A 221,587-nucleotide genomic window follows, 5' to 3' on the forward strand; every position below is an offset into this window, starting at 1 on the left:
CTTCAGCTGGGCCTCGGTCAGGCCGGTGGAACGCAGGTCGAAACGGGGGGCGATGGTCTTTTGCATGGTGATCTCGAAAGGTTGAAGAGAGAGGTGATGGATGCGCGACTGGCTCAGAAGCCCCAGCAGCACTTGGTGACGCCAGCGGACGTGACCGTGGCCGTCTTGTCCATCGGACGGGCGCCGGCGATGGCCTTCAGCTGGGCCTCGGTCAGGCCGGTGGAACGCAGGTCGAAACGGGGGGCGATGGTCTTTTGCATGGTGATCTCGAAGTGATGAAGAGAGGGTTGTGGGTGAGGAGCGCTGGCTCAGAAGCCCCAGCAGCACTTGGTGATGCCGACGGACGTGACCATCTGGGTCTTGTCGGCGGGGCGGGCACCGGCGATGGCCTTCAGCTGGGCTTCCGTCAGGCCCGTGCTGTTCAGGTCGAAGCGGGCGGCGTTGGAGAGGGTGAGTTGCTTGTTCATGGTTCTTTCCTTGATGGATGGGGGGGTGGGGAGTTGTTCGTGCCCTCTGCACCTGGCTGCGTCCTGCCGGTGTGGCCTGACGCGTTGAAGTTCAGAAGGAACGGGATGAATCTTCAAAGCCGGCCGTTTCACTCGCGTTCCACGCAACGGGGGGCTTGGTTTCAAATGTTCGGCATGCGCCGAGGGGCGCAGATCCGTTGAAACGGGATGTCCGGCCTTCGGCACTTTTCCCGTTGCAGACGCGCCGTCTTCATGCATGGACAGCGGCGTTAGCCGATGCCACCGCCCCCGCTTTGCGCAGCGCAGAAAAACCTGCTTGACTTATTTAGACGATTAGCCAATCATCTAAATATGAATCAGGTCTTCAAGGCTTTGTCGGACCCCACCCGGCGCCAGGTGCTGCAGTTGCTGCGCCAGGGGCCGCTGAGCGCGGGCGAACTGAGTGATCAGTTCGACGTATCCAAGCCCACCATGTCGGCCCATTTCGCGGTGCTGAAAGAGGCCGACCTGGTGCACGCCGAGAAGGCCGGCAAGTCCGTCATCTACCACCTGAAGCTCTCGGTGCTCGAAGAGGCGCTGCTGGGCTTTGTCCATTCATTCGGCGTGGGCGATGGCGCGCCCGCGCGCAAGCACAGGAGCGCCCGATGAACAAGGATCTGATCACCGACCTCAGCTGGGGTGTCGGCATCCTCGTCGTGGCGCTGGCCGCGACCTGGGCGCGCAAGCTGGGCTATGTCGACAGCGACACGGTCACGCGGGTGGTCATCGGCATGAACGGCCTGATGATCGCCTCCTTCGGCAACCGCATGCCCAAGGCCTTCGTGCCCGGCGCCCTGGCGCGCCGCGTCAGGCGCTTCGGCGGCTGGTCCTTCGTGATCAGCGGGTTCATCTATGCCGCGATGTTCGTGTTCGCGCCGCTGCAGGTTGCGGCGATCGGCGGCAGCGCGGCGGTGCTGGCGGGGATTGCGCTGACGATTGCCTATTGCCTGCGGTTGCGGGGCAGGGACAGGGCTCAGTCGCTGCGGGGCTAGGGCTTCAGGCGAGATGGCGGAGCGATTCGGCATCACTGCCGCGCTCTGCCGGGCCCTCCGTGCTCCCGGTGGGCATCGGAGCGGCCTCCCCTGGGCCTGCCTGTTGGCCTGACACCCCTTGATGCGGCGCGACTTCACCCTCGGCCGGAAAGGCCGAGACGTAGAGCAAGGCCCAGACGACGGTCCAGGCGAGCATCAGCGACACGATGAGGCGGTGCAGGGTCATGGCGTACTCCCTTGCGCGGTGAGCGCAGACGAATACTCGGGCCGGCGCCACGTTTGACGTGTAGGACCGCATCCTTGGACGCGGTGGGCCGTGGGGCAACCAGCCCCGATGCACGGAACCGCGTGCGAGAGCAGGTTTACGCGAGTCCCTCCGCCTTGTTTTAATGCGACACTTGGTTCGCAATAAGGCCGGCGCAGCTAGGGAATGCAGATGAACAACGATCCAGGCAATCCTCCATCAACAGAGGAGGATGTCGCCAAGAAGATCGAGGACACAATGCGATCTTTGATTCGCATCAAGAACAAGGCGGTGGGCGAGGAAAGCCGGGTCGCTGACGCCGCCGGCACTCAGGCAGCGCCGGCCACGGGCGAGCCCGCCGAGCCCCTTGGCTACCATGCCGGCATGCCGAAGAACGCCCTCGACAACAAGGCCGCCGCCGAGACGACGCCGGAAGAACAACCCGCCCCACGACAGCGCAAGGGCGTGTCGGTGCGCCGCATCCCGCAGCAAGCACGCAGCCAGCAGACCGTGCAAGCGGTGCTCAAGGCCGCCAACGACGAGATCCGCCGCGCGGGACTGGACCACCTGTCCACCAAGCGCATCGCTGCAGCCGCCGGACTGTCCGTCGGTTCTCTGTACGGCTACTTCCCCAACAAGGAGTCCATCGTCGCGGCCCTGCTCGAGTCCTGGTTGAGCCGCGTTTTCGAAGCCGTCGACTCCGTGCACCCCCGCCATGGCGGCAGCCTCGACATCTTTTCCTACCTGACCAATCAGATGGAGCGCGCACGCGCCGTCTACGAGGACCAGCCCGGCATCGGCGCCCTCTTCGGCATGGTGATGGCGATTCCAGCCCTGCACGAGATGGTATTCAGGCACGGCGAGCGCGTCGGCCAGTCCATGGAGACGGCGCTGAAGTTCTATGTGCCGCATGCCAACCCCGAGGACATCCGGTCGGTCGCGCGCACCATCCCGCTGACCTGCCACCACCTGATGGCCTCGGCCCAGATGGATCCCACCGTCGACCACGAACGCATGGTGGCCGATATCCGCGTCTGCATCGTGGCCCTGGCGACGCGGCTGCTGGCCTCGCGCTAGCCCCTCAGCCCGCTCCAACAACAAAGCCCGCCATTGGCGGGCTTTGTCTTGCCTCGTCGGCCAGTTCAGGCAGTCGAGCGCTTCAGGTCAGCCGGCGGCAACTGGGGCGCGTCCGGCGCGGCGACGAAGTAGCGCTGCACGAACAACAGCAGAGCCGACAGCGCGATGCAGCTCGCGGCGACGATGAAGGCCACGCGAGGCGACGCCGCCTCGGCGACGATCCCGCCCATGAAGGAGCCGGTGGAGTAGCCCAGGCCGAGGACGGCGGGGGTCAGCGCTGCGTGGCGGCCGACCGGGTCAAACACCGGCAGGAGGGTCGGCACAAGGATGCCGGTCAACGTCCAGCAGCCGACGAAGGCGCCGGTCGCGACGGCAAAGCTGGTGGGCGTCAGCGGCATGGCCAGGCCCGCCGCGCCGACGGCCGTCACGACCACGACGAAGCGGCTCCAGCCGAACAGGCTGTGCCGCGCCATCGCCTTGACGAGGAAGCAGGCTGCCAGCGAAGCGAAGTTGGCGATGGCCAGCACCTTGCCGACATATTCCTTGTCCAGCCCCTGGCTTTCGGCCAGCGTGGCCAGGAAGGTCCAGATCACGCCGACGCCGGTGTAGCAGGTGTAGAGCGTCAGCAGCGTCAGGTAGACACCGGCCTTGTTGATCTTGCCGTCGCGAAAGGCCGCAGGAATGGTCTCGCCACGCTTGAACAGCAACATCGCCGGCAGGCAGACGATGCCCACCGCCGCGATGAAGAAGAACGCGCCGCTGGCCTGCCACTGCCCGCCGACAGTCGGCAGGATGACGGCCATCAGGGCCATCGCATACAGGTTCTGGCACACCACCAGGATGCCGATGTTGCGCTGCGGCTCGCGGCTGTAGGCCAGGAAGCCGATGGCCGAGGCGCTGACCACGCCATTGCCCAGGCCGGCGAAGAGGCCGCCGGCAATGGACACCGGCATGCCCAGGCCCAGGCCGATGACGGCATTGCCGACCATCATGCAAAGCATGCCCGCGCCCAGGATGCGCCGCATCGGCCAGCCCCGGATGCCCTTGGCCACGGCCAAAGCGCCGATCGTGTTGCCTGCCGTATCGGCGGTGACGACGAAGCCGACCTGCGACGGGCTCAGGCCCCACTGCTGGGCCATGAAGGCCACCAGCAAGGGCGTGCAGAGGAAGAAGGTGAAGGCCACGCAGCCCAGCGCCACCATGGCGGCGATGAAGAGCGGGGACTGGGGCCGGCCCAGCGGGCCGTGGTTGGGGAGAACTGCGGAGGACATGAAGGCACCTGTAGCGATAGAGGCGGGCTGAATCGGCTGGAGCGTCACGCCTGCCGATGCAGCGCGTGACGCAGGCGCCGTCACTGCGATCCATTTAATATGAACTTTGTTTCGCATCCAAGCAGGTGTTTTCCCTGCTTCAGCGGAGCCGGCGCCCCCCCCGCGTCGCGGCGACTACCAGCATCGCCGCTTCGCACGCTGCTGCGTAGATCGACAGCGCAGCACGCGCCGCATCAGCGATGAATACTGCACAAACGCCACGGCGGCGGGGCGCGCCAGGTGAAGGAAGGCAATCTGATCCAAGAAAACCCTGAGAGCACAATGCGAACCATCGTTCATAAAATGCGAACAACAGTTCACATTGCCGGAGCCTTCCGAACCATGTCCCAGCCGCCCTTCGACATTCCCGCCCTGATCCGCGCCGCCTATGAGCAGACACACGCAGAGCCGGCCCCGAGCTGGCAGGAGCAAGGCCTGATGCACGGCTTTCCGCCCGCACCCGTGGCACGCGTCACGCGCCGCAACTTCATGCGTCCGTCGTTGAACCGCTGGAGCTTCCAGCACATCAACCGCCTGCTGCCCACCATCGATGTGCCGGCCCCTGCGCAGGCGCGCGACCTGCCCCGCCAGACCGACGCCGGCCTCGCCGCCCTGCGCTTTCGCAGCGTCGGCGGCGCCGAGGTTTCGCTGGCCGAGCACCTGGCCGCCAGCAACACCGACGGCTTCATCGCCCTTCACCGCGGGCGTATCCTGTTCGAGCATTACGCGAACGGGCAGACGCCGCAGACACGGCACATCATGTTCTCGGTGACCAAGTCGATGATCGGGACGCTGGCGCAATGGATGGTCCACGAAGGCCGGCTCGATGAGGGCGCGCCAGCGCAGGACATCGTCGAGGAGCTGCGCGGCAGCGCCTTCGGCGACGCCACCGTGCGCCAGCTGATGGACATGGCCGTGGGCGTGCACTACAGCGAGGACTACGAGGACCCGCTGTCCGAGAGCTCGCAGTTCGGCTTCGCCTGCGGCCTGACGCCACCCCATGCCGACGACCTGCCCGAGGTGCCTGCCGAGTACGCCGGCCTGGACAGTCTCTACAGCTTCCTGCCCAGGCTGCGCAAGAAGGGCGAGCACGGCGGCTTCTTCGACTACGTGACCGCCGTCACCGAGGTGCTGGCCTGGGTCATGGAGCGCGCCACCGGCATGGCCGCGCACGAGCTGCTGTCGCAAGTCTGGGCACGCCTGGGCTGCGAGCGCGACGGCTATTTCATCGCCGACTCGCTCGGCCGCGGCGTGGCCGGCGCCGGCTTCAGCGCCACGCTGCGCGACATGGCCCGCTTCGGCCAGATGCTGCTGGACCGCGGCCGCGTGGGCGATGAGCAGGTCATCCCCGCCGCTGTCATCGACACCCTGCTGGCCGGCAGCGACCCAGCCATCTTTGCCGCCAATCCCGACTTCGCGCCGATGGGGCCGATGTCCTACAAGAGTCAGTGGTATGTCCTCAACGGCCATGCCCTGCTGGCCATCGGCATCCACGGCCAGCAGCTCTACGTCAACTTCGACACCGGCCTGGTGTCCGTCAAGCAGGCCTCGCCGCCGCATGCGCTGTCGGCCATCAACATCGACTCGCTGGAGCTGGTGCGCGCACTGGACCGCCACCTCGCCACAGCCGCGGCGGTGGCCGCATGAGCGCTGTCGCACCGGCCAGCCTGGCCAGCCGCTGGTTCATGCGCCTGGACGTGCAGTGCGCGCCCCTGCAGGCCATCGGCCAGACGGATGATGGCCTGCGCGAGAACTACCCCATCGTCGGCGGCAGCTTCTTCGGCCCGGAGCTGAGCGGCGAGGTGCTGCCCGGTGTGGACCGTTTCCTGCGCCGCGCCGACGGCGTGGGTGTGCTGGACGCGCGCTATGCGCTGCGCACGCATGACGGCGTGCTCATCAACATCCACAACCGCGGCTTGCTGTGGGCGGCGCCCGGCCCGGACGGCGGCCCGAGCGAGGAAGGTCCCTTCCGCTGCCACTGCGTGCCGGTGTTCGAGGCGCCGCAGGGGCCCTATGCCTGGCTGAACCAGGCCGTGTTCGCCGGCCGCGTCGACTACCCCGCACTGGGCCAGGTCCGCATCGACCTGTTCCGCTTCGACTGAAAGAGATCGACATGTCCGAAGCCAACAACCTGTCCCGCACCATCGCGCCGCTGGCCAACACCTGGGTCATGCGCCTGGACGTCGTCTGCGGCGACGAGATCGTCGTCGGCGACTTCCCCGAAGGCCGGCGCCTGAACTACCCCATCGTCAGCGGTCGCTTCGAGGGCAGTTTTGAAGGTGGCGAGCTGCGCGGCGACGTCATGCCCGGTGGCGCCGACTGGTACCTGGAGCGCCGCGACGGCCTCGGCCAGCCCGACGCCCGCTACTGCCTGCGCACCGACGACGGCACCGTCATCCAGGTCAGCAACCGCGCGCTGCTGCGCTATGCGCCCGGCATCAACGAGCGCGACCTGCCGTCCTGGCCGCCCGCGCCCGAGCTCTACCGCTGTCTGTGCACACCGGTCTTCCAGGCGCCGGCAGGCAAGTACGCCTGGTTGAACGAATCGGTCTTCGTCGGCGAGATCCGCTACGAGAGCGAAGACGGCGTCACCGTCGACATCTACCGCCTGGTCTGAAGCGAGCCACGCCATGGGTGCCCGCCTCATCACGACGACAGCGCCAGCCGCTGCCTATGTCGGCGATGACTGGCTGCTCTACGTCGATGCATCCGGCGCCTACTCGCACTCCGAGATGGCGGCGCCCTGCCTGCTGCTGGCCCAGCCCGGCGCGCAACTGATCGTGCAGTGCGAGGGCGCCGATCCGGTGTCCGCGCCGGCCCTGCTGCATGCAGCCGGCAGCAGCAGCTGCAATGCCGAGCAGCAAGTCGGCGCCGCCTTCCTCTATTTCGACCCGCTGAGCGCCGCGGGCCGGGCCTTGACCCAGCTCTGCCAGGCCCACGCGCTGCAGCCCTGGGCGCCGCCCGCCCTGCCTGGCTGGGAGCCCGACTGGTTCCAGGCCCTGTGCCACGGCGGCGCAGACCGCGGCGCCGTGCTCGCCTGGGTGGCCCGCCTGCGCGCCGCGCTGCTGGCGCAAGCCCCCGAGCCCGACGCCGACTGGCGGCTGCGCACCGTCGCCACGCTGCTGCGCGAAGACCTGGCCGGCCGCCTCAGCGTGGCCCAGCTGGCGGCGCGCGTGCGCTGGTCGCCCGAGCATCTGCGCAAGGCCTTCCGTGAGGCGGCGGGCATGAGCCTGTCGCGCTACCAGATGTGGTCGCGCCTGCACCGTCTCATCGACGCCAACCGCATCGGCGTGCATGGGGCGGAGGACTCGCTGCTGGAGGCCGGTTTCTACGACGCGCCCCACGGCAGCCGCGCCGTGCGCCGCTACTTCGGCCTGACGGCCAGCGCCACGTTGCAGCCCGCCATCCGGCGCGCGGATTGCCACGGCGGCTGACGCAGAAATCCCCCGTTTCATACAAGCGCCGCAAGCGCCCCCTGACTAACCTGAAGTCCAGCCGCTTCCCACCTTCGAGCAGTACAGACGGCGAGGCAGTCGCGAATCACCACATCCATCTCCGCGAGGTTCCATGCATCCTTCCGTCCCCCGCACCGCCCCCCTGGCACGCCCCTCCGTCGTCGCCATCGCCGCGGCCCTGCTGTGCTGCTCCCCGACCACCTGGGCCCAGACGGCCGCGGCCGAACCGGCCAAGGAGGACGGCGAAACCGTCTCGCTGACCCGCGTCGTCGTCACCGCGCAGAAGCGCCCGCAGTTCGCCGAGCAGGTGCCCATGAGCCTGAGCGCCATCGGCCAGGACCAGCTGACCAAGCAGGGCGTCAGCGGCATCCAGGACCTGAGCCGCCTGAGCCCGGGCTTGAGCGCGACGCCGTCCACCACGCCCTTCGGCACGCCCAACATCGCCATTCGCGGTATCGCCTCCAATGCCGGCGCGGCCACCACCGCCGTCTACATCGACGACGCCGCCATCCAGATCCGCAACCTCAGCGTGCTGACCGGCGGGACGGCCTATCCGCAGGTGTTCGATCTCGACCGCGTCGAAGTGCTGCGCGGCCCGCAAGGCACGCTGTTCGGCTCCAGCGCCGAAGGTGGCGCCATCCGCTTCATCACGCCCACGCCGCGCTTCGACAAGTTCAGCGGCGAGGCCAAGGCCGGCATCGCCACCACGCAAGGCGGCGACATGTCCTACCAGGCCGGCGTGGCCGCGGGCGGCCCCATCAACAGCAGCGTCGCCTTCCGAGCCAGCATCTGGAAGAAGCAGGAAGGCGGCTACATGAACCACGTCAACCGCGCCACCGGCGCGGTGACGGACGAGGACAGCAACCAGAGCGAAGCCACCGTCGGCCGCGCCGCGCTGCTGATCAAGCCCACCGCCGAGCTGACCATTGCGCCGTCGATCTACATGCAGCGCACCCACGAGAAGGACCGCAACATCTATTACGAGGAAGCCGGCCACTTCAACACCTACAACAAGCTGCGCCAGCCCACCAAGGACCGCTTCAGCCTGTCGGCGCTGTCGGTGACCTACGAAGGCGAGGACCTGACCTTCAAGTCCGTCACCTCCTACTACGACCGCAAGCAGAACCGCCTCGACGACCTCAGCTACGTCATCCCGGCCAGCGTCACCGGCGACCCGCGCAGCATGACCGGCGGCCCGGTCGAGGTGCTGCCCGGCTTCCCCGACTACGTGCTGCGCAGCACCCAGGCCACCAACCAGCGCAATGCCGCGCAGGAGTTCCGCGTCTCGTCCAACGAGACGGCCGACAGCAAGGTCAACTGGGTCGCCGGCGTCTACCTCGCGCGCGCCCACCAGACCATGAGCCAGCGCATCATCGGCAGCCTGGATCCCATCACGCTGACGGCCTTCGGCGCGCCGGCCATCTTCATCTTCGGCATGCCCAACGCCGGCCCCAACGGCGAGTACCCCTACACCGAGGACGACACGCTGAGGGACCGCAGCAAGGCCGTGTTCGGCGAGGTCAACATCAAGCTGCAGCCCAAGACCACGCTGACCCTGGGCATGCGCGTCGGCCGCAACGAGTTCGAGTTCCGCACCCTCGAGAGCGGGCCCTTTGCCGGCGGCGACATCGACTTCAACGGCAAGCAGAAGGGCAAGAGCAACCTGCCCAAGCTCGCGATCAGCCACGAGCTGGCCGACGCCTCGCTGCTGTATGCCAGCGCCGCCAAGGGCGACCGCGTCGGCGGCGCCAACCCGTCCTACGCCACCGTGCCGCAATGCGGCCCGAGCCTGGCCGCTCTGGGCGTGACCGACGTGCCGCGCACCTACCAGGGCGACTCGCTGTGGAGCTATGAGATCGGCTACAAGAGCCGCCTGCTCGACCAGCGCATGGAAGTGGCGGGCTCCATCTACTACGTCGACTGGAGCAACATCCAGACCAGCTCCATCCTGCCGAGCTGCCTGTTCGGCTTCACCGCCAACGCCGGCCATGCCCGCAGCGTTGGCGGCGACCTGCAGCTGCAACTGCGCGCCACCCGCCAGCTGCTGCTGTCGGCCACGCTGGCCTACACCGACGCCCAGTACACCGAGACCATCTACGGCAACGGCAGCACCATCGGCACCGGTGCGGCGCTGTCGCAGAAGGGCCAGTCCCTGCCCATCCCCGGCGTCAACGTGACGCTGGGCGCCGAGTACAGCTGGACGACGGCGAACGGCTGGCGCGCCCATGTGCGCGGCGACTACCAGTACGGCAGCAAGTTCAAGCGCACCGGCCCGGTCGGCAACCTCGACTACCGCCCCGAACTCTACGAAGCGCCGGCCACGAACTATGTGTCGCTGAACAGCGGCCTGCGCATGGGCGCCGTCGACCTGTCGCTGTACGTGAACAACCTGTTCAACAGCCGCACCACGCTGCTGCGCACGGCGGACACCCCCGCCCTGCAGGCCGCCACCTTCCGCCCGCGCACCGTCGGCTTCAACGCGGCCTACAAGTTCTAAGTCCCCATGTCGTCCCCTTCCAGCGCCGCGCGCCAGCTGCGGCTGATCGAACACGTCTTGAAAAGTGCGCAACCGCGCCCCGAGGTGGAAGTTGCCACCGGCCGGCTGCGCGGCGTGCATGACCAGGGCACCCTGTCCTTCCGCGCCATTCCCTACGCGCTGCCCCCGGTTGGCCCACGACGCTTTCGCGTCGCCCAGCCGGCCGCGGCCTGGGAGGGCCTGCGGGAGGCCCGGGACTTCGGCCCGGCCTGCCCGCAGCTGGCGGGCACCGACGTCACCGAGAACGGCAACAACGTCATCCACGAGGACTGCCTGACGCTCAACGTCTGGACGCCCGCGCTGGACGGCCGGCGTCGCCCGGTGATGGTGTGGCTGCACGGCGGCGCGCTCATCGAGGGCAGCGCCCGCAACGCCTGGTACAACGGCGCGGCGCTGGCAGCCGGCGGCGACGTCGTCGTCGTCACGGTGCAGTACCGCCTGGGCGCCTTCGGCTTCCTGTATCTGGCCGAGGTCGGCGGGCCGGAGTTTGCCGAGAGCGGCAACCTGGGCCTGCTGGACCAGGTCGAGGCGCTGCGCTGGGTGAAGCAGAACGCGGCGGCCTTCGGCGGCGACCCCGACAACGTGACCGTCTTCGGCGAGTCCGCCGGCGGCGCCAGCGTCGCCATGCTGATGGGTATGCCGGCCGCGCAGGGGCTGTTCCACAAGGCCATCGTGCAGAGCATGTCGCCGCAGCTGGGCCGCAGCCCGGTGCGCGCGGCGGAAGCGGCGCGAGCCTTCATGGCGCTGGCCGGCGCGACGACCGTGCCGGAGCTGCAGGCCCTGCGCACGGCCGACCTGCTGTCGCTGCAGCAGCAGCTGTTCGACTCCGGCGTGGCCGACAACGCCTTCTGGCCGACGGTGGACGGTGTGGTGCTGCAGCAGCACGCCATCGACCGTCTGCGCGACGGCCATGCGCCGCGCGTGCCGGTGCTGATCGGCACCACGCTGGACGAGATCCGCTTCTGGACCGAGATCGAGGACGTGGCGCTGCTGCGCAAGCCGGCGCAGTCACTCAGCGCGCAACTGCGCGACGTCGCGGGCGAGCGCAGCGCGGACGTCGAGGCCGTCTACGGCTTCGGCGACGACGGCCGCATCCAGCTCGCCGGCGACCTGGTCTTCCGCCTGCCGTCCATCCGCCTGGCCGAGCACCTGCACAAGACCCAGCCGGTGTGGATGTACCTCTTCAACTACCGCTCCACGTCCGAGGTCGCGCCCTACCAGTCGGCCCACGCGATGGAGCTGCCCTTCCTGTTCGGCGCGCTGGAAGACCCGAGCGCCCTCGCCTTCACCGGCCGCTGCGAAGGCCGCGAGCTGCTGGCGCGGCGCATGCAGCAGGCCTGGACGGCCTTCGCCCATGGCGGCGCACCGGCCGCGGCGGACCTGCCCGCCTGGCCGCGCTACGACACGGCCCACCGCGCCACGATGGAACTGGGCCTCTCGCCGCGCGTGGTGGACGACCCGCTCGCCGCCCAGCGCCTGGCCTGGGGCGACATGCCCTTCGACGCCTCGGCGCCCGACGAGCACGCCATCGGCGAACTCCTCTTCTCTCCGCAGTAATCACCCAACCGAATGCGCAGCGTGCGCCATGAACTTCCTCCAGTCTGACCTCGAGCTGAGCCGGCACTCCTACTACGCCGCGACGACGCAACGCACGCCCGCGCAGCCGCCGCTGCAGGGGCGCGTGCAATGCGACGTCGCCGTGGTGGGCGGCGGCCTGGCCGGCCTGTGCGCCGCGCTGGACCTGGCCGAGCAGGGCCTCGACGTCGTGGTGCTGGAGGCCAAGGAAGTCAGCTGGGGCGCCAGCGGCCGCAACGGCGGGCAGCTCATCCACGGCCTGGCCTGCGACGTGGCCGAGATCGAGTCCCAGCTCGGGCTGGACGATGCGCGGCGCGTCTGGAACATGAGCATCGAGGCGCTGGACCTGGTGCGCGAACGCTGCCGCAAGCACGCCATCGATTGCGACCTGCAGGACGGCTTCATCGGCGTGGCCACCACCCCGCGCAAGGGCCGCGCCCAGTCGCAATGGGCCGACCGCATCGAGCGCCTCTACGGCTACGAGATGCCGCGCATCGCGCCGCAGGACATGCGCCGCTGGGTCAACAGCCCGCGCTATGACAGCGGCGTCTACGACCCGCGCTCCGGCCACCTGCACCCGCTGAAATACGCGCTGGGCCTGGCTCGCGCGGCGCGCCAGGCCGGCGTGCGCCTCCACGAGCACAGCGCCGTCACGCGCATCGAGCGCGGCGCCACCGTCACGCTGCACACGGCCGAGGGCCAGGTCAGCGCGCGCCAGGCCCTGCTGGCCGGCAACGTCTATCTGCAGGGCGTGGCACCGGAGCTGGAGCCGCGCATCATGCCGGTCGGCACCTACATCATCACCAGCGCGCCCATGGGCGAGGCGCGCGCCAACGCGCTGATCCCGAGCCGCGCGGCGGTCTGCGACACCAACTTCGTGCTGGACTACCTGCGCCTGACGGCCGACCACCGCCTGCTGTTCGGCGGCGAGGTCAGCTACAGCACGCGCACGCCGAGTGACCTGGCCGAGACCATGCGCCGCCGCATGGTCATGACCTTTCCGCAGCTGGGCGACCTGCCGGTCGAGTTCGCCTGGGGCGGCTTCGTCGACATCACGATGAACCGCGCCCCCGACTTCGGCCGCCTGGACAGCAACCTGTACTACCTGCAGGGCTTCTCCGGCCACGGCCTGGCGCTGACCGGCCTGGCCGGCCGCATCGTCGCCCAGGCCATGGCCGGCGACGCGGCCCGCTTCGACCTCTTCTCACGACTGCGCCACCGGCGCTTTCCCGGCGGGCGCCTGCTGCGCACGCCGGCCCTGGTACTGGGCATGGCCTGGTACCGACTGCTGGATTTGCTTTGAGCCTCACCATGAACAAGACCGAACGAGAACTGCTGACCTTCGCCAACCTCGAACAGTGGCTGGACCGGCACGGCGTGACCGAGCTGGAATGCCTGGCGCCCGACCTCACCGGCGTGGCCCGCGGCAAGATCCTGCCGCGCGCCAAGTTCACCGAGGACCGCGGCATGAAGCTGCCAGAGGCCATCGTGGCCATGGGCGTGACGGGCAACTTCCCTGAGGACGGCCCCTACTACGACGTCATCTCGGCCAACGACCGGGACATGCACCTGACGCCCGACCTGAGCACCGTGCACATCGTGCCCTGGGCCACCGACCCCACCGCGCAGGTGCTGCACGACTGCTACGGCGCCGATGGCCAGCTCGTGCCCTTCGCGCCGCGCTCGGTGCTGCGCCGCGTCTGCAACCTGTTCGCGGCCGAGGGCTGGACGCCAGTCGTCGCCCCCGAGCTGGAGTTCTACCTGGTGGAGCGCAACGTCGACCCCGACATGCCGCTCAAGCCCCCGGTCGGCCGCAGCGGCCGCGCCGAAACCTCGCGCCAGGCCTACTCCATCGACGCGGTCAACGAGTTCGATCCGCTGTTCGAGGACATCTACGCCTACTGCGAAAAGATGGAGCTCAACGTCGACACGCTGATCCACGAGATCGGGGCCGGCCAGATGGAGATCAACTTCTTCCACGGCGACCCGCTGCGCCTGGCCGACGAGACCTTCTTCTTCAAGCGCCTGGTGCGCGAAGCGGCGCTGCGCCACGGCATGTATGCCACCTTCATGGCCAAGCCGATCGCCGGCGAGCCGGGCAGCGCCATGCATGTGCACCAGAGCGTGTTGCGCGCCGACGGCAACAACCTGTTCAGCAAGCCCGACGGCAGCGCCAGCGACGAGTTCCATTGGTACATCGGCGGCCTGCAGAAGTACCTGCCCGCCGCCATGGTGCTGTTCGCCCCGTATGTGAACAGCTACCGGCGCCTCGCGGCCAAGTTCGGCGCGCCGGTCAACCTGCAATGGGGGACCGACAACCGGACCGTCGGCATCCGCTCGCCCATCGCCTCGGCGCAGAACCGCCGCATCGAGAACCGCGTCATCGGCGCCGACGCCAACCCCTATGTGGCCCTGGCCGCCACGCTGGCCTGCGGCTACCTCGGCATCAAGCAGCGCATCGCCCCCACGGCCGAATGCACCGGAGACGCCTACCTGGGCAAGCACGAGCTGCCGCAAAGCCTGGGCGAAGCGGTGGAGCTGCTGCGCCAGTCGCCCGACCTCGCCGAGATCCTCGGCCCCGAGTTCGTGACCGTCTACAGCGAGATCAAGGACATCGAGTACGCGGAGTACATGAAGGTGATCTCGCCGTGGGAGCGCGAGCACCTGCTGCTGCACGTGTGACCGCCATGCATCGCTTCACCGACACCGTCGAGTCACGCGGCTATCACCTGCCGCCCGAGAAGCTGATCGAAGGCAACCCGCGGCAGACGCTGTGGCTGCACTACGTCGACGCCACCGGCAACTTCAGCGCCGGCCATTGGCACAGCGAGGTCGGCAAGTGGCATGTGGCCTACACCGAGGAAGAGTTCTGCCAGATCCTCGAAGGCGTCAGCGTGTTGACCGATGCAGACGGCACCGCGCACACGCTGCGCGCTGGCGACCGCTTCGTCATCCCGCGCGGCTTCAGCGGCACTTGGGAAGTGCTGCAACCGACCCGCAAGCTATTCGTGGCCCACGAAGGCCCTTGAAACACCATGCAGTCCAACCAACAGATTGACCAACGCCGCCGCAATGCCGCACCGCGCGGCGTGGGCGTGATGTGCGACTTCTACGCCGAGCGTGCCGAGAACGCCACGCTGTGGGATGTCGAGGGCCGCGAGTTCACCGACTTTGCCGGCGGCATCGCGGTGCTCAACACCGGCCATCGCCATCCGGACGTGATCCGCGCCATCGAGCAGCAGCTGCAACTCTTCACGCACACGGCCTACCAGATCGTGCCCTACGAGAGCGCAGTCGCGCTGGCCGAGCGCATCAATGCCCTGGCCCCCATCGAAGGCCAGAAGAAGACCGCCTTCTTCACGACCGGTGCCGAGGCGGTCGAGAACGCGATCAAGATCGCCCGCTGCGCCACCGGCCGCGCCGGCGTCATCGCCTTTGGAGGGGGCTTCCATGGCCGCACGCTGATGGGCCTGGCGCTGACGGGCAAGACCGCGCCCTACAAGCTCGGCTTCGGTCCCTTCCCCGGCGAGGTCTACCACCTGCCCTTCCCGTGCATCAGCCGCGGCGTGGCGGTCAGCGACAGCCTGGCCGCGCTGCAGCGGCTGTTCCAGTGCGACATCGAGGCCAGGCGCGTCGCAGCCATCATCATCGAACCCGTGCAGGGCGAGGGTGGCTTCCACGTCGCGCCGGCGGAGCTGATGACGGCGCTGCGAAAAGTCTGCGACGAGCACGGCATCCTGCTGATTGCCGACGAGATCCAGACCGGCTTCGGCCGCACCGGCCGCATGTTCGCGATGGAGCACCACGCCGTGCGCGCTGACCTGATCACGATGGCCAAGAGCCTGGCTGGCGGCATGCCGCTGTCGGCCGTCTGCGGCCGTGCGGACCTGATGGACGCGCCCGCCCCCGGCGGCCTGGGCGGCACCTATGCCGCCAACCCGCTGGCCGTGGCGGCCTCCCACGCGGTGGTGGACGCGCTGCAGCGCGAAGGGCTTTGCGAGCGTGCGGAGCAGTTGGGCGGCCGACTGATGCGCCACCTGGACGAGCAGCGCATGCGCTTTCTGGCACTGAGCGAGGTGCGCGGCCTGGGCTCCATGGTGGCGGCCGAGTTTGTCGACCCGAGAACGCGTCGCCCGAGCGCCGACATCGCCCGCCAAGTGCAGCAGGCGGCCCTGCGCCGCAACCTGCTGCTGCTGACCTGCGGCGTGGACGGCAACGTCATCCGCTTCCTCTACCCGCTGACAATTCCCGACGCGCAGTTCGACGCGGCGCTGGCCGTGCTGACCGAAACGTTCGCGGAAGTCGCCACGTCGCTGCAGGAGGCGCCATGACGTCCCCCGAGCCTCTCGCCCGCCTCAACGACCCGGCCCTGATCAAGACCCAGGCCCTCGTCGATGGGATCTGGCAGGCGCCGCCTGAGCGGTTTGCGGTCCACGACCCGGCAACGGGCGGCGTCATCGCCGAGGTGGCGAACTGCGATGCCCGCCAGGCGCTCGACGCGATCGCCGCGGCCGAGCGCGCGCTGCCCGCCTGGCGCGCCAAGACGGCCAGGGAGCGCGCCGCCGCGCTGCGCCGCTGGTTCGACCTGGTCCACACGCATGCCGACGACCTGGCCACGCTGATCACCGCCGAGCAGGGCAAGCCGTGGGTTGAAGCCAGAGGCGAAGTCATCTACGGCGCCAGCTTCATCGAATGGTTTGCCGAAGAGGCGCGACGCGCCGGCGGCGAGATCATCCCCAGCCACGACGCGACCAAGCGGCTGCTGACCCTGCGCCAGCCCATCGGCGTCTGCGCGGCCATCACGCCGTGGAACTTTCCCATTGCGATGATCACGCGCAAGGTCGCGCCCGCGCTGGCGGCCGGCTGCACCGTCATCGTCAAGCCGGCCGAGCAGACGCCGCTGTCGGCCCTGGCCCTGGCCGAGCTGGCCCAGCGCGCCGGACTGCCGGCCGGGGTGCTGAACGTGCTGACGGCCGACGGCGAGCGCTCCATCGCCATCGGCGAGGCGCTTTGCGACAGCCCCGTCGTGCGCCACCTGTCCTTCACCGGCTCCACCGAAGTCGGCCGCATCCTGATGCGCCAGTGCGCGCCGACGCTGAAGAAGCTGGCCCTCGAACTGGGCGGCAACGCACCCTTCATCGTCTTCGACGACGCCGACCTGGACAGCGCCGTCGAGGGCGCCCTGGCAGCCAAGTTCCGCAACGCCGGCCAGACCTGCGTGTGTGCCAACCGCTTCTATGTGCAGGACGGCATCTACGACCGCTTTGTCGAGCGGCTGGCCGCCCGCGTGAAGCACGACCTGCGGCCCGGCAGCGGCTTTGATTCGAAGTCTACGCAAGGCCCGCTGATCGATGCCGGCGCGCTGGCCAAGGTCGAGGCCCACGTGGCCGACGCGCTGGCCCATGGCGCGCGCCTGGTGACCGGCGGCGAACGCGTGGACGAGCGCTTCTTCGCACCCACCGTGCTGGCCGACGCGACGCCTGCGATGCGCTGCGCGACGGAAGAGACCTTCGGCCCGCTGGCGCCGGTGTTCCGCTTCCACACCGAGGCCGAGGCCATCGCCGCCGCCAACGCCACCGAGTTCGGCCTGGCCAGCTATCTCTACACCCGCGACATCGGCCGGCTGATGCGCGTGGGCGAGGCGCTGGAGTACGGCATGGTAGGCATCAACACCGGCCTCATCTCGACGGCCGAGGCGCCGTTCGGCGGCGTCAAGCAATCGGGCCTCGGCCGCGAGGGCGGGCACCAAGGTCTCGACGAGTACCTGGAGACCAAATACCTCTGTCTCGGGGACCTTTACCAATGAGCACGTCCCTCAGCCCCACCTTGCCCATCGCCACCGCGCTGCCCCGCAACGCACCGCGCGTGCTGGTGCCGGCCTGCAATCGCATGTTTGGCGACCATCCCTTCCACATGGCCGGCCGCAAATACATCGAGGCCGTGCGGCTGGCGGGCGCCTATCCGCTGATCGTGCCGGCCGCGCATCCGGATGAGCTCGAAGCCTGGCTGGACCTCGCAGACGGCGTGCTGCTGACCGGCTCGGCCTCCAATGTGCACCCGTCGCAGTTCAACGCCGAGATCCATGACGAGAGCCTGCCGCTGGACCCGCTGCGCGACGCCTGGACCCTGCCGCTGATCCGCCTGGCGCTTGCACGCGGCCTGCCGTTGCTGGCCATCTGCCGCGGCTTCCAGGAGACCAACGTGGCGCTCGGCGGCAGCCTGCATCAGGCGGTTCACGAACAGCAAGGCCTGGCCGACCACCGCGCCGACGACGACGCGCCGGTGGGTGTGCAGTACGGCCCGTCGCACCCCGTGCACCTCGAACGCGGCGGCCTGCTCACCCAGCTGCTGGGCGGCGATGAACTCGTCGTCAACAGCATCCACGGCCAGGGCATTGACCGCCTGGCCCCCGGACTGCGCGTCGAAGCGCGTGCGCCGGACGGCCTCGTCGAGGCCGCCTCCGTGGGCAGCGGCTTTGCGCTTTGCCTGCAATGGCATCCCGAGTGGCAGGCGGCCGACAACGCCGCGTCACTCGCCATCCTGAAGGCCTTCGGTGCGGCCTGCCAGGACTGGCGCGACCTGCACCGGCCACCGGGTCTCTGAGCGGCTCAACCACCCCGCAGCCGCCGGCCGCGGGCCACCCACGCTCCCAAGATCCCCCATGCAGTCCCAACCCAAAGACTTCAACACCCTGAACCACTGGATGCGCGAGCAGCGCGTCGGCGAAGTGGAATGCCTGGTGCCCGACCTCACCGGCCTGGCCCGCGGCAAGATCCTGCCGCGCGAGCGCTTCGCCGCCGACAAGGGCATGCGCCTTCCCGAGGTCGCCATCGCGATGAGCGTCACCGGTGAAGCCCCCAGCAGTGCGCGCTACACCGAGGTCATCGCTTCCACCGACCACGACATGGAGCTGCGCGCCGACCCGGCCACGGCCCGCCTCGTGCCCTGGGCCCAGGACCCGACGGTGCAGGTCATCCACGACTGCTACGACCGCCACGGCCAGCTCGTGCCCTTCGCGCCGCGCTCCGTGCTCAAGCGCGTCTGCGCGCTGTATGCCGGGCGCGGCTGGGCGCCCGTGGTGGCGCCCGAGCTGGAGTTCTACCTGGTGGCGCGCAACACCGACGCCGACCTGCCGCTGAAGCCGCCGGTGGGCCGCAGCGGCCGTGCCGAGACCTCGCGCCAGGCCTATTCCATCGACGCGGTCAACGAGTTCGATCCGCTGTTCGAGGACATCTACGCCTATTGCGAAAAGATGGAGCTCAACGTCGACACGCTGATCCACGAGATCGGTGCCGGCCAGATGGAGATCAACTTCTTCCACGGCGAGCCGCTGGGCCTGGCCGACGAAGTCTTCATGTTCAAGCGCCTGGTGCGCGAGGCCGCCCTGCGCCACGGCATGTATGCCACCTTCATGGCCAAGCCCATCGCCGGCGAGCCCGGCAGCGCCATGCACGTGCACCAGAGCATCGTGCGCATGGCCGACGGCAGCAACCTGTTCAGCAACGCCGACGGCACGGCCAGCGACGAGTTCCATTGGTTCATCGGCGGCCTGCAGCGCTACCTGCCGGCGGCCATGGCGCTGCTGGCGCCCTATGTGAACAGCTACCGCCGCCTGGCCCGCTTCACGGCCGCGCCGATCAACACGCAATGGGGCATCGACAACCGCACGGTGGGCCTGCGCTCGCCGCTGTCGCCACCCGCCGCGCGCCGCATCGAGAACCGCGTCATCGGCGCCGACGTGAACCCCTATATCGCGCTGGCCACCACCATGTCCTGCGGCTACCTCGGCATCACGCAGAAGCTCCAACCCACCGTGGAGTGCACGGGTGACGCCTACCTGAGCGAGTACGACCTGCCGCGCAGCCTGGGCGAGGCACTGGACATGCTCAAGGGCGAGAAGGCCCTGGCCGACGTGCTGGGCCAGGGCTTTGTCGACGTCTACGCCGAGGTCAAGGCCATCGAGCACGCCGAGTTCATGCAGGTGATCTCGCCGTGGGAACGCGAACACCTCTTGCTGCACGTCTGAAGGAGCCGCCATGACCGACAAGATCGACTGGCGCGCGCGCGCCGCCACGCAACGCTTCGACGGCCGCCAGCTCATCGACGGCAAGCGCCGCGACGCCGTGGGCGGCCAGATCTACGCCAAGCACTCGCCTGTTGACGGTCGCCTGCTGGGCCACGTTGCGCGCGGCCAGGCTGCGGACATCGATGCCGCCGTGGGTGCTGCACGCAAGGCCTTCGACGACTGCCGCTGGCGCAGCCTGTCGCCGCGTGACCGCAAGCGCGTGCTGCAGCGCTGGGCCGAGCTGCTGCTGGCCCACAAGGACGAACTCGCGCTGCTGGAGACGCTGGACATGGGCAAGCCCATCGCCCACAGCCTGTCGGTGGACGTGCCGTCCACCGCCAACTGCATCGCCTGGTATGGCGAGGCGATCGACAAGATCTACGACGAGATCGCGCCGACGGCGGCCAACGCGCTGGCCCTGGTGACGCGCGAGCCCATGGGCGTCATCGGTGCCATCGTGCCGTGGAACTACCCCCTCATCATGGCCGCGTGGAAGCTGGGTCCGGCCCTGGCGGCCGGCAACAGCGTGGTGCTCAAGCCCAGCGAGAAGTCGCCCTACAGCGCGCTGCGCCTGGCCGAACTGGCGCTGAAAGCCGGCCTGCCGCCGGGCGTTCTGAACGTCGTGCCGGGCTACGGCCACGAAGCCGGCGAGGCGCTGGCCCTGCACCGCGACGTGGATGCCATCGGCTTCACCGGCTCGACACGCATCGGCCGGCGCATGCTGGCCGCATCGAGCGAGTCCAATCTCAAGCGCGTCTACAACGAGCTGGGCGGCAAGTCGGCCTATCTGGTGTTTGCCGACGCCGAGCTGGAGCGCGCCGCGCGCACGGCCGCCGGCAGTGTCTACTTCAACCAGGGCGAATCCTGCAATGCGCCGACGCGCCTGCTGGTGCACCGCTCGCGCGTGGACGAGTGTGTCGCGCTGCTGTGCGACGAGGCGCGCAAGTACACGCCAGGCGACCCGCTGGCGGAGACGACCGACATGGGCGCCCTCGTCGATGAGACGCAAATGCGCTCGGTGCTGGCCTACGTGCAGGCCGGCCAGGAAGAAGGCGCGGCGTTGGCGTTCGGTGGACAGCGCACACGCAGCGAGAGTGGCGGCTTCTTTGTCGAGCCGACCGTGTTTCGCTCGGTCAACAACGGCATGCGCATCGCGCGTGAAGAAATCTTCGGCCCCGTGCTGAGCGTCATCGCCTTCGATACCGAGGCCGAGGCCATCGCCATCGCCAACGACAGCCCCTACGGCCTGCAGGCCAGCGTCTGGACCGGCGGCCTGGACCGCGCCCACCGCGTGTCGCGGGCACTGCGCGCCGGCACCGTGCACGTCAACCAGTACGACGACGACGACATCACCGTGCCGTTCGGCGGCTTCAAGCAGAGCGGCAACGGCCGCGACAAGTCCCTGCACGCCTTCGACAAGTACACCGAGCTGAAGACCACTTGGCTTCGCATCGACGGCTGAGCATCATGCAGACAATCCCACCCACGGGCGGCCACGCGCCGTCCTTCTACGCGGCCAGCGGTCTGCCGCAGCCATCGCGTCCCAAATTGCAAGGCAGCGTCGAGGCCGACGCCGTCGTCATCGGCGCCGGCTACACCGGCCTGTCCACGGCGCTCCACCTGGCGGAGGCCGGCTACCGCGTCGTCGTGCTGGAGGCCGCACGCGTCGGCTGGGGCGCCTCGGGCCGCAACGGCGGCCAGCTGGTGCACAGCTACTCGCGCGACCTCGACGTCATCGAGGCCCGCCATGGCACGGCCGCCGCGCGCGCGCTCGGCGCCATGGCCTTCGAGGGCGCGGCCATCATCAAAGAGCGCATCCAGCGCTACGGCATCGATTGTCACTTCCAGCCCGGCGGCATGTTCGCGGCCATCACGACGAGACAGGTCAAGCAGCTCGAGCATCACAAGGCACTGTGGGAGCGCTTCGGCCACCGCGAGCTGGAGATGCTGGACGCCAGGCAGAGCGAAGCCGAGGTCGGCACGCAACGCTATCGCGCCACGCTGCTGGACCGCAGCACCGGCCATGTGCATCCGCTGCGCCTGGCACAGGGCGAGGCGATGGCTTTCGAGTCGCTGGGCGGCGTCATCCACGAAGACTCCGCCGTCGTGCGCATCGCCCGCGGCGACCCGGCTGTCGTGCACACCGCCGAGGGCAGCGTCCGCGCACGCTTCGTCATCGTCGCCGGCAACGCCTACCTCGGCGGGCTGGAGCCTCAGCTCGCCGCCCGCTCCATGCCCTGCGGCACCCAGGTCGTCGCCACCGAACCGCTGGGCGATCGCTTCCCCGAGATCCTGCCGACGAACTACTGCGTGGAAGACTGCAACTTCCTGCTCGACTACTTCCGCCTGTCCGCCGACCGCCGGCTGATCTACGGCGGTGGCGTCATCTACGGCGCGCGCGACCCGGCCCATGTCGAATCCATCGTGCGGCCGAAGTTGCTGAAGACCTTCCCGCAGCTGAAGGGCGTACGCATCGACTACGGCTGGACCGGCAACTTCCTGCTGACGCTGTCGCGCCTGCCCGAGGTGGGGCGCTTGGCACCCAACATCTACTACTCGCAGGGCTGCTCGGGCCACGGCGTGACCTTCACGCACCTGATCGGCCGCGTGCTCGCCGAAGCCATCCGCGGCCAGGCGGAGCGCTTTGATGCCTTTGCGTCGCTGCCCCACTACCCCTTCCCAGGCGGCCGCCTGCTGCGCGTGCCTCTGACCGCGATGGGTGCCCTTTGGTACGACCTGCGCGACCGACTGCAGCTCTGAAGCCGCTGCTCTCAAACTTCGAGACGACTCATGAAAACACTGCGCACCCAGGTGCTCATCATCGGCGCGGGGCCTTCCGGCTTGCTGCTCGGCCAACTGCTGCACAAGGCCGGCGTGGCCAATCTAATCCTCGAGCGCCAGACCGGCGGCTATGTGCTCGGCCGCATCCGCGCCGGCGTGCTGGAGCAGACCACCGTCGACCTGCTGGACCAGGCCGGCGTCGGCGCGCGCATGCATGCCGAAGGGCTGGTGCATCACGGCTTCGAGCTGATGTTCGACGGCCAGCGCCACCACATCGACCTGAGCCGGCTGACCGGCGGCAAGTCGGTCATGGTCTACGGCCAGACCGAGGTGACGCGAGACCTGATGGAAGCCCGTGAGGCTTCCGGCGAGCAGACGCTGTACTCGGCTTCGGACGTCGAGCTGTTCGGCTTTGACGGCGACAGCCCTGGCGCGCGCTGCACGGTGGATGGCGAGCGCGTCGAGGTATTTTGCGACTACATCGCCGGCTGCGACGGCTATCACGGTGTCAGTCGCGCCAGCGTACCCGCCAGCGCCATCCAGACGCATGAGAAGGTCTACCCCTTCGGCTGGCTGGGCCTGCTCAGCGACACGCCGCCGGTGTCGCACGAGCTGATCTACGGCCGCCACGAACGCGGCTTCACGCTGTGCAGCATGCGGTCGAGCACGCGCAGCCGCTACTACCTGCAGGTGCCGCTGACGGAGCAGGTCGGCGACTGGAGCGACGAGCGCTTCTGGAACGAATTGCGCTCGCGCATGGACCCCGCCGCGGCGGCGGCCCTGGTCACCGGGCCGTCACTTGAAAAGAGCATCGCGCCGCTGCGCAGCTTCGTCGCCGAGCCGATGCGCTTCGGGCGCCTCTTCCTCGCGGGAGACGCCGCCCACATCGTGCCGCCGACCGGCGCCAAGGGGCTGAACCTCGCGGCCTCCGACGTGCACTACCTGTCCCAGGCGCTGATCGAGCATTACCGCGAGAAGAGCGAAGCCGGCATCGAGCACTATTCGGCGCGCTGCCTGTCGCGCATCTGGAAGGCTGAGCGCTTCTCCTGGTGGTTCACCAGCCTGATGCACAACCTGCCGCACGAGCCCCTGATCGACGCGAAACTGCACCGCGCCGAGCTGGAGTACCTCGTCACCTCGGACAGCGCCATGGCCGCGATGGCGGAGAACTACGTCGGCCTGCCCTGGTGAAGCAGACGGCGGGGCTCAGGCCTCGTCGTCGTCCACCGGCTCGCCGCCATGCGCGGCGACCTTGTCGAGCAGCTCGATCAGCATGGCGCGTTCGGCGGCTGACAGGCTGTGCTGCAGCTCGCTCTCCATCTCCGGCGCACGCGTGGCCAGATCGGCCGCAAGCGCGGCGCCTGCCTCGCTGAGCCGCACCTGCTGGGACCGGCGGTCGACCTGGCTGCGCTCCCGCTCGACCCAACCGCGCTCCTGGGCCCGGTCCAGCAACAGCGTCAGGTGCGGGCGCGACAGGGCCAGTGCATCGCTCAGCTCCTTGGGCGCCAGGGCCTGATTGGCCTGCAGCAGCATCAACAAGGAGAACTCGACCGGCCGCACCGAGAAGGGCTTGCCGATGTGGCGGGCGAACAGGGCCTGGGTCGTGATGCGGGCCTTGGCGATGCGGTAGCCGATCACCGAGTCGAGCACGCCCGACTGCGGCTCGGTCTTCTGAGACTTGGACATGCCGCCATGATGCCGCAAGGCCCTCAGCCTTCAGCGCGGCGCCATGCGCAGCGCGCCGTCCAGGCGGATGACCTCGCCATTGAGGTGGCCGTTGTTGACGAAGTGGGCCGCCAGCGCGGCGAACTCCTCGGGCTTGCCCAGGCGCCTGGGGAAAGGAATGGACGCAGCCAGGTTGGCCTGCACTTCTTCCGGCAGCTCCGTCAGCAGCGGCGTGGCGAACAGTCCCGGCGCCAGGGTGCAGACGCGAATGCCGTGCTGGGCCAGGTCGCGCGCCAGCGGCAGCGTCATGCCGACGAGGCCGGCCTTGGACGCCGAGTAGGCCTCCTGGCCCACCTGGCCGTCGAAGGCGGCGACCGAGGCCGTGCACAGGATGGCGCCGCGCTCGCCGTCTTCCAGCCCGCCCAGCTTGGCGATGCGGGCGGCGGCCAGGCGGATGACGTTGTAGGTGCCCACGAGGTTGATGCGCACGACGCGCTCGAAGTCCTCCAGCGGCGCGGGCGAGCCGTCGCGGGCGATGACGCGCTTGGCGGTGCCGATGCCGGCGACGTTCATGACGATGCGCGCCGGGCCATGGGCGGCCTCGGCGGCGTCGAGAGCGGCGGTCACCGAGGCTGCGTCGGTGATGTCGCAGGCGCAGGCGATGCCGCCGATGTCGGCCGCCACGCGCTGGGCGCCGGCTGCGTTGATGTCCAGCACGGCCACCTTGGCGCCCTGCCGGGCGAGTTCACGTGCCACGGCTTCGCCGAGGCCGGAGCCGCCGCCGGTGACGATGGCAGCCTGGTCTTGAATCTTCATGGAGTCTCCTTGATGGGTTTCTGCGGTCGGATGAGCCACGGGTCATCACCCGCGTAGAGGGCCTCGACCAGCGCCGCGCGGTGGCTCAGCACCGCGCGCTGGTTGATCGAGTTCTTGTCGGTGATCTCGCCGTGCTCGATGGAGGGTGGGTCGATCAGCACATGCAATCGCTCGATGCGGTTGGCACTGCCGCTGCCCTGGGCATGCAGGCTGTTGGCCAGCTGCTGGAAGAAGTCGCGCACCTTCGGGTGCTGCAGCACGTCGGCGGCCGTCGCGTCGGGCCCGCGCCCGCTCAGGGCCCGGCAGTCGGCCAGCCGCGGGAAGATCAGCGCGCCCAGCTGATCGCGGTTCAAGCCGGTGAGCACGGCGTCCTGCACATAAGGATGGCCCTCGAGCACGATGCGGGCGCGCAAAGGGCCGACGCTGACGAAAGTGCCTGTCGACAGCTTGAAGTCCTCGGCGATGCGCCCGTCGAAGGCCAGGCCCAGGCTGAGGTCCTCGGGGTCGACGACGCGCACCGCGTCACCTGTGCAATAGAAGCCCTCGGCATCGAAGGCCGCGGCCGTCAATGCCGGCTCTCGCCAGTAGCCCGGCATGACGTGTGGGCCGCGGAAGCGCACCTCCAGCTTGCCCTGCATCGGCACGAGCTTGGCCTCCACGCCGGGGCAAGGCAGGCCGATGTGGCCGGATTTCGCATGGGTGCCGACCAGGAAGAGGCAGGACGGCGCCGTCTCGGTCATGCCCAGGCTGGTCAGCACGCGCACGCGCTCGCCGCAGGCCGCGACGCTGTGGCGGTCCAACTTGTCCCACACTGCCTGCGACAGGCCGGCGGCCGCGAACATGATGGCCTTGAGCTGGCGGAAGAAGGCGTCGCGAAGCGCCACGTCCTCATCCATCGCGTTGGCCAGTTCCTCCAGGCCCTTGGGCACATTGAAGTAGACCGTCGGCGACACCTCCTTCAAGTTGCGCACCGTCTGCGCGAAGGCTGTCGGCGTTGGCTTGCCATCGTCGATGTAGAGGCTGCCACCGTTGTAGAGGGCGATGCCGAAGTTGTGGCTGCCGCCGAAGGTATGGCTCCAGGGCAGCCAATCGAGCAACACCGGCGGCGCGTCGCCGAGGAAGGCCATGCACTGGCGCAGCATCTGCTGGTTGGCGCAGAGCATGCGGTGCGTGGTGATGACGCCCTTGGGCGCGCTCGCGCTGCCGCTGGTGAACAGGATCTTGACGATGGTGTCAGGGCCGATGGCCGCATGGGCATCGTCCAGCGGCTGCCGGGGCTTGGTGGCCAGCAGCGAGGAGAAGGTCGCCGTGGGCCGGTCGGGCAATTGGCCGCGACCCAGCACGACGGGCACGTCGATGGGCACCAGGGCCGATAGGGCACGGGCAAAACCCTCGTGGGCGGCGTACACCAGGCCTGGCGTCAGCACGCCGAGGATGTGGCGCAGCCGGGCGAAGTCGCTGGACACCAGCGCATAGGCCACCGACACGCTGACATAGGGCACGCCGGCCCACATCGCGCCCATCATCAGCGTCGCGTGCTCGAGGCTGTTGTCCGCCAGGATGGCCAGCGGCCGTTCGGCGCTGACGCCGGCATCCAGCAAGGCCTGCCCCACCGAGCGGGCGCGCACCAGCATGTCGGCGTAGCTGAGGTGGCGCCAGTCGCCGGAGGCGTCGCGCTGGGCGACCAAGGTGCGGTCGGGCGCGGCGCGGGCCCAGTGCTCCAGCACATCGGTCAGGCAGTTCGGGTAGTCCTGCAGCGCCTCGGTGGAGGTCAGGACCTGGCTGCCATCGGCCTGGGTCGTCAGGCGGGCATCCACGCAGCCGCCCACGCGCGCGGCACGGAAGGGCGCACTCATGACTTCACCACCTTGGCAGCCTTGCCTTCCAGAAAGGCCTGCAGCCTCGATTTGGCCTCCGGCGTGCTTGCGGCGACAGCCGACATCAGCGCCTCGGTGAACAGGCCTTCGGCGGCGCCTTGCTCCGCGATACGCGGCAGCGCGTGGATGACCGCGAAGGCCGTCATCGCCGACGTGCGCGCGGCCGTCTGTGCCAGTTCCATGGCCTTGCCCAGACCGGCGCCAGCGGCCACGCGGTATTGCACAAGGCCGGCGCGCTCGGCTTCGCCAGCGTCATAGAGGCGGCCCGTCAGCATCATGTCCATCATGCGCGAGACGCCGATCAGCCGCGGGATGCGCACCGAGCCGCCACCGCCTACGAAGATGCCACGCTGGCCCTCCGGCAGGCCGAAATAGGCGCTGTCATCGGCCACACGGATGTGGCAGGCGGCGGCCAGTTCCAGCCCCCCGCCCACAACGGCACCGTGCAAGGCCACGACGACGGGCACCCGGCCGTATTGCAGCGCATCGAAGACCGCATGCCAGCCGCGCGAGTGCTGGACCGCGCCGCCGATGTCGCGCTCCACCAGCTCCGACAAGTCCAAACCGGCACAGAAATGGGCGCCCTCGCCACTGAGCAGCAGGGCGGCCACGTCCCCGGGCAGGTTCAACAGCGCCGTATGGAGTTGGCGCATCAACTCGTCCGAGATGGCATTGCGCTTGGCCGGTCGATCCAGGCGCAGATGCAGCACCTGGCCAACGCGCGTGATCTTCAGCAGGTCCAGGCTCGCCAGCAGGCCTTCAACCGGCGCTTCGGGTGGCAGCAGAGGTTCAGAGGGCTTCATTTTGATTCAACGTTTGAACTACAATTTTGCGAATGATCGTTCATATATTGAACCATTTCAAGTCTTGTCGTTCAGGGTTTTCACTGCATCACACGGCGCCTCCCAAGGCAGTTCCACCCGTCACCACCTCCTTGATTCCAAGACTTAATAGTTATACAGTGTAATTATCAAGTTGAACGATCACCTCCTCATGAGCTCCTACATCCCCTACGGCGCCTACTGGTCCACGCCCTTCGCCAAGTGGCAGGGCTCGCTGTCCCACCTGAACGCCCTGCAACTCGCCGCCGTCTGCGGCCGCAACGCGCTGGAGGCGCGCCGCTTTCCGATGGAGGCCATCGACCTGGGGATCCTGGGCGTGACCAATCCGCAGGTCGGCGGCTTCTACGGCCTGCCCTGGGTCACGGCGCTGATGGGCATCGACCGCGTGGCCGGGCCCACGATCCAGCAGGCCTGCGCCACCAGCGTCCGCGCCCTGCAGATGGCCAGTCAGGAGATCCAGGACGGCGCCTCGCGCTGCGCCCTGCTGGTGATGGCGGACCGCCAGTCCAACGGCCCGGTCATCTACTACCCCGACCCCAAGGGCCCCGGCGGCTACGGGCACACCGAGCGATGGGTCACCGACAACATGGCCTACGACCCCTACTTCAAGGACTCCATGCTGGAGACCGGCGAGAACGTCGCCCGGCGCTACGGCTTCACGACGGCCCAGCAACATGCCGTCAAGCTGCGCCGCTACGAGCAATACCAGCAGGCCCTCGCCGATGACCGCGCCTTCCAGAAGCGCTACATGGTCGACGTGCCGCTGTACGACGGCCGCTTCCGCAAGGCCAATGGCGCGCTGACCGCGGACGAGGGTGTCTTTCCGACCACGGCCGAGGGCTTGGCCAGGTTGAGACCGGTGGCCGGCGAGAGCGGCACCATCACCTTTGGCGGCCAGACGCATCCGGCCGACGGCAACGCCGGCGCCATCGTGACGACACGCGAGTTCGCGCGCGAGGTCGCGACCGACCCCGGCATCGAGATCGAGGTGCTGAGCTTCGGCACCTGCCGCGAGGAAGCTGGCTACATGCCCGCCGCGCCCGGCCCGGCTGCGCTCGCAGCCTTGAAGCGCGCCGGGCTGACGGCGCAGGACCTGGACGCCGTGAAGACGCACAACCCCTTCTCGGTCAACGACCTGGCACTCGCGGCCGACATCGGCTTCCCCTGGGAGCGCATGAACAACTACGGCTGCTCCCTCGTCTGGGGCCATCCGCAGGCGCCAACCGGCCTGCGCGGCGTCATCGAGCTGATCGAGGAACTGGTGCTGCGCGGCGGCGGCGTCGGCCTCTTCACCGGCTGCGCGGCCGGCGACACGGGCCTGGCCACCGTCCTGCGCGTCACCGACTCCAAGAACTGACGAGACAAACCATGCAAGTCATCCGCCCCGCCGACGTCGGCGCCCTCATCCCCGACAACGCCACCCTCTTCCTGGGCGGCCTGGCCGTCACCAGCCTGCCCGAGGAGTTGCTCGCCGCACTCGAGCAGCACTTCCTTTCCACCGGCCACCCCCAGCAGCTCAGCACCTGGGCCTGCGGCGCCATCGGCAACTCCGGCGCGGCGGGCATGAAGCACTTCGCCCACGCCGGCATGATCAAGCGCGTCGTCGCCGGCCACTTCGGCCAGACCGGTCCCGAGATGATGAAGATGGTCTTCAACGGCGACGTCGAGGCCTACAACTTCCCGCAGGGCTCGCTGTCGCACCTGACGCGCCAGATCGCCTGCCGCTCGCCCGGCGTGCTCACCAAGGTGGGCCTGGGCACCTTCGTCGACCCGCGCCTGGAGGGCGGCAAGATGAACAGCCGCTCGACCGAAGACCTGGTGCGCCTGGTCGAGTTTGAAGGCGAGGAGTGGCTGTACTACCAGGCGCCGAAGATCGACGTCGCGCTGATCCGCGGCACGCTGGCCGACGAGCACGGCAACATCACGCTCGACAAGGAAGGTGTCATCCTTGAGCAGCTCTCCATCGCCCAGGCCGCGCGTGCCAGCGGCGGCATCGTCATCTGCCAGGTGGAGCGCATCGTCAAGGCCGGCACGCTGCACCCCAAGGCGGTCAAGATTCCCGGCGTCGTGGTGGACTACGTCGTCGTGGCCGAACCGCGCAACCACATGCAGACCATCGCCACGCAGTTCGATCCCGCGCTGTGCGGCGACATCCGCGTGCCCACCGGCAGCCTGGCCGTCATGCCGCTGGACGAACGCAAGGTCATCGCCCGCCGCGCGGCCATGGAACTCAAGCTCGGCGCCATCACCAACCTGGGCATCGGCATCCCGGCGGGCATCCCGTCCGTCGCCGCCGAGGAAGGCATGGCCGACGCGCTGACGCTGAGCATCGAGAGCGGCGTGACCGGCGGCATCCCGGCGCAGCTCGGCGACTTCGGCCTCGCCTACAACGCCGAGGCCATCATCGAGCAGAGCTTCCAGTTCGACTTCTACGACGGCGGCGGCCTGGACGCGAGCTTCCTGGGCCTGGCCCAGGTAGACGCGGCCGGCAACGTCAACGTCAGCAAGTTCAACGGCCGGCCAGTCGGCTGCGGCGGCTTCGTCAACATCACCCGCTCCACCAAGCGGCTGGTGTTCTGCGGCAGCTTCACGGCCGGCGGCCTGGCGCTGCAGATCGGCGACGGTCGGCTGCACATCGAGACCGAGGGCCGCTCGCGCAAATTCATCCAGCAGGTCGAGCAGATCACCTTCAACGGCCGCGACGCGGCGCAGCGCGGTCAGCAGGTCGTCTTCGTCACCGAGCGCGCCGTCTTCCATCTGCGCGAGGACGGCCTGGAGCTGACCGAGATCGCGCCGGGCATCGACCTGGAGCGCGACGTGCTGGCGCACATGGACTTCAAGCCCATCGTGAAGGATGTGAAGCAGATGGATGCGGGGCTGTTTCGAGAGCGTTGGGGTGGGTTGCGCGCGGCGCTGGGTGGCTGACCCCAAAGACGGTCCCGAGCAAACACAACATCAGGCGCGGCCGAACACCTCGGCGAGGCGGCGCGCCAGGTCGTCCACCGTGCGCTCCTTGGCCAGCACGGCGCGCACGCCGACGGCGCGGGCGGCAGTCTCCAGAGTCTCGGCCATCGAGCCGGAAGCGAGCACGACCGGCAGCCCCGGCCGGCTGGCCACGATGTCGCGCGCCAGGTCGATGCCGTTGCGCAGCGGCATGTCGAAATCGGTGACGACCGCATCGAAGGCCAGCGGCTCTTGCCGCACCAGGGCCAGCGCACGCGCCGCGTCGCGCACGCTGGTGGCACGGTAGCCGGCCTGCACGAGCAACTGCTCGACCACCAGCGTCATCACGTCGTCGTCATCGACGTAGAGCACGTGCTCGCCCTGCCCGGGCGGCACGGGCGTCTCGGGCGCGGCGGCGGCCGGCGCCGTCTCGGTGGCCGGCAGCCACACATGGAAGGTGGTGCCGACGCCGGGACTGCTCTCCACGCGGATGACGCCGCCATGCCCGGTCACGATGCCATGCACGACCGACAGGCCCAGGCCCGTGCCCTTGCCAACCGCGCGGGTCGTGAAGAAGGGCTCGAAGACGCGCGCCACCGTGGCTGCGTCCATGCCTTTGCCGCTGTCCTGCACCCAGAGGTGCACCCAAGCCGTGCCAGGGGATGAATGGGTGGGCGCCGGCGCCCTGTCCGTGCCGACCGTGACCGTGCCAATGCCATCGGGCAGCGCATGCCAGGCGTTGGTGCAAAGGTTCATCAGCACCTGATGCATCTGCACCGGGTCGACCAGCACGACTGCGGTCAAGCCGCTGCTCACGGCTTGCAGTTGCGTGCCCGGCGGCCGGCTGGCCTGCAGCAGGCCCAGGGTTTCGGCCACCAATTGGTCGAGGTCCGTCGGCTCGGGCGTGCGCTCGGTGCGGCGTGCAAAGGTGAGGATCTGCTGAACCAGCGCCCGGCCCCGCCGCCCGGCGCGCTCGATCTCGGCGACGAGGCGGGCCCGCTCGTCCGCCGGGCCGGCGCGCAGCGCCAGCGCCGCGTTGCCCAGGATGCCGCCGAGCAGGTTGTTGAAGTCGTGCGCGATGCCGCCCGCCAGCACGCCGAGAGATTCCATCTTCTGCGACTGCAGCAGTTGGGCTTCCAGCGAGCGCCGCGTGCGCTCGGCCAGGTGGATCTCGGTGACATCGCGCCCGGTGCCGCGGTAGCCGCGGAAGGCTCCGTCGCGGTCGTACCAGGGTTCGCCGCTGATGCGGTCGACGCGCCAGACGCCGTCACGCGACGTGAAGGCGATGTCCAGGTCGCGGAACTGCTCGTGGCGCGCGATCGTCTCGCGGTGGCTGCGCAGCCAGTCGGCCTCAGCCTCGGCCTCCGGCACCGCGTCCCAGGGGTGGTGGCCCAGCGCGCTGGTCGTGTCCAGCGAGGCCATCCGCTCCGGGTTGCCGATGATCTCGGTGAAGCGGTGGTCCTCGTCGGTTTCCCAGTAGTAGTCCCAGGACAGGCCCGTGATGGCCCGGAAGCGCGCCTCCTGCCGCGCGCTGGCCTCCGCATCGGTTGCTGCGGGCGGCGGTGGCGGGGACCCTGGTGAAGACATGGTGCGACAACCTCGCTGGCTGGCTGCCGATTGTGTCGGTGCCGCGGGCGTTTGTGTGCGGCCGCCTCCTGGAAAGCCGGGGTCGCCGCCTTCCACGAGGCGCTCGGGGACTGAGCCCCGCCGCCTCATGCAACGGCGTCGCTCACGCGGAACACGTTCACGGCCTGCGCCAGCCGCTGCGCCTGCTCTTGCAAGCTTTCCGACGCCGCGGCCGACTGCTCCACCAAAGCGGCGTTCTGCTGCGTCATGCGGTCCAGTTCGTTGACGGAGTGGTCGACCTGGGAGATGCCGGAGGCCTGCTCCTGAGCCGCGGTGCTGATCTCGCCAATCATCTGGGTCACGCGGCGCACACCGCTGACGATCTCCTGCATGGCGCCGCCGGCATCCTTCACCAGGCGCGCGCCGCTGTCGACCTTCTCGGCGGACGCGCCGATCAGCGTCTTGATCTCGCGGGCCGCCACGGCGCTGCGCTGAGCCAGGTTGCGAACCTCACCGGCCACCACCGCGAAGCCGCGCCCCTGTTCGCCAGCGCGCGCGGCCTCGACCGCCGCATTCAGCGCCAGGATGTTGGTCTGGAAGGCGATGCCGTCGATGACGCTGATGATGTCATTGATCTTGCGCGAGGCGTCGTTGATCTCGTCCATGCTGGCAACCACCTGGGCCACGATCTCGCCGCCACGCTGGGCCGCCTGCGAGGCGGTGCTGACAAGACCGTCGGCAGAGCGCGCAGCCTCGGCGCTCTGGTAGACGCTGCCGGTCAGTTCGGAGATGGAGGACGCGGTCTGCTGCAGATTGGCTGACGTCTGCTCGGTGCGGGTATTGAGGTCCATGCTGCCGGCAGCAATCTCACGCGAGGCGACTGCGATCGACTCGGTGGCCTGCCGGATCGTGCTGACGGTCTGGCCGAGCCGGCCCACCATGGTGACCACCGCCTGATGCAGTGAACCGGGCACCGAGGCCGACACGCCGGCTTCCTCGCCGCTGAGGTCGCCATCGGCGACGCGCTGCACGAAGCGCTGAAGTCGAGCCGGCTCGTCACCGAGTTCACGCCATACCGAGGCCAGGATGAGGCGCGAGGCCATGCCGAGCACCATCAGCACGACCAGACCTGTCCCGAGCCCCACCCAGACATTGGTGCGCACGCCGCCCAGGGCAGCAACCTGTGCCTGGTTCACGGCCTCGGCAGATGCCTTCTTCTGCGCCTGCAGGCGCTCGCTGAACTCCGCCAGGCCGGCTTGCATGCGCTTGACCGAGTCACCCGCGTCCTGCTTGGTCAGCATGGCCCGCGTCGCGGCCAGGGCTGCGCTCTGGTAGGTGTCGAAGGCGCTGCCCAGGCTGCGCGCGGCGTCCAGCTTGCCGTCCAGCTTCTCGGCCTCTGCCGCCGACTTGCGCACGCTGGCGACGACATCCTCGACGTCCTTGAGCTTGCTTTCATCCCCCTCGGTTGCCGCCGACTGCAGGTTCAGGCGGAATTCCTCGGCACCGCGGTCGATGCGGGCCACGCTTTCCATGTAGGGGTAGTCGACATCGCGCAGGTGCTCCATCTGCGCCGAGGTCCGTGAGCCGACGACATAGCTGGCGCCGGAGCCCACGATGAAGACCAGCGCGGCGCTGATCGGCAGCATCCAGATCTTGGTTCGGAAGTTCATAGGGGGCTCTCCTTGCTGTGCACGAAATGTGAACCGGCGCCATCATATTGAGACACTTTGTTCGCATATAGGAAGCTTCTCACGCTTTCCCATTTGCTGCGATTGACGGCCAGATTTGCTTCGTCTTGGTGCAGCCAGGAGCGCGAGTCAGCCAATACTCACGGGGCAAAGTCGATTTCAGCCGCTTTGAGGAGCCAGCCAGTGAACGATGCCACGCTTGAAGCAGCTTCTTGGCTCCGCCCACTTGTTTGCGAACTTTTGTTCGTTTTAATATGAACCCAACGCGGCCGCCAATGGCTGCGCAGCGACGCAGAGCCAGGCAGCCGCCTGTGCCCGGCGGCCCTCCACACAACCAGCTGAACCCACCAGATGAAACCCACTCTTCGCCTCGCGGTGGCCTCCACCCTGGCCGCCACAGCCCTCGGCGCGAGCGCCACTGAATACACCTTTGGCGGCTACGGCACGCTGTCCGCCGTGCGCTCCAGCAGCGACAGCACCGAATTCCGCGCCAACTGGCGGCAGGACAAGGGCAGCCACGGCAATGTGGACTTCGGCGTCGACTCGCGTCTGGGTGTTCAGGCCACCGCCAAGTTCAACGGCACCTTCTCCGCCACTGGCCAACTGCTGGCCCTGCGCCGCGACGGCAAGGACAAGGTCGACGTCGAATGGCTCTATGCGCAAGCGCAGATCACCGAAGAGCTGAGCGCCCGCATCGGCCGCGTCGCCCTGCCCGCCTTCATGCTGTCGGACAGCCGAAACGTGGGCTACAGCCAGCACTGGGTGCGCACGCCCGCCCAGGCCTATCTCGGCTTCCCGGTCACCTCCATCGACGGCGCGCAGGCTACCTACCGCGTGCGCCTGGGCGACGTCAATCTGACGGTGCAGCCGACGTTTGGGCAGGCCAAGGCCAAGCTCTATTTCGACCTTGGCCCGCAGCTCGGCATGGCCACCAACGAGAGCGCCTGGAAGCGCCTGGGCAGCGTCAACGTGACGGCCGAGAAGGGTGACTGGCAGTTCCGCATCGGCCACACGGTCACGCAGGAGGCGACCAACGACTACGTCTCCCATCCCTTCATCCCGAGCGACCGCTTCCGCGACGCCTTCACCGGCGTGGGCGCGCAGTACGACGACGGCCGCCTGCTGGTGATGGCCGAGTACATCATGCGCAAGACCTCGGGCCAGGTCTTCGACACACGCAGCTATTACGTGACGGCCGGCTACCGCGTCGGCGAGTGGATGCCCTATGCGATCCACTCCCATCTGAAATACACCGGCGTGGCCCTTGCCGGCCTCAGCCCGGCCAGCACCAACGCCGTCGGCGTGCGCTGGGACTTCAAGACCGGCATGGCGCTGAAGGCCCAGTACGAACGCGCCAGCCAGACCGGCCAGCAGTTCCTCGTCATCGACCCCTCGGGCAAGAAGGTCGGCATCACCACCGTCGCCCTCGACTTCGTCTTCTGAAAGCACGCGCCATGCACAAGCAACTGATGGCAGGCGCCGCCCTGCTCGCGGCCTTCACGGCCTCCTTGCCCGCCCTTGCCTCCGACATCGTCGTTGTGGGCCATCCCTCTGCGGCGCCCATGTCCAAGGACCAGGTCTCTGACATCTTCCTCGGCAAGAACACTGCGCTGAACCCGGTGGACCTGCCTGAGGCCGCGCCGATCCGCGCCGAGTTCTACAAGAAGGCCACGGGGCGCGACCTCTCCCAGATCAAGGCCACCTGGGCTCGCCTCGTGTTCTCGGGCAAGGCGCAGGCGCCCAAAGAGGGAGCCGACGCCGCCGCAGTCAAGAAGGCTGTCGCCGCCGACCCCAAGGCCGTGGGCTATCTGGAGAAGGCTGCGGTCGACGCCAGCGTCAAGGTGCTCGCCACCGTCGAGTAGGCGCGAGTGAGGGCAGGCCGCGCGAGCGGCCTGTCCACGATCATCGATCAGCAGCGGAAAAAGTGCCGCGCCGGCTCAGCTCACCGCTTCAGCTTCGACAGGCACCCTGCGCTCATGCCGAGCGCACAGCATCGCCGCCAGTTGCTCGGGCACGTCGTTGTCGAAGCTCATCAGCAGGTCGGAAGACTGGCCCGCCGCCGCGGCCTTCAGCACGTCAGCCACGCAGGTCTTTTGCGCATCGGTTGCCGGCTGCTTCAGCTTGGCCTCCAGCAGCGCCACGGTCTCGTCGCGCAGGCGGTCCGAGCCCAGCACATGCCAGGCGTAGTCGACCTCATAGCGCTGCACGGCATCCATCAGGCTTTCGCCGTCCAGGCGGGACTCCTGAGAAAAGCCATTCAGCGTGCGGGTGCTGAGGCTCTGGGCGACCAGCGCCAGCAGTTCGTCGTGCAGGGGGGTGTTTGCGGCGGCCATGGCGGGTCCTTCAGACATCGATAAACCCACGGGGATTGGCACTGCCACAGGTCCATGGGCGGACACGGCGCAGAGGTTGGTATCTGGACAAAAGGGCGGAATGCTCGGGATCGCCCGGAGCGATCCCTCGGCCTGCGCGCAAGCGCTCCGGCCCGTGGCCGCGGGCTCCGTCCAAGGCAGTCCACTGGACTGCCTTGAGCGAACCACACGGCGGTTCTCATCCGCCCCAGGTGGCCAAATGAAAAACGGCTCCCGTGAGGGGAGCCGTTTTGCATTTGGTGGCCTGGGGCGGAATCGAACCACCGACACGCGGATTTTCAATCCGCTGCTCTACCAACTGAGCTACCAGGCCTTGTTCTGCTCACCGAAAAGACCATGCGGCCGTTCAGCGAAGTCCGCGACTATAGCATCAAAATCAGCCAACAAGCTAGCGCACGGAACCGGCGTCTTCGGGCCGAGCGCTGGGACCGACTGGGCTCACCCGCGTTCAGCGAGGCGAGACCGGGCGAGGGGCTTCAGACACTTCCGCCGCGCTTGTTGCGGCTGAGGTCGACGCCGAGCTGCTTGAGCTTGCGGTAGAGATGGGTGCGCTCCAGGCCGGTCTTCTCCGCGACGCGGGTCATGGAGCCGTTTTCCTTGGCGAGATGGAACTCGAAGTAGCTCTTCTCGAAGGCATCGCGCGCCTCGCGCAGCGGGCGGTCGAGTTCGAAGCTCTGCTCGGAGGCCAGCGAGTTGCCGGGCATGTGGCTGTTGCCGCCGATGCTGGCGGGCGCGGACTGCAGCCCAGGGTTCATCTCGGGGCGGGCATAGCTCGGCAGGCCGGCGGCAGCGGGCGCGGGGCGCGGCGGGGCCGTCTTGACCAGGGCCTGCTCGACGGCGCGCAGCAGCTTCTGCAGCGTGATGGGCTTCTCGAGGAAGGCGATGGCACCGAACTTGGTGGCCTCCACCGCCGTGTCGATGGTGCCGTGGCCGCTCATCATGATGACGGGCATGGTCAGCAGGCCGGCGCTGCCCCATTCCTTGAGCAGCGTCACGCCGTCGACGTCGGGCATCCAGATGTCGAGCAGCACGAGATCCGGGCGCATGCGCTCACGCACCGCCCGCGCCTGGGTGGCGTTCTCGGCAAGCTCAATGGTGTGTCCCTCGTCGCTGAGGATTTCGGACAGCAGGGCACGAATACCCAGCTCGTCGTCGACAACAAGAATCGTGGCCATGAATCCTTAGGTCTTGGCGCCTTGCACACCGGGCTCGGTGGCGGCGACCAGATTCGAAAATGATAGCGAAACTTGCGCGCCATTCACGACAGCCTCCTGACTGCCGTCAGCGGGAGAACCCGCATCGGAAGCGGGATGCAGGTTGCGCAAGGCGATGCGGGCACCGTGTTCGTCGGCGATTTTCTTCACGACGGCCAGGCCCAGGCCGGTGCCCTTGGCCTTGGTCGTCACATAGGGCTCGAAGGCGCGCTTGAGCACCTTCTCGGCGAATCCAGGCCCGTTGTCGACGATGTGCAGGCGCACCGAGCGCGGCTTGCCGGCCTCGGTCAGCGACAGCGAGGAGCGCACGGTGACATGGCCGTCGGGCCGCTCGTTGACGGCGTCCAGCGCGTTCTGCACCAGGTTGTGGATGACCTGGCGCAGCTGGCTGGCGTCGCCCTTGATGTGGGGCAGGCTGGGCGCGAGCTCGGCGGTCAGGCGCCCCTTGTCCTGGGGCTCGGCATAGAGGCTGAGCACCTCGTGGATGAGGGCGTTCAGGTCCAGCGGGTGCAGCTGCGCCGACGGCAGGCGGGCGTAGTCGCGGAACTCGTTGACGAGCTGCTTCATGGCCTGGACCTGGTTGACGATGGTGGCCACCGAGCGCACCAGCATGGCCTGGTCGGTGCCCTCCAGCTTGGCCTCAAGCTTGTGCTGCATGCGCTCGGCCGAGAGCTGGATGGGCGTCAGCGGGTTCTTGATCTCGTGGGCGAGGCGGCGCGCGACCTCGCTCCAGGCGGCCGAGCGCTGGGCCGAGACGACCTCGGAGATGTCGTCGAAGACGACCAGGCGGGCGCCATGCGGCAGCGGCGCGCCGCGCACCAGCAGGCTCAGCGGGTCCTGCTTGGGATCGAGCTGGAGCTCGAAGGAGTCCTGCCAGAGCTCGCGGTCCATGTCGCGCTCGCCTTCGGCGCTGAGGCTTTGCTCGAAGCGCCGCTCCAGCGAGGCCGAGAACTCGGCCAGGCCGGGCACGTCGGCCAGCGGCCGGCCGACATAGGCCGACAACGGCAGGCGCAGGATGCGCGTCGCGCCCGGGTTGACGGTCTCCAGGCCGCCGTCGGCGTCGAAGACCAGCACGCCGGCCGTCAGGTTGTCGAGGATGGTCTGCAGATGGGTGCGCGCGGCGTCCAGCTCCGCCACGGTGCGCGAGACCTGGGCGCGCGCATCGGCGAGCTGGCCGGTCATGTCGGCAAAGGAGCGTGTCAGGCCGCCGAGCTCGTCCCGCGAGGCCAGCACGGGGCGCACGGAAAGGTCGCCCTGGGCGACCTGGCGCACGCCATCGGCCAGCATCAGCAGCGGTCGCGCCAGCTGGTTGCCCAGGGTGACGGCCAGCAGCAGGGCCGCGAAGGTGGCCAGGATGAGCACCAGGGTCAGCGTGCCCAGGTACATGCGGCGCAGGCCGACGCGCTCGAGAGAGCGCTGCTGGTATTCGCTGTTGGCCGTCTGCACGGCCAGGGCGTTGCTCAGCATGCTGGGCGGGATGCGCTGGACCACCATCAGGTAGCGCTCGCCCATGCCCAGGCGCAGCTCGGTGCTGGGCAGCAGGGCCAGGGCGCGGATCTGGGCGCCGCCCTGCAGGGCCGCAGCCTCGTCTTCCAGGCCTTCCAGCTGGCTGGCCACATTGCCGCCACGGGCCTGGCGCAGCATGGTGCCGCTGGGGCGGTCCGGCGTCAGCTGGCGGGCGTCGCCACCGCTCTCCAGCAGGATCTGGCCGTTGCCACCCACCAGGGCGACGGTGCGGGCGCCGAGCTTGTCGCGCACGCGCTCCAGGCCGATCAGCTGGGGCGTGTTGCTTTCGGCGAGCTGGTCGGCGGCATCACGGGTCTTGGTGCCGAGGTCGACCACCATGGCGTCCAGCGTTCCGCGGCCGAGGTTGAGGCCGGCTTCAAGGGCGCTGGCCAGCTTCACGTCGAACCAGGTCTCGATGCTGCGGTTCACGAACTGGTAGGAGACGGCGTAGATCATCAGGCCGGGCACGACGCCCACCAGCGCGAAGATGGCCGCCAGCTTGAACAGCAGGCGGCTGCCGAAGCGGCCGCTGCGCACGCGCAGCACCAGGCGCACGGCGGCGGTCAGGATGACCAGGGTCAGCACCGCCGCGACGCCGACATTGACCCAGTAGAGCCAGTGGTAATGGCGCTCGAAGAAGCCGCGCTCGCTGGTCGTGCCGACCGACAGCAGGAAGGCCAGCACGCCGGCAACGCCGGTAAGGGTCACCAGCGTGATGACCCAGCCCCATCGAGCGGCCTTGGTCATTTCAAGGAGAAATCAGGCGCAAAGTTGCGCTTCTGCTCGACGCTGAGCGCAAAACCGGACTGCAGGCCGATCTGCATCGGGCGGGGCAGCTGGGTGACGTCGAGCTTGTAGCTGAACTCGAGGTAGTAGCTGCCGCTGTCCTCGATGTCCTTGGGTTCGGCGATATGCCAGGCGCTCTGGCCGCGCAGCACGGTCATGGCCTCCTCCAGCGTCGCGAAGCTCTGGTGCAGGCCGCCATTGGAGACGCGGTACTGCCGCGTCAGGGGCTGCCAGGCCAGGCGCCAGGTGCGCTCGGCGCGGGCGACGCGGGCGTCGCGCCAGTACCAGCGGTTGCGCAGCACGGTGGCCTCGACGACGAAGTACAGGGGCACGCCCTTGTTCAGCGCCTCCTCGGCGGTGCGCCCGAGCTCGAAATGAGTCGTGAAGCTGAGGTCCAGGCCATCGTCGGCGCGCCGGGTGGCGAGCTGGGCCAGCTCGATGCCTTCGGCCCGCACCGGCCCGGGAAGCAGGGCGAGCAGCACGGCGAAGAAGGCGGCGATGGCGATCCGGGCGAACAAATCAGGGCTTGGTCAGCAAGGCGTAGAAGAAGCCGTCCAGGGGCGGCTGAGGTTGCAGACCATTGTCAGCCAGGGGGAGCAGGTGCCCCGTGAACCCGGCCACGGCGTGGGACTTCGCACCAGGTTGGCGTTGCAAAAACGCGTCGAGCTGGGCCTGGCCCTCGGCGCGGAAGACCGAGCAGGTCGCGTAGACCAGCCGCCCGCCCGGCGCCAGCAGCGGCCACAGGGCGTCCAGCAGCTCGGCCTGGATGCCGGCCAGGGCGGTGATGTCGTCGGGCCGGCGCAGCCAGCGCACGTCGGGGTGGCGGCGCACGATGCCCGAGGCACTGCAGGGGGCGTCGAGCAGGATGGCGTCGAAGGGCTGGCCATCCCACCAGGTGGCAATCTGGCGGGCGTCGGCGGCCTTCAGCGTCGCTTTCTGCCCCAGCCGGTTCAAATTGTCCTGCACGCGCGTCAGCCGCTGCGCGTCGGAGTCCAACGCAGTTAACTGCAGATCTGGCTGGATTTCAAGCAGATGAGCCGTCTTGCCGCCGGGGGCCGAGCAGGCATCCAGCACGCGGGCGCCCGGCTTCAGCCCCGCGCCCAGGGTCAGGGGGGCGGCGAGCTGGGCGGCGGCGTCCTGCACCGACACCAGGCCCTCGGCAAAGCCCGGCAGGGCCGACACGGGCACGGGCTTGTCCAGCACGACGGCCTGGGGCGTGGGAGTGCCCAGGGCCCGCGCGGCGATGGCGGCGCCGGCCAGGCGCTCCACATACTCGGCCGCGGTGGCGCGCTGGGCATGCACGCGCAGCGTCATCGGCGGCGGGCGGTTGTTGGCGGCCAGGATGGCCTGCCACTGGGTGGGCCAGTCCTGGCGCAGCTTTTCGATCCACCAGGCGGGGTGGTTGAAGCCGCCTTGGGGGCTGCGCTCGGCGGCCGCCACGATGGCCTCGCGCTCGCGCAGGAAGCGGCGCAGCACGGCGTTGATGAAGCCGATGCTGGCCGGCGCCCGGTTCTTGGCGGCGGTGACGGCCTGGTCGACCAGGGTGTGGTCGGCGTACATGGGCGATGAATCGGGATCGGGGTCGGGCCAGAGCAATGCGAGGGCGACGAGCAGCAGCGCATCGACGCGCGGCGGCGGCGCCTTGGGCGCGAGCTGCTGGCGGGCGGCCTCGGCGGCGCCCAGGCGGCGCAGCGCCGTGAAGGCCAGGGCCTGGGTGCCGGGACGCAGGTCGGCCGGCACCTTGGCCAGCAGGTCGGTCAGGGACTTGCCCTCACGCACGCCCTGGACGGCGTCGGCGGCCTGGGTGAGCAGCCGGTGCAGCGGGGCCGACATCGAGCCGGCTTGAGGGCTTTGGGACATGCCTGCAGTGTAGAAGTCACCTTTGGCCGGAGAATCCGCGCCCATGAATGCACCCGCCGCCGACGCTCCCGTCTCCGAACGCATCCGCTACCGCCTCGTGTCGGCCGGCTGCCGCCACCATGCCAACGACAACATCGCCGCCTACATCGAGCCCGGCGAGCTGGACGCGCTGCAGGCCGAGGTCCAGGCCCGCATGCAGGACGTGCTGAAGGCCCTGGTCATCGACACCGACAGCGACCACAACACCCAGGAGACGGCCAAGCGCGTCGCCAAGATGTTCGTCCGCGAGGTGTTTTCCGGCCGTTACGCCCAGGCGCCTTCGGTCACCGAGTTCCCCAATGTCAGCCGCCTCAACGAGCTGATGATCGTCGGCCCGATCACGGTGCGCAGCGCCTGCTCCCACCACCTCTGCCCCATCATCGGCCGGGTGTGGATTGGCATCATGCCCAACGAGCACTCCAACCTGATCGGCCTGTCCAAGTATGTGCGCCTGACCGACTGGATCATGAGCCGCCCGCAGATCCAGGAAGAGGCCGTCACCATGCTGGCCGACGAGCTGCAGGCCCGCGTGAACCCGGACGGCCTGGCCGTCGTCATGGAGGCCGACCACTTCTGCATGCACTGGCGCGGCGTGAAGGACATCGAGGCGGCCATGACCAACAGCGTCATGCGCGGCGCCTTCCTGACGGACCCGAACCTGCGGCGGGAATTCCTCTCCTTGATGCCGAAAAAGTCCGCTGGCTAAGGCAACAAGCCAGCCACGTCGTCCCAAGCCTCGGGCGCGATGCGCCCGGCATGGCGGGCAACGACGGCGCCCCTGGCGTCGATGACCAGGGTCAGCGGCACGGCGGCGGGCGCGGCCAGCGGTGCGCTGAACTTCAGGTCACCCGCCCACAGTGCCGGCATGGCCGGACCGCCCTTCTCGATCTGCTTCAGCGTCTGCAGATAGCCCAGGGCCGCCGCGCGGTCGCGGTCGGTGCTGACCAGCACCAGCTCGAAGGGCTTGCCGCGCCAGCCGGCGGCATTGGCGCGCAGCTCAGGCATCTTCTGGATGCAGGGCGTGCAGTCGGTGTTCCAGAAGAACAGCATGACGACCTTGCCGCGCAGGGCTTCCAGGCTGAAAGCCTGGCCGTCCAGTGTGTTGCCACTCAGCTTCGCCGCTTGAGCGGAGGCTGGGAGGCTGGCAAGGGAAAGCAGAAGGGCGGGGAGCAGGCGCATGCTGCGCAGTCGCGCCAACCCAGCTCGGCCTTACAGCGAGCGCGCCTCGCCGAAGCCATACAGATTCGCCAGCACCCTTGTCGGGAACTGGTGCAGAGCCTCGTTGTACTGGGCCACGGCCTGGTTGAAGACCTGGCGGGCAAAGGCGCGCTGGCGTTCGATGAGCTTGAGTTCGCTGATGAGGCCGTCGATCTCGGTCTCGCTGCGCAGCTCGGCCTGATGGTCGAGCAGGGACAGCAGCCGCGTCAGCGCCGCCGCATGCAGGGCATTGGCCACCGCGAGGCCGCCGACCGGATCGGGCGACCAGGGCTTGGTGCGCGAGGCGAGCGCCGCGGCCTGGGATTCGGCCTGGGCTGTGGCCAGCGCGTCAAAGGTCGCCTGCTCGCTGGCCAGGCGGGGCGCGACGGCGGCCAGCAGCTTGTCGCAGACCTCGCCACGGTCCTTCAGATGGGCGTCCAGCTGCACGAAGGCCTCGCCGATGACATTGCGCAGCGACATCAGGCGGTTGTAGGCGCCCACGCCCCAGAAGAACAGCAACCCCGCTCCGGCCACGCCGGCCCAGCCCCAGAAAGTCATGTGGCAGCCTTGTACTGCGCAAAGCCCCGCGCGCGCAGCTCGCAGGCCGGGCAGCGGCCGCAGCCATGGCCCCAGGCGTGCAGTTCACCGCGTTCGCCGAGGTAGCAGGTGTGGGTGTCCTCGACGATGAGCTTGACCAGGGCCTCGCCGCCCAGGCTCTCGGCCAGGCGCCAGGTGGCGGCCTTGTCGATGAACATCAGCGGCGTGTCCAGCGTCATGGGCGCGTCCAGGCCCAGGCTCAGGGCCACCTGCAGGGCCTTCATGGTGTTGTCGCGGCAGTCCGGGTAGCCGGAGAAATCGGTCTCGCACATGCCGCCGACCAGCACCGAGGCGCCACGGCGGTAGGCCAGGGTCGCGGCAAAGGTCAGGAAGAGCAGGTTGCGGCCAGGGACGAAGGTGTTGGGCAGGCCGTTGGCCTGCAGCTCGATGGCGCGCTCGCTGGTCAGGGCGGTGTCGCTGATCTGGCCGAGCAGGGAGAGGTCCAACAGGTGGTCGGCGCCCAGCCTGCCCGCCCACTGCGGGAACTGGCCGGCGATCCGGGCACGCACCGTGTTGCGGCAGTCCAGCTCGATGCGGTGGCGTTGGCCGTAGTCGAAGGCCAGGGTCTCGACCTCGGCGAAGCGATCCACGGCCCAGGCCAGGCAGGTGGTGGAGTCCTGGCCGCCCGAGAAAAGGACGAGGGCTTTGCGGGAGTCGGTCATGGACGGGATGCTACCCGGGCCTTCTCCAGGAACTCGCTGAAGGCAGCGTGCCTAGCGATCTCCCTGGGCCGACTTGACGCGTTCCCTCACCGCCACCTCGCTGCCACCGGCAAGGGCCGTGGTTTCCAGCGCGGACTCACCGCGGTCGTTCTTGCGCCGTGGGTCTGCACCCGCCTGAAGCAGGATCTCCACCGTTTCGAGGTTCGCCCAACTGGTGGCATTCATGAGCGGCGTATAGCTGCCTTGCCCACGATTGGGATCAGCGCCCGCCCTCAGCAGAACGCGAACAACCGCTGCTCCGCCCTTCGGTCCCGTGGCAACGTACAAAAGTGTCTCGCCCGTCTCACTCGTGGCGTTCGGACTGATGCCCTTGCCAAGCAGACGCTCCAAGGTCGCCGCGTCATTCAGATAGGCGGCCTCAAAGGCTCTCTCCTTCGAAATGCTCTCAGGTGCCTGGCAGGCCGACAAAGCCAGCGAGAGCAAGATCCAAAGCGAGCGTCTTGAAGTCATTGCCGAACCTTGTCAAGGATCAGATGGCACGTCGTCCTGGCACGGTCGCATAGATGATGAACGCGCCGATGGCCAGCGAACCCAAGGCCCACAGGCGGCGGCAGAGGTGCGTTGCCGTTCCTGGAACCTCCCTCGTTCAAGGGACGCCGCGTCGGGATTGCTCTAGTACTTCGACTGGACGGCATCGTTAAGGTCGCGCAACAAAGTTCAGGACAAGGTCCGCGCCTTTCAGTGTGGGCCATCCTCAGGGAGTCATCACGATGCTTGTTTCCGCCCGCCGCGCCTTGTGCGCGCTGCTCGCTTCGCTTGCCACCGCCACCTCGGCCCTGGCCTCAGGTGGCTATACCGTCACCACCGTAGACGTACCGGGCAGCACCTCAACCGCGCTCACCGGCATCAACGATAGTGGCAATGTCGTGGGCTACTTCACCCAGGGCAGCCAAACTGCCGGCTTCCTGTACCAGAGCGGCGCGTTCACGACAGTGGCGGGCCCCGCAGGCTCGACGGCCAGCATGCTGAGAGGTATCTCCAGCACCGGCCTGATGGTGGGCAACTTCGCGACGGCCGGCAAGTTGCTGCTGCAGCAAAGCTTCCTGTTCGATGGCAGCAACTACACCGTGCTGGCGCTGCCCTTCGACGGCGCCGTGCGCAGCATTTCGTCCAATGGCCGCTACCTGGCCGGTGACGTCTACGGCAACGGGTCCGGTTTCGTCCATGACTTGCTCAATGGCACGACCCATGTCTTCCCCCCCAACAGCACCAGCATCGTCACCCAGGGCGTGAACGACCAGGGGCAGGTCGTCGGAACAATGGGCATCGGCAACACCGTCGTGCCATTCGTGTACGACGCCGCCTCGGGCCAGTACGTGACCAATCCGCTGGACTTCCAGGGCCTGGATGCACGGCCTCGTGCCATCAACAACGCCGGCCAGGTGGGTGGCTGGATCTCCAAAGGCGCGGACGGCGCCAGTGCCTTCGTCCGTGACGGCAGTGACATCACCGTCCTGCCCAGCAACGCCGGCTGGTTCTGGACCGTATCCAACATCAACAACAGCGGTGTCGCCGTGGGCTACTACCAGGACCAGTACGCGACCGTCACCACGCCGCATGGCTTCCTCGCCACGCCGGTGCCGGAGCCGGCCGTGCTGCCGATGCTGGCCGTCGGGTTGGCTTTGCTGGCCCTGAGGCGCCGCTCCGGCGCCACGGCTGCCCACTGGAGCAAGTCGAGCGCAGCAGGATCGTCTTCCTAGCCTTATCCCCCAGACGATGCCGGCTGAGCTGGCAGCGGTGCCCGCCGCGGCGTATTGCCGTTGTCCATGTCGGAGACGATGAGCCAGCGCCCCTCGGCATTGCGCCTCAGCACCAACGTGAACTTGCCGAAATCCGGCTTGTCCGCCGCTGGCCCGAAGCCACCGATCACATAGGCCAGTTCACCCGAAGTCCCGAAGGCGATAGGCCTCAGGTGCAGTGGCACGCCCGCCCCTTGGGAATAGGCCTTGCGGATGCTCTCGGCCCCCTGCGCCGGCGGCTTGCCACTGGGCAGGGCCATGCCGTCGGCGGTGAACAACTGGGCCAGGGCCGCTGGGTCATTGGCCTGCCAGGCGCGGGCGTAGTCCTGCAGCACGCGGGCGATGTCGGGCGGCAGGGTCACCGTGGGCAGGGGCTGGGCCCAGGTGCCGGCACAGCAGGCGGCGCCGAGGAAGGCGAGAAGGGCTTTCTTCATGGGCAGGTGATATCACTGGACGTGTCGATGGCTTGAACCCATCTTCACCGGGACTGCCGACCGGCGCATGTGCCAGCCGTCGCCTCGATCTCCTGCGTCAGGCGGCGCTGGGAACCAGGAGCTCGAGCTCTTCATCCCCGTTCTTGTCGAAACGGCCGGTCGAGACCCAACCCTGCTGACGATAGAAGCTGTAGGAGCGCACGGCGGGGTCGGGCGAGCAGCCGAGGAAGAGGCGGCGGTGGCCGGCATGGACCAGGGCGCTCACCACCAGATCGAGCAGGCGCTTGCCAAGACCCCTGCCCTCGTAGCCCGGCAGCAGGGCCAGCACCAACACCTCGCCAGTGGCCTTGTCGCCAAAGCCGTAGCCGACGATGGCGGCCTGCTCGTCGACGCAGACAAAGCCGGGCAGATCGCCAGCAGCAACAGCGGGGGCCCAAAACTCGGCCGTGATGCCCATGGCGGCCAGTTGTGCGACCGAGATGGCGTTCTCGCGCGTGAGGCCGCGCAAGCTCACGCAGGCGGGGGCATCGGCGGGGGTGGCGGGGCGGAAGTGCAACGGGGACTCACTCCCTTGCAGCCGGAAGGCCAATCGCCGCGCCACGCTCAATGACGCCGCTGGACAGCACATCGGCTCGCAGCCCGCCGCGATGCACGAAGCGCCTCACGACCTGGGCGGCCGTGATGTCCGGCGAGGCCAGCGCGTTGCCCAGGCCCAGGCAGGGCTCGCACAGCTCCATGCCGCGCAGCCTGACCTCACCGATGGAGAACTCGATGCCAACCAAGTCATTGAGTCGCACACCGCGTGTCAGCAGATTGCGATGGGTGATGGAAACGTCATCGCCGCGCCGCTGTTCGCGCAAAAAGGCCTCGACCTCCTCGATCTCGATCAGCGTCAGGTTCTGGCCGGGCTCGTCATGCCGGCCGAAGTAGCGGTCGCCTTCGATGCCAGAGCCGGCGACGACGCGGACGGACTCTTGTTCGATTTGCGGGCCGCCCGGCGTGGGCGAGACGAAGATGCGTTCGACAGTCATGGCTGGCTTTCCCTCCTCAGCCCCTGATTTCACCCTGCCCCAACACCACCCATTTCATCGACGTCAGCCCCTCCAGGCCCACCGGGCCGCGGGCGTGGAACTTGTCCGTCGAGATGCCGATCTCGGCGCCCAGCCCGTACTCGAAGCCGTCGGCAAAGCGGGTGCTGGCATTGACCATGACGCTGGCCGAATCGACCTCGCGCAGGAAGCGCATCGCGCTGACGTGACTCGTCGTCAGGATCGCATCCGTGTGATGCGAGCCATAGCGATTCACATGCGCAATCGCCTCGTCCAGCGAGTCCACCACCTTGATGCTGATGATCGGCGCCAGGTATTCGGTGGACCAATCCTCTTCGGTTGCCGGCACGGCGCCGGGCAGCAGGGCGCGGGTGCGGCCGCAGCCGCGCATCTCGACGCCCTTGGCGTGGAAGACCTCGGCGATGCGCGGCAGGAAGGCCCGGGCCTGGGCCGCATGCACCAGCAGAGACTCGGTCGCGTTGCAGGGGCTGTACTTCTGCGTCTTGGCGTTGTCGACGACCTGGAGGGCCTGTTCCAGGTCCACCTCGGCGTCGACATAGCTGTGGCAGTTGCCGTCCAGGTGCTTGATGACGGGCACCTTGGCTTCCATCGCGATGCGCTCGATCAGGCCCTTGCCGCCGCGCGGGATGATGACGTCCACCCATTGCGGCGAGCTGATCAGCAACCCCACTGCGGCGCGGTCGGTGGTGTTGACGAGCTGCACGGCCGCGCGCGGCAGGCCGGCTTCTTCCAGTGAGGCGGCAACGATCTCGGCCAGCGCCAGGTTGGAATGGATGGCCTCGGAGCCGCCGCGCAGGATGCAGGCGTTGCCGCTCTTGATGGCCAGCGACGCGGCCTCGATGGTCACGTTGGGGCGGCTCTCGTAGATCATGCCGAACACGCCCAGCGGCACGCGCATCTGGCCGACGCTGATGCCGGTGGGGCGGCGCTTCACGCCAGTGATCTCGCCGACCGGGTCGGGCATGGCGGCGATCTGCTCGCAGCCTTCAGCCACCGTAGCCAGCGTCTTGGCATCGAGCTTGAGCCGGTCGCGCAGCGGGCCGCTGAGCCCGGCAGCACCGGCCAGGTCGCGGGCATTGGCTTCGGCCAGGGCTGGGCCGGCCTCGCGCAGGCGGCGGGCCAGGGCCAGCAGCGCGGTGTTCTTGGCGGCCGTCGAGGCGGCGGCCATCTGCGTGGCGGCGGCGCGGGCGGCGCGGCCGAGGTCGTCCATATAGGCGGGCAGGCTCATGGCCGCCATTTTCGTTGACCTGCCTTGACCTACAGCTTCGTGAGGTCGGGGCCGCCCTCCGTGCCGAACCAAGTCTTGCTCAACGCCTGGCGAGCGCTCCGCTCCGAGGCGAGGTCGCCGCGCTTCCTGTAGACCTCGGCCAGGGCCGCCAGCGCCCAGCCGTTGTTGCGCACGCGGACCAGCGAGTCGCGCAGGGCCTTCTCGGCCTCGTCCAGCCGGCCCTGGCGCAGGCGCACGGCGCCCAGGGACTGGCGCACCGGGTAGTACCAGTAGGCCGGCTCGGTATAGGCCAGGCCCTCCTCGACGGCCACGGCCTGCTCGAAGGCGGCGGCCGCGGCATTGAGGTCGCCCTGGGCGTCGGCCAGGCGGGCGGTGGCGACCAGGCGGGCCGTCTGCGCGATGGCCTGGGCCGGGATGCCCCAGGCGTCGAAGGCGCTGTAGTCGGCCTTCTCCAGCGCCGCCAGGGCCGCGATCTCCTGCTGGGCGGCGGCCGTGTCCCTGCGCGCAGCCTGGGCGACGGCGCGGGCGTAGTGGTACATGACGCGCACCAGCACCAGGTCGTCGGACGGCGCGGCCAGCTTCAGGATGACCTCGGGCGGGCTGAACTGCGCATGCGTCGTGTACGGCGCCGCCTTGACGGGCTGCATGATGGGGAAGGCCTTGACGACGTCATCGGGCATGGAGGCGTCGAGCTTGGCGGCCGCCTCGATGGCGGTGGATGCCGCGCCGCCCATCTGGGCCGACACCATCAGGAAGTGGATGTTGTGCGGGTAGTAGGCCGAGCGGTACAGCGGGTCGGAGGGCGAGCGCTTGAAATAGGCCTCGTCGACGGCGATGGCCACGCGGTTGGCCTCCAGCGACTCGCGGTACAGCCCGACGCGGTAGTAGATGTGGGCCGGCATGTGCACGATGTGGCCGGCGCCGGGCATCTGAGCGGCCAGGCGGCGCGCGGGTGCCAAGGCGCGCTCCGGTGTCGTCGAGGCCTCGACGGCGTGGATGTAGAGGTGAATGGCGCCGGCATGGTTGGGGCTGCGCTTGAGCACGGTCTCCAGTGCGGCCAGGATGTCGGCCGTGCGGCCCTTCGGTCTCGCGCCGGCGGCCTCCCAGTAGTCCCAGGGCTGGGTGTCCATGGCGGCCTCGGCATGCAGCACCTGCATCAGGTCCTCGCCGGGAAACTGCGCCGCCACCTGCTTCATCGCGTCTGCATAGGCGGCGTCCAGCGGTGCCCGGTCGGCGGGCGGCTCGGCCGCGTAGCGCTTCTGCAGGGCCTCGATGAGGGCGCGTTCCCGCGGCGGCAGCTTGTCCTTCAGCGCGACGGCGCGCTGCAGGGCGGCCCAGGCGGGCGCGTTGGCCTCGGCCTGCATGGGCACATTGATGTTGGGGCCGAGGATGAGGCTCTCGCCCCAGTAGCACAGGCCGCAGCCGGGGTCCAGCTTCTGCGCGGCCTGGAAGGCGCGCTGGGCCTCGGCATGGTTGAAGGCGAAGGCCAGGCGCAGGCCCTGGTCGAAATAGGCCTGCACCCTGGGCGAGGCCTTGGCGAGCTTGAAGCTCATGCGGCCGAGGTCGCGGTAGACAGGCACCTCACCCGGCGCGGCCTTCATGGGCGCGGGCTGGAAAGGGGCTGTCTCGCTCTTGGGCTGGGTCGCGGCCGCGGCCAGCAGGGCCTGCAGCAGCGCGGGCTGGCCCGCCACCGTGGGCGCGCAGACACCGCCGACGCTGTCCAGCAGCGGGTCGAAGGCTGCAGCGCGGTCTGCGCTGCCGGCCAGGACCACGAGGCCGATGCCGGCCAGGGCCTGCAGCAGGCGGGAAGCGAGGCGGTGACGAGCGTGCATGCGTCCTCCAGGCCCGGCGAGGGCCAAGCGGGCATGGTCGCACCAGCCATGCCGGCACGCAATCAACCAGACTAGGGCTGCTGGGGCTTGCCTTCCATGTCGCGCTCTTCGGCCTTGCGGCCGATGGCCTGCAGCTGCGGCGCGATCTTGGCCTTGTCGCCCACGGCCACGACGATGAGCTGGGCCGGGTCGAGATGCTGCTGTGCGGCCTTCAGCGCCGTGGCCGAGGTGACCGCGCCGTATTTCTTCGGCAGCTCGGTAATGGCGGACAGCGGCTGGCCCGCGGCCCAGTTGCCCGCGTAGCCGGCGACGACGGCGAAGTTGGTGTCGAACAGCCCCGGCAGCGACAGCAGCTGAGCGTTGCGCACACGGTTCAGCTCGGCGGCGCTCATGGGCCTGGCCCGCATGCCGCCGATCTCCTTCCAGATGTCGACCAGGGCCGGGCCGGTCGCATCGGTGCGCACGCTGCCGCGGATGCCGAACTGGCCGCGCTCGCGGCCCATGGTGTAGCCCGAGAAGATGCCGTAGGTGTAGCCCTTGACCTCGCGCAGCTGGTTGTTGATGCGCGAGGTGAACAGGCCGCCCAGGGCCGCGTTCATGACCTTGATGGCGGCCGCGTCGGGCGCGGCAGCGAAGGGGCCGGGTCCGACGATGGCCAGGGCCGTCTGCGGCGCGCCGGGCTTGTCGACGATGACGGTGCGCGCCGCCACCGGCTGCGGCGCCGGCAGCGGCGTCGCGGGCGCCGCTGCACCGCTGGGCTTCCAGGCGCCGAACAGCGGCTCGATCAGGGCGCGCAGCTCGGCCTCGCTCAGATCGCCGGCGACAACCAGAGCCGCGCGCTCGGGGCGGTAATGGGACTGCCAGAAGCTCCGCAGCGCCGCGGCGTCGACGGACTTGATGCTGGCCTCGGTGCCCAGGGCATTGGCGCTGAGCGGGTGGGCCTCGCCGTAGACGACGCGGTTGGCGACGGCATTGGCCAGCAGCGGCGCCTCCTCGCGCGTCTGGGCCAGGGCGGCCAGGCGCTGGGCCTTCTGGCGCTCGATCTCGGCGGCGTCAAAGGCCGGATGGAGGGCGACATCGGCCAGCAGGGCCAGGCCGGGCCCGGCGCTGGCCTTGAGGCCGGAGTACTCGATGCGCGCCTCCTCGCTGCCGGCCTGGGCGCTCAGCGTGGCCCCCAGAGCCGCGACGGATTCGGCGATCTGCTGGGCGCTGCGCGTGGCCGTACCCTCGGGCAGCATGGCCGCCGTGAAGCCGGCCAGGCCCGGCTTGTCGGCCGGATTGGCGCCCTGGCCGGCGCGCAGCACCAGGCTGGCGCTGACCAGGGGCAGGCCGGGCTTGGGCGAATGGATGACGGTCAGGCCATTGGCCAGCGTGAAGCTCTGCGCGGCCGGCAGCACCAGGGGCTTGGCCTTGGCGGCGGCCGGGGCCTTGCTGCGCCAGGCCTCCAGCGCGTTCAGCGACTCGCGTTCGCCGCGGGCCGCCTTGGTGGGCATGGCCGGCGTGGGCACCTCGGGCGGCAGCAGCTGCTCGCCGGGCAGGGCCTGCACGACGACGCGGCTGTCCTTTCTCAACCAGGTGGCCACCGTGGCGCTGACGGCGGCCGGCGTCGTGGCGTCATAGCGCGCCAGGTCCTTGCCGACGAAGCCCGGGTCGCCCGCCATCTGGTTGTAGTGGTTGACCAGGTCGGCCAGCGACGTGACCTTCTCCAGGCGCTGCAGCAGCTGGGTCTCGATGGTGGCGCGGGCCTGGGCCATCTCGGCGCCGGTGGGCGGCGTGGCGGCCAGCCTGGCGATCTCGGCATCGACGAGCTTCTCGATCTCGTCCAGCGACGCGCCCGGCCGGGCCACGATCTCGATGTTGAAGAGCGAGCTGAGCGACTGCGAGTCCTGCAACACCTGCACGCTCTGGGCGAGCTGTTTATCGCGCACCAGCAGGCCGTAGAGGCGGCTGGCCTTGTCGCCGCCCAGCACATGGGCGGCAACGTCCAACTGGGCATCGCCGGCGGCGAACATCGGCGGCGTGTGCCAGGCCAGGTTGAGGCGCGACAGCTCGATGCGGTCCTTGACGACGAGGCGGCGCTCCTTCGTGATCGCGGGCGTCGCCACCTTGACCTCGGGCACCTTGGCGCCGGCTTTCAGCGAGCCGAAATACTTCTGCACCAGGGCCTTGGCCTGCTGGGGATCGAAGTCGCCGGCCAGCACGAGGGTCGCGTTGTTGGGCCGGTAGTAGGTGCGGGCGAAGTCCTTCACATCCTTGAGCTTGATGCTCTGGATGTCGGCATGCGAGCCGATGACGGCGGCGCGGTAGGGGTGGCCGTCCGGGTAGAGGGCCTGGTAGAGCGCCTCCTCGACGATGCCGTAGGGCCGGTTCTCGAAGCTCTGGCGGCGCTCGTTGCGCACCACGTCCTGCTGGTTGGCCAGGGCCACGGAATCGACCTCGTCGATCATCCAGCCCAGCATGTCCGACTTCAGCCACAGGCCCATCTCGAGCTGGTTGGACGGCAGCGTGAAGTAGTAGTTGGTGCGGTCGAAATTGGTCGAGCCGTTGCTGTCGGTGCCGCCGGCGGCATCAACGAACTTGTCGAACTCGCCGCGCGGCACATGGCGGCTGCCGGCGAACATCAGGTGCTCGAAGAGGTGGGCAAAGCCCGTCTGGCCCCTGGCCTCGTTGCGCGGGCCGGCATGCACCCACAGGTTGAAGGCGACCAGCGGCAGGCGGTGGTCCTCGACGAGGATGACCTCGAAGCCATTGGCCAGCGTGTACTTCTCGTGCCGCACGGCGATCTGGCCGCCCTCGGTGCTGACCGCCACCTGCGGCGGCGCCGACCAGGCCGGCAGCGCGGCGGACAGCGCACCGGCCAGGGCCAGCAGGGCAACGAGACGGCGCGGTGCGGGAGCTTTCATGCGGATCGGTCCTCGGGAAGCAGATGGGGATTGGGCGTGGCCTCGGCTCCAGGCAGAAGTGCCGGGAGTCACCGTGGGCTTACCAGGGGGACAACCATGCCAGCAAGGCCAGCCACAAGGGCGCCGTGGCGACGTAAAGAATGGTGGAGACGACGGTGGCGGCCGTCACCTCGGCCTCCAGCGCGCGATAGCGCTGCGCGAAGATCAGCGCATTGGAGCCCGTGGGCAGTGCCGCGATCATGACGATGACGGCCAGCGGCATGCCCTTCAGGCCCAGGCCCCAGTGGGCGACACCCAGCACGACGGCCGGCATCAACAGCAGCTTGGCCACCACCAGACCGGCCAGGCCATGCCAGGTGCGCGGCCAGCCGTAATAGGCCAGCGACATGCCGATCAGCGTCAGGCACAGCGGCACGACGGCCGTGCCCAGGCTTTGCAGGGCTTCGTCGGCCACGGCGGGCAGCGGGAAGTCGGTGGCGTTCCAGGCCAGGCCGGCCAGCACCGGCAGCACGACCGGGTGGATGATGGTGTTGCGCACCGTCTGAAGCAGCGTGCCGGCGAGGTTGCCACTGCTGCGCTCGCGGGCCAGGTCGAGCTCGACGATGGCGGTCAGCAGCGTGAGGATGGACAGGGCATGCAGGCTGACCACGGCGATGTGGATGGCCAGGCCCTTCTCGCCGAAGACGCCGGCCGCCACCGGCAGGCCGACCTGCAGGGTGTTGCCGAAACCGGCCGTGATGGCCCTGACGCTGGGCGCCACCACGGGCTCACCGGGCTTGCGCCGCAGGCGGTAGACGACATACATCAGCGCGATCAGCACCAGCACCGGCACGAAGAAGGCGAACAGGAAGGCCCAGGGCAGGGTCGCCGTGTCCAGCCGTGCCGTGGTGCGGAACAGCAGGGCTGGCACGAAGATGTAGAAGGCCGCATTGGCCAGCACGCGCGCCGGATCGGTGTCGCTTCCTGCAGGGCCGCCGCCCAGCCAGCGCATGCGGCCAACAGCCCAGCCGATGGCCACCGCCACGAGGATGGCGAGCAGCTTGGCCGCGATCGCCCAGGTCACGCGAGCGGCAACCTGAGTTCGAACACGAAGCTGCTGCCCTGCCCCGCCGTGCTCTGCACCAGGATCTGGCTGCCCATCAGCCGCACCAGTTGCTGGCTGATGGACAGGCCGAGACCCGTGCCACCGAGATGACGCGAAGCGTCGGAGACCTGCTCGAAGGCCTGGAAGAGGCGGGCCTGCTGGGCCGGTGTCATGCCGATGCCGCTGTCGCTGACCTCGAAGCGCAGCCGCGTGTGCGTGGCATCGAGCTCGACGGCGCGGGCGGTCAGCTGCACGCTGCCGCTGTCGGTGAACTTGACCGCGTTGGACAGCAGGTTGAGCAGCACCTGGCGCAGGCGCTGGCCGTCGGCCACGACCGTGGCCGGCAGGCGTGGGTCCATGTCGACCGCGAAGGCCAGGCCCTTCTGCTCGGCGCGCAGGCGCACGCTGTCGCAGGCCATGTCGACCAGGGCGCGCAGGTCCACCGGCGCTGTCTTCAGCGAGACCTTGCCGGCCTCGATGCTGGCCATGTCCAGCACGTCGTTGATGAGTTCCAGCAGGTGCAGGCCGGAGTCCCGCATCAGCTGCAGCTTGGCCTGCTGGGCCGTCGGGATGGCGGCGTCCATCTGCATCAGCTGGGTGAAGCCGAGGATGGCGTTCAACGGCGTGCGGAACTCGTGGCTCATGGTGGCCAGGAAGCGGCCCTTGGCCTGGTTGGCGGCTTCGGCGCGCAGCTTGGACTCGCTGAGCTCGGCGGTGCGTTCGTTGACGAGCTCCTCGAGGTGGTCGCGGTGGCGCGTCAGCTCGGCCTCGGCCTGGCGGCGCAGCGAGATGTCGCTGACCATGCCCTCGATGCGGCGCTGGCCACCCTCGCCTTCGGCCTCCACCCAATGCGCGTTCAGCTCCACCCACAGCGGCTTGCCGCCCGCGCCGCGCAGCTGCAGCTGGCATTGCTGGATCTTGCCCTGCTCGTTCATGACGTCGGCGACGCGCTGCATCTCCTGGCGGTCGATGCCGGTCAGCTCGCGCAGCCGGCGGCCGACGGGGCTTTGCGAGCCCAGGCCCAGCATCTGCGTGAAGGCCCGGTTCATGCTGAGCACGCGCCCGTCGGCATCGGCCTGGAAGACGCCCTCGGTGGCGTTCTCGAACAGGCTGCGGTAGCGCGCCTCGCTGGCGCGCAGGCCCTCGGAGCTGAGCTGCACCTGATCGGCCGCGCTGCGCAGCTTCAGGCTCATGGCGTTGAAACGCATGGTCAGCTCGCCGATCTCGTCGCCGCGCTCGACCGTCTCCTGGGCACCGAGGTCGCCCTTGGCGACGCGCTGGGCCAGGGCGCCCAGCCTCAGCACCGGCCGGCGCACCAGCCAGTGCACCAGCAGCGAGCTGGCGATGACGATGCCGACGACGACGACGGCCAGCAGCTCGACCACGAAGCCACGCGTGCGGCGGATCTGCTCGTCGACGAGGTCGCGCGTGAACACCAGGACGGCCGAGGCCACCTGGGTGCCCGGCGTGTCGGCTGCGGGCTGGTAGGTGACGACGAACTCGCGCTGCAGCGCGTCGCTGGCGGGCCTGCCATCGGATACCTGGCGGCTGCGCTTGGCCTGGCCGCCGCGCAGGCCGAGGCCCTTGAGCTCGATGGCATGCACCTCGGGGTCGGCCATGACGGCATCGAGCAGGTTCTCGATGGCGACATGGTCCAGGTTCCAGATCGGGCCGGCGAAGCCGCGCTCGATCAGGCCGGCCATGCGCGCCTCGCGCTGGCGCAGGCCAGCCAGCAGCTCGGCCTCCTCGCGCGCCGTCCAGTACCAGCCCACGGCCAGCACCAGCAGGCTGGCGACCAGCGCAATGCCGGCCGTCAGACGCGTCTGTATCCCGAGGCTGATCGGCGTCAACGCCATCCCTCGCTCTCCCGATTCGGCCCGTTCAGGCCCATGCGGCGAGCATAAGCGCTGCCACTCGCCGTGACGGCGTGGCTTCGCAACAGTGGATCAGGCCTTGGCTGCGGCTTTCTTCGCGGGAGCTTTCTTGGCCGGTGCAGCCTTGGCGGCGCGCGGCTCGAACTCGAAGACGACCTTGCCTTCCTTCTTGTCATAGGCCAGGAAGGCCTTGAACTTGCGGCGCGTCTTGTTGGAGACGAAGTTCTCCAACAGGTCGGTCTTGCCGTCGGCCAGCAGCTTGGTCACCTGGGCCGGCTCGATGGGCTGGGTCAGGATGACCTTGCCGGTCTTGAAGTCGCAGGTGACGTGGGCGCCGACCGAGTGCTCGCAGACGTAGTTGCTGCCGTGTTCGTAGACATGGCCCTTGCACTTGGGGCAGGCGCCCAGGCTTTGCTGGCCGGAGAAGTCCACCGGCTCGCCGTCGTTCTCGGCCTTCTTGGCGTCCTCGCCGAAGTCGAATTCCAGCTTCCAGTTGGCGATCTCTTCGTCATAGACCAGGGCCAGCTCGGCCGTGAAGGGCCAGCCCGCCTTGGAGCGGAAGCCCTCCAGCGGACCGATCTTCTTGTCGCGCAGGAAGGCCTCGACCTCGTGCAGCTCGAAGCTGCGGCCGCCCGGGATCTTGCCGATGGAGAAGCCGCAGGCATCGCTGCCCTCGCCGCTCTTGCCCGAGCAGGTGAAGCGGCGGTAGTTCTCTTTCACGATGCCGCCGCACTTGGGGCAAGGCGTCTTCAGCGTCGCGTAGTCGCCGGGGATGGTGTCGCGGTCATAGCCCTTGGCCTTGGCGACCATCTTCTCGGTCATGGCCGCGATCTCGGCCATGAAGACCTCGCGCTTGAGGCGGCCCTTCTCCATCTCCGAGAGCTTGAACTCCCAGTCGCCCGTCAGCTCGGGCTTGGTCAGGTCTTCCACGTCCAGGCCGCGCAGCAGCGTCATCAGCTGGAAGGCCTTGGCCGTCGGGATCAGCTCGCGGCCCTCGCGCAGCATGTATTTCTCGCTGATCAGGCCTTCAATCGTCGCGGCGCGCGTGGCTGGCGTGCCCAGGCCCTTTTCGGCCATGGCCTCGCGCAGTTCGTCGTCGTCGATGAGCTTGCCGGCGCCTTCCATGGCGGACAGCAGCGTGGCTTCGGTGTAGCGGGCCGGCGGCTTGGTCTGCAGCGCCTTCACGTCGACGCTCTCGGTGCGCACCACCTCGCCCGGCTGCACCGGCACCAGGTTGGCATCCTCGTCGTCCACATCCTTGCCATAGACGGCCAGCCAGCCCGGCTTGACCAGCACCTTGCCGTTGGTCTGGAAATGGTGCTTGTTGTCGACCTTCGAAATCCGAGTCGTGACCAGGAACTCGGCCGGCGGGAAGAACACGGCCAGGAAGCGCTTGACGACCATGTCGTAGAGCTTGGCCTCGATCTCGGTCAGGGCCTTGGGCGCCTGCAGCGTCGGGATGATGGCGAAGTGATCCGACACCTTGGCGTTGTCGAAGACCTTCTTCGTCGGCTTGATATAGCCTTCCTTCAGCGACGTGGCGGCGTGCTGGGACAGCACGGCCAGCGGGCCGGGCAGGTCCTCGGTCGCCAGCATCTTGGCCGTGTCCTTGGCCACAGCCAGGTAGTCCTCGGGCAGGAAGCGCGAGTCCGTCCGCGGGTAGGTCAGCACCTTGTGCTTTTCATACAGCGCCTGGGCGATGGACAACGTCGTCTTGGCCGAGAAGCCGAAGCGGGAATTGGCCTCGCGCTGCAGCGTCGTCAGGTCGTAGAGGCCGCCGCAGCTGGTCGTGCTGGGCTTGCTTTCCTCGGTGACCTGGGCCGGCTTGCCCAGCACGGCCTTGGCGATCTCTTCGGCCTCGGCGGCCGTCCACAGGCGATCGGCGCGGCGCTCCGCGTCGTCGTTCTTCTTCCAGGTGGGGTCGAACCACTTGCCTTCGTACTGGCCGGCCTGGGCGTCGAAGTTGGCGCGCAGCTCCCAGTAGTCGCGGGCGACGTGCTTGCGGATCTTCTCCTCGCGCTCCACGACGACGGACAGCGTCGGCGTCTGCACGCGGCCCACCGTGGTCAGGAAGAAGCCGCCGTCGCGCGAGTTGAAGGCCGTCATGGCCCGCGTGCCGTTGATGCCGACCAGCCAGTCGGCCTCGGAGCGGCAGCGCGCGGCATCGGCCAGCGGCAGCATCTGGGCGTCGCTGCGCAGCTTCTCGAAACCCTCGCGGATGGCGGCCGGCGTCATGGACTGCAGCCACAGCCGCTCGATGGGCTTGTTGAGCTTGCCCTTGGCCGGCTGGGCGTATTGTTCGATCAAGCGGAAGATCAGCTCGCCCTCGCGGCCCGCGTCACAGGCGTTGATCAGGGCCGTCACGTCCTTGCGGCGGATCAGCTTGGCCAAGGCGTTGAGCCGGCCCTTGTTCTTGTCGATCGGGTTCAGATCGAAGTGCGGCGGGATGACGGGCAGGTTGGCGAAGCTCCACTTGCCGCGCTTGACGTCGAACTCCTCGGGCGCCGCAATCTCGACCAGATGGCCGACGGCGGAGCTGACGACGTACTGCTCGTTCTCGAAATGGTCGTCGTGCTTGTCGAACTTGCCCGCCACGGGCGTCAGCGCGCGGACGATGTCCTGCGCGACGGAGGGCTTCTCGGCAATGATCAGAGTCTTGCTCATCGGTCTTTCAATCGGTTGTCAGTTCGTCTCCCGGGCCGAGCGCCGGGCCGCTCCCAAGCCGGCCCGCCTGGCGATGTTGATCGGGCTCAATGCCCGGTCAATCGCCGTCCCCTCGGGGGACCGGCCAAGGTACTCCTTGGACGAGGGGTCTCAATTTCTGGTGCCTACAATCCGGGCCTCGCGCGCACGCCTACGCACGCGCGCACCCATGAAATCACCGTACCACAGCGCCGATGACCGCCAAAACCCCACGCCGCAAGATCGAAGTCCGTGATTCCGGCGTGCACGGCCGCGGTGTCTACGCGGCGGCGCCCATCGCGGCGGGCGCGGAGATCATCGAGTACACCGGCGAGCGCATCAGCTGGGAGCAGGCCGTCGAGCGCCACCCGCACGACCCGACCCAGCCCAACCACACCTTCTATTTCCACATCGACGGCGGCCTCGTCATCGACGCGTTGGTCGGCGGCAACGACGCGCGCTGGATCAACCATGCCTGCGAGCCCAACTGCGAGGCCGACGAGGTCGAAGGCCGCGTCTTCATCAAGGCCCTGCGCGACCTGACCCCCGGCGAGGAGCTGTTCTACGACTACGGCCTGGTGCTGGAAGACCGCCACACGGCCAAGGTCAAGAAGCAGTTCGCCTGCTGGTGCGGCGCGCTGACCTGCCGCGGCACCATGCTGGCCCCGAAGACGCGCAAGTCGGGCCGCTGACACCATGGAGCGGCGCCACCTCGCCGAATGCGGCTCGACCAACACCGAGGCGCTGGCCCATCTGCGCGAAGGCGGCGGGCCGCTGCTGATCTCGGCCAGCCGCCAGACCGCCGGCCGCGGCCGCCTGGGTCGGGCCTGGCAGTCGGATGACGCCGCGCTGACCTTCTCCCTGGCCCGCAGCTTCCCGGCCGAACTCGACCTGTCCGGCCTGTCGCTGGCCGTCGGCTGCACGGTGGCCGATGTGCTGGACCCGGCGGGCGAGCGCATCCTGCTGAAATGGCCCAACGACCTTTTCCTGGACGGTGCCAAGCTCGGCGGCATCCTCATTGAAACAGTGCCCCTGGCCGGAGAGCGCCGTGGCGTGGTCATCGGCATCGGGCTGAATCTGCTGCCCCTGCCCGCCGACGCCGACCGGTCCGCCTTCGCCAGCGGCCATGCGGCCCTGCAGACCCTGGACCCGCAGGCCAGCGCCGCGACGACCCTGGACCACCTGGCCCCGGCGCTGCAGGCCCTGCTGGCCGACTTTGCTTCCCTGGGCTTCGCGCCCTGGCAGGTCGCGTTCGCGCGGCGCGACCTGGCTGCCGGCCGACGCGTGCGCGTCGGCGAGCAGCCCGGCGTCGCGCGCGGCGTCAATGCACGCGGCGAACTGCTGCTGGAGACCGCCACGGGCATCGCCCCCGTCAGCGGCGGTGAACTGAGCCTGAGACTGGAGACAAGCCCGTGATGCGCATCGTTGTCGTTGTGCTGCTGGCGGTGAACGCCCTCTTCTTCATCTGGTCGCGGGGCTGGCTGGACGCCGTCACCGGCCTGCCCGCCGAGAGCGGCCGCGAGCCGCATCGCGTCGTCGCCCAGCAGCATCCCGAGCGCATCCAGCCCCTGGCGGCCAGCGCCGCCGTGGCGGCCGCCCAGCGCAGCTGCCTGGAGATTGGACCGCTGGAAGGCGACGCGGCCCTCGCCGCCGCCCAGGCCGCGCTGAAGCCGACGGGCGCCGAGGCGCAGGTGCGCAGCAGCGAGCAGGCGGGCGTGTGGGTGGTGGCGACCATCAAGCTCGCCGACCCCGAATTCCGCGCCCGCAAGGAAGCCACCTACAAGGGGCTGCGCATCAATTTCGAGCCGCTGGAAGGCCTGCCCGCCGAACAGCCCGCCTTCGTGCTCAGCAAGCACGCCACGCAGGCTGAGGCCACGGCGCAGTCCGAAGCCATGGACAAGCGCGGCCTCAAGGGCCTGCGCGTGCTGGAGCTGAAGAAGGCGCTGACCCGCCACACCCTGGTCATCGCCCAGGCCGACGGCCTGCTGGCGGCCAAGCTCAAGGCCAGCAAGGACGCCGCCCTGTCCGCCGGCTTCAAGGCCTGCGCCGCGGCACCGGCCGGCGCCGCGTCCGCTCCGGCCTCAGCCGCGTCGCGCTGAACGCGGCAGCAGCAGGGCCGCGCCCAGCAGGGCCAGCAGCCACAGCGGGCTGGCCGAGCCGCCACCGCCGCCGCCACTGTTGGCCGGCGGGTTCACGACCGGCGCCGCCGCGACGCTGACCGTCACGTTCTGGCCGTAGACGACGCCCGCGCTGTCCGTCACCTCGGCACGCACGGTGAAGGAGCCGGCGGCCGTCGGCGTGATGGTTGCGGTGGCGGTGTTTGCTCCCGAGGCAAAGGCGGTCACGATGCCGCCGGCGTCCACCACCGTCCAGGCCGTGGACGCGACCGTGCGGCCCGTGGCCAGGCCGGTCGCCGCGGCCGTCAGCGTCAGCGTCTGGCCCGCGGTCAGGCCGCTGGCGGGGCTCTGGGTGATGCCCACGGTCACGCCATTCAGCGCCACGGCAGCGGCCACCGCCGCTGCGGCGTCCACCATGCCGGCGCCGCAGGTGCTGGTCGTGCAATAGCACTCCAGCTGCTCGACGCCATTGGGTGCCCGGCATTGCAACGGGTTGCCGTCGGCCACGCTGCCGCCCCCTGTCGTCGGGAAAGCCCGCGCCGTGCTCTTCAGGATCTGCGTCGCCTCGGCCGCGGTCAGCGTGGGCCGCACCGAGGCCATCAGGCCGACGATGCCGCTGACGATGGGGGCCGAGAAGCTGGTGCCCACCGAGGCGCCGCTGCCGGTGTAGGAGCCGTCATTGGCGACCGGGGTCGTCGTGCCGGCATTGGTCGTGCTGACCATGGGGTAGAGGCAGGCCTGGTTGACGCCGGTGTTGATGCAGTTGCCCCCCGGCGCGGCAATGGTCACGTCGGTGCCGACGCTGGAGAAGCCGACCTTGGTGCCCACATGGCGCAGCGCGGCCACCGTGACGACGCCCGGGCAGTTGCCCGGCACGCCGACGGCCAGGCCGGCGGAATTGCCGGCGGCGACGACGACGGTGGCGCCGGCCGCATTGACCTGGGTGATGACGTCGCGGTAGAGGGCGCCCGTGCCCGTCGTGCCGCAGGTGCCGCCGCCGCCCAGGCTCATGTTGAGCACCTTGGCGCGGTTGGCATTGGCCGGCAGCCCCGGCACGGTGATGCCGGCGGCCCACTTCATGCCGGCCATGATGTCGCTGTCATAGCCGCCGCATTTGCCGAGCACGCGCACGGGCATGATCTTCAGGCCCCAGCCGACGCCGGCCATGCCGGTGCTGTTGTTGCTGGTGGCCGCGATCAGGCCGGATACGCGGGTGCCATGCCAGGAGCTGTTGCCGATGTCGTCGCTGGTGCAGCCGCTGATGGTGCCGGCATTGATGTCGGCCTGGCTGACCCAGTCGCCCGGGTCGGAGGGATCGGCGTCGTGGCCGCCGCCGTCATTGGCGATGGCCGTGGACGTCGAGCCCGGGCTGCCGAAGCCGATCATGTCGTAGCCGCTGACGAGCTGACCCGCCAGATCGGGATGGTCCAGGCGCACGCCGGTGTCGAGCACGGCCACGATGATGCTTGCGGTGCCCGTCGTGGTGTCCCAGGCCAGCGGCGCATTGATGCTGGAGACCACCTGGCCCGGCGTGGCGCTGGGCTTCTTCAGATACCACTGGTCGATGGTGCGGGCCTGCACACCGCCGCCGGCAGCCGTCTCGGCATTCACGTCGGCGCCGCCGAACAAGGGGTCATTGGGCAGGCGCGCATGCCTGCGACGCTGGTCCACGGCCACCAGCTCCACTTCGCCGTCGGCCGCCAGCTTCCTGGCCAGCTGCTCACCCGTCATGCCCTTGGCGATGACGACATGGGTGCGCTCGTCCAGGCTGATGCCGGCCGCCAGGCGCTGGCCGGTGCGCAGGCCCAGGGCCGTCGCGCGCGTCTGGGCGATCTCGCGCGCCTCGGTGCGGGTGGCCCGCAGCGCCATGGCCTTGGCGCGCACGCTGTCGGCCTGGGGCTTGAAACGCACGATGACGCGGGCTTCGGTGTCCGCGGTTTGGGCCAGGGCTGGGAAGGCCATCGCGGCCAGGGTGGCGATCAGCAGCGGACGCAGGGACTTCATGACGGCGAGCTCGTACGGGACGGGCGACCAGTTTATGTGTCCGCCCTGGGTGAAATCGCAAACAAATGTGGGGCGCAAGAAATGGGAAAGCCCCACCGAAGTGGGGCTTTCCCAAGGTATTCGGGCCGAGCGCCGGGCCTGCCATGGGCCAGAGGCCCATGTCCTTCCGTAGGCGCAAGCAGTCCGCAGGGACTGCTTGTGTCCGACTCCAGTTCGCCAAGCCGGCCCGCGCTGGCGATGTGCTTGCGGCTCAATGCCGCAAGCATCGCCGTCCCCTCGGGGGACCGATCAGGCTAGCCCGCGTTCAGCGCGGCCAGCCTGAGCGAGGGGCTCAAGCGGCCACGACACGGACCATTTCCAGGACCTTGTTCGAATAGCCCCACTCGTTGTCGTACCAGGACACCAGCTTGACGAAGGTGCCGTCCAGGGCGATGCCGGCTTCGGCGTCGAAGATGGAGGTGCGGGCGTCGCCGCGGAAGTCGGTCGCGACGACCTTGTCTTCCGTGTAGCCCAGCACGCCCTTCAGCGCGCCCTGGCTCTGGGCCTTGAACTCGGCGCAGATGTCGGCATAGCTGGCTTCGTTGTTCAGCTCGACGGTCAGGTCGACGACGGAGACATCGCTGGTCGGCACGCGGAAGGCCATGCCGGTCAGCTTCTTGTTCAGCTCGGGGATGACCTTGCCGACGGCCTTGGCGGCGCCGGTGCTGCTGGGGATGATGTTCTCCAGGATGCCGCGGCCGCCGCGCCAGTCCTTGTTGCTCGGGCCGTCGACGGTCTTCTGCGTGGCGGTGGCGGCGTGCACGGTGGTCATCAGGCCGCGCTTGATGCCCCACTTGTCGTTCAGCACCTTGGCCAGCGGGGCCAGGCAGTTGGTCGTGCAGGAAGCGTTGGAGATGATGGCTTCGCCGGCGTACTTGGTGTGGTTGACACCGAAGACGAACATCGGCGTCTCGTCCTTGGAGGGGGCCGAGAAGATGACCTTCTTGGCGCCCGCGGCCAGGTGCTTCTCGCCGCCGGCCTTGTCCAGGAAGATGCCGGTGGATTCGATGACGATGTCGGCGCCGGCTTCGGCCCACTTCAGCTCGGTCGGGTCCTTGATGGCGGTCAGGCGGATGGACTTGCCGTTCACGACCAGGGTGTTGCCCTCGACGGCGACATCGCCCTCGAAGCGGCCGTGCACGCTGTCGTACTTGAGCATGTAGGCCAGGTAGTCGGGCTCGAGCAGGTCGTTGATCGCGACGACCTCGATGTCCTTGAAATTCGCGACGGCGGCACGGAACACCATGCGCCCGATGCGGCCGAAGCCGTTGATGCCGATCTTGATGGTCATGGAAAAGTCTCCAGGAGGATAAAAATTCTGTGCGGGCGCGATTCTCGGTGATTCGCGGAACAGGGTGGTTTCAGCGCGATTTCAGCCTTCACCGGCCAGATTCAGCGTGCCGCAGGGCACATCGATCTGCAACTGGCTGCCAAACAGGTCGTTGGCCACCTCTTCGGATTTGAAGTCGAACTGCAAGGTCTCAAGCCAGCGCAGGAAACCGACCCGGTTGGGGTCGACGGGACCCGCCACCTTGGCCTTATGGGGCAGGTCGCCGCCGCCCATCACGAAGCTCACGTTGAACGGGCAGGCCATGGTCTTCAGGTCGAAGTGGGCCTGCAGCTTCCTGGGCTCCCGCGTCATGCCGAGGAAGTCCATCAGCGTGAAGCGATCGCGCTTGAAGCCATGCCTGCGCTTGTTGTCCGGGAACATGCTGAAGCGCTGCTCGATCGTGCGCGGCTTGTCTTCCGCCTTGCGGCAGGGCATGCGGTATTCGGACACCCAGTCGCGCACCGTCTGCTCGAGGCTGGCGGAAGCCTTGGCGTAAGTGAACTTCACCTCGGGTGGTTGCTGGCCATCGCCCTTGAACGTGATTTCCGCGACCAGATGCTCGGCCTGCGGCCGGCTCCAGCCAATCTTGTAGTCCATCGCTCGCCTGGGCATCACGACGCATAGCGGGGTCTGCTCTCCCGGCTCCGCAGGCATGGGCGTGGGATCGCGGTCGTGGTTCTGGAAAGTGAAATCCTGGACCGCGCTCACCACGCCGTCCTCGGGCTGCAGGCAGGGAAGGCGATAGCGCGCCACGTAGTCGAACACCTGATCCTGCATGTCCTCGCGCGCCGAGTTGGACAGGACCTCGACCGTCGGCTTGGCGTTGGGCTTGCTGAACTTCAGCAGCACTCGCATCGCGCCGTACTCACGGTCCAGCTTGTTGCGCTCGGGATAGCGCGGCGGATGGGCCGGCTTGACCAGGCAGCCCAGGCGCTGGGCCTCGCTGCGCGTGACCACTTCCGTTTGTGCCGACGCGCCGAGCGCGCAAGCACCCAACATGCCGACAACGATCCATCCGCGCATCCGAGCTCCCTGCTTCATCTTTCCTGTGCGGGCGAGTTTGTAGCTCAACAGCGGCGCCCATCCGTCACCTGCTTGGGGGACCCGGCAGCCCCCCGCATCAGCCCGCTGCGCTGGCGGCCGGTGCAGGCGGCGCCAGGTTGATGCGCCCGCACGGAATCCTGATCTCCAGCGTTTCGCCGATCAGCGCCCTCTGCTGCGCCTCGGGCGCGTCGAGCTCCAGGCTGGCCAGCCATTGCAGCAGGGCCTGGTGCTGCGGACTGGCAGTGCGGTAGAGGAGCCCGGCCCGATTGGCCGCCACCGGCCGGAAGGATTGCCATCTGACGACCATGGGGCAGCCCATGTCGTCGAGATTGAAATCCACCCGGGTTCCCGGCACGTCCTTCACCATCTCGAAGAAACGCTGCAGCGTCACCCTGGGCTGGGAGAACTGGGTTCGCGAGCCGGGCACGTACTCCCATTGCTGCGCGAGCCGCTGAGCGGCGCCAGGCTTGTCGGCGCAGGTCCAGCGTCCGGCCCTCAGATGCTGCACAAGGTACTCCGTGCCCCGCTCAGGAAAACTGGAATGGATCACGCTCACCTTGAGCGGGCCGGCAAGCTGTTCCGCGGGCTCGACATCGGCATGGAACTTCGCCGCCTTGGACCAGCTCAGGCCGAAGGGCATCTTCAGCGGCGGCAACTTCAGGCAGTTGCCGGTCGGCTCCGCCTGGGCACCTGCCACGCACGAAAAGAAAAGGGCCGCAAGCGCGGCCCGGCATTTCCACATCACTCACTCCCTGGCCGTGCCCGGCCAGGAGGGAGCAGCGGCATCACTTCTTCTTCAGCACCGCCTTGACGGTGGCGGCAACGTTCTCCGGCGTGAAGCCGAAGTGCTTGAACAGCACGCCGGCCGGCGCGGATTCACCGAATGTATCGATGCCGACGACGGCATCCACACCGTACTTCCACCAGAAGTCGCTGACGCCCATTTCCACGGCCACGCGCGGCAAGCCCTTGGGCAGCACGGTCTTCTTGTAGTCCTTGTCCTGGCGGTCGAAGACATTGGTGGACGGCATGGAGACGACGCGCACCTTCACGCCCTGCTCGGCCAGCAGGGCCTTGGCGGCCATGGCCAGCTGCACTTCGGAGCCGGTGGCGATGATGACGGCCTGGGCCTTGCCCTTGGCCGGCTCGGCCAGCACATAGGCGCCCTTGGCGATCTCGTCGACATTGGTCTTGGGCGAGTAGCTCAGGTTCTGGCGCGACAGGGCCAGCAGGCTGGGGCGCTGGGCATTGCCCAGGGCCATGGTCCAGGCGACGACGGTCTCGGTCGTGTCGGCCGGGCGCCAGACGTCCAGGCCCGGGATCAGGCGCAGCGAGGCGACATGCTCGATGGACTGGTGGGTGGGGCCGTCTTCGCCCAGGCCGATGGAGTCGTGGGTCATCACGTGGATGACGCGGGTCTTCATCAGCGCGGCCATGCGGATGGCGTTGCGGCTGTAGTCGCTGAAGGTCAGGAAGGTGCCGCCATAGGGGATGAAGCCGCCGTGCAGGGCGATGCCGTTCATGATGGCGGCCATCCCGAATTCGCGCACGCCGTAGTTGATGTGGCGGCCGTTGTTGGCCGTGCCGTCGGCAGCCACGCGCAGTGCCGGCGTGCTGGAGGTGTTGGTCAGGTTGGAGCCGGTCAGGTCGGCGCTGCCGCCCAGCATCTCGGGCAGCTTCAGCGTGAAGGCTTCCAGGGCCAGCTGGCTGGCCTTGCGGCTGGCGACGGTCTGGGCCTCGGCATGGGCCTTGACGACGGCGTCGACGGCGATCTGCGCGAAGTCGGCGGGCAGCACGCCGGCCATGCGGCGCTGGAACTCGGCGGCCAGCTCGGGGTGGGCTTCGGCATAGGCGTCGAAGCGCACATCCCATTCGCTCTCGGCGCGGTCGCCGGCGGACTTGTGGTCCCAGGCGGTGTAGACCTCGGGCGGCACGACAAAGGGCTCATGCGTCCAGCCGATGGCCTCGCGGGTCAGCTTGATTTCCTCGGCGCCCAGCGGCTCACCGTGGGCCTTGGCTGTATTGGCACGGTTGGGCGAGCCCTTGCCGATGGCCGTCTTGGCGATGACCAGCGTGGGCATGTCCTTGCTCTGCTTGGCCTTGCCGATGGCGTCGTCGACGGCGTCCACGTCATGGCCGTCCACCGGGCCGATGACGTTCCAGCCATAGGCCTGGAAGCGCTTGGCGGTGTCGTCGCCGAACCAGGGCGCGACCTGGCCGTCGATGGAGATGCCGTTGTCGTCGTAGATGGCGATCAGCTTGTTCAGCTTCCAGGAGGCGGCGAGTGCCGCGGCCTCGTGCGAGATGCCTTCCATCAGGCAGCCGTCGCCCAGGAAGACATAGGTATGGTGGTCGACGACGGTGTGGCCTTCGCGGTTGAAGTCGCGCGCCATCAGCTTCTCGGCCAGGGCCAGGCCGACGGCGTTGGTGACGCCCTGGCCCAGCGGGCCCGTCGTCGTCTCGACGCCGGCGGTGATGCCCACTTCAGGGTGGCCGGGCGTCTTGCTGTGCAGCTGGCGGAAGGCCTTCAGCTCCTCGATGGGCAGCTCATAGCCCGTCAGGTGCAGCAGGGCGTAGATCAGCATGGAGCCGTGGCCGTTGGACAGCACGAAGCGGTCGCGGTCGGCCCAGTGCGGGTTGGCCGGGTTGTGCTTCAGATGACGCCCCCAGAGCGCCACCGCGATGTCCGCCATGCCCATGGGGGCGCCCGGGTGGCCGGAATTGGCGGCCTGCACGGCGTCCATCGCCAGCGCGCGGATCGCGTTGGCCATGAGGGTGGGGGAGGCGGTCGTTGCGGTCATGGCCGGGGCTTTCTTGGGCTGGAGGGCAAAAACCCGGGATTTTACGGGGGTGCCTGGACGGGCCTTGATCCAGCGCAATACCACTTGCCCTTTTAGGCGCGACGCTGGACGAATGTCAGCCATGCCCATGCCCCTGGCCGTGCGCGTCATCCGCGCCGAGCACGACGCCCTCGCGGCCATGCTGCGCACCCTGCCGATGCTGCTGGCCGCCCAGCGCCGCGACCGCACGCCTCCCGACTTCGGCGCGCTGCGGGCCATGCTGTTCTATGTCGATGAATTCCCCGAACGCTTGCATCACAAAAAGGAAAGCGAGCTGTTGTTTCCGAAGCTGCGCGCGCTGGCACCGCAGCTGCGCGAGGTGCTGGACGAGCTGGAAGCCGACCACGCCCAGGGCGAGCGCGCCATCCGCGAGCTGCAGCACAGCCTGCTGGCCTGGGAGCAGATGGGCGAGGCGCGGCGGGACAAGTTCGAGCAGCAGCTGCGCGTGTACTCGGCGCGTTATCTGCGCCACATGAAGCGCGAGGAGACCGAGATCCTGCCGCAGGCAGCCCGCTGCTTCAGCGCCGCGGACTGGGCCGAACTCGACGAGGCCTTTGGCAGCCACCAGGACCCGTTGGCGCCGCGCACAGGGCAGCCCGTGGACGAAGCCTATGCGCCGCTCAGGCAGCGCATCCTGGCGGCGTTGCCGCCACCTTTTGGGTGGGGGCCGGCCACGACGCCGCAGGCGGTTGCGTAGCGGGCCCGCTCAGCCGCGCCCCGAGCGCAGCAGCGTCAGCCGGCCGCTGGCCGCCCAGCTGTCCAGCGGGCGGCGCACGTCCTGGCGCAGTTCGTCCTCGCTGGCGGCACGCGCGTCGAGCAGGCCGACCCAGGCATTGCGGCCGGTGTCCTTGGCTTCGTAGAGCGCCGCGTCGGCAAGGTCGATGGCGGCATGCCAGTCCAGGGCGCGCGGCAGGCCGGCGCACAGCGGGAAGGCCGAGAAGCCGACCGAGCAGGTCAGCGGCAGGCGCAGGCCGCCGTCCAGAGCGAAGGGCTGGGCGCTGACGGCCTGGCGGGCGCGTTCGGCCAGCTCGGCGGCGCGGCGGCGCGGCGTGCCGCGGGCCACGATGAGGAACTCCTCGCCGCCCCAGCGCACCAGGTAGTCGGTGGCGCGGAAGACCTGCTCGAGACGGCCACGCATCTGCTCCAGCACGGCGTCGCCGGCCATGTGGCCATGGGCGTCGTTGATGCGCTTGAAGTGGTCGATGTCGATGAGGAAGAACAGCAGGTCCTGCTCGCTGTCCTGGTCGGCGGTGACGAGGGTGCCGGCGGGCTGCTCGTAATGGCGCAGGGCCAGTGCGACGTCGGCCGGCATCTGGCGGTCCAGGAAGCGGCGGTTGCGCAGGCCGGTCAGGGGGTCGGTGAGGCTGGCTTCTTCCAGCTCGATGGACTTGGCCGTCAGCGCCGCCGTGGCGGCCTCCAGCGCCTCGGTGCGCTCCTGCACGCGCAGCTCCAGCACGCGGCGGTGGCGCAGCAGCAGTCGGGTGCGCATGCGCACGATGAGGGCCACCAGGCTGACGGCCGCGACCACGGCCAGGGCAAGGGCCCAGCGTGTCTGCCACCAGGCGGCGCGCACGTCGATGCCGATCTTGAGTTCGTTGACGCTCCAGGCACCGTCGCGGTTGCTGCCCATCACCCGCAGCTGGTAGTGGCCGGGCGCGAGGTTGGTGTAGGCCGCCGTGCGGCCCAGGATGCCGGCATCGATCCAGGCGCTGTCCAGACCCTCCAGCCGGTAGCGGTAGCGGTTGCGGCTGGGCTGGCTGTAGTCCAGCGAGGCGAAGGCCAGGCTCAGGCCGCGCTCGCCGGGCGCCAGCACGACATCGGCGCCGCCACTGGGCAGCGGGCGCTCCTCGCCGTCGACGCGCAGTTCCGAGACGACCAGCGGCGGCTTGTAGGTCCAGGGCGCGAAGCGGTCGGGATCGATGACGAGCAGGCCGCGGGCGCCACCGAACAGCATGCGGCCGTCGTCGAGCTTGGCGTAGGCACGGAACCAGCCGGTGCCGAGGTCGGCGCCGTCGGCCGCCCCCAACTCGCGGCGTTCGCCGCTCTGCGGGTCGAACATGTTGCGCTGCGACCAGACGCGGCCCTGCTTGTCGAACAGCAGGTTGGCGCCGAAGGCCCCGCCGACGTCCGACGCACCGACGACCTCGAAGCGCGCCTTCTTGCCGTCGCTGTCGATGAGGCGGTGCAGGCCGGTGCCGGTGTCCACCCAGAGGCGGCCGGCCAGGTCGACGGCCATGCCCAGCACGGTCTGGCCGGTCAGGCCCTTGGGCTCCACCCATTCGGCCACCGGTTCGTCCGCGCCGGGCTTGGCGACGCGGAACAGGCCGGCCGCGCCGCCCGCCCACAGGCTGCCGTCGGGCAGGGCCGCGAAGGCATTGACCTCGCCGGTGCCGCCCACCAGGCCGGCCGTCGGGATGGCGCGCATCTGTGGGTGCTCGGGCGACCAGCGCATCAGGCCGTCCAGCGTCGCGATCCACAGCGAGCCGTCCTCGCCGGCATGGAAGCGCCGCGGCACGGCATTGCCGCTGCGCAGCGTCTCCTTCCAGCGGCCCTGGGCATCGAAGCGCAGCAGCTGGGTGTCGATGGCGACCCACACGGTGCCGTCCTTGGTCTGGCCCAGCGCGTTGACCCGGCCCGGCGGCAGGCCGCCGCCGCCCTGGGCGACGACGCCGAGGGGCATCAGCTGGCGGTCGCGGCGCTCGATGCCGCCGGCCAGGGTGCCGAGCCAGATCTCGCCGTTGTCCAGCTGCAGGATGCTGCGCACGTCCAGGCCGCCGGAGACGGAACCGATGGCCTCGCGCACCATGGACAGGCCCGGCAGCGACGGCACATGGCGCATCAGGCCGCCGCCATAGCTGCCGGCCCAGATGGTGCCGGAGGGGTCGCGCAGCAGCGCGCGCACATCGCTGCGCGGCGCGGTGCCGGCGCCGGTGGCGGGCAGGCGCTCGATGAGGGCGCCATCGGTGGCGCGCCGGCGCGACAGGCCGGAGGCGTCGCCGAACCACAGCTCGTCGGGATCGGGCTGGGCCATGGCCATGACCGGCCAGACGCCCGAGCTGGCGCCCGGCGTGGCGCCGGGGCTGAAGGGCAGGGCCTGGCCCTGGGGCGACAGCGCGCGCAGCTGGCCCTGGGCCGTGCCGATGATGATGCGGCCGTCAAGTGACTCGCTGATCAGCGTGACGAGCTGGTCGCCGAGGCCGACGTTGAGCGTCTCGATGGGGCCGTCGACGGCCTTGCGGGCCAGGCCGCGCCAGGTGCCTATCCACAGCGTGCCCTGGCGGTCGACGAGCAGGGTCTGCACGCGCGGGTCGGGCAGGCCGTCCTCCTTGCCGCGGTGGTGGGTGAAGCGCTGGGTCTTGACGTCGAAGCGGTCCAGGCCGCCGCTGCCGCCAATCCACAGCGTGCCGTCCTTCTCCAGCGCGAAGGTGCGCACGGTATTGGCGGCGGGCGCGGTGTCGTCGGCCGACTTGCCGTCGCGGGCCCAGCGGTCCCAGCGGCCGGTGGACGGATCCAGGCGCACCAGGCCGCTGTTGCCGGCGGCCACCCACATCCAGCCGCGCGGGTCGGGCAGCATGGCGCGCACGAACTGCTCGGGCAGCAGCTGGCCGTCGGGGCCGGCCAGCGGATAGCGGCGGAAGGCATAGCCGTCAAAGCGCAGCAGGCCCTCGGGCGAGCCCGCCCACAGCAGGCCGCGCGCATCGATGGTCAGGGCGGAGACGACGTTGTCCCGCACGGCCCCCGGCTCGCCGATGGGTTCGAAGCGTGGCACGACGGCTTGCGCCGCGCCAGCCAGCCCGATGGCAAGCAGCAGGGCTGCACACCCTTGTTTTATCAAGACCCTCATGCCTGGCATTCTCAGCCAGCATTTGGGTCTTGCCGGAGGGGTCTTGCCCTCAGAGAACGTGAATGATCACTGCGCCAGGGGCTTGGCGATGGCGTCGATACGCTCGATGACCTCGGCAGTCAGCTTGGGCGTGACCGCCAGCGCGCCCAGGTTGTCGTGCAGCTGCTCGATGCGGCTGGCACCCAGGATGACGGTGGACACGCGCGGGTTGCGGTTGATCCAGGCGATGGCCAGCTGGGCGGTGTTGCAGCCCAGTTCAGCGGCGATCTCGCTCAACTTGCCGACGGCGTCATTCTTGGCCTTGTCCTGCAGCTGCTCGCGCATCCAGCTCATGTTCTCCAGCGCGCCGCGGCTGCCCGCCGGGATGCCGCCGCGGTATTTGCCGGTCAGCAGGCCCGAGGCCAGCGGGCTCCAGGTCGTCAGTCCCAGGCCGATGTCCTCGTACAGGCGGGCGTACTCCTGCTCGACCTTGCGGCGGTGGAAGAGGTGGTACTGCGGCTGCTCGACGACGGGCTTGTGCAGGTGGTGGCGCTCGGCGATATCCCAGGCGGCGCGGATGTCTGCTGCTGACCACTCGCTGGTGCCCCAGTACAGGGCCTTGCCCTGGCGAATGATGTCGCTCATGGCCCAGACCGTCTCCTCGATGGGCGTGTTGGGATCGGGGCGGTGGCAATAGATCAGGTCCAGATGCTCGAGCTGGAAGCGCTTCAGCGACGCGTCCACCGCCTGCATCAGGTATTTGCGGTTCAGCGTGTCCTTGCGGTTGGTGGTCGTCACGCCGTCGCGCGACAGACCCCAGAAGAACTTGCTGGAGACGATGTAGTCGAGGCGGTTCCAGCCCAGGGCCTTGAAGGCCTGGCCCATGACGACCTCGCTCTCGCCCTGGGCATAGACCTCGGCGTTGTCGAAGAAGTTGATGCCGGCGTCGAAGGCGGCGGCCAGCATCTCGGTGGCGGCCTTGGTGTCGACCTGGTTGTGATACGTGACCCAGGAGCCGAGGGAGAGTTCGGAGACCTGGAGGCCGGCGCGGCCGAGACGGCGGTATTGCATGAGGTTGCCTGTGCGGAAGGTGCGGAAAAGCGACAGCTTATCGGGGGCTGGCCGTGCAGGCGGGTGCATGGCCACAATGCCCCCAGCGCGCCGGGGGCGGGGCGCACGACTGGACCCAAGCCATGGTGAGACGCCCGACGAGGCGCGGCCTGCTGCTGCTGACCCTGGCCGGCGCGTGCACCGCGCGCGCCGACGAGGCGCCGCTGCACGTCCTCATCGACGGCAGCATCGAGATGCCGCAAGCCCAGTTCAAGGACGGCCGGCCGATGGACGGCCTGCAATACCTGCTCGCCCTCGAACTCGGCCAGCGCCTGGGCCGCCCGGTGCGCTTTCGTCTCGTGCCGCGCCGGCGCGTCGCCCAGCTGCTGGACCAGGGCCAGGAGGCCGACCTGATCTGCAACTACATCCCCGGCTGGCTGCCCGGCCCGCTGCAGTGGAGCCGGCCCTATCTGGACGATGCCGACATGCTGGTCAGCACCTCGCGCCGCCCGGCTCCGGCCCAGCTGCAGGACGTGGCTGGCCAGCGCATCGGCACGGTGGCGGGCTTCCTCTACCCCGAGACCGAAACGGCCCTGGGCTCGGGCTTCGTGCGCGACGACGCGCCCAACCTGATCACCAATCTGCGCAAGCTCGCCTCGGGCCGCATCGACCACGCCATCGTCGGCCGCGTCACCTACGAATACCTGCAGCGCCGCGGCGAGGTGCCGCGCGAGCTGCACCCGCCGCTGGTCATCGCGCGGCTGCGCACGGCCTGCGCGCTGTCGCCGCGCAGCAGCCTGTCCCTGGCCCAGCTCGATGCGGCGATCGCCGCCATGCAGGCCGACGGCAGCCTGGCGCGCATCGTCGAGCGCTACCGCTGAGCCCGCCATGCGACTGACACGGCGCCAACTGCTGCTGGCCCTGGGCGTGCCGGCCCCGGCGGCCGCGGCCGACAAACCCCTGGTCGTGCTGGTCGACGGCAGCGTGCAGATGCCCCAGGCCCAGATCCGCGATGGCCGCGTCGTCGACGGCCTGCAATACGACATCGCCCTCGAACTCGGCCGCCGCCTGGGCCGCACGCCGCGCTTTCGGGTCGTGCCACGCAAGCGCGTCGGGCCGCTGCTGGCCGCCAGCGAGGACGCCGACCTGGTCTGCACCTATCTGCGCACCTGGCTGCAGGAGAAGCTGCAATGGAGCCGGCCCGTCTTCGACGACGGCGAGCTCCTCGTCACGGCCCGACGCCGCCCCGCGCCGGCGCGGCTGCAGGACGTGGCCGGCCAGCGCATCGGCACCATCGCCGGCTTCGAGTACACCCAGGCAGCCGCCGTGCTGGGTGCGGGCTTCCGGCGCGACGACAGCCCCAATCTGGACAGCCTGCTGCGCAAGATCGCCCTCGGCCGCATCGACCACGCCCTCGTCGGCGAAGGCAGCTTCGGCTATCTGCAGCGCCGCGGCCAGGTGCCCGTGGCCCTGCACCCGCCCCTGGTCGTGACCCACTGGCGCACGGCCTGCGCGCTGGCGCCGCAAGCGTCCGTCGCCCTCGCCGACCTGGACGCCGCCCTGACGGCCATGCAGGCCGACGGCAGCCTGGCCCGCATCGTCAACAAGTACCGATGATCTATCGTTGAGGGCATGAAGCTCGCCGTCATCGGCGCAGGCCCTGCCGGCCTCGCCCTCGCCCTGCTCGCCGCCGAGCGCCTTGCAGGCACCGAAATCCATCTCTTCGACACCCGCGCCCTCGACCGCGACATCAGCGGCGACGCGCGCACGCTGGCGCTGAACCTCGGCAGCATCCGCTTGCTGGAGCGCCTGCAGGCCTGGAAGCCCGACAGCGCCCAGGCCATCAAGACCGTGCACGTCAGCCAGGCCCCGCCCTCCCCCATCGCAGGCGAGGTGCGCATCAGCGCCGCCGAACAGGGCCTGCCCCAGCTTGGCGCCGTGCTGCCCTATGGCGCCCTGGTCGCGCCGCTGCAGCAGCGCTGGCTGGCGCTGGCCGAAGCCCAGCGCGAGCGCCTGTTCACGCGCTTTGCGACGCCGGTGCATGCCATCCGCTCCGACGCGAATGGCGTCGAACTGGACTGCGGCGAGGGACCGGTGGTCGACTGCTTCGACCTGGCCGTCGTCGCCGAGGGCGGTGTGTTCGCCGAGCAGGATCGCAAGTCCATCAGCAGCAACTATCACCAGAACGCCTGGGTCGGCCAGGTCCGCCTGGCAGCGCCCGGCCTGCAGGGCCTGGCCATCGAGCGCTTCACGCGCAACGGCCCGCTGGCCCTGCTGCCCCTGCCCGACGACGCGCAAGGCCCGCGCGCGGCCCTGGTCTGGTGCCTGCCCCAGGCCGAGGACGACATCGCCGCGCTGAACGACGCCCAGCGCCTGCTCGTCATCCAGCAGCAGTTGCCTGCCGTGGCCGGGACGCTGACGGGCATCTCGGCGTTGAAATGCTTCCCGCTCGGGCTGAATGCCGAGACGCGGCTGCTGCAGGGCCGCACCCTGCGCATCGGCAACGCGGCCCAGACCCTGCATCCGGTGGCCGGCCAGGGGCTGAACCTCGGCCTGCGCGACGCCCAGGCCCTGGTCGACGCGCTGCGCGAGTCGGCCGGGGCTGGTCAGGGCCTGGATGCCGTACTGGCCCGCGTCGACTGGCAGCGCGCCCCCGACCGCTGGCCCATGATCGCCGCCACCGACTTCCTGGCCCGCAGCTTCGCCTGGCGGCTGCCGGGCCTGCCCGCGTTGCGCGGCCTGGCCTTGGCTGGACTTGAGTTGGCGACGCCTCTCAAAAAGGCATTGGCCCACCGCATGATGTTTGGCGGCTGAGATGGCAGCGCGCACTCAACCAGGGAACGAGGCCACCGAGGCACAGAGACACTGAGGTATGCCGTTCTCCTTCAAAAGTCTTCTCTGCGCCTCTGTGTCTCTGTGGCTGTGTTTGGCCAGCTTGCCCGCACGCGCCCAGCTCATTCCGCCAGACAAGCCCATCGCCGGCGCCTCGCAGGAGGAATGGTCCAAGCGCTGGTGGCACTGGGCCCTGTCCTTCGATGACGAGGACAGCCCGGTGGCCGACACCGACGGCAGCCTGTGCGCGAATGGCCAGTCCGGGCCGGTCTGGTTCCTGGCCGGCACCTACGGCAGCCAGCGCGCCGTGCGCAGCTGCCGCATCCCGGCCGGCAAGACCCTGTTCTTCCCGCTGGCCAACTTCATCGCCTTCCCGCCCGACGACGCGCGCGAAGCCTGTGCCTCGCTGATGCTGCGCGCCGAAATGGCCACCGAAGCCCCCGCCGCCCTGGTGCTGGATCTCAACGGCCGGCGCTTCGCCGGCCTGCAGGCGCATCGCCAGGCCACCAAGGGCTGCTTCCTCGTCGCGCCCGACGATGACGCCCCCGCCGCCGCCAACGGCTACTACGTCGCCCTGGGGCCGCTCAAGCGCGGCCGCTACACGCTGAATTTCGGCGCCATCCTGCCCAGCCTGTCACAGGCCGTGACCTATAGCCTTGATGTCCGTTGAACTGCGGGCCTAGACTGGCCCTGCCATGACGCCCGCCCCCATCCCCGCCAACGACGCCGAGCGTTTGCGCGTGCTGCGCGAGCTGCTCATCCTGGACACACCGCCCGAGGAACGCTTCGACCGCATCGTCACGTTCGCGGCCGAGGAGTTCGACATGCCGATCGCACTGATCAGCCTGATCGACGAGCGGCGCCAGTGGTTCAAGGCCCGCGTCGGGTTGGACGCCTGCGAGACCTCGCGCGAGATCTCCTTCTGCGGCCATGCCATCCTGCAGCCCGATCTCTTCGAGGTGCTGGACGCGGCCCTGGACCCGCGCTTCGCCGACAACCCCCTGGTCGTCGGCGCGCCCTTCATCCGCTTCTACATCGGCGCGCCGCTGGCCCTGCCGGGCGGCGCCACCATCGGCACCCTCTGCCTCATCGACACCAAGCCGCGCCATTTCGACATGCTGGACCGCGCCATCTTCGGCACGCTGCGCGACCTGGTCGTGGCGGAGCTGATCGGCCAGGGCGAGACGGAAGCTGCCAAATGAATGCGGTCACGCCCAGCGGGCGGCTGCTGCTCGTCGAGCCCCAGTTCGTGCTGCGCCGCACCGTCTCGACGATGGCCCGCGAGATGGGCCTGGCCGACGTGCAGGAGGCCACCAGCGCGGCCATGGCCGCAAAGCTGCTGTTCGAGCGCCGCTACGACGCGGTGCTGATCGCCATCGACGAGGAAGGCGAGGCCCTGGCGCTGCTGCAACGCCTGCGCGCCGGCGAGGCTTCCCATCCGGCCGATGTGCCGGTGGCCGCCACGGCGATGGCCTGCGATGTCGAACTGGCCCTGCGCCTGAAGCAGCTCGACGTGCGCCGGCTGCTGCTCAAGCCCTTCAAGGTGCGCGGCATGCTCGAGGCCATTTCGGCGCTGGGCGCGCCCGAACCCCTGCCCGAGCACTGAACAGGCCGGCCCGGCCGGCGCTTTTAGGGGCTTAGCGTCCTCGGCTTCGGCCTAGCATGAGCCACCCATGTCACGCCCTGCCCTGCTCTCTGCCGCCTTGCTCGCGTTCGTGCTGGCTGGCTGCGGCACGCCCAGCCAGCCTCTGCCCATGGCCGTCACCGCGGCCGATGCGCTGCAGATTCGCGGCTGGGTGCCGGATGCGCTGAAGGCCCAGGTCGGCATCGCTGCCGTCAAGGGCGGCATGGAAACCAATCGCTGGTGGGGCTCCAAGGTCAGCGCCATCGCCTTGCAGCAGGCTCTGGAAGAGTCGCTGCTGGCCGTCGGCATGAAGCCGCTGTCGCCCGAGCCGGCGCCGCGCTTCGAGCTGCGCGCCGAGCTTGTGCAACTGGATCAGCCCCTGGTGCCCGCCCTGGGCGTGACCGTGGGCACGGCCGTGCACTACACCCTGGTCGACAAGGCCAGCGGCAAGACGGTCTACCAACGCCGCATCGCCAACACCGACGAGGCCCGCTTCACGGAGGCCATCGTGTCGCCCAATGAGAGGCTGCGCATCGCCAACGAGCGGGCGCTCAGGGCCAACATCGATCTGCTGCTGCGGGATCTGGTGACGCTGCGGCCGTAGATGCCGGGCGGTCGTGTTGATGGCAACCGGGCTGGGAGCGCAAGGCTAGGCGGCATCGCGCGTTCGGACGGAGGCTTGCCGCTCCAGCTTGGGAATGAGTATTGCAGCGCGGACGCCGACGATGAAAGCCACCCCGCCCACCGCCAGAAGCGTGGCGACCACAGCGAAGGCGAACCGGTGTGCGAGGAGGTCGGAATTGGCGATGAGCAGGCCGAGCGCGACACAGGCCAAGCTGGCAGCCTTTGACCAGGCCAATGCCCGCATGGCCCTTGCCAGGCGAAGCGCCGCACTATCAGGCGAGTCCGATGATGGGCTCATGGCTCGATGGTGAAAGCGATGACGATCTGCTGAGGCGTCTGCTTGAACTCGGCAACGACAGCCTGCTTGGCCTTGGCTGCAATGTCGGGGAGGGAGCCGTTTGTGGGAATGCCCTGGAAAGTGACAGTGACCGAGGTCAGGGATCCGTTGTGCCAGTTGAATCCCACGAAGGATTTCAGGCCAACGGATTTCTCAAGCTCGGCTGAAACGGCTTGGGACCGCGCCATGCCCTCATTCAGGGATTCGATGGGCCCACATGCCGCCAGCACGAGGGCCAGCAGGGCTGACACGGAAGTGGCTCGCACGAGCTTTTTCATTCTTTCCCCTGTGGCCTTATGAGTCGCGGGAGGACGTCGCGGCGCCCAGTCAACTGGGTCGCGAATTTGTCGACCGAAGCTGTCGTTCAACGCCAGGCGGTTGCGAGCCCGAAATCAATTCGCCTTGCCTGCATTCGCATTCCGCACGAACCTGACATGAATCCTTGAGTCACTTCCCGCCTTGGGCAGGCCGTTGATCTGACCCTGCTTGAAGTAGACGATATACACATAAGAGTCATTGGTGCGATCGGTTGTTGCCGACCAATAACCCAATCCGTTGACCAGATCGTATTCCTTGGTGAGGAATGCGGCGTGCAGGGGAACTTTGGCTGCAGCACAGGTTTCATTCAAGGCCGGCAGGCCGTCACCGACATCCACCTTGCCCTCATATTGGTTTGCCTCACAGGGAACCAGTGTCGAAAGCTCTCGAATGCTTGGAATTCGCCACCCCTTGGGAGTGGCCTGCGTCGCTTCGGGAAAAGTAACCTCACGGGGGGAGCCATCGCAGGCGGTGCCGTTCCATGTTTCCCCCAAGCTGCATCGGCGCCAGATCAGGTTCGTCTTGGGATCGAGGACTTCGTCGCCGGGTTCCAGAACTGCCAGACCCTCGATCGTCGCCATCGTCTTCTGGACAGGGGGAGATGGTGTGGCGCTGGGTCCGCGCTTGCACGCCGTCAAAGCAACCATTGAGATGAGGCAAGCCGCCAGAACAGAACGATTCATGCTTGTTGGGGTCACAGTGTTTTCCAAATCGGATTTCTAAGAATCAAGCTGGCGATCGACGCTCAGGCCTTGGCCGCACTTTCATGCCTGGCCCGCCCCGCCGTCACCCACAGCAGCAGCGCGCAGACAAACCCCGCCGCGCTGGCCATGCCGAAGAAGGCCATCATCGGCCCATAGCCCGCCGGATTGGCGGCGCTGGCGCCGGCCTGGTCGTTGAGCCAGCCGGCCAGCAGGTTGGCGCCGCTGATGCCGGCGTTCTGGGCCACCCACATCAGGCCGATGGCCGTCCCGAAGCGGCTGGGTGACACCAGGCGACTGGTCAGCGGCCACATGACAGCGGGCACCAGCGAGAAGCTGACGCCGATCAGCGCGGTGGCGACCCACAGGCTCCAGTTCGTCAGCGCCATCACGGCCAGCGCGATCGGCAGCAGCAGGGCGCCGAAAGCCAGGAAGGGTGCATAGCGGCCGACGCGGTCGCAGAGCCAGCCGAAGGCCGGCGTCGCGAACACGGCGGCCAGGAAGACATAGCTGTTCATCTCGCCGGCGGCGGCGAGGTCCAGGCCATGGGTGTGCTGGAAATACTTGATCGAGAAGGTGCTGCGAAAGGCCAGGATGACCGAATACCACAGCACGCACAGGGCCAGCAGATACCAGTAGGCCTTGCCGAAGTGCAGCAGGTCGCGCCAGACGAATTGCTCCGCCGTCTTGCCGGTGGGCAGCAGGCCGGCACGGCGCGGGCCGCGGTCCACCCACCAGTAGAGGGCGGCGGCCACGAAGGAGGTCGCCGCGATGGCGGCCGCGATCAGCAGCGGCGGCTGCCAACCCTGGGCATAGGCGCCAGCAAACCAGGTCGGCGACATGTCGGCACCGAAGGAGCCCAGCCGGCCGATGGCCAGGGCCAGGCCCATGGCGAAGGCCAGGCTGCGGCCGCCGAAATAGTCGGCGATGGCCGCCAGCGTGGCGATGCCGAAGGTCTCGGCGCCGATGCCGAACAGCAGCCGCCCCGCCGCCATGCCGGTGAAGCTGGGGCTCCAGGCCGTCAGCGCCGCGCCGGCCAGGCAGATGGCCCCGGTCACCAGCGTCATGCGCGCCGCGCCGAAGCGGTCCACCATCACGCCGCCGACGAGGATGAGGACGATATTGGGCAGGCTGTAGATCGCGTTCAGCAGGCCCACCTGCTGGTCGCTGAAAGCCCGCTGCTGCTGCAGCAGGTCGGCCACCGGGCCGATGGAGTCGTAGACGTAGTAGTTGCCGAACAGCGCCAGCGCCACCAGCGCACCCACCAGCCAGGCGGTCGTCGGGCTGATCTTGTTGTCAGTCATGGGAGAGATCCTTGTGCAGACGCGGATTCTCGACGCGCCTCCAGGGGCCGCGCCTAGGGGTCTGCCGCAGCGATCTCAGAGCTTGCGGTGGGCCAGCGCCGGCAATTGCTGGCGCACCTGGGTCAGGCGGGCCGCATCCACGTCGGCGACGACGACGCCCTCGCCTTCGGCCAGCACGCTGAGCACCTGGCCCCAGGGATCGATGACCATGCTGTGGCCCCAGGTGCGGCGGCCGTTGGCATGCTGGCCGCCCTGGGCAGGCGCGACCACATAGCACTGGTTCTCGACCGCGCGGGCACGCAGCAGCAGCTCCCAATGGGCCTGGCCGGTCGTGTAGGTGAAGGCGGCGGGCACGGCCAGCAGGTCGACGCCGGCATAGCCGCGGTAGAGCTCGGGGAAGCGCAGGTCATAGCAGACCGACAGGCCGACCTGGAGGCCGCCGGCCTCGAAGCGCGTCGGCTCGCAGCCGGGCTCCAGCACGCGGCCCTCGTCATAGGACTCGCGGCCGTTGTCGAAGGCAAAGAGATGGATCTTGTCGTAGCGGGCGACGCGCTCGCCGTCCGGCGAGAACACCAGCGTCGTGTTGCGCACCCGCTCGGCCGTCGTCGATTTGATGGGCAGCGTGCCGCCGATGATCCACAGGCCCAGGTCGCGCGCGGCACTCGCCAGCATGGCCTGGATGGGGCCGTCGCCCTCCACCTCGGCCAGGGCCAGCTTGTCGCTGTCGTGCATGCCCATCAGGCAGAAATACTCGGGCAGGGCCGCGAGCTGGGCACCGCGCTTGGCGGCGTCCTCCAGCAGGCGGCGCGCGGTGGCGAGGTTGGCGGCCACGTCGGGGCCCGAGACCATCTGGACTGCTGCGACTTTCATAGGGCCAATGCTAGCCGCTCGATGTCCGCTGAGTTGTTAAGCCAGGAAAACGAGGTGCGGACGATGCCGTCCAGACCGCGCGCCTGCATGTCCAGCGGCGTGTAGGGCACGCCGTTGGCGCCGACGTGAATGCCTTGCTGGGCCAACCGAGCCCGTGTGGCCGGGGCCGCCTCGCCTTCGACGGTGAAGCTGACAAGGCCGGACCGCGCGCCGTTGCCGAGATCGTGCACACGCACATGCGGCAGTTCGCCCAGGCGTTCACGAAGCCGCACAGCCAGACCTTGCACATGTGCCGCGATCTTGTCGATGCCCATCTCCAGCGCTTCGGCAATCGCCACCTGCAAGGCCAGGCGCAGCGCCACAGGCTGCTCCGAGGTCTCGAATGGCGCGCCCGAAACGTCCACCCAGGGCGGCTCCAGCTGATCCTGAAAGCCCTTGCGCACATAGAGCAGGGCCGTGCCGCGCGGCCCGCGCAGATGCTTGCGGCCCGCGCTCTTCAGCACATCGCAGCCGAGGGCCTGCACATCCGCCGGCAGCTGGCCGATGGCCTGGCCGGCGTCGATGAAATAGGGCACGCCGGCCGCCCGCGCCACGCGGCCGAGGGCAGCGGCGTCGTTGATGAGGCCGCCATTGGCGGGCAGCCAGGTCAGCGAGATCCAGCGCACACGCTCGTCGATCAGCGCCGCGCTCGCCTGGACATCGACGCTGCCGTCGGCGCGGCAGGGCAGCACCTCCACCGTCGCGCCGCTGCGCTGATAGGTCGCGAGATTGCCGCCCCATTCCTGGCGGCCGACAAGGATGCGGTCACCCGGCCGCAGCGGCGTCTTGTGGGTGAAGGCCGACCAGGCCGTACCAAAGGCGGCCGAGCCGCTGCCGGAGAAGGCCACCTCGTCCGTGCTGGCGTTCAACAGTTGCGCGGCGTCCTCGCGCAGGCGCTGCAACTGCGGCGCGACCCGCTCGCCCGCCTCCATGGGCCCGAGGCGAGCCTCCAGCGCCAGATGCTCCTGCAGGGCCGCGAGGGCCGCCGCCGACATCGGCGAAGCACCGGCATGGTTGAGCAGCAGGGGCTCGGTCATGACACCAGCTCCACCAGGGCCTCGACCTCCACCGCCGCGCCCGCCGGCAGGCTGGCCACGCCGATGGCGGCGCGCGCATGCCGGCCGCGTTCGCCGAGGGCCGCCACCACCAGATCGGACGCGCCATCGGCCACGGCGCTGTGCTGGGTGAATTCAGGCGCTGACGCCACGAAGACGCCCAGGCGCAGCACCTGCTTCACGCGGCCGAGGTCACCACCCACGGCGGCGTCCAGCACGGCCAGCAGCTTGAGCGCGGCCACCTCGGCCTCGGCCCGGCCGGCCGCCGCATCCAGCGCACCGCGGCCCGGCGTGCCGATCTGGCCGGCGATGACGAGCAGCTTGTCGCCCTCGCGGTGGTGGAGGTAGTTGGCGGCGGGTGCGCCCAGCGCCGCAAGGGTGTGGCCGAGGCTGGCCAGGCGGTCTTTCAAGGAAGTGGTCATGGCTTGAGAAGGAGCTTGCCCTGCGTCGCACGCGACGCCAGCAGTTGATGAGCACTGGCCACATCGGCCAGCGGGAATTCGGCGTGGATGCGCAGCTGCACGGCGCCGCTCAGCACAGCCGCGAACACCGTCGCCGCCCGCGCGCGGCGCTTGGCGGCGTCGGGCAGGAAATGGGGCAGCACGGGCCGCGTCAGCGTCAGGCTCTTCTTCTGCAGCGCGAGCACGTCGACCGGCTCGGGCTGGCCGCTGGCTGCGCCAAAGAGGACGAGGTGGCCGCCGGTGCGCAGGGCCTCCAGGCTGCCCGCAAAGGTCGACCGCCCCACCGAGTCGAAGACGACGGCGACGCCGCGCGCGGCGGACACCCAATCGCTGTCCGCCAGCAGCGGCACGGCGCCGAGGCCGCGCAGCCAGTCGGCCTTGGCTTGGCTGGACACCGTGCCAAAGACCGCATGGCCGCGCGCGATCAGCCACTGCACCAGCCAGCCGCCCACGCCGCCGGCAGCGGCATGCACGAGGACCGGCTCGCCGGAGGGTAGTCGCGCGACGTCATCGAGCAGCATGGCCGCCGTCAGTCCATGCTCCAGCGCGGCGGCTGCGTCGCGCAGCGTCAGCGCCTCGGGCACGCGCACCAGATGCTCCAGCGGCACGGCCAGATGGCTGGCATAGCCGCCCTGCACGCCGGTCGTGAAGGCGACACGATCACCGACGCTGAACTCCGCGCCGGGTTCAACCTCGACGACCTCGCCCGCCCCCTCCAGGCCCAGGCGCCAGGGCAGGCTGATGCCGGGATAGCGGCCCTCGCGCTGGTAGAGGTCGACGAAGTTGATGCCCGCGTACTCGATGCGCACGACGGCCTGGCCGGATGCGGCCTGAGACGTGGGCAGTTGCTGGAGTTCCAGCACCTCCGGGCCGCCGAACTGATGGACAAGGATGGCTTGCGTCGACATGGGTCGGGCCTCGGGCGTTAACGTCGCATCAATGTCCGCCTCGGGCGCCTGCCGCGCCAGCGAGGCTTTTGCACACCGGCTGTGCCGATTTCTCAACACCATGCGCGACCGCCTGCCCCCGCTGTTCTCCCTGCAAGCCTTCGAGGCCGCCGCCCGCCTGGGCAATTTCAGCCGTGCGGCCGGCGAGCTGCACCTGACGCCCGGCGCCATCAGCCGCCAGGTGCGCCAGTTGGAGGACTGGTGCGGCCAGACGCTGTTCGAGCGCGTCGGCAACCAGATGCGGCTGACGGCCGAGGGCCGCGAGCTGCTGGCACGCCTGGGCGGCCCGCTGGCGGCCCTGCACGAGGCCGTCTACCCCGAACCGGAGGACGCCCACACGACGCTGCAGATCGCGACGCTGGGCTCGCTGGCACGCGCGTGGCTGCTGCCGCGACTGCAGGGCTTCATCGCCACCGCGCCCACGGTGCGCCTCGTCGTGCAGACCGACTACGCCCTGGTGCGTCCGCCGCCGCGCGTGGCCCTGGTGGCCCTGCGCCATGGCCGGCCCGAGGACGGCGGCGAACTGCTGTTCGAAGACCGCCTGCTGGCTGTCGCCACGCCCCGTCTGGCCAGGCAGCTCGGCCGCGCCGCGGCGCGCTGGCCGGCGGCGCAGATTCTCAGCCACGTCACCGGCGACGCGCCGCTGTGGCTGACCGAAGCCGCAGCGACGACGGCGCCCGAGGGCCCGGCCTTCAACGATGCCGGCGTGACGCTGGATGCCGCCGAGGCCGGCCTGGGCGTGGCCATCACGCGGCTGTCCCTGGCCCTGCCGCGATTGCGCGCCGGCACGCTGGCGCAGGCCCATCCGCTGCTGCTGCCGTCGCCGCGCGCCAACCTGCTCGTCATCCGCGAGGACGCCGCCGCCCTGCCCGTCGTGAAGCGCTTCGCGGCCTGGCTGCGCGACGAGGCCGCGCTGACCGCCGCCGACTTGAAAGCCTGGGCGCCGGCCTGAACTGCCTCTGATGCAGGCCGGACTGTTCGACGACCTCCCCTCCGCGCTGCCGCCAGGCCTGCGCTACGAGGCGGGCTGGCTGTCCGCGGCCGAGGAAGCCGCACTGATCGCCCTGGCGAAGCAGTTGCCGCTGCGCGAGGCCCAGTACAAGGGCTACACGGCGCGCCGGCGCGTCGTCAGCTATGGCGGCCAGTTCGACTACGACAGCAATGAGCTGATGCCGTCGGCGCCGCTGATCGAGGCGCTGCATCCGCTGCGCCAGCGCGTCGCGCAATGGGCCGGCGTCGCCCCGCAGGCGCTGGTGCATGTGCTGGTCGCCGAGTACGCGCCCGGCACGCCGCTGGGCTGGCATCGCGACGTGCCGGACTTCGAGGACGTGTTCGGCGTGTCCCTCGGCAACGAGGCCCTGCTGCGCTTCAGGCCCTATCCGCCCGATCAGCCCAGGCGCGAGGACATCTTGCGGCTGGAGGTCGCACCGCGCTCCATCTACGCCTTGCAGGGCGAGGCGCGCTGGGGCTGGCAGCACAGCGTGGCGCCGGTGGGCGCGCCGCGCTGGTCCATCACCTTCAGGACGGCGCGGCGATAAGTCACGGCGACCCGGCGCGTGCAAGACGCCGGACGCCCTGCGGGATCAGAATCGCAAGGCCATGCCGATTCCCTCCCGCCTGCGGCGCCAGCTCCTGGCCCTGCCTTTCGCAGCCGCGCTGCCACAGGCCCATGGCGCAGGAGCGCCGCAGACCCTGCGCCTGCCCGACCCCAATGCCTACAGCGCCCATGGCGCCTTCTTCATCGAGGCGCTCAAGCTGGCCCTGAACAAGACTGCCGACCGCGAGCCGGTGCCCACGCTGGTCCACGCTCCGTCCGACCTGCCACGCCCACGCCTGCGCCAGATGCTGCAGGACGGCCAGCTGGACCTGATCTGGAGCACGACCACGCCCGAGCGCGAGGCGCAGGCCCTGCCGGTGCGCTTCAACCTGCTCAAGGGCAGCAACGAACTGCGCTTCCTGCTCGTGCGCGCCGCCGACCTGCCCGCCATGAAATCGGCGCGCACGCTGGAGGCACTGCGCCAGTTCCGCGCCGGTGCCGGCACCTACTGGAGCGACACGCAGATCCTGCAGGCCAATGGCTTCACCGTCGAGACGGCGATCAAGTTCGACCTGCTGTTCCGCATGCTCAAGGCCGGCCGCTTCGACTTCATCCCGCGCACCCGCGACGAGATCGACGCCGAGCTGGTCCAGTACGCCGAGCTGGGTCTCGTCGAGCTGCCGGGCATCGCCCTGCAGTACCGCCAGCCGCTGTACTTCTTCGTCACGCGCGACAAGCCCCAGCTCGCCGAGCGATTGCTGCGCGGGTTGAACCTGGCGGCGGCCGACGGCAGCTTTGATGCCCTCTTCATGGCCCAGCCGGATCTGAAGGCCGCCTGGACGCAGTTGCGCAATTACAGCGGGCTGAAGCTGCAGTTGAAGGCGCTCGACTAGGGAGCGCTGGCCGCGCTCGCCGCCTTGGCCGGCAGGGCCTCCACCTTCTCCACCCTGGGATCGTCCCAGGTGCCGGTGATGTGGAACTCGCGCGTGTTGGCCGCGGCCACGGGGCGGCTCAGGATGAGCTGGGCCAGGAAGGCGCCCAGCGCGATGGCCGGGTTGATGGCGGCATAGGCGAGCGACGCACCGCCGGCCGATACCTCGGGAATGACGACGACGCGCAGCTTCTGCGTCTCCGCCGCCAGGTCGGTGCTGCCGTCCACCAGCACCGCCGCCTGCAGGCCGCGGATGCGGATGTTGTCGCTGCGGGCGATGCCGGCGGTGATCTTGACGTCGCCGGTCACGCCGTCGAAGACAAAGCCCTCGGCGAAGACGTCGCGGAAGTCCAGCAGGAAGCGGCGCGGCAGGGACTGCAGGCTGAGCACGCCCAGCAATCGCCCGACGCCAGGCTCGGCCTTCAGGAAGGTGCCGGTGTCGAGCTGCACATTCAGCGCACCGGCCATGCTGGCGTAATGCGGCGCCAGCGGCGAGCCGTCCCAGCCGACCTGGCCGGCCAGGACGCCCTTGCCGCCGCGCAGCACGGGGGAATCCTTCTGGCCCTGGCCGAGGCGCTCCAGCAGCTTGCCGGCGTCGGCGATGTCGAGCTTCCAGTCCAGCTGGGTGCGGCGCTTGGCGCCGATCTCGCCACCCCAGTGGCCACTGGCGTGCAGCGTCGCGTCGGGCGAGCTGATCTGCAGCTTGTCCAGCTTCCAGTCGCGCGCGGCGGCCGGGGCCTGGGCCAGCACCTGCAGGCGGCCCAGGCGCTTGCCGCGCAGCTCGAAGTCGTCGGCCTCGATGTCCAACGACGGCAGCGGGTTGCTGCTCGCATCGGCCTTGCCGGGATCGATGAGTTCGCTGACCGACTCGGCCTCCTGGCGCGGCAGCGACAGCCGCGTCAGGCGTGCCTGCACGGCGTCGATCTGGCCGCCCTTGACGCCCTTGAGCTCGATGCGGCCCGCCAGCTGTTCGGCATCGACATTGACGCGCCAGTTGGCGCCCTCGCGAGCCACCACGGCCGTCGCGCGGCCGAGCTGGCGGCCGCCGACCTTGAGGGCCTGGCTGCGCAGCGAGATCTGGCTGGGCAGCAGGCCGGCGTCGTCGGCGCCTTCGCCGCCATTGCCCGTGCCGCCGGCCAGGCCACCCAGGCGCTGCTGCCAGGCGTCGAGGTCCAGGGCGGCCACATTGACCTGCAGCAGCACGCCGCTGGCCGGCAGGGCGGGCAGCTTGTCCTGCACGGCCAGAACGCCGCGCAGCACCTGCGAGCTGTTGCCCGACACATCGCGCTGCAGCTGGGCCTGCAGCAAGGGCGCCGCGGGGGCGCCGACCTCGAGGCGCAACTCGTCGCGGCCGGCCGCGGTGGGCGACATCAAGAGGCGCAGCGGCAGCACCGCGTCGGCGTCCTTGCGCCCCGGCGCGGGCAGGTCCAGGGCCAGGCCCTGCAGATTGCTGGACACGCTGAGTTCGCTCTGCCCGTCCTTGGGAATGGCGAGCTGGAAGCGGTAGGCGGCCTGGCCGCTGGCGGCCTGGGCCAGGCGGGCCACGGCGCCAAGTTCGGTGGCGCGGCGCAGACCCTCGGCCGTGGCCTGGCCCTGCACGGCGAAACGCATGCCGCCGCCCGGCTGGCTGCCGCCCTCGATAGCGGCGTCGCCGCCGAGCAGGCGGGCCGTCAGGCCGCCGAGCTGCAGGGTCTTCTGGTCGAAGTCGATGCGGCCGCGCACGCCGGCCAGGGCGGGGAGCTCGGGGCGCAGCTTGAGGTCGACGCCGCCGAGCTGCAACTGGCCCTTGAGCGTCGTCTGGTGGGTGTCGTCCAGCGGAATGTTGAGGCCCAGCTTCAGCCCGACCGGCCCCAGGGCGGTGGTGGTGCTCAGGGCATGGCCCAGCCAGTCATCCAGCGGCGAAGCGCGCACATAGCGCAGCAGGTCGGCGCCGGCGCCGCGGCCATTGCCGTCCAGCTGCAGCACACGGCCGTGATGCAGGTCCTTGATGCCGCCGTTGACGTCGCTGAGTTCATAGCCCAGCACCTTGCCGCGGCCGTCCTTGATGAACATGCCGGCGCGATCGAAGACGAGCTCGGCGTCGACGTTGTCCAGGGCCGGCCAGTTGCCGCCGTTGTCGCTGGGCGGCACATAGGCCAGCGTCACGCCCTGGGCCTGGGTCACGACCTTGAAGATGCCGGTGGACTTGGGACCATCGAAGGGGAAGTCGGCCAGTTCGCCGCGCAGTCTGACCGTGGTGTTGCGCGCTTCGCCGCCGAGGATGGCGCGCGTCACATAGCTGCGCGTGTTGACCAGCCGCTGCGGGATGTAGTGGGCCACGCGGGTCGCCTGCACGCGCTGCAGCTTGCCGCTGAGGTCCAGATGGCCCGGCGTGGTGGCGCCGGCCGCGCGCTTCCAGGCGACATCGAACTCGCCGCTGAAATCGGGCGTCTGCAGTTGCAGCTCGCGCAGCTTGAGCTCAACCTCGCCCGGCGTCTTGCCGCCCGCCGGATTTCCAGCGGGCGGCAGCTGCCACAGCATCTGCGTGGACAGCCGCGTGATGGGCAGGCGGGCCTCCTCGAACAGCCCGGGCAGCTCGACCTCGCCGTCGTGCACGGCCAGTTTGGCGGAGCCGCCGCGCTCGCTGGCATCGAGCTCCAGGCTGGCACCGCGCAGGCCGGGGCGGCCGGGCTGGCCCTCCTGCTCGGCGGGCTTGGCGGCCAGGGCCAGGCCGTCGATCTGGGCCTTGACGCGGTAGCTGCGCGGCGCGTCCAGCGTCCCCTGCCACTGGGCGCTCAGGGCCGTCAGCAGCCCGCGCGGCTCCAGCTCCACCAGCAGCTTGTGGGCGCGTTCGCCCAGCGGCAGGCGCTGGGCGATCTGGGCCATCAGCGCGAAGTCCAGGCGCTGGGCATTCACTTCGCCACCCAGCACCTCGTCGTTCTTGCCAAGCTGCAGGGCCGCACCCCAGTCCGATCGCGGCCAGACGACACCGTCGCCGCTGACAAAGCCGAGCTGCCTGGCCTGGAAGCTGAGCTTGTCCTTGGCGCGCGACAGCTCCAGCCGGCCCTCGATGTGCTCCAGGTCCAGCTCGGGGGCGCCGTCGAGCAGCTTCAGGCGCACCGAGCGCAGGGCCAGGTCCAGCGTGGCAGCGGTGGGCTGGCCGTCCTTGATGAGGCCCCAAGCGCGCACGGCGCCGTCGCCTTCGCTCAATTGAAAAGGCAGGTCGACATGGCGGCGCAGCTGGCTGAGGTCGGCCCGCGGCAGCTCGGCATAGGCCTGGCCGCTCCAGTGCTGGAACTCGCCGGGGCGCTTCAGCAGGCTCTGCGTGAACAGGCCGCGCAGCGTGAAGCGCCGGCCCCAGTCGGCGGGCGGCGTGGCGTCCAGGCGCAGCTGGTGGCGGCGCAGGCCGTTGCGCATGACGAAGTTCAATTCGGTCAGCTCCAGCGGCCGGGCGTCGGCACGCTTCTCGTCCACCCAGCGCACGCGGCCGTTGACGATGGCCAGCTCGGGCTGGCTGAACAGCCAGTCCATGCCGGCCTCGGTGGTGCCGGCGTCGGTCTTGTTGGTCTCGTCCAGGCCCAGGCCGCCGATGAAGATGCGGCCCTGCGCATCGCGGCGGATGATGAGTTCGGGCCGGTCGACCAGCAGCTGGGAGAAGCGCGGCTCCAGCACCAGCAGGGACTGGGCCGACAGCACGGCCGCCACACGGGGCAGGCGCAGGGCCGGCCGGCCGGCGGCGTCCAGCACCTGCACGTCGCCCAGTTCCATGCGCGGCAGCCAGCCACTGGATTCGACCGTGATGCGGCCGATGCGCAGCTCTACCCCCAGAGCCTTTGAGGCTTCCTTTTCCAGCCAGGGACGCCAGTCATTGGCGTGCGGGAGAATGGCCCAGTGCAATACAGCCCAGGCCGTCACCCCCAAAGCCCACAGCAGGGCCAGGATCAGCAACGCCCAGCGCAGGCTGTGCCAGCACAGGCGCAGAGGCCAGCGCGAGGCGCGGTTGCAGCGGTGGAGGGCGGCCGAAAAGAAGTCAGACACGGTGTCTTGGGGCACGTGAAAAATCGGCCGGCGGTCAATCTAGCACAGGGTCATGAGCGAAACGTTTCCAGCATCTGCTGAACACAGCCGCTATGTGCAGCGGGTTCGCCGCCGATATGCGGCGGAGCTGCCGCTATTGCAACCGGGCCTGCCCGACCGCACCGTCATTGCCGCGCTGATCGAGACATTGGCCGCAGACCGCCCGCTGGCGAGCGGTCTGCGGGTGGCCCGCCATCTGGTGCTGGAACGGCTGGCGGTGCTGGACATCGAACAGGGCGCCAGCGTGGAGGATGTCACGCTGGCCATGACCCATCTGGCCGAGGTGACCCTTGACAAGGCCCTCGCCTCAGCCCGCACCGAGCTGGACGCCATCCACGGCGAACCGCGCACGCAGGACGGCGCGGACATCGCCTTCTGGGTGCTCGGCATGGGCAAGCTGGGCGCCCGCGAGCTCAATGTCTCGTCGGACATCGACCTCATCTACGTTTACGAAGATGACGGCCAGACGCAAGGTTCGCGTCCCGTTACGGCTCACGAATACTTTTCCAGCGTCGCCAAACGGCTTTATGCGCTGATCGGCGACGTCACCGACGACGGCCAGGTCTTCCGCGTCGACCTGGCCCTGCGTCCCAACGGCAAGAGCGGCCCGCCGGTCGTCAGCCTGGCCATGCTGGAGGAGTATTTCCTCGTGCAGGGCCGCGAGTGGGAGCGCTTTGCCTGGCTGAAGAGCCGTGTCGTCGCGCCGCTCACGGGCATGGGCGCGCCGGCCGACGCCCGCACGCTGCAGCTGCGCCACCTCGTCACGCCCTTCGTCTACCGCCGCTACCTGGACTACGGCGTCTTCGAAGGCCTGCGCCAGCTGCACGGCAAGATCCGCAGCGAGGCCAAGGCCCGCGCCGCCGGCCGGCCCGAGCGCGCCAACGACGTCAAGCTGTCGCGCGGCGGCATCCGCGAGATCGAGTTCATCGTGCAGCTGCTGCAGGTGGTGCGCGGCGGCCAGTTCCCCGAGATCCGCACGCGCTCCACCGTCAAGGCCCTGGCCCAGCTGGCCGCCGGCGGGCTGATGAAGGCCGAGACGGCGCACAGGCTCAGCGAGGCCTATGTCTTCCTGCGCCGCGTCGAGCACCGCATCCAGTTCCTCGACGACCAGCAGACCCATTGCCTGCCCCAGGGCGACGCCGACCTGGCCTGGATCGCCGCGTCCATGGGCCTGAAGTGCAGCCGCGAGGCCTGCGAGCTGTTCGAGCAGCTCGGCGAGGTGCGCGAGCTGGTCGCGACCGAGTTCGATTCGCTGCTGCACGAGGGTGGCAAGCCGCAGGGCGGTTGCAAGGGCGGCCAGTGCGGCGGCCCCAAGCCGGCCGTCGACGGCGAGGACTTCCTCAGCGGCCTGCCGCCCCAGCTGGCCACGGCCGTGCGCGCGCTCGCCGAGACGCCGCGCGTGCAGGGCCTGCGCGAGGAATCGCGCCAGCGCCTGGCCAAGCTCTTCCACCGCGCGGCCCAGGCCGTGGCGGCCGAGGAATGCTCGCTGGACGCGGCCCTGCGCTTTGTCGACTGGGTCGGCCCGCTGCTGCGCCGCGAGAGCTATCTGGCCCTGCTGGTCGAGCGCCCGGCCGTGCAGCAGCGCCTGCTGCGCCTGCTGGGCCTGGCACGCTGGCCCATGCGCTATCTGATGCAGCACCCCGGCGTCATCGATGAACTCGCCGACCCCCTGCTGCTGACGGCCCGCTTCGACCGCGAGGCCTTCATCACCGACCTGCTGGAGCGCGAGCAGGGCTGGGAGCGCAGTGGCGAGGCCGACGAGGAAGCCCTGCTGGACACGCTGCGCCGCGCCCACCACGCCGAGGTCTTCCGCACCCTGGTGCGCGACGTCGAGGGCCGCATCACGGTCGAGCAGGTCGCCGACGACCTGTCGCTGCTGGCCGACGCCGTCTTGCAGATCGCCATCCAATGGGCCTGGGCCCGCTTCGGCAAGGCCCACCGTCCCGACCCGCGCCTGGCCGTCATCGCCTACGGCAAGCTGGGCGGCAAGGAGCTGGGCTATGGCGGCGACCTGGACGTGGTCTTCGTCTTCGACGACGAGGACGAGAACGCGGCCGAGATCTACGGCGCCTTCGTGCGCCGCCTCATCACCTGGCTGACGCTGCGCACCGCCGCCGGCGAGCTGTTCGACATCGACACCGCCCTGCGGCCGAATGGCAACTCCGGCCTGCTGGTCACGTCGCTGGCCCACTTCGAGGCCTACCAGACCGGGCGCGGCAGCAATACCGCCTGGACCTGGGAACACCAGGCCATCACGCGGGCGCGCTTCTGTGCCGGCAATGCCGACATGGCCGAGCGCTGCGAGGGCGTGCGCCGCCAGGTGCTGACGGCGCCGCGCGACGGCGAGGCGCTCAGACGCGAGGTGCAGGCCATGCGCGAGAAGGTCAGCGCGGCCCGGCCGGTGAAGGATGCGCTCTTCGACGTCAAGCACAGCGCCGGCGGCATGATGGATGCCGAGTTCGCGCTGCAGACCCTGGTGCTGGCCAATGGCGCCGACCACCCCGAGCTGCTGGACAACCTCGGCAATATCGCGCTGCTGCAGCGCTGTGAGTCCGTCGGCCTGCTGCCGGCCGGCGTCGGTGTTGCGTCCGCCAATGCCTACCGCGAGCTGCGCCGCGTGCAGCACAAGGCCAGGCTGGACGAGCAGTCCACGGCCCTGGACGCCGAAGCCGCCGCACCGCTGGCCGCGCACCGAGAAGCCGTGCGCGCCCTATGGCAAGCCGTGTTTGGCTGATGCTGTGCGTGGCCCTGGCCGCGCTGTCCCTGCTGGCCTGGCCGCTGTCGAGTGGCGCGCTGGACTGGCGGCCGGCTCTCGTCGCCTCTGAACCCTGGCGCGCCGTCACCGCGGCCTTTGTGCACTGGACGCCCATCCACCTCGGCGCCAACCTCGCCGGCTGCGCGGTGCTGGCCCTGCTTGGCTGGCGCGCCCGCCTCGGCCCGCACGAAGCCCTCGCGGCGCTGATCGCGCTGCCGCTGGCCCAGCTCGGCCTGCTGCTGCGCCCCGGCCTGCTGGCCTATGCCGGCCTGTCGGGCGTGCTGCACGCGCTGGCCGCCATCGCCGTGCTGACGCTGCTGCACCGCGCCGGGCGCGAGCGCTTCGTCGGCGTCGGCATTGCCCTCGGCCTGGGCATCAAGCTCGCCCTCGAAGACCCGCTCGGACCGGTGCTGCGCGTCACCGCCGGCTTCGACTTCCCCGTCGCCCCCTTCGCCCACCTCACGGGCGCCATTGCCGGCGCCATCGGCTGGGGCCTGACAATGCGGGCAATCTCCAGATCGCCGAGGACCCCTCATGGGACGTGAAGCCAGTTGCACCGCCCGAGTCGGCGCCGAGACCGCCGAGGTCACCGCCCTGCTCGAATCCACCACCGTCGTGCTGCGCGGCGCCCTCAAGCGCAAATGGGCCATTGCCGCGCTGCAGAACCTGCGTGTCGAACGCGAGGAGCTGCGCTTCGAGATCGACGGCGAGGCGGTCGCCCTCGCGCTGGGCGAAAAGGAAGCCGGCAAGTGGCTGACCAAGCTGCAGACGCCACCGCCCACGCTGGCCGCCAAGCTGGGCGTCAGCGCCGAGAACCCGGCCCTGCTGATCGGCCCCACCGTCGGCACCCTGGACCCGGCCCTGGCCGAAGCCCTGGCCGGCGGCATCACGACCAATCTGCGCGAGGCCCGCATGCTGGTGGCCGTGCTGAGCCAGGCGTCGGAGCTGCCGCGCATGGCCGAGTTCCACGCCGACATGATCTGCAAGACGGTCTGGGTCGTGCACCCCAAGGGCCCGGACGCCGACCCGTCGGACGCCGTGGTCCGCATCGCCATGCGCGGCTGGGGCTATGTGGACAACAAGACCAGCGCCGTGTCGGACAAGCTCACGGCGACGCGCTGGGTGCGCAGCGAGCCGCCACCGCCCAAGAAGCGGGTCCGCAACCGCTAAATGACGTTGGCCTCGAGCAGGGGCCGGCCGTCCAGCAGGCGCTGCGGCGTCAGCGCATCGATCAGCGGCGCCTCCAGGCCCGCGATCAGCCGGGCCATCGAATGCCCCACGGCCGGCGACTGCTGCATGCCGTGGCCCGAGAAGCCGCAGGCCGTGAAGGCATTCGCCCAGCCCGGCAGACGGCCGGCCAGGCCGTTGTGGTCGAAGGCATTCATCTCGTAATAGCCGGCCCAGGCCGAGCGCACGCGCAGCGCCTCCAGCGCCGGCACGCGGGCGGCCAGCGCCGGCCACAGCAGCTCGTCGAAGAGGCCATGGTCGATGTCGTGCAGCGGCGCCGCGTCGGCGTCGTCGCCACGCGGCGGGCCGCCGGCCAGGATCAATGAACCCTCGGTGCGGAACCAGAAGCCGCTCGGGTCGATGACCAGGGGGCAGCCGGGCAGCGCGGCCGGCGTCTCCAGCACGAAGACATCGCGCTTCTTGGCATGGATGGGCAACTCGACGCCAAGAGCCGCGCCCAGCGGCGCACTCCAGGCCCCGGCCGCGATGACGAAGGCGTCGCCACCCACGCGTGAGCCATCGGCACAGCGCAGCGCCGTCACCTGGTCACCGCGGGTCTCGAAATCCACCGCCTCGGCGTCGACAAAGCGCACGCCACAGGCATTGGCCTTGCGCCGGAAGGCTCGGTGCAGGGCCGGGCCGTCGAACCAGCCCTCGCCGCTCAGGCCGAGAGAACCCAGGGCCAGATCGTCGACGGCCAGCCAGGGAAAGCGTGATGCCAGTTCAGCCGGGCTCAGCAGCGCGACGTCGACGCCCTCGCTTCGCTGCGAGGCATGCACCTCGCGCAGCGTGGCCGCACCGGCTTCAGTGGCCAGATAGAGATAGCCGGGCTCGACCAGGCCGATGGCAGGCCGGTCATCCGGCGTTGCCAGCTCATCCGCCGCGCGCCGCAGGAATTCGATGCTCCATCTCGACAGGGCCATATTGACCGGCTGGGAGAACTGCTGGCGGATGGAGCTGAGCGACAGTGAGCTGGACGCTCGCGCATAGGACGGGTCGCGCTCGATGACGGTCACGGCCGCGCCATGGTCGCGGGCCAGGAAGCAGGCCGTGGCCGCGCCCATGATTCCCCCGCCGATGATGGTCACCTTGAACATGCTGGCAGCATAGAGGCCATGACCCGTCACTCGCATCTCGACCCCCGCGCCATCGCCATCCTGCTGCTGTGCTGCCTGCTCTGGGGCATCAACCAGGTGGCCGCCAAGGCGGCACTGACGGAGATAGCCCCGCTGTGGCAGGCCGGCCTGCGCTCCGTCGTCGCGGGCCTGCTGGTGTGGCTTTGGGCCCTGTCGCGCGGCATCCGCCTGTTCGAGCGCGACGGCAGCCTATGGGGCGGCCTGATCGCGGGCCTGCTGTTCGCCGCGGAGTTCGGCTGCATCTTTGTCGGCCTGCAATACACCAGCGCCTCGCGCATGGTGGTCTTCATCTATCTGGCGCCCTTTGTCGTCGCCCTGGGCATGCCCTGGATCGCCCGCGGCGAGGCGCTGTCGGCACGGCAATGGGGCGGCCTGGTGCTGGCCTTCGGCGCCATGGCCTTTGCGTTCGCGGAAGGCTTCTCGGCGCCTGGCACGCCCCTGCAGTGGTGGGGCGACGCCCTGGGCGTGGCCGCTGCCGTGCTGTGGGGCGGTACGACGCTGGCCATCCGCGCGACGAAGTTGAGTTCTGCGCCTGCCGAGAAGACCCTGCTCTACCAGCTCGGCGTCTCCGCCCTGGCCCTGTGCGCGGCCGCCGTGTTTGCGGGCGAGCCCCTGCCGCTGCAGTGGTCGCCGCGCCTCATCGGCCTGTTCGGCTTCCAGGCCGTCATCGTCACTTTCGCGAGCTATCTGGCCTGGTTCTGGCTGATCCGCCATTACGCGGCCACCAAGCTGGCCGTCTTCACGCTGAGCACGCCGCTGTTCGGTCTGGTGGCCGGCGCCCTGCTGCTGGGCGAGGGCATCAGCCCACGGCTGGTAGCGGCCCTGCTGGCGCTGGCAGTGGGCATCGTGCTGGTGAACCGCTGATGTCTCCGGGGTGCTAGGGCCGGCGCGCCGCTCTGCATAGACTGCGGCATTCACCAGGAGACACCCATGATCACCCTCTGCGGCATCCCGCTCTCGAACTACTACAACAAGGCCAAGCTGGCCCTGCTGGAGAAGGGCATTCCCTTCACCGAGGAATACGTGAAGACGCATTCCCATGATGAAGCCGTGCTGAGCTGCTCGCCGCTGGGCAAGGTGCCCTTCATCAAGACGCCGCAGGGCGCCCTGTGCGAGAGCCAGGCCATCGTCGAATACCTGGAGGCGGCCTACCCCGACACGCCGCGCCTGATCCCCGCCGACCCCTACGAGGCGGCCAAGGTGCGCGAGCTGATCACCTATGTGGAGCTGCACCTGGAGCTGGTGGTGCGCGAGCTGTATGCCGAGGCCTATTTCGGCGGCCAGGTCAGCGACGGCACCAAGAAGCGCGTGGCCCGCGTGCTGCCCGAGCACATCCAGGCCTTCAAGCGCCTGGCCAAGTTCGGCCCCTATCTGGCCGGCGACAGCTTCACGCTGGCCGACTGCGCCGGCTGGGTCAGCCTGCCCCTGGTGGGCATGACGACCAAGATCATCTACGGCGAGGACTTCCTGGCCGCCGCCGGCATCGACTGGAAGCCCTACGCCAAGCTGATCGGCGAGCGCCCGCATGCGCTGAAGGTGACGGCCGACCGCAAGGCCGACCAGGAGCGGTCGCTGGGCAAGAGCTGAACGCTAGCGCTGCAGCTTCAGGCGCACGACGGGCCGCGCCGGCTTGCGCCGCGCGACCTCCTCGAAGCCGAGCTCGTCGAACATGTCCAGCGTGCCGAACCAGGGCGCGTCCGGCGCCCCGTCCTGGGTCTTGTCGACGGGATAGGCCTCCACCAGCTTCACGCCGCGCTGGCGGGCATAGGCGACAGCACCTTGCAGCAGGGCCCGCGCCACGCCCTGCCTGCGGTACTCCGACGGCACGACGAGGCAGACGATGGACCAGACCGGCTCGTCGTCCACCGCCTTCATCGCCGGCGAGTTGCGCAGCTTGGCGTAGTCCTCGCGCGGCCCCAGCGACACCCAGCCGACCGGCACATCACCGTGATAGCCCAGCAGGCCCGGCGGCGGGTCCTGGGCGGCGAGCTGCTTCAAGGCCTCGCGCGACAGCTCGCGCTGGGCATCGCCGGGCCGCGTGTAGGCGCCCTTGCCGCTGACGCGGTAGTACATGCACCAGCAGCCTCGCGCCACCGAACAGCCGCGGGCTTCGAAGACAGCCTCCAGATCGGGCCAGCGCTCGGGTGTCAGGGCATGCACCACGAGCTTCATGGCCGTCAGTCCGGCGAAGACAGCTTGAGGCCGACGATGCCGGCCACGATGAGGCCGATGCTGAGCAGGCGCGCCAGATTGGCCGGCTCGCCCAGCAGCACGATGCCCAGGATGACGGTACCGACCGCACCCACGCCCACCCAGACGCCATAGGCCGTGCCCACCGGCAGCGACTTCATGGCAATGCCCAGCAGCCACAGGCTGACCACCATGCAGGCCGCCGTCGCCACGCTGGGCCAGGGCTTGGTGAAGCCCTCGGTGTACTTCAGGCCGATGGCCCAGCCGACCTCGAACAGGCCGGCGATGACAAGAATGATCCAGGCCATGCGGCCTCCTCTGCAATGCGTTGCGGGGATTCTGGCCGGGACCCAATCCCCACGATCCGATGGGGTTGCCTTAATCTCACGCCCATGAGCCACAAGCCCACCACCGTGGACGAGCTGGGCGAGTTCAGCATCCTCATCGATGCGCGCTCGCCAGCGGAGTACGCCCTCGACCACATCCCCGGCGCCATCAACTGCCCGGTGCTGGACGACGAGGAGCGCCGCATCGTCGGCACCACCTATGTCCAGACCTCGGCCTTCGAGGCCCGCAAGATCGGCGGCGCCATGGTGGCGCGCAACATCGCCCGCCATCTGGACGGCCTCTTCCATGACAAGCCGCGGGACTGGCGTCCCCTCGTCTACTGCTGGCGCGGCGGCATGCGCAGCGGCAGCTTCGTCAACTGGCTGAGGCTGGTGGGCTGGGACGCCCAGCAGCTCAAGGGCGGCTACAAGGCCTGGCGGGCCCATGTGATCGAGCAGATCGCACAACGAGCGCCGCGCCTCGACCTGCGCGTGCTCTGTGGCCCCACGGGCAGCGCCAAGACGCGGGTGCTGCAGGCCCTCGAGGCCCAGGGCGAACAGATCCTGGACCTGGAGGACCTGGCCGCGCATCGCGGCTCGGTGCTGGGCGCCGTGCCCGGCCGGCTGCAGCCTTCGCAAAAGGGTTTCGAGACGCAGCTGGCGCATTGCCTGGCTGGCCTGGACGCCGGCCGCCGCGTCTGGGTGGAGGCGGAGAGCCGGCGCATCGGCCGCATCACCGTGCCCGAGCCGCTGCTGCAGCGCCTGCGCGAGAGCCCCGTCGTGGAGATCGACGCCACGCCCGCAGCCCGGCTCGACTATCTGTTGCGCGACTACGCCTGGCTGGGCGATGACCGCCAGGCCCTGGCCGACAAGCTGGGCACGCTGCGCGAGCTGCTGCCCAAGGAGGTGCTGGCGCAATGGCAGGCCTGGGCGCTGGAAGGCGCGCTGCCGCCGCTGTTCGAAGCCCTGATGGCCAAGCATTACGACCCCCTCTACGCCCGCTCGCAGGGCCGCCATCTGGCCGGCCTGCCCGACGCGCAGCGCCTGCCCTGCGAGGATCTGTCGGACGACGGCATCCAGGCCCTGGCCCGTCGCATCGCTTCACTGCCCTAGGTTGCCCCCATGACTCCAACCTCAACCGGCGTGCCTCGCCTGACCTCGCTGTCCCATGGCGGCGGCTGCGGCTGCAAGATCGCTCCCGGCGTGCTCAGCGAGATCCTGAAGAACACGCGCAACTTCCCGGCGCCGCCTCAGCTGCTGGTGGGCATAGAGACGGCCGACGACGCGGCCGTCTACCAGCTGACTGAAGACATCGCCTTGATCGCGACGACGGACTTCTTCATGCCCATCGTCGACGACCCCTTCGACTTCGGCCGCATCGCGGCGACCAATGCCATCAGCGACGTCTATGCCATGGGCGGCAAGCCCATCATGGCGCTGGCCCTGGTGGGCATGCCCATCAATGTGCTGCCGGTCGATGTCATCGGCAGCATCATGGCCGGCGGAGAGTCGGTCTGCAGCGCGGCGGGCATCCCGATCGCCGGCGGTCACACCATCGATTCCGTCGAGCCCATCTACGGCCTGGTGGCGCTGGGCGTGGTGCATCCCAAGAAGGTCAAGCGCAACGCGGACGCCCGCGTCGGCGACCGGCTCGTGCTGGGCAAGCCCCTGGGTGTGGGCGTGCTGTCGGCGGCGCTGAAGAAGGAAGCGCTGTCCGCCGACGGCTATGCGCAGATGATTGCGACGACAACGCAGCTCAACACGCCGGGACCGGACCTGGCCGCGCTGGACGGCGTGCACGCGATGACCGACGTGACGGGCTTCGGCCTGGCCGGCCATGCGCTGGAGCTGGCGCGCGGCGCCCGGGCCAGCGTCGAAATCGATTGGGCGCGAGTGCCCCTGCTGCCCGGCGTGCCTGAGCTCGCGGCGCGCGGCATGGTCACTGGCGCCTCGGGCCGCAACTGGGCCGGCTACGGCGCCGAAGTGCTGTTGCCCGAGCACTTCACCGACATCGACCGTGCCCTGCTGACCGATCCCCAGACCAGCGGCGGCCTGCTGGTGTCCTGCGACGCCGGCGCGGTCGATGAAGTCCTCGAGGTCTTCCGCCGCCATGGCTTCGGCGCGGCGGCCGAGGTGGGGAGCGTGGTCGCGCCGGGCCCGCAAGGCCCGCGCCTGCAGCTGCGCTGAAGCCGGGAGCGAAACTTGCCGTCTTCTCGATCGTCCCGCATGCGCGGGCCGCATCAGGAGACGCCATGAGCACCCCAGGCCTAGAACCGCTCCCGGGCAGGCGCCCCGTCGACCCGGCAGACCCAGCCAAGCCGCAACCCAGGCAGCCCGCGCCCGCAGGCCAGGCGGACGATCCCGCCTCGGACGAGAACACCGAGTCCGCCAACCATCCCAACGACGACGACCAATAGCCACGGCCATGCACGACAGCGCCGAGCTGGTCCGCCTGCTGCTGGCCTTCGTCTGGGTGCCGCTGCTGATGCTGTCGGGCCTGCTGGACTGGGCCTGCCACCGCCACCTGCGCATCGAATACACGGCCGGCATGCGCGAGTCGGCCCTGCACCTGGTGATGGTGGCGCTGCTGGGCACGGCCATCCTGGCGGCCCTCTATCTGCAGCCGACGGCCGGGCTGATCTGCCTGCTGCTGCTGGCGCTGGCCTTGCACGACATCGCCTATGCCGCCGACCTTCGCGTGGCCCTCGCCCGCCGCATCATCCCCGCGCTGGAGCAGTGGGTGCACGGCTTCCAGCATCTGCTCCCCTGGGCGGGCCTGGCCGGCATCATGGCCCTGGCGCCGGACCAGACCCTGGCCATCATCGGCATGTCGGCGCAGCCGCCGGACTGGCACATCCAGTTGAAATCGCCGCTGCCGCCGGTGGCCTACACGGCCAGTCTGCTGACGGCGGCGCTGCTGCTCAACGTGTTGCCTTTCCTCGCTGAGGCGCGCCGGAGCGCGCGGGCCGCGGCTCGCGAACGGCACGGCGCCGGTCCTGCGGCCTGAGACTGTGGATTGCGCATCGCGGCCATGAACTGGATGGACCTGCTGCAATGGCCCGCCATGGCCGTCACGATCGCGGCCAGCTGGCTCGTGGCTTCGGAGCGCGCCGGCCGCCGCTGCGCGGGCTTCTGGCTGTTCCTGCTCAGCAATGGGCTGTGGGTCGCCTGGGGCCTGCATGCGAGCGCCCATGCCCTGGTGGCGCTGCAACTGGCGCTGGCGGCGATGAACATCCGCGGTGCCAGCAAGGCCGAGCGCTGAAGCGCGCCGCGGGCATGCGCCTTGCCGGTCAGGCGGGTCGCTCGCACAAGGATGGCCATGCCTCACCTCCGCCTCGCACAAGGGTTGTCGGCCTGTTGCCTGCTGCTTGCCGGTGGACTGCCCGTTCACGCCGACGAGAGCAAGCTGCCACCCAATGCCGATGTCGGGCCCAACCCCACGCTGGTCAAGCCAGTGAAGTCCGCAATTCCTACGGTCAATATTGCGCCGGCCCAACCCTGGCGCGAGAAGCAAGGCCCGATGCCCGCCGCCGGCCTGCAAGTGACGGCCTTCGCCAGCGGGCTGGACCATCCGCGATGGGTCCATGTGCTGCCCAATGGCGACGTACTCGTGGCCGAGACCAACGCGCCCGAGCGCCCCGACGACGCCAAGGGCATCAAGGGCGCCGCCATGAAGCTGTTCCAGAAGCGCGCCGGCGCCGCGCCCAAGAGCGCCAACCGCATCACGCTGCTGCGCGACACCGACGGCGACGGCAAGGCCGATCAGCGCACCGTCTTCCTGTCGGGACAGAACTCGCCCTTTGGCATGGCCCTGGTGGGCGAGCAGTTCTATGTCGCCAACACCGATGCCGTCATGGCCTTTCCCTACAAGCCGGGCCAGACCCAGCTGGACGCCGCCACCGGCAGCAAGCTGACGGACCTGCCGGGCGGCACCCTCAACCACCACTGGACCAAGTCCCTGATCGCCAGCCCCGACGGCAGCAAGCTCTACGCGACGGTGGGCTCCAACAGCAATGTGGCCGAGAACGGCATGGAGGCCGAGGAAGGGCGCGCCGCGATCTGGGAGATCGACCGCGCCAGCGGCGCCAAGCGCCTCTACGCGACGGGCCTGCGCAACCCCAACGGCATGGCCTGGATGAAGGCGGGCGGCGCCACGCTGCTGTGGACGGTGGTCAATGAACGCGATGAGCTCGGCAGCGACCTGGTGCCCGACTACCTGACCTCGGTCAAGGACGGCGCCTTCTATGGCTGGCCCTACAGCTACTACGGCCCCCATGTGGACGACCGCGTCAAGCCGCCGCGGCCCGATCTGGTGGCCGGCGCGGTCAAGCCCGACTACGCCCTCGGCTCGCATGTGGCGCCGCTGGGCCTGGCGGCCGCGGCAGGCAAGCTGCCGGCCGCCCTGGCCGCCGGCAAGGGCGACCAGGGCGTGTTCATCGGCATGCACGGTTCCTGGAACCGCAAGCCCCTGTCCGGCTACAAGGTCGTCTACCTGCCCTTCGCCGACGGCAAGCCGGTCGGGCTGCCCATCGACGTGCTGACGGGCTTCGTCGACGCCGACGGCAAGGCCCGCGGCAGGCCGGTGGGCGTCGCGATGGACAGCCGCGGCGGCCTCCTCGTCGCCGATGACGTCGGCAACATCATCTGGCGCGTCTCGCCGCGCTAGGACTCAGGCGTCGACGATCACCTCGAAGCCGCCGAAGATCATGCGCTGCCCGTCGAAGGGCATGCCCTCGGGCCCCTTCTGCATCTGGGGGTGATCCATCACCTGCTTCATGCCCTCGTCGCGGGTCTGCTTGGACGGCCAGACCACCCAAGAGAACACGACCGCCTCGTCGGGCTTGCGCTGCACGGCCATCGAGAACGAGGTGACCTTGCCCTCGGGCACGTCGTCGCCCCAGCATTCCACGACCTGCAGCGCGCCATGCTGCTTGAACAGCGCTGCGATCTCCACCGCCAGCGTGCGGTAGGCCTCGCGCTTGGCCGTCGGCACGGGGACCAGATATCCGTCGACATAGTTCATGGGGTCTCTCCATCGAGCATGCACGGCAACACCGCCGCTGCTTTGACGACGATGGACGATGGCCCATTTCGACAGAACCCGGCGCGCCGGTGTAAGCGCTTGTTGCGACCTCAGTACTGCAGCCCTGGCAGGGGGGCGCCGTCGGCCGGCGCCACGCGCCGCCGCCAGGTGTGCCAGTCATGCCCCGAGGCCAGCGAGTAGCGGGCCACCTCCTGGGGTTCGAGCGAGAAATCGCCGACCGTCTCCTGCACACCGATGCCGGCCAGCAGTCCGGCCGTCTGCTGCCAGGCCTCGGTGATGCGCTCAGCTTCGCCGGGCGCGGCGACGCGGGCGCGGATGGCGTCCACCAGGCGCTGGCCGGGCTTGTCGAAGGGCGGGCTGCCTTCGTGGATGCCGCGCAGCAAGGCGCTGGCGATCAGCGGCCGGCCGAAGAGCAGGGCCAGCATGACCAGGCAGGTGCCGGCCCGCGGGCCATTGTCGAAAGCCTCCACCTCCTCGACGGACTTGCCGGCCTTGATGACGCGGTAGACGTTGACGAGGCGCTTGGTGAGGCGCGGCGTGGTCAGCAGGGGCGCCAGGCGCACGATGAGGGCGCGCTCCTCCTTGCCGATGCTGACGGGCCGCGAAGGCCGGCGCGCGGGCCGGGCGGCCGCGGAAGATTCGCCGCCAGCTCCGGCGGCAGCGCCGGACACCAAGGCAGCCGCAGCGCCGGGAGACGCCGGCTGCGCGCCCGCTGCGGCCGGCGCCGCGAGAGCGGGCGCGTCTGCCGCCTTGGCGGGCGGCGCCTGACCGGCCTCTCGATCGTCGCCCGGCGGCAGTGGGCCGGCGAGCGCGTCCACGTAGTCGCCGATGAAGGCCGAATGCATGGGCGCCAGGGCGTAGGTGATCTGGAAGATCTTCTCCAGATAGTTCTGCGGTGTGGAATCGCGCAGCGCATGGTCCGCGCTGTCGTCGCTGCTGAGCAGGTCGTTGTAATAGACCTGCAGCGCCCGCATCAGCCAGCGCGAGTCCACCGCGACGATGACGACGAACAGGTCCAGGGCCAGCAGCAGGTGCACGGCCTCCAGCATGTTGACGACATGGGCCGGGCGGCAGCGGTCCAGGTCGTCCACATAGAGGACGATGCGGTCGATGGGCTTGATGGGCGGCGCGGCGGCGTTGGCGTCGCTGGCGCCACTGGCCGCCGCCTCGCGCAGGTCCTTCATGTAGCGCGACAGCTCGCTGAAGTCCTTGTGCACCAGCGAGATGATCCCCTGCTGGGCGCGGTACTGGCCCGACTGCACCCGCTCCTGCAGGAAGCTGCCCAGGCGGTGCACCGGGTCCAGCGCCACCTGCTGGTTCATCAATTCGGCCAGGCGCGTGCGGGCCACATTGACGCTCTCCTCGGCGCTCTCCAGCTCGCGGCGGGCGCGCTCCACCCGGTGGGCCTGGGACTGGTCGCGCTCGTGCTGCGAGGTCTTGAGCTTTTCCAGCTGCGCGTCGAAGCCCTTCTGGATGCGGCCCAGGCCGTCCGCGAGCCGGTCCACCTGGGTCTTGGCGAGCTTCAGCGGCGCGATGAGGGCGCCCGTGAGGCCGGCCACCGCCGTGAGGATCTGCGAGAGCTTCTGCTGCCAGGCCGTCATCGTGCTCGCGTCGATCAGCGCCAGCGCGCCCGCCGCCGCGCCCAGCACGAGGATGACCGGCACGGCGATATGGGCCAGCGGCCGCTCCAGCAGGGCGGCGCCCAGGGCGGGCAGCCGGTTGCCCGAAGCGGCCAGTTCGCGCGCCGCCTTGTCCACGTCGTTGATGGTCTGCAGGGGCTCGCGCCAGCCGGCGGCGGTGGCCAGGGCCTGGAGCTTCTCGGTGGTGACCTCCTGCACATAGCCGCTCCAGGCCAGCAGGGCGCGCTTGTGCTGCAGCACCTCCTCGGCGCGCGCCAGGGCGGCGCGGCCGATGTCCACCTGGGCCTCGGCCTCGTGCACGGCGCCGCGGGCCTGCTTGATCTGCGACTCCAGGCTCTCGCGCGCCGCCTTCAGGTCGCGGGTGTCGCCCGCGGGCGAGACCTTGTGCCAGATCTCGTCGAAGACATGGGTCACGAGGCTGGCCCACAGATTGGCGTCGGACGCGTGCCAGGCATTGAACTCGATCTGCACCACCGTGGAATGCAGCTCGGGCCGGCGCTCGTCGGCCAGCGAGGCGATGTTCTTCTTCATCTGCTCGATGAAGAAGGACTTGCCCGACCCCCAGTCGCCCAGCAGGCCGATGGACAGCGGCGGCTTCACCTCCTTGTCCAGGATGAGGCGCGCGAAGGCCTGCGCCTCGGCCTCGACACCCAGCTTGTCCTCGCCCTCGTCGTTCTCCACCGAGTAGACGGCCCGGCGCGGCTGCGGCAGCGGCACGCCGGCCTCGCGCCACCAGAGCGCCCAATCGGCCGGCGGCCGGCTGACCTCTTCATTGGCGACGAAGCTGTACCAGAGGTCGCGCGCCTGCTCCAGGCCGTCGGCGCCGGTGGGAAAGGCGGGCAGCACGCCCTCGTCGGGGCAGAGCAGGGCCGCCGCGATGAGGTCGCGGCCCCAGATCACCACCCGCGCGGTACTGCCGGCCAGCGGCCGCTGCGCGCGCAACAGCTGGGCGAGCAGGGCGGGCTCGAATCTCGCGGCGGTGGGCATGGGCCCGGGCCGGACCGTGGCTTCTTCCTTGCCGGGCGGCACCAGCCGCTGCAGGCGCTGGAAGGACGGCGAGCCGCTGCCCAGCGTGGCCCGCGCGGCCCGCAGGATGTGGCTGGCGTTGATGGACGCGTCGCCGGCCAGCGCATGGGCCAGGCGCAAGGCCTGCTGGACATGGGTGACGACGGCGTCCAGGTCGAACTCCAGCTCGGCGGCCGGTGGCGGCGGCGGCGCGTCTGCATGGGCCATCTGCTGGCCGCCGGCGCGGCCGGGGTCGACCAGCTGCAAGGACCTGGCCCAGGCCTCGCGGTCTATGCCCATCGAGCGGAAATCGTCGACGTGATAGCCGGGCAGGGTCAGCATGGCCCACAGCACGTCGAAAGTTCCGACGGGCATGCCCGCCACCACGCGGTCCTGGCCGGCCTGCAGCGCCCGGCGCGCGGACACCGTGAAGGAGCGCGGCACACCGTAGTTTTCCTCACCCTCCTGGCGCAGCGCCTCGAAGCTGCCCATGGGCAGCCGGGTTCGCCGCAGCAGCGCAGGCAAGGCTTCCGGTGTCGCGGCGAACTGGGCGACCAGCCATTGGCCAGTGAGGTCTGAACCCGCCGCGAGGCCGACGAGCAGCGAGCTGAAGGAGACGTCGGCCGGGTCCTTGCCTTCATTCACCCAGCGCGCGCGGCGCAGGGCCTGGGCAAGGTCGGCATCCACCAGCGCCGTGCGCGCGGCGGCATCCTCCGGTGCGCGCAGGTCGATGACGGCGACCGCCTGGGCTGGGTGGTCCTCGTTGAGGCTGCTCGACGTGGATGCTTGCATGGCGGGAGGTGCGAGTGGGTGGCGCGGATCTTGGCGCCGCGCCACTCAGCAGGCAACCTCCTCCTTGATGAACTCAGCGCGGGCCCGTCAGCGTGGTCCTGAACGCAGAGAGTCCACTGAAGGTCGCTGCCGACACCTGGCCCAGACCCAGCCCCCAGAAGAAGGCCATCAGGAAATCGGCCACGCTGCCCCAGGTGGAGTTCGGGCTCCACAGTGTCAGCACCGCCAGCGCGCAGGCGACGAAGAGCGTGGAGACCTCTATGACCCCATCGAGCACCCATTGGCGCCAGCGGAGGCCAGCAGGAGTGAGCGGAGCCTTGAACATGGGTGTCACGCTTCGCCCCCTATTGCTCAAGGCGCTCGTCAGCTCAGCAAGCCCTGCCCCCGCCGTGGCAAGCCGCTCCAGTGCGTTCTTTTCCCAATCGGCGGGGAGATGGTCCAGGGTCTCCGCCTCGGCGCGAACGAGATCGATGCTCTCGGCAATCTTGTCCAGCTGGCGCAACTGTTCTTCGCCGAGGCCCGCTGCTCTCAGCAGCCGAACCCTGTCCTGGCACGCCGCCACCGCCCGCAGCACCACGATGCGCGGCCGTCGATCCTGCACCAGGTATTTCAGAACCATTGAAACCAGGATGCCCACCACGACGGGCACCAACATCAGCTGCCAGGGCCAGCGCACCGCCAGGTCGACGAGCTGTGTCTTCTCGTCATGCTCCGGTGAGGTGAATCGGAACTCGAGCTGGTAGCGGCCGGCGTCCAGGTACCCGGGCAAGCCAACCTGCATACGCTTCATCTTGCCGGGATCGACTTCCACCTCGTCATGGCTTTGCAGGGCCTTGCCGTCTTCGGTGATGCTGACCTTCTCCACGGGCAGGTTGTTGGCCGGCTCGCTGCCCTTCAGCTGAAGGAAATGCACGGTCCTGATGCGGAGCTTGAGGTCATCGTCCGCAGGCGCAAGGACGGGGATGGCGAAGGAATAGCCCTTCCTGTATTCGTCCCATCCTTCGCTCGCGACTCGCTGTGCCGAATCGACGGTATAGGCCGAGGGCTTGCGCGTCAGCTTGAAGCCGCGAACCACATCGGTGCCGTTGTCGACGGAGAGGCGCAGCACGGCCACATAGCTGCCCTTGCCGAGGCCGTCCGCCGCAAGTTCGATGTTGTGCGGCCAGCGCTCCACGCTGAAGGTCTTGACGGTGAACGGGTTCCCCTTCTCATCCAGCAGACACAGCTTGGCCGGCGGCCGGCCGTCCAGGGCCTGGAGCAGGCCCACGCTGACCGTCAGCTTGCGGGTGGTCGGCTCCGCGCCAGGCTTGTTGAGATCGACGGGAATGACGCCTCGCCAGTTCGGCAAGGGCGTCTCGCGCGCGATGGCGCTGCCGTCCTCACCCGGCGCGAGCAGGCTGACCTGCACGGCCGCCTTGGTGTCAGTCTCTGGTGCCGGCTTCGCGCGAAGCGCGCCATCGTCAGCGCCACCGTCCTTGCAATACGGCACCGAAAGGGCAGCGGCCGGGGCACTGGCCGCCGAAGCTCCCGCGGCGGGCGCGCTGGCAGCATCCGGGCCCGCCCCCAGGGCGGCACCGGCCAGAGCCAGCAACAAGGCGCCGGCCAACGCCCGGCGCCGCCCTTCGGTACGTGAAGGCTTTGCCAAGGTGCGCCTCAGGGAGTGATGCCCACGGCCGTGGCGAGATTGGCCAGCTCCTTCGCCAGGTCGACGATGGCCTCGGCGCGCTTTTGCTTGCGGATGAGCTCGGCCATCTCGGTGGCCAGCGCCTTGGTGCGGTCAATCATGGCCTGCGTGGGCGGGTTGATGGCCAGCGTGCCTTTGGTGAACGCGGCCTCCTCCTCCTGCGCCAGCAAGGCCAGCTTGCCTTCCAGCCTGCTGCGCAGCGCCCGCATCTCTTCCCGATCGTCCGGGTGAGCGCTGCCCGCCACCGCATCGATGGCCTCGATCTGGCTCAGCAGCACCCGGCGGTAGTCCTGGAACCAGGCTCGCGATGACTCGTTGCGCACGCCGCGGCGGAAAGCGTTTTTTCTTGCAATGGAACCCATGTTGTTCTCCTTTGGCGTGGCGTCACTTGCCCGCAGCCGAGGCAGCGGCTTCAGCGGCCTCGGCATTCTTCTTGATGATGTCCTGCGCTTCGCCGACGAACTTCTGCACGATGTCGAAGCGCTGCTGGGCCGACAGCTCGGTGCCCAGGTTGGCCATGGCCTTGCGCACCGCCCCCAGCTTGTCGCCGGACGCGGGCAGGTCCTTGGTGGTGGCCGCCAGCCGGTCGGCCAGTTCCTTGCGGGCTTTCTGTTCGTCGGCCTGCAGCCCGCCGTATTTCCGGGTGGCCTCGTCCAGGCGGCGCATGCTGGCCACGCGCATGGGGTGGCGGCTGCTGGCCTGGTCCAGGTAGTCGTCCATGGCGCGGCCGCTGGCGGCCTGGAGGGTGTCGTCGTCCAGGCGCTGGACGACGGCCTTGCGGCGCTCCGCGCTGGCTTCCATGAAGTCCTTGTGGCGCCGCAGCTCCTCCTGCAGCCCCTGGGTGAGCTGCATGCCGTTGTTGGCATGCTCCAGCGCAACCTTGGGAGTGCTGCAGCCGAGGCAGGCGCCGGCGCTCACCCACACGAGCAGATGGCGTATCGCGTTCATTTGTTCACTCCATGACCGATATAGCCCAGGGCCAGAAAGTTCAGCAGCCATTCGAAGTCGGCCGCCTTGAAGCCCAGCGCGCTGTATTCAGCGGCCTGAGTCACGGACGAGCCGATCAGGGCCGTCCACAGCGCCGTGTTGACCTCGGACAGGTCGACGTTGCGATCCATGGCCAGCGAGCGCCGTGTCGTCTCGGCCGTGGTGACCGGCCCTTCCAGCCGCGCATGGGTGTCCAGATAGCGGACGGCCCCCTCGAGCACGAAGAAACGATCGTTGGGCGACAGCTTGGGCCAGACGCCATCCAGGGTCGCGGCCTCCTGCTTGTCGCGCATGGCGCGTGCGGCATCGATCTGCGCCTTCGTGGACTGGTTGTTGTCGATGATGGCCCGCGCTGCCTTGCGCTCCTGCGCCGCTGCCGTCGCGGTGTTGCCGAGCAGCTGCTTGCCGTCATCACTGACGTTGTCCATGTCGTCGATGGCGGCCAGCCGCGCTTGCGCCTGCAGCAGGCTGGCGAGCACCACGGCGGCCCTGAGCTCGACCGACTGCTTCAGCCGCGCCGCCTCGACCTGTGCCGTCGCCAGCCGGGCCTGCTCCACGTCGCGCTGGATCAGCAGCGGCACGGCGGCACTCGCCTTGCTGTCCTTCACGGCCTTCAGCGAGTCGGCGATCTTGGGGAACAGCGAGATGGCCACCTCCAGCTTGGAGGCGGAATCGGCCGAGAGTTCCTTGCCTTCCTGGATGCTCTTGAGCAGCGCATCGATGCGCTCGATGCGTTCCTTGGACGCCAGCTCGACGCCCAAGGCCGCCTGGACCTTGCCCAGCTGCGCGATCGCCTTGGCCAGATCCTCGGCCTTCTGCTTGGCCGCTTCGCTGGGAGGCTGGCCCTTGACGAGGGCGGCGTCGTAGGCCTTTTGCGCCTTGTTGACCTCGATGAGTGCGTCGTCCACTTGGGCCTGGCGCTCGAGGAGGTCTTTCTGGTCGGCATGCCAGCCCGCGACGCGCGTCTTCAGCGCGCCGCCCCGGAGCTTGCCAACCGCGTCGACATAGGTCTTCTGGGCCTTGGCGATGTCGGCGCAGAACTGCGCCGAGTCCTTCAGCTCGCGGGCCGCGTCCGCCGCCAGCTGCGGCTCCTTGGCCTTCCAATCCTCGACGATCTGCTTTTTCGTGAGCAGTTGCTGGCAGCTGAAGGCCGGCACGCGCAGCGACCTGAGAAAGGCCTGGGTGCGGGCCAGCTCAAGCTTCGCCGTCTTCTCCTCGCGCAAGGCCGTCATCGCCGTCGACACGGGCGCCCTGGCGTCCGCCTCCGGTCCTGCAAGGGCCTCCAGAGACTTGGCGTAGGCGGCCCGGTAGTCGCCCGCCGGCATCTGGGCCAGCGCGCGCAGCTCAGCCTGGTAGAGCCCCTGCAGATGGCGGTTCCAGCCATCGACCTCGGCCTGGCGCAGTTGGGCCAGATTGGCGCGGTCGACCTCGAACAGAGGCTTCAGATCCACTTCCTTCCAGGCCTTGACCAGCTCCTCGCCCTGCTTCTGGCGCACCTCGCTGTGCAGCTTCAGTGGGCCGATGCTGCCGCAGCCTGCCAGCCCGCCGGCGAGCACCAGCGCCAACGGCAGGCACAGGGCCCGCCCATGGCGCCCGACACTTGAACACATCCTGTACATACGCAGCCCCTTCTTCCTGGCGACCACGCTCGGGCCGCAAGGCATTCTGGGTTCGCTGCCCTCACACACCATCATCAGATATGAGGACCCTGGCCGCGGTGATCAGCGTGTAGGTCCTGGCTCACGTGGTGAGCCGGTGCGACGGCACGATGGCCTCATGACTGAAGCACTCGACAACAGCCAGCCGTCACCAGGGGTACGGGCTGGCAACGGCATCCTGGCCCAGGTGCCCGGCCAGTACATCGCGCAGGCCAGCAAATCCCTGCCGGACCCGGCCTGCGCCCTCGACGACGTGATGTGCGTCGAGATAGACGCTGCAAGGGCCGGGCGCGTGCGCCTGACGTTCCGCAAGCAGCGCTACAGCCGACCGCGCGGCAACATTCCCTATGTCTCCTGGCTCTGCCGCCATGCCGAGCAGGTCGGCCCGGCCTGAGCCGCAGGAATTGCTGACCAATCCACACAGGATCCGCCGGTCCGGCGGCGTATCCTGAACCGCTGATTCGAAGCTTGACCATGAACGCGCCGTTGCTACCCCAGATCCTGCTGCGGCAGGGCAGCTCCCCGCAAACCGACCTGGACCTCGCCACCGAGGGCGTGCTGCGCTATGTGTGGAGCAGCCAGTGGGGCGACATGCTGATCGAAGCGAGAGACGGCGTGGTCTACGTCAACGGCCAGCGGGTCGATGCGTCACCGGCGCCGAAAGTCCGGGCCTGAATGAACCAGCGAGGGCCGCCCCCCGCTGGCTCCATCCGACGCGGCGATTCCTGAACTGCGCCTTGGCTACTGCATCAAGCGGCTCAGTGCAGCCTGCGGCTTGTAGGTCACCGTGAGGTTGTAGTTGCCGGCGGTGTAGCCCTTGAGCAGCACATAGACATCGCCGTTGGCGGTGATGTTGATGCTGCAGCTCTCGGTGGCCGTGCTGCCGTCGGACTTGCAGTCATAGCTGCTGGTGGTGGGCACCGTGGTGCGCCTGGCATACAGGTCGATGTCGCCGGTGCCGGTGGTGCTGGCCTTGAACGTGCCCACGCCGGCTTTGAACGGCCCGAAGCTGCGCGTCTGGTTGCGTGTCAGGCTGCCGCTGAAGGTCTCGGTCTTGTCGGGGATGCCGGTGCTGCCGTCGCTGCCCAGCTCCACCATATAGGCCAGCGCCATGCGGGCGAACTTCAGCGAGTTGTCGGCCTGGCTGCCCATGTTCGCGTAGGTGTCGTTGGCGGTATGGATGTAGGGGTTGTCCTGGCCCATCGCCGCCTCGAAGGGCATGGTGGCATAGTAGCCCTGGGCCGTCCACGATGCATGGTCGGAGCAGGCATAGCCGCAGCGGTCGGTGCCGATCTTCAGCGTGGGCAGATAGGTCTTGATGATGTTGGTGACGAAGGTGTTCTGCGCGCTGTCGGTGTAGTCGGTGTAGATGTAGATGTCGTTCACCGACCCCTTGTAGTTGGTCATGTCCAGCTGCATCACGCCCACCACATTGGTGCCGGCGTTGGCGAAGCTGGTGGCGATCTCCTTCGAGCCGCGCAGCCCCACTTCCTCGGCGGCATAGGCCATGAACTTCAGCGTGCGGCGCGGCTTGTAGCCGCCGGCGACCAGGGTGCGGAACACCTCGGTGAGGCTGGCCACGCCGGAGGCGTCGTCGTCGGCGCCCGGCGCGCGGCCGGTCTCGCTGGTGTTGGACTGGTTGATGGAATCCAGGTGGCCGCCCAGCACCACCACTTCGCTGGCGTTGTCGGTGCCCTTGATGGTGGCGATGACCGACTTCTGCCGCCAACTGGCGTGGGTGAACTGCTCCACCGTGACGTCGCTGCGGCCGCCGGCCAGCGTGGTCCAGCGCTGCTTCAGCCAGTCCGACGCGGCGACGCCGGCATTGGTCTGGTAGTAGCGGTTGACGTAGCTGGACAGGTCGACGATGGTCTGGCCGATATTGCTCGCCTGCATCTGGTTGAGCATGGGCGTGACGACGGACTGCTGGTCGATCACATAGCTGGGCCGCGTGACGGCGGCCACCGCGGCCATCTTGGCCGCGCCCGAATGGCGCTGCAGCGTGGCCAGCCCCTCCGCCTGGTTGGGGTGGAACATGAAGCCGCCGCAACGGTTCAGCTCGTGGTGGACTGCGGCCGACAGATGCAGCAGGTCATCCTCGTCCACCTGCACGAGGTGGATGCTTTCGGCACGGCGGCTTGCTGCAGTCGTGCTTTCAGTGCCGGCCAGTCGCGCCGTGGGCGCCACGCTGGCGTCCAGCTTCACGGCCGTGTGCTTCTGCAACTGCGCCAGGGCTGCATCGCCCAGGCTGATCCAGACTTTGTCGCCGGCATGGGCGAGGGAGGACAGCGCCAGGAGGCCGGCAAGGGCCAGGAGCTTGGATTGAAAACGCATCATTGGATTCCCCGATCAGGTGGATGGACACGGGATCACGGCCCGGCCAGCTCATGGCCGCCGGGCGCCAAGCGGTCCCGAACGCGTGCTCGCGCCGACATCAGCCACGAGCGGCCGCGATGCTCGGACGGCGCCGCGCGATGAACAACCGGGGTTGGCCTGTCCCTGGATCAGGGGCCTCGTGCAGCCCATCCCCCCAAATCTGCAGTCTGTCGCCCCCCGCTAGGTCGCCCCCGGGGGTGGAGATATGGTGTGCTACATCAGCAACACACCTCGGAGCTCCCATGACTCCCACCTGGACAGACCAGGCGCCGATCTACCAGCAGCTGGCCGACCGCCTGGCCGTGCAGCTGCTCGACGGCAGCCCCCCGGAAGGCGAGGCCCTGCCCTCGGTGCGCGCACTCGCCAGCCAGTACGTCATCAACCCGCTGACGGTCACGCGGGCCCTGCAGGCCCTCAGCGACCATGGCCTGATCGAATCGCGCCGGGGCCTGGGCATGTATGTGACGACGGGAGCCCGCGAGCGCCTGCTGCGCCAGGAGCGCGAGCAGTTCCTGCAAAAGGACTGGCCCGCCCTGCGCGCCAAGCTCAAGCGCCTGGGCCTGAATGCCAAGGATCTGAACTGGGAGTCGACATGAACCTCATCGAAGTCAAGAACGTCTCGCTGCGCTACGGCAAAAAGACCGCGCTGAACGACGTCTCCATCACCGTGCCCAAGGGCCGGGTCGTCGGCCTGCTGGGCCACAACGGCGCGGGCAAGACGTCGCTCATGAAGGCCCTGGTCGGCCTGCTGCCCGTGCAGGGCGAGATGAATGTGCTGGGCCTGGAGCCCACGAAGAATCGCCAGCAGCTGCTGACCGAGCTGAGCTACATCCCCGACGTGGCTGTGCTGCCGCGCTGGGCCCGCGTGCATGAGCTGATCACGCTGATGACCCGGCTGCAGCCCAAGTTCTCGGCCGAGCGCGCCCGCGCCCTGCTCAAGCGCACCAGCGTCAGCGAGAACGACAAGGTCAAGAGCCTGTCCAAGGGCATGGTGGCCCAGACCCACCTGGCACTGATCGCCGCCATCGACGCCAAGCTGATGATCCTGGACGAGCCGACGCTGGGCCTGGACGTGGTGTCGCGCAAGAGCTTCTACGAGATGCTGATCGACGAGTGGTGCGACGGCGAGCGCAGCGTGCTGATCTCGACCCACCAGGTGGAGGAGGTCGAGGCGCTGCTCTCCGACGTGATCATGCTGGACGAGGGCCGCGTGGCGCTGTCGATCAGCCTGGAGGACATCGACCGCCGCTTCGTGGCGCTGAACCACGACCCGGCCGCCGCCGACGCGATGGCCGCCGCCCACCCGCTGCTGCGCTACCGCGAGCAGGGCCGCACGACGTCGCTGTTCGACGGCCCGCCACCCGAGCACATCACGAGCCTGGGCCAGCGCGTGCGCCCCAGCCTCGTCGACCTCTTCATGGCGCTGACCCGCAACCCGGCGCTGAACGGCAAGCAAGCCTGAAGGACACATGATGAACACCCATATCCCGACCCTGCTGCTGCGTGAATGGATGCAGCACAAGCGTGGCTGGCTGATCGCCGCCTTCGCGCCGCCCCTCATCGCCATGGCATTGGCCCTGTTCGCCAACCCGCACATCGACGGCGGTCCCACGATTCCGCTGCCAGTGATCGCGCTGATGATGATGGTCCTCAGCGGCTGCGTGGTCTATGTGATCTGCGTGCTGGTGGCCCTGTTCCAGCTGCCGGGCCTGGCACGGCGTGACACCCAGGACCGGTCCATCGAGTTCTGGCTGTCGCTGCCGGGCCGGCCGAGCGAGAGCGTGGCGGCCACCGTGCTGGCACATGCCTGGCTGGCGCCCGTTGGCGGCGCCATCGTCGGCGCGCTGTTCGCCATGCCGTTCGCGTTCACGGCCATCGGCAACACGCTGGGTTGGGACACGGCCGCCTCTCTGCCCTGGGGCGAACTCATTTCGGCAGCCGTGCCGATGCTGGTGCGCGGGCTGGCCGGTACCGTGCTGCTGACACTGTGGCTGGCTCCGCTGATTCTGGTGCTGATGGCTGCGTCGGCCTGGCTCAAGCGCCTGGGCGTGCCGCTGGTGCTGGTGGGCGGTGGCGTCGCGGTGACGGTGATGCACCAGGCCTACGGCATCGACTGGCCGCTGGAGGTGTTGATGGACTGGAACCAGCGCATCAACCACACCCTGCTCCATGATGGCAACGGCCTGAAGGAAGCCCTGGGCTCGAAGGCCACGAGCCTGTGGCCCCAGATGCTGCAGGACTTCGGCCAGTCGGCTGCGGAATTGGCATCGGTGCAGTTCCTGGGCTGGACCGCGCTGGCGGCCGCGGGCTTCGCCCTGGTGGTGATCAAGCGTTCGCGCGGCGGCTGATCCCGTCCGCCCAAAAGAAAACCGGGGCCGATGGCCCCGGTTTTTCATGGCTGAACGTGCTTCAGGCCGGCGCTGCCGGCGCAACGGGCGGCACGATGCGGGCCGCCACTTCCTTGCGGAAGCGGTTGAGCTCCTGCACGGTGGCGAAGCTGCGGTCCATCAGCAGGCTCATGTTGTGCAGGATGCGTTCGACGACCTTGTTCTCCCAGACGCTGTCGAACTGGATCTGCTTGTCCAGCCAGCGCTCCAGCCACTCGGGATCGGGCAGGCGGCTCTGGATGGTGTCGCGCGGGAAGAGCTTGGCGTTGACGTGCAGATTGGTGGGGTGCAGGGCCTGTGCCGTGCGGCGGGCGCTGGCCATCAGCACACCCACCTTGGCGAAAGCGGCGCGGGCCTCGTCGCCGAACTTGCCCATGGCGCGCTTCATGTAGCGCAGATAGGCGCCGCCGTGGCGGGCCTCGTCGCGCGACAGGGTCTCGTAGATGGCCTTGATGACGGGCTCGTTGTGCCACTCGGAGGCACGGCGGTACCAGTGGTTGAGGCGGATCTCGCCGCAGAAATGCATCATCAGCGTTTCCAGCGCCGGCGCGGGATCGAAGTCGAAGCGCACCTCGTGAAGTTCCTGCTCGGTGGGCACGAGGTCGGGGCGGAAGCGCTTGAGGTATTCGATCAGCACCAGGCTGTGCTTCTGCTCCTCGAAGAACCAGACCGACATGAAGGCCGAGAAGTCGCTGTCCTCGCGGTTGTCGCGCAGGAACATCTCGGTGGCGGGCAGGGCCGACCACTCCGTGATGGCGTTCATCTTGATGGTCTGGGCCTGTTCGTCGCTCAACTTGCTGGCGTCGAACTTGTCCCACGGAATGTCGCGGTCCATGTTCCAGCGCACGGCTTCGAGTTGCTTGAACAGTTCAGGGTAAAGCATGAGAAATCCTCGTCTAGAGGCGGCATTCTAAAAGTTCGCGGCGGCATGTCATTCCTGGAGCAATGCCACCCTCTTGACAAGGTTTCAGATGGCGCCGGATCCACGCCGATCAAGCCGGCAGAAGCCGCTGTTTCCCTGAGACCCGGGAGGCCCTGCTGGACACCCCTGGAAATATTCGACAAAGCGGCTTACACGTCCTACTGTTTGTATTCCCGCGCTGGCGCCGGTGCAGGGCACGGAACACCCGGCGACGAGGACAACAATCGTCACAGGAACCCGGTACAGCCCCTTGGAATTCCGTATTCGGTGCCCACTCTCAGGCTACACACTCGGTGAAAACCCGAGCCCAGCTCGATCCCTCACTGTCCGTTCAACCAGGAATTTAGGTCGCGCAACCTCTCTGAGTTTCAGAGCAGCAATCTCGCAAGCCGTTCTCCTCCTCCTCCCTCCCTCCCTCGTTGGCTTCGAGGCGTTGCAGCGACCGCTTTTATGACCAAGGGCCTGCGTCCACAAGACGCAGGCCCTTTTTCGATTCGTAGTGCCTTCCCCAGCGACTGCCGTGGAACCGGCTTTGCCGGGCCACTGGCAGTTGCCGAGGCCAGAGGCCTTGTCCTTCGCCAGGCACAAACAGTCCTCAGGACTGTTTGTGTCCGGGCTCAGCCCCTTGAGGGGCGCGCGTCAGCGCGTAGGGGTGGTCTATTTCAACCAGCCCTTGCGGCGGAAGTAGATGAAGGGGGCGGCGACCGAGATCAGCATCAGCACGAGGGCGAAGGGATAGCCCCAGGGCGCTTCCAGTTCGGGCATGTTCTTGAAGTTCATGCCGTAGATGGACGCGATCAGCGTCGGCGGCAGCAGGGCCACGCTGGCCACCGAGAAGATCTTGATGATCTTGTTCTGGTTGATGTTGATGAAGCCGACCGTGGCGTCCATCAGGAAGTTGATCTTGTCGAACAGGAAGGCCGTGTGCGAGTCCAGCGAGTCGATGTCGCGCAGGATCTGGCGCGACTCTTCGAACTGCTCGGCGTTGAGCATGCGGCTGCGCATCATGAAGCTGACCGCGCGGCGCGTGTCCATCACGTTGCGACGGATGCGGCCGTTCAAGTCTTCCTCACGGGCGATGGCCGACAGCACTTCGCCGGCCTCGGCGTCGGTCACGTCGCTCTTCAGCACGCGGGCGCTCACCAACTCGAGCTTGTCGTAGATGCCCTCCAGTACATCGGCCGAGTACTCGGCGTCGGCGTCGTAGAGCTTGAGCAGCACGTCCTTGGCGTCCTCGATCAAGGCCGGGATGCGGCGCGCGCGCAGCCGCAGCAGGCGGAACACCGGCAGGTCCTCGTTGTGAACCGAGAACAGCACGTTGTTGAAGAGGATGAAGGCCACGCGCACATTGCGCGCCGACTTGCCGTCGGGGCCGTCATCACCCTCGATCAGGAAGTCGGAGCGGATGTGCAGCTCGCCGTTGTCTTCCTCGTAGAAGCGCGCCGACTCCTCCAGGTCCTCGTCGACGATGTCTTCGGGGATGGTCAGGCCGAAGCGGTCGCGGATCCAGCCCTTTTCCTCGGAACTCGGGCTCTCCAGATCGACCCAGACCGGGCGCGACTGGGCCAGGTCCTCGGCGGTTTCGATTTCTTCCTGGAACAGGCCGCCCTTCAGGCGCCCGTTGTCCAGCGTGAACACATTCAGCATGCATCGTCTCCTGGCAGCGCTGGCCAGACTGGCGAGAGGGACGACGGCAGGCGCCGTCCGGGGTGGCGGGGCAGGTCAACCGTCTCACTCCGGGCGGGCGGGCCTCAGCAGGGCCGGCAGCGGGAGTGGACGGTCACCGAGGGTGATCGCTGTCCAAGAAGCTCTCCGTAGGGGGAATAGCCGCGGATTATTGCACCCGTGCAAGACGTGAAAGAAGCCGCGAAAACGAGGCCCTCCAGCCGACAAACGGTCACCGTCATCCCCTTGTCACGCAGCGGCTTCGCGAGCAAACTGGACTCGTCGATTTCCCCACTCCCACCCACCTCCGCTACCCGAAAGACCCCTCCTCCCTCCTCCCCCTTTCGTCTCAGTTTTCTGGTTTGTTTTCCGTCCCATCCCTCTGAAAGGAGGCTTTATGAATCTGACGATCAGTGGCCATCATCTCGAAGTCACCCCGGCTCTGCGCGAGTACGTGCTAACCAAGCTGGACCGTGTGACCCGCCACTTCGACCAGGTTGTTGATATCAACGTCCTGCTGACCGTAGAGAAGCAAAAGGAGAAGGAACGCCGCCAGCGCGCCGAAGTCACGCTGCACGTGAAGGGCCGCGACATCTTTGTCGAGCAGTCCCACGAGGATCTGTACGCCGCCATTGACCAACTGATGGACAAGCTGGACCGCCAGGTCTGCCGCCACAAGGACAAGGTGCAGGATCACCACCACGCCTCGGCCAAGCGCCTCGAGGTACCCGCACGCTGAAGCACCCCCGCTTCAACCACGGCGGCCTGCGGGCCGCTTTTGTTTTTTGCGATGCGCAATCCGCGCCCCTGAGCGGCAATCGGTTGTTGCTGCAGTGCCGCAAAAACCCGCATTCAGGGGTGCGAGGCGGCGTTTTCCACGGGTCTAGGGTCTGCCGCCCACCCCAAAACGGCGCTGGGTTCCATAATCTGACGCTCTGATTGACCCACCAGCCCGGCAGCGGCCGCGCCCATCAGGCGCCCCCGAAAGCTTGGCCTCAGCCCATGAACCGTCTCGCCGCCATCCTGCCCGCCGACAATGTGTTGGTGAATGTGGATGCGTCCAGCAAGAAACGCGCCTTTGAACACGCAGGTCTGCTGTTCGAGAACCATCACCAGATGGGCCGCGCGCTGGTCACCGACAACCTGTTCGCCCGCGAGCGCCTGGGCTCGACCGGCCTGGGCCATGGCGTCGCCATCCCGCACGGCCGCGTCAAGGGACTGAAGAACCCGCTGGCCGCCGTGCTGCGTCTGGACCAGCCCATCGGCTTCGACGCACCGGACGACGAACCCGTCGGCCTGCTGATCTTCCTGCTGGTGCCCGAGGCGGCCACCCAGCGCCATCTGGAGATCTTGTCCGAGATCGCCGAGATGCTGTCGGACCGCGAACTGCGCGAGCAGCTCAAGGCCGAACCCGACGCCGCCACCCTGCACAAGCTGATCGCGGCCTGGGAGCCGCTGAAGTCCGTCGCTTGATGCCGCTGATTGGCGCCTCGCGTAAACCCTATGACGATGGCTTGATAGCGGGCCGAGTGCCGGGCCGCCCCAAGCCGGCCAGTCGTCCCCTCGGGGGACCGGCTGACGTACCCGGCAGCCGAGGGGCTCCATGAAACCGACCTCGATCAGCGCCGAGCGCCTCTTTGAAGAGCACCGCGAGGCCCTGCGCTGGGAGTGGATCGCCGGCCACGCCCACCCCGAGCGCCGCTTCGACGAAGCCGCCGTGCGCGACGCGCAGAGCGCCGCCGACCTGGTCGGCTACCTGAACTACATCCATCCCTACCGGGTGCAGATCGTCGGCCGCCGCGAGGTGGCCTATCTGAGCCAGGAAAGCACCGAGATCCAGGACCGGCGCATCTCGCGCATCGTCACGCTGGAGCCGCCGGTCATCATCGTGGCCGACGACACCGTGCCGCCGGCCCGCCTGGTGGCCATGTGCGACCGCGCCGAGATCCCGCTGTTCCGCACCAACGAGTCGGCCGGCCACGTCATCGACCTGGTGCGCGGCTATCTGTCCCAGCTGTTCGCCAACCGCACCACCCGCCACGGCGTCTTCATGGACATCCTGGGCCTGGGCGTGCTGCTGACTGGCGAATCGGGCCTGGGCAAGAGCGAACTCGGCCTGGAGCTGATCTCGCGCGGCCATGGCCTGGTGGCCGACGACGCGGTCGACTTCTTCCGCATCGCCCAGACCGCCATCGAGGGCCGCTGCCCCGAGCTGCTGCTGAACCTGTTGGAAGTGCGCGGCATCGGCCTGCTGGACATCAAGTCCATCTTTGGCGAGACGGCGGTGCGCCGCAAGATGCGCCTGAAGCTCATCGTCCACCTGGTGCGCAAGGAGACGATGGAGCGCGACTTCGAGCGCCTGCCCTACGAGCCCCTTTACGAGGACGTGCTGGGCATGCCGGTGCGCAAGGTCGTCATCGCCGTGGACGCCGGCCGCAACCTCGCCGTGCTGGTCGAGGCCGCCGTGCGCAACACCATCCTGCAGCTGCGCGGTATCGACACCTACAAGGAATTCGTCGAGCGCCACCAGCGCGCCATCGACAACGGCTCGATGGATTGATGCCGCCGGACGGCGGCCGCTCAGGCCTTGTTCGGGCAGTCGGCCTTGATGCAGGTGGCGTAGAGCGCCAGCGAGTGCTCCTGCAGCTGGAAGCCGCGCTGGCTCGCGATGCTGTGCTGGCGCTCCTCGATGCCCGGGTCGAAGAACTCCTCGACCTTGCCGCAGTTCAGGCAGACAAGGTGGTCGTGGTGATGGCCTTCGTTGAGCTCGTAGACGGCCTTGCCGGTCTCGAAATGATTGCGGCTCAAGAGGCCGGCCTGCTCGAACTGCTGCAGCACGCGGTAGACGGTCGCCAGGCCGATGTCGGCGCCTTCACCGAGCAAAGCCTTGTAAACATCTTCAGCGGTCATGTGTCGCTGCGAGGCACGCTGGAAGATCTCGAGGATCTTGATGCGTGGCAGCGTGGCCTTGAGGCCGCTGTTCTTGATGTCGCTGGTCTGGTCTTTGACGGAGGAAGGCATGGCGCGTGGGCCGGCGCCCCGACAAGGGGCCCCGCTAGAATCCGCCCGATCATAGCCAGCCGAGCTTTCGGCGGGCGCCTTCCGTCCCCTTGCCGCCTTTCAGCCAGCTGCCCGATGCGTCCCCTGCTTGCCTCTCTCCCGCTGCTCGCGCTGCTCGGCGGCTGTTCCTATCTGCCCACCTGGGGTTCCATCCCCTCCGTCACCGGCGAAAAGGTGCTGGGCGTGCTGACGCCCTACCGCGTCGAGGTCGTCCAGGGCAATGTGCTGACCAAGGAGATGGTCGCCCGCGTCAAGCCCGGCATGCCCAAGGCCCAGGTGCGCGACCTGCTCGGCTCGCCGCTGCTGACCGACATCTTCCATGAGTCGCGCTGGGACTATGTCTTCACGATCCGCCGCCAGGGCGCCCCGGAACAGCAGCGCCTGGTGGTCGCCACCTTCGACGGCGACAAGCTCAAGGAACTGACGGTTCCCGACGACCTGCCGGCCGAGAACGAGTTCGTCGCCGCCATCAACACCTTCAAGCCCGACCGCAAGAGCCCGAAGCTGGAGCTGAGCGAGGCCGAGCGCGGCGCCCTGCCGCCGCCCAAGAAGAGCGCCGAGGCTGCGCCCACCGCGGCCGCCGAGGGCCCGGCCCCGGGTCGCACCTATCCGCCGCTGGACGCCAAGACGGGATCCGGTTCGTGATCAAGGTCGCCGTCATGGGCGCCTCCGGGCGCATGGGCAAGATGCTGATCGACGCCGTCGAGGCCGCCGACGACTGCGCCCTGCACGTCACGCTGGACAAGGGCGACGACGTCCGCGCGGGCCTGGCCGGCGCCGACGTGATGATCGACTTCACCCGCCCCGAGGCGACGCTGGCCCATCTGGCCGTCTGCGCCGAGCTGGGCGTCAAGGCCGTCATCGGCACGACCGGCTTCGACGAGGCTCAGAAGGCCGAGATCGGCCGGTTCGCCGAGCGCACTGCCATCGTCTTCGCGCCCAATATGAGCGTCGGCGTCAACGTCGTGCTCAAGCTGCTGGACATGGCCGCCCGCGCGCTGAACGAGGGCTATGACATCGAGATCGTCGAGGCCCACCACCGCATGAAGGTGGACGCGCCCAGCGGCACCGCCCTGCAGATGGGCCAGGTCGTCGCCGACGCCGTCGGCCGCGACCTGAAGGCCTGCGCCGTCTATGGCCGCGAAGGCGTCACCGGCGTGCGCGACCCGTCCACCATCGGCTTCGCCACCGTGCGCGGCGGCGACATCATCGGCGACCACACTGTGCTGTTCGCCGGCATCGGCGAGCGCATCGAGGTCAGCCACAAGGCCAGCAACCGCGGCATCTACGCCCAGGGCAGCCTGCGCTGCGCGCGCTTCCTGGCAGGTGGCAAGAAAGCCGGCCTGTTCGGCATGAACGACGTGCTCGGATTCAACAGCTGATATGGGCGGCTTCGCGGACTTCTGGGCCCAAAGCGACCTGGTCGGCCGCGCCGTCGCGCTGCTGCTGCTGGCCATGTCGGTCAGCGCCTGGGCGCTGATCCTGTGGAAGGCCTGGCTGCTGCGCCGCGCCCGCCGCGGCCTCGTGCGTGCCGTGCCGGCCTTCTGGTCCGCGGCCGGCGTGCCCGAGGGCCGCAACGCACTGCAAAGCTTCGACACCGAAGGCCTGCTGCTGCCGCTGCTGGACGCCGCCACCGCCGAGACCCGCGGCGCCACGCTGGAGGCCGCCGGCAGGCGTGAATCCCGCCTGACCCGCCGCCTGCGCGACGCCCTGCACGCCGTGCTGGCCAAGCTGCAGTTCGGCCAGGTGCTGCTGGCCTCCATCGGCGCCACGGCCCCCTTCGTGGGCCTGTTCGGCACCGTCTGGGGCATCTACCACGCGCTGGCCAGCATCTCCGCGGCCGGCAACATCACCATCGAGAAAATCTCCGGACCGGTCGGTGAGGCACTGATCATGACGGCCGCCGGCCTCGCGGTGGCCATTCCCGCCGTGCTGGCCTACAACGTCTTCGGCAAGATGGTGGCCGCCTGCGAGGCCGACCTCGAAGGCTTTGCGCACGACCTGCGCGAGTTGCTCGACGCGGATTGACATGGCGTTTGGCCGTCTTGAGAAGCTCGAGGGTTCGCGCCCGATGAGCGACATCAACATGACGCCTCTGATCGACGTCATGCTGGTGCTGCTGGTCATCTTCATGATCACCGCGCCGCTGATGACCGCCTCGCTGCGCCTGGACCTGCCCAAGAGCGAAGCCGCGACGCCCAGCGACGCGCCCAGCTTCATCGCCGTGGCCATCACGCCGGATGGCAAGCTGCATCTGGGCGACGACGAACTGGATGCCAAAGCCTTCCAGCAGCGCATCTTGGAACTCGGCCGCGCCAACGCGCAACTCGAAGTCCAATTGCGTGCCGACCGCGCCGTGCCCTATGGCCAGGTCGCCGAGCTGATCGGCTGGGTGCAGGCCGCCGGGCTGAACCGCATCGCCTTCGTCGCCCAGGCGTCCGCCTCCGCGCCGTGACCGAAGGGTCGCCAGAGGGGCGACCCATACAATTTGGCGTATGAACGCCAAGACCGAAGCGCCCAGCTACAACCCGAACGAGATCGAAGCCGCCGCCCGTGCCTACTGGACGGAGCGCGACGCCTACCGCGTCACCGAAGACGCGAGCAAGCCGCACTTCTACGCCTGCTCCATGCTGCCCTACCCCTCGGGCAAGCTGCACATGGGCCATGTGCGCAACTACACGATCAACGACATGCTGGCCCGCCAGCTGCGCATGAAGGGCTTCAACGTCCTCATGCCCATGGGCTGGGACGCCTTCGGCCTGCCGGCCGAGAACGCCGCCATGAAGGGCAAGCTGCCGCCGGCCGCCTGGACCTATTCCAACATCGCCCACATGAAGGGCCAGATGCAGGCCATGGGCCTGGCCATCGACTGGAGCCGCGAGGTCGCGACCTGCCAGCCCAGCTACTACAAGTGGAACCAGTGGCTGTTCCTGAAGATGCTGGAAAAGGGCATCGCCGAGCGCCGCACCCAGGTCGTCAACTGGGATCCGGTGGACCAGACCGTGCTGGCCAACGAGCAGGTCATCGACGGCCGCGGCTGGCGCTCCGGCGCCCTGGTCGAGAAGCGCGAGATCCCGGGCTACTACCTGAAGATCACGCAGTACGCCGAAGAGCTGCTGTCGGCCGTCGCCAATCCTGAAGATCCCAACTACCTGTCCGGCTGGCCCGAGCGCGTGCGCCTGATGCAGGAGAACTGGATCGGCAAGAGCCAGGGCGTGCGCTTCGCCTTCCCGCACAGCATCGAAGGCGGCGGCGGCCGCCTGTGGGTGTTCACGACCCGCGCCGACACCATCATGGGCGTCACCTTCTGCGCCGTGGCCCCTGAGCACCCGCTCGCCACCGTCGCGGCCAAGGACAAGCCCGAGGTCGCCCGCTTCATCGAGGAATGCAAGGCCGGCGGCACCACCGAGGCCGAGCTCGCCACGCAGGACAAGAAAGGCGTGCCCACGGGCCTGTTCGTCACCCACCCGATTACCGGCGCCCAGGTCGAGGTCTGGGTCGGCAACTATGTGCTGATGAGCTATGGCGACGGTGCCGTCATGGGCGTGCCGGCGCACGACGAGCGCGACTTCGCCTTCGCGCTGAAGTACGGCCTGCCCATCAAGCAGGTCATCGACGTCGAAGGCCAGGCCTACGACGACAAGAAGTGGGCCGAGTGGTACGGCGACAAGCCCAAGGCGCGCTGCATCAACTCCGGCGTGCTGGACGGCCTGGGCCATGTCGATGCCGTCAACAAGGTCGCCGAGCTGATGGCCGAGAAGGGCCTGGGCGAGAAGAAGACCACCTGGCGCCTGCGCGACTGGGGCGTCAGCCGCCAGCGCTACTGGGGCACGCCGATTCCGATCATCCATTGCGATGATTGCGGCGTCGTGCCCGTGCCCGAGAAGGACCTGCCCGTCGTGCTGCCCGAGGACCTGATCCCGGACGGCAGCGGCAATCCGCTGAACAAGCACGCCGCCTTCCTGAACGTCGGCTGCCCCAAGTGCGGCAAGCCGGCCAAGCGCGAGACGGACACGATGGACACCTTCGTCGATTCGTCCTGGTATTTCATGCGCTACTGCGACCCGACCAACGACCAGGCCATGGTCGCGGACGGCACCGAGTACTGGATGGGGGCTGACAAGGCCAACCCTGGCCGGGTTGGCATGAACCAGTACATCGGCGGCATCGAGCACGCCATCCTGCACCTGCTGTACGCGCGCTTCTGGACCAAGGCCATGCGCGACCTCGGCCTGGTCACCATCAGCGAGCCCTTCGAGAAGCTGCTGACCCAGGGCATGGTGCTCAAGGGCGCGTTCTTCCACAAGCCCGAGGGCGGTGGCAAGGACTACTACTGGGACCACGAGATCGACGTCATCCACGATGACAAGGGCGGCATCACTGGCGCCAGGCTGAAGAAGGACGGCACGCCGCTCGAGTACGAGATGACGACCATGTCCAAGTCCAAGAACAATGGCGTGGACCCGCAGGCTCTCATCGACCAGTACGGCGCCGACACGGCCCGCCTCTTCGTCATGTTCGCCAGCCCGCCCGAGCAGACGCTGGAATGGAACGACGCGGCCGTCGAAGGCGCCCACCGCTTCCTGAAGCGCGTCTGGAACTTCGGCGCGCGCAACGCCGACGCCATCAAGACCGGCGGCGCCGACTACGCCGCGCTGAACGGCGACGGCAAGGCCCTGCGCCGCGAGGTGCACAACGTGCTCAAGCAGGTCAGCTACGACTACGAGCGCATGCAGTACAACACCGTCGTCTCCGGCGCGATGAAGCTGCTGAATGCGCTGGAAGGCTTCAAGGCTGAGGGCCAATCGGCCGCCGTGCGCGACGGCTTCTCGGTGCTGCTGCGCGTGCTCTACCCCGCCACGCCCCACATCGCCCACCAGCTCTGGCAGGACCTGGGCTTTGCCGCCGAACTCGGCGACCTGCTCGACGCGCCCTGGCCAACGGTGGACGAAGCCGCCCTGGTGCAGGACGAGATCGAGCTGATGCTGCAGGTCAACGGCAAGCTGCGCGGTTCGGTCAAGGTGCCGGCAGCTGCCGACAAGGCCGCCATCGAAGCCGCGGCCCTGGCCAACCCTGAGTTCATCAAGTTCAGCGAAGGCAAGGCGCCCAAGAAGGTCGTCATCGTGCCGGGTCGCCTCGTCAACATCGTCGTCTGATGAACCGCCGCTTCGCGCTCCTGGGCCTCGCAGCCCTCGCCGGCTGCGGCTTCGAGCTGCGCCGTGAACCGGTGCTGTCCTTTCAAACGCTGGCCCTGACCGGCTTCCCGCCCGAGTCGCCGCTGGCCCTGGGGCTCAAGCGCCAGATCAAGCGCACGCCGGTCCAGCTCGTGGACGACCCGGCGCGCGCCCAGGTCGTGCTGGAGGCCCTGCGCGAGTACCGTGACCGCACCGTGGTCGCGTCCACCAGCGTCGGCCAGGTGCGTGAATTCCAGCTGCGCCTGCAGTTCGACTACCTGATCCGCACGGCCAGCAGCGAGCTGCTGGTGCCCAAGGTCGAGCTGCGCCTGAGCCGCGACATGAACTACACCGAGACCACGGCCCTGGCCAAGGAGCAGGAGGCCGCCAACCTCTATGGCGCCATGCATTCCGACGCCATCGCCCAGGTCATGCGCCGCCTCGCCGCGGTCAAGCTGCAGAACTGATGCAATTGCGTGCCGAGGGCCTCGCTGCCCACCTGAGCAAAGGCCTGGCCCGCATCTACACGGTGCACGGCGACGAGCCCCTGCTCGCCCAGGAGGCGGCCGACCAGATCCGCGCCGCCGCCAAGGCGCAAGGCTTCGGCGAGCGCCAGATCTTCACCGTCGCCGGCGCCTATTTCGACTGGGCGCCCGTGATGGCCGCTGCCCAGGCCATGAGCCTGTTTTCCGAACGCCAGTTCATCGAGATCCGCATCCCGGGCGGCAAGCCCGGCAAGGACGGCTCCGAGGCCTTGCAGCGCTATGCCGAAGCCGCGCCCGACGATGTGCTGACCCTGGTCACCCTGCCGCGCCTGGACAAGACGCAGCTCAGCAGCGCCTGGTTCACGGCCCTGGATGGCAACGGCGTGTCGCTGCGCGTCGAGCCGGTGGAACGCCGCCTGCTGCCGGCCTGGCTGGCCCAGCGCCTGAAAGCCCAGGGGCAATCGGTGCCCGAGGGCGAAGATGGCCAGAAGGCGCTGGCTTTCTTCGCCGACCGTGTCGAGGGCAATCTGCTGGCCGCTCACCAGGAGTTGCAGAAGCTCGCGCTGCTGCACCCCAAGGGCGAGCTGACGCTGGAGCAGATCGAGGCCGCCGTGCTGGACGTGGCGCGCTTCGACGTCTTCAAGCTCAGCGAGGCCGTGCTGTCCGGCGCCGTGCCGCGCATCCTGCGCATGCTGGACGGCCTGGAGGCCGAGGGCGAGGCCGCCGTGCTGGTGCACTGGAACCTCGCGGAGGACGCCCGCGCCCTCGCTCGCGTGCGCGCCGCGCTGGACGCCGGCCGACCTTTGCCGATGGCGATGCGTGAAGCCCGCGTCTGGGGCGCCAAGGAGAGACTCATCGAGCGCATCGCGCCGCGTCTGGACAGCGTCCAGGCCGGCGCCCTGGTGCAGGCCGCCCAGGTCTGCGATGGCCTCGTCAAGGGCCTGCGCCATCCCAACTGGCCCAGCGATCCCTGGGCCGCACTGCGCCGACTGGCGCTGATGCTGGCCGAGACCGCCAGCGGCAAGAGCGGCACCGTCCTCAGCGCTCGCTGACCGACACCGGGCGGCGGCCCGGCACCCTCACTTTCCTCACCTGGGATTCAGCCTGGGTGAACGCACGCGTCAATGCTTGTATATTGGATCCAATAATTGGATCCAATCAAGCTTGGCATGAACGACAGCGCGCGCATCATCGATTCCCATACCGGCGGCGAGCCCACGCGCACCCTCGTCAGCGGCGGGCCCGACCTCGGCACCGGCTCCATGGCAGAGAAGCTGGCGCGGCTGCGCGACGAGCACGACGCCTGGCGCCGCGCGCTGATCCTGGAGCCGCGCGGTTCCGAGGTGCTGGTGGGGGCCTGGCTGTGCCCACCGCGCGAGCCCGGCGAGGACTGGGGCGTCATCTTCTTCAACAACGTCGGCTACCTCGGCATGTGCGGCCACGGCACCATTGGAGTCGTCGCAACGTTGCGCCATCTGGGCCTCATAGCCCCCGGGCTGCTGCGCCTCGCCACACCGGTCGGTTCCGTGCAGGCCACGCTGCATGACGATGGCACCGTGACGGTGGCCAATGTGCCGTCCTACCGCCTGAAGCGGCAGGTCGCCGTGACGCTGGAAGACGGCCAGACCGTGCACGGCGACATCGCCTGGGGCGGCAACTGGTTTTTTCTCTGCAGCGACCACGGCCAAGCGCTCAGCGCCGACCGCACGCAGGCGCTGACCGCCTACGCGCTGGCCCTTCGTTCAGCACTGCAGAAGGCCGGCATCACTGGCGCTGGTGGCGCCGAGATCGATCACATCGAGCTGCTCGGCCCGCCGGCCGACGACGCCAATGACGGCCGCAACTTCGTGCTCTGCCCTGGCGCCGCCTATGACCGCTCGCCCTGCGGCACCGGCACGAGTGCCAAGCTGGCCTGCCTGGCGGCCGACGGCGAGCTGGCCCCGGGCGCCGTCTGGCGCCAGGAGTCGGTCATCGGCTCGGTGTTCGAGGCCCGCTACGAGATGGGGGAAAACGGCGCCATCCACCCCTTCATCCGCGGCCGCGCCCATTTGACGCTGGACGCCCAGGTCGTGTTCGACCCGGCCGACCCCATGCGCTGGGGCTTCTGAGCCGCTGGCATGTCAACCGAACGGGAAATCCAGACTGGGGCTGGGCTGGGTGAACCAGCGCGGCCCCTGACCCGTCATGTAGAAGTGGTCCTCCAGCCGCACGCCGAAGGCCCCGGGCACGACGATCATGGGCTCGTTGCTGCAGCACATGCCGATCTCCAGCGCCTGGACGTTGCCGCGCACGAGGTAAGGATGCTCGTGAAGGTCCAGCCCCACGCCGTGGCCGGTGCGATGCGGCAGGCCGGGCAGCTCATAGCCCGGCCCCAGGCCATGGCTCTCCAGCACCGCGCGCGCCGCATCGTCCACCGCCTCGCAGGGCGTGCCAAGCAGCGCCGCCGCAAAGGCCGCGGCCTGGGCCTGCTGCTCGATGGCCCAGATGCGCTTCACGTCGGCGCTGGCCCGGCCGTGCACATAGGTGCGCGTCAGGTCCGAGGCATAGCCCTCGACGGAACAACCGCAGTCGATCAGCACCACATCGTCGTCGCGCAGCACCTGGGCATGCTTGACGCCATGCGGATAGCTGGTCGCCTGGCCGAACAGCACGATGCAGAAGCGCGAGCCGCCACCGCCGATGCGCTTGTGTGCACTGTCAATGAAGTCTTCCACCTCGCGCGTGTCCATGCCTGTGCGCAGCACCGAGCGCGCAGCCTGCTGCACGCGCAGCGTCATGTCGAAGGCGCGCTGCAACAGCGCAATCTCCGCGACGGATTTGCGCATGCGCAGCGCGGCGATGAGGTCGCTGCCGTCCACCAGCGCCAGTCCGGGCGCAGCCCGCTGCAGACGCCAGGCGAATTGAAAGGGCAGGCTGCCGTCCAGCGCCAGCCCGTTGCCACCGCAGGGCAGGCCCGTCGTCAGCCGCGCGAGCAGGGCCCAGGGGTCGTCGTGCTCGTCCCAGAGCTGCAACGGCGCGGCCAGGCCCCAGCGGTCCATCAGCGCGTCGCGCTCGAAGGCCGGGGCAATGTAGAGGGGCTCGCCCTCGGCCGGCACCAGGGCGCCGAGCAGGCGCTCGCTGGGATACCAGGGTGTGCCCATGAAGTAGCGCAGCGAACTGCCGGCATGCAGATAGAGGGCCTGCAGACCGGCGGCGCGCAGCAGGGCCTGCAGCCGGCGCAGGCGCTGGCGGTACTCGTCGGGTTGGATGGGCTGCACGCCGGGGCGCAGGTCGGGCAAGGCGCTCAGCGCCGCGTCGAAGGAAGTCATGTGGTCCATGAGGTGGTGGGATGAGTGATGCCGCTGCGCTGGCCCTCGACGAGGTGGCCTATCTGGGGCAGGACGCGCTGCGCCTGCTCGAGCACCTGTTCGAGCCGCTGGACGACGTGGTGTATTTCGTGAAGGACGGCGCCGGCCGCTACCGCAGCGCCAACCGCAGCCTGTGGCGGCGCTGCGGCCTGGCGCGACGTGAGGAGCTGCTGGGCCGCACCGCGCGCGACCTCTTCCCGGCAACCATGGGCGAGGCCTTTCTCGACCAGGACCGCCAGGTCATGGCCAGCGGCCAGGCCCTGCACCGCCAGCTGGAGCTGCATGTCTACCCTGACCTGCGCGCCGGTTGGTGCCTGACCCACAAGCTGCCCATCCGCGACGCGACGGGCCGCGTGGCGGGCGTGGCGGGCCTGTCGCGCGACCTCGGCCTGCCCGACCACAGCCACCCGCAATACCAATGCATCGCCCGCATTGCCGCCTGCATCCGCACGCGCTTTGCCGAACCGCTGCAGTTGGGTGAACTGGGGCGTGAGGCTGGCCTCAGCCCGGACCGCGTGGAGCGCATGTTCCACCGCGTCTTCCAGCTGACGCCGCGCGAGATGCTGGTGCAGGTGCGGGTGAACGCAGCGCGGGCGCGACTGGCGGCGCCGCAAGCCGTCAGCATGGCCGAGCTGGCGCTGGACTGCGGCTATGCCGACCAGAGCGCCTTCACTCGCCAGTTCAAGGCCACGGTGGGGCTGACGCCGTCGCATTACCGCCAACTGCACGCACCCCGCTAGGGTGCGGGCGGCATCAGCCGCTGTTGCAGGAAGCCGTAGCTGAGGGCCCACAGGCGCGCCTGCTGCGCGGGCGTCGACGCACCCGCATGGCCGCCCTCGGTGTTCTCCCAGTACAGCACCTCGTGGCCTTGCTCCTGCAGCCGCGCCACCATCTTGCGGGCGTGGCCGGGGTGGACGCGGTCGTCGCGCGTCGAGCTGGTGTAGAGCACCGGCGGGTAGCGCTTGCCGGCGGCCGCGTTGTGATACGGCGAGTACTTGCCGATGTAGTCCCATTGCGCGGGGATGTCGGGGTTGCCGTATTCCTCGATCCAGGACGCACCGGCCAGCATCTCGTGATAGCGGCGCATGTCTGTCAGCGGCACCTGGCTGACGACCGCGCCAAACAGCTCGGGCCTCTGCACCATGGCCACCGAAGTCAGCAGGCCACCGAGGCTGCCGCCCATGATGCCGAGCTTGTCGGGCCGCGTGATGCCGCGGCGCTGCAGGTCCTCGGCGATGGCGATGAAGTCGTCGAAGCTGCGCTGGCGCTGCTCGCGCAATGCCGCCTGATGCCAGCGCGGGCCGAACTCGCCACCGCCGCGCAGATTGGCCAGCACATAGACGCCGCCCCGCGCCAGCCAGGCGCGGCCGAGGATGCCGTTGTAGGCCGGCCGCATCGAGATCTCGAAGCCGCCATAGCCGTAGAGCAGCGTGGGCCGGCCGCCCTCCGGCGCGGGGCCGGTGGGCGCGACGATGAAGTAGGGAATGGACGTGCCATCGGCGGACCTGGCGTGCAGCTGGCGCACCTCCAGGCCCTGGGTGTCGAAGAAGGCGGGCAGCTGCTGCAGCGTCTGCCGCCTGGGCTTGCCAGCCTCGGCCGACTCCATGCGCGCCGGCTCCAGGAAGCTGCTGCGCGTCAGCAGATAGCGGTTGGACGTCTGCCCGGCCAGGGCCATGACGGACAGGCTCTCCAGCTCACCGGCAGGCACCGCGCGGCGCTGCCATTGATGGCCGGCCGCGCGCCATTCGGTGAGGTGCTGGCGCACGTCGCGCATGCTGACGACGAGCAGCGCATCACGCAGCGGCACCAGGCTTTGCAGGGCGCCATCGCGTTCGGGGTCGTGCAGCAGCGTGAACTTCGGCTTGCCGTCCAGCCAGGCTTGCAGGGGCGTGGCGATGACCGCACCTGCCGGGTAGCCCCGCCAGTCGGAGCGCAGCTCGACCAGGGCTTGCTGGCCGAACAGGTTGACCTGGGCATCGTCGGGCTTGGGCAACTCGACCAGCTTGCCATCGCGCAGCAGGTATTGCTTGCCGGCGAAGAAGCTGGTGCGGCGCTCCAGCACGAACTGCTGGCGGCCGCCGAGGTGCTCGCCCCAGGCCCACAGGCCGACCTCATCGATGCCGCCTTCCAGCAGCAGCCTGGCCTCGGCCAGCGGCGCGCCGCGCTTCCACAGCTTCAGCTGGCGCGGGTAGCCCGAGCGCGTCAGGCTGCCAGCGCCGAAGTCGGTGTAGACGCCCAGCGTGTCGGCATCGACCCAGCCCGCGCCGCCCTTGGCCTCGGCCAGGGTGAAGCCGCCCTCGCCGGCCGTGATGAAGCGGCGCTCGACGGTGTCGAACTCGCGCATCACATGCGCATCGCCGCCGCCACGGCTCAGGGAGACGAGGCAGCGCCGGGCCTGGGGCGCGAGGCAGTTCGCCCCGGCCCAGACCCAGCGCTCGTCCTCGCTTTTGGCGAGCTGGTCCACGTCCAGCACGGTTTCCCACCGTGGCTGGCCTTTCAGATAGTCCTCGGGCGCGCTGCGGCGCCAGATGCCGCGCGGATGCTCGGCATCGCGCCAGAAGTTGTAGACATGGCGGCCCAGCTGGGCGGCCGGTGCCAGCCGCGCCGGCGAGGCCATCACCTCGGCCAGCTCCGACTCCAGCCTGGCAAAGCCGGGCGTCTGCAGCACGGGCGCGAGGGTCGGCTGCTGGCCGCGCACCCAGGTCAGGGCGCGCTCGCCGTCGACGTCCTCCAGCCAGCGGTAGGGGTCGGCCATGTCGGCCGGCGGCGTCGCCGCGGCGGCGAGGTTCGCCACCAGGAGCAAGGCAAGGGCGCGCATCAGAACTTCACCTCCGCGCTGAGCTTCAGCACACGGCCGTTCAGATTGGGCAGGCCGGCGGGGCGGCGGAAGACGGCCGGCTGCTCGTTGAAGGCGTTGAAGAGATTGGCCGACAGCGCCCAGCCCTTGATGCCGGTGTACTGCAGCCACAGATCGGTGCTGGTCCAGCTGCTGACGCGGCAGTGGCTCGCCGGCTCGCCGCGGTCCGCGCAGCCCTGGGCCTGGTAGTAGTCGTCGTCCCACTCGTCCCAGGCCAGCTTCGTGGCGCTGCTGTAGTTGACGCGGCTGCCCAGCTTCCAGTCGCCGCGGGTCCAGTTGGCCTTGAGCACCATGCGCTCGCGCGGCACGCCGTTGTAGCCGATGCGGTTGACGCGCCAGGACTGGGCATCGGTATCCCAGTACAGCAGCCTGGACTGGATATTGGCCTCCAGGTTGACGTCCAGCCGCCCCCAGTCACCCAGGCCCCAGCGGCTGCGCAGGTCGACGTCGAAGCCGCTGACCTGGGTCTTGTAGAGGTTGCGGTATTGCAGCCGCATGGTGCGGATGGAGCCGGACTGGACGGCGATGGTCTGTCCCGTCAGCTCCTTGGCACGCGCCGACCAGAGGCCGTCCTGCACCGAGACCGCGTCGCGCGGCACCAGGCCGGGGTTCTGGCCTTCGTTCTGCAGGATCTGTGCGATGTCGGGCGTGCCGATCTCGTCGCGGCGCTTGATCGAGTAGTAGTCGACGGAGACGCTGACGTTGTCCAGCGCCTGCAGCACGAAGCCGATGGACGCGTTGTTGGAGCGCTCGGGACGCAGCTCGGGGTTGGGCGTGACGCTGGACGGGAAGCTGACCGAGCAGCCGGAGTTGAAGGCGAGGTTGGCCTCGATCTGGTCGGCGGCGTTGCCGGTCTTGAGCGCATCGCGCAGCGCGCGAGCGGTTTCGCAGCGCTTGGGATCGTTCAGGCTGTTGTTGAACCAGGAAGCGCCGCCATTGCCGGTCTCGGGCAGGCTGGGCGCGCGGAAGCCCTGGGTCAGCGTGCCGCGCAGCAGCAGGGCCCTGGCCGGCCGGTAGGCCAGCTGCAGCTTGGGCGTGATGGCGCCAAAGCCGTTGAAGACCTTGTCGCCGCGCAGGGCCAGCGTGGCTTCCAGCTGCCTGGTGATGGGTGCCGCGAACTCGGTGAAGACGGCGGCGGTGTCGCGCTTGCCCTCGATGTTGACGCCCGAGAAGCCGACGATGCGGGCCTGCAAGATGTTGTCCATGCTGCGGTGGAAGAAGTCCTCGTGGCGCAGCTCGGCACCCACGGCCATCATCAGCGGGCCGGCCGGCAGCTGGGCGATCTCGCGCGAGCCCTTGAAGTCGATGAACTGCTGGCGGTAGTGGCCGGTCGAGCCCATCTCCGGGAACATCTTGTTCAGCAACTCGGCCGAGTTGACCTGGCCGAACTTGTAGGCACCGCTGGTGATGGCCTCGGCATAGCCATAGCGGTCCAGATAGAGGTGCTGGCGCTGCGTGGCGCGCGAGCCCATGGTGCCGACGGCGGCGTCGATGTCCCAGCCCGCAAGCTGGCCTTCGACGCCCGCGACCAGCCGATGGTCCAGGGACGCGCCGACGTTCTTGAACATCTCGGGGTTGTCGACGAAGCGGTAGGCCAGCGTGACCGGGAAGTCATACGGGTTCTGCGGATGGCCGACCGGGAGGGCCGGGTGGCTGAAGCTCTGCAGCTCGCCCTTCAGCGAGTCGTACCAGGTCGACGCCGTGCCGGCGGCCTGGCTGCGCGGCACATTGGTGTAGTACTTGGCCCGGATGTCGGCGAACTGCAGCTCGGTGAAGGCGGTCAGGTCGTTGCTGATCTTGTAGCGGCCGCCCAGCATGCCCGTGACGCGGTCGGTGGCGGGGCGGGCGTCGCTGTCCTTCCAGTAGTCGTACAGGCAGACGCCGCCGACGAGGTTCTCCGGCGCGCAGCCGGGGGCCGGCGTCGTGAAGCTCTTGCCGGCCAGGGCCGGGTCCTTGTAGTTGGCCGGGTAGCGGCCGCTGTAGTTGCCAGGGAAGGAACCCGACGATTGCTGCAGTCGGGCCGGGTTCTGCTCGGTGTACCAGCCCGGCAGCAGCGGGCGCACCTCGCTGTCCTTGTAGCTGCCGCGGCGGTAGAGCTCCAGGTGGCCGTAGACGTTGTAGCCGTCGGCGTCCAGGCTGCCATGGCCGACTGTGGCCGAGCCGGATTGGTCCTTGGCCAGGAAGCTGTGCCGCAGCGATTGCTGGGCGCTGACCGCCAGCCCCAGGCCACGGAAGTCCTTGGTCGTGATGATGTTGATGACGCCGCCGATGGCGTCCGAGCCATAGATGGCCGAGGCGCCGTCCTTCAGCACCTCGACACGCTCGATGAGGTTGGCGGGGATGGCGTCGATGTTGCTGAAGTTCAGCTGCAGGCCGTCTGCGAAGCCGTAGCTCGTCAGGCGGCGGCCGTTGAGCAGGGTCAGCGTGCCGCCGGTGCCCAGGTTGCGCAGCGACACGCTCGACGCGCCGCTGGCCCAGGAGTTGGCGCCGCTGAGGTCGCTGATGGCGCGGCCGTCGTTGTTGGTCAGGTTGCCCAGCACCTCGCCGACGGTCAGGGCGCCCGAGGCCTTGATCTCGTCGCGCGAGAGGGTCAGCAGCGGCTGTGAGGTCTCGGCGTCGGTGCGCTTGATGTTGGAGCCGGTGACGACGACGCGCTCCAGCTGCTTGCTGCCATCCTTGGACTCGGCGGGCGCCTGCTGGGCCTGGCTGGCCAGGGCCTGCAGGGCGAGGGTGATGGCGAGGGTGCTGCGCGCCAGCAGCGGTGTTGTCTTGGGCGGTGTCTTCAAGAGGACCTCTTTGTCTGGTGGGTCGAAGCGCCACCAGAAACCCCCTGGTGGCCGACACACCGGACGTTAGAAATCCGTCGCGCAAACGTCTTGAAGCGCGCCGCGGCCGCGGCGCGGAAATCGGCACAAGAAGCCAGCCCCCCGGGAAGTCCCCGAGACGAATGTGAGCCCCTCGCCCGGTCCTGCGCCGCTGAACGCGGGCAGGCCCAGTCGGTCCCCCGCGGGGACGACGATGCTTGCGGCATCGAGCCGCAAGCACATCGCCAGGCGGGCCGGCTTGGGGCGGCCCGGCGCTCGGCCCGAAGAGACTTTCAGGCGCTCCGGCTGCGCCGCTTGGGCGCTGCGACCTGCGCTTCCTGCGCCTGCATATAGGCCGAGAAGCGCTCGCAGGCGCCCAGGATGTGCTGGCGCGTCAACCGCGCCGCTGCCTTGGCGTCGCCCGCCACGCAGGCCTCGAGCAGGGCCTGGTGCTCGGCGCGCGCCTGGGCCCGGCCGTCGGTCAGCTGCAGCTGGTCGACAAGGTAGCGCTCGGTGCGATCCAGCGCCGCCACGGCGGCCTGCAGGTGGTGGGGCATGCCGGCCTGGGCATACAGCGCGCAGTGGAAGTCGCGGTTCAGCTCGCCCCAGCGCACCGGGTCGGTCTCCTTCGAGAACGCCTGGCAGCGTTTCTTGGCTTCGGCCAATGCGGCGCCGTCCAGGCGCGGCACGGCGTTCAAGATCAGCTCGCCTTCCAGCAGGGCGCGGAAGCGGCACAGCTCCTCGACCTCGGCGCGGCTGTGCCCCGCCACCGTGTAGCCGTGATAGCGCTTGATCTGCACCAGGCCGTGCTGCTCCAGGCGGTTCAGCGCCTCGCGCACGGGGATGCGGCTGGTGTGCAGCTGGCGCGCCAGCTCCTCCTGGCGCAGCGGCTCGCCATCCTTGAACTGGCCCGTGATGATGGCGCGATGCAGGGCCTCGTAGACCTGGTCGCCCGCCGAAGGGCCGGGCGTGGTGCGGGCGAGCGTGAGGGGCGTGTCGGGCATGGCGTGGCGCAGGCAAAGAGGCCATCATTTTGAACCAGCGGCCCGGGCCGCTCTCCAGATTGGATCCAAAATCTTGCAGATTGGATCCAATATGCAATATGCTGCGCGCCAGTTTCAACCGAACCGGAGTACCCACACCATGTGGCAAGGCGTCTTTCCCGCAGTCACCACCAAGTTCAACGCAGACGGCAGCCTGGACGCCGCCGAGATGCAGCGCTGCTTCGCGCTGCAGATGGCGGCCGGCTGCGACGGCCTGATCGCCTGCGGCTCGCTGGGCGAAGGCCCCATGCTCAGCCATGACGAGCGCCTGCAGGTCTTCCGCCTGGCCAAGGAAGTCGCCGGCAGCAAGCCGGCCCTGCTGACCGTGGCCGAAGCCGGCACGCGCGAGGCCTGCGCCCTGGCCGAGAAGGCCGCCCGCGCCGGCGCCGACGGCCTGATGGTGGTGCCCAGCACCATCTATCACACCGATGCGCGCGAGACCGCCATCAACCTGCGCGCCATCGCCGCGGCGGCCGACCTGCCGGTGATGATCTATTCCAACCGCATCGCCTACCGCGTCGACGTGACGACCGACCTGCTGGAGGAATTGGCCGACGACCGCCGCTTCGTCGCGGTCAAGGAGAGCAGCGACGACATCCGCCGCGCCACCGAGATCCTGACGCGCCTGGGCGACCGCTACGCCGTCTTCACCGGCGTCGACAACCTCGCCTTCGAGGCCCTGTGCGCCGGCGTGCAGGGTTGGGTGGCAGGCCTGGTCGTCGCCTTCCCGGCCGAGACCGTGGCCATCTACCGCCTCGTCAAGGCCGGCCGCCTGGCTGAGGCATTGAGCATCTACCGCTGGTTCCGCCCGCTGCTGGACCTCGACGTGTCGTCCTATCTGGTGCAGAACATCAAGCTCGCCGAGGCCTTGGCCATCCAGTCCAACGAGCGCGTGCGCGCGCCCCGCCAGCCGCTGGCCGGCGAGCGCCGCGCCCAGGTCGAGGCCGTCATCCACAAGGCGCTGGCGACACGTCCGACCCTGCCCGCCCTCTGAGCATGCAGTTCCGCAGCCTGATTGCCGGCCAGTGGTGGCCGGGCGGCACCGCCGTGCCCAACGAGAACCCTTCCGATGCGGCCGACCCGGTCGGCACCGCCTTCGAGACCGACGCCGCCGGCGTGCAGGCGGCCATCGCCGCGGCCGCCGAAGCCGCGCCGGCCTGGGGCCTCAGCGGCCCGCAGCAGCGCGCCGAGGTGCTGGACCGCATCGCCACCGAGATCCTGGCCCGCCGAGAGGAGCTGGGCCGGCTGCTGGCACGCGAGCTGGGCAAGACCCTGGCCGAGTCCATCGCCGAGGTCGGCCGCGCCGGCCAGATCTTCAGGTTCTTTGCCGGCGAGGCCCTGCGCCAGGCCGGGCAGCTGCTGGACTCGGTGCGGCCCGGTGTGCGCGTCGAGGTCACGCGGGAGCCGCTCGGTGTCGTGGGCCTGATCACGCCCTTCAACTTCCCGCTCGCCATTCCGGCCTGGAAGGTCGCGCCGGCGCTGGCTTGCGGCAACGCCGTGGTGCTCAAGCCCGCCGAGCGCACGCCGGCCAGCGCCTGGGCCCTGGCCGACATCATCCAGCGCTCGGGCCTGCCGGCGGGCGTGTTCAACCTGGTGCTGGCGCGTGGCGCGGTGGCGGGCCCGCTGCTGGTGGACAGCACGCAGGTGGCGGCCATCAGCTTCACCGGCTCCCAGGCCGTGGGCCGGCGCCTGGCGGCCGATTGCGGGATGCGCCTGAAAAAGCTGCAGCTCGAGATGGGCGGCAAGAACCCGCTGCTGGTGCTGGACGACGCCGACCTCGACCAGGCGGTGCACTGTGCCTTGCAGGGCGCCTTCTATTCGACCGGGCAGCGCTGCACGGCGTCGAGCCGGATCATCGTCACCGCCGGCATCGCGGCGCGCTTTCGCGAGGCCCTCGTCGCCGCGACGCGCGCCTTGCGCGTCGGCCACGCGCTGGAGGCGCAAACCCAGATCGGCCCTTGCGCCGACGCGGCCCAGCGCGAGAACGTCGAACGCGAGATCGAGGCCGCGCTGGCCGAGGGCGCCGAGGTGCTGTGCGGCGGCGAGCGCCCGGTGCGGCCGACCGCTGGCCATTTCCTGGCCCCGGCCCTCGTGATGCCCGCACGGCCCGGCACGCGGCTGGACCGCGTCGAGGCCTTCGGCCCGCTGGCCAGCCTGACGGTCGTGGCCGACTTCGAGGCCGGCCTGGCCCTGGCCAACGACACGGAGTTCGGCCTCGCCGCCGGTGTCTGCACGCAGTCGCTGAAACACGCCGAGGCCTTCCGCCGCCGCGCCCAGGCCGGACTGGTGATGGTCAACCTGCCCACGGCCGGCGTGGACTATCACGTACCCTTCGGCGGCCGCAAGGCCAGCAGCCTGGGCTCCCGCGAACAGGGCAGCCTGGCGGCCGAGTTCTACACGACGGTCAAGACGGGCTATCTGCAGGCATGAGTCCCGCACGGCCGCCCGAAGGGGCTCAGCTCCCGCTTGGCGGGACAGCGCGAAGCGCGAAGGGTGATCCATTGCTGGAATCGGACTGGGAGCAGCTGCCGCCGCTGGAGGCGGGCAGCATGCGCGCGGTGCAGACGCTGGTCATCGGCGGCGGCATCGTCGGCCTGGCCTGCGCGCTGCGCCTGCAGGCGGCCGGCCAGCAGGTGCTGCTGATCGAGCGCGAGCGGCTGGCCGCCGGCGCCAGCCGCGGCAATGCCGGCGCCCTGGCCTTCTCGGACGTGCTGCCGCTGGCTTCGCCCGGCATCCTGCGCCAGGCGCCCCGCTGGCTGCTCGACCCGCTCGGCCCGCTGAGCCTGCGTGCCCGCTACGCGCCGGCCATGCTGCCCTGGCTGTGGCAGTTCTGGCGGGCCAGCCGGCCTGCGCGCGTGGCCGCCAGCACCCAGGCCCAGGCCGACCTGCTGGCGCAGTCGGCCGCCGAGTGGCCGGCCCTGCTGCGCCTGGCCGGCGCCGAGGACCAGCTGCGCGACGGCGGCAACTTGCATCTCTACGACTCCGAGGCGCAGTGGCGGGCCGCGCAAGCCGGCTGGGCACAGCGGGCCGCCCACGGCATCGCCTTCCAGAACCTGCAGGGCAGCGACGCCCTCGCCGCACTGCAGCCCGGCCTGGACCCGGCGCTGCGGCATGCGGTCTTCGTGCCCCATTGGCAGACCGTCGACGACCCGCTGCGCCTGTGCCGCAGCCTGGCCCAGGCCTTTCTCGCGCGTGGCGGCCGGCTGGCGCGCGCCGATGCCCAGGCTCTGATGCCCGAGGCCCGCGGCCTGCTGCTGCAACTGGGCAAGGGTTCGCCGCTGCTGGCCCAGCGCGTGCTGCTGTGCGCCGGCCCCTGGTCGCACCGCCTGGCCGCCGGCCTGGGCGAGCGTTTCCCGCTCGAGACCGAGCGCGGCTACAACACCACGCTGCCGCCCGGCGCCTTCCCGCTGCGGCGCCAGCTGACCTTCCCGGGCCATGGCTTCGTCGTCACGCCGATTGCCGGCGGCGTGCGCGTCGGCGGGGCCGTGGAGTTCGCCGGCCTGGAGGCTGCACCCAACTACGCCCGTGCCGACGCCATGCTGGCCAAGGCGCGGCGCCTGCTGCCCGGCCTGCGCACCGAAGGCGGCGCGCAGTGGATGGGCTGCCGCCCTTCGCTGCCCGACTCTCTGCCCGTCATCGGCCCCTCGCCGGCCGACGAGCGGCTGTTCTACGCCTTCGGCCACGGGCATCTGGGCCTGACCCAGGCGGCCGCCACGGCCAAGCTGGCCACGGCCTGGGCCAGCCGGGGCGATTTGCCACCGCGGGCCTTCGCCCCCGAACGCTTCCTTCCCAAGCCGTAAACCCGGGGCTGTTCTGGCTGCCCGCCGTGCGTGATTGGGCTATCGTCGGGGTCGGAGATTCACGCGTCATGCCCCTTCGCCCGCTCGCCCTGCTGTCGCTCGCCCTGGCCCCGCTGCTTGCGCATGCCGTGCCCGTGACCGTGCAGTTGCGCGGACCGAACGGCCAGCCGCTGGCCGGCGCGGCGGTGGCCGTCGAGGTCAAGGGGCGTACCGGCAAGACCAGCACGGCCAAGGCCGAGATGGGCCAGCGCGAGCGCCAGTTCACGCCCCAGCTCCTCGTCGTGCAGACGGGCACGGCGGTCAATTTCCCGAACTTCGACACCGTGAGGCATCACGTCTATTCGTTCTCGCCCATCAAGGTCATCGACATCAAGCTCTATTCGGGCACGCCGGCCGAGCCCATCGTCTTCGACAAGCCCGGCGTCGCGACGCTGGGCTGCAACATCCATGACCGCATGAGCGCCCACATCGTCGTCGTCGACACGCCGACCTTCGGCCGCACCGACGACAAGGGCCAGGTGGCCTTTGACCTGCCGGCGGGCGAACATGTCGTCAAGGCTTGGCACGGCGGCCAGAAGTCGCCCAATCTGCAGAGCGCCAAGCTCGACGTGGCCAGCGGTGGCGGCAGCAGCATGCTGACGCTGGCGGAGTAAACCCCTGCGATGCGCTGGCCAGCCTGGCTGAATCTGCGCCGCCTCGAGGGCCGCATCGTCGCCCTCTTCCTGGCGCTGCTGCTGGTGGTGCAGCTCGTCAGCTTCGGCGCCATCCACGCCAGCATCACCCACAACGCCGAGGCCTCCCTGGCCGCCGAGCTGCAGACCGGCGAGCGCGTGCTGCGCCGCCTGCTCGAGCAGCGCGCCGGCAAGCTGCACGATGCAGCCGAGCTGCTGGCCAAGGACTACGGCTTTCGCAGCACCGTCGGCCTGTCGCTGGCCGAGGCCGGCACGGTGGACACCATCAAGGACGCCCTCGTCAACCAGGGTGAGCGTGTCGGCGCCTCGGTGGTCGCCTTCTTCGACGACCACCAGCAGCTCGTCGCCGCGACGCGCGACGGCTCGGCCGCCTTCGGCTCGGCGCTGGGCCAGCTCATCAAGAGCAATGACGGCGCCGCCCTGGTGGTGAAGGGCAACGATGTCTTCCAGGTCGTCGCCGTCCAGGTGCGCACGCCGGCGCCGGTGGGCTGGGTGCTGATGGCCTTCGCGCTGGACCGCGAGGTGCTGGACGACCTCAAGGCCCTGTCCGAACTGCAAAGCGTCGTGCTGCTGCAGAGCCCGGCACAGCCCTGGCTCCCCGTCGTCGGCAATCTCGACGAGAGCGCGGCCGCCGCGCTGCGCGCCGGCCTGGGCAAGGCCGCGCCGCAGGGCGGCATCCTGGAGCTGGCCGGTGAACGCATGGGCACCCGCTTCGTCGCGCTGATCGGCGGCGAACAGCCGCTGGGCGTGCTGCTGCTGCGTTCGCTGGACGGCGCGCTGGCGCCCTATCAGCAGCTGCAGCTCATCCTGCTGGGCCTGACCGTGCTCGGCGTCGCCGTCTTCGCCATGGTGAGCGTGCTGCTGGCGCGTGGCATCAGCAATCCCATCACGGCCCTGTCGGCCTCGGCGCGCCGGCTGGAACGCGGCGACTACGACACGCCCGTGCCGTCGACCTCGCGCCTGGAGGAGGTGCGCAAGCTGGCCCTGGCGCTGGAGAGCATGCGCGAGGGCATCCGCCGCCGCGACGCCCTGGTCAACAACCTGGCCTATGTCGACCAGCTGACCCTGCTGCCCAACCGGGCCCGCTTCGCCGAGTTCCTGCAGCACCACCTCGACCACAGCGACACGCCGGGCGCCGTGCTGATGCTGGACCTGGATCGCTTCAAGCATGTCAACGACGTGCTGGGCCACGATGTCGGCGACCGCCTGCTGCAGAGCGTGGCCGAGCGGCTGCAGGCCCTGTGCGCGCCGGCCCATTCAGTGCTGGCACGCCTGTCCGGCGACGAGTTCGCCGTGCTGCTGGCGCACACCGACGCGCATGCGGCCAGCGAGGCGGCGCTCGCCATCCTGAAGGACTTCGAGCATCCGCTGCAGATCGACAACGAGACCATCGACCTGGGCGCCGGCATCGGCATCGCCCTCTTCCCCGAGCATGGCCAGGACGTCAACCTGCTGCTGGGCCGTGCCGAGCTGGCCATGTATGCGGCCAAGACGCGGCAATGCGGCAGCCTGATCTACCACGCCCAGCTGGACGCCGGCAGCCAGGAATCGCTGTCGCTGCTGACCGAGCTGCGCCATGCCGTCGAGGCCAACGAGCTGCGCCTCTTCCTGCAGCCCAAGATCGACCTGCAGCGCGGCCGCGTGGTCGGCGCCGAGGCCCTGGTGCGCTGGCAGCACCCGACGCGCGGCCTGGTGCCGCCGATGCAGTTCATTCCGTTCGCCGAGCAGACCGGCTTCATCCGCATGCTCAGCGCCTGGGTGCTGTCCGGCACGGCCAGGTTCGCCCGCGAGGCCGCGGACGCGGGGCTGACGCTGCGGCTGTCGGTCAACCTGTCCACGCGCGACCTGATGGACCAGGAGCTGCCTGCCAAGATCGAGGCCATGCTGACGCCGCTGCAGGTGCCGCCCACGGCCCTGTGCCTGGAGATCACCGAGAGCGCCATCATGGACGACCCCGAACGGGCCCTGTCCACGCTGGAGCATCTGCATGCCATGGGCTTCAAGCTGTCCATCGACGACTTCGGCACCGGCTACTCGTCGCTGGCCTATCTGAAGCGCCTGCCGGTGGACGAATTGAAGATCGACAAGAGCTTCGTCATGGCCATGGAGCGCGACTTGGACGACGCGCGCATCGTGCGCTCGACCATCGAGCTGGCCCACAACCTCGACCTGAGCGTCGTCGCCGAGGGGCTGGAGACGGTGAAGGCCTGGGCCATGCTGGCCAAGCTGGGCTGCGACGAGGGCCAGGGCTACTACATCTGCAAGCCCATGCCGCAGGAGCAGTTCATCGCCTGGGCCAAGAGCTGGCAGCCGCCCGACACCTCGGCGGTCACCACCGAGAGTGTCATAGCCAAGCTCGGTTAGTTGTCCCTGTCTTCCAGCGCTTCACACAGGGCCGTCAGCCCTGCCGTCACCGTCTGCAGGCGCACCGCCTGACGGTCACCCACGAAGTTCTCGCGCCAGACCAGAGCGGGCCGGCCCGAATGCACCAGGGCCAGCCAGACCGTGCCGACCGGCTTGGCCTCGCTGCCGCCCGTGGGCCCGGCGACGCCGGTGACGGCCAGGGCCCAGTCGATGGGGGCATGGGCCAGCAGGCCGCGCGCCATGTGCTCGGCCACCTCGGCGCTGACGGCGCCATGCAGCGCAATCAACCCCTTGGGCACGCCCAGCAGTTCGGCCTTGGCCTCGTTGCTGTAGCTGACGACACCGCGCTCGAACCAGGCGCTGGAGCCGGCCAGACTGGTGCAGGCCGCCGCGATGAGGCCGCCGGTGCAGCTCTCGGCCGTGCCGATGCGTTCGCGGCGCTGGATCAGCGCGACGGCGATACGGTCGATCAGTTCGAGGTCATCGGCAAACATGGCATCACCCTGCGAAGTAGCGGTAGAGCGCGATGACGGCGAGCGTACAGCCGGCCGCGACGAAATCGTCGAACAGGATGCCCCAGCCCTGGGCCCAGGTGGGGGGAGCGCCGCGCTCGCCCTTGAAGAGGCGGTCCGCCCAGCCCACGGGGCCGGGCTTGGCCGCGTCGAAGAAGCGGAACAGGCCGAAGGCAATCAGCTGAGCCACGAGAGAACTGGGCGCGATCAACCACAGCACCAGCCAGAAGGCCAGCACCTCGTCCCAGACGATGGATCCCGGGTCGGGCGTGTTCATGTGCTGGGCGCAGCGCGTGCAGGCCCACCAGCCGACGACGGTGCCCAGGCCGATCAGCGCAGCCCAGCCATAGTCGGTCAGCCACGGCGAGATCAGCAGGAACACGCCCCAGGCCCACAGCGTGCCGAAGGTGCCGGGGGCCTGGGGCGCCAGGCCGCTGCCAAAGCCGAGCGCTATCCAACGGGCGGGATGGCGCAGCATGAAGCCCAGCGTCGGGCGGATCGGTGCGGCGCTCATGACTTGAAGTGATCGAAGGAGCGCAGGCCATGCTCGACGGCACTGCCGCGGGCATCGACCACACGCAGGCCTGCCTCGGCCTCGACTACGCCGATCCGTGTCAGCGCCACCCCCACATCAGGCAAGCGCGCACCGGCCGGCGCCGTGAAGACGAGCTCGTAGTCGTCGCCGCCGGCCAGCAGGCATTCCTGCTGCAGGGCTTGCGCTTGCGCGGCGAGCACCCTGCTGCGCGGCAACGCGTCGACGTCCAGCCGCGCGCCGACGCGCGAGGCCGCGAGGATGTGGCCGAGGTCGCCCAGCAGGCCGTCGGACACGTCGATGGCGGACGTGGCGATGCCGCGCAGCGCCTGGCCCAGCGCGAGGCGCGGCGTCGGCAGCTCCATCGCGCGGCGCACGCCGTCCAGGCCCGCCTCCAGCGCCACGGTGCCGCGAAACACCTCCAGCGCCAGGCGCGCATCGCCCAGCGTGCCGGACACCCAGATCTCGTCACCGACGCGGGCGCCGCCGCGCAGCAGGGCCTGGCCCGGCGGCGCTTCGCCGAAGACGGTGATGCAGATGTTGAGCGGCCCCTGCGTCGTGTCGCCGCCGATCAGCGGGACGCCGCTGGCATCGGCCAGGGCCCACAGGCCGCGTGCGAAGCCGGCCAGCCAGGCTTCGTCAACACGCGGCAAGGCCAGGGCCAATGTGAAGCCTCGCGGGGTCGCGCCGCAGGCGGCCAGGTCGCTGAGATTGACGGCCAGGGCCTTATGACCCAAGCGGGCCGGGTCGACGGTGGACAGGAAATGCCGGCCCTCGACCAGCATGTCGCTGGAGATGAGCCAGCGCGCACCCGGCGTCGGGATGAGGACGGCACAGTCATCGCCGACACCCACCTCGACACCCTCCCCCGCAGGGCGCTGGAAATAGCGCCGGATCAGATCGAATTCACCCATGCGTGCGATTGTCGCCATGTGGACATCCGCAGCGACCGCGCGCGAGCCAAGGTGGCATGATTCCAACCCCGTCGGCCCTTGTCTGCCTCGCCATGCCCAGCTCAGAAGAAAAACGCGCCCAACTCCGACAGGCCGCTCTCGAATATCACGAGTTCCCGACGCCGGGCAAGATCGCCATCGCGGCCACCAAGTCCCTGGTCAACCAGCGCGACCTGGCCCTGGCCTACTCGCCCGGCGTGGCAGCGGCCTGCGAAGAGATCGTGGCCGACCCGGCCAACGCCTTCCGCTACACCTCGCGCGGCAATCTCGTCGCCGTCGTCTCCAACGGCACGGCCGTGCTGGGCCTGGGGAATATCGGCCCGCTGGCGTCCAAGCCGGTCATGGAAGGCAAGGGCGTGCTGTTCAAGAAGTTCGCCGGCATTGACGTCTTCGACCTCGAGGTCGACCAGAACGACCTCGACAAGCTGGTGGACTGCATCGCGGCGCTGGAGCCGACCTTCGGCGGCATCAACCTCGAGGACATCAAGGCACCGGACTGCTTCTATGTCGAGCGCGAGTTGCGCAAGCGCATGAAGATCCCCGTCTTCCACGACGACCAGCACGGCACGGCCATCGTCGTCGGCGCGGCCTTCCTGAACGGCCTCAAGGTCGTCGGCAAGGATGTGAAGGACGTCAAGCTGGTCACCTCGGGCGCCGGCGCCGCCGCACTCGCCTGCCTGGGCCTGCTCGTCAAGCTCGGCCTGCCGCGCGAGAACATCTTCGTGACCGACCTGGCCGGCGTCGTCTACGAGGGCCGCACCGAGCTGATGGACCCGGACAAGGCCGAGTACGCGCAGAAGACCGAGGCGCGCTCGCTGCGCGAGGTCATCGCCGGCGCCGACGTCTTCCTGGGCCTGTCGGCCGGCGGCGTGCTGAAGTCCGACATGGTGGCCACGATGGCCGACAGGCCGCTGATCTTCGCCCTGGCCAACCCGACGCCCGAGATCCTGCCCGAGGAAGTGCAGGCCGTGCGCGGCGACGCCATCATGGCCACGGGCCGCACGGACTACCCCAACCAGGTCAACAACGTCCTGTGCTTCCCCTACATCTTCCGCGGTGCGCTGGACTCGGGGGCCACGACCATCAACATGGAGATGGAGATCGCCGCCGTCCACGCCATCGCTGACCTGGCCCAGGCCGAGCAGAGCGAGGTGGTGGCCGCGGCCTATGTGGGCGCGACGCTGAGCTTCGGCGCCGAATACCTGATACCCAAGCCCTTCGACCCGCGGCTGATGATGCGCATCGCGCCGGCCGTGGCCAAGGCCGCCATGGACTCGGGCGTCGCGGCCCGCCCCATCACCGACTGGGACGCCTACCGCGAGAAGCTGCAGAGCTTCGTCTATGCCTCGGGCAACACGATGAAGCCCATCTTCACCGCGGCCAAGCGGGCGCCCAACAAGCGCGTCGCCTATGCCGAGGGTGAGGAGGAGCGCATCCTGCGCGCCGCCCAGGTCGTCGTCGACGAGAACCTGGCGCGCCCGACGCTGATCGGCCGCCCCGAGGTCATCGCCGAACGCTGCGAGCGCTTCGGCCTGCGCCTGCAGCAGGGCCGCGACTATGACGTCGTCAACGTCGAGCACGACGACCGCTACCGCGACTACTGGCAGACCTATCTGCGCATGACCGAGCGCAAGGGCGTGACCCAGCAGCTCGCCAAGATCGAGATGCGCCGCCGCCTGACCCTCATCAGCGCCATGCTGCTGCACAAGGGCGAGGTCGACGGCATGCTGTGCGGCACCTGGGGCACCACCGCCACCCATCTGCAGTACATCGACCAGGTCATCGGCAAGCGCGCCGGCGTGAAGACCTATGCCTGCATGAACGGCCTGATCCTGCCGGGCCGCCAGGTCATGCTGGTCGACACCCACGTCAACTACGACCCGACCGCCGAACAACTGGCCGAGATCACCATCATGGCCGCCCAGGAGATGTGCCGCTTCGGCCTCACGCCGAAGGCCGCCCTGCTGTCGCACAGCAACTTCGGCACCAGCGACAAGCCGTCGGCCATCAAGATGCGCGACACCCTGGCCCTGATCCAGCAGCTCGCGCCCTGGCTGGAAGTCGACGGCGAGATGCACGGCGACACGGCGCTGGACGCGCCCTACCGCAAGCAGATCATGCCGCACAGCCCTTTGACGGGTGAAGCCAACCTGCTGGTGCTGCCCAACATCGACGCCGCCAACATCTCCTACAACCTGCTGAAGACGGCGGCCGGCGGCGGCATCGCCATCGGCCCCGTGCTGCTCGGTGCGGCCAAGCCGGTGCATGTGCTGACGCCCTCGGCCACCGTGCGCCGCATCGTCAACATGACGGCCCTGACCGTCGCCGACGCCAACGCCGCGCGCAGCTGAGTCAGGACCGAGGAGACTCCGAGTTCCATGGGAGAACGGCGCAAAAGCGCCCGGACTCCCCCAATTGACAGAAGTTTTCACGATCGAAAACTGCGTCATGGGACCGTCATGGAGCCTTGAGAAACAAGCACTTAGCGGCGTGTGAGCGCCGGCTCACATAACCCTATTCCAGACTTCCGCGCCGGTGGCCGGCTTGAGCTTTTGGGGTCGCTTCGGTACCATTATGGTTTTCGAAGCAGGGTTAACCCGTGTTTTTGCTCTCGTGGCTGGCGCGCTCCGGCGCCTCGGCGGTCACCACCGCCCTGCTGCTTTCCGGCCTCGCCGGAGGCGCGCAAGCCAAGGAAGCGCAACCCACCGCAACGCCCGCTCTGGCTGAAATCCAGCTGAGCGAGCTGCCCGTCCAGGCCCAGGAAACCCACCGGCTCGTTCTCGCCGGCGGCCCCTTTCCGCAAGCCAAGGACGGCGTGGTGTTCGGCAATCGTGAGCGCCTGCTTCCCCGCAAGGCTCGCGGCTTCTACCGCGAATACACGGTCAAGACTCCTGGCGCGCGAAACCGGGGCGCTCGTCGCCTCGTTTGCGGAGGCACCCCTCCCACCGCGCCGGAGGTCTGTTACTACACCGACGATCACTATGCCAGCTTCAAGCGCATCCGCGCTGCGGCGGCACGGTGAAAGTCGAGGATCCAGCTGTTTTGTGACTTGAAAGGAGGAACGCGACCATGCTTTTGCAGACCGTCCGTCCCAATATCGTGCAGGCCATACGGGCCTACCGGGTCGAGGACTTGATGCAGGCCGCTCAAGAGGCGGGCCAGCATTTTCTCTATGCCAATCTGTCGGAGGCGCAGTCCAAGCAGGACGTGCTCGACGGCATCGCGCAAGCCTTCTTGTTCCCAGCGCATTTCGGCAAGAACCTGGACGCCCTGCATGACTGCATGACCGACCTCGTCCACAAGTCGGGCTCCCAGCCCGGCTTTGTCGTGGTGCTGGAGCAGTTGCCCGACAACGTGCGTTTCGATCGCGAGGCCCGCGAGCAGTTGCTCGATGTCTTCCGCGATACGGCCGACTACTGGGCCGACCGGAAGATAGCGTTCCGCTGTTTCTATTCTTTTCAGTAGCCCGCTCCCAAGAAAACGGGTCATGGGAGCGGGCTGCTGAGGTGGCCCCGGTTATTGAGAAGCCCGCGCCGAAAAGCGCAAAGGCAGCAATTGGCAACCCCAACTTCGGCATGAACATGCCGATGATGTGCAGTGCCTTCGATACGTCGATGTGGCTGAACGCGGCTTGATGCCTCGTCCACGCCCATGAAGAACGGGACCCTCGGGTCCCGTTTTTATTTTTGCGGCGGCACTTCCAGCGCCAGCGCGACGAACTCGTCGACCGGCACTTCCTCGGCGCGGCGCTGCAGGTCGAAGTGGCCCGAGTAGCCGCGCTCGGCCAGCCAGTGGCCCAGGCTGTGGCGCAGCAGCTTGCGGCGCTGGGAGAAGGCGCTGGCAACGAGGGCGCCCAGCAGGACTGGGTCCACGGCCGGCGGGTTTTTGAGGGGCTGCATGCGCACGATGGCCGAATCCACTCGCGGCGGTGGATCGAAGGCCTCGGGCGGCACGTCCAGCACCGACTCGATGCCATAGCGCCACTGCAACATGACGCTCAAGCGCCCGTAGTCCTTGCCGCCCGGCCCCGCGGCCATGCGGTCCACCACTTCCTTCTGCAGCATGAAATGCTGGTCGACGACATCGTCCACCGCTTCCAGCAGATGGAAGAGGATGGGCGTGGAAATGTTGTAGGGCAGATTGCCGACGACGCGCAGCTTCGCGCCCTTGGCGGCGGCCAGGGCCTTGAAGTCGACCTTGAGCACGTCGCTCTCGATGACCTCGACGTCGTCGCGCTTGCGCAGGCGGGCGGCCAGGTCGCGGTCCAGCTCGATGACGGTCAGCGGCTTGTGCCGCTCCAGCAGCGGCAGCGTCATCGCCCCCAGGCCCGGGCCGATCTCGACCAGGGTCTCGCCCGGCTGCGGGTCGATCAGGTCGACGATGGCTTCGATCAGCGCCTTGTCGGTCAGGAAATGCTGCCCGAAGCGCTTGCGGGGGATGTGCGAGCCGCTTAATCGAGCCATTCGCGGACTTCGACGAATGCCTTGTTGCGCAGATCCTTGACCCACTCCTGGTAGGCCTCGTCGTACTTCTGCTCGCGCAGCGCGCCACGGGCCTGGTCGCGGATCTGCTTCATCTCGACCTCGACGGTGCGACGTTCCAGCACCTGGATCAGGTGCACGCCGAAACGCGAGACGACGGGACCGGAAATGCCGTTCAGCGGCAGCGCATTCATCGCTTCCTCGAACTCCGGCACGAAGCCGCCGGCGCCCATCCAGCCCAGGTCACCGCCGGCCTCGGCGCTGCCATCCTCGGAGTTGGCCTTGGCCAGGTCCTCGAACTTGGCCCGGCCGGCCTCAATCTGGCGCTTCATCTCGGCCAGGCGGCGGGCCGCGACTTCGGCGGTCAGCTGGGCCGACGGCCGCAGCAGGATGTGACGGGCATGGGTCTGCACGCTCTGGGTCACGGCCCCGGCGCCCTGGCGCTCGACGACCTTGAGGACGTGGAAGCCCGCGCCGCTGCGCAGCAGCTGGGGGGCAACCTCGCCGGTCTTCAGGCCCTTGACGGCATTGACGAAGGCGTCGGGCAGGCGGTCGGCCGGCCGCAGGCCGATCTCGCCGCCCTTGGCCTTGTTGCCGTCCTCGGAGATCTCGCGGGCGACGCGGGCGAAGTCCTCGCCGCCCTTGATGCGCGCCAGCGCACCCTCGGCACGGGCGCGGCGCTCGGCGACGAGGCTTTCCGGCGAGCCCTCGGCCACGGGCACCAGCACCTGGGCAATGTTGATCATGCCGCCGCGGTCCAGTTCGGCGCGCTTCTTGTCGAGGTAGGCGTCGATCTCGGCGTCCGTCACCTTGATGCGGCCCTGCACTTCGCGCTCGCGCACGCGCTCCGTCATCATCTGGTCGCGCAGGTTCTCGCGGAAGCTCTTGTAGTCGGTGCCGTCCTGCTTCAGCCGCTCGCGCAACTGGGCCATGGTCAGCTTGTTCTGGGCAGCGACGTTGGCGACGACGCGATCCAGCTCGGCCTCGTCGATGCGGGCGCCGTTCTCACGGGCGTAGGTGACGAGGACGCGGTCCTCGATCAGCGTTTCCAGCGCCTGCTTGCGCAGGCCGGCCGTCTCGGGCATGACCTCGCCGCGCTGGCGGGCCTCCTGGCGCAGGCGTTCGGTGCGCTGGACGACCTCGCTGGCGGCGACGACGTCCTGGTTGACGACGGCGGCGATGTAGTCCCCCGGCTGCAGCGTGGGCGTCTGGGCGGCGGCGTTGAAGGCGGCCAGGGCCAGCGTCACGGCAAGGATGGAGGGAGCGAGGCGATGCATCATGGTTGGAAATCTGAACTCGGCGAGCGGTCGGAGCTCAGCCTTCGGTAACCGGGCACATTGTCCTTCAAGACCTTGAGGGCGTTCGAACCGAGCTGTGACAGGCCGACCAGCTCCAGCTGAAGCATCAGCCGCGTGTTGGTTTCGGCCCGGCCCGTGGACAGGCGCTCGACGCCCCAGCGCAGCACCCAGCAGCCGGCGTCGTACTCGAAGCCGACGACGGAATCGGTCAGGCGGCGATCGCGCAGCGAATACTGCACGCGGCCCGCGCTGTACCAGGCGCCGCCGCACTGCTTGCTGTCGGCGCCACGCGAGGTGACCGGCGTGCCGTAGATGGGCCATTGCCAGGCCAGTTCGACCTGCTCGCTCTGGGCCCGCGCCAGGCGGTAGGCGACGCTGACAGTCTTGTAGGGCCCGGGCGAGTAGCGCGCCCGCAGCACCGAACGCACGGTGCGGCTGGTGTCGGAGTTGAACTGCAGCGTGCCGTCGGCCCACCACCTCTCGTCCAGGTGGGCGGCGGCGGCCAGCAGCAGGTCGGAGAAGCGCTGGGTGACGGGCGGGCCCTCGGTCGTGATCTTCTGGTCGCGGAGCAGGAAGCGCTGCACGGCGCCCAGGCGCAGGATCTCCTCACCGGAGTTCGCGCCTATCCAGCGGCTGGTCACGCCGGCGCTGATGGCGTGCAGGTCCGACACCCGGTCGACGCCCGAGAACTGGTTGTCGGTGTAGATGGAGTCGAAGTTGAAATCCTTCGGCGCCGAGTCGAAGTTGGGCAGGTTGAGCTGGTCGCGGAAGGGCGTGTTGACGTAGAGCAGGCGTGGCTCGAGGCTTTGGCGGTAGTCGCGCCCCAGCAGCGTCGTGTCGCGCTCGAACACCCAGCCATGGTCGATGCTCAGCGTCGGGATGACGCGGTGCATGCGGGCGCGGCCGTCGGGCTGGGCGCGGTCCAGGTCATAGCCGGCCGCGTTGACCGACAGGCGCGGGATGAACCACCAGGCCTCGCCACCCAGGGGCGCCGCCACATGGCCGAGGGCATGCAAGCGCTGGCCGCCCCGCTGCTGGCCGGCCAGGGCCGAGGTGGGCAGGTCGAAGCGGTTGTATTCCAGCTCCAGGCCGCCCTCCAGCCGCGCCTTGCGGCCCCAGGGGCGGAAGCTGTCCAGCACGGCCTCGTCGGCCGCCGTCGTCACGCGGATGCCGATCTGCGGGCTGCGCTGGAAGGGCGTGTCGAAGGGCGCGTCGACGCCCTGCAGCACCTGCCAGCGCTGCACGCGGGCATAGGTGTCGATGCCGCCCCAGGACAGCTCGCGCTGGCGGTTCAGCGTGAAGTCATTGGCCAGCAGGCGCGGCGTCTGGCTCTCGACGCGGCGCGACATGTCCTTCCAGTAGTCGTCGTCGGACACCCGCTCGCTCTTGAGCCGGTAGCGCCAGTCGCCGAAGACATGGCCGTCGTTGTTGAGCTTGAGGCTCCAGCGCGAACTGCCGAAGACGCGGTCGCTGGGCAGCAGGTCGACGTTGATGCGGCCGGCGTGGCCTGGCTCCAGATAGCGGAATTCGCTGTCAAGGCCGACGCCGCGCTTGGTCATCACGAAGGGCGTGAAGGTCGCGTCGCGCTGCGGCGCGATATTCCAGTAATAGGGCACGCCCAGCTCGAAGCCGCTGCGGTTGTCCAGGAAGACGCTGGGCGGCAGCCAGCCCGACTTGCGCGCCGAGCTGAGCGGGAAGCTCAGGGAGGGCGCGGCCAGGATGGGCACGCCGAGGAAGCGCAGCACGGCGCCATCGGCCTGGCCCTCGTTGGCGGCCAGGTCCATGCGCAGGTTGCGGGCCGTGATCTGCCAGGCCGGCTCCTGGTTGTCCACGGCCGGGCAGCTGCTGTAGCTGCCCTCGCTGGCGCTCATGTGTTCGCTGTCCTGGAACCTCAGCACCTTGGCCTTGCCGGCGCCGCCGGTAGCCGCGAGGAAGAAGCTGGGCGTCAGGAACTCGCCCTCGAAGCGGCTCACGTAGAGCTGCAGCAGCGGGCCGCTGAAGACATTGCCGTTGTGGTTGATGCGCACCTGGCCCTCGGCCCGGGCGAGGTCGTCGACGACGCTGTAGTCCAGCTTGTCGGCTTTCAGCACCAGCTCGCCATAGCGCAGCTCGACATTGCCCTGGCCTTCGGCCTTCTGGTCCACCTGGGCCGCGACCTTGTCGGCGCTGATGACCAGGGCCGGCTTGGCACCCGTCTTGGAGGTCGGGCCGAGCACCCGGCTGCCGCGCAGCGGCAGGGCCTCGTCGGCGGGAGCCTGCTGGGCGGACACCGGCCCCCAGGCACACAGGGCCAGGGCGACGAGGGTGGGCAGCGGGGCTGGGGTGGGGAGGCGGGGCGAGCGCGGCACGGGCGGCGAGAGCGGCAAGGGCTCGATGTCGGTGAGGATGCCGGGGCCGGCGGTTCTTAGAATTTGATTATCCACGAGGGATTTCCTCTCCATGACCTCCGCCCTGATCACCCATCTTCTCGCCCACCCCGAAGACGCCGACCACCTGATGCGCAAGGCCTGCGCGGAGCTGCGCGCCAACCCCGCCGCATTGACACCGCCCGATCCGACCCTGCTGCGAGCCGGCCTGGCCCGCATCGCCCAGGACGGCATCGACAGCGGCCTGGACGCTGTGCTGCATCGCCTCATCGACGACGCTCCCAAAGGCAGCGTGACCGATGAGCTGGCCGCCCTGCTGCGCCCGCCCGAGCTGGCCTGGGACGAGGCCCAGGAGATCGACTGGGCGGCGCGCCACTGGGAAGCCTGCCGCAAGGAGGGCCAGCTCGACGAGGATCTGGCGGCCGACTTCGGCGAGTACTGGCGCGAGCTGGAGTGGAGCGCCCTGCGCCAGCACCTCGTGCTGATCGGCCAGCACCATGCCGAGGAGCGTCGCCTGCTGGCCTATGTGGCCAAGACGTCCAGCCGCTATGTCGCCTTCGGCCCATTGAAACGGGCCATGGAGGCTCGCCTGCCTGAGTTCTTCGAACTGGGCTTTACGCTGAAGTGATCAGGGGCAGGTGGCGCAGCCCGCCGCCACCAGCCAGGGATCCTTGTCCTCGCCGCCGAAGATCTCGAGCAGGAAGTCGAGGAAGGCGCGCGTGCGCGCCGGCACGTATTTGCGCGTCGGCATGCCGGCCCACAGCGTCGTGCCGAACAGCCGCCACTGCGGCATGACGCGCTCCAGCGCCTGCTCCAGCAGCGCGTCTTCCACCATGAAGCTGGGCAGGCCGGCCACGCCCAGGCCGTGCAGGGCGGCGGCGTAGTTGGTGTCCATATGCGTCGTCGACAGCGTCGCGCGCGAGGGCACGATGGGCAGGGTGATCTCCTCGGCGCCGTCGCCGCGCTGCAGCGTCAGGCCGCGCATCAGGGCCGGCGTGGGCGGCAGCAGGGCGTCGTGCTGCTTGAGGTCGCTGGGGTGCTGGGGGCGGCCGCGCTGGTCGAGATAGTCCGGCGAGGCACACATGATGAATTCGCTGCGCGCCAGGCGGCGGGCGATGAAGTCGCCATCCAGGGTCTCGCGGGACAGGAAGATGGTCAGGTCGTAGGCGTCGTCCACCGTCTCGACCGGGCCGGGCGAGGTCAGCTCCAGCGTCACCAGCGGGTACTCGCGGTGGAACTTGGGCAGGTGCTTGGCCAGCTGGTGCACGGCAATGGCCGGCGGGCAGAGCACGCGCAGCAGGCCGCGCACCTCCTGCGTGGCCGAGGCCGCCAGGGCCGCCGCCTCGTCGACGTCGGCCATGATGCGCCGCGCCCGCTCCAGATAGGCCTCGCCGATCTCGGTCAGCGACAGCCGCCGCGTCGTGCGGTTCAGCAGGCGCGTGCCGAGATGCTCCTCCAGTTCGGCCACCAGGCGCGTGACGACGGCCGGCGCCAGGTCCAGCGCCCGCGCCGCGGCGGCGAAGCTGCCCTCGTCGATGACGCGGACAAAGACCTTGATGGCGCGGAGCTGGTCCATTCAGTCAGGGATGGGCGGCCATCACTTGCGCGACGGCAGCGGTCAGACGCTTGCCGTAGGGCACATGCAGGAACTCGTTGGGACCGTGGGCGTTGCTCTTGGGGCCCAGCACGCCGCAGACCATCATCTGCGCGGCCGGGAAGCCCTTTTGCAGCATGCTCATCAGCGGGATGGTGCCGCCCTGGCCGATATAGCCGACCGGCGCGCCGAAATGGGCCTGGCTGGCATCGTTGAGCGCCTGGCTCAACCACGGCGACAGCTCGGGCGTGTTCCAGCCGGTGGCACCGTAGGCGCCGGCGCGGCCGTCGGGCACGAAGCTGACCTTGGCGTTGTAGGGGGCGTTGTCTTCCAGCAGCGCCTTGAGCTTGAGCGCGGCCTCGTTGCCGTCGATCAGCGGCGGCAGGCGCAGCGACAGCTTGAAGGCCGTGTAAGGCCGCAGCACATTGCCGGCGTTCTTCAGCTCGGGGAAACCGTCGGCGCCGACGACCGACAGCGTGGGCCGCCAGGTGCGGTTCAGCAGCACCTCGACCGGGTCGCTCGTCACCGGCAGCACCGGGCCGCCGTCCGCGCCGCAGGCCCAGGGCATGCGCTTGTAGACCTCTTCCTTCAGGATGGCCGCCGTCGCTTGCGCCTGCTCCAGGCGGGCACCCGGGATCTCGCAGTGGAAGCTCTCCGGCAGCAGGCGGCCGGTCTTGCTGTCCTCCAGGCGATCCAGCACCTGGCGCAGGATGCGGAAGCTCGAAGGCACGGCGCCCGAGGCGTCGCCGCTGTGGATGCCCTCGGTCAGCACCTCGACCTTCAGCACGCCCGACACCATGCCGCGCAGCGAAGTCGTCAGCCAGAGCTGGTCGTAGTTGCCGGCACCGGAGTCCAGGCAGACCACCAGCGAGACATTGCCCAGGCGGGGCTTGAGCAGGTCGAGGTAGGCCGGCAGGTCGAAGCTGCCGCTTTCCTCGCAGGTTTCGATGAGGCCGACGCAGCGCGGGCGCGGGATGCCCTGCTTGTCCAGAGCCATGATGGCCGTCAGCGAGGCATAGACCGCGTAACCGTCATCGGCGCCGCCGCGGCCATAGAGCAGGCCGTTCTCGTACTTGGGCGTCCAGGGGCCGAGGTCGCTGCGCCAGCCGCTGAACTCGGGCTGCTTGTCCAGGTGGCCGTAGACGACGACGGTGTCTTCGCAGCCCGCCTTGGTGGCCGGCACCTCGAAGAAGATGACCGGCGTGCGGCCCGGGATGCGGATGACCTCCAGCTTCAGGCCGGCGACCTTCTTGCTCTCCACCCAGGCGGCGGCCTGGGTCAGCACCTTCTCGATATGGCCATTGGCGGCCCAGTCGGCGTCGAACATCGGGCTCTTGGCCGGGATGGCGATGTAGTCGGTCAGCGCGGGGACGATTTCCTCATCCCAGACACGGGCGGCAAAGTCGCCCAGGGCGGTCGCTTCGCCGGCCTGCAGCGGCAGTTGGGGGTCACGTGCATTCATGGCGTACTCCTGGCGCTTGTGGCGCGGCCCGCCAGTTTAGGCTTCCCATGACAAGGACATCACGGCGCTTGGGATAACTACCGGCGCCGCTCCGGGCATCCTCCCCTTAGGCTCGCCGGCATGCGCCTGTTACTGATTGTTCTGCTCGCGCTGCTGACCGGCTGCGCCTCCGGACCCAAGTTCACGGTGGACGACGGCCGCAAGGTCGACGAGACCCTGCTCGCCGGCATGCGCGCCTATGGCGCCGGCGAACGCCTGATCCGGCCGGCCATCGCGCGCAGCGCGGCGCTGCGGGACAAGGCCTGCGACAAGCAGTGGGAGCTGCCCTTCGCCGTCGCCACCAGCGCCGGCTGGAGCGAGAACGACCGCGTCGCCTGGGTGCGGGCCCTGCAGGTGGACGAGCGGCTCACCGTCATCGCCGTGACCCAGGACTCGCCCCTGCCCATGGGCACGCGCCTCAACCATGTCGCCGGCCAGAACAGCGACGACGGCGAGAAGCTGCTGGAATGGCTGGCCGAGGCGCGTGACAACGGCAAGCCCTTCATCGTCGGCACGACGGCCGGCAAACCCGTGCAGATCCGGCCCTTCGAGGTCTGCCGCGGCTACACCCGCTTCGCGCCGCCCAACACGCCGCAGCTGCAGGACTACCACTGGCTGCTCAGCCTGCACCCGCTGGAGCTGACCCAGGCTGAGCCCACGCCCGACGAGGCGCTGTGGATCGTGCTGTGGACCCAGGGCCTCTCCGAGGAGGGTGGGGCGCGCATGAAGACCTACCACTACGCCCTCAAGATCGGCGGCACCCTCTACAACCTCGCGACGCTGGCTTCGGGCGTCAAGGCCGCGGCCCTGGCTGCCGACGCCGCCATCAGCGCCGCCAAGAGCGCCGCCGCCAACGTGGCCAGTGAATTCCTCAAGCAGCAGCTCATCGAGCAGGGCAGGGCCCTGGCAGCGCAGAAGCTGCGTGAGGGCCTGGTCGACGCGGCCCAGCAGCTGACGCGCCAGCAGGTCGTCAACCTCATGCAGGCCGCCGCCGCCAACCGCAGCTCGCTGTCGGGCATCTCGCGCATCGCGGCCACCACCTTCGACTACGCCGACACCTGGGCCTTCACCCGCATGGCGGCCCTGGGCGCATCGCCGCTGGCCGGCTTTTCGCTGCACCAGAAGCTGCTCGAGCGCAGCATGCCCACCAATGCCTTCCTCTTCGATGCCGAGCGCCTGGCCGCCTTGAACAAGGTGGCCGCCGCGCGCGGCTTCGAGGCCGAGGTCGTCGCCCTGCTCGGCGGCTTCCGGGCCGAGTCCCTGGCCCGCGAGATCGGCGCCATGCCGCTGGCCTCGGTCCAGGGCAGCTTCAGCTTCGAAAGCGCCGACGACCCCGGTGCCAACCGCTTCTCGCGCGGCCTCGTCGACGCCATGCTGGAGATGCCCACCGAATCCGGCGCTAGAAAGAAATGAAGCTGGCCACCGCCCTGCTGCTGTTCGCCGCAAGCCTCGCCCAGGCTCAGACGCCGCCGGAGGCCGCCGCCTCGGCCCCCGAACCCGCGGCCTCGGAACCCATGCCCTCGCCGGCCCCGCCGCCGCCCAGTTGCGCCCAGTTGAGCAGCCGCGCCCTCACGGCCGACCTGCGCGCCGCCACGGCGCAGTCGCAGAACCAGCCCCTGCAGGCCCTGGTCAAGCTCCATGACGAGGCCGTCGCCGAATGGGGCGCAGCCATCGCCGCCTGCGACGGCCGCGCCCGCGAGCGCGCCCAGCGCAACCTGGCCGACAGCCAGAAGAGCCGCGACGCCCTGGCCGAGAAGCTGCAGGCCGGCAGCCAGTGCGAGAACGCCCACCGCGATGCCGCCTCGCTGCAGGAGCTGGCCCGCGCGGCCTTCGGCGAGCGCCGCTTTCCCGACGCCGCCAGTCTCTACCGCAAGGCCGAGGGCATGTGGGAGCTGGCCGCCGAGCAATGCAGCGGCAGCCAGCAGCAGACGGCCCAGCGCCGCCGCGAGCAGAGCGAGATCGACGGCCACAACGCCGAGTTCTGCGCCCCGCCCTTCGAGCGCGCCCGCGAGTTCTCCGGCAAGCTGCGCAACAGCGCCGCCGCCCTGCCGCTGGCCGAGCGCCAGACCCAGAGCCAGATCGGCGAGACGCTGTGGCGCGACACGGCGCGGCTCTGCAAGGGCAGCGCCCAGGAACTGGCCCTGAACAACGCCCAGGCCCTGGCCCGCGAGCGCGGCACGCCCTGGGTGGCCACGGCCCTGCCCGGCACGCCGGCGCCCGCGCCGACCCCTGTCGTCGCGGCGGCTCCCAAGCCCGCGGCGGCCGCACCTGGCACCGCCAAGCCGACCGCCACCGCACCGCTGCGCCAGGCAGCCGCCACGCCGATCACACCCATCGCGCTGGCCGCCGCACCGGCGCCCGCCCCCGAGCCCAAGCTCTTCGACCGCACCGCCGGCGACACCCGCTACGTCGGCCAGTTCGTGCGCAATGACGACGACACCGTCAGCGGCACCGGCCGCGTCGAGTGGAAGAACGGCGATGTCTACGAAGGCCCGCTGACGCGCAGCCAGCGCCAGGGCGTCGGCGAGATCCGCTGGGCGGGCGGCCAGCGCTACAAGGGCGACTGGGTGGCCGACCGCGCCACCGGCCGCGGCGCGATGAGCTTTGCCAACGGCAACCACTTCGAGGGCACGCTGCTGGACGGCCAGCCCGATGGCGAAGGCAAGCTGACCTATGCCTCGGGCGACGTCTACAGCGGCCAGATCCGCCAGGGCCTGCCGCATGGCCGGGGCAGCTATGTCTGGATGAGCGGCCAGCGCTACGAGGGCGACTGGGTCAATGACAAGCCGCAGGGCCAGGGCCGGATGCGCTTCGCCAACGGCAACCAGTACGAGGGCCAGATGGCCGCCGGCCTGCCGCAGGGCAGCGGCCGCATGGTCTTCCCCAACGGCGACATCTACGAAGGCCAGTTCGAGGCCGGCAAGGCCCACGGACTGGGCAAGTACGCCTGGAAGAGCGGCGAGCGCTACGACGGCTCCTGGGCGCGCGGCCTCAAGCATGGCCAGGGCACTTTCCACTGGCCCAGCGGCGACCGCTGGGAGGGCGTGTTCAAGGACGACGAGCGCACCGACGACGGCCACACCGTCCGCAAAGGCAGCTAGGGCCTGTTGACGCTACCCTCGCCCCATCACTCCCGAAAGACCTCAATGAAGACCCTGCTCACCGCCCTCATCACCGCCATCGCCGTCGCCGCCCCGGTCGCCGAGGCCCGCGTGGCCCCGCACCAGAAGACCAGCCAGGTCAGCAGCGGCGTGCACGCCAAGACGGCCGCCAAGAAGAAGGCCGGCAAGGGCAAGCACAAGAAGGCCGCCAAGAAGGGCCTCAAGAAGAGCGTCTGATCAGGGCCGGATGAAATAGCGCGCGGGAATGGCGCGCGTCGCCTCGCTGAGGCCGGGGTTGGCGATCTGCAGCACCCGGCGGTCGGCCAGCCTGGCCTGGGCCAGTGCGCCCTGGGCCACAGGATCGGTGGCGAACATGGCCTGGAAGCTGCCGTCCTCGAAAGCCCGGCCCAGGCCCTCGGCGATGGCGGCACGCCGGGCTTCATCGCCGCGGCGCACGAAGAACAGCCGCGCAAAGGGATAGACCAGGGCCAGATGCGGCTCGATGACGGCTGCCGGGGCCAGCGCCCGGTGCTGGCGCACAAAGCCATGGACCTCGTTCAGGCCCAGCGGCAGATAGTCGAAGCGCCCCACCTGCAGCAGGCGGAACAGCAGGTCCAGGCTGTCGGCGGTGACGACCGGCAGGCCCGCGCCGCGCAGCAGCACGGCATCGGGCCAGTCGCTTCCCTGGCCGGCGCGCAGCGAGGCCAGTTCGTCCAGCCGCCGCACGGCCGCGAACCTGGGCGCCGCGTCGGCGCGGATGACGAACAGCCGCCAGCCGCTGAGACCGCGGTCGATGGGCAGGTGGATGGGTTGGAAGCGCTGCTCCATCGCCGCGCTGCTGCCCAGGTCCATGACGCTCACCTCGCCACGCTCCAGCGCCCGCAGCGAGCGCGGGATGTTGGTGGGGGCTGGCGCGACCCTCAACTCGAACGGACGGCCCCACTTCTGCAGCGCCAGCGCAAGCACCCGGAAGCCGAAGCCCGCCTCACCCAGGCCATTGACGTTGGGGTAGACGAAGCGCAGCGGCGCCGGCTCGGCCCGCACCCAGGGCGCGACGCCGGCGGCCAGCAGGGAAGCGAGGAAGCGGGCGCGCAGCATGCACACCAGCCTAGCGATTTGCGGCCTGGGCCGGGTTAGGGTTTGAGCCCTTGGCGCGCCGGCGCGCCGCCTATTCGCGTTCGAACTTGAACACCGCCACGCTGGCCATCACATTGGGCAGGCTGCGCACGACGCCGCCGTCCTGCAGGCCGAAGCTGTCCAGGATCTTGAGGCGGTTCTTGCGCGCCAGCACGCCGAAATCGGCAAAGGTGCCGACGCGGATATTGGGCGTGTCGTACCACTCGTAGGGCAGGGCCCGCGTGACGGGCATGCGGCCGAACAACACCTGCAGGCGGTTGGGCCAGTGGGCGAAGTTGGGGAAGCTGACGATGCCCAGCTTGCCGACGCGCGCCGTCTCCTTGAGCATCTGCTCGGCATTGCGCAGATGCTGCAGGGTCTCCAGCTGCAGCACGACGTCGAAGCTCTGGTCCTCGAAGATGGACAGGCCCTCTTCCAGGTTGCGCTGGATGACGTTGACGCCGCGCTTCACGCAGGCCAGCAGGTTGGCGTCGTCCAGCTCCACGCCGTAGCCCGTGCAGCCCTTGTGCTTGATGAGGTACTCGAGCAGCTCGCCGGTGCCGCAGCCCAGGTCGAGCACGCGCGAGCCGGGCGGCACCAGGGCCGCGATGGCGGGATCGAAGCTCATACGGCCACCCCCTTGATGGCCAGGGGCCGGGCCGCGGGGCACAGGTTGCCGGCGATGCGCTCGAAATAGGCCGCCAGCACGCCGTGATAGCGCGGGTCGTCGAGCAGGAAGGCGTCGTGGCCGTGGGGCGCGTCGATCTCGGCATAGGACACGTCCAGCCGGTTGTCGAGCAGGGCCTTGACGATCTCGCGCGAGCGCGCCGGCGAGAAGCGCCAGTCGGTCGTGAAGCTGGCGATGAGGAACTTGGCCCGCGCCGATGCGAAGGCCCGCGTCAGGTCGCCGCCATGCTCGGACGCCGGGTCGAAGTAGTCGAGGGCGCGGGTGATCAGCAGATAGGTGTTGGCGTCGAAATAGTCGCTGAACTTGTCGCCCTGGTAGCGCAGATAGCTCTCGATCTGGAACTCGATGTCCTGGGTCGAATAGCCCAGCGCACCGCTCTTGAGCTCGCGGCCGAACTTCTCGGCCATCACGTCGTCGCTCAGATAGGTGATGTGGCCGATCATGCGCGCCACGCGCAGGCCGCGCTTGGGCACCACGCCGTGGGCGTAGAAGTGGCCGCCATGGAAGTCGGGGTCGGTGACGATGGCGCGGCGCGCCACCTCGTTGAAGGCGATGTTCTGCGCCGACAGATTGGGCGCCGTCGCGATGGCGATGCAGTGGGCCACGCGCTCGGGATAGCGCAGCGCCCAGTCCAGGGCCTGCATGCCACCGAGCGACCCGCCCAGCACGGCCGCCAGTTTCAGGATGCCGAAGCGCTCGACGACGCGGGCCTGGGCGTCCACCCAGTCCTGCACGGTGACGACGGGAAAGTCGGCGCCCCAGGCGCGGCCGGTCGCCGGATTGGCGTGCATGGGCCCGGTCGAGCCGAAGCAGGAGCCGAGGTTGTTGACGCCGATGACGAAGAACTTGTCGGTGTCCAGCGGCTTGCCCGGGCCGATCAGGTTGTCCCACCAGCCTTCGCTCTTCGCCTCGCCCGCATAGGTGCCGGCGACGTGGTGGCTGGCGTTCAGCGCATGGCAGACCAGCACCGCATTGCTGCGCTCGGCATTCAGCTGGCCATAGGTCTCGACCATCAGGTCATAGGACGCCAGGCTGGCGCCGCTGCGCAAGGGCAGCGGCTCGTCGAAATGAAAACTCTGCGGCGACACGTCGCCGACGCTACGGCCCGTCATGGCCTACTCCAAAAAACAAAAACCGGCGGCCACTTGCGGGACGCCGGTTGTCTCGGAGCCCTGTTTAGCGGCATTTATTGAGCGCCCGCAATCCGGAACAAATCGGCGCTATGTTGGCATTCTAGGACCTTCCGTCCAGCCTGAACTGCGCCACCGCGCCGGTCAGCAGCTGCAGCTGCTGCTTGAGGCTCTCGGCGGCCGCGGCGGACTCTTCCACCAGGGCCGCGTTCTGCTGCGTCATGTGGTCCAGCTGGGTGACGGCGCCATTGATCTGGCCGATGCGCGAGCTCTGGTCGGCGGCGCCTTCGGCCACCTCGCCGATCATGTCGCTGACCTTCTGCACGTTGTCGACGATCTCCTGCATGGTATTGCCTGCATGCTGGACGAGGCGCGATCCGGCCTCGGTGCGTTCCAGGCTGGCCGCGATCAGCGACTTGATCTCCTTTGCCGCGCCGGCCGAGCGCTGGGCCAGGGCCCGCACCTCGCTGGCGACGACCGCGAAGCCGCGTCCCTGCTCGCCGGCGCGCGCCGCTTCCACGGCCGCATTCAGGGCCAGGATATTGGTCTGGAAGGCGATGCTGTCGATGAGGCCGAGGATGTCGCCGATGCGGCGCGAGCTGGTGTTGATCTCGTCCATGGTGGCGACGACGTCCGCCACCTCCTGGCCGCCGCGGCGCGCCACCTCGGCCGCGCCTTCGGCCAGCTGGCGGGCCTTGCCGGCGGCATCGGCGCCATGGCGCACGCCGCTGGTGAGGTCTTCCATCGAGCTGGTCGTCTCCTCCAGGCTGGCCGCGGCCTGCTCGGTGCGGTGGCTCAGGTCCTGGTTGCCCGACGCGACCTCGCTGCTGGCCGTCTCGATGCTCTGGGCCGAGGTCTTCACCTGGCGCACCAGGTCGCGCAGGCTGGCCTGCATGGCGTCCAGCGCGCGCAGCAGTTCCGAAGCCTCGTCGCGGCCCTCGACGCGGATGGCGTTGTTCAGATCGCCGCCAGCGATGGACTGGGCCACCGTCCCGGCATAGCGCATCGGGCTGGTGATGGTGGTTGAGTTGATCAGGGTCAGCGGCACCACCAGCACCATGATGAGGACCAGCACGGCCAGCGAGCGCCAGCCGATGCGGCCCATCTCGGCGGCGAACTCGGTCTCGCTCGCCTTGGCCTGCTGCTCGATGAGGCCGGCGATGGTCTCCACGCGCTTCTCGATCTCGCGCATCGCCGCCTTGGGGCGGTTCAGCATGCGGTCGGCCACCTTGGCGGTGTCGAAACCGCCCGCCTCGATCTGGTTGAGCACCGGCTGGGCCGCCATGCGGTAGTCCTGCAGGAACTTCAGCGCCTCGGCGGCCGCGGCCTTGTTCTCGGGCTGCCTGGCCTCCTGCAAGGCCTGCAGGGGCTGGGTCAGGCGCTGGGCCGCGGCATCCCAGCGCTGGCGGAACTGCTTGACCTGGTCGGGGTCTTCATAGGCGATGACCATCTGCTTCTCTTCCAGCCGCACATCAGCCAGGGCCTGGCGGATGGTGGCGAGGTGCTGCAGGTCCTGCATCGCATGCGTCGTGACGTCGGCATTCAACGTCATCAGCTGGCGGCCGCCGAGCAGGCCGGTCACTCCGAGCGCGGCAAACATCAGCAGCACCAGCACGATGGCGCCATGCATGCGGGTGCGGATGGTGAAGCTGCGCATCCAGGTGGCGAGGTTCATTCGGTGTCTCCTAGCTGGGCCGCTTGGACAGCGGCTCGGTTGTCCGCATGCTAGTGAAGCGGCGACCAATGACAAGAGACCTATTGCCGCATCTTGCAGATACTGAAGCGTCGCCCGCGCGGCCCGAAGTGGGGCCCATGCTTGCATCTGACGCAACGTCAGGTCCCAGACTGCGCAGCGTTCGATCCTTGACGACCATGAATGCACTCCTGAGCCCCGGTGAACTCGCGCAACGCGCGGGCGTCACCGTCCGCACCCTGCACCATTACGAAGCCCTCGGCCTGCTCGCCCCCGCACGCAGCGAGGCCGGGCATCGCCGTTATCGCGAGGCCGATGTGGAGAAGCTGCTGCGCATCGTCTGGCTGCGCCAGCTGGGTTTTGCGCTGGAGCGCATCACGACGCTGCTGGCGGCCGATGCCGCCACGCTGCAGGCCGAGATGCGGGAACAGCGCGAGGCGCTGCTGGCGCAAAGCCAGGCCATGCAGTCGCGCCTGGCCGCCCTGGATCGGGCACTCGCCGATGTCCAACAACTGAGTCCCACCATGAACCTGAATCACCTTTCCCCGCCCACGCCCGAACCAGGCGCCGCCCCCTTTGCCGACGAAGCCCAGGCCCGCTGGGGCGCCACCTCGCAATGGCAGACCTCGGAGCAGCGCCGCCGCGCGCGCACGCCCGCCGACGTCGCGGCCATGAATGCCGAGGAAGCCGCCATCCTGGCCGACTGGGCCGTGCTGCTGCGCGCCGGCGTGGCGGCCGACGCCGCACCGGCCCTGGCCCTGGTCGAGGCGCATCGCAGCCATATCGACCGCTGGCACTATCCCTGCAGCCGCGAGATGCATGCGCAGCTGGCCCTGCTCTACACCGGCGACGAGCGCTTCACGGCGCACTTCGACCGCGTCGCGCCGGGGCTTGCGGCCTATGTGGCAGCGGGCATTGCCGCCGCAGCGGATCAGTAAACCGGGTCCGCCAGCTTTTCCTTGGCCACCACGCGCTGCACCGCCGGCCGGTCGAACACGCGCTTCAGATAGGCGCCCAGGGCCGGCCGCGTCTTGGCCGGGTTGGCCTGCATGCGCGTCCAGCGGCACAGCATGAAGGCCAATGGGTCGACGGCGGTGAACTGCTGGCCGAGGAACCAGTCGCCGCCATGGCGGCCCAGTTCGGCCTCCATCTGGTCCAGCAGGGGCGCGATCTGCGCCTCGGCGCGGGCCTTGACCTCGGCCGCATCGCTGGCCATGCGGTCCGGATAGAAATAGTGGATCAGCATGGCCTGCAGGGTGTTGGTCAGCCAGACCATCCACTTGTAGTACTGGGCCCGTTCGGCCGTGCCGGGCGCCGGTGCAAAGCCCGGGTGGCAGTCGGCCAGATGCATCAGGATGGCGGCCGTCTCGTAGAGCACCAGATCGCCATCGAGCAGCACCGGGATCACGCCATTCGGGTTCAGCTTCAGATAGGCCGGCGACTTGTGCTCGTTGTTGGCCCGGTCCACCTGGCGCAGCGTGTAGGGAATGCCCATTTCCTCGAGCAGGATGTGGGGCGCGAAGCTGGCGTTGCTGGGGTAGTAGAGCAGTTCGATCATGGCGGCGACAGGCAGTGGACAGGGGCAAGCGCTGAACTTTACGTGGCCGCAACGCCTGCGCAGTGCACTCGCGCGACGCTGATGGCGTTGGCAATCCACCCCTGACTTCGGGTTGAAGACGATGACCAAGACCCTGCTCCACTCCACCGCCGCGGCCACACTCGCGCTGTGCGCCGCCTTCTCCGCTCCGAGCGCCCATGCCGACGTGCGCGTGCGCGCCAACATCGGCATGGTGTTCGACAACCGCTACCACCACGACCACTACTACCCGGCGCCCGGCTATGTCGCGCCCTATGTGCCGCGCGGCGCCGTCATCGTCGGCGCGGGGCCGGGCCGCTACTGGTTCCACGGCGGCGTCTGGTACCAGCCCTATGGCCCGCGCTACCGCGTCGTGCTGCCGCCGGTCGGCCTGGTCATCCCGCTGCTGCCGCCGTCCTATGTGACGCTGACCTTGGGCGGCCTGCCCACCTACTACGCCAACGGCGTCTACTACCGCGCGGTGCCCGAGGGCTATGCCGTCGTCATGCCCCCGCCCGACGCTGCAGCGGCGCAGGTCGCGCCGGCTTCACCGCCGCCGCCGCCCAAGGCCGACCCCATCATCTATCCGCGCAACGGCCAGTCGAGCGAGCAGCTGGAAAACGACCGTCGCGACTGCAACCGCTGGGCGACCACCCAGCCCAACGCCCAGGCCGACGCCAGCGTTTTCAATCGTGCAGTGGAAGCTTGCATGGATGGCCGCGGCTACACGATGAAGTAAGTGCCCCTCGCCTGGCCTCGCCTCGCTGGACGCGGGCGATTCCAGTCGGTCCCCCAAGGGGACGGCGATGCTTGCCGGGTCGACCGGCAAGCACATTGCCAGACGGGCCGGCTCGGGAGCGGCCCAGCGCTCGGCCCGGAATACTCGGGTCAGGCGACGCAGCCGGCCTCAGGACGAGCGCCGGCCGCGCGGTAGCGCACGGCCGTCATCTCGGCCAGGATGCTCAGCGCGATCTCCGGCGGCGTGCGCGCGCCGATGTCCAGGCCCACCGGGCCGTGCAGGCGATCCAGTTCGGCATCGCTCAGCCCGAAGTGCTCGGCCAGCCGGGCGCGGCGCTTGGCCTGGTTGACGCGCGAGCCGATGGCGCCGACATAGAAGGCCGCGCCCTTCAGCGCCTCCATCAGCGCGAGGTCGTCCAGCTTGGGGTCATGCGTCAGCGCCACGATGGCCGTGGCGCCATCGGGCTTGAAGGCGATGACGACGTCGTCGGGCATGTCGCGCGTCAGCGTGACGCCCGGGATGGCGAAGCCGTCGGCGTACTCCTCGCGCGGATCGCAGACGGTCACGCCATAGCCCAGGGCCAGGGCCATCTGGGCCAGGTAGTCGGTCATCTGGCCGGCACCGATGACGAGCAGCCGCCATTGCGGGCCATGGTGGCTGACGAGCTGGGTGTCGGTCAGCGTCAGCGTGTCGGCGCCGGGCTCGGCATCGGCCAGGCTGGCGGCGCCGCTGGCCAGGTCCAGCGTGCGGCGCACCCGCTCGCCGCGCACGAGGCGGGCCAGCAACTCGTCGACGGCGGATTGCGGCCCCAGCGGCTCCAGCATCAGCTCCAGCGTGCCGCCGCAGGGCAGGCCGAAGCGCCGCGCCTCTTCGGCCCCGACGCCATAACGCAGCGGCGTCGGCTGGTTCAGGGTCAGGCTGCCGGCACGCAGCTGGTCGACCAGGTCATCCTCAATGCAGCCGCCCGACACCGAGCCGGCGATCAGCCCGTCATCCCGCACCGCCACCAGCGAGCCCACCGGCCGCGGCGCCGAGCCCCAGGTGCGCGTGATGGTGCCCAGCACGACGCCGCGCGACTCGGCCCGCCAGCCGGCAGCCGTGCGCAGCACGCTGAGATCGAGGTTGTCCATGGACCTGCATCCCCAAACGAAATTTCAACAAGGGTAATCGGCAATCACAAGCCGTGGGGGCGGCCCGAGCATGACCCCACAACCCCACGGAGACAAGCGATGAAGATCCAGCTCACGGTCAACGGCCGTGCGGTCAGCCGCGATGTGACTCCAGACCAACTGCTGGTGCAGTGGCTGCGCGAAGACCTGGCCCTGACCGGCACCCATGTCGGCTGCGACACCGCCCAGTGCGGCGCCTGCACCGTCCACCTCAACGGCCGCGCCGTCAAGGCCTGCAGCATGCTGGCCGTGCAGGCCGCCGGCGCCAGCATCACCACCATCGAAGGCCTCGCGGCGAAGGACGGCGCCCTGCACCCCATGCAGGCCGCCTTCAAGGAATGCCATGGCCTGCAATGCGGCTTCTGCACGCCGGGCATGGTCATGAGCGCCATCGACCTGGTGCAGCACCACGACTGCGCCAGCGAGGCCGCCATCCGCGAGGGGCTGGAGGGCAATCTCTGCCGCTGTACCGGCTACCAGAACATCGTGCGCGCCGTGCAGGTCGGCGCCCAAGCCATGAAGGGGGGCTGAACATGAACTCGCCCAAGGAAGGCTTCATCGGCCAGAGCGTCAAGCGCCGCGAGGACGCGCGCTTCCTGACCGGCCGCGGCCAGTACACCGACGACATCGTGCTGCCGCGCCAGACCTATGGCGTGTTCGTGCGCAGCGCCTATGCGCATGCACGCCTCAAGCGCGTCGACACGGCCGCGGCCCTGGCGGCCGAGGGCGTGCTGGGCGTCTACACGGGCGAGCATTTCCGCGATGTCGGCGGCCTGCCCTGCGGCTGGCTGATCACCAGCATCGACGGCACGCCGATGAAGGAGCCCAAGCATCCCATCCTGGCGGACGGCAAGGTGCGCTATGTCGGCGATGCGCTGGCGCTGGTGGTCGCCGAGACCCTGGCTGAAGCCAAGGCGGCGGCGGCGCTTGTCGATGTGGACTACGAGGAACTGCCCGCTGTTGCCGACACGGCGACCGCTGCCGGCCATGCGGGCTCGGTGCATGACGAAGCACCGGACAACCGCTGCTACACCTGGGGCTGCGGTGACAAGGCGGCGACAGACGCGGCCATGGCCGGCGCTGCGCACGTGACCAAGCTCAGCTTCCGCAACAACCGACTCATTCCCAACGCCATCGAGCCGCGCGCCGCCAACGCCAGCTACAGCCCGGCGGACGAGAACTACACCCTCTACGTCTCCAACCAGAACCCGCATGTCGAACGCCTCTTGATGTGCGCCTTCGTGCTCGGCATTCCCGAACACAAGCTGCGCGTCGTGGCGCCCGATGTCGGCGGCGGCTTCGGCTCCAAGATCTTCCTGTACGCCGAGGAGACGGCGCTGGTGTGGGCCAGCAAGCAACTGGGCCGGCCGATCAAGTGGACGGCCGAGCGCAGCGAGAGCTTCCTCTCCGACGCCCATGGCCGCGACCATGCGACGACGGCGGAGCTGGCCACCGACAAGGACGGCCGCTTCCTCGCCATGCGCGTGCACACGACCGCCAATCTCGGCGCCTATTTGTCCACCTTCGCCTCCTGCGTGCCCACCATCCTGTACGCGACGCTGCTGGCCGGCCAGTACACGACGCCCAAGATCTATGCCGAGGTCACCGGCGTCTTCACCAACACCGCGCCGGTGGACGCCTACCGCGGCGCCGGCCGGCCCGAAGCGACCTATGTCGTCGAGCGGCTCGTCGAGACGGCCGCGCATGAGCTGGGCATCGACCCCGCCGAGATCCGCCGCCGCAACTTCATCAAGGCGTTCCCCTACGCGACGCCGGTCGGCCTGACCTATGACACCGGCGATTACGACGCGACGCTGACGCAGGTGCAGCAGCTCGCCGACGTGGCCGGCTATGCGGCCCGCAAGGCCGTCAGCGCGAGCAAGGGCCTGAAGCGCGGCATCGGCTACTCGACCTATATCGAGGCCTGCGGCCTGGCGCCGTCGAACGTGGCCGGCGCTCTCGGCGCCCGCGCCGGCCTGTTCGAAGCGGGCGAGGTGCGCGTGCACCCCACCGGCAAGGTCACCGTCTTCACCGGCAGCCATTCGCATGGCCAGGGCCACGAGACCACCTTCGCGCAGATCGTCGCCGACCGCCTCGGCATCCCGCTGGAGGACATCGACATCCAGCATGGCGACACGGCCAAGGTGCTGTTCGGCATGGGCACCTATGGCAGCCGGTCCCTCGCCGTGGGGGGCACGGCCATCCTGAAGGCGGTGGACAAGGTCATCGCCAAGGGCAAAAAGATCGCCGCCCATCTGCTGGAAGCCGGCGAGGGCGACATCGAGTTCAAGAACGGCGAATACCGCATCGCCGGCACCGACCGCGCCATTCCCTTCGCCCAGGTGTCGCTGACGGCCTATGTGCCGCACAACTACCCGCTGGACAAGCTGGAGCCCGGCCTCAACGAGAACGCCTTCTACGACCCCAGCAACTTCACCTACCCGGCCGGCAGCTATGTCTGCGAGGTGGAGGTGGACCCGGCGACGGGCGTCGTGCGCATCGACCGTTTCAGCGCGGTCGACGACTTCGGCAATATCGTCAATCCGATGATCGTCGAAGGCCAGGTGCATGGCGGCTTGGCCCAGGGCATAGGCCAGGCCCTGCTGGAGCATGGCGTCTACGACCCCGACTCGGGCCAGCTGCTGTCCGGCAGCTATATGGACTACGCCATGCCGCGCGCCGACGACCTGCCGACCTTCAAGGTGCAGACGGCCCAGGGCACGCCCTGCACCCACAACCCGCTGGGCGTGAAGGGCTGCGGCGAGGCCGGGGCCATCGGCTCGCCGGCGGCGGTCATGAACGCCGTCTGCGATGCCATCGGCGTCAAGGACCTGCCCATGCCGGCGACACCCTGCACGGTGTGGACCGCCCTGCAATCCGCGCAGTGAGGAGATGACGATGAACTACCAAGCCGCCGCCTCACTCGCCGCCGCCCGCCTCGGCGCCGATGACAAATTCCTGGCCGGTGGGCAGTCGCTGCTCGGCGCCATCAAGCTGGGCCTGGCCGCGCCCAGCGGCCTCGTCGACGTGCGCCGCCTGGCCGAACTGCAGGGCATCACGGTCGACGCCAAGGCCGTGCGCATCGGTGCCGCGACGACGCATGCGACGGTCGCTGCCTCGGCCGAGGTACAGAAGGCCATCCCCGCGCTGGCCGACCTGGCCGGCCGCATCGGCGACCGCCAGGTGCGCAATGTCGGCACCCTCGGCGGCAGCCTGGCCAACAACGACCCAGCCGCCTGCTACCCGGCAGCCACGCTGGGCCTGGGAGCGACGATCCACACCAGCAGCCGCCAGATCGCCGCCGACGACTTCTTCCAGGGCCTGTTCACCACGGCCCTGCAGGACGGCGAGCTGATCACCGCCGTCAGCTTCCCCATCCCGAAGTCGGCGGGCTGGCAGAAGTTCAAGCAGCCGGCCTCGCGCTTCTCGCTGGTGGGTGTCTTCGTCGCACGCTTCGACACCGGCGTGCGCGTGGCGGTCACCGGCGCCGGGCCGGGCGTATTCCGCTGCAGCGAGCTGGAGGCCGCGTTGACGAAGGACTGGAGCGCGGCCGCGGCGCGGGCGGTCAAGGTCAGCGCCGACGGGCTGAACAGCGATCTGCATGGCACCGCGGCTTACCGTGCGGCGTTGATTCCCGAGCTGGCCGCGCGGGCCGTCGCGGCCGCCTGATCAGCCGTCGCGGCGACGGCCGCGGTCGCTGTCGGCCAGTTCGTCCCAGCGCGAACCGGCAGGGTCGCGCCGCTTTCGACCGGACGGCTTGCCGTCCTTGCGCTTGCGTTCAGGCCAATCGCAGCTGCAGCAGTCGCAGCAGTCCAGGACTGCCGACAGCCGAGTCAGCCGGCTGCCCCGCCCGTCGCCATCGCAGGGACCGTCGCAGTCCGGCCCGATGCCCAGGTCGCAGTCGCCGCGCTGTGCGGCCGGCGGGCGCTGGCCCGCGGGATGGAAGTGCCTGTGAACCTCGCCGCAGCGTTTCAGCCGCCGGCGCAGCAGCACGCCGCCCGCCAGCAGGCCGTGGCGCCGGATGACCCGCGCGCCCAGCGTCGAGCAGCTGGCGCCACCGGTGTGCGCGCGGTAGGCGCAGCAAAAGCCCTTGTAGGGCGATACATAGCGCTGATAGACGCCAATGGCGGCCAGGGCCGTTGCGCGAATCATGGGCTCAGCTGACCGACCGCTCGTTCTCCTGCGCCGCGATGATGGCCTCGCGCCACAGCCGCGCCGGGATGAAGGTGCGCAGCTGCTCCATGGCCTTCTCGATGAGGGCCGGGTGCAGGCTGTGGTCGATGTGGGGCAGCAGGTCGGCCGTCACGTCGGCGCCGAGCTCGACCAGGGCCTGGGCCGCGTCGACGACATGGCGATAGGGGAAGCGCTGGTCGGCCAGGCCGTGCAGCAGGTGCACGCAGACCTCCTGGGGCGCATGCTCGGGCCGGGCCAGATAGCCGCCGGCAAAGGCCAGCACGCGGCCCACCAGCTGGCTTTCGGCCTGCACAGCCTCCAGCGCCAGCAGGGCGCCGTCACCGACGCCGGCCAGGGCGACGCGCTGCCAGGGCAGGCCGAGCTTGCCAGCCTCCAGGCGCAGGCGGTCGACGAGGTGGGGCAGCGCGGCATCGACACCTTGCTGGCTGGGCGAATCCTCCAGCCACCAGCGGCAACGGCCCTCGGCGTCGCGCAGCGGCGGGTGCAGATTCAGCGTCAGGGCCTTGGGATATTGGGCATGCAGGGCGGCCGCCAGCGGCGCCAGCGTGTCGGGGCCGTCGGGGGCGATGCCGCCGTCGGGCAGCAGGGCGAACAGCAGTTCGGGCGCTGTTGCATCTTGGGGGGAGCTCATGCCGGTATTTTCGACCTTCGCCGCTATCCTGGGGCGCTGTTTCCCCACCCAGTCCTGCCTGATGGAACTGAAAGTGAACGGCCAGGCCATGGCCCTGCCCGAGATCGCCAGCGACCCCGCCATGCCGCTGCTGTGGGCGCTGCGCGACGGCCTGAACCTGACGGGTACCAAGTTCGGCTGTGGCATCGCCGCCTGCGGCGCCTGCACCGTGCATGTGGACGGCCAAGCCGCGCGCTCCTGCGTGACGCCGCTGGGCTCCGTGACCGGCAAGGCCATCACGACCGTTGAAGGGCTGGCCGCCGACAAGGATCACCCGCATGCACTGCAGCTCGCCTGGTTGGCCGAGCAGGTGCCGCAGTGCGGCTATTGCCAGAGCGGCATGCTGATGGCGGCTGCCGCCCTGCTGGCCAGGAACAAGAACCCGAGTGATGCCGACATCGATGCGGCCATGACCAACCTCTGCCGCTGCGGCACCTACCCGCGTGTGCGGGCCGCCATCAAGCAAGCAGCAAAAGGCCTGAAGAAATGAAGCGCCGCACCTGGTTGCTGACGGGCACGGGCACGCTGGGCGCGTTGATCGTCGGCTGGGGCGCCCTGCCGCCGCGCTCGCGCCTGGGCCATGCGCACACGCTGCCGGTGGTCGAGGGCGAGGTCGGCCTGAACGGCTGGATCAAGATCGCCCGCGATGGCGCGGTCGTGCTGGCCATGAACCGCAGCGAGATGGGCCAGGGCGTGCACACGACGCTGGCCCAGCTGGTGGCCGAGGAGCTGGACGTGGCCCTGCACCGGGTCCGGCTGACCGAAGCCGGCCATGAAGCCATCTACGGCAATATCGCGGCCCTGCTGGGCGGCGTGCCCTTCGGCCCGCGCGACGAACAGCACCGGGCCTTCAAGTTCGCGTCCTGGATCACGGCCAAGGTCGGGCGCGAGCTGGGCCTGAACCTGACCGGCGGCTCCTCCTCCACCGCCGATGCCTGGGACACCCTGCGCCTGGCGGCCGCCACCGCCCGCGCCCAGCTGCTCGGCGCGGCGGCGCTGAAGCACAAGCTGCCGGTCGACGAGCTGACGGTCAGTGCCGGCGTCATCCAGCATGCCAGCGGACCCTTGAGCCATTACGGCGAGCTGGCGGCCCAGGCGGCGCTGACGCCACCGGGCGAGGTCCGGCTCAAGGACCGCAAGCAATGGACGCAGATCGGCAAGGCCCTGCCGCGCAATGACCTCGCCGCCAAGGTGGACGGCAGCGCCCGCTTCGGCCTGGACGTGCGCGAACCCGGCCAGGTCTTTGCGGCCATCCGCCATTGCCCCATGCTGGGCGGCGGCCTGGGGCCCGCGAATGTGGACGCCATCCGCGCCCGGCCCGGCGTGCTGCGGGTCGTTTCACTCGGCCCTGTCGCCGGCTCGACGGCCGCCTATGCCGTCGTCGCGCGCACCAGCTGGCATGCCCTCGAGGCAGCCCGGGCCCTGGATGTGCAATGGCAGCCGCCGCCCAACGGCAGGCTCGATTCCAAGGCCATCCACGCCGCGCTGGAAAGCGAAGCCCGGCGCGCCCATGCGGCCGGCGAGGGTTTCGCCTTCCTGAAGCAGGGCGACGCCAAGGCCGCACTGGCCGGCGCAGCCGTCAAGCTCGAGGCGGTCTACAGCGCGCCCTATCTGTCGCACACGGCGATGGAGCCCATGAACTGCACGGCAAGGGTCGCGGACGGCCAGGTCACCGTCTGGGCGCCCACCCAGGTGCCGGGCTTCGCGCGCGACGTGGCCGCCCGCGTTGCCGGCGTGGCGCCTGAACAGGTGACGGTGCAGGTGACCTATCTCGGCGGCGGCTTCGGCCGGCGCCTGGACGTGGACTTCGTCGGCCAGGCCGTGCGCATCGCGCTGGAGATGGGCGGGCTGCCGGTGCAGCTGGTCTGGTCGCGCGAGGAGGACATGACGCACGACTTCTACCGCCCCGCCGAGGCGGCCGTGCTGCAGGGCGGCCTGGATGCCGCGGGCCAGCCGGTGGCGCTGTCCATCACCAATGCCGGCGACGCCATCGTGCCGCGCTGGGCCGAGCGCGCCATGCCGGGCCTGGCGCCGACGCTGGACGTCCTCAACCGCAACGCCTTCCCCGACGGCCGGGCGCCCGCGGCCCTGTTCAGTCGCGGCGACGCGCCCGACAAGACGGCCGTCGAGGGCCTGTTCGAGCTGGCCTATGCCATCCCCAATGCCCGCATCGCCCACCAGGCCACGCGCAGTGGCGTGCCCGTCGGCATGTGGCGCGCCGTTGGCCATTCCCACCATGCCTTCTTCATGGAGGGCTTCATCGACGAGCTGGCCCACGCGGCCAAGGCCGACCCGGTGGCCTTTCGCCTGCAGCTGCTCGAAGGCCTGCCGCGCCACCAGGCCGTGCTCAAGCGCGCCGCCGAGGCCGCGGGCTGGGAGCGGCCCCTGCCTGCCGGCGTCGCACGCGGCGTGGCGGTGCACGAGAGCTTCGGCAGCGTCGTCGCGCAGGTGCTGGAAGTGACGAAGGAAGGCGGCAAGCCGCGCGTGAAGCGCGTCGTCTGCGCCATTGACTGCGGCACCGTGGTCAACCCCGGCATCGTCGTGCGCCAGATGGAGAGCTGCATCGTCTTCGGCCTCACGGCGGCGCTCTGGGGCCGCATCGACATCGTGGGCGGCGAGGTGCAGCAGAAGAGCTTCCCCGACCACCCGCTGATGACCCTGGCCCAGTGCCCCGCCATCGAGACCCATCTGATGCCCGGCGATGGCCCGCCCACCGGCGTCGGCGAGCCCGGCCTGCCGCCGGTGGCCCCGGCCCTGGCCAATGCCTGGTTCGCGCTGACGGGGGAAAGACGGCGCAGCCTGCCGCTGGCGGTCTGAGCCACCCCGCGAGTGCAGGTGTCGGCCAGGCTGACAACTGACGGCGGTCGCGGCCGCGATGACGCCGCCTCTCCACGGGAGATCAGATCTGGCGCGGACTTTGCATGACCCTCATCATTTCTTCCATCGGGGTCTCGGCATGAAAACTCTCCAGCATCTGTTGGCTACGCTCCTCGTCGCGGGCACGGCGCTTGCCCAGGCGGCGCCGGTCTACTGGACCGACTGGCAGACCAGCAACCCCAATGCGGCCGGCTTCCAGGGCAATGGCGTCATCACGACGAGCACCTCAACGGTCAACGTGACCTACACCAACCGCCAGGGCGTCGGCTTCTACGACACCGGCGGCGGCTTCGACTACTGGGGCTGGGGCAACCCCTACACCAGCAGCGCCGTCGACAACCGCCCCACCGGCTCGGACCAGATCGCGCTCAGCCAGGCCGGGTCGCAGACCCTGCACTTCTCGCAGGCCATCGCCAACCCGGTGTTCGCCTTCATCAGCCTGAACGGCAACGGCTACGGCTTCGACCAGGACTTCGACATCCTCAGCGTCGGCTGCGGCTACTGGGGCTGCGGCAACGTCACCAAGAACGTCATCGACCACGGCGGCGGCGTGTTCGAGTACCAGCTCATCGGCAGCGGCGAGCCGCATGGCGCCATCCGCTTCAAGGGCAGCTTCGACACCGTCACCTGGAACAGCCTGACCAATGAATACTGGAACGGCTTCACGGTCGGCGTGCAGGGCACGGCCACCGAGGTCTTCGGCGTTCCCGAACCCACCGGCCTGGCACTGACCGGCCTGGCGCTGGCCCTGGCCGTCGGCGCGCGCCGCCGCCGCAGCTGATCCGGCTTGCGCCATGAAAAACGGCGGCCCGAGGGCCGCCGTTTCCATTGCGGCCTGGCTTACAGGCAGCAGGCCATCAGCTGCTGGACGCAGCAGGCCAGGTCGCCACAGCAGCTCTGGGCGGCAAACGCGACGGCCGAGGCCGACAGCAGGCCGCAGGCGGCCGCGATCTTGATCAATCGGGATTTCATGGAAGTCCTTTGAAGTTGGATGACGGGATGGGAAGCGCACGCGCCTAGTCGGGCGGGTTCCAGATCTCGTCAATCCAATCGTCAAAGGCGACGGCCAGGACCGCGGGACCGAGCCGGGCCGGCGCGGCGATGGCCGCCACCGGCTCGGGCGCCGGCATAGCCACGGGGCTGGCACACAGGGCGCAGACGGCAACGCAGGCCGGCATCGCGTCGCAGCCGCCTTGCTCGCAGCAGGGCTGGCTGGCACGCGCCAGCGGCACCAAGGCCAGGCTGGCGAGCAGCATCAACAGCAGGGCGAGGCGGCGCATGGGCCCACTGTAGTCCCGGGCGCTAGACCTTCAGCGTGAAGGGGTTGAAGTTGGTGTCGCGGTCGTAGTGGTCCAGGCCCTCGGCGCGCTTGAGGAAGGCGACGAAGCGCGCCGTGACCGGGAAGAGCACGGCTTCCCAGATCAGCTTGAAGAAATACTGGGCGACGAAGACGCTGAGCAGCTGCTCCTGCGGCCAGATGCCCCAGAAGGCGATGCTCAGGAACAGGCCGGTGTCCAGCAGCTGGCCCACCGCCGTGGAGCCGACGATGCGCGCCCACAGATGGCGACCGCCGGTGGCGACCTTCATCTTGGCCATCACGAAGCTGTTGGCGAAGCTGCCGCAGGCGAAGGCGATCATCGAGGCGGCCACCACGCGCCAGGTGTTGCCGAACATGGCCTCGACATGCTGCTGGTAGCCGTCCATGAAGGGATTGCGGGCCGGCGGCAGGTGGACGATGACGAAGGCCATGAAGGCCGCGAACAGCAGGGCGCCGAAGCCGGCCCAGACGACGCGGCGGTCGCGCCCGTAGCCGTAGACCTCGGTCAGCACGTCGCCAAAGATGTAGCTGATCGGGAAGAAGAAGAGGTCGGCGCCGAAGGTGACCGTACCCAGCAGCGGCAGTTCCATCTGGGCCGCCTTGGCCGGCCCGATCAGGTTGGCGCACAGCAGCACGCAGACGCAGGCCGCCATGATCAAGTCGTAGTACTTGTAGCTGCGGGGCGCGGCAGGGCTCATGGAGGCGGCTCGGGGCAGACGGGGCAGACGGGGCAGCGGATGGTAAGCGCTGCCCGGCGGCCGCCGCAGCCGTATCAACGCGAGGTCAGGCGCAGCAGGGTCTGGTGCAGCTTGGGCGTGTCGATGGGCTTGGTCAGGAAGTCGTTCATGCCCGCCGCAAAGGCGTCGTCGCGCTCCGAGATCAGGGCCGCCGCCGTCAGCGCGACGATGGGCAGCTCCGCCGACGAGAAGTGGCGGCGCAGCTCGCGGGTCGCGTCATGCCCGCCCATGACGGGCATCTGGACGTCCATCAGCACGATGTCGAAGGGCTTGCCGACGCTGGCCGCCGCCAGCACCGCCTCGATGGCCTGGCGGCCGTCGCTGGCCTGGGCGACCTCCATGCCCCATTGCTCAAGCTGGGCCACGGCGATCAGCATGTTGACGGGGTGGTCCTCGGCGATCAGCACGCGCCGGCCGTGCAGGGCGTCGTGGGCATGGCTGCGGGTCTCGCGCGGCTGGTGAGCCATGGGCGCCGGCGCGGCCGGCAGGGGCAGCTCGGCCCAGAAGGCCGAGCCCTCGCCCGGCGCGCTGTTGACGCCGACCTCGCCGCCCATCAGCGTGGCCAGCTCGCGGCAGATGGACAGGCCCAGGCCCGTGCCGCCAAAGCGGCGCGTCGTCGATTCGTCGGCCTGGGTGAAGGGCTGGAAGAGGCGGGCCTGCTGCTCGGCGGCGATGCCCGGGCCGGTGTCGCGCACCTCGATGTGCACCCATTCGCCGGCGCTGCCGCGCGCATTGGCCGGCAAGGCGCGCACGGCGACGGTGACGCCGCCGGTCTCGGTGAACTTCAGCGCATTGGTCAGGTAGTTGGACAGGATCTGGCGGGTGCGCAGCGGGTCGCCGAAGACCCAGCTGGGCAGGGCCGGATCGATCTCGACGGCGAAGGTCAGGCCGCGCGCCTGGGCCAGCGTGAGGTAGGCCAGGCGGATGGAGGCCAGCAGCTCGCGCAGCGAGAAGGGCTGGCTCTCCAGCGTCAGGCGGCCGGCCTCGATCTTGGACAGGTCGAGGATGTCGGAGATGAGCCCGGACAGGCTCTCGGCGCTGTCCATCATCTGGTTCAGGTAGTCGCGCCGCTGCTGGTCGGACAGGTCGGGCTGCTGGGCCAGGCGGCCCAGGCCGAGCAGGCCGTTGAGCGGCGTGCGGATCTCGTGGCTGGTGTTGGCCAGGAAGGCGCTCTTGGCGCGGCTGGCGGCCTGGGCCTCGTCCTTGGCATGGGCGAGCTGGTCCTCGACGCGGCGCCTCTCGGTGACGTCCTCGATGATCCAGATGGTGCCGCCGCGGCTGGGGTGGGCCGGGTCGACGGCCTGGGCCAGCAGGCGGGCCAGGAAGGTGGAGCCGTCGCGGCGGCGCATGATGCGCTCGGACTCGACCTGCTGGCCGGCGGCCAGGGCCGGCCCGAGGTCGCGGCCGGTGGACTGCCAGTCCTCGACGCTGGGCCAGACGACGCTGCCGTGCTGGCCGATCAGCGCGCCGCGCTCCCAGCCGAACATGGCCTCGACGCGCGGGTTGGCCAGCACGAACTGCTGGTCGCGCGTCAGCGTGATGCCGATGGACGCGTTCTCGAGGATGGCGCCGTGCACGAGGCGGGTGCGCTCGCTCTCCGACACGTCGCGCGCATACAGCACCAGGTAGTTCTGGCCGTCCATCTCGAAGGGCGCGACGGACACCAGCATGGAGATCGCGCTGCCGTCCTTGCGGCGGAAGCTGATGGGCACGTTGCTGGCGATGCCGTCGCGGCGGATGGCGTCGCGCACCGCCGTGCGGTCGGCCGTGTTGTGCCAGATGCCGATGTCCTCGGCGGTGCGGCCCAGCACCTCGGAACTGGCCCAGCCGGTCAGGCTCTCGAAGGCCTTGTTGACCATGGCGTAGCGGCCGCTCTCGGCCTCGGTCAGCGTGATGACGTCGGGGCTGGTGGCGACCAGATGCGACAGCAGGCCCTCGCTGCGGCGCAGCGCGTCCTGGGCGCGGCTCTGCTCGGTCTGGTCGGTGAAGAAGGTCAGCGTGGCCGGGCCGGAAGCCGTCTCGACGCGCACGCTGGTCGCCTGCACGAGGCGGCGCCGGCGCGACAGCGTGCGCAGCCGGTACTCGGCCATGGGCTGCATGGCGCCGGGGGCCAGGCCCTCCAGGCGCGCGGCCTGCTGGCGGGCGGTCTCGTCGTCGCCCGGCTCGTAGTGGCTGAACAGGTCCTGGCCGATCATGCTGGAGCGCTGGGCATAGCCGAACATGGCCATGGCGGCAGGGTTGGCGTCGACGACGCGGCCCCAGCGGTGCAGCACCAGCGGGCTGGGCGAGCGGCGGAACAGCTCGCGGTAGCGCGTCTCGGTGGCCTGCACGGTCTGCTCGGCGGCGACCTCGTTGGTCACGTCGCGGCCCACGCCCCAGTAGCCACGGAAATTGCCTTGCGCGTCGAAGCGCGGCTCACCGCTGATGGACACCCAGCGCGCGCTGCCGTCGACACCGACGCGGCGCGCCACCATGCCATGGAAGGGGCGGTGCGATTCGAGATCGGCGCGGTGGGCGTCGAGCTCGTCATCGTTCAGGCCCATGCCATCCAGCTCCCACGGCGTCTTGCCGAGGCGGCAGTTCAGGTCCAGGCCTGAAGCGCCGGGTCTCTCCTCGGCGACATGGGTAAAGCGGAACTCGCGATCCATCTCCCAATACCAGTCCACCGCCATGCCGAGCAGGCCGCGAAAGCGCGCGGTGCGCTCGTCGGCCTCGGCCAGCGAGCGCTTGACCATCTTCAGCAGGCCCAGGCCGGCGACCAGGCCCGACACCAGCAGGCTGAACTGGATGATGGCGCGCAGCGCGAGGCTGGAAGCGGCCATGGGATGGGTGGCCCAGCCCAGGGCCTCGCCGATCGCGAGGCCGGCCAGCGCGGCCGCGGCGAGCAGGGTCAGCACGATGCCGGCGAACAGGCCCAGCAGCCCGGTCGCGAAGGCGATGACCAGGCTCATCAGCGGCAGGCTCAGCGACCACAGGCCCAGGTCGCGCGACACGGCGGCGGCCACCGGCAGCGCCAGCACCAGTGTCATCATGCCCAGGGCGATCAGGGGCTGCTCCTTGCGGCGCGGCGAGCGCGTCAGCACGGCCAGGCGCAGCAGGGCCAGCACGGCGATCGCCAGGGCCAGCGCCGCGGGCGGCCAGCCATCCAGCCACTCACCGGGCTGGCGCGTGAACCACAGCAGCAGGGCCACCGGGATGAAGACCGGCCCGCAAGCCAGCAGGAAGACCCGCGAGGCCTGCCAGCGCATGCTGCTCTGCAAACGTTCCCGCTGCTGCTCGGGCGGTTCGGCGTGCCCGACGAGGCTGCTGAGGTCTTCGCCGGCTCGCCCCATCAGCGTCGCCCGGCCGCCCGAAGGCGCTGAAGCGCCCCCTCGGGGGGCTGAGACAGGACACAAACCATCCAGTGGATGGTTTGTGCCTGACGAAGGGCCGAGCCACTGGCTCGGCGCGGCCTGCCAGGCAGCAAACAAGGTTTGCGTGGGGGCCTCATATCCTCAGGCGAGGCTTCTGCGGGTGGCTTCCGCGACGGCGCGGGCGCGCTCGGCAAAGTCGGCGCCGCTGCTCGCATAGAGGATGGCGCGCGAAGAATTGACGACCAGGGGCGCCGTGCGGCCGGCGGCCTGCACGACGGCGGCCGCATCGCCGCCCTGGGCGCCCACGCCCGGCACCAGCAGGGGCAGGGTGGGCGCGAGCGCGCGCACGCGGGCGATCTCTTCCGGATAGGTGGCGCCGACGACGAGGCCGAGCTGGCCGTTGCGGTTCCACTGCGTCTCGGCCAGATGGGCCAGGTGCTCGAACAGGCGCGGCTGGCCCGGCACATCGGCCAGGCGCTGCATCTGCCAGTCGTCGCCGCCCTTGTTGGAGGTGCGGCACAGCAGGATGGCGCCCTTGCCTTCATAGGCGAGGTAGGGCTCGACGGAATCGAAGCCCATGAAGGGCGACAGGGTCACGGCATCGGCCTGGTAGCGCACGAAGGCCTCGCGGGCGTACTGCTCGGCGGTGGAGCCGATGTCACCGCGCTTGGCGTCGAGGATGACGGGCACGCCGGGGGCGACCGCGTGGATGTGCGAGATGAGGCGCTCCAGCTGGGCCTCGGCGCCGCAGGCGGCGAAATAGGCGATCTGCGGCTTGAAGGCGCAGACCAGGTCCTTGGTCGCGTCGACGATCGCCGCGCAGAAGTCGAAGATCTTGCTGGTGTCTCCCGCCCAGCCATTGGGCAGCTTGGACGGCTCGGGATCGAGGCCGACGCAGAGTCGGGAGGCGCAAAGGGCTTGGAGCTGGGCGACGAAGGTCATCAGTAGGCGGAGATGGGGATGGTGCGGGCGAGCACGAATTGTGCAAAAGCCTCCGCAGGCAGGGGCCGGCTGAACAGATAGCCCTGCACGGCCTGGCAGCCCTGGCGGCGCAGGAAGGCCAGCTGGCCCTCGGTCTCTACACCCTCCGCAAGCGTCTCCAGGCCCAGGGCGCCGGCCATGCGGATGACGGCATCGACGATGGCGCGGTCTTCAGCGTCGTCGGTCAGGTCGCGCACGAAGGACTGGTCGATCTTGAGCTTGCTGACGCGGAATTTCTTCAGATAGGACAGCGAGGAATAGCCGGTGCCGAAGTCGTCGATGGACAGATGCACGCCGCGGGCATGCAGCTCGTTCATGACGGTGATGGCGACGGCCGGGTTGTCCATGGCGGCGCCCTCGGTCAGCTCCAGCTCCAGGCGCTCGGCCGGCATGCCGGTCTCGTCGAGCACGCGGCCGACCAGCTCGGGCAGGTCGTCATGGCGGAACTGCACGGCCGACAGGTTGACGGCCATGGTCAGCTCGGGCAGGCCGGCTTCGTCCCAGCGGCGCAACTGGCTCAGGGCCTCGCGCAGCACCCATTCGCCGATGGGCAGGATGAGGCCGGAGGACTCGGCGATGGGAATGAATTCGGCCGGCGACACCCAGCCCAGCTCGGGGTGGTGCCAGCGCAGCAGGGCCTCGGCACCGACGATCTGGCTCTCGCCCTGGGCGTCCAGCGCGAACTGGGGCTGGTAGTGCAGGCTGAGCTGGTTGCGCTCCTGCGCGCGGCGCAGCGCGTTCTCCAGCTGCAGGGCGCGGGCCGACTGGGCCTGCATCTCGCTGGTGAAGAAGCGGTAGGCATTGCGGCCGTCTTTTTTGGCCCGGTACATGGCCGCGTCGGCGCATTTGCACAGGGTGTCGAAGTCGTCGCCGTCGGTCGGGAACATCGCGATGCCCATGGACGGCGTGACGGTCAGCTCCTGCTGGTCGACGTGGAAGGGGGCGCTCGCCAGGCCCATCAGCTTGGTGGCCAGATGGGCGGCGCCGGCGATGTCGGTCAGCGGCAGCACCAGCACGAATTCATCGCCGCCCATGCGGGCCACGGTGTCCTGCTCGCGCACGGCGCCACGCAGGCGGCCGGCGAGCTGGTTCAGCAGGCTGTCGCCGACGCGGTGGCCGAGCGAATCATTGACGTTCTTGAAGTGATCCAGATCCAGGAAGAGCACGGCCAGCGGCTCGTCGTTGCGGCGGGCGATGTCGATGGCCTGGCTGGCGCGGTCGGCGAGCAGATGGCGATTCGGCAGGCCGGTCAGGCCGTCGAACAGGGCCAGTCGCTCGGCGCGGGCCTCGGCGGCCTGCTGCTCGGCGACCTTGAGCTCCAGGGCCTCGACGGTCTGGCTGAGCTGCTCGGTGCGCTGCTGGACGAGGGCCTCCAGCTGCGCCTTGGCCTGCACCAGCTCCAGCTCGGCCTGCTTGCGGGCCGTGATGTCCTGGGTGATCCAGATCGAGCCGCGCGACAGATCGCTGCGGTCGATGGCCTTGCTGCGCACTTCGCAGTAGATGGGCGTGCCGTCCTTGCGGCCCAGCAGCATCTCGGCATGGAAGGAGTCGCCACGGGACAGCGGCTCGTAGCAGGCGTCGCCGGCGGCCTTCCAGTCCTCGTCGCTCAGATACCAGGCCCGCGAGAACTGGCCGTCCAGCTCGCCCGGCTCGTAGCCGAACAGCTGCTCGAAGGCGCGGTTGCAGCGCGTCACGCGGCGGCCACGCAGGAAGACGATGCCGACCATCGCGTGGTCGAAGATCAGCTGCTGTTCGGCGTGCAGGTCCTGCAGCGCGGCGTCGGCCTGCTTGCGCTCGCTGATGTCGTCGACGATCCAGATCGAGCCGTCGGCCGGGTCCTCGGCATTGATGAGGCGGCCGGTCAGATGGGCCCAGAACAGCTCGCCGTTCTGGCGCCGCATCAGCTGCTCGCCGCGGAAGGTCTCGCCGGTGGCCAGCACCGGGTAGGCACGGGCGCCCAGGCCGCGGGCGTCCTGCTCGGTCTTGTAGAGCTCCAGGCTGCTGCGCCCGACGGCCGCCTCGGGGCCGTCGAAGCCGAAGATCTCGGCATAGCGCTGGTTGCAGCGCACCAGGGTGCGCGCTTTCACGAAGACCACGCCGACGCCCGCATTGGCCAGGATGACGTCCAGCTCGCGCAAAGCCTGGCTGAGCGCGGGGTTGTCGCTGGTATCGGGCGCTAGGCTCATGAAAGGTCTATGAGGCGGCGGTCTGGCGGGTGATCGGGGAGCGGAGCATGACCGGTTATTGTCTTGTCTCATGCATATCCTGGATACCGATCGCCTGTCACTGCGTGAATTCACACCGCTTGACGCCCCCTTCCTGCTGCGCCTCGTCAACGAGCCGGGCTGGATCCGCAACATCAACGATCCCGGCGTGAGAACCGTCGACGACGCCCTGGCCTGGGCCGAGGGGCGGCTCTTCAAGGCCTACCGTGAACTGGGTCACGGCTTCTGGGCCTTGGAGCGGCGCGAGGACGGCGTTCTCGTCGGCATGTGCGGCCTGTTCAAGCGCCCCGCCCTGCCCGAGCCCGACCTCGGCTATGCGCTGCTGGCCGAGCACGAAGGCCAGGGCTACGCCGTGGAGGCCGCGCGGGCCTGTGTGGCGCATGCCAAGGCGGCTCTGGGCTGGCCGGTGTTGATGGCCATCACGGCCGTCGACAACACGCCCAGCATCGCCCTGCTCTCCAAGCTGGGCTTCGTCGAGCAGGGCCAGGAACAGCTCGAGGGCTACAACGAGCCCTCGAGAGTGTTCCGCTTAACGCTTTAGACCCGCTTGGCGAGATCTGCAGCCAGGCCCGTGTAGCTGCCCGGCGTCATCTTCAGCAGCCGCGCCTTCTCGGCCTTGGGCAGATCCAGCCCCTCGATGAAGGCGCGGATGGATTCCTGGGTGATGGCCTTGCCGCGCGTCAGCTCCTTGAGCTGCTCATAGGGGTTGGGCAGGCCATAGCGGCGCATGACGGTCTGGATGGGCTCGGCCAGCACTTCCCAGGCAGCGTCCAGGTCGTCGGCCAGCGCGGTCTCGTTGAGCTCGAGCTTGCCCAGGCCCTTGGCCAGGGAGTCGTAGCCCAGCAGCGCATAGCCCAGGCCGACACCCATGTTGCGCAGCACCGTCGAGTCGGTCAGGTCGCGCTGCCAGCGGCTGACGGGCAGCTTCTGGCTCAGATGCGTCAGCACGGCGCTGGCCAGGCCGAAGTTGCCTTCCGCGTTCTCGAAGTCGATGGGGTTGACCTTGTGCGGCATCGTCGAGCTGCCGATCTCGCCGGCCTTGGTCTTTTGCTTGAAGTAGCCCAGCGAGATATAGCCCCAGACGTCGCGCGACCAGTCGATCAGGATGGTGTTGGCGCGCGTGAAGGCGTCGAACAGCTCGGCCATGTAGTCGTGCGGCTCGATCTGGATGGTGTAGGGGTTGAAGCTCAGCTTGAGCTGCTTCTCGATGACGGTCTTGGAGAACTTCTCCCAGTCGTGCTTGGGCCAGGCCGACAGATGGGCGTTGAAGTTGCCGACGGCGCCATTCATCTTGGCCAGCGGCTTCACCGCGGCGATGCGGGCACGCGCCGTGACCAGGCGGGCCACGACATTGGCGATCTCCTTGCCCACCGTCGTCGGGCTGGCCGTCTGGCCGTGGGTGCGGCTCAGCATCGGCGTGGCCGCGAACTGGTGGGCCATCTTGCGCAGCGTGGCGACGATGCCGTCCAGGGCCGGCAGCATGACCTCGTCGCGCGCGGCCTTCAGCATCAGCGCATGGCTGGTGTTGTTGATGTCCTCGCTGGTGCAGGCGAAGTGCACGAACTCAGCAGCGGCGAGCAGCTCAGGCTGGCCTTCGAAGCTGCGCTTGATCCAGTACTCCACGGCCTTGACGTCGTGGTTGGTCGTGCGCTCGATGGCCTTGATCTCCTCGGCATCGGCCTCGCTGAACTTCTTGACCAGGCGGCGCAGGCGCGAGCGCGCGGCGCTGGACAGCGGCTTGAACTCCTTGAAGCCGGCGTCGCTCAGCGCAATGAACCACTCCACCTCGACCTGCACGCGGCGGTGCATCAGCCCGAACTCGGACAGCAGCGGACGCAGGGCAGCCACCTTGGCGGCATAGCGGCCGTCCAGCGGCGAGAGGGCGCTGATGGCGGAGTATTCGGAAGTGGACATGGCGGGCCGGCGGATCGTGGAAAACCCGCGATTCTAGTTTTTGGACGGCGCCGTCCCTTCGCCCTTGTAGAAGGCCTTGCGCTCCTCGTCGGCGGGATGGCTGGAAAAGGCGGCGCCGAAGCCGCTGCCCGAGTCCTCGCCGTCTTCCTCGCGCTGCTTCTGCAGCTTCTCGAAGAAGCTCACCATGACCGCCGGCTTGATGCCCGCGCCGAGCAGCAGCGTGCGGGCATAGGCATCGGCCTCGCGTTCGAAATCGCGTGAATAGCTCTGCTGGGCCAGCATGGCCGGGGCTGTCGCGAGGGCCAGCGAGAAGTCGCCGATCAGCACGCCGGTGGCCAGGCCGACGGTGCTGGCGCGCAGCGTCAGCCGCATGCCGTGGCGGTGTTTCACATGGCCGAGCTCATGGCCCAGCACGCCGACAAGGGCCTCGGGCTGGTCTTCCAGCAGCCTGACGAGTTCGTCGGTCACGATGATGGTGCCGCCCGGCAGCGCCAGCGCATTGGGGCCGAAGTGGCGGCCGCCCTCACGGAACTGCAGGTCGAAATGCGTGAGCTTGGCCAGGACGCGGCGGTCCAGCGAGGTGTCCACGGCATCGGCGAAGCGATCGAAGACCGCCCGGCGCTGGGCCCAGCTGAGCTTGCTGGGCCGCAGCCAGTGCCTGTCCAATTCCCGCAGCACCTGATCGCCGACCTGATCGTCGACGTAGGCGGGCAGGAACCTGACCGTCGTGTCCGCGGCGACGGGCACGCCCCAGCGCCAGCCGGCAAACAGGGTGGCCGCCAGCAACACGAGCGTCAGCAAGGCCAGCCAGCCGTTTTGCTGCCAGCGCGCGATGACTCCGTGCCGCCGCCCGCTCTGCTTCAGCCAGGCGTCGTAGGCCGCCGCGTCGGCGCAGACCAGCACGCCGCCGTCCGGCAGCAGGAGCTGGCGTTGGCCGCGCCGCAGCGGGTCGGGCCAGCGCAGCTTGGCCGGCGCATAGTCGAGCGGCGCGGCGCCGTCACCGGCCTGCACGCAGACGCGTTTCTCGTCGAACCAGATGCGGGCGGGCCGGGCCACGGGGTGCAGGCCGTCGAACCACTGAACGGCCAGGATGGGGGAGTTGGCAGCGTTCATAGGCCGACGTCGATACCGAAGAAGTCACCGGCGGCTTCGCCGGAGGCGTCGGCGTAGTTGGCGCTTTCGCGGCCATCCCAGCCGGCCATGGAACCACTGACCTGGATGCTGACCGCCTCCAGCTTCAGCTTCCAGGTGTTGATGACGGCAAAGGGCCGGTACAGGCCCAGCGTCAACAGGGTCAGGGTCCAGTTCTTGGCCGTCACCCAGGCCAGGCTGCGAAACCTCAGGCGGCTGGAGAAACGCACCTGCGCCGACGAGGTGTGGTCCCAGACCAGGTTCTGCAACTTGGCGTTGAAGAAGGGGACCACCAGCACGAAGGACAGCAGATAGGCCGCCACGATGCCCGTCATGGCGGCCAGCCCCAGCGTCTTCTTCGAATCGAACCAGCCGCGCACCTCCGGAATCATCAGCAGCCCGACCAGCAGCAGCAGGGGCACGAGGACCCAGCACAGCGTCTTCAGGGCCAGGGCATAGAAGCGCCGGGTCTTCACCTGCAGCTGCGCGCGCTGGTCGGCCAGCTGGTAGTGGTTGTGCTGGTAGCGCTTGACCTTGGCCAGGGCCAGGGGCAGCAGGCTGACGTACAGCAGGGTACCGATGCCGCCGACGACGGCCATGGCCCCCACCACCCAGTTCGTCATCTGCGCGCTGAAGGCGACCCGGCCGGTGACGAGGTCTTCGGCGACGCGCTGCACGCCGACCATCAGCACCAGCGGCCAGATGACGACGCCGAAGGCCGAGTAGGCATCGCCCAGGTCGCCGCGGAAGGCAAAGCGCAGGCCGCGCCACGAGGTGTTGGCGAGGCGGAACTGCTGTCCGGCCCGCCACAGCGCCGGCCACAGCACGCACAGGCCCAGGAAGGCGACATAGCCGGCCAGCGGCGCGAAGCGGCCGCCGATGGCATAGACGCCGAACAGTGCGACCAGCACCATGAAGCCGCGGAACATCGTCTTCGGATCGCCGTGGAAGGCCAGCGCATCGCCATCTATCCAACTGTTGGCATGCAGATAGCGGATGCGGCGGGCCTTGGCGAAGGGCAGGTACAGGCCCAGCGTCAACACGATGAGCAGCAGGTGCAGCAGCCAGATGCGCAGGTATTCGACGCCGCTGCCGCTGAAATGGACCGGCAATTCGCGCACCTCGGGCGCAACCGCGCTGGGCACGGCCGGCGGTTCGGCCACGGACACGGCGTCCGCGGTCGCGTCGGAATCAAGCATTCATCCTCCCCGGATGCATTTTTGTCCCGGCTTCCTGGGACGGCGCCGGTGTCTGAGCGGCAGCACTGTGCAGGCCGCGCTCATTGCTGACAACCCCTGCTTGCGGGCCTGTCGGCCCCAGCCGACAGGCCTTTTTCACGGGCGGGGCAGCCGAGGGCGCTGGCTAGAATCGTTTCGACTTGTGATCCCTGTACCTGCCCTATGACGATGAAGTTGATCGGTTCTCTCACCAGCCCTTACGTGCGCAAGGTGCGCATCGTGATGGCCGAGAAGAAGCTCGACTACCAGCTGGTGCTGGAAGATGTCTGGGGCAGCGATGCGATCCTGAAGATGAACCCGCTGGGCAAGGTGCCCTGCCTGGTCATGGAAGGCCAGGACTCCATCACCGGCGCCGTCTTCGATTCGCGCGTCATCGTCGAATACGTGGACACGCTGTCGCCGGTGGGCAAGCTCATCCCCGAGCGGGGCCGCGAGCGCTGCGAGGTGCGCACCTGGGAGGCCCTGGCCGACGGCATCGTCGACGCCGCCGTCCTCGTGCGCCTGGAGCGCACCTGGGCCAAGCGCCCGCCGGAGCAGCGCAGCCAGGCCTGGATCGACCGTCACCTCACCAAGGTCATGGCGGCCTTGGCCGCGATGAGCCAGGGCCTGGGCGACAAGCCCTGGTGCTCGGGCAACCATTTCTCGCTGGCCGACATCTCCGTCGGCTGCGCCCTGGGCTGGCTGGAGTTCCGCTTCCCGGAAATCAACTGGCGCGAGGACCATCCCAACCTGGCGCGCCACATGGACAAGCTGTCCCAGCGCCAGAGCTTCGCCGACACCGTCCCGTTGGCCTGATCAGGCGATCAGCAGTTCGCGCGAGCGGACGTGCAATAGCCGCACGAGGCGCCAGATGCGGCGCTCGATCTCGGCCACCTCCAGCTTCCACAGCGTCGCGATCTCGGCCAGCAGCAGGCCCTGGGCCAGCAGCGTCAGCACATGGCGGCTGGCCTGGTCGATCTGGCGGCCGGCGGGGCTGGCGTCCAGCGGGGCGGCGGGCTGGCGGGCGATGGTCAGCGGGCTGCGCTCGATGCCGAAGGCCGCCAGGGCCTGGCGGGCGAGCTGGGGGCTGAGCATGGAGCGCCGCTCGTGCAGGCGCATCAAGGCTTCGACGAGGCCGGCGCCGCCGCCGTCGTCGACGTGATAGGCATTGGCACCCGCGCTGAGGGCCGCGAACAGCTGCAGGTCGTCGGCCGTCGGCGCGAGCAGCAGCAGCTGGGGTCGCACCGGCAGCCGGCCCAGTTCATGGGCGACGCGCATCGCATGGCTGTCCACCAGGCGCAGGTCGGTGGCGACGATGTCGGGCGCCAGCGCCGCGAGCTCGTCCAGCGCGTCCGCCAGCACCGTGCTGCTGCCGGCCAGCTCGACGCCCGGGGCCTGCAGCAGCAACGAACGGGTGCGCTGCAGCGTGGGCTCGCTGAGGCGAAGAAGATAGACGGTGGGCATGTCGCGGGGATGTAACCGTTCGCATTGTGCGCGTTTTGGCCGTCACCCCCCTAATTTGCAGTCGCCATCCCCCATGACCCGGCGGACCCGGATCGCGGGGGGCCTAACCGGTTCGTGCGATGGCCCCTTGCGGCGCGAAGCTGTGCGCGCTGGCCAGCGGCCAGTAGATGCGGAAGGTGTTGTGCGGCAGCTCGCCGCGCAGGATGGCGCCGGGCTCGACGAAGGGCAGCAGGTTGGCCAGCAGCCTGACCTCGTGCTTGTCCAGGCGGTGAACGATGTGCTGGGCCGTGATCTCCTGCGGATGGCACAGGCCAGCGGCTTCGACCAGTTCCTTCAGCGCCTTCAGCGTGTTCTGGTGGAAGTTGGCGACGCGCTGGGCCTTGTCGGGCACGACGATGGCGCGCTGGCGCACCGGGTCCTGGGTCGTCACGCCGGTCGGGCAATGGCCGGTGTGGCAGGCCTGGGCCTGGATGCAGCCGAGGGCGAACATGAAGCCGCGGCCGGCATTGCACCAGTCGGCGCCCAGGGCCATCAGGCGCACGATGTCGAAGGCCGTCGTGACCTTGCCGGCGCAGCCGATCTTGATCTTGTCGCGCAGGCTCAGGCCCAGCAGCGTGTTGTGCACCAGCAGCAGGCCCTCCTGCACCGGCGCGCCGACATGGTTGGTGAACTCCAGCGGCGCCGCGCCCGTGCCGCCCTCGGCGCCGTCGACAACGATGAAGTCGGGCGTGATGCCGGTCTCCAGCATGGCCTTGCAGACGGCGAACCATTCCCAGGGATGGCCGATGCAGAGCTTGAAGCCGGTCGGCTTGCCGCCGGACAGGGTGCGCAGCTGTTCGATGAACTGCATCATCTCGACGGGGGTCGAGAAGGCGCTGTGCCGGGCCGGCGAGATGCAGGAGACGCCCTCGGGCACGCCGCGCGCGGCGGCGATCTCGGCCGTCACCTTGGGGCCGGGCAGCACGCCGCCATGGCCGGGCTTGGCGCCCTGGCTGAGCTTGAGCTCGATCATCTTGACCTGGGGGTCGCGGGCGTTGGCCTCGAAGCGCTCGGGGCTGAACGAGCCGTCGTCGTTGCGGCAGCCGAAATAGCCCGAGCCGATCTCCCAGATCAGGTCGCCGCCATGCACGCGGTGGTGGGCGCTGATGGAGCCCTCGCCGGTGTCATGGGCGAAGCCGCCCTGCTTGGCGCCCTTGTTCAGGGACAAGATGGCATTGGCGCTCAAGGCGCCGAAGCTCATCGCCGAGATGTTGAAGACGCTGGCCGAATAGGGCTGGGCCCGCACAGCCCCGATGGTGATGCGGAAGTCGTGGCTGGTGAGATGGGTCGGGGCCAGGGAATGGTTGATCCACTCATAGCCGCGCGCACCGACATCGAGCTGGGTGCCGAAGGGCCGCTGGTCGGCCTCGCCCTTGGCGCGCTGGTAGACGATGGAGCGCTGCGCACGCGAGAACGGCGCCGCCTCGTTGTCGCCTTCCAGGAAGTACTGGCGGATCTCGGGGCGGATGAACTCGAACAGGAAGCGCAGATGCCCGATGACGGGGTAGTTGCGCAAAATGGAATGACGCGTCTGGCGGGCATCGCGCAGGCCCAGCAGCGCCAGGCCGAGGAAGACGAGGACCAGCAGGCCATCGGTGAGCCCGCCCATCCAGCCGATGGCAAAGACCAGGGCCAGCAGGCCGCAGAGCATCCAGGTCAGATAGCGCAGCGGGAAATGCTCGTTGATGCGTCGCGTCCAGCCGGGCCAAGCAAGCATGGGCAATCCTCACAAACCGTGACCGGCGGATGCTAGCCGCGAAGCCCCTCACAATTGCCCGCATCAACCCTCAAGGTAGCTGTCGATGAAGTCCTTTTTCTCCAAGCTGGGCTGGCTGTTCTCCAAGGCCTGGTGGCTGCTCGACGGCACGCGCCGCGCGCTGATGAACCTCTTCGTGCTGCTCCTCCTCATCATCTTCGTCACCGCCCTGATGACGCGCGGCCCCAAGCCGCTGGCCGACAAGACCACGCTGGTGCTCAAGCTCGACGGCAACCTCGTCGAGCAGTTCTCCGGCAGCGCGCGCGAACAGCTCAAGGCCCAGGCCCAGGGCAGCAGCCTGCCGCGCCAGACCCGGCTGCGCGACGTGCTGGCCGCGCTCGACCAGGCCGCCAGGGACGACCAGATAGCCGCCGTGCTGCTGGACGTCGAGGAGCTGCACGGCGCTGGACTGGCCGGCCTGCATGAAGTCCAGGCCGCGCTGCAGCGCTTCAAGCAGAGCGGCAAGCCCCTCTATGCCTATGGCGACAGCTACAGCCAGCGCGGCTATTTCCTGGCCGCCCAGGCCAATGAGGTCTATCTGCATCCCATGGGCATGGTCAGCCTGGAGGGCTTCGGCCGCTGGCGCACCTATTACAAGGACGCCCTGGACCGCATCGGCGTGACGCCCCACGTCATCAAGGCCGGCACCTTCAAGAACTTCGCCGAGACCTACACGGCCAACGGCCCCAGCCCGGCGACGCAGGAGTCCGAGGGCCTGGTCTACGGCGAGCTGTGGAACGGCTTCACCGCCAGCATCGAGACGGCCCGCAAGCTCGAGGCCGGCAGCATCGCCAAGGGCATCGCCGAGCTGCCCGCCCTGCTCGCCGGCGTCCAGGGCGACGTCGCCAAGCTGGCCCTGCAGTCCAAGCTCGTCGACGGCCTGAAGACGCGCGACGAGATGCGCGCGCTGCTGATCGCCAAGGGCGCCAAGGACGAGGAGAGCAAGAGCTTCCGCCAGGTGTCCATGAACCAGTACCTGTCCTATGTGAAGGACGCCGGCACGCCCAACAAGCTTCAGCCGGGCATTGGCGTCATCGTGGCCGAGGGCGAGATCGTCGACGGCGATGCCGGCCCGGGCCGCATCGGCGGCGACTCCACGGCCCGCCTGATCCGCAAGGCCCGCGAGGACGACGCCATCAAGGCTGTCGTGCTGCGCGTGAGCTCGCCCGGCGGCAGCGCCTTTGCCTCCGAGATCCTGCGCCGCGAGCTGGAGCTGACGCGCGCGGCCGGCAAGCCCGTCGTCGTCTCCATGGGCGACGTGGCGGCCTCGGGCGGCTACTGGATCTCCATGGCCAGCGACGCCGTCATCGCCGACGCCGGCACCATCACCGGCAGCATCGGCGTCTTCGGCATGCTGCCGACGGCCGAGGGCCTGATGGACAAGCTGTCCCTGCACACCGGCGGCGTCACGACGACCTGGCTGGCCGGCGGCTACGACCCGCGCCGCCCGCTGGACCCGCGCCTGAAGGCCGCCGTGCAGGCCAGCATCGACAACACCTACAGCCGCTTCACCACCCTCGCGGCCCAGGCGCGCAAGAGCACGCCGGAGAAGATCGACGCTGTCGCGCAGGGCCGCATTTGGACGGGCTCGCAGGCCAAGGAGCGCGGTCTGGTCGACCGCCTGGGCAGCTTCGATGACGCCGTGCAGACGGCCGTCCAGCTCGCCAAGCTCGAGGTCAAGGCCGGCGAGAAGCCGCGCCTGGCCTATGTGGAGCGCGACATGAGCCGCAGCGAGCGCCTGATCGCCTCGCTGACCGATGCGGTGGCGCCGTCCATCAGCGCGGCCGTCGGCAGCTCACTGGGCCTGGACGCCCTGCCCGGGCCGGTGCGCGAGGAGCTCGCCATGCTGAGGGAGCTGTCGCAGTTCTCGGCCCGCGGCCATTGGGACAAGGCCGCCGCGGTGCACTGCCTGTGCTCTGTGCCGTGACCTATTGACCGGGCTGCTGCTGCATCTTGGCCAGCAGCTCGGCCATCTTCTGCTGCACGGCCTGGATGGCCTTGAGCGGCCGGATCATGACCTTGAAGTCGGTGATCTGGCCGGCGTCGTTCCAGCGGATCAGGTCGACGCCGTTGACGGCCACGCCGTCCAGCTCCAGCTCGAACTCCAGCAGCGCATCGCGCTCGCCGCGGATCTCGCGCACATAGCGAAAGCTGTCGTTGCCCAGGATCATCAGCGCGGCGCCGAGGTATTGCGAGGCCAGCAGCTTGCCGCGCTGTGGCGTGTGCACGACGGGCGAGTGGAAGACGACGTCGTCGGACAGCAGGGCAGCCAAGGCGCGCGGGTTGCGGGCTTTCGCCAGCTCATGCCAGGCGTCGATGGGATGGGTCATGGGAATCGATCCTCGGCTCAAGGCCAATGGCGTTGGAAGACGGCAGCAACCTCGGGATGCTGCTCGACGCGCATCAGCTGAGCATAAAAGCTCGGCCTCTCGGCCTGCAGCATGGGCCGAGCACCGGACCACTTGGACACCACCGTCGCCAGCAGCTCCAGGGCGCCGGGCGAGCCGGCGTCGAAGCCGATCTCGAACTGGTCGGCGAACAGCCGCCAGTGCTCGTGCAGGCGGGCCCGCGTGCCGGCGCGAATCTGCGCCTTCAGCGCGTCGTCGCAGGGCTCGCACCAGCGCTCGGGGTAGTCGATGACGCTGATGGCCGCATAGCAGTTGGCCGCCACATAGACCAGGCCGCGGATGGCGCGCGCCCGGTCGCTGGCGTCCAGCGGCAGCAGCAGGCCCGGCGCCACCGTCAGGCCGAGATGGATGAGGATGGCGGCGCTTTCCGTCAACACCGTGCCGTCGGCCAGCACCAGGGTCGGAATCTGCCCCAGCGGATTCACCTTCAACAACTCGTCCCGGCCCGGGCCGGGGTTCCAGGACGCCGCATCGACGCCCGTGTAGGCCAGGCCGGCCCGCGTCAGCGCCGCCTCGATGGCGGCCGATCCCGAACCCTTGGTGCCGTACAAGGTCAACATTGCCATGACTCCTTCGTCGAGCGTGCTTTCCAGCGTGCAAAATCGTCTCACATCATGAGCCCGGCCCCCGTCCTGCCCCCGTCGCGCCATCCGATCGTCAAGCCGAGCTTCGGCCGCGTCAGCGTGGGCGTGCATGGCCGGGTCATGGTGTCGATGGCCGAGGGGCCTTTCGACGCACCGCTGATGGCCGCCGTCAAGCGCGCCATCGCCCTGGCCGGCAAGCGCCTGCCGGCCGACCGCCGCTTCGGCGATCTGCTCGAGATCCGCGGCAGCCTGCAGATGGATGCCGACGCGCTGCAGGAGCTGCGCCGCAGCATCGACGCCTTCGGCTCGCGCGGCATCGTCGCCCTGTCCACCGTCTTCCTGGTGCGCCCCGGCATTCCCGGCATCGAGCGCCTGCCGGCCCTGATGGACATCTGGCGCGCCAGCCGCCCGGTGCGCCGCGCAGACAACTTCGAATCGGCCTGGGCCCTGGTCAATGCCGACCTGACCGCGGCCGGCCTGCCCACCCAAGAACCACCCCCCCGCTGATGACAGAAGCCCTTGGCCTGCAATGGCCCCTGGATGCCAAGGGCAAGCGCTCCACTGGGGCGCCCGGGCAGCGCATCGTGGCTGCGGCCCTGCGCGGGCTGGATTCAGCGGCAGCCGATGCCGTGATGGCCGAACGCGACTGGCGCCATGCGTATCCCGCCCACTGGCTGGCCCTCGTGCAAGCCCAGGCCGCGCGGCCCGTCGGCGTCGTCGCCTCGGCGCGTGCCGGACTCGCGGCCGCCTGGCGTGAGCTGCCCTTTGTGCGCGGCAGCAAGTCGCTTGCGCTGGCCGACGCGATGCAAGCGCCGCAGCGCCGCTTCCAGACCCTGCAGTTGCGCGGCAGCGGCGAAGCGGCACCGGCGCGCTGGACCGTGCCCCACCAGGGCCGCGAGCTGAGTGGCGACGCGCTGGCCAAGCAGATCGACCGCTGGGAGAAGGCCGGCGTCTGCGAGGCCGCCCACGCGGCCGCGCTGCGCGACTGCCTGGCCCATCCGGAATGGTTCGACCTGTCCGACCAGCACTTGGTGTTGCTGGGTGCCGGCAGCGAGGCCGGGCCGCTGGCCTGGCTGGCGAAGTGGCGCGCCCACCTCGTCGGCATCGACCTGGCCCGCGCCCCGACCTGGAAGCGCATCGCCGCCACCGTCGCCGCCGGCAATGCGACGCTGACCGCTCCGGTCGCCCAGGGCCAGCCGCTGGACGTGGCGCATGCCGGCGCCGACCTGCTGGCCGACACACCCGAGATCGCCGCCTGGCTGGCGTCCCTCGGCCAGCCCCTGTCCATCGCCAACCTCGCCTACCTGGACGGCGAGCGCCATGTGCGCGTGTCGCTCGCCATGGACGCCATCAGCGCCACGCTGTGCGCCGCCGACGCCCGCACCCAGCTCGCCTACATGGCCACGCCGACCGACGTCTTCGCCGTGCCCGAGGAGCTGGCCCGCGACGTCATGCGCCGCTATGCCGAACGCGGCGTCGTCAAGAAGCTGGCCCAGTTCGGCGCCCGCCTGTCCAGCGGCGGCCGCGGCTTTGCGCCGCATATCGAGAGCCTGATCGACGCGGGCGACTTCGGCCACTGGGGCCTGGTCGACGCCCTGGTCGTCGAGCAAGGGCCGAACTACGCGTTGGCCAAGCGGCTGCAGCAGTGGCGGGCCCTGGTGGCGCGCGCCGAGGGTCACCGCATCGCCTTCAATGTGGCCCCCAGCACCACGACGGCCTCGGTCGTCTCCAACCCGCTGCTGGCCGCGGGCTTTCGCGGCGCCAAGGCCTTTGGCGTCGAGGTCTTCGCGCCGGCGACGACGAATGCGTTGATGGCGGCGATGTGGGTGTACCAGCTGCGCAGCGCACCCAAGGATTTCGCCCACCCGCTCAAGCTGCTGGTCCACACCGCCAACCATGGCGGCCTGTGGCGCCTGCCCTATCGGCCGCGCTCGGTGCTGCCGATGGCGGCGTTGCTGGGCTTCGTCAAGCGGCGGTAAGCTCGGTCGGCGGGGCTCGGCGCCAAATCCACCGGGCCCGACGTCCATGAACGCCCCAAGTAACGCCCCCCTGCATGAGCAGCCCGACAGTCACGGCTTCGGCCGCGTCACGGTGGGATTCCTGGGCCGGGTCATGCACTACATCGCCCAGGGGCCGTTCGACGCGGCGCTGATGGCTGCGGCCAAGCGCGGCACCAATATCGCGGCCGAGCGCATCCCGGCGGACAAGCGCTACGTCAGCTTGATGGAGTTTCGCCAGCCGCTCGGCATGGACGATGAGGGCTTGCGAGAATTCAAGGAGACGGTGGGCGGCTTCGTAGCGCGCCAGACGGTGCCTCTGGCCACCATCCTGCTCGTCGCGCCCGGCGACGAAGACGCGCCCATGGTGCTCGACATGGAGGCCGTCTACCGGCGCAGCCGCCCCTTCCAGGTCTGCACGGATGCCCACGCCGCCTGGACGGAAGTCAACCGCGTGTTGCGTGAGGCCGGCCTGACGGAACAGCCGTTTCCCCAGAGTCTGGCGCGGGGCTGATTTCAGCCCGCCGGCTTGATTTCGGCAGCGTCAAAGATCTCCAGCCCCGGCGCCTCCGAAGTCAGCGTCGCCAGCGCCTTGCCGAACTCGCGCGAGGCCGGCACGCGGAAGTGGACCTGCAGGGCCGCCATGTCGCTCCACTTCTCGACGAAGACCAGGCGCAGCGGGTTCTCGGTGTCGCGGTGCACGGCATGCGCGATGCAGCCCGGCTCGGCGCGCGAGCGCTCGACATGCTGCTGACTGAGCTTCAGCACTTCATCGAAGTGTTCGGGGCGGGCGGTGACATGGCCGAGGACCAGGATCATGGGGAACTCCTTCAAACAGGCCAGGGGCGTTGAGCCGGCCGCAGCTGTTCCCAGGCCGCGCCCAGGGCCAGCACGCCGGCATCGTCGAAGCGGCGGCCGATGATCTGCAGGCCAATGGGCAGTCCTGCGGAGGTGTAGCCCGCATTGATGGACAACGCCGGCTGCTCGCTCATGTTGTAGGGCAGGGTGAACGCGATGTGCTCGAAGGGCCGGGCCGGATCGTGCAGGGGGCTGGCGAGATGGGCCGGGTAGGCGGGCATGGGCGACACCGGCGACAGCACGAAGTCGAAAGGCTCGCAGGCCGTGTTCGCGGCCTCGCGCAGCGCCTGCATCTGGCCGTAGCCGCGGAAGACCGTGCCGCCGTCGTAGCCGGCCGCGGGTGCCACCCATTCGAGGATATAGGGCAGGACCTTGGCGCGGCGCTCGGGCGCCAGCGCCGAGATGTCCAGCCAGGAGCGCATGCGCCAGAAACGGTCGATGCCGTCAGCCATCTCGCGCGTCTGGAAGGCGGCCAACGGCTCGACGATGGCGCCGGCATGCTCGAAGGCTTGCGCAGCAGCCGCGATGGCGGCCGCGACCTCGGGCTGCACAACCTCCCCCCAGCCGGCATCCATCAGCAGGCCGATGCGCAGGCCGCGCAGCTCCAGCGGTCGCGGTGCAACAGGCCCGGGCGGCAGCTGGGTCGGGTCACGCGCGTCGGGTTGGGCGAGGACCTTGAGCATCAGCGCCGCATCCGCAACAGTCCGCGTCAACGGCCCGGCCACGCGGCCGGCATAGCCCGGCTTGATGGGCACGCGGCCATGGCTGGGCTTGAGGCCGACGAGACCGCACCAGCCGGCCGGCAGACGGATGGAGCCGCCGATGTCGGTGCCCAGGTGCAGGGGGCCATAGCCGGCAGCCGCCGCAGAAGCGGCGCCGGCGCTGGAGCCGCCCGGCGTCATGGCCGTGTCCCAGGGGTTGCGCGCCGGCTCGTCGTAGAGGCTGGACAGGCCCGAGCTCAGCATGCCGTAGTCGGGCATGGTGGTGCGCGCCCAGCGAATGGCGCCGGCCTCGCGCAGCCGGGCGGCCGGCGGGGCCTCGAAGTCGGCCGTCGCGTCATCGGCGGTCGCCGCCGTGCCCAGGCGATAGGCCGCGCCGGGCACGGCGATGTTTTCCTTCAGCGTGACGGGAATGCCATCCAGGGCCAGCGCCGTGCCCGCACGCCAGCGCGCCTCGCTGGCGCGGGCGGCGGCCAGCGCGGCTTCGGCATCGACGGCGCAGAGGGCATGCAAATCGCCCTCGCGCTTCTCGGCCTGGGCCAGCACCGCCTGCATGGCGTCCACCGGCGACAGCTCGCCCGCACGGTAGGCCGCGAGCAGCTCCGCCGCGCCGAGGGCGGCCATCACTTCTTCAGCTGCTGAACGGCCTTCAGCATCGCGTCGATGTGGCCGTCCGGGCTCATGCTGGCGTGCACGGCGGCGACCTTGCCATCCCGGCCGATCAGGTAGGAGACGCGGTCGGCCATGGTGCCGGGCACCATCTTGAGCTCCACGTCGTAGTCCTTGATGACCTTGCCGCGCTCATCGGCGGCGACGGCGAACTTGTTGCGGCAGGCCTCGACGCTGAACTTCTTCAGCGTGTCGATGTTGTCGTTGGACATGCCGATGACGGTGGCCCCCAGGGCCTTGAACTTGTCGCTGGCCTCGGCGAACTGGTGGGCCTCGATGGTGCAGCCGCTGGTGAAGGCCTTGGGATAGAAGTACAGCACCACCGGCCCCTGCTTCAGGGCCTCGGCGAGCTTGAACTTGAAGGCTTCGCCACCGACCGCGGCATCGGTGCTGAAGTCGGGGGCCGGCGCGCCGACCTTGAGGGCCGCTTGGGCCGCGGGAATGAGCAGGGCAGCAAACAGGGCGGTGAGCAGGCGACGTGACATGGCTGGCCTCGGTGGATGAGGTTCGCAGGATAGCCAAGCCGGGCCGCCCACGCCGGCAGCCGGCTTTGTCCCTAAACCATCGGCCGCGGACTGCGTCCAAGCTGGTCGTTAGCCGGATAAGCTCGTTGCCATGAAGCTGAATCCCCTCTTCCTGTGCGGCCTGCTGGCCCTGTCGTCCTGCGGCGGCGGCGGCGACAACGGCTTCAACGAGGCTGTGGCTCGCGCCGACGCCAAGGAGGCCGAGGCCCGCGCGCTGGCGGCGGAGTCGCCCTGCAGCAGCGTGGCTCAATGCGGCAACCTGGCCTTCCCGCATCCGGGCGGCTATTGCGGCGGCACGCAGTTCAAACCCTATTCCCTCGCCTCCCCCAGCGCCGCAGCCGCCAGCGCGGCCGCCGCGGAGCAGCAGGAGCTTGCCCGCCGCGCCCGGGAACTGGCGCCGCCGTCGAACGTCGCTTGTCCGGCGATAGCGCCGACGCCGCCGGCCCTGGCCTGCCGCGCCTCCGTCTGCCAGGTGCAGTAGCTAGGCCCGCAGCAGGCCGTCCGCCAGCCAGCGCTGCAGGGCGGCGATGACGGCGGGCGCCGCCGCTTCGGGGTCGCCCAGCTCGGCCGTGGCACGCTCGCACAGCTGTGCAAAAGGTGCGCCCTCGGCCACTGCGGCCAGCAGCGCGGCCTCCAGCGGCTCCAGCGAACGCCAACGCGTTTCGCCGTCCTGGCGCCAGGCCAGCAGCGTGTGTTCGTGCGGCGCGGGCTCGGGCAGCTCGGGCTGGTCGGCGTCGGATTCCGGCTCCCATTCGCGCAGCACGCGCCAGGCGGGCTCGATGGCATGCGAAAGCAGCACACGCCGCACGCTGGGTTGCAGATGCAGCACCAGTCCGGCCCAGTCATCCGGGCTCAAGGTGGCCAGCGTCCCGGGGTCCAGCAGCGGCGCCTCGGCGGCATCGAAGGCGCCACGCAGGGCCCAGTCCATGCGCGCGAAGTCGACCAGGCTGGGGTGGGGCACGAGCTCGTCTCCGGTCTCGGCCATGAAGCCGGCCAGTTCATGGCCGAACCAGCGGATGGACGGGTGCCGGCTGGGCCGCGCAGCGAGATAGGCCTGGCCGAGGGCCTCGAAGGCCTCGTCGCCCAGGGCGCGCGCCAGCACGGTGTAGTTGTCCGTCAGCGCCTCGACGAGGCGGGCTCGGTAGGCATGGCGGTAGACCTCCAGGCCCAGGCTGGGGTCGCCGGCCAGCAGGTCGGCGGCATCGGCGCCGTCGCGGATGGCCGCGGCCAGGCGCTGCTGCAGCTGGATCACGCTCATGATTCAGCCGCCAGGCGGCGGGCCACGTTCAACTCCGCCAGCAGGCTGTCCAGCGGCGGGATGTGGTCGTCGCGCTCGATCATGGTCGGCACCGCGCCGAAGCGCTTCACGGCGTGTTGGTACAGCGCCCAGACCTCGTCGCGCACGGGATGGTCGTGGGTGTCGATGACGATGTCGCCGCGGTCCTCGTGGCCGGCCAGGTGGATCTGGCGCACGGGCTCGACGGGGATGGCATCGAGATAGGCGATGGGGTCGAAGCCGTGGTTGCGGCCCGACACATACACGTTGTTGACATCCAGCAGCAGCTGGGCGCCGGTGGCCTTGAGCAGGTGGGCGATGAAGTCCCACTCCGTCATCTCGTCGGCCGCAAAGCGCACATAGCTGGAGACGTTCTCCAGCACCAGCGGCCGACCGAGAAGGTCCTGCACCTGGGCGATGCGGCCGCCGACGTGATCCAGGGCGGCGCGCGTCAGCGGCACAGGCAATAGATCGTGGAGCTGGCTGTGGGCGTCGGCACTCCAGCAGAGGTGGTCCGACACCCAGCCCGGTTCGAGCCGATCCGCCAGGGCCTTCAGCTCATTCAGGTAGCCGAGATCCAGCGGCGCCGGCCCGGCGATGGACAGCGACACGCCGTGCATGACCAGCGGGTAGTCCGCCCGGATGCGCTCCAGATGCGCCAGCGGCGGCCCGCCGGGTACCAGGTAGTTCTCGGAAATGATCTCCAGCCAGTCGGGCTTGTGGTCGGCATCCACGCCCGCCTCGAAGGCCGCGTAATGCTCGACGCGCAAGCCGAGGCCAAAGCCTTGGATCTTGGTCATGCGTTTGCCAACAAAGAATGACGTGCGGCCGCAGGCTCGCACGCCATCAAGCGGCAGCCGTGGGACTGGCTTTAGCTCCGGCGTCACATCGCAAGCGATATGAGCCTTCACTGAAGCGCAAAGCGCTTTGCCAGGCCACCTGGTGCTGCCAAGGCCAGAGGCCTTGTCCTTCGCCAGGCACAAACAGTCCTCAGGACTGTTTGTGTCCGGGCTCAGCCCGCCTTGAGGGGGAGGCGCGTCAAGCGCCTCGGGGGTGGGTCACTTCTCGACCTTGCCGCCGGCCTTGGTGCACTCGTCGGCCGACTTCTTGCCGACCCAGCCCTGGCCCTTGCAGCCGTTCTGGCCCTTGCAGCCGCTCTTGGCGGTCTTGCACTCGGAGGTGCCCTTGCAGCTGTTCACGCCGGAGCACTTGACCATGCCGTCGGCGGCAACGGCCGTCGTCGGGATGGCGGTGGTGGCGAACAGGGCGGCAGCGGCGGCGGCAATGCCCAGGCCGTTCTTCAGGGATGCGTTCATGTGGAGTCTCCAGAAAAGGGAAAGTGTGGATGAGATCGGGTATCACCACAGGTCGGCCCCCCGAACTGCGGAACCGACTTGCCAGCGTCCGTCGGGGCACCTGCCCAACTCCTTACAACCGGCAGACGGATTCTGATTACCTGCCGTTATGGCTGCAATGGCGCGTGGCATTCGTCATGGCCCGATGCTGCAGCGTAGAGTGCGGCAGCTTGCGCTTCCCTTCCCCATGCTGAACACCGAGACCCCGAGCACCCGGCATCCCGACCTGGACACCTACGCCACGCCAGCCCTGCTGGATGCATTTGTCGACGACCAGACCGCGGCCGTCGCCGCCGTCAAGGCCGCCCTGCCCCAGCTGGCCGCCGCCGTGGACGCCGCCCTGCCCCGCATCCGCGCCGGCGGCCGCCTGCTGTATGCCGGCGCCGGCACCTCCGGCCGCCTGGGCGTGCTGGACAGCGTCGAGCTCTACCCCACCTTCTCCTGGCCGCGCGAGCGGGCCGTGGCCGTCATCGCTGGCGGCCAGGGTGCGATGTTCGTCGCCGTCGAAGGCGCCGAGGACGACCGCGCCCAGGGTGCGGCCGACCTGAAGGCGCTGAACCCCGGCCCCAACGACGTCGCCCTGCTGCTGGCCGCCTCCGGTGGCACTCCCTATGTGCTGGGCGCCATCGAGGCCGCGCGCGCGGCCGGTGCACTGACCATCGGCTTTGCCAACAACCCCGGCGCGCCCGTCACAGCCCAAGCCGATATCGGCATCGTGCTGGACACCGGCGCCGAGGTCATCTCCGGCAGCACCCGGCTCAAGGCGGGCACCTCGCAGAAGATCGCGCTGAACACCTTCTCGTCGGCCCTGATGGTCAGGCTCAACAAGGTCTACGGCAATCTGATGGTGGACCTGAAGGCCACCAACGCCAAGCTGGTCAAGCGCGCCGTCGCCCTGACCGTGCGCGCCTCGGGCGCCAGCGAGGCCGACGCCCAGGCCGCGCTCGCGCAATGCGACCACCATGTGAAGACGGCCCTGGTCATGCTCAAGCGCGGCGTCACGGCTTCCCAGGCCCAGGCCCTGCTGGAGAAGGCCGACGGCAACGTGAGCCGAGCGCTCAGCGCATGACGCGCTCGCCGTGGAGCTGGATCCCCAGCCTCTACTTCGCCCAGGGCATCCCCTATGTCGTCGTGATGACCTTGTCGGTCGTCATGTACAAGAACCTGGGCATCTCCAACACCGACATCGCCCTCTACACGAGCTGGCTCTACCTGCCCTGGGTCATCAAGCCGCTGTGGTCGCCGCTGGCCGAGCTGTTCGGCACCAAGCGCGCCTGGGTCACGGTGCTGCAGTTCTTCGTCGGCGCGGCCCTGGCCGGCGTGGCGCTGACGCTGCCGACGGACAAGGCCTTCCAGCTGTCCCTGGCCGTGTTCTGGCTGATGGCCTTCGCCTCGGCCTCGCATGACATCGCGGCCGACGGCTACTACATGCTGGCCCTGCCCCAGCACAGCCAGGCGGCCTTCGTCGGCGTGCGCTCGACCTTCTACCGCCTGGCCAATATCGGCGGCCAGGGCGGCCTGGTCTATCTGGCTGGTGAGCTGACGGAGCGCACGGGCAGCGTCGTGCAGGCCTGGACCTGGGTGATGTGGCTGCTGGGCGGCCTCTTCGTGCTGCTCGCGGTCTGGCATGCCCTGGTGCTGCCGCGGCCCGCGGCCGATGTGCGCGGCATGGGCGGCAGCGCGGCGCGCGGCCTCGTCGCCGAGTTCTTCGCCGTCTTCGCCAGCTTTTTCAGCAAGCCCGGCATCCTCGTCACGCTGGGCTTTCTGCTGCTCTACCGCTTCCCTGAAGCCCAGCTGCTCAAGCTCGCCACGCCCTTCCTGCTCGACCCGGTCGAGCAGGGCGGCCTGGGCCTGTCCACCAAGGCCGTCGGCATCGCCTACGGCACCGTCGGCCTGACGGCGCTGACGCTGGGCGGCCTGTTCGGCGGCTGGGTCATCTCCCGCATCGGCCTGAAGAAGGCGCTGTGGCCGCTCGTGCTGGCCATGCATGTGCCCAACGTCGCCTTCCTGCTGCTGGCCATGCTGCACCCCACCAGTCTGGTCATCATCAGCAGCGCCCTGGCCGTCGAGCAGTTCGGCTATGGCCTGGGCTTCACGGCCTATCTGATGTACATGATCCACGTCGCCGACGGCCCGCAGAAGACGGCCCACTACGCCATCTGCACCGGCTTCATGGCCCTGGGCATGATGATCCCCGGCATGTGGAGCGGCTGGCTGCAGGAGCACATCGGCTATGTGCCCTTCTTCGCCTGGGTGCTGGTGGCCACCGTGCCCAGCTTCGCGATGGCGGCGCTGATCAAGATCCCCGAAGGTTTCGGGAAGAAGGTCGAGTGAACCAGCGCATCCTCAGCCTGGACGCCTTCCGCGGCTTCGCGATCGCGTCCATGCTGCTGGTCAACAACCCGGGCGACTGGGGCCATGTCTACGCGCCGCTGCTGCACGCGAAGTGGCATGGCTGGACCTTCACCGACTGGGTCTTCCCCTTCTTCGTCTTCATCAGCGGCATGGCGATGACGATCAGCCTGGCGCGCCGCGCCCAGGCCGGCGCGGACAAGATCGCCCTGCTGCTCGCCACCTCGCGCCGCGCCCTCGTCATCATCGGCATCGGCTTGGCTCTCAACCTGATCCCCAGCTTCAACTTCGAGACCCTGCGCATCCCCGGCGTGCTGCAGCGCCTGGGCCTGTGCACGCTGGCGGCGGCACCCATCGTCATCTGGCACGGCAAGCGCGGCGCGGCGCTGTGGGCGGTGCTGCTGATGGCGATCTATGCGCTGGTCCAGCTCTGCCTGCCCGTGCCCGATGCCGAAGGCGTCGCCCATGTCGGCCTGCTGGAACCGGGCAAGGATGCGGGTGCCTGGCTGGACCGCCTGCTGCTCGGTGAGAGCCATCTGTGGAAGCAGGCCAGGACCTGGGACCCCGAAGGCCTGCTGTCGACGCTGCCGGCGGTGGCAACCCAGCTGCTCGGCGTGCTCGCCGGCTATGTGCTCGCCTCCCGCCGCCAGCCGGCCGAGAAGGCCATGGCCTGGGTCATCGCCGGCCTGGCCTCGCTGTGGCTGGGCCAGGTGCTGGATGCCTGGCTGATGCCCATCAACAAGTCGCTGTGGACGCCGTCCTATGTCTTCGCGATGGCCGGCTGGGCCCTGCTCGTCTTCGCCGCCTTCTACTGGCTGCTGGACGCGATGCCGCAACCGCTGGCCCGCGAGCGCTGGGCGCGGCTGCTGCATCCGCTCGTCGTCTTCGGCATGAACGCGTTGTTCCTGTTCGCGCTGTCGGGGCTGGTCGCCAAGCTGCTCTACACGATCAAGCTCGCGGACGGCAGCAGCCTCGGCCGCGCCCTGTACGCCCCCTTGCGCGACTCGGGCCTGGCGCTGAAGAACGCCTCCCTGCTGCACGCCATCTTCTTCCTGCTCGCCATGTATGCCATCGCCTGGCTCATGCATCGCAAACACTGGTTCATCAAGGTCTGAATGCCATGAAACGCCGCGACCTCCTCAGCCTCGCCAGCCTGCCCCTGCTCACGGCCTGCGCCACGCCGCCCGTGCCGCCGTCCCCCACCGAAGCAGCACTGGCGCCCGCGCCGGCGGCATCGGCCTCGGCATCCACGTCATCGCTGCCGCCCCCGCCGCGCGAGTGGCGCGCGGCCTGGATCGCCACCGTCGCCAACATCGACTGGCCCAGCAAGCCCGGCCTCAGCGCCGAGGCCCAGCAGGCCGAGATCAAGGCCCTGTGCGACACCGCCGTGCGCATCGGCCTCAACGCGCTGATCCTGCAGGTGCGCACGGCCGCCGACGCGCTGTACGAGTCCAAGCTGGAGCCCTGGAGCGAATACCTCACCGGCACCCAGGGCCAGCATCCGGGCTACGACCCGTTGGCCGTCTGGCTGGCCGAGGCGCGGCTGCGCGGCCTGGAGCTGCACGCCTGGATCAACCCCTACCGCGCGCGCCACAGCTCGGCCAAGTCGGAGCTGGCCGCGACCCACATCGGCCGCAACCGCGACTGGGTCAAGCGCTATGGCGACCAGCTCTGGATGGACCCGGGCGACCCCGCCGCCGCCGAGCAGACCCTGGCCGTCGTGCGCGACATCCTGAGCCGCTATGCCGTCGACGGCATCCACATCGACGACTACTTCTACCCCTATCCCATCACCGACCCCGCCAGCAAGCAGGAGGTCGACTTCCCGGACGACACGAGCTGGCAGCGCTACACGGCCAAGGGCGGGTCCCTGAGCCGCCACGACTGGCGGCGCTACAGCGTCAACACCCTGGTGCAGCGCATGTATGCGGTGGCCCACGAGACGCGGCCCGGCACGCGCGTCGGCATCAGCCCCTTCGGCATTCCCAAGCCCGGCGCGCGGCCGGCAGGCATCAGCGGCTTCAGCCAGTACGACAAGCTCTATGCCGATGTCGAGCTGTGGCTGCGCGAGGGCTGGATGGACTATCTCGCGCCCCAGCTCTACTGGCCGCGCGCACAGACCGCCCAGGCCTTCGAGCCTCTGCTGCAGGCCTGGCGCGCCTCCAACCCGCTGGGCCGGCCCATCCACCCGGGCCTGTTCACCAGCCGCATCAACGACACCGACAAGAGCTGGCAGCCCGACGAGGTGCTGGCCCAGATCGACATCATCCGGCGCGCCTCGCCCGGCAGCGGCCACATCCACTTCAGCATGGCGGCGCTGTCGCAGAACCGCAAGGGCATTGCGGATGCGCTGAAGGCCGGGCCCTACGCCGCGCCCTGACCCCCTAACTTCGCGACAAGGGGCCGTCTGTCATGGCGGCTTCATCGCTTCTGCCTTAGCGTGCGCGCTGCTTCATCCAGCCCAAAGCCCGCCATGCGCCACACCCTCCTCCGTCTCGCCCTGCTCTTGCTCGGCGCCGCCAGCCTGCCCGCCCTGGCCCATGACCGGGATCGCGACGGCATCGCCAGCGTGCAGCTCGGCCCGCGCCCCTTCTTCCTCGTCGACGAGATGGCCGACAGCCCGCTGAAGAAGCGGCTGCAGCATTGCGCCGCCTCGCGCGAGCACTACCGGCCGACGCTGTTCTCCATCGGCCATCGTGGCGCGGCCCTGCAGTTTCCCGAGCACACCAAGGAAAGCTACACGGCCGCCGCGCGCATGGGCGCCGGCATCGTCGAGTGCGACGTGACCTTCACCAAGGACAAGGAGCTGGTCTGCCGCCATGCGCAGAACGACCTGCACACCACGACCAACATCCTCGCCACGCCGCTGGCTGCCAAGTGCGTCAAGCCCTTCACGCCGGCCGCCTTCGATGCCGCCGGCACCCTGGTCGCGCCGGCCGCCGCCGAATGCCGCACCAGCGAGCTGACGCTGGCCGAGTTCAAGACCCTGCGCGGCAAGATGGACGCCTTCAACCCACGCGGCCGCACGGTCGCCGAGTACATGGCCGGCACGGCCAACTGGCGCACCGACCTGTATTCCGGCCCGACCAGCGGCACGCTGCTGACGCTGAAGGAAGCCATCGCGCTGTTCAAGAAGCTGGACGTGAAGATGACGCCCGAGCTGAAGTCGCCCAGCGTCGCCATGCCCTTCGACGGCTTCACGCAGGCGGCCTATGCGCAGAAGATGATCGACGAGCACCGGGCCGCCGGCGTGCCGGCGCGCGACGTCTGGCCGCAGAGCTTCGACATCAACGACGTGCTGTACTGGATCAAGCACGAGCCCGCCTTCGGCCGCCAGGCCGTCTACCTGGACGACGCCGCCGTGCCGGCCGACGTGCCGACGCTGGAGCAGCTCAAGGCCTATCGGGCCCAGGGCATCCGCATCGTCGCGCCGCCGCTGTGGGTGCTGCTGACGGCCGACACCAGCGGCAACATCCTGCCCTCGCAATACGCGCGCAATGCCAAGGCCGCCGGCCTGGACATCATCACCTGGTCGCTGGAGCGCAGCGGCATCCTGGCCGACGGCAGCAACGGCTCCTACTACCAGACCTATGACACGGCCATCACCCGCGAGGGCGACATGTTCCGCATGCTGGACGTGCTGGCCGAGCAGGTGGGCGTGCTGGGCGTGTTCTCGGATTGGCCGGCCACCACATCGTTCTACGCCAACTGCACGGGGCAGAAGTAAGCCCCTGCGGCGCCGGGCTCACTTGCTGAGTTCGGCGTCCATCCAGGCCAGGCGTTCGCGCTGCCAGCGCAGCATCTCCCTGACTTCGCCGTCATAGCTGCCCATCACGACGCGCGTGTACCAGCTCGTCCAGTCGAAGATGGGCCATCGCACGAAGTTCTTCTGCTGGCCCTTGCGCATCCAGCTGGCGCGGGCCTCGGCGTACTGGAGGATCTGCTCGAAACGCCCTTCAGCCTTCAGCGCCAGCCAGCGCGCCTTGACCTTGGCGACAAAGGCCGGGTCCTCGAACAGGCGGGCGAACCAGGGGAACTGGCGCAGATGCCAGCCCGTGGCCTTGTCCACGCCGTTGTAGCCGGCGTTGCCGAAGGCGAAGTCGAAGTCCCAGATGGGACCGAAATGCAGCTTGCCGTCGCGCTTCTTGGCCATGAAGAAGCTGGCCATCGCGCCGTCGACGTTCTTGGCGAACTCGTTGACCAGCCAGTAGTCGATGACGGAGTCGACGTCCAGGTATTTGGCATAGCCGCTGGCCGGGTCCTTGAAGCCCGCGCCGAACAGGGCGGCTTCCGCGTCGGCGAAGAACTTGTCCAGCCAGGCGCGCTGCGCCGCCCATTCGGGCTTGAACATGTCCTCGGGCTCCTTCACGCAGAAGGGCGACATGCCGCGCGTGGAATCGACGCAGTACTGCGTGTCGCGCTGGGTGTTGACGCCGTTCACGCAGAAGGGCGAGAAGGACAGCACGGACGGATCCTTGCAGAAGTCCTTGTGCATGCGGAAATCCACCTCGATGAGGTAGCCGCCGCTGATCTTGTCGGCGGCCGTGTCGGTGGCCTTGAGCTCGGGCAGGTCGACGCGGTCCTTGGCGACGCGGATGTGCTCGGTCAGCTGATACAGGCCCTGGTAGACGCCGTTCAGCGTCACCTCCACATGCTGGTCGCGCACCGTGTAGGCCGCGCCGAGGCTGCGGCTCAGCGCGAAGGCCATGTCGTTGCGCATCAGCGTCTTGTCGGCATAGTTGGCCAGCAGCACCCAATGCCTGCTGGCCGGCATGCCAGCCAGCGGCGCCGCATTCGCCAGCTTGATGCGGTAGGGCTTCTTGGGCCAGTCCCAGGTCGAGTTGCCGCGCCCGCGGATCTCCAGCGCCCCCTCGGCCGCCGCCAGGCCGGCGCCGGACAGCTTGAAGCTGCCCTTGACATAGTCCTCGCGGTTGAGGATGGGCGCCGCGTGGGTGGTGCTGATCTCCAGCTGGGCAAAGGACTCGGCCGTGCCGGTCGGGAACCAGGCGGGAACGGGCATCGGAGCGGGTGCGGGGGCTGGAACCGGAGCCGGCGCAGGGGCCGGTGTCGGGGCCGGTGTCGGGGCAGGCGCGGGACCTGGCGCCGACGCTCCGCCACCCCCACCGCCGCAACCGGCGACGAGCACACCGGCCACTGCGGCAGCCAGCCACTGCATGCTGTTGTCGTTCTTCGCCATCCCTGCCTGTCTCCGTGCAGATCCGCGGCGCCGCGCGCCGGGAGCGGCTCTCCAGGCCGCGCGGCGGCAGTTTAGGCAGCCCGGGCTCCGCCGGGGTTACGAGCGAGGTACGGCCCGGCACCCGTTGGTCACGGCGGGCCAAAGGGCTACATTGCACAAGCCGACCCGCACTCCCTTCCGGCATGCGCTCCATCGTCCGCCTCCTGTGCATCGTCCTCGCCCTGCCCGGCGCGATCGCGTCGGCCTGCGAGCTGCGCATGACCTGGAAGCATGAGCCGCCCTACCAGTACGAGGACGAGCAGCACCGCCTCTCCGGCCTGCAGATCGAGATGGCGCGCGCGGCACTGGCACGCATGGACTGCCGGCTGCTGCCGGTGGAACTGGCCTTCGCCCGTGCGATGGCCGAACTCGAGGCCGGCCGCGTCGACATCGTCCCCGGCGTGCTGCCCACGCCCGAGCGCGAGCGCTACGCCCGCTTCTCCCTGCCCGGCGTGCGCACGCGCAACCTGGTCTTCCTGCGCAGCGACGTCGAGCCCGGCCTGCGCATCGCCACGCTGGACGACTTGCGCGCATCCAGCCTGCGCGTCGGCGTCGAGCGCGGCACCGCCTACCGCTCCGAACTGAAGACCCTGCTGACGCGGCCCGGCATGGAGCGCCGGCTGGAAGAGGCGACCAGCCTGGAAGCCCTGCTGCGCATGCTGCAGATGCAGCGCATCGACGCCTTCGTGGCCGACGAGTTCTCGACGGCCTTCATGGCCCGCCAGCTCGGCCTCACGACCGCCATCAAGGCCAGCGCCCTCGTCATCGACAACGAGCCTGCGGTGTTCGCCTTCTCGCGGCGCAATGTGGCGCCCGAGCTCGTCGAGCGCTTCAACGCCGCCCTCGAAGCCCTGCGGCGCGACGGCAGCCTCAGGCGGCTGGAGCTGCAGTTCCTCAGTGCGGCGCCGGCACCGCGCCGCTGACCAGCAAGCGCGCCGCGGCGGCCATCGCGGCCTCGTCCTTCAGCACATCGCCGGGCCGGCTGCCGTCGCCCAGCACGGCGCCGCCCCAGCGCATCTTCATGTAGTCGGCGCTGAAGCGCAGGCTGTCCACCAGCGGCGCGGCCAGATGGGGCTCCTCGCCGCTGCTGGTGGCGCACAGCACCGACATCGTCTTGCCGGCCATGCGGGCCTTGAAGTCCAGGCCCGGCACGCGCAGGAAGGCACTCCAGTGGTCGAGGTAGAGCTTCAGCGGCGCCGGCAGGCTGTACCAATACAGAGGTGCGGCGACGAGCAGGTCGGTCGCCCACAGCGTGTCGTCGAGCAGGCGGGCCAGGCCGCCGGTCGGGGCCGGGTACTGGCCGCTGCCGCTGTGGCGGATGTCCTCGAAGGGCGGCAGGTCCAGCTCGGACAGGCGCTGCCAGCGCACCTCCACGTCAGCGGGCAGGCTGGCCACGGCAGCGCGGGCCATCAGCTCGGCATTGCCGTCGGCGCGGGCGCTGGCAAGGAGGACGAGGACACGGCGGGCGATCGCTTCGGTCATGGCGCACAAACGCAGCGGGGAGGGCCACATGATGTCTGCGGACGAATCCCCCTGCATCCGCGGGGCGACCCCACGACCTCGGGGTGGGCGAGCCCCTGTCCGCCGTAGCTCAATGGCGCACTGCCTTTCGGGAGAGCCTCATGCGCCGCATCCTCGCCGTCCTCGCCCTGTCGTCCGCCGCAGGCCTGGCCCAGGCCGCCACCGTGTCTGTCTACACCAACCTGGCCGCATGGCAGGCCGCCATAGCCGGGCCGGACCAGGTGCAGGACTTCTCCGGCTACGCGTCCGGCACCAACCTGGCCGGCGTGGCGGTGCTGCCCGGCGTCACGCTGAGCAGCAACCACGGGCCCGTGCAGACGCTGGCGCAGATGGCCCTCGCCTTCGGTTCGCGCACCAACGGCGATCTCTATTACGAGGCTCACTACGCGCAGCCCTTCCTGGCTGCCGCGCTGGACATCACGGCCTTCGAGTCCATCCCCGGCGTACCCAGCACGGCTGTCGACACGGGCCTGCTGTCCTTCCTGTTCAGCGACGGCACGACGCAGGACCTCGCCATCGCCGGCGGCAGCGGCGCGCCCATCTTCATCGGCATCATCTCCAGCAGCGCCATCGCGTCCTTGCGCTGGACCGAGGCCCACGAAGGCAATGGCGGCAACGAGGAGAGCGGGCTGGACAACCTGCGCGTGGCGATGCGCACGACCCATCAGATCCCGCTGCCGGGTTCGCTGCCGCTGGCCTTGCTGGCGCTGCTGGCTGTACCTCTGGTGCGCCGCCGCTGACCCGCGCCAGGGCGCCCCGCCGATGAGCGGGGAAGGACTCGGCGATGCGGGTGCTGACCCCGCTTGCGCAAGGGCGCTTTGGGCCGCGCCCCGGCCAGGGCCATACCGCCCTGGCATGCTTCGCCCCTTTCCCTCACCGCCTGCCGGCGAGCCATGCTCCGCAGTTCCCCAGCCCTCCGCCTCACCCGCCTGGCCGCCACGTCGGCGCTGGCGCTCGCCGCCCCCCGCGCTGTCCAGGCCCTTGAGCCCGAGCGGCTGGCGCCCGTCGTCGTCACCGCCACGCGCAGCGAGGCCGCGCCTTTCGATGTGCCCGCCTCCATCAACCGCATCGACGGCGAGGCCCTGCGCGCCGGCCGCGCCCAGGTCAACATTTCCGAGGGCCTGAGCGGCGTGCCGGGGCTGCTGGCGCGCGACCGCCAGAACTACGCCCAGGACGTGCAGATCAGCGTGCGCGGCTTCGGCGCCCGCGCCAGCTTCGGCATCCGCGGCGTGCGCCTGTACGTGGACGACATCCCCGCCACGCTGCCCGACGGCCAGGGCCAGATCACCAACGTGGAGATCGGCACCGTCGGCCGCATCGAGGTGCTGCGCGGGCCCTTCTCGGCCCTGTATGGCAACTCCTCGGGTGGCGTCATCAGCATCTATTCCGAGAACCCCGTGGGCCCGGCGCGCCTGGATGCCAGCGTGGGCTTCGGCAGCGACGGCTTGCGTCGCGTGGCCGCGTCCAGCAGCGGCAAGGCCGGCGCCATCGGCTACACCCTGGGCGCCAGCCGCTTCGAGACCGACGGCTACCGCCAGCACAGCCGCACCGAACGCCGCCTGGGCAATGCGCGGCTGAACTTCAAGCTCGGCGCCGACACCCAGCTGACCCTCATCGCCAACAGCGTCGAGCTGCCCGAGGCGCAGGACCCGCTGGGCCTGACCCGCGCCCAGTGGTTGACGGGACCGCAGGCCGACCCGCGCGGCGTCGACCCCGGCGCGATCAGCTTCGACACCCGCAAGACCATGAAACAGGCCCAGGGCGGCCTGGTGCTGGAACACGGCATCGACGCAAGCAACACGCTGCGCCTGATGGTCTACCAGGGCCATCGCACGACGCTGCAGTTCCAGTCCATCCCGGTCGCCACCCAGGCCAATGCCTTGCACCCCGGCGGCGTCATCGACCTGTCGCGCGACTACCAGGGCGCCGACATCCGCTGGCGCTGGAAGGGCGCGACCGCGAGCGTCATCGCCGGCATCGCGGCCGACGAGATGAGCGAGCACCGCGTCGGCACGCAGAACTTCATCGGCACGACATTGGGCGTGCAAGGGGCCCTGCGCCGCGACGAGCGCAACCGTGTCAGCAATGCCGACCCTTACTGCCAAGCCGAATGGCGGCCCACGCCGGCCTGGCTGCTCAATGCCGGCGTGCGGCGCAGCAAGGTCGACTTCCGTTCCACCGACGCCTACATCAAGGGCACGAATCCCGACGACAGTGGTGCCGCCAGCTATTCGGCCACGCTGCCGGTGCTGGGCGCCAGCTACGCCGTGGACGAGCGCCTGCGCGTCTACGCCACCGCCGGCCGCGGCTTAGAGACGCCCACGCTCAACGAGCTGGCCTACCGGCCCAGCGGCGCGACGGGTCTCAACTTCGGCGTGCAGGCGTCCCTCAGCCGCAGCATCGAGGCCGGCATCAAGGCGCGCCCCTGGGACGGCAGCGAGTTCACGCTGGCGCTGTTCCAGACCGGCACGACGAACGAGATCGTCACGCAGACCAATGTGGGCGGCCGCGCCACCTTCCTGAACGCCGGCGCCACGCGCCGCCGCGGGCTGGAGGCATCGGGCGCCTTCCAGCTGACGTCGCACCTGCAGGCACAAGTCGCTGCAACCTGGCTGGACGCGCGCTACCGCGACGGCTTCCTGACCTGCACCGCCACGCCCTGCGCCGCGGCCAACACGCAGGTCGCCGCTGGCAACCGCATCCCCGGCATCGCCCGCACCGCGGTCTATGGCGCGCTGACCTGGCAACCGGCTGGTGGGTGGCGCACCGGGCTGGAGGCTCGCGCGCTGAGCAAGGTCTACGTCAACGACCTCAACAGCGACGCCGCACCGGGCTACGCGACGCTGGCGGCCCACCTCGGCTACCAGCTCAGCCTCGGCCCCTGGGACCTGGGCGCGCTGCTGCGCGTCGACAACCTTGGCGACCGACGCTATGCGGGGTCGGTCATCGTCAATGACGGGAACGGTCGGTTCTTTGAGCCGGCGCCGGGGCGCACCTGGATGGCCAGCGCCACCCTCGGCTATCGCTTCTGATCGACTGCAGCCACCGGCGCTCGCGAGCACGCGACGCCCAGAACTTCCGCACGTTCCAGTTGGTCCCGTTGCGATTGCTGGGTGGCAGGGCTAAAGATTTGCGGCCTGACCCCGAACTTGGGCGCCCATCTTGGGTTCGACCGCAGGCGGCATCGCAATCCTTACTAGGTAGACCGTCGCGCTGCCATTGCCGCTCCTTGGGGCGGCCAGCGCTTCTCCACCTGCCTGCATCTGGAGCTGTTTTCGAGCGCCGATTTGCTCGTCATGGGTAGCGAGGCGAGGTTAAAGATTTGAGCCTCGTATCTTTCCCCTGCCACCCCCCATTCCGCGCGGTTGCGGAGCAGGCCGCGCCGTTCTGGTGGCAAGTTCCGCTTGCTCGCCATGCAGCAAACGCTTACGGGCCAAAGACCGGAGGTCAGACGCCGGACTTGCAGGAGCACACAGATCTGCTGGTTTTTCGCTATATATCCCTTAAGCGCTCTTCTAGCTTTAGCAGTACGTTTGGATGCTCAATCCAGTAAGCGGAACGATCTGATGCCGACATAAAAGCACAACTATCAACTTCCAGCGCAGCAAGGTCACGACTAAGGGAATTCTTGGGGACGTGCTTGAAGAGCCCGTAATATTCAACCAGCGGCACGAAATGCTTACCCTCTTCGGTTTGCAAGTTTGCAACAATGATTGTCAAATCATCTTTACTCAAAGCGGCACGCGCGATATTTGAATAATGCAGCTTTTGCGATGACCCGAGCGAAGACAAATGGATAAATTTGAATACGTGATATAGCTTTCTAAAAAACGGCCCTAACTCCGACTCATTGTCGCCATAAAAAGTCTCACAACGAGTTTCAATGCCGGATCTATGCACTTGCCTACGATTTTCATCACTTTCAACAGCGTAGTCCTTGAGCGCATTTTCAATTAGATTCAGAAGCCCTTCGCAGGCCGGCGCTTTGGCGTAATCAATATTGTTCAGCTTCAGGGATTCTGGCGGAACCGCCCTATCTAGCAACTTGAAGAATAGGGGCTCGAAACTTTGTTGAATGACCTGACCCTCCATCATTTGCGCCGTTCGATATTGGAAGTAGGCGGCAAGAGCAACACCAATAAACGCAAATGAAGCAAACAGAGCATTGATGCCCCCGAACAAATCACCAAGTTGTCCGAGTTGCTCGAGCAATGCGGTCTCGCCATCACGCGCCGTCAATTTTGACTCTGAACTGACGACGTATTCGTAAAGTATGGAGATGCCCCATCGAGCCCACCCCAACCAAACCGAGAAAACAGCGACCATGCCCCCAGCAGCGGCAAGCTTAGGATCGCGTCGATATGTTGCGTACGCTAGTAGCCCTGCTCCAGCAATAAACAAAGCAACGATGCCAACAGCCTGCCCAGCCAAGAAAGTGCCAACAAGGCATATCGAAAGCGTCACGCATATAACGGCCGCTTCAGAAGCAAAAAGTTTTCCGTCCGAAGATTTCTTCATTTGCCAGACAGCTGCGTGACAACCCAGCTGAGCAGTTCAGTTGAAAGATGCAATGTACTGACGCAGCTTGACTTGGGCGAGCCCTCGAGTCCGGCGGCTCGGGGTCCGGTCAGCCGGCCACGGTCGCGGGTTCGAGGTCTCAAATCGATAGCCCCGTTTTCCGCCACATGACTCCCATAGCCCTGCAACTGACGACCGCGGCCGGATCAATCGAGATCGTCAACGAATCAGCCGACACCTTCGGGTCCGCAGACAATGAGCGCCGCTACGCCCACGAGATCACCCTGGGCAAGGACCTCCGTCCCTGCGCCGTCCACGGCGTGCTGTTGAACGGCAAGCCCTTGGCCGTCTTTGGCGACTTCCGCTGCACCGGTGTCCACCGTCACTCCGCACTCGTCTTCGGCGATCACGTCCTTCTCGCCGTCGGCGGCCAGGTCGTCTGCTTCTCGCCCGAGCCCTTCCAGGTGCGATGGCATCTCGAAGTCGATGACGCTGCCTGCTTCGGCGTCCACTGCGCGGCCGACCATGACGCCCTGATCTCGCACGGCGAACTTTCGATCACGCGCTTCTCGCGAGACGGACGACTGCTCTGGCAGAGCTGTGGCGCCGACATCTTTTCCGAAGGATGCGAGCTGCGCCCCGACTGCATCGAAGCCATCGACTTCAACGGCAGGCGCTACAGGTTCAGCTACGAAACCGGCAAGTCCTTGCCGTAGTCCCAAAGCCTCATGCCACGGGGCGCGGGGCGCGTCGTGCCGCCCCGAGCCCTGCTCCGGGCTCTACCGAGCCCGGGGCGACAGCAACAGGAACTCCATCCCGCGCGGCTTCTCGGTCTTCATGTCGAACGAAGCCAGCAAAGACTGCCCCATCAAAGGCACGCAGGCCTTGCAGACAAAGGCACGGGTGTTCTTGATCTCGTGAGGGCCGACGCGCAGGCTCTCGATGCTGATGACCCGACCCGAGACCGAGCGCCCGTCGGCCAGACGGGACTTGGCAGAACCGTCGAGGACCCGATAGCGCACCTTGGACCGGTCCAGGAGTTCTTCGCTCAATGTCGTCAGCGTGGCCCCTGTATCCACCACGAAGGCGCGCGGGCGCGCTTCACCCACGGTCAGCGGCGCGAAGAAATGCCCGTCGAGGCGCGAGAGCCGCAGCGGCTTGTCCGTCTCCTGCTTCACGGTCTCTTCAGCGCCGAGCAAGGACTCGATCGCGATGCGTTGCGCGTCGAAGTAGGTGGATCGGTCTGGGTTCTGGACGACTTCGTCGAACGCAGCCAGCAGCGCCAGCGCCTCGTAGCGGCGCTTCTTCTGCACCAGTTGCTTGGCCAGGGTGCCGCGAACGTCCACGGCGCGCGGCAGCACTTGCAGGCACTTGTAGTTCCATTCGATGGCCTCGTCCACGCGCCCCAGCCTGGCAAGGCTGTCGGCGTAGTAGGCGAACAGGTCGTAGGCCCCTTCGCCTTGCTCGATGGCACGCTGGAACCAGGTGACGGCCTCCGCGTGCTGGTCGCGCTTGTTGAGCACCCAGCCCAGGTTCGCCATCGCGCGCGTGTAGTCGGGCCGCAGGCGCAAGACCGTCCGCCAGTTGGTTTCCTCGCATGCCAGGTCGGCCGCGACTCGACAGCTCACGGCGCCCTTCTCATAGTCGGAGACCGTGTACTTGGCCTTGGGCGCATCAGCGTGGGCAAAGGCAGCGGCCAGACTCAGGGCTCCCAACACCGAGCCACGCCACCGTCGGACAAGGTGGTTTGCAGCAGCACCTGGCATCGCGAGTCACTCCCTGAAGTTTGAGGAGGGCGGAGTCTAAGCGGCGCCCCCCCAGCGCCGAGGGCACTGCGGCCGGCCACCTTCTCGCGCATGCAGAGGCTTCAAGTTCGGGGTCAGGTCTCAAATCTACAGCCCCCCTGCTGCCGTGATGCCCGCAAGCGCGGCTCGAATTCCAAGCGTTCTGGCGCTGCCGCGTGAAGCCGCCGGAACGTGGCGATGCCCCGCAAGCACCGCAGCATGCCCTGCCATCCGCCCCGCGCCGAGGCCAAGAACCTCAACGCCGGTGCGCGCTTAGCAAACTCTTAAGCTTCCGCTAGCAAGCACTTAGCCGCGCGCCGCCGCAGCGATTCCTACAGTGACTGCACGGTCGACATGCGCAACCAGCGACCGACCTCTTCACCGCAGCACAAGGGAATCCCAATGCACACCTCACTCCAAGAAATCCTCGCCGTCCGCGGCACGGCCACGGCGGCGCGGCTCGACATCTACGCCAGCATCCACAAGGGCGTGCGCCTGATGCTGGCCGAGGTGACCACCAGCGCCGGGCGCGTCGACCCGGCCGACCCGGCCTCGGTGCAGCAACTGGCCGAGCGGGTCGAGGCGGCGGCGGATTTCTGCCTGTCGCACCTGGAACACGAGAACGCCTTCATCCACCCCGTTCTGGAGCGCGTGCAGCCGAGCACCAGCCAGCGCATCGCCACCGAGCATGTGGAGCATGAGCGCGACATCGAGGCCCTGCGCGCCCACGCCCGTGCGCTGGCCGGCTGCCCGGCCCCCCAACGCGCCGCCGCCTGCCGGGCGCTGTACCACGCGCTGAGCCTGTTCACGGCCCACAACCTCGCGCACATGCACGTCGAGGAGACCGAGCACAACGCCGTGCTGTGGGCCCACCTGGGCGATGCCGAGATCGCGGCCATCCACGACCAGATCCTGGCCGCGCTGTCGCCCACGGAGATGATGACGTCGCTGAGCTGGATGCTGCCGGCCATGGCGCCGGCCGAGCGGCTGGGCCTGATGGGTGGCATGCGCCATGCACCGCCGCCGGTTTTCGCCGCCGCCCTGGCCCTGGCGCGCGAACGCCTGAATGACGACGACTGGGCTGCGCTCGCCCGCGGCCTGGGCATCGCCTCTGCGGCCGGTCTGGCAGCCTGAACCGAGGAGCAAGCGATGAACCTCGGCAAGAACAACAACCGCCGCTATGCCGGCCTGTGGATACGCATGGCCGCCCTCTACCTCGTCGTGGGCGTGGCCATGGGCAACTACATGGGCGCCACGCACGACTTCGGGCTGCGCTCGGTCCATGCCCACGTCAACCTGCTGGGCTGGGCGAGCATGCTGGGCTTCGGCCTGGTGGTGCAGCACTGGGCCGCCACGCTGAGCCCGCGGCTGGTGGCCCTGCAGTTCTGGCTGCACCAACTGGCCCTGCCGGTGATGCTGGGCGCGCTGGCGGCGCTGATGCGCGGCATCACGGCCGCCGGTCCGCTGGTGGGCCTGGGCTCGGCCGTGGTGGGCGTGGCGGTACTGGCCTTTGCCGTGAACGTGTGGCGCGGCGTGGGGGTGAAGCTGCAGGCCGCCTGAGCGACTGTCCGCGGGGCCGCGCGAAAACCCCTTGAGAATCGTGCATCGCCCCGTGCTTATTCACACCCCCTCAAACCTTGGGTTGGATCCCCGGTCCCGTGCTGGCACTCTGACTTCACCCCGTCTGCAGTTGGAGACGACACCATGCAGTTGCAACTCACCCCTGACCGCCCGCAGACCCTCGGCGAAGAGATCGCCAATGCCATCAGCCACGGCCTGGGCGCACTGCTCGCCGTCGCGGCCCTGCCCATCCTCGTGACGCGCGCCATGGGCCATGGCCGGGCCACCGACGTGGCCGCCGCGGCCATCTTCGCGGTGACGATGTTCCTGCTCTACGGCATCTCGGCGCTGTACCACGCGCTGCCGGCTTCGCTGGCCAACGGCCGCGTCAAGAACTGGCTGATGCGGCTGGACCATGCGGCCATCTATGTCTTCATCGCCGGCAGCTACACGCCCTTCACGCTGGGCGTGCTGCACCAGGAGGGGCCGGGGCTGGCGCTGCTGGTCACGGTCTGGGCCGCGGCGGCCTTCGGCGTGACCATCAAGCTGCTGAACCGCCTGCGCCACCCGCTGGTGTCCACGGCCATCTACCTGGCCATGGGCTGGGTGGTGGTGTTCGCCGTCGGGCCGCTGGTGGAGCGCATGCCCGGCCCGGGCCTGGCCCTGCTGGTGGCCGGTGGCCTCAGCTACACGCTGGGCGCGGTGGTCTTCCTGCTGGACAACAAGCTGCGCTACGCCCACTTCGTCTGGCATCTGTTCGTGCTGGGCGGCAGCGTCTGCCACTTCTTCGCGGCCCTCTGGTACGCCTACGGTTGAGGCCTGACGGGCCGACAACAGCGCCAGCCAGGCGCCTTCCTTAGTTCTGAGGATGCCGGCTGCCGTGCGGGGGAAATCCCTCCGCACCGGCGCAGCCACAGGTATCTGATCGGCGCCAGGCCCCAACGATCGCGGCAAAGGTTCCTCTGAGAGCCTGCCTGCGCAAAAACACGGGTCGGGGCATCTTGGCGGCACCCCTCCCAACGCCGCACGGCACTCTCGACTAGGAGGATCCCATGGTGATCGAAATGGCGGGACGACGCCTGCGCCGGCTTGCGATGAGCGGGCTCGCACTGGCTGGGCTGATGTGTGCAGGCATTTCGGCGACGGCCGACCCCAACGATGCGGGCTGGCCGTCGGCCGGGCAGAACCTCAGCAACACCCGGCACCAGCAGCACAGCGGCGGCATCAGCGTGCAGACGGTGGGCGGCCTGGCGCAGAAATGGGTGTTCACGACCGGCGGCGATGTGTCGGCGACGCCCGCCGTGGACATGGGCGCCGTCTACTTCCCCGACTGGGCGGGCAATCTCTATGCGCTGGATCGCCAGACCGGCGCGCAGCTGTGGAAGGTGTCGGTCGGGGCGGCTTCGGGCACGCCGGGCGACAAGGCCCGCGCCACGCCGGTGATCGCCGGCAACAAGCTCATCGTCGGCACGCAGGGCAATGTGTTCGCACCGCCCCCCTACGGCGGGCCGGGCGGCAAGC

206 protein-coding genes, 1 tRNA gene and 1 riboswitch (1 of these 208 only partly in view) are annotated in these 221,587 nt (G+C 69.2%); of the genes, 106 read left to right on the forward strand and 101 right to left on the reverse strand.

From position 1 onward, the window contains the following. Positions 1 to 113: 113 nt before the first annotated feature. Positions 114 to 260, reverse strand: coding sequence for a hypothetical protein (locus AC07OY_RS09490; protein ID WP_495042313.1), 147 nt, complete (start codon positions 258 to 260; stop codon positions 114 to 116). A 48-nt stretch (positions 261 to 308) separates the two neighbouring features. Further along, entirely contained in the window at positions 309 to 467 is a 159-nt protein-coding gene (locus AC07OY_RS09495) for a hypothetical protein (protein ID WP_495042314.1), read from the reverse strand. Positions 468 to 818: 351 nt separating this feature from the next. Between AC07OY_RS09495 and AC07OY_RS09500 the strand changes: the two genes are divergently transcribed. After that, a complete protein-coding gene (locus AC07OY_RS09500; protein WP_495042315.1) occupies positions 819 to 1,115 on the forward strand; it encodes an autorepressor SdpR family transcription factor in 297 nt (98 codons plus the stop codon). Then, a complete protein-coding gene (locus tag AC07OY_RS09505) occupies positions 1,112 to 1,498 on the forward strand; it encodes an SdpI family protein (protein ID WP_495042316.1) in 387 nt (128 codons plus the stop codon). The genes AC07OY_RS09500 and AC07OY_RS09505 overlap by 4 nt, the downstream gene beginning before the upstream one ends. Before the next feature lie 4 nt (positions 1,499 to 1,502). Here AC07OY_RS09505 and AC07OY_RS09510 read toward each other — a convergent pair whose 3' ends face one another. Beyond that, positions 1,503 to 1,724, reverse strand: a complete 222-nt coding sequence (locus AC07OY_RS09510; RefSeq protein ID WP_495042317.1) for a hypothetical protein — start codon at positions 1,722 to 1,724, stop codon at positions 1,503 to 1,505. A gap of 276 nt (positions 1,725 to 2,000) precedes the next feature. On the opposite strand from AC07OY_RS09510, the gene AC07OY_RS09515 reads away from it, so the two are divergent. Next, entirely contained in the window at positions 2,001 to 2,819 is an 819-nt protein-coding gene (locus tag AC07OY_RS09515; protein ID WP_495042318.1) for a TetR/AcrR family transcriptional regulator, read from the forward strand. Between the two features lie 65 nt (positions 2,820 to 2,884). On the opposite strand, the gene AC07OY_RS09520 is transcribed toward AC07OY_RS09515, so the two are convergent. Further along, complete coding sequence (locus AC07OY_RS09520) at positions 2,885 to 4,090, reverse strand: MFS transporter (protein WP_495042319.1); 1,206 nt, start codon at positions 4,088 to 4,090, stop codon at positions 2,885 to 2,887. Between the two features lie 381 nt (positions 4,091 to 4,471). On the opposite strand from AC07OY_RS09520, the gene AC07OY_RS09525 reads away from it, so the two are divergent. From AC07OY_RS09525 to pobA, 16 genes are all read left to right on the forward strand, one after another. Beyond that, the gene (locus AC07OY_RS09525; protein WP_495042320.1) at positions 4,472 to 5,776 is read left to right on the forward strand and encodes a serine hydrolase domain-containing protein; all 1,305 of its coding nucleotides are present in this window, start codon (positions 4,472 to 4,474) and stop codon (positions 5,774 to 5,776) included. Continuing rightward, positions 5,773 to 6,231 (forward strand): DUF3237 domain-containing protein, encoded by a 459-nt coding sequence (locus AC07OY_RS09530; protein WP_495042321.1) that lies wholly within the window; start codon positions 5,773 to 5,775, stop codon positions 6,229 to 6,231. Before AC07OY_RS09525 ends, AC07OY_RS09530 begins: the two co-directional genes overlap by 4 nt. An 11-nt stretch (positions 6,232 to 6,242) precedes the next feature. Beyond that, positions 6,243 to 6,746, forward strand: a complete 504-nt coding sequence (locus AC07OY_RS09535) for a DUF3237 domain-containing protein (RefSeq protein ID WP_495042322.1) — start codon at positions 6,243 to 6,245, stop codon at positions 6,744 to 6,746. Between the two features lie 13 nt (positions 6,747 to 6,759). Further along, the gene (locus AC07OY_RS09540; protein WP_495042323.1) at positions 6,760 to 7,563 is read left to right on the forward strand and encodes a helix-turn-helix domain-containing protein; all 804 of its coding nucleotides are present in this window, start codon (positions 6,760 to 6,762) and stop codon (positions 7,561 to 7,563) included. Between the two features lie 133 nt (positions 7,564 to 7,696). Further along, positions 7,697 to 10,081, forward strand: a complete 2,385-nt coding sequence (locus AC07OY_RS09545; protein ID WP_495042324.1) for a TonB-dependent receptor — start codon at positions 7,697 to 7,699, stop codon at positions 10,079 to 10,081. A gap of 6 nt (positions 10,082 to 10,087) precedes the next feature. Beyond that, positions 10,088 to 11,677: a carboxylesterase/lipase family protein gene (locus AC07OY_RS09550; protein ID WP_495042325.1), complete on the forward strand. Its 1,590-nt coding sequence runs from the start codon at positions 10,088 to 10,090 to the stop codon at positions 11,675 to 11,677. 28 nt (positions 11,678 to 11,705) lie between these two features. After that, on the forward strand, positions 11,706 to 12,998 hold the full coding sequence (locus AC07OY_RS09555; protein WP_495042326.1) for an NAD(P)/FAD-dependent oxidoreductase: 1,293 nt from the start codon (positions 11,706 to 11,708) through the stop codon (positions 12,996 to 12,998). A gap of 8 nt (positions 12,999 to 13,006) precedes the next feature. Further along, complete coding sequence (locus AC07OY_RS09560; protein ID WP_495042327.1) at positions 13,007 to 14,377, forward strand: glutamine synthetase family protein; 1,371 nt, start codon at positions 13,007 to 13,009, stop codon at positions 14,375 to 14,377. Positions 14,378 to 14,382: 5 nt separating this feature from the next. After that, positions 14,383 to 14,724, forward strand: a complete 342-nt coding sequence (locus AC07OY_RS09565) for a cupin domain-containing protein (RefSeq protein ID WP_495042328.1) — start codon at positions 14,383 to 14,385, stop codon at positions 14,722 to 14,724. A 6-nt stretch (positions 14,725 to 14,730) separates the two neighbouring features. Beyond that, positions 14,731 to 16,026, forward strand: a complete 1,296-nt coding sequence (gene gabT, locus AC07OY_RS09570; protein ID WP_495042329.1) for a 4-aminobutyrate--2-oxoglutarate transaminase — start codon at positions 14,731 to 14,733, stop codon at positions 16,024 to 16,026. Then, positions 16,023 to 17,501, forward strand: a complete 1,479-nt coding sequence (locus tag AC07OY_RS09575) for an NAD-dependent succinate-semialdehyde dehydrogenase (RefSeq protein WP_495042330.1) — start codon at positions 16,023 to 16,025, stop codon at positions 17,499 to 17,501. The genes gabT and AC07OY_RS09575 overlap by 4 nt, the downstream gene beginning before the upstream one ends. Then, positions 17,498 to 18,298 carry a gamma-glutamyl-gamma-aminobutyrate hydrolase family protein gene (locus AC07OY_RS09580; protein ID WP_495042331.1) on the forward strand — a complete coding sequence of 267 codons (801 nt, stop codon included), beginning with the start codon at positions 17,498 to 17,500 and terminating at the stop codon, positions 18,296 to 18,298. The genes AC07OY_RS09575 and AC07OY_RS09580 overlap by 4 nt, the downstream gene beginning before the upstream one ends. 58 nt (positions 18,299 to 18,356) lie before the next feature. After that, a complete protein-coding gene (locus tag AC07OY_RS09585) occupies positions 18,357 to 19,721 on the forward strand; it encodes a glutamine synthetase family protein (RefSeq protein WP_495042332.1) in 1,365 nt (454 codons plus the stop codon). A gap of 10 nt (positions 19,722 to 19,731) precedes the next feature. Next, positions 19,732 to 21,222: an aldehyde dehydrogenase gene (locus tag AC07OY_RS09590; protein WP_495042333.1), complete on the forward strand. Its 1,491-nt coding sequence runs from the start codon at positions 19,732 to 19,734 to the stop codon at positions 21,220 to 21,222. A 5-nt stretch (positions 21,223 to 21,227) separates the two neighbouring features. Continuing rightward, entirely contained in the window at positions 21,228 to 22,520 is a 1,293-nt protein-coding gene (locus AC07OY_RS09595; RefSeq protein WP_495042334.1) for an NAD(P)/FAD-dependent oxidoreductase, read from the forward strand. A 39-nt stretch (positions 22,521 to 22,559) separates the two neighbouring features. Continuing rightward, a complete protein-coding gene (gene pobA, locus AC07OY_RS09600; RefSeq protein ID WP_495043518.1) occupies positions 22,560 to 23,732 on the forward strand; it encodes a 4-hydroxybenzoate 3-monooxygenase in 1,173 nt (390 codons plus the stop codon). 15 nt (positions 23,733 to 23,747) lie between these two features. Here pobA and AC07OY_RS09605 read toward each other — a convergent pair whose 3' ends face one another. From AC07OY_RS09605 to AC07OY_RS09620, 4 genes are read right to left on the reverse strand one after another with little or no spacing between them, the layout of a single operon-like run. After that, positions 23,748 to 24,227, reverse strand: a complete 480-nt coding sequence (locus AC07OY_RS09605; protein WP_495042335.1) for a MarR family winged helix-turn-helix transcriptional regulator — start codon at positions 24,225 to 24,227, stop codon at positions 23,748 to 23,750. A gap of 30 nt (positions 24,228 to 24,257) precedes the next feature. Beyond that, positions 24,258 to 25,022 carry an SDR family NAD(P)-dependent oxidoreductase gene (locus AC07OY_RS09610; RefSeq protein ID WP_495042336.1) on the reverse strand — a complete coding sequence of 255 codons (765 nt, stop codon included), beginning with the start codon at positions 25,020 to 25,022 and terminating at the stop codon, positions 24,258 to 24,260. After that, positions 25,019 to 26,878: a feruloyl-CoA synthase gene (locus tag AC07OY_RS09615; protein ID WP_495042337.1), complete on the reverse strand. Its 1,860-nt coding sequence runs from the start codon at positions 26,876 to 26,878 to the stop codon at positions 25,019 to 25,021. Before AC07OY_RS09615 ends, AC07OY_RS09610 begins: the two co-directional genes overlap by 4 nt. After that, positions 26,875 to 27,702 (reverse strand): crotonase/enoyl-CoA hydratase family protein, encoded by an 828-nt coding sequence (locus AC07OY_RS09620; RefSeq protein ID WP_495042338.1) that lies wholly within the window; start codon positions 27,700 to 27,702, stop codon positions 26,875 to 26,877. The genes AC07OY_RS09615 and AC07OY_RS09620 overlap by 4 nt, the downstream gene beginning before the upstream one ends. 190 nt (positions 27,703 to 27,892) lie before the next feature. Here AC07OY_RS09620 and AC07OY_RS09625 point away from each other — a divergent pair, with 190 nt between their 5' ends. Both AC07OY_RS09625 and AC07OY_RS09630 read left to right on the forward strand, forming a co-directional pair. Beyond that, complete coding sequence (locus tag AC07OY_RS09625; RefSeq protein WP_495042339.1) at positions 27,893 to 29,098, forward strand: thiolase family protein; 1,206 nt, start codon at positions 27,893 to 27,895, stop codon at positions 29,096 to 29,098. 11 nt (positions 29,099 to 29,109) lie between these two features. Then, a complete protein-coding gene (locus AC07OY_RS09630) occupies positions 29,110 to 30,666 on the forward strand; it encodes an acyl CoA:acetate/3-ketoacid CoA transferase (RefSeq protein WP_495042340.1) in 1,557 nt (518 codons plus the stop codon). Between the two features lie 30 nt (positions 30,667 to 30,696). Here AC07OY_RS09630 and AC07OY_RS09635 read toward each other — a convergent pair whose 3' ends face one another. Both AC07OY_RS09635 and AC07OY_RS09640 read right to left on the reverse strand, forming a co-directional pair. Continuing rightward, positions 30,697 to 32,271, reverse strand: a complete 1,575-nt coding sequence (locus AC07OY_RS09635) for a hybrid sensor histidine kinase/response regulator (RefSeq protein ID WP_495042341.1) — start codon at positions 32,269 to 32,271, stop codon at positions 30,697 to 30,699. Between the two features lie 125 nt (positions 32,272 to 32,396). Next, positions 32,397 to 33,920, reverse strand: coding sequence for a methyl-accepting chemotaxis protein (locus tag AC07OY_RS09640; protein ID WP_495042342.1), 1,524 nt, complete (start codon positions 33,918 to 33,920; stop codon positions 32,397 to 32,399). Positions 33,921 to 34,289: 369 nt separating this feature from the next. On the opposite strand from AC07OY_RS09640, the gene AC07OY_RS09645 reads away from it, so the two are divergent. Continuing rightward, entirely contained in the window at positions 34,290 to 35,381 is a 1,092-nt protein-coding gene (locus tag AC07OY_RS09645; RefSeq protein WP_495042343.1) for a hypothetical protein, read from the forward strand. Between the two features lie 11 nt (positions 35,382 to 35,392). Further along, the gene (locus AC07OY_RS09650; RefSeq protein WP_495042344.1) at positions 35,393 to 35,800 is read left to right on the forward strand and encodes a hypothetical protein; all 408 of its coding nucleotides are present in this window, start codon (positions 35,393 to 35,395) and stop codon (positions 35,798 to 35,800) included. A 75-nt stretch (positions 35,801 to 35,875) separates the two neighbouring features. On the opposite strand, the gene AC07OY_RS09655 is transcribed toward AC07OY_RS09650, so the two are convergent. The 6 genes from AC07OY_RS09655 to rsmB all read right to left on the reverse strand — a co-directional run bounded on the left by AC07OY_RS09655 (position 35,876) and on the right by rsmB (position 41,676). Further along, positions 35,876 to 36,271 (reverse strand): hypothetical protein, encoded by a 396-nt coding sequence (locus AC07OY_RS09655; RefSeq protein WP_495042345.1) that lies wholly within the window; start codon positions 36,269 to 36,271, stop codon positions 35,876 to 35,878. A gap of 276 nt (positions 36,272 to 36,547) precedes the next feature. Then, positions 36,548 to 36,623 (reverse strand) — tRNA-Phe (locus AC07OY_RS09660). A gap of 163 nt (positions 36,624 to 36,786) precedes the next feature. Next, entirely contained in the window at positions 36,787 to 37,485 is a 699-nt protein-coding gene (locus AC07OY_RS09665; protein ID WP_495042346.1) for a response regulator, read from the reverse strand. A 6-nt stretch (positions 37,486 to 37,491) separates the two neighbouring features. Next, positions 37,492 to 39,777, reverse strand: coding sequence for a sensor histidine kinase (locus AC07OY_RS09670; protein WP_495042347.1), 2,286 nt, complete (start codon positions 39,775 to 39,777; stop codon positions 37,492 to 37,494). Then, positions 39,774 to 40,334, reverse strand: coding sequence for a DUF4390 domain-containing protein (locus AC07OY_RS09675; protein WP_495042348.1), 561 nt, complete (start codon positions 40,332 to 40,334; stop codon positions 39,774 to 39,776). The genes AC07OY_RS09670 and AC07OY_RS09675 overlap by 4 nt, the downstream gene beginning before the upstream one ends. Before the next feature lies 1 nt (position 40,335). Beyond that, a complete protein-coding gene (gene rsmB, locus AC07OY_RS09680; protein ID WP_495042349.1) occupies positions 40,336 to 41,676 on the reverse strand; it encodes a 16S rRNA (cytosine(967)-C(5))-methyltransferase RsmB in 1,341 nt (446 codons plus the stop codon). Between the two features lie 43 nt (positions 41,677 to 41,719). Here rsmB and folE point away from each other — a divergent pair, with 43 nt between their 5' ends. Continuing rightward, positions 41,720 to 42,421 carry a GTP cyclohydrolase I gene (gene folE / locus AC07OY_RS09685; RefSeq protein WP_495042350.1) on the forward strand — a complete coding sequence of 234 codons (702 nt, stop codon included), beginning with the start codon at positions 41,720 to 41,722 and terminating at the stop codon, positions 42,419 to 42,421. Here folE and AC07OY_RS09690 read toward each other — a convergent pair. From AC07OY_RS09690 to AC07OY_RS09705, 4 genes are read right to left on the reverse strand one after another with little or no spacing between them, the layout of a single operon-like run. Further along, entirely contained in the window at positions 42,418 to 42,894 is a 477-nt protein-coding gene (locus AC07OY_RS09690; protein WP_495042351.1) for a TlpA family protein disulfide reductase, read from the reverse strand. The genes folE and AC07OY_RS09690 overlap by 4 nt on opposite strands. A gap of 30 nt (positions 42,895 to 42,924) precedes the next feature. After that, a complete protein-coding gene (locus AC07OY_RS09695) occupies positions 42,925 to 43,470 on the reverse strand; it encodes a LemA family protein (protein ID WP_495042352.1) in 546 nt (181 codons plus the stop codon). Next, on the reverse strand, positions 43,467 to 44,171 hold the full coding sequence (gene queC, locus AC07OY_RS09700) for a 7-cyano-7-deazaguanine synthase QueC (RefSeq protein WP_495042353.1): 705 nt from the start codon (positions 44,169 to 44,171) through the stop codon (positions 43,467 to 43,469). Before queC ends, AC07OY_RS09695 begins: the two co-directional genes overlap by 4 nt. Positions 44,172 to 44,222: 51 nt before the next feature. Continuing rightward, the gene (locus AC07OY_RS09705; protein ID WP_495042354.1) at positions 44,223 to 44,681 is read right to left on the reverse strand and encodes an ankyrin repeat domain-containing protein; all 459 of its coding nucleotides are present in this window, start codon (positions 44,679 to 44,681) and stop codon (positions 44,223 to 44,225) included. Positions 44,682 to 44,941: 260 nt separating this feature from the next. Here AC07OY_RS09705 and AC07OY_RS09710 point away from each other — a divergent pair, with 260 nt between their 5' ends. Beyond that, complete coding sequence (locus AC07OY_RS09710) at positions 44,942 to 45,931, forward strand: PEP-CTERM sorting domain-containing protein (RefSeq protein WP_495042355.1); 990 nt, start codon at positions 44,942 to 44,944, stop codon at positions 45,929 to 45,931. Between the two features lie 2 nt (positions 45,932 to 45,933). Here AC07OY_RS09710 and AC07OY_RS09715 read toward each other — a convergent pair whose 3' ends face one another. The 9 genes from AC07OY_RS09715 to AC07OY_RS09755 form a co-directional block, all read right to left on the reverse strand. Next, positions 45,934 to 46,404, reverse strand: a complete 471-nt coding sequence (locus AC07OY_RS09715; protein WP_495042356.1) for a YybH family protein — start codon at positions 46,402 to 46,404, stop codon at positions 45,934 to 45,936. Positions 46,405 to 46,501: 97 nt separating this feature from the next. Continuing rightward, a complete protein-coding gene (locus AC07OY_RS09720) occupies positions 46,502 to 46,960 on the reverse strand; it encodes a GNAT family N-acetyltransferase (RefSeq protein WP_495042357.1) in 459 nt (152 codons plus the stop codon). A gap of 7 nt (positions 46,961 to 46,967) precedes the next feature. Beyond that, the gene (locus AC07OY_RS09725; protein WP_495042358.1) at positions 46,968 to 47,435 is read right to left on the reverse strand and encodes an MOSC domain-containing protein; all 468 of its coding nucleotides are present in this window, start codon (positions 47,433 to 47,435) and stop codon (positions 46,968 to 46,970) included. A 16-nt stretch (positions 47,436 to 47,451) separates the two neighbouring features. Beyond that, positions 47,452 to 48,702: a glutamate-5-semialdehyde dehydrogenase gene (locus tag AC07OY_RS09730; protein WP_495042359.1), complete on the reverse strand. Its 1,251-nt coding sequence runs from the start codon at positions 48,700 to 48,702 to the stop codon at positions 47,452 to 47,454. Between the two features lie 29 nt (positions 48,703 to 48,731). Then, on the reverse strand, positions 48,732 to 50,534 hold the full coding sequence (locus tag AC07OY_RS09735; RefSeq protein ID WP_495042360.1) for a hypothetical protein: 1,803 nt from the start codon (positions 50,532 to 50,534) through the stop codon (positions 48,732 to 48,734). 71 nt (positions 50,535 to 50,605) lie between these two features. Beyond that, positions 50,606 to 53,437, reverse strand: a complete 2,832-nt coding sequence (locus AC07OY_RS09740) for a M16 family metallopeptidase (protein ID WP_495042361.1) — start codon at positions 53,435 to 53,437, stop codon at positions 50,606 to 50,608. Positions 53,438 to 53,516: 79 nt separating this feature from the next. After that, positions 53,517 to 54,500 (reverse strand): AEC family transporter, encoded by a 984-nt coding sequence (locus AC07OY_RS09745; protein WP_495042362.1) that lies wholly within the window; start codon positions 54,498 to 54,500, stop codon positions 53,517 to 53,519. Next, positions 54,497 to 56,377: an ATP-binding protein gene (locus AC07OY_RS09750; protein ID WP_495042363.1), complete on the reverse strand. Its 1,881-nt coding sequence runs from the start codon at positions 56,375 to 56,377 to the stop codon at positions 54,497 to 54,499. The genes AC07OY_RS09745 and AC07OY_RS09750 overlap by 4 nt, the downstream gene beginning before the upstream one ends. 90 nt (positions 56,378 to 56,467) lie before the next feature. Beyond that, the gene (locus tag AC07OY_RS09755) at positions 56,468 to 59,059 is read right to left on the reverse strand and encodes a DNA topoisomerase III (protein WP_495042364.1); all 2,592 of its coding nucleotides are present in this window, start codon (positions 59,057 to 59,059) and stop codon (positions 56,468 to 56,470) included. A 233-nt stretch (positions 59,060 to 59,292) separates the two neighbouring features. On the opposite strand from AC07OY_RS09755, the gene AC07OY_RS09760 reads away from it, so the two are divergent. From AC07OY_RS09760 to AC07OY_RS09770, 3 genes are read left to right on the forward strand one after another with little or no spacing between them, the layout of a single operon-like run. Further along, positions 59,293 to 59,769: an SET domain-containing protein gene (locus AC07OY_RS09760; RefSeq protein ID WP_495042365.1), complete on the forward strand. Its 477-nt coding sequence runs from the start codon at positions 59,293 to 59,295 to the stop codon at positions 59,767 to 59,769. Positions 59,770 to 59,773: 4 nt separating this feature from the next. Beyond that, positions 59,774 to 60,493: a biotin--[acetyl-CoA-carboxylase] ligase gene (locus AC07OY_RS09765; protein ID WP_495042366.1), complete on the forward strand. Its 720-nt coding sequence runs from the start codon at positions 59,774 to 59,776 to the stop codon at positions 60,491 to 60,493. Then, the gene (locus AC07OY_RS09770; RefSeq protein ID WP_495042367.1) at positions 60,493 to 61,176 is read left to right on the forward strand and encodes a hypothetical protein; all 684 of its coding nucleotides are present in this window, start codon (positions 60,493 to 60,495) and stop codon (positions 61,174 to 61,176) included. Before AC07OY_RS09765 ends, AC07OY_RS09770 begins: the two co-directional genes overlap by 1 nt. Here AC07OY_RS09770 and AC07OY_RS09775 read toward each other — a convergent pair. From AC07OY_RS09775 to tkt, 5 genes are all read right to left on the reverse strand, one after another. Further along, positions 61,159 to 63,198: a S8 family serine peptidase gene (locus AC07OY_RS09775; protein ID WP_495042368.1), complete on the reverse strand. Its 2,040-nt coding sequence runs from the start codon at positions 63,196 to 63,198 to the stop codon at positions 61,159 to 61,161. The genes AC07OY_RS09770 and AC07OY_RS09775 overlap by 18 nt on opposite strands. Positions 63,199 to 63,529: 331 nt before the next feature. Next, the gene (gap, locus tag AC07OY_RS09780; RefSeq protein WP_495042369.1) at positions 63,530 to 64,528 is read right to left on the reverse strand and encodes a type I glyceraldehyde-3-phosphate dehydrogenase; all 999 of its coding nucleotides are present in this window, start codon (positions 64,526 to 64,528) and stop codon (positions 63,530 to 63,532) included. 81 nt (positions 64,529 to 64,609) lie between these two features. Further along, the gene (locus AC07OY_RS09785; RefSeq protein WP_495042370.1) at positions 64,610 to 65,638 is read right to left on the reverse strand and encodes a hypothetical protein; all 1,029 of its coding nucleotides are present in this window, start codon (positions 65,636 to 65,638) and stop codon (positions 64,610 to 64,612) included. 49 nt (positions 65,639 to 65,687) lie between these two features. After that, positions 65,688 to 66,353 (reverse strand): hypothetical protein, encoded by a 666-nt coding sequence (locus AC07OY_RS09790; protein ID WP_495042371.1) that lies wholly within the window; start codon positions 66,351 to 66,353, stop codon positions 65,688 to 65,690. A 43-nt stretch (positions 66,354 to 66,396) separates the two neighbouring features. Continuing rightward, on the reverse strand, positions 66,397 to 68,412 hold the full coding sequence (tkt, locus tag AC07OY_RS09795) for a transketolase (protein ID WP_495042372.1): 2,016 nt from the start codon (positions 68,410 to 68,412) through the stop codon (positions 66,397 to 66,399). Between the two features lie 121 nt (positions 68,413 to 68,533). On the opposite strand from tkt, the gene AC07OY_RS09800 reads away from it, so the two are divergent. After that, positions 68,534 to 69,148 (forward strand): hemerythrin domain-containing protein, encoded by a 615-nt coding sequence (locus AC07OY_RS09800; protein ID WP_495042373.1) that lies wholly within the window; start codon positions 68,534 to 68,536, stop codon positions 69,146 to 69,148. Between the two features lie 9 nt (positions 69,149 to 69,157). On the opposite strand, the gene AC07OY_RS09805 is transcribed toward AC07OY_RS09800, so the two are convergent. Continuing rightward, a complete protein-coding gene (locus tag AC07OY_RS09805) occupies positions 69,158 to 72,295 on the reverse strand; it encodes a diguanylate cyclase (RefSeq protein WP_495042374.1) in 3,138 nt (1,045 codons plus the stop codon). 66 nt (positions 72,296 to 72,361) lie between these two features. Next, positions 72,362 to 73,345, reverse strand: a complete 984-nt coding sequence (locus AC07OY_RS09810; protein ID WP_495042375.1) for a potassium channel beta subunit family protein — start codon at positions 73,343 to 73,345, stop codon at positions 72,362 to 72,364. Between the two features lie 122 nt (positions 73,346 to 73,467). On the opposite strand from AC07OY_RS09810, the gene AC07OY_RS09815 reads away from it, so the two are divergent. From AC07OY_RS09815 to AC07OY_RS09845, 7 genes are all read left to right on the forward strand, one after another. Then, the gene (locus AC07OY_RS09815; RefSeq protein ID WP_495042376.1) at positions 73,468 to 74,205 is read left to right on the forward strand and encodes a substrate-binding periplasmic protein; all 738 of its coding nucleotides are present in this window, start codon (positions 73,468 to 73,470) and stop codon (positions 74,203 to 74,205) included. A gap of 7 nt (positions 74,206 to 74,212) precedes the next feature. After that, complete coding sequence (locus AC07OY_RS09820) at positions 74,213 to 74,941, forward strand: substrate-binding periplasmic protein (protein WP_495042377.1); 729 nt, start codon at positions 74,213 to 74,215, stop codon at positions 74,939 to 74,941. A 15-nt stretch (positions 74,942 to 74,956) separates the two neighbouring features. Beyond that, positions 74,957 to 76,138 carry an FAD-dependent monooxygenase gene (locus AC07OY_RS09825; protein WP_495042378.1) on the forward strand — a complete coding sequence of 394 codons (1,182 nt, stop codon included), beginning with the start codon at positions 74,957 to 74,959 and terminating at the stop codon, positions 76,136 to 76,138. Between the two features lie 121 nt (positions 76,139 to 76,259). Then, on the forward strand, positions 76,260 to 76,826 hold the full coding sequence (locus AC07OY_RS09830) for a hypothetical protein (protein ID WP_495042379.1): 567 nt from the start codon (positions 76,260 to 76,262) through the stop codon (positions 76,824 to 76,826). Positions 76,827 to 76,851: 25 nt separating this feature from the next. Then, positions 76,852 to 77,358 (forward strand): GAF domain-containing protein, encoded by a 507-nt coding sequence (locus AC07OY_RS09835; RefSeq protein WP_495042380.1) that lies wholly within the window; start codon positions 76,852 to 76,854, stop codon positions 77,356 to 77,358. Next, positions 77,355 to 77,762, forward strand: a complete 408-nt coding sequence (locus AC07OY_RS09840) for a response regulator (RefSeq protein ID WP_495042381.1) — start codon at positions 77,355 to 77,357, stop codon at positions 77,760 to 77,762. The genes AC07OY_RS09835 and AC07OY_RS09840 overlap by 4 nt, the downstream gene beginning before the upstream one ends. Positions 77,763 to 77,829: 67 nt before the next feature. Next, on the forward strand, positions 77,830 to 78,384 hold the full coding sequence (locus AC07OY_RS09845) for a hypothetical protein (protein ID WP_495042382.1): 555 nt from the start codon (positions 77,830 to 77,832) through the stop codon (positions 78,382 to 78,384). 45 nt (positions 78,385 to 78,429) lie between these two features. Here the strand turns inward: AC07OY_RS09845 and AC07OY_RS09850 are convergent, their stop codons facing one another. From AC07OY_RS09850 to AC07OY_RS09885, 8 genes are all read right to left on the reverse strand, one after another. Further along, on the reverse strand, positions 78,430 to 78,648 hold the full coding sequence (locus tag AC07OY_RS09850) for a hypothetical protein (protein ID WP_495042383.1): 219 nt from the start codon (positions 78,646 to 78,648) through the stop codon (positions 78,430 to 78,432). Positions 78,649 to 78,698: 50 nt separating this feature from the next. Continuing rightward, complete coding sequence (locus AC07OY_RS09855; protein ID WP_495042384.1) at positions 78,699 to 79,019, reverse strand: hypothetical protein; 321 nt, start codon at positions 79,017 to 79,019, stop codon at positions 78,699 to 78,701. Positions 79,020 to 79,133: 114 nt separating this feature from the next. After that, positions 79,134 to 79,742, reverse strand: coding sequence for an Lcl C-terminal domain-containing protein (locus AC07OY_RS09860; RefSeq protein ID WP_495042385.1), 609 nt, complete (start codon positions 79,740 to 79,742; stop codon positions 79,134 to 79,136). A 62-nt stretch (positions 79,743 to 79,804) separates the two neighbouring features. Further along, a complete protein-coding gene (locus tag AC07OY_RS09865) occupies positions 79,805 to 81,064 on the reverse strand; it encodes an MFS transporter (protein ID WP_495042386.1) in 1,260 nt (419 codons plus the stop codon). Between the two features lie 75 nt (positions 81,065 to 81,139). Continuing rightward, the gene (locus AC07OY_RS09870) at positions 81,140 to 81,934 is read right to left on the reverse strand and encodes a carbon-nitrogen hydrolase family protein (RefSeq protein WP_495042387.1); all 795 of its coding nucleotides are present in this window, start codon (positions 81,932 to 81,934) and stop codon (positions 81,140 to 81,142) included. After that, a complete protein-coding gene (locus AC07OY_RS09875; protein ID WP_495042388.1) occupies positions 81,931 to 83,010 on the reverse strand; it encodes an aminotransferase class V-fold PLP-dependent enzyme in 1,080 nt (359 codons plus the stop codon). Before AC07OY_RS09875 ends, AC07OY_RS09870 begins: the two co-directional genes overlap by 4 nt. After that, positions 83,007 to 83,450: a RidA family protein gene (locus AC07OY_RS09880; protein WP_495042389.1), complete on the reverse strand. Its 444-nt coding sequence runs from the start codon at positions 83,448 to 83,450 to the stop codon at positions 83,007 to 83,009. Before AC07OY_RS09880 ends, AC07OY_RS09875 begins: the two co-directional genes overlap by 4 nt. Further along, positions 83,447 to 84,397: a quinone oxidoreductase family protein gene (locus AC07OY_RS09885; RefSeq protein WP_495042390.1), complete on the reverse strand. Its 951-nt coding sequence runs from the start codon at positions 84,395 to 84,397 to the stop codon at positions 83,447 to 83,449. Before AC07OY_RS09885 ends, AC07OY_RS09880 begins: the two co-directional genes overlap by 4 nt. A gap of 100 nt (positions 84,398 to 84,497) precedes the next feature. Here AC07OY_RS09885 and AC07OY_RS09890 point away from each other — a divergent pair, with 100 nt between their 5' ends. The 3 genes from AC07OY_RS09890 (at position 84,498) to AC07OY_RS09900 (ending at position 86,866) form a co-directional block, all read left to right on the forward strand. Beyond that, the gene (locus AC07OY_RS09890) at positions 84,498 to 85,388 is read left to right on the forward strand and encodes a LysR family transcriptional regulator (protein ID WP_495042391.1); all 891 of its coding nucleotides are present in this window, start codon (positions 84,498 to 84,500) and stop codon (positions 85,386 to 85,388) included. Between the two features lie 10 nt (positions 85,389 to 85,398). Continuing rightward, positions 85,399 to 85,974, forward strand: a complete 576-nt coding sequence (locus AC07OY_RS09895) for an alpha-ketoglutarate-dependent dioxygenase AlkB (protein ID WP_495042392.1) — start codon at positions 85,399 to 85,401, stop codon at positions 85,972 to 85,974. Positions 85,975 to 86,035: 61 nt separating this feature from the next. Further along, positions 86,036 to 86,866: a substrate-binding periplasmic protein gene (locus tag AC07OY_RS09900; protein WP_495042393.1), complete on the forward strand. Its 831-nt coding sequence runs from the start codon at positions 86,036 to 86,038 to the stop codon at positions 86,864 to 86,866. On the opposite strand, the gene AC07OY_RS09905 is transcribed toward AC07OY_RS09900, so the two are convergent. Further along, a complete protein-coding gene (locus AC07OY_RS09905) occupies positions 86,863 to 90,921 on the reverse strand; it encodes a YhdP family protein (RefSeq protein WP_495042394.1) in 4,059 nt (1,352 codons plus the stop codon). The two genes, AC07OY_RS09900 and AC07OY_RS09905, sit on opposite strands and share 4 nt — an antisense overlap. A 52-nt stretch (positions 90,922 to 90,973) precedes the next feature. Between AC07OY_RS09905 and glnE the strand changes: the two genes are divergently transcribed. Genes glnE through AC07OY_RS09920 form a run of 3 tightly spaced genes read left to right on the forward strand, consistent with a single transcriptional unit; the run spans position 90,974 to position 94,885 of the window. Continuing rightward, a complete protein-coding gene (gene glnE, locus AC07OY_RS09910) occupies positions 90,974 to 93,694 on the forward strand; it encodes a bifunctional [glutamate--ammonia ligase]-adenylyl-L-tyrosine phosphorylase/[glutamate--ammonia-ligase] adenylyltransferase (RefSeq protein WP_495042395.1) in 2,721 nt (906 codons plus the stop codon). After that, positions 93,673 to 94,260, forward strand: coding sequence for a rhombosortase (rrtA, locus tag AC07OY_RS09915; RefSeq protein ID WP_495042396.1), 588 nt, complete (start codon positions 93,673 to 93,675; stop codon positions 94,258 to 94,260). The genes glnE and rrtA overlap by 22 nt, the downstream gene beginning before the upstream one ends. Beyond that, entirely contained in the window at positions 94,250 to 94,885 is a 636-nt protein-coding gene (locus tag AC07OY_RS09920; protein ID WP_495042397.1) for a hypothetical protein, read from the forward strand. The genes rrtA and AC07OY_RS09920 overlap by 11 nt, the downstream gene beginning before the upstream one ends. On the opposite strand, the gene AC07OY_RS09925 is transcribed toward AC07OY_RS09920, so the two are convergent. Beyond that, positions 94,882 to 96,039, reverse strand: a complete 1,158-nt coding sequence (locus AC07OY_RS09925; protein WP_495042398.1) for an NAD(P)/FAD-dependent oxidoreductase — start codon at positions 96,037 to 96,039, stop codon at positions 94,882 to 94,884. The genes AC07OY_RS09920 and AC07OY_RS09925 overlap by 4 nt on opposite strands. 18 nt (positions 96,040 to 96,057) lie before the next feature. Between AC07OY_RS09925 and AC07OY_RS09930 the strand changes: the two genes are divergently transcribed. Both AC07OY_RS09930 and AC07OY_RS09935 read left to right on the forward strand, forming a co-directional pair. Then, entirely contained in the window at positions 96,058 to 96,942 is an 885-nt protein-coding gene (locus AC07OY_RS09930) for a DMT family transporter (RefSeq protein ID WP_495042399.1), read from the forward strand. 66 nt (positions 96,943 to 97,008) lie between these two features. Then, positions 97,009 to 97,665: a glutathione S-transferase family protein gene (locus tag AC07OY_RS09935; RefSeq protein WP_495042400.1), complete on the forward strand. Its 657-nt coding sequence runs from the start codon at positions 97,009 to 97,011 to the stop codon at positions 97,663 to 97,665. A 3-nt stretch (positions 97,666 to 97,668) separates the two neighbouring features. On the opposite strand, the gene AC07OY_RS09940 is transcribed toward AC07OY_RS09935, so the two are convergent. Next, positions 97,669 to 98,250 (reverse strand): GNAT family N-acetyltransferase, encoded by a 582-nt coding sequence (locus tag AC07OY_RS09940; protein WP_495042401.1) that lies wholly within the window; start codon positions 98,248 to 98,250, stop codon positions 97,669 to 97,671. A gap of 5 nt (positions 98,251 to 98,255) precedes the next feature. Further along, on the reverse strand, positions 98,256 to 98,576 hold the full coding sequence (sugE, locus tag AC07OY_RS09945; RefSeq protein WP_495042402.1) for a quaternary ammonium compound efflux SMR transporter SugE: 321 nt from the start codon (positions 98,574 to 98,576) through the stop codon (positions 98,256 to 98,258). A gap of 84 nt (positions 98,577 to 98,660) precedes the next feature. On the opposite strand from sugE, the gene mnmH reads away from it, so the two are divergent. The 5 genes from mnmH (at position 98,661) to AC07OY_RS09970 (ending at position 103,260) form a co-directional block, all read left to right on the forward strand. Next, positions 98,661 to 99,707 (forward strand): tRNA 2-selenouridine(34) synthase MnmH, encoded by a 1,047-nt coding sequence (mnmH, locus tag AC07OY_RS09950; RefSeq protein WP_495042403.1) that lies wholly within the window; start codon positions 98,661 to 98,663, stop codon positions 99,705 to 99,707. Between the two features lie 9 nt (positions 99,708 to 99,716). Beyond that, entirely contained in the window at positions 99,717 to 100,781 is a 1,065-nt protein-coding gene (selD, locus tag AC07OY_RS09955) for a selenide, water dikinase SelD (protein ID WP_495042404.1), read from the forward strand. A 238-nt stretch (positions 100,782 to 101,019) separates the two neighbouring features. Then, positions 101,020 to 101,601, forward strand: coding sequence for a diguanylate cyclase (locus AC07OY_RS09960; protein WP_495042405.1), 582 nt, complete (start codon positions 101,020 to 101,022; stop codon positions 101,599 to 101,601). 24 nt (positions 101,602 to 101,625) lie between these two features. Continuing rightward, on the forward strand, positions 101,626 to 101,856 hold the full coding sequence (locus AC07OY_RS09965) for a hypothetical protein (protein WP_495042406.1): 231 nt from the start codon (positions 101,626 to 101,628) through the stop codon (positions 101,854 to 101,856). Between the two features lie 57 nt (positions 101,857 to 101,913). Continuing rightward, positions 101,914 to 103,260, forward strand: coding sequence for a PQQ-dependent sugar dehydrogenase (locus tag AC07OY_RS09970; protein WP_495042407.1), 1,347 nt, complete (start codon positions 101,914 to 101,916; stop codon positions 103,258 to 103,260). A gap of 3 nt (positions 103,261 to 103,263) precedes the next feature. Here AC07OY_RS09970 and AC07OY_RS09975 read toward each other — a convergent pair whose 3' ends face one another. The 6 genes from AC07OY_RS09975 to AC07OY_RS10000 all read right to left on the reverse strand — a co-directional run bounded on the left by AC07OY_RS09975 (position 103,264) and on the right by AC07OY_RS10000 (position 111,356). Further along, positions 103,264 to 103,617, reverse strand: coding sequence for a DUF1428 domain-containing protein (locus AC07OY_RS09975; RefSeq protein WP_495042408.1), 354 nt, complete (start codon positions 103,615 to 103,617; stop codon positions 103,264 to 103,266). 110 nt (positions 103,618 to 103,727) lie between these two features. Beyond that, on the reverse strand, positions 103,728 to 107,075 hold the full coding sequence (locus AC07OY_RS09980; protein ID WP_495042409.1) for a P-loop NTPase fold protein: 3,348 nt from the start codon (positions 107,073 to 107,075) through the stop codon (positions 103,728 to 103,730). Between the two features lie 73 nt (positions 107,076 to 107,148). Next, positions 107,149 to 108,720 carry a hypothetical protein gene (locus AC07OY_RS09985; protein WP_495042410.1) on the reverse strand — a complete coding sequence of 524 codons (1,572 nt, stop codon included), beginning with the start codon at positions 108,718 to 108,720 and terminating at the stop codon, positions 107,149 to 107,151. Positions 108,721 to 108,728: 8 nt separating this feature from the next. After that, complete coding sequence (locus AC07OY_RS09990) at positions 108,729 to 109,121, reverse strand: hypothetical protein (protein WP_495042411.1); 393 nt, start codon at positions 109,119 to 109,121, stop codon at positions 108,729 to 108,731. Between the two features lie 22 nt (positions 109,122 to 109,143). Further along, a complete protein-coding gene (locus AC07OY_RS09995; protein WP_495042412.1) occupies positions 109,144 to 109,707 on the reverse strand; it encodes a hypothetical protein in 564 nt (187 codons plus the stop codon). Then, on the reverse strand, positions 109,704 to 111,356 hold the full coding sequence (locus AC07OY_RS10000) for a hypothetical protein (RefSeq protein ID WP_495042413.1): 1,653 nt from the start codon (positions 111,354 to 111,356) through the stop codon (positions 109,704 to 109,706). Before AC07OY_RS10000 ends, AC07OY_RS09995 begins: the two co-directional genes overlap by 4 nt. A gap of 166 nt (positions 111,357 to 111,522) precedes the next feature. Between AC07OY_RS10000 and AC07OY_RS10005 the strand changes: the two genes are divergently transcribed. Next, on the forward strand, positions 111,523 to 111,798 hold the full coding sequence (locus tag AC07OY_RS10005; RefSeq protein ID WP_495042414.1) for a hypothetical protein: 276 nt from the start codon (positions 111,523 to 111,525) through the stop codon (positions 111,796 to 111,798). An 80-nt stretch (positions 111,799 to 111,878) separates the two neighbouring features. Further along, entirely contained in the window at positions 111,879 to 112,079 is a 201-nt protein-coding gene (locus tag AC07OY_RS10010; RefSeq protein WP_495042415.1) for a hypothetical protein, read from the forward strand. Between the two features lie 66 nt (positions 112,080 to 112,145). On the opposite strand, the gene AC07OY_RS10015 is transcribed toward AC07OY_RS10010, so the two are convergent. Then, entirely contained in the window at positions 112,146 to 113,741 is a 1,596-nt protein-coding gene (locus AC07OY_RS10015; protein ID WP_495042416.1) for a M20/M25/M40 family metallo-hydrolase, read from the reverse strand. A gap of 281 nt (positions 113,742 to 114,022) precedes the next feature. On the opposite strand from AC07OY_RS10015, the gene AC07OY_RS10020 reads away from it, so the two are divergent. From AC07OY_RS10020 to AC07OY_RS10030, 3 genes are read left to right on the forward strand one after another with little or no spacing between them, the layout of a single operon-like run. Continuing rightward, positions 114,023 to 114,376 (forward strand): GntR family transcriptional regulator, encoded by a 354-nt coding sequence (locus AC07OY_RS10020; RefSeq protein ID WP_495042417.1) that lies wholly within the window; start codon positions 114,023 to 114,025, stop codon positions 114,374 to 114,376. Then, positions 114,373 to 115,242, forward strand: coding sequence for an ABC transporter ATP-binding protein (locus tag AC07OY_RS10025; RefSeq protein ID WP_495042418.1), 870 nt, complete (start codon positions 114,373 to 114,375; stop codon positions 115,240 to 115,242). Before AC07OY_RS10020 ends, AC07OY_RS10025 begins: the two co-directional genes overlap by 4 nt. Positions 115,243 to 115,252: 10 nt before the next feature. Beyond that, complete coding sequence (locus AC07OY_RS10030) at positions 115,253 to 116,128, forward strand: hypothetical protein (protein WP_495042419.1); 876 nt, start codon at positions 115,253 to 115,255, stop codon at positions 116,126 to 116,128. Positions 116,129 to 116,189: 61 nt separating this feature from the next. Here AC07OY_RS10030 and AC07OY_RS10035 read toward each other — a convergent pair whose 3' ends face one another. Both AC07OY_RS10035 and corA read right to left on the reverse strand, forming a co-directional pair. Next, positions 116,190 to 117,050 (reverse strand): ferritin family protein, encoded by an 861-nt coding sequence (locus tag AC07OY_RS10035; protein ID WP_495042420.1) that lies wholly within the window; start codon positions 117,048 to 117,050, stop codon positions 116,190 to 116,192. A gap of 696 nt (positions 117,051 to 117,746) precedes the next feature. Next, entirely contained in the window at positions 117,747 to 118,736 is a 990-nt protein-coding gene (gene corA, locus AC07OY_RS10040; RefSeq protein ID WP_495042421.1) for a magnesium/cobalt transporter CorA, read from the reverse strand. 415 nt (positions 118,737 to 119,151) lie between these two features. Here corA and hpf point away from each other — a divergent pair, with 415 nt between their 5' ends. From hpf to hprK, 3 genes are all read left to right on the forward strand, one after another. After that, positions 119,152 to 119,493: a ribosome hibernation-promoting factor, HPF/YfiA family gene (gene hpf, locus AC07OY_RS10045; protein WP_056200061.1), complete on the forward strand. Its 342-nt coding sequence runs from the start codon at positions 119,152 to 119,154 to the stop codon at positions 119,491 to 119,493. Between the two features lie 263 nt (positions 119,494 to 119,756). Then, the gene (gene ptsN / locus AC07OY_RS10050; RefSeq protein WP_495042422.1) at positions 119,757 to 120,227 is read left to right on the forward strand and encodes a PTS IIA-like nitrogen regulatory protein PtsN; all 471 of its coding nucleotides are present in this window, start codon (positions 119,757 to 119,759) and stop codon (positions 120,225 to 120,227) included. A gap of 130 nt (positions 120,228 to 120,357) precedes the next feature. Further along, entirely contained in the window at positions 120,358 to 121,314 is a 957-nt protein-coding gene (gene hprK / locus AC07OY_RS10055; RefSeq protein ID WP_495042423.1) for an HPr(Ser) kinase/phosphatase, read from the forward strand. Positions 121,315 to 121,334: 20 nt separating this feature from the next. Here the strand turns inward: hprK and fur are convergent, their stop codons facing one another. Then, positions 121,335 to 121,775, reverse strand: a complete 441-nt coding sequence (gene fur, locus AC07OY_RS10060) for a ferric iron uptake transcriptional regulator (RefSeq protein ID WP_495042424.1) — start codon at positions 121,773 to 121,775, stop codon at positions 121,335 to 121,337. Positions 121,776 to 121,889: 114 nt separating this feature from the next. On the opposite strand from fur, the gene AC07OY_RS10065 reads away from it, so the two are divergent. The 8 genes from AC07OY_RS10065 to AC07OY_RS10100 all read left to right on the forward strand — a co-directional run bounded on the left by AC07OY_RS10065 (position 121,890) and on the right by AC07OY_RS10100 (position 129,581). Further along, complete coding sequence (locus tag AC07OY_RS10065; RefSeq protein ID WP_495042425.1) at positions 121,890 to 122,459, forward strand: outer membrane protein assembly factor BamE; 570 nt, start codon at positions 121,890 to 121,892, stop codon at positions 122,457 to 122,459. Continuing rightward, the gene (gene dapB / locus AC07OY_RS10070; protein ID WP_495042426.1) at positions 122,456 to 123,196 is read left to right on the forward strand and encodes a 4-hydroxy-tetrahydrodipicolinate reductase; all 741 of its coding nucleotides are present in this window, start codon (positions 122,456 to 122,458) and stop codon (positions 123,194 to 123,196) included. Before AC07OY_RS10065 ends, dapB begins: the two co-directional genes overlap by 4 nt. A 1-nt stretch (position 123,197) precedes the next feature. Continuing rightward, entirely contained in the window at positions 123,198 to 123,842 is a 645-nt protein-coding gene (locus AC07OY_RS10075; RefSeq protein WP_495042427.1) for a MotA/TolQ/ExbB proton channel family protein, read from the forward strand. Position 123,843: 1 nt separating this feature from the next. Next, positions 123,844 to 124,269, forward strand: coding sequence for an ExbD/TolR family protein (locus AC07OY_RS10080; protein WP_495042428.1), 426 nt, complete (start codon positions 123,844 to 123,846; stop codon positions 124,267 to 124,269). 40 nt (positions 124,270 to 124,309) lie between these two features. Then, positions 124,310 to 126,970: a leucine--tRNA ligase gene (leuS, locus tag AC07OY_RS10085; RefSeq protein ID WP_495042429.1), complete on the forward strand. Its 2,661-nt coding sequence runs from the start codon at positions 124,310 to 124,312 to the stop codon at positions 126,968 to 126,970. Next, positions 126,970 to 127,455, forward strand: coding sequence for an LPS-assembly lipoprotein LptE (locus tag AC07OY_RS10090; protein ID WP_495042430.1), 486 nt, complete (start codon positions 126,970 to 126,972; stop codon positions 127,453 to 127,455). Before leuS ends, AC07OY_RS10090 begins: the two co-directional genes overlap by 1 nt. After that, positions 127,455 to 128,525 carry a DNA polymerase III subunit delta gene (gene holA / locus AC07OY_RS10095; protein ID WP_495042431.1) on the forward strand — a complete coding sequence of 357 codons (1,071 nt, stop codon included), beginning with the start codon at positions 127,455 to 127,457 and terminating at the stop codon, positions 128,523 to 128,525. Before AC07OY_RS10090 ends, holA begins: the two co-directional genes overlap by 1 nt. Before the next feature lie 117 nt (positions 128,526 to 128,642). Further along, a complete protein-coding gene (locus tag AC07OY_RS10100; protein WP_495042432.1) occupies positions 128,643 to 129,581 on the forward strand; it encodes a 4-hydroxyproline epimerase in 939 nt (312 codons plus the stop codon). Positions 129,582 to 129,593: 12 nt separating this feature from the next. Here the strand turns inward: AC07OY_RS10100 and AC07OY_RS10105 are convergent, their stop codons facing one another. After that, complete coding sequence (locus tag AC07OY_RS10105; RefSeq protein WP_495042433.1) at positions 129,594 to 130,790, reverse strand: M24 family metallopeptidase; 1,197 nt, start codon at positions 130,788 to 130,790, stop codon at positions 129,594 to 129,596. Between the two features lie 11 nt (positions 130,791 to 130,801). Between AC07OY_RS10105 and AC07OY_RS10110 the strand changes: the two genes are divergently transcribed. Continuing rightward, positions 130,802 to 131,560, forward strand: a complete 759-nt coding sequence (locus tag AC07OY_RS10110; RefSeq protein ID WP_495042435.1) for an AraC family transcriptional regulator — start codon at positions 130,802 to 130,804, stop codon at positions 131,558 to 131,560. On the opposite strand, the gene AC07OY_RS10115 is transcribed toward AC07OY_RS10110, so the two are convergent. The 3 genes from AC07OY_RS10115 to AC07OY_RS10125 form a co-directional block, all read right to left on the reverse strand. Continuing rightward, the gene (locus tag AC07OY_RS10115; RefSeq protein ID WP_495042436.1) at positions 131,557 to 133,638 is read right to left on the reverse strand and encodes a prolyl oligopeptidase family serine peptidase; all 2,082 of its coding nucleotides are present in this window, start codon (positions 133,636 to 133,638) and stop codon (positions 131,557 to 131,559) included. The genes AC07OY_RS10110 and AC07OY_RS10115 overlap by 4 nt on opposite strands. Beyond that, a complete protein-coding gene (locus AC07OY_RS10120; protein ID WP_495042437.1) occupies positions 133,638 to 136,463 on the reverse strand; it encodes a TonB-dependent receptor plug domain-containing protein in 2,826 nt (941 codons plus the stop codon). The genes AC07OY_RS10115 and AC07OY_RS10120 overlap by 1 nt, the downstream gene beginning before the upstream one ends. Positions 136,464 to 136,774: 311 nt before the next feature. Further along, positions 136,775 to 137,485, reverse strand: coding sequence for a GntR family transcriptional regulator (locus AC07OY_RS10125; RefSeq protein WP_495042438.1), 711 nt, complete (start codon positions 137,483 to 137,485; stop codon positions 136,775 to 136,777). Positions 137,486 to 137,624: 139 nt separating this feature from the next. Between AC07OY_RS10125 and AC07OY_RS10130 the strand changes: the two genes are divergently transcribed. The 5 genes from AC07OY_RS10130 to AC07OY_RS10150 all read left to right on the forward strand — a co-directional run bounded on the left by AC07OY_RS10130 (position 137,625) and on the right by AC07OY_RS10150 (position 144,380). Then, positions 137,625 to 138,518: a dihydrodipicolinate synthase family protein gene (locus AC07OY_RS10130; RefSeq protein WP_495042439.1), complete on the forward strand. Its 894-nt coding sequence runs from the start codon at positions 137,625 to 137,627 to the stop codon at positions 138,516 to 138,518. A 2-nt stretch (positions 138,519 to 138,520) separates the two neighbouring features. Continuing rightward, complete coding sequence (locus tag AC07OY_RS10135) at positions 138,521 to 139,954, forward strand: aldehyde dehydrogenase family protein (protein WP_495042440.1); 1,434 nt, start codon at positions 138,521 to 138,523, stop codon at positions 139,952 to 139,954. 71 nt (positions 139,955 to 140,025) lie between these two features. Then, positions 140,026 to 141,324, forward strand: a complete 1,299-nt coding sequence (locus AC07OY_RS10140; protein ID WP_495042441.1) for an NAD(P)/FAD-dependent oxidoreductase — start codon at positions 140,026 to 140,028, stop codon at positions 141,322 to 141,324. 68 nt (positions 141,325 to 141,392) lie between these two features. Next, positions 141,393 to 141,977, forward strand: a complete 585-nt coding sequence (locus AC07OY_RS10145) for a methylamine utilization protein (protein WP_495042442.1) — start codon at positions 141,393 to 141,395, stop codon at positions 141,975 to 141,977. Between the two features lie 9 nt (positions 141,978 to 141,986). After that, positions 141,987 to 144,380, forward strand: a complete 2,394-nt coding sequence (locus tag AC07OY_RS10150) for a putative bifunctional diguanylate cyclase/phosphodiesterase (protein ID WP_495042443.1) — start codon at positions 141,987 to 141,989, stop codon at positions 144,378 to 144,380. On the opposite strand, the gene AC07OY_RS10155 is transcribed toward AC07OY_RS10150, so the two are convergent. From AC07OY_RS10155 to thiL, 3 genes are read right to left on the reverse strand one after another with little or no spacing between them, the layout of a single operon-like run. Further along, positions 144,377 to 144,874 (reverse strand): CinA family protein, encoded by a 498-nt coding sequence (locus AC07OY_RS10155; protein WP_495042444.1) that lies wholly within the window; start codon positions 144,872 to 144,874, stop codon positions 144,377 to 144,379. The two genes, AC07OY_RS10150 and AC07OY_RS10155, sit on opposite strands and share 4 nt — an antisense overlap. A gap of 4 nt (positions 144,875 to 144,878) precedes the next feature. Then, on the reverse strand, positions 144,879 to 145,406 hold the full coding sequence (locus tag AC07OY_RS10160) for a phosphatidylglycerophosphatase A family protein (protein ID WP_495042445.1): 528 nt from the start codon (positions 145,404 to 145,406) through the stop codon (positions 144,879 to 144,881). Continuing rightward, entirely contained in the window at positions 145,403 to 146,338 is a 936-nt protein-coding gene (gene thiL, locus AC07OY_RS10165; RefSeq protein WP_495042446.1) for a thiamine-phosphate kinase, read from the reverse strand. The genes AC07OY_RS10160 and thiL overlap by 4 nt, the downstream gene beginning before the upstream one ends. A gap of 92 nt (positions 146,339 to 146,430) precedes the next feature. Here thiL and AC07OY_RS10170 point away from each other — a divergent pair, with 92 nt between their 5' ends. The 3 genes from AC07OY_RS10170 to AC07OY_RS10180 all read left to right on the forward strand — a co-directional run bounded on the left by AC07OY_RS10170 (position 146,431) and on the right by AC07OY_RS10180 (position 149,842). Beyond that, the gene (locus AC07OY_RS10170) at positions 146,431 to 148,728 is read left to right on the forward strand and encodes an NADP-dependent malic enzyme (protein ID WP_495042447.1); all 2,298 of its coding nucleotides are present in this window, start codon (positions 146,431 to 146,433) and stop codon (positions 148,726 to 148,728) included. Between the two features lie 248 nt (positions 148,729 to 148,976). Then, on the forward strand, positions 148,977 to 149,399 hold the full coding sequence (locus tag AC07OY_RS10175) for a guanyl-specific ribonuclease (protein ID WP_495042448.1): 423 nt from the start codon (positions 148,977 to 148,979) through the stop codon (positions 149,397 to 149,399). A 47-nt stretch (positions 149,400 to 149,446) separates the two neighbouring features. After that, a complete protein-coding gene (locus AC07OY_RS10180; RefSeq protein ID WP_056200105.1) occupies positions 149,447 to 149,842 on the forward strand; it encodes a barstar family protein in 396 nt (131 codons plus the stop codon). Positions 149,843 to 150,057: 215 nt separating this feature from the next. Here the strand turns inward: AC07OY_RS10180 and rsmA are convergent, their stop codons facing one another. The 3 genes from rsmA to AC07OY_RS10195 are packed head-to-tail and all read right to left on the reverse strand — an operon-like array spanning position 150,058 to position 154,579. Continuing rightward, a complete protein-coding gene (gene rsmA / locus AC07OY_RS10185; RefSeq protein WP_495042449.1) occupies positions 150,058 to 150,840 on the reverse strand; it encodes a 16S rRNA (adenine(1518)-N(6)/adenine(1519)-N(6))-dimethyltransferase RsmA in 783 nt (260 codons plus the stop codon). Beyond that, complete coding sequence (locus tag AC07OY_RS10190; protein ID WP_495042450.1) at positions 150,828 to 152,138, reverse strand: peptidylprolyl isomerase; 1,311 nt, start codon at positions 152,136 to 152,138, stop codon at positions 150,828 to 150,830. The genes rsmA and AC07OY_RS10190 overlap by 13 nt, the downstream gene beginning before the upstream one ends. Further along, positions 152,135 to 154,579 carry an LPS-assembly protein LptD gene (locus tag AC07OY_RS10195; protein ID WP_495042451.1) on the reverse strand — a complete coding sequence of 815 codons (2,445 nt, stop codon included), beginning with the start codon at positions 154,577 to 154,579 and terminating at the stop codon, positions 152,135 to 152,137. The genes AC07OY_RS10190 and AC07OY_RS10195 overlap by 4 nt, the downstream gene beginning before the upstream one ends. A gap of 16 nt (positions 154,580 to 154,595) precedes the next feature. Here AC07OY_RS10195 and AC07OY_RS10200 point away from each other — a divergent pair, with 16 nt between their 5' ends. After that, positions 154,596 to 155,150: a hypothetical protein gene (locus tag AC07OY_RS10200; RefSeq protein ID WP_495042452.1), complete on the forward strand. Its 555-nt coding sequence runs from the start codon at positions 154,596 to 154,598 to the stop codon at positions 155,148 to 155,150. Here AC07OY_RS10200 and AC07OY_RS10205 read toward each other — a convergent pair whose 3' ends face one another. Both AC07OY_RS10205 and AC07OY_RS10210 read right to left on the reverse strand, forming a co-directional pair. Further along, on the reverse strand, positions 155,151 to 156,098 hold the full coding sequence (locus tag AC07OY_RS10205; protein ID WP_495042453.1) for a LysR family transcriptional regulator: 948 nt from the start codon (positions 156,096 to 156,098) through the stop codon (positions 155,151 to 155,153). It abuts the gene before it with no gap. A 4-nt stretch (positions 156,099 to 156,102) separates the two neighbouring features. After that, positions 156,103 to 157,578 (reverse strand): M20 family metallopeptidase, encoded by a 1,476-nt coding sequence (locus tag AC07OY_RS10210; RefSeq protein ID WP_495042454.1) that lies wholly within the window; start codon positions 157,576 to 157,578, stop codon positions 156,103 to 156,105. Positions 157,579 to 157,698: 120 nt separating this feature from the next. On the opposite strand from AC07OY_RS10210, the gene AC07OY_RS10215 reads away from it, so the two are divergent. The 3 genes from AC07OY_RS10215 to AC07OY_RS10225 are packed head-to-tail and all read left to right on the forward strand — an operon-like array spanning position 157,699 to position 160,955. Beyond that, positions 157,699 to 159,030 (forward strand): hypothetical protein, encoded by a 1,332-nt coding sequence (locus AC07OY_RS10215; protein WP_495042455.1) that lies wholly within the window; start codon positions 157,699 to 157,701, stop codon positions 159,028 to 159,030. After that, positions 159,027 to 160,718, forward strand: coding sequence for an MORN repeat-containing protein (locus AC07OY_RS10220; protein WP_495042456.1), 1,692 nt, complete (start codon positions 159,027 to 159,029; stop codon positions 160,716 to 160,718). Before AC07OY_RS10215 ends, AC07OY_RS10220 begins: the two co-directional genes overlap by 4 nt. 45 nt (positions 160,719 to 160,763) lie before the next feature. After that, complete coding sequence (locus AC07OY_RS10225; protein WP_495042457.1) at positions 160,764 to 160,955, forward strand: hypothetical protein; 192 nt, start codon at positions 160,764 to 160,766, stop codon at positions 160,953 to 160,955. Here AC07OY_RS10225 and AC07OY_RS10230 read toward each other — a convergent pair whose 3' ends face one another. From AC07OY_RS10230 to AC07OY_RS10245, 4 genes are all read right to left on the reverse strand, one after another. Beyond that, on the reverse strand, positions 160,956 to 161,816 hold the full coding sequence (locus AC07OY_RS10230) for a hypothetical protein (protein ID WP_495042458.1): 861 nt from the start codon (positions 161,814 to 161,816) through the stop codon (positions 160,956 to 160,958). A 70-nt stretch (positions 161,817 to 161,886) separates the two neighbouring features. Further along, positions 161,887 to 162,462: a methionine biosynthesis protein MetW gene (gene metW / locus AC07OY_RS10235; RefSeq protein WP_495042459.1), complete on the reverse strand. Its 576-nt coding sequence runs from the start codon at positions 162,460 to 162,462 to the stop codon at positions 161,887 to 161,889. After that, on the reverse strand, positions 162,459 to 163,634 hold the full coding sequence (metX, locus tag AC07OY_RS10240; RefSeq protein ID WP_495042460.1) for a homoserine O-succinyltransferase MetX: 1,176 nt from the start codon (positions 163,632 to 163,634) through the stop codon (positions 162,459 to 162,461). The genes metW and metX overlap by 4 nt, the downstream gene beginning before the upstream one ends. A gap of 43 nt (positions 163,635 to 163,677) precedes the next feature. Next, positions 163,678 to 163,753: riboswitch (SAM riboswitch) on the reverse strand. 2 nt (positions 163,754 to 163,755) lie between these two features. Continuing rightward, a complete protein-coding gene (locus AC07OY_RS10245; RefSeq protein ID WP_495042461.1) occupies positions 163,756 to 165,327 on the reverse strand; it encodes a methyl-accepting chemotaxis protein in 1,572 nt (523 codons plus the stop codon). Positions 165,328 to 165,524: 197 nt separating this feature from the next. On the opposite strand from AC07OY_RS10245, the gene AC07OY_RS10250 reads away from it, so the two are divergent. Then, positions 165,525 to 166,283 carry a MerR family transcriptional regulator gene (locus AC07OY_RS10250; RefSeq protein ID WP_495042462.1) on the forward strand — a complete coding sequence of 253 codons (759 nt, stop codon included), beginning with the start codon at positions 165,525 to 165,527 and terminating at the stop codon, positions 166,281 to 166,283. Here the strand turns inward: AC07OY_RS10250 and AC07OY_RS10255 are convergent. Then, complete coding sequence (locus AC07OY_RS10255; protein ID WP_495042463.1) at positions 166,277 to 166,903, reverse strand: glutathione S-transferase family protein; 627 nt, start codon at positions 166,901 to 166,903, stop codon at positions 166,277 to 166,279. The genes AC07OY_RS10250 and AC07OY_RS10255 overlap by 7 nt on opposite strands. A gap of 121 nt (positions 166,904 to 167,024) precedes the next feature. Here AC07OY_RS10255 and AC07OY_RS10260 point away from each other — a divergent pair, with 121 nt between their 5' ends. After that, positions 167,025 to 167,660, forward strand: coding sequence for a DUF6515 family protein (locus AC07OY_RS10260; RefSeq protein ID WP_495042464.1), 636 nt, complete (start codon positions 167,025 to 167,027; stop codon positions 167,658 to 167,660). Positions 167,661 to 167,809: 149 nt separating this feature from the next. Here the strand turns inward: AC07OY_RS10260 and AC07OY_RS10265 are convergent, their stop codons facing one another. Further along, positions 167,810 to 168,790: an XdhC family protein gene (locus tag AC07OY_RS10265; RefSeq protein WP_495042465.1), complete on the reverse strand. Its 981-nt coding sequence runs from the start codon at positions 168,788 to 168,790 to the stop codon at positions 167,810 to 167,812. 99 nt (positions 168,791 to 168,889) lie between these two features. On the opposite strand from AC07OY_RS10265, the gene AC07OY_RS10270 reads away from it, so the two are divergent. Genes AC07OY_RS10270 through AC07OY_RS10280 form a run of 3 tightly spaced genes read left to right on the forward strand, consistent with a single transcriptional unit; the run spans position 168,890 to position 172,498 of the window. Continuing rightward, entirely contained in the window at positions 168,890 to 169,360 is a 471-nt protein-coding gene (locus AC07OY_RS10270; RefSeq protein ID WP_495042466.1) for a (2Fe-2S)-binding protein, read from the forward strand. A 2-nt stretch (positions 169,361 to 169,362) separates the two neighbouring features. Next, the gene (locus tag AC07OY_RS10275; RefSeq protein WP_495042467.1) at positions 169,363 to 171,717 is read left to right on the forward strand and encodes a xanthine dehydrogenase family protein molybdopterin-binding subunit; all 2,355 of its coding nucleotides are present in this window, start codon (positions 169,363 to 169,365) and stop codon (positions 171,715 to 171,717) included. A 10-nt stretch (positions 171,718 to 171,727) separates the two neighbouring features. Beyond that, positions 171,728 to 172,498 carry an FAD binding domain-containing protein gene (locus tag AC07OY_RS10280; protein ID WP_495042468.1) on the forward strand — a complete coding sequence of 257 codons (771 nt, stop codon included), beginning with the start codon at positions 171,728 to 171,730 and terminating at the stop codon, positions 172,496 to 172,498. On the opposite strand, the gene yidD is transcribed toward AC07OY_RS10280, so the two are convergent. After that, positions 172,499 to 172,981 carry a membrane protein insertion efficiency factor YidD gene (yidD, locus tag AC07OY_RS10285; protein WP_495042469.1) on the reverse strand — a complete coding sequence of 161 codons (483 nt, stop codon included), beginning with the start codon at positions 172,979 to 172,981 and terminating at the stop codon, positions 172,499 to 172,501. A 4-nt stretch (positions 172,982 to 172,985) separates the two neighbouring features. Further along, a complete protein-coding gene (locus AC07OY_RS10290; protein ID WP_495042470.1) occupies positions 172,986 to 173,654 on the reverse strand; it encodes an alpha/beta hydrolase family protein in 669 nt (222 codons plus the stop codon). A gap of 61 nt (positions 173,655 to 173,715) precedes the next feature. Here AC07OY_RS10290 and AC07OY_RS10295 point away from each other — a divergent pair, with 61 nt between their 5' ends. From AC07OY_RS10295 to AC07OY_RS10305, 3 genes are all read left to right on the forward strand, one after another. Then, positions 173,716 to 174,183, forward strand: coding sequence for a (2Fe-2S)-binding protein (locus AC07OY_RS10295; protein WP_495042471.1), 468 nt, complete (start codon positions 173,716 to 173,718; stop codon positions 174,181 to 174,183). Next, positions 174,180 to 176,510, forward strand: coding sequence for a xanthine dehydrogenase family protein molybdopterin-binding subunit (locus AC07OY_RS10300; RefSeq protein ID WP_495042472.1), 2,331 nt, complete (start codon positions 174,180 to 174,182; stop codon positions 176,508 to 176,510). The genes AC07OY_RS10295 and AC07OY_RS10300 overlap by 4 nt, the downstream gene beginning before the upstream one ends. A 139-nt stretch (positions 176,511 to 176,649) precedes the next feature. Beyond that, positions 176,650 to 177,351 carry a PEP-CTERM sorting domain-containing protein gene (locus AC07OY_RS10305; RefSeq protein ID WP_495042473.1) on the forward strand — a complete coding sequence of 234 codons (702 nt, stop codon included), beginning with the start codon at positions 176,650 to 176,652 and terminating at the stop codon, positions 177,349 to 177,351. A gap of 59 nt (positions 177,352 to 177,410) precedes the next feature. Here AC07OY_RS10305 and AC07OY_RS10310 read toward each other — a convergent pair whose 3' ends face one another. From AC07OY_RS10310 to AC07OY_RS10335, 6 genes are all read right to left on the reverse strand, one after another. Continuing rightward, positions 177,411 to 177,542: a hypothetical protein gene (locus AC07OY_RS10310; RefSeq protein WP_495042474.1), complete on the reverse strand. Its 132-nt coding sequence runs from the start codon at positions 177,540 to 177,542 to the stop codon at positions 177,411 to 177,413. Positions 177,543 to 177,586: 44 nt separating this feature from the next. Further along, a complete protein-coding gene (locus tag AC07OY_RS10315; protein WP_495042475.1) occupies positions 177,587 to 177,850 on the reverse strand; it encodes a hypothetical protein in 264 nt (87 codons plus the stop codon). 22 nt (positions 177,851 to 177,872) lie between these two features. Beyond that, a complete protein-coding gene (locus tag AC07OY_RS10320) occupies positions 177,873 to 178,586 on the reverse strand; it encodes a queuosine precursor transporter (RefSeq protein ID WP_495042476.1) in 714 nt (237 codons plus the stop codon). 74 nt (positions 178,587 to 178,660) lie between these two features. Next, on the reverse strand, positions 178,661 to 181,957 hold the full coding sequence (locus AC07OY_RS10325) for a PAS domain-containing hybrid sensor histidine kinase/response regulator (RefSeq protein WP_495042477.1): 3,297 nt from the start codon (positions 181,955 to 181,957) through the stop codon (positions 178,661 to 178,663). Positions 181,958 to 182,119: 162 nt separating this feature from the next. After that, positions 182,120 to 182,920, reverse strand: a complete 801-nt coding sequence (gene pyrF, locus AC07OY_RS10330; protein ID WP_495042478.1) for an orotidine-5'-phosphate decarboxylase — start codon at positions 182,918 to 182,920, stop codon at positions 182,120 to 182,122. Further along, entirely contained in the window at positions 182,920 to 185,145 is a 2,226-nt protein-coding gene (locus tag AC07OY_RS10335) for a putative bifunctional diguanylate cyclase/phosphodiesterase (protein WP_495042479.1), read from the reverse strand. Before AC07OY_RS10335 ends, pyrF begins: the two co-directional genes overlap by 1 nt. Before the next feature lie 70 nt (positions 185,146 to 185,215). Here AC07OY_RS10335 and AC07OY_RS10340 point away from each other — a divergent pair, with 70 nt between their 5' ends. Then, positions 185,216 to 185,725, forward strand: a complete 510-nt coding sequence (locus AC07OY_RS10340) for a GNAT family N-acetyltransferase (RefSeq protein WP_495042480.1) — start codon at positions 185,216 to 185,218, stop codon at positions 185,723 to 185,725. Here AC07OY_RS10340 and purB read toward each other — a convergent pair. Genes purB through AC07OY_RS10355 form a run of 3 tightly spaced genes read right to left on the reverse strand, consistent with a single transcriptional unit; the run spans position 185,722 to position 189,428 of the window. Continuing rightward, positions 185,722 to 187,098, reverse strand: a complete 1,377-nt coding sequence (gene purB, locus AC07OY_RS10345) for an adenylosuccinate lyase (protein WP_495042481.1) — start codon at positions 187,096 to 187,098, stop codon at positions 185,722 to 185,724. The genes AC07OY_RS10340 and purB overlap by 4 nt on opposite strands. A 33-nt stretch (positions 187,099 to 187,131) precedes the next feature. Continuing rightward, positions 187,132 to 188,211, reverse strand: a complete 1,080-nt coding sequence (locus tag AC07OY_RS10350) for a M48 family metallopeptidase (RefSeq protein ID WP_495042482.1) — start codon at positions 188,209 to 188,211, stop codon at positions 187,132 to 187,134. After that, complete coding sequence (locus AC07OY_RS10355) at positions 188,208 to 189,428, reverse strand: YjgN family protein (RefSeq protein WP_495042483.1); 1,221 nt, start codon at positions 189,426 to 189,428, stop codon at positions 188,208 to 188,210. Before AC07OY_RS10355 ends, AC07OY_RS10350 begins: the two co-directional genes overlap by 4 nt. Positions 189,429 to 189,635: 207 nt before the next feature. Between AC07OY_RS10355 and AC07OY_RS10360 the strand changes: the two genes are divergently transcribed. Beyond that, the gene (locus AC07OY_RS10360; protein WP_495042484.1) at positions 189,636 to 190,262 is read left to right on the forward strand and encodes a glutathione S-transferase family protein; all 627 of its coding nucleotides are present in this window, start codon (positions 189,636 to 189,638) and stop codon (positions 190,260 to 190,262) included. On the opposite strand, the gene AC07OY_RS10365 is transcribed toward AC07OY_RS10360, so the two are convergent. Both AC07OY_RS10365 and AC07OY_RS10370 read right to left on the reverse strand, forming a co-directional pair. After that, positions 190,263 to 190,910, reverse strand: a complete 648-nt coding sequence (locus AC07OY_RS10365) for a response regulator (RefSeq protein ID WP_495042485.1) — start codon at positions 190,908 to 190,910, stop codon at positions 190,263 to 190,265. Positions 190,911 to 191,013: 103 nt separating this feature from the next. Then, complete coding sequence (locus AC07OY_RS10370; RefSeq protein WP_495042486.1) at positions 191,014 to 192,666, reverse strand: FMN-binding glutamate synthase family protein; 1,653 nt, start codon at positions 192,664 to 192,666, stop codon at positions 191,014 to 191,016. Positions 192,667 to 192,751: 85 nt separating this feature from the next. Here AC07OY_RS10370 and sppA point away from each other — a divergent pair, with 85 nt between their 5' ends. Beyond that, a complete protein-coding gene (sppA, locus tag AC07OY_RS10375; RefSeq protein ID WP_495042487.1) occupies positions 192,752 to 194,632 on the forward strand; it encodes a signal peptide peptidase SppA in 1,881 nt (626 codons plus the stop codon). Position 194,633: 1 nt separating this feature from the next. On the opposite strand, the gene AC07OY_RS10380 is transcribed toward sppA, so the two are convergent. Both AC07OY_RS10380 and AC07OY_RS10385 read right to left on the reverse strand, forming a co-directional pair. Beyond that, positions 194,634 to 195,035: a nuclear transport factor 2 family protein gene (locus AC07OY_RS10380; RefSeq protein WP_495042488.1), complete on the reverse strand. Its 402-nt coding sequence runs from the start codon at positions 195,033 to 195,035 to the stop codon at positions 194,634 to 194,636. A gap of 17 nt (positions 195,036 to 195,052) precedes the next feature. Further along, entirely contained in the window at positions 195,053 to 195,673 is a 621-nt protein-coding gene (locus tag AC07OY_RS10385; protein WP_495042489.1) for a glutathione S-transferase, read from the reverse strand. 54 nt (positions 195,674 to 195,727) lie between these two features. On the opposite strand from AC07OY_RS10385, the gene AC07OY_RS10390 reads away from it, so the two are divergent. The 3 genes from AC07OY_RS10390 to AC07OY_RS10400 are packed head-to-tail and all read left to right on the forward strand — an operon-like array spanning position 195,728 to position 198,208. Further along, complete coding sequence (locus tag AC07OY_RS10390) at positions 195,728 to 196,204, forward strand: hypothetical protein (RefSeq protein WP_495042490.1); 477 nt, start codon at positions 195,728 to 195,730, stop codon at positions 196,202 to 196,204. Further along, positions 196,204 to 197,676: a hypothetical protein gene (locus AC07OY_RS10395; RefSeq protein ID WP_495042491.1), complete on the forward strand. Its 1,473-nt coding sequence runs from the start codon at positions 196,204 to 196,206 to the stop codon at positions 197,674 to 197,676. Before AC07OY_RS10390 ends, AC07OY_RS10395 begins: the two co-directional genes overlap by 1 nt. 46 nt (positions 197,677 to 197,722) lie before the next feature. After that, on the forward strand, positions 197,723 to 198,208 hold the full coding sequence (locus AC07OY_RS10400) for a hypothetical protein (protein ID WP_495042492.1): 486 nt from the start codon (positions 197,723 to 197,725) through the stop codon (positions 198,206 to 198,208). A gap of 2 nt (positions 198,209 to 198,210) precedes the next feature. Here the strand turns inward: AC07OY_RS10400 and AC07OY_RS10405 are convergent, their stop codons facing one another. Genes AC07OY_RS10405 through AC07OY_RS10415 form a run of 3 tightly spaced genes read right to left on the reverse strand, consistent with a single transcriptional unit; the run spans position 198,211 to position 200,425 of the window. Continuing rightward, positions 198,211 to 198,513: a putative quinol monooxygenase gene (locus AC07OY_RS10405; protein WP_495042493.1), complete on the reverse strand. Its 303-nt coding sequence runs from the start codon at positions 198,511 to 198,513 to the stop codon at positions 198,211 to 198,213. Positions 198,514 to 198,524: 11 nt separating this feature from the next. Continuing rightward, positions 198,525 to 199,895: an amidase gene (locus AC07OY_RS10410; protein ID WP_495042494.1), complete on the reverse strand. Its 1,371-nt coding sequence runs from the start codon at positions 199,893 to 199,895 to the stop codon at positions 198,525 to 198,527. Beyond that, positions 199,895 to 200,425, reverse strand: a complete 531-nt coding sequence (locus tag AC07OY_RS10415) for a peroxiredoxin (protein WP_495042495.1) — start codon at positions 200,423 to 200,425, stop codon at positions 199,895 to 199,897. Before AC07OY_RS10415 ends, AC07OY_RS10410 begins: the two co-directional genes overlap by 1 nt. Before the next feature lie 130 nt (positions 200,426 to 200,555). Between AC07OY_RS10415 and AC07OY_RS10420 the strand changes: the two genes are divergently transcribed. Continuing rightward, on the forward strand, positions 200,556 to 200,945 hold the full coding sequence (locus AC07OY_RS10420) for a hypothetical protein (RefSeq protein WP_495042496.1): 390 nt from the start codon (positions 200,556 to 200,558) through the stop codon (positions 200,943 to 200,945). On the opposite strand, the gene AC07OY_RS10425 is transcribed toward AC07OY_RS10420, so the two are convergent. The 3 genes from AC07OY_RS10425 to bufA2 form a co-directional block, all read right to left on the reverse strand. Next, complete coding sequence (locus AC07OY_RS10425) at positions 200,946 to 201,722, reverse strand: HvfC/BufC family peptide modification chaperone (protein ID WP_495042497.1); 777 nt, start codon at positions 201,720 to 201,722, stop codon at positions 200,946 to 200,948. Next, a complete protein-coding gene (bufB, locus tag AC07OY_RS10430; RefSeq protein ID WP_495042498.1) occupies positions 201,719 to 202,540 on the reverse strand; it encodes an MNIO family bufferin maturase in 822 nt (273 codons plus the stop codon). The genes AC07OY_RS10425 and bufB overlap by 4 nt, the downstream gene beginning before the upstream one ends. A 258-nt stretch (positions 202,541 to 202,798) precedes the next feature. Continuing rightward, a complete protein-coding gene (bufA2, locus tag AC07OY_RS10435) occupies positions 202,799 to 203,056 on the reverse strand; it encodes a BufA2 family periplasmic bufferin-type metallophore (protein ID WP_495042499.1) in 258 nt (85 codons plus the stop codon). 226 nt (positions 203,057 to 203,282) lie between these two features. On the opposite strand from bufA2, the gene murQ reads away from it, so the two are divergent. The 5 genes from murQ to AC07OY_RS10460 all read left to right on the forward strand — a co-directional run bounded on the left by murQ (position 203,283) and on the right by AC07OY_RS10460 (position 209,174). Continuing rightward, positions 203,283 to 204,164 carry an N-acetylmuramic acid 6-phosphate etherase gene (murQ, locus tag AC07OY_RS10440; protein ID WP_495042500.1) on the forward strand — a complete coding sequence of 294 codons (882 nt, stop codon included), beginning with the start codon at positions 203,283 to 203,285 and terminating at the stop codon, positions 204,162 to 204,164. Further along, positions 204,161 to 205,429, forward strand: coding sequence for an MFS transporter (locus tag AC07OY_RS10445; protein WP_495042501.1), 1,269 nt, complete (start codon positions 204,161 to 204,163; stop codon positions 205,427 to 205,429). The genes murQ and AC07OY_RS10445 overlap by 4 nt, the downstream gene beginning before the upstream one ends. After that, complete coding sequence (locus AC07OY_RS10450; RefSeq protein WP_495042502.1) at positions 205,426 to 206,562, forward strand: acyltransferase family protein; 1,137 nt, start codon at positions 205,426 to 205,428, stop codon at positions 206,560 to 206,562. Before AC07OY_RS10445 ends, AC07OY_RS10450 begins: the two co-directional genes overlap by 4 nt. Before the next feature lie 5 nt (positions 206,563 to 206,567). Continuing rightward, positions 206,568 to 207,827, forward strand: coding sequence for a glycoside hydrolase family 10-like protein (locus AC07OY_RS10455; protein ID WP_495042503.1), 1,260 nt, complete (start codon positions 206,568 to 206,570; stop codon positions 207,825 to 207,827). A 93-nt stretch (positions 207,828 to 207,920) separates the two neighbouring features. Then, complete coding sequence (locus AC07OY_RS10460) at positions 207,921 to 209,174, forward strand: glycerophosphodiester phosphodiesterase family protein (protein ID WP_495042504.1); 1,254 nt, start codon at positions 207,921 to 207,923, stop codon at positions 209,172 to 209,174. An 18-nt stretch (positions 209,175 to 209,192) separates the two neighbouring features. Here AC07OY_RS10460 and AC07OY_RS10465 read toward each other — a convergent pair whose 3' ends face one another. Further along, a complete protein-coding gene (locus AC07OY_RS10465; protein ID WP_495042505.1) occupies positions 209,193 to 210,467 on the reverse strand; it encodes a CotH kinase family protein in 1,275 nt (424 codons plus the stop codon). Positions 210,468 to 210,826: 359 nt separating this feature from the next. Between AC07OY_RS10465 and AC07OY_RS10470 the strand changes: the two genes are divergently transcribed. Further along, positions 210,827 to 211,606: a substrate-binding periplasmic protein gene (locus AC07OY_RS10470; RefSeq protein ID WP_495042506.1), complete on the forward strand. Its 780-nt coding sequence runs from the start codon at positions 210,827 to 210,829 to the stop codon at positions 211,604 to 211,606. Here the strand turns inward: AC07OY_RS10470 and AC07OY_RS10475 are convergent. Continuing rightward, entirely contained in the window at positions 211,578 to 212,165 is a 588-nt protein-coding gene (locus AC07OY_RS10475; RefSeq protein ID WP_495042507.1) for a flavodoxin family protein, read from the reverse strand. The genes AC07OY_RS10470 and AC07OY_RS10475 overlap by 29 nt on opposite strands. A gap of 140 nt (positions 212,166 to 212,305) precedes the next feature. On the opposite strand from AC07OY_RS10475, the gene AC07OY_RS10480 reads away from it, so the two are divergent. Then, positions 212,306 to 212,944: a hypothetical protein gene (locus AC07OY_RS10480; RefSeq protein ID WP_495042508.1), complete on the forward strand. Its 639-nt coding sequence runs from the start codon at positions 212,306 to 212,308 to the stop codon at positions 212,942 to 212,944. Positions 212,945 to 213,097: 153 nt separating this feature from the next. Then, positions 213,098 to 215,236: a TonB-dependent receptor family protein gene (locus tag AC07OY_RS10485; protein WP_495042509.1), complete on the forward strand. Its 2,139-nt coding sequence runs from the start codon at positions 213,098 to 213,100 to the stop codon at positions 215,234 to 215,236. A 460-nt stretch (positions 215,237 to 215,696) separates the two neighbouring features. Here the strand turns inward: AC07OY_RS10485 and AC07OY_RS10490 are convergent, their stop codons facing one another. Continuing rightward, a complete protein-coding gene (locus AC07OY_RS10490) occupies positions 215,697 to 216,722 on the reverse strand; it encodes a putative phage abortive infection protein (RefSeq protein ID WP_495042510.1) in 1,026 nt (341 codons plus the stop codon). Positions 216,723 to 216,889: 167 nt separating this feature from the next. Here AC07OY_RS10490 and AC07OY_RS10495 point away from each other — a divergent pair, with 167 nt between their 5' ends. Beyond that, positions 216,890 to 217,438, forward strand: coding sequence for a hypothetical protein (locus AC07OY_RS10495; protein ID WP_495042511.1), 549 nt, complete (start codon positions 216,890 to 216,892; stop codon positions 217,436 to 217,438). A gap of 63 nt (positions 217,439 to 217,501) precedes the next feature. On the opposite strand, the gene AC07OY_RS10500 is transcribed toward AC07OY_RS10495, so the two are convergent. Beyond that, positions 217,502 to 218,437, reverse strand: coding sequence for a retroviral-like aspartic protease family protein (locus AC07OY_RS10500; RefSeq protein ID WP_495042512.1), 936 nt, complete (start codon positions 218,435 to 218,437; stop codon positions 217,502 to 217,504). A gap of 471 nt (positions 218,438 to 218,908) precedes the next feature. Between AC07OY_RS10500 and AC07OY_RS10505 the strand changes: the two genes are divergently transcribed. The 4 genes from AC07OY_RS10505 to AC07OY_RS10520 all read left to right on the forward strand — a co-directional run. Then, on the forward strand, positions 218,909 to 219,640 hold the full coding sequence (locus AC07OY_RS10505; protein ID WP_495042513.1) for a hemerythrin domain-containing protein: 732 nt from the start codon (positions 218,909 to 218,911) through the stop codon (positions 219,638 to 219,640). Positions 219,641 to 219,655: 15 nt separating this feature from the next. Beyond that, positions 219,656 to 220,066, forward strand: coding sequence for a hypothetical protein (locus tag AC07OY_RS10510; RefSeq protein ID WP_495042514.1), 411 nt, complete (start codon positions 219,656 to 219,658; stop codon positions 220,064 to 220,066). Positions 220,067 to 220,210: 144 nt separating this feature from the next. Beyond that, positions 220,211 to 220,882, forward strand: a complete 672-nt coding sequence (gene trhA / locus AC07OY_RS10515) for a PAQR family membrane homeostasis protein TrhA (protein WP_495042515.1) — start codon at positions 220,211 to 220,213, stop codon at positions 220,880 to 220,882. Between the two features lie 305 nt (positions 220,883 to 221,187). Beyond that, positions 221,188 to 221,587, forward strand: partial view of an outer membrane protein assembly factor BamB family protein gene (locus AC07OY_RS10520; RefSeq protein ID WP_495042516.1) — the 5' end (the start) only. The gene runs 1,136 nt beyond the window's last position; the window shows 400 of its 1,536 coding nt (coding positions 1-400); its start codon is at positions 221,188 to 221,190; its stop codon lies off the right edge, out of view.

The sequence above is a fragment of the Roseateles sp. GW821-FHT09H10 genome (assembly GCF_059415865.1).

Excerpts from the sequence above, each read along its gene's own strand:
- AC07OY_RS09490 (WP_495042313.1), bottom strand. The coding sequence starts at position 260 with ATGCAAAAGACCATCGCCCCCCGTTTCGACCTGCGTTCCACCGGCCTG.
- AC07OY_RS09495 (WP_495042314.1), bottom strand. The coding sequence starts at position 467 with ATGAACAAGCAACTCACCCTCTCCAACGCCGCCCGCTTCGACCTGAAC.
- AC07OY_RS09500 (WP_495042315.1), top strand. The coding sequence starts at position 819 with ATGAATCAGGTCTTCAAGGCTTTGTCGGACCCCACCCGGCGCCAGGTG.
- AC07OY_RS09505 (WP_495042316.1), top strand. The coding sequence starts at position 1,112 with ATGAACAAGGATCTGATCACCGACCTCAGCTGGGGTGTCGGCATCCTC.
- AC07OY_RS09510 (WP_495042317.1), bottom strand. The coding sequence starts at position 1,724 with ATGACCCTGCACCGCCTCATCGTGTCGCTGATGCTCGCCTGGACCGTC.
- AC07OY_RS09515 (WP_495042318.1), top strand. The coding sequence starts at position 2,001 with ATGCGATCTTTGATTCGCATCAAGAACAAGGCGGTGGGCGAGGAAAGC.
- AC07OY_RS09520 (WP_495042319.1), bottom strand. The coding sequence starts at position 4,090 with ATGTCCTCCGCAGTTCTCCCCAACCACGGCCCGCTGGGCCGGCCCCAG.
- AC07OY_RS09525 (WP_495042320.1), top strand. The coding sequence starts at position 4,472 with ATGTCCCAGCCGCCCTTCGACATTCCCGCCCTGATCCGCGCCGCCTAT.
- AC07OY_RS09530 (WP_495042321.1), top strand. The coding sequence starts at position 5,773 with ATGAGCGCTGTCGCACCGGCCAGCCTGGCCAGCCGCTGGTTCATGCGC.
- AC07OY_RS09535 (WP_495042322.1), top strand. The coding sequence starts at position 6,243 with ATGTCCGAAGCCAACAACCTGTCCCGCACCATCGCGCCGCTGGCCAAC.
- AC07OY_RS09540 (WP_495042323.1), top strand. The coding sequence starts at position 6,760 with ATGGGTGCCCGCCTCATCACGACGACAGCGCCAGCCGCTGCCTATGTC.
- AC07OY_RS09545 (WP_495042324.1), top strand. The coding sequence starts at position 7,697 with ATGCATCCTTCCGTCCCCCGCACCGCCCCCCTGGCACGCCCCTCCGTC.
- AC07OY_RS09550 (WP_495042325.1), top strand. The coding sequence starts at position 10,088 with ATGTCGTCCCCTTCCAGCGCCGCGCGCCAGCTGCGGCTGATCGAACAC.
- AC07OY_RS09555 (WP_495042326.1), top strand. The coding sequence starts at position 11,706 with ATGAACTTCCTCCAGTCTGACCTCGAGCTGAGCCGGCACTCCTACTAC.
- AC07OY_RS09560 (WP_495042327.1), top strand. The coding sequence starts at position 13,007 with ATGAACAAGACCGAACGAGAACTGCTGACCTTCGCCAACCTCGAACAG.
- AC07OY_RS09565 (WP_495042328.1), top strand. The coding sequence starts at position 14,383 with ATGCATCGCTTCACCGACACCGTCGAGTCACGCGGCTATCACCTGCCG.
- gabT (WP_495042329.1), top strand. The coding sequence starts at position 14,731 with ATGCAGTCCAACCAACAGATTGACCAACGCCGCCGCAATGCCGCACCG.
- AC07OY_RS09575 (WP_495042330.1), top strand. The coding sequence starts at position 16,023 with ATGACGTCCCCCGAGCCTCTCGCCCGCCTCAACGACCCGGCCCTGATC.
- AC07OY_RS09580 (WP_495042331.1), top strand. The coding sequence starts at position 17,498 with ATGAGCACGTCCCTCAGCCCCACCTTGCCCATCGCCACCGCGCTGCCC.
- AC07OY_RS09585 (WP_495042332.1), top strand. The coding sequence starts at position 18,357 with ATGCAGTCCCAACCCAAAGACTTCAACACCCTGAACCACTGGATGCGC.
- AC07OY_RS09590 (WP_495042333.1), top strand. The coding sequence starts at position 19,732 with ATGACCGACAAGATCGACTGGCGCGCGCGCGCCGCCACGCAACGCTTC.
- AC07OY_RS09595 (WP_495042334.1), top strand. The coding sequence starts at position 21,228 with ATGCAGACAATCCCACCCACGGGCGGCCACGCGCCGTCCTTCTACGCG.
- AC07OY_RS09605 (WP_495042335.1), bottom strand. The coding sequence starts at position 24,227 with ATGTCCAAGTCTCAGAAGACCGAGCCGCAGTCGGGCGTGCTCGACTCG.
- AC07OY_RS09610 (WP_495042336.1), bottom strand. The coding sequence starts at position 25,022 with ATGAAGATTCAAGACCAGGCTGCCATCGTCACCGGCGGCGGCTCCGGC.
- AC07OY_RS09615 (WP_495042337.1), bottom strand. The coding sequence starts at position 26,878 with ATGAGTGCGCCCTTCCGTGCCGCGCGCGTGGGCGGCTGCGTGGATGCC.
- AC07OY_RS09620 (WP_495042338.1), bottom strand. The coding sequence starts at position 27,702 with ATGAAGCCCTCTGAACCTCTGCTGCCACCCGAAGCGCCGGTTGAAGGC.
- AC07OY_RS09625 (WP_495042339.1), top strand. The coding sequence starts at position 27,893 with ATGAGCTCCTACATCCCCTACGGCGCCTACTGGTCCACGCCCTTCGCC.
- AC07OY_RS09630 (WP_495042340.1), top strand. The coding sequence starts at position 29,110 with ATGCAAGTCATCCGCCCCGCCGACGTCGGCGCCCTCATCCCCGACAAC.
- AC07OY_RS09635 (WP_495042341.1), bottom strand. The coding sequence starts at position 32,271 with ATGTCTTCACCAGGGTCCCCGCCACCGCCGCCCGCAGCAACCGATGCG.
- AC07OY_RS09640 (WP_495042342.1), bottom strand. The coding sequence starts at position 33,920 with ATGAACTTCCGAACCAAGATCTGGATGCTGCCGATCAGCGCCGCGCTG.
- AC07OY_RS09645 (WP_495042343.1), top strand. The coding sequence starts at position 34,290 with ATGAAACCCACTCTTCGCCTCGCGGTGGCCTCCACCCTGGCCGCCACA.
- AC07OY_RS09650 (WP_495042344.1), top strand. The coding sequence starts at position 35,393 with ATGCACAAGCAACTGATGGCAGGCGCCGCCCTGCTCGCGGCCTTCACG.
- AC07OY_RS09655 (WP_495042345.1), bottom strand. The coding sequence starts at position 36,271 with ATGGCCGCCGCAAACACCCCCCTGCACGACGAACTGCTGGCGCTGGTC.
- AC07OY_RS09665 (WP_495042346.1), bottom strand. The coding sequence starts at position 37,485 with ATGGCCACGATTCTTGTTGTCGACGACGAGCTGGGTATTCGTGCCCTG.
- AC07OY_RS09670 (WP_495042347.1), bottom strand. The coding sequence starts at position 39,777 with ATGACCAAGGCCGCTCGATGGGGCTGGGTCATCACGCTGGTGACCCTT.
- rsmB (WP_495042349.1), bottom strand. The coding sequence starts at position 41,676 with ATGTCCCAAAGCCCTCAAGCCGGCTCGATGTCGGCCCCGCTGCACCGG.
- folE (WP_495042350.1), top strand. The coding sequence starts at position 41,720 with ATGAATGCACCCGCCGCCGACGCTCCCGTCTCCGAACGCATCCGCTAC.
- AC07OY_RS09690 (WP_495042351.1), bottom strand. The coding sequence starts at position 42,894 with ATGCGCCTGCTCCCCGCCCTTCTGCTTTCCCTTGCCAGCCTCCCAGCC.
- AC07OY_RS09695 (WP_495042352.1), bottom strand. The coding sequence starts at position 43,470 with ATGACTTTCTGGGGCTGGGCCGGCGTGGCCGGAGCGGGGTTGCTGTTC.
- queC (WP_495042353.1), bottom strand. The coding sequence starts at position 44,171 with ATGACCGACTCCCGCAAAGCCCTCGTCCTTTTCTCGGGCGGCCAGGAC.
- AC07OY_RS09705 (WP_495042354.1), bottom strand. The coding sequence starts at position 44,681 with ATGACTTCAAGACGCTCGCTTTGGATCTTGCTCTCGCTGGCTTTGTCG.
- AC07OY_RS09710 (WP_495042355.1), top strand. The coding sequence starts at position 44,942 with ATGCTTGTTTCCGCCCGCCGCGCCTTGTGCGCGCTGCTCGCTTCGCTT.
- AC07OY_RS09715 (WP_495042356.1), bottom strand. The coding sequence starts at position 46,404 with ATGAAGAAAGCCCTTCTCGCCTTCCTCGGCGCCGCCTGCTGTGCCGGC.
- AC07OY_RS09725 (WP_495042358.1), bottom strand. The coding sequence starts at position 47,435 with ATGACTGTCGAACGCATCTTCGTCTCGCCCACGCCGGGCGGCCCGCAA.
- AC07OY_RS09730 (WP_495042359.1), bottom strand. The coding sequence starts at position 48,702 with ATGAGCCTGCCCGCCTATATGGACGACCTCGGCCGCGCCGCCCGCGCC.
- AC07OY_RS09735 (WP_495042360.1), bottom strand. The coding sequence starts at position 50,534 with ATGCACGCTCGTCACCGCCTCGCTTCCCGCCTGCTGCAGGCCCTGGCC.
- AC07OY_RS09740 (WP_495042361.1), bottom strand. The coding sequence starts at position 53,437 with ATGAAAGCTCCCGCACCGCGCCGTCTCGTTGCCCTGCTGGCCCTGGCC.
- AC07OY_RS09750 (WP_495042363.1), bottom strand. The coding sequence starts at position 56,377 with ATGGCGTTGACGCCGATCAGCCTCGGGATACAGACGCGTCTGACGGCC.
- AC07OY_RS09755 (WP_495042364.1), bottom strand. The coding sequence starts at position 59,059 with ATGAGCAAGACTCTGATCATTGCCGAGAAGCCCTCCGTCGCGCAGGAC.
- AC07OY_RS09760 (WP_495042365.1), top strand. The coding sequence starts at position 59,293 with ATGACCGCCAAAACCCCACGCCGCAAGATCGAAGTCCGTGATTCCGGC.
- AC07OY_RS09765 (WP_495042366.1), top strand. The coding sequence starts at position 59,774 with ATGGAGCGGCGCCACCTCGCCGAATGCGGCTCGACCAACACCGAGGCG.
- AC07OY_RS09770 (WP_495042367.1), top strand. The coding sequence starts at position 60,493 with ATGCGCATCGTTGTCGTTGTGCTGCTGGCGGTGAACGCCCTCTTCTTC.
- AC07OY_RS09775 (WP_495042368.1), bottom strand. The coding sequence starts at position 63,198 with ATGAAGTCCCTGCGTCCGCTGCTGATCGCCACCCTGGCCGCGATGGCC.
- gap (WP_495042369.1), bottom strand. The coding sequence starts at position 64,528 with ATGACCATCAAGATCGGCATCAACGGCTTCGGCCGCATCGGGCGCATG.
- AC07OY_RS09790 (WP_495042371.1), bottom strand. The coding sequence starts at position 66,353 with ATGTGGAAATGCCGGGCCGCGCTTGCGGCCCTTTTCTTTTCGTGCGTG.
- tkt (WP_495042372.1), bottom strand. The coding sequence starts at position 68,412 with ATGACCGCAACGACCGCCTCCCCCACCCTCATGGCCAACGCGATCCGC.
- AC07OY_RS09800 (WP_495042373.1), top strand. The coding sequence starts at position 68,534 with ATGCCCATGCCCCTGGCCGTGCGCGTCATCCGCGCCGAGCACGACGCC.
- AC07OY_RS09805 (WP_495042374.1), bottom strand. The coding sequence starts at position 72,295 with ATGAGGGTCTTGATAAAACAAGGGTGTGCAGCCCTGCTGCTTGCCATC.
- AC07OY_RS09810 (WP_495042375.1), bottom strand. The coding sequence starts at position 73,345 with ATGCAATACCGCCGTCTCGGCCGCGCCGGCCTCCAGGTCTCCGAACTC.
- AC07OY_RS09815 (WP_495042376.1), top strand. The coding sequence starts at position 73,468 with ATGGTGAGACGCCCGACGAGGCGCGGCCTGCTGCTGCTGACCCTGGCC.
- AC07OY_RS09820 (WP_495042377.1), top strand. The coding sequence starts at position 74,213 with ATGCGACTGACACGGCGCCAACTGCTGCTGGCCCTGGGCGTGCCGGCC.
- AC07OY_RS09825 (WP_495042378.1), top strand. The coding sequence starts at position 74,957 with ATGAAGCTCGCCGTCATCGGCGCAGGCCCTGCCGGCCTCGCCCTCGCC.
- AC07OY_RS09835 (WP_495042380.1), top strand. The coding sequence starts at position 76,852 with ATGACGCCCGCCCCCATCCCCGCCAACGACGCCGAGCGTTTGCGCGTG.
- AC07OY_RS09840 (WP_495042381.1), top strand. The coding sequence starts at position 77,355 with ATGAATGCGGTCACGCCCAGCGGGCGGCTGCTGCTCGTCGAGCCCCAG.
- AC07OY_RS09845 (WP_495042382.1), top strand. The coding sequence starts at position 77,830 with ATGTCACGCCCTGCCCTGCTCTCTGCCGCCTTGCTCGCGTTCGTGCTG.
- AC07OY_RS09850 (WP_495042383.1), bottom strand. The coding sequence starts at position 78,648 with ATGCGGGCATTGGCCTGGTCAAAGGCTGCCAGCTTGGCCTGTGTCGCG.
- AC07OY_RS09855 (WP_495042384.1), bottom strand. The coding sequence starts at position 79,019 with ATGAAAAAGCTCGTGCGAGCCACTTCCGTGTCAGCCCTGCTGGCCCTC.
- AC07OY_RS09860 (WP_495042385.1), bottom strand. The coding sequence starts at position 79,742 with ATGAATCGTTCTGTTCTGGCGGCTTGCCTCATCTCAATGGTTGCTTTG.
- AC07OY_RS09865 (WP_495042386.1), bottom strand. The coding sequence starts at position 81,064 with ATGACTGACAACAAGATCAGCCCGACGACCGCCTGGCTGGTGGGTGCG.
- AC07OY_RS09870 (WP_495042387.1), bottom strand. The coding sequence starts at position 81,934 with ATGAAAGTCGCAGCAGTCCAGATGGTCTCGGGCCCCGACGTGGCCGCC.
- AC07OY_RS09875 (WP_495042388.1), bottom strand. The coding sequence starts at position 83,010 with ATGACCGAGCCCCTGCTGCTCAACCATGCCGGTGCTTCGCCGATGTCG.
- AC07OY_RS09880 (WP_495042389.1), bottom strand. The coding sequence starts at position 83,450 with ATGACCACTTCCTTGAAAGACCGCCTGGCCAGCCTCGGCCACACCCTT.
- AC07OY_RS09885 (WP_495042390.1), bottom strand. The coding sequence starts at position 84,397 with ATGTCGACGCAAGCCATCCTTGTCCATCAGTTCGGCGGCCCGGAGGTG.
- AC07OY_RS09890 (WP_495042391.1), top strand. The coding sequence starts at position 84,498 with ATGCGCGACCGCCTGCCCCCGCTGTTCTCCCTGCAAGCCTTCGAGGCC.
- AC07OY_RS09895 (WP_495042392.1), top strand. The coding sequence starts at position 85,399 with ATGCAGGCCGGACTGTTCGACGACCTCCCCTCCGCGCTGCCGCCAGGC.
- AC07OY_RS09900 (WP_495042393.1), top strand. The coding sequence starts at position 86,036 with ATGCCGATTCCCTCCCGCCTGCGGCGCCAGCTCCTGGCCCTGCCTTTC.
- glnE (WP_495042395.1), top strand. The coding sequence starts at position 90,974 with ATGAGCGAAACGTTTCCAGCATCTGCTGAACACAGCCGCTATGTGCAG.
- rrtA (WP_495042396.1), top strand. The coding sequence starts at position 93,673 with ATGGCAAGCCGTGTTTGGCTGATGCTGTGCGTGGCCCTGGCCGCGCTG.
- AC07OY_RS09920 (WP_495042397.1), top strand. The coding sequence starts at position 94,250 with ATGGGACGTGAAGCCAGTTGCACCGCCCGAGTCGGCGCCGAGACCGCC.
- AC07OY_RS09925 (WP_495042398.1), bottom strand. The coding sequence starts at position 96,039 with ATGTTCAAGGTGACCATCATCGGCGGGGGAATCATGGGCGCGGCCACG.
- AC07OY_RS09930 (WP_495042399.1), top strand. The coding sequence starts at position 96,058 with ATGACCCGTCACTCGCATCTCGACCCCCGCGCCATCGCCATCCTGCTG.
- AC07OY_RS09935 (WP_495042400.1), top strand. The coding sequence starts at position 97,009 with ATGATCACCCTCTGCGGCATCCCGCTCTCGAACTACTACAACAAGGCC.
- AC07OY_RS09940 (WP_495042401.1), bottom strand. The coding sequence starts at position 98,250 with ATGAAGCTCGTGGTGCATGCCCTGACACCCGAGCGCTGGCCCGATCTG.
- sugE (WP_495042402.1), bottom strand. The coding sequence starts at position 98,576 with ATGGCCTGGATCATTCTTGTCATCGCCGGCCTGTTCGAGGTCGGCTGG.
- mnmH (WP_495042403.1), top strand. The coding sequence starts at position 98,661 with ATGAGCCACAAGCCCACCACCGTGGACGAGCTGGGCGAGTTCAGCATC.
- selD (WP_495042404.1), top strand. The coding sequence starts at position 99,717 with ATGACTCCAACCTCAACCGGCGTGCCTCGCCTGACCTCGCTGTCCCAT.
- AC07OY_RS09960 (WP_495042405.1), top strand. The coding sequence starts at position 101,020 with ATGCACGACAGCGCCGAGCTGGTCCGCCTGCTGCTGGCCTTCGTCTGG.
- AC07OY_RS09965 (WP_495042406.1), top strand. The coding sequence starts at position 101,626 with ATGAACTGGATGGACCTGCTGCAATGGCCCGCCATGGCCGTCACGATC.
- AC07OY_RS09970 (WP_495042407.1), top strand. The coding sequence starts at position 101,914 with ATGCCTCACCTCCGCCTCGCACAAGGGTTGTCGGCCTGTTGCCTGCTG.
- AC07OY_RS09975 (WP_495042408.1), bottom strand. The coding sequence starts at position 103,617 with ATGAACTATGTCGACGGATATCTGGTCCCCGTGCCGACGGCCAAGCGC.
- AC07OY_RS09980 (WP_495042409.1), bottom strand. The coding sequence starts at position 107,075 with ATGCAAGCATCCACGTCGAGCAGCCTCAACGAGGACCACCCAGCCCAG.
- AC07OY_RS09990 (WP_495042411.1), bottom strand. The coding sequence starts at position 109,121 with ATGGGTTCCATTGCAAGAAAAAACGCTTTCCGCCGCGGCGTGCGCAAC.
- AC07OY_RS09995 (WP_495042412.1), bottom strand. The coding sequence starts at position 109,707 with ATGAACGCGATACGCCATCTGCTCGTGTGGGTGAGCGCCGGCGCCTGC.
- AC07OY_RS10000 (WP_495042413.1), bottom strand. The coding sequence starts at position 111,356 with ATGTGTTCAAGTGTCGGGCGCCATGGGCGGGCCCTGTGCCTGCCGTTG.
- AC07OY_RS10005 (WP_495042414.1), top strand. The coding sequence starts at position 111,523 with ATGACTGAAGCACTCGACAACAGCCAGCCGTCACCAGGGGTACGGGCT.
- AC07OY_RS10010 (WP_495042415.1), top strand. The coding sequence starts at position 111,879 with ATGAACGCGCCGTTGCTACCCCAGATCCTGCTGCGGCAGGGCAGCTCC.
- AC07OY_RS10015 (WP_495042416.1), bottom strand. The coding sequence starts at position 113,741 with ATGATGCGTTTTCAATCCAAGCTCCTGGCCCTTGCCGGCCTCCTGGCG.
- AC07OY_RS10020 (WP_495042417.1), top strand. The coding sequence starts at position 114,023 with ATGACTCCCACCTGGACAGACCAGGCGCCGATCTACCAGCAGCTGGCC.
- AC07OY_RS10025 (WP_495042418.1), top strand. The coding sequence starts at position 114,373 with ATGAACCTCATCGAAGTCAAGAACGTCTCGCTGCGCTACGGCAAAAAG.
- AC07OY_RS10030 (WP_495042419.1), top strand. The coding sequence starts at position 115,253 with ATGAACACCCATATCCCGACCCTGCTGCTGCGTGAATGGATGCAGCAC.
- AC07OY_RS10035 (WP_495042420.1), bottom strand. The coding sequence starts at position 117,050 with ATGCTTTACCCTGAACTGTTCAAGCAACTCGAAGCCGTGCGCTGGAAC.
- corA (WP_495042421.1), bottom strand. The coding sequence starts at position 118,736 with ATGCTGAATGTGTTCACGCTGGACAACGGGCGCCTGAAGGGCGGCCTG.
- hpf (WP_056200061.1), top strand. The coding sequence starts at position 119,152 with ATGAATCTGACGATCAGTGGCCATCATCTCGAAGTCACCCCGGCTCTG.
- ptsN (WP_495042422.1), top strand. The coding sequence starts at position 119,757 with ATGAACCGTCTCGCCGCCATCCTGCCCGCCGACAATGTGTTGGTGAAT.
- hprK (WP_495042423.1), top strand. The coding sequence starts at position 120,358 with ATGAAACCGACCTCGATCAGCGCCGAGCGCCTCTTTGAAGAGCACCGC.
- fur (WP_495042424.1), bottom strand. The coding sequence starts at position 121,775 with ATGCCTTCCTCCGTCAAAGACCAGACCAGCGACATCAAGAACAGCGGC.
- AC07OY_RS10065 (WP_495042425.1), top strand. The coding sequence starts at position 121,890 with ATGCGTCCCCTGCTTGCCTCTCTCCCGCTGCTCGCGCTGCTCGGCGGC.
- AC07OY_RS10075 (WP_495042427.1), top strand. The coding sequence starts at position 123,198 with ATGGGCGGCTTCGCGGACTTCTGGGCCCAAAGCGACCTGGTCGGCCGC.
- AC07OY_RS10080 (WP_495042428.1), top strand. The coding sequence starts at position 123,844 with ATGGCGTTTGGCCGTCTTGAGAAGCTCGAGGGTTCGCGCCCGATGAGC.
- leuS (WP_495042429.1), top strand. The coding sequence starts at position 124,310 with ATGAACGCCAAGACCGAAGCGCCCAGCTACAACCCGAACGAGATCGAA.
- AC07OY_RS10090 (WP_495042430.1), top strand. The coding sequence starts at position 126,970 with ATGAACCGCCGCTTCGCGCTCCTGGGCCTCGCAGCCCTCGCCGGCTGC.
- holA (WP_495042431.1), top strand. The coding sequence starts at position 127,455 with ATGCAATTGCGTGCCGAGGGCCTCGCTGCCCACCTGAGCAAAGGCCTG.
- AC07OY_RS10100 (WP_495042432.1), top strand. The coding sequence starts at position 128,643 with ATGAACGACAGCGCGCGCATCATCGATTCCCATACCGGCGGCGAGCCC.
- AC07OY_RS10105 (WP_495042433.1), bottom strand. The coding sequence starts at position 130,790 with ATGGACCACATGACTTCCTTCGACGCGGCGCTGAGCGCCTTGCCCGAC.
- AC07OY_RS10110 (WP_495042435.1), top strand. The coding sequence starts at position 130,802 with ATGAGTGATGCCGCTGCGCTGGCCCTCGACGAGGTGGCCTATCTGGGG.
- AC07OY_RS10115 (WP_495042436.1), bottom strand. The coding sequence starts at position 133,638 with ATGCGCGCCCTTGCCTTGCTCCTGGTGGCGAACCTCGCCGCCGCGGCG.
- AC07OY_RS10125 (WP_495042438.1), bottom strand. The coding sequence starts at position 137,485 with ATGCCCGACACGCCCCTCACGCTCGCCCGCACCACGCCCGGCCCTTCG.
- AC07OY_RS10130 (WP_495042439.1), top strand. The coding sequence starts at position 137,625 with ATGTGGCAAGGCGTCTTTCCCGCAGTCACCACCAAGTTCAACGCAGAC.
- AC07OY_RS10135 (WP_495042440.1), top strand. The coding sequence starts at position 138,521 with ATGCAGTTCCGCAGCCTGATTGCCGGCCAGTGGTGGCCGGGCGGCACC.
- AC07OY_RS10145 (WP_495042442.1), top strand. The coding sequence starts at position 141,393 with ATGCCCCTTCGCCCGCTCGCCCTGCTGTCGCTCGCCCTGGCCCCGCTG.
- AC07OY_RS10150 (WP_495042443.1), top strand. The coding sequence starts at position 141,987 with ATGCGCTGGCCAGCCTGGCTGAATCTGCGCCGCCTCGAGGGCCGCATC.
- AC07OY_RS10155 (WP_495042444.1), bottom strand. The coding sequence starts at position 144,874 with ATGTTTGCCGATGACCTCGAACTGATCGACCGTATCGCCGTCGCGCTG.
- AC07OY_RS10160 (WP_495042445.1), bottom strand. The coding sequence starts at position 145,406 with ATGAGCGCCGCACCGATCCGCCCGACGCTGGGCTTCATGCTGCGCCAT.
- thiL (WP_495042446.1), bottom strand. The coding sequence starts at position 146,338 with ATGGGTGAATTCGATCTGATCCGGCGCTATTTCCAGCGCCCTGCGGGG.
- AC07OY_RS10170 (WP_495042447.1), top strand. The coding sequence starts at position 146,431 with ATGCCCAGCTCAGAAGAAAAACGCGCCCAACTCCGACAGGCCGCTCTC.
- AC07OY_RS10180 (WP_056200105.1), top strand. The coding sequence starts at position 149,447 with ATGCTTTTGCAGACCGTCCGTCCCAATATCGTGCAGGCCATACGGGCC.
- rsmA (WP_495042449.1), bottom strand. The coding sequence starts at position 150,840 with ATGGCTCGATTAAGCGGCTCGCACATCCCCCGCAAGCGCTTCGGGCAG.
- AC07OY_RS10190 (WP_495042450.1), bottom strand. The coding sequence starts at position 152,138 with ATGATGCATCGCCTCGCTCCCTCCATCCTTGCCGTGACGCTGGCCCTG.
- AC07OY_RS10200 (WP_495042452.1), top strand. The coding sequence starts at position 154,596 with ATGACCTCCGCCCTGATCACCCATCTTCTCGCCCACCCCGAAGACGCC.
- AC07OY_RS10205 (WP_495042453.1), bottom strand. The coding sequence starts at position 156,098 with ATGGACCAGCTCCGCGCCATCAAGGTCTTTGTCCGCGTCATCGACGAG.
- AC07OY_RS10210 (WP_495042454.1), bottom strand. The coding sequence starts at position 157,578 with ATGAATGCACGTGACCCCCAACTGCCGCTGCAGGCCGGCGAAGCGACC.
- AC07OY_RS10215 (WP_495042455.1), top strand. The coding sequence starts at position 157,699 with ATGCGCCTGTTACTGATTGTTCTGCTCGCGCTGCTGACCGGCTGCGCC.
- AC07OY_RS10220 (WP_495042456.1), top strand. The coding sequence starts at position 159,027 with ATGAAGCTGGCCACCGCCCTGCTGCTGTTCGCCGCAAGCCTCGCCCAG.
- AC07OY_RS10225 (WP_495042457.1), top strand. The coding sequence starts at position 160,764 with ATGAAGACCCTGCTCACCGCCCTCATCACCGCCATCGCCGTCGCCGCC.
- AC07OY_RS10230 (WP_495042458.1), bottom strand. The coding sequence starts at position 161,816 with ATGCTGCGCGCCCGCTTCCTCGCTTCCCTGCTGGCCGCCGGCGTCGCG.
- metW (WP_495042459.1), bottom strand. The coding sequence starts at position 162,462 with ATGAGCTTCGATCCCGCCATCGCGGCCCTGGTGCCGCCCGGCTCGCGC.
- metX (WP_495042460.1), bottom strand. The coding sequence starts at position 163,634 with ATGACGGGCCGTAGCGTCGGCGACGTGTCGCCGCAGAGTTTTCATTTC.
- AC07OY_RS10245 (WP_495042461.1), bottom strand. The coding sequence starts at position 165,327 with ATGAACCTCGCCACCTGGATGCGCAGCTTCACCATCCGCACCCGCATG.
- AC07OY_RS10250 (WP_495042462.1), top strand. The coding sequence starts at position 165,525 with ATGAATGCACTCCTGAGCCCCGGTGAACTCGCGCAACGCGCGGGCGTC.
- AC07OY_RS10255 (WP_495042463.1), bottom strand. The coding sequence starts at position 166,903 with ATGATCGAACTGCTCTACTACCCCAGCAACGCCAGCTTCGCGCCCCAC.
- AC07OY_RS10260 (WP_495042464.1), top strand. The coding sequence starts at position 167,025 with ATGACCAAGACCCTGCTCCACTCCACCGCCGCGGCCACACTCGCGCTG.
- AC07OY_RS10265 (WP_495042465.1), bottom strand. The coding sequence starts at position 168,790 with ATGGACAACCTCGATCTCAGCGTGCTGCGCACGGCTGCCGGCTGGCGG.
- AC07OY_RS10270 (WP_495042466.1), top strand. The coding sequence starts at position 168,890 with ATGAAGATCCAGCTCACGGTCAACGGCCGTGCGGTCAGCCGCGATGTG.
- AC07OY_RS10275 (WP_495042467.1), top strand. The coding sequence starts at position 169,363 with ATGAACTCGCCCAAGGAAGGCTTCATCGGCCAGAGCGTCAAGCGCCGC.
- AC07OY_RS10280 (WP_495042468.1), top strand. The coding sequence starts at position 171,728 with ATGAACTACCAAGCCGCCGCCTCACTCGCCGCCGCCCGCCTCGGCGCC.
- yidD (WP_495042469.1), bottom strand. The coding sequence starts at position 172,981 with ATGATTCGCGCAACGGCCCTGGCCGCCATTGGCGTCTATCAGCGCTAT.
- AC07OY_RS10290 (WP_495042470.1), bottom strand. The coding sequence starts at position 173,654 with ATGAGCTCCCCCCAAGATGCAACAGCGCCCGAACTGCTGTTCGCCCTG.
- AC07OY_RS10295 (WP_495042471.1), top strand. The coding sequence starts at position 173,716 with ATGGAACTGAAAGTGAACGGCCAGGCCATGGCCCTGCCCGAGATCGCC.
- AC07OY_RS10300 (WP_495042472.1), top strand. The coding sequence starts at position 174,180 with ATGAAGCGCCGCACCTGGTTGCTGACGGGCACGGGCACGCTGGGCGCG.
- AC07OY_RS10305 (WP_495042473.1), top strand. The coding sequence starts at position 176,650 with ATGAAAACTCTCCAGCATCTGTTGGCTACGCTCCTCGTCGCGGGCACG.
- AC07OY_RS10310 (WP_495042474.1), bottom strand. The coding sequence starts at position 177,542 with ATGAAATCCCGATTGATCAAGATCGCGGCCGCCTGCGGCCTGCTGTCG.
- AC07OY_RS10315 (WP_495042475.1), bottom strand. The coding sequence starts at position 177,850 with ATGCGCCGCCTCGCCCTGCTGTTGATGCTGCTCGCCAGCCTGGCCTTG.
- AC07OY_RS10320 (WP_495042476.1), bottom strand. The coding sequence starts at position 178,586 with ATGAGCCCTGCCGCGCCCCGCAGCTACAAGTACTACGACTTGATCATG.
- AC07OY_RS10325 (WP_495042477.1), bottom strand. The coding sequence starts at position 181,957 with ATGGGGCGAGCCGGCGAAGACCTCAGCAGCCTCGTCGGGCACGCCGAA.
- pyrF (WP_495042478.1), bottom strand. The coding sequence starts at position 182,920 with ATGACCTTCGTCGCCCAGCTCCAAGCCCTTTGCGCCTCCCGACTCTGC.
- AC07OY_RS10335 (WP_495042479.1), bottom strand. The coding sequence starts at position 185,145 with ATGAGCCTAGCGCCCGATACCAGCGACAACCCCGCGCTCAGCCAGGCT.
- AC07OY_RS10340 (WP_495042480.1), top strand. The coding sequence starts at position 185,216 with ATGCATATCCTGGATACCGATCGCCTGTCACTGCGTGAATTCACACCG.
- purB (WP_495042481.1), bottom strand. The coding sequence starts at position 187,098 with ATGTCCACTTCCGAATACTCCGCCATCAGCGCCCTCTCGCCGCTGGAC.
- AC07OY_RS10350 (WP_495042482.1), bottom strand. The coding sequence starts at position 188,211 with ATGAACGCTGCCAACTCCCCCATCCTGGCCGTTCAGTGGTTCGACGGC.
- AC07OY_RS10355 (WP_495042483.1), bottom strand. The coding sequence starts at position 189,428 with ATGCTTGATTCCGACGCGACCGCGGACGCCGTGTCCGTGGCCGAACCG.
- AC07OY_RS10360 (WP_495042484.1), top strand. The coding sequence starts at position 189,636 with ATGAAGTTGATCGGTTCTCTCACCAGCCCTTACGTGCGCAAGGTGCGC.
- AC07OY_RS10365 (WP_495042485.1), bottom strand. The coding sequence starts at position 190,910 with ATGCCCACCGTCTATCTTCTTCGCCTCAGCGAGCCCACGCTGCAGCGC.
- AC07OY_RS10370 (WP_495042486.1), bottom strand. The coding sequence starts at position 192,666 with ATGCTTGCTTGGCCCGGCTGGACGCGACGCATCAACGAGCATTTCCCG.
- sppA (WP_495042487.1), top strand. The coding sequence starts at position 192,752 with ATGAAGTCCTTTTTCTCCAAGCTGGGCTGGCTGTTCTCCAAGGCCTGG.
- AC07OY_RS10380 (WP_495042488.1), bottom strand. The coding sequence starts at position 195,035 with ATGACCCATCCCATCGACGCCTGGCATGAGCTGGCGAAAGCCCGCAAC.
- AC07OY_RS10385 (WP_495042489.1), bottom strand. The coding sequence starts at position 195,673 with ATGTTGACCTTGTACGGCACCAAGGGTTCGGGATCGGCCGCCATCGAG.
- AC07OY_RS10390 (WP_495042490.1), top strand. The coding sequence starts at position 195,728 with ATGAGCCCGGCCCCCGTCCTGCCCCCGTCGCGCCATCCGATCGTCAAG.
- AC07OY_RS10395 (WP_495042491.1), top strand. The coding sequence starts at position 196,204 with ATGACAGAAGCCCTTGGCCTGCAATGGCCCCTGGATGCCAAGGGCAAG.
- AC07OY_RS10400 (WP_495042492.1), top strand. The coding sequence starts at position 197,723 with ATGAACGCCCCAAGTAACGCCCCCCTGCATGAGCAGCCCGACAGTCAC.
- AC07OY_RS10405 (WP_495042493.1), bottom strand. The coding sequence starts at position 198,513 with ATGATCCTGGTCCTCGGCCATGTCACCGCCCGCCCCGAACACTTCGAT.
- AC07OY_RS10410 (WP_495042494.1), bottom strand. The coding sequence starts at position 199,895 with ATGGCCGCCCTCGGCGCGGCGGAGCTGCTCGCGGCCTACCGTGCGGGC.
- AC07OY_RS10415 (WP_495042495.1), bottom strand. The coding sequence starts at position 200,425 with ATGTCACGTCGCCTGCTCACCGCCCTGTTTGCTGCCCTGCTCATTCCC.
- AC07OY_RS10420 (WP_495042496.1), top strand. The coding sequence starts at position 200,556 with ATGAAGCTGAATCCCCTCTTCCTGTGCGGCCTGCTGGCCCTGTCGTCC.
- AC07OY_RS10425 (WP_495042497.1), bottom strand. The coding sequence starts at position 201,722 with ATGAGCGTGATCCAGCTGCAGCAGCGCCTGGCCGCGGCCATCCGCGAC.
- bufB (WP_495042498.1), bottom strand. The coding sequence starts at position 202,540 with ATGACCAAGATCCAAGGCTTTGGCCTCGGCTTGCGCGTCGAGCATTAC.
- bufA2 (WP_495042499.1), bottom strand. The coding sequence starts at position 203,056 with ATGAACGCATCCCTGAAGAACGGCCTGGGCATTGCCGCCGCCGCTGCC.
- murQ (WP_495042500.1), top strand. The coding sequence starts at position 203,283 with ATGCTGAACACCGAGACCCCGAGCACCCGGCATCCCGACCTGGACACC.
- AC07OY_RS10445 (WP_495042501.1), top strand. The coding sequence starts at position 204,161 with ATGACGCGCTCGCCGTGGAGCTGGATCCCCAGCCTCTACTTCGCCCAG.
- AC07OY_RS10455 (WP_495042503.1), top strand. The coding sequence starts at position 206,568 with ATGAAACGCCGCGACCTCCTCAGCCTCGCCAGCCTGCCCCTGCTCACG.
- AC07OY_RS10460 (WP_495042504.1), top strand. The coding sequence starts at position 207,921 with ATGCGCCACACCCTCCTCCGTCTCGCCCTGCTCTTGCTCGGCGCCGCC.
- AC07OY_RS10465 (WP_495042505.1), bottom strand. The coding sequence starts at position 210,467 with ATGCCCGTTCCCGCCTGGTTCCCGACCGGCACGGCCGAGTCCTTTGCC.
- AC07OY_RS10470 (WP_495042506.1), top strand. The coding sequence starts at position 210,827 with ATGCGCTCCATCGTCCGCCTCCTGTGCATCGTCCTCGCCCTGCCCGGC.
- AC07OY_RS10475 (WP_495042507.1), bottom strand. The coding sequence starts at position 212,165 with ATGACCGAAGCGATCGCCCGCCGTGTCCTCGTCCTCCTTGCCAGCGCC.
- AC07OY_RS10480 (WP_495042508.1), top strand. The coding sequence starts at position 212,306 with ATGCGCCGCATCCTCGCCGTCCTCGCCCTGTCGTCCGCCGCAGGCCTG.
- AC07OY_RS10485 (WP_495042509.1), top strand. The coding sequence starts at position 213,098 with ATGCTCCGCAGTTCCCCAGCCCTCCGCCTCACCCGCCTGGCCGCCACG.
- AC07OY_RS10490 (WP_495042510.1), bottom strand. The coding sequence starts at position 216,722 with ATGAAGAAATCTTCGGACGGAAAACTTTTTGCTTCTGAAGCGGCCGTT.
- AC07OY_RS10495 (WP_495042511.1), top strand. The coding sequence starts at position 216,890 with ATGACTCCCATAGCCCTGCAACTGACGACCGCGGCCGGATCAATCGAG.
- AC07OY_RS10505 (WP_495042513.1), top strand. The coding sequence starts at position 218,909 with ATGCACACCTCACTCCAAGAAATCCTCGCCGTCCGCGGCACGGCCACG.
- AC07OY_RS10510 (WP_495042514.1), top strand. The coding sequence starts at position 219,656 with ATGAACCTCGGCAAGAACAACAACCGCCGCTATGCCGGCCTGTGGATA.
- trhA (WP_495042515.1), top strand. The coding sequence starts at position 220,211 with ATGCAGTTGCAACTCACCCCTGACCGCCCGCAGACCCTCGGCGAAGAG.